Annotated in this window: 217 protein-coding genes and 7 tRNA genes (2 of these 224 only partly in view); 136 read left to right on the forward strand and 88 right to left on the reverse strand. The window is 55.8% G+C overall.

The features are described from left to right. On the reverse strand, window positions 1–1,057 hold the 5' portion of the coding sequence (bepA, locus tag C7387_RS00565; protein ID WP_120815835.1) for a beta-barrel assembly-enhancing protease. It extends 407 nt beyond the left edge of the window; 1,057 of the gene's 1,464 nt are visible here — the first part of the coding sequence; its start codon is at window positions 1,055–1,057; its stop codon lies beyond the left edge, outside the window. Window positions 1,058–1,280: 223 nt separating this feature from the next. Between bepA and C7387_RS00570 the strand changes: the two genes are divergently transcribed. The 4 genes from C7387_RS00570 (at window position 1,281) to C7387_RS00585 (ending at window position 6,027) form a co-directional block, all read left to right on the forward strand. After that, the gene (locus C7387_RS00570) at window positions 1,281–2,345 is read left to right on the forward strand and encodes an AI-2E family transporter (protein ID WP_006821132.1); all 1,065 of its coding nucleotides are present in this window, start codon (window positions 1,281–1,283) and stop codon (window positions 2,343–2,345) included. A gap of 17 nt (window positions 2,346–2,362) precedes the next feature. Beyond that, window positions 2,363–3,541 (forward strand): sugar diacid recognition domain-containing protein, encoded by a 1,179-nt coding sequence (locus C7387_RS00575; protein ID WP_120815836.1) that lies wholly within the window; start codon window positions 2,363–2,365, stop codon window positions 3,539–3,541. Window positions 3,542–3,607: 66 nt separating this feature from the next. Then, window positions 3,608–4,876: a GntP family permease gene (locus tag C7387_RS00580; protein ID WP_006821130.1), complete on the forward strand. Its 1,269-nt coding sequence runs from the start codon at window positions 3,608–3,610 to the stop codon at window positions 4,874–4,876. A 2-nt stretch (window positions 4,877–4,878) separates the two neighbouring features. Further along, window positions 4,879–6,027: a glycerate kinase gene (locus C7387_RS00585; RefSeq protein WP_120815837.1), complete on the forward strand. Its 1,149-nt coding sequence runs from the start codon at window positions 4,879–4,881 to the stop codon at window positions 6,025–6,027. 30 nt (window positions 6,028–6,057) lie between these two features. Here C7387_RS00585 and bcp read toward each other — a convergent pair whose 3' ends face one another. Together bcp and C7387_RS00595 are read right to left on the reverse strand one after the other, a co-directional pair. Continuing rightward, window positions 6,058–6,528, reverse strand: a complete 471-nt coding sequence (gene bcp / locus C7387_RS00590) for a thioredoxin-dependent thiol peroxidase (RefSeq protein WP_006821128.1) — start codon at window positions 6,526–6,528, stop codon at window positions 6,058–6,060. Continuing rightward, window positions 6,528–7,100 (reverse strand): glycine cleavage system transcriptional repressor, encoded by a 573-nt coding sequence (locus C7387_RS00595; RefSeq protein WP_038254924.1) that lies wholly within the window; start codon window positions 7,098–7,100, stop codon window positions 6,528–6,530. The genes bcp and C7387_RS00595 overlap by 1 nt, the downstream gene beginning before the upstream one ends. A 153-nt stretch (window positions 7,101–7,253) precedes the next feature. Here C7387_RS00595 and dapA point away from each other — a divergent pair, with 153 nt between their 5' ends. The 6 genes from dapA (at window position 7,254) to ypfH (ending at window position 13,807) form a co-directional block, all read left to right on the forward strand. Continuing rightward, window positions 7,254–8,132, forward strand: coding sequence for a 4-hydroxy-tetrahydrodipicolinate synthase (gene dapA / locus C7387_RS00600; protein WP_006821126.1), 879 nt, complete (start codon window positions 7,254–7,256; stop codon window positions 8,130–8,132). Between the two features lie 16 nt (window positions 8,133–8,148). Continuing rightward, window positions 8,149–9,183: an outer membrane protein assembly factor BamC gene (bamC, locus tag C7387_RS00605; protein ID WP_038254922.1), complete on the forward strand. Its 1,035-nt coding sequence runs from the start codon at window positions 8,149–8,151 to the stop codon at window positions 9,181–9,183. 110 nt (window positions 9,184–9,293) lie between these two features. Further along, on the forward strand, window positions 9,294–10,007 hold the full coding sequence (gene purC / locus C7387_RS00610) for a phosphoribosylaminoimidazolesuccinocarboxamide synthase (protein ID WP_006821124.1): 714 nt from the start codon (window positions 9,294–9,296) through the stop codon (window positions 10,005–10,007). Between the two features lie 136 nt (window positions 10,008–10,143). Further along, window positions 10,144–11,013 (forward strand): KPN_02809 family neutral zinc metallopeptidase, encoded by an 870-nt coding sequence (ypfJ, locus tag C7387_RS00615; RefSeq protein ID WP_120815838.1) that lies wholly within the window; start codon window positions 10,144–10,146, stop codon window positions 11,011–11,013. Between the two features lie 9 nt (window positions 11,014–11,022). Further along, the gene (locus C7387_RS00620) at window positions 11,023–13,032 is read left to right on the forward strand and encodes a tRNA(Met) cytidine acetyltransferase TmcA (RefSeq protein ID WP_120815839.1); all 2,010 of its coding nucleotides are present in this window, start codon (window positions 11,023–11,025) and stop codon (window positions 13,030–13,032) included. A 76-nt stretch (window positions 13,033–13,108) separates the two neighbouring features. After that, the gene (gene ypfH / locus C7387_RS00625; RefSeq protein ID WP_006821121.1) at window positions 13,109–13,807 is read left to right on the forward strand and encodes an esterase; all 699 of its coding nucleotides are present in this window, start codon (window positions 13,109–13,111) and stop codon (window positions 13,805–13,807) included. 36 nt (window positions 13,808–13,843) lie between these two features. On the opposite strand, the gene C7387_RS00630 is transcribed toward ypfH, so the two are convergent. Genes C7387_RS00630 through C7387_RS00640 form a run of 3 tightly spaced genes read right to left on the reverse strand, consistent with a single transcriptional unit; the run spans window position 13,844 to window position 15,557 of the window. Continuing rightward, entirely contained in the window at window positions 13,844–14,044 is a 201-nt protein-coding gene (locus C7387_RS00630) for a YpfN family protein (RefSeq protein WP_006821120.1), read from the reverse strand. Window positions 14,045–14,070: 26 nt separating this feature from the next. Beyond that, the gene (dapE, locus tag C7387_RS00635; RefSeq protein ID WP_006821119.1) at window positions 14,071–15,198 is read right to left on the reverse strand and encodes a succinyl-diaminopimelate desuccinylase; all 1,128 of its coding nucleotides are present in this window, start codon (window positions 15,196–15,198) and stop codon (window positions 14,071–14,073) included. Between the two features lie 2 nt (window positions 15,199–15,200). Continuing rightward, window positions 15,201–15,557: an ArsC family reductase gene (locus tag C7387_RS00640; RefSeq protein ID WP_040903812.1), complete on the reverse strand. Its 357-nt coding sequence runs from the start codon at window positions 15,555–15,557 to the stop codon at window positions 15,201–15,203. Window positions 15,558–15,908: 351 nt separating this feature from the next. On the opposite strand from C7387_RS00640, the gene ypfM reads away from it, so the two are divergent. Next, window positions 15,909–15,968 (forward strand): protein YpfM, encoded by a 60-nt coding sequence (ypfM, locus tag C7387_RS00645; protein WP_001386977.1) that lies wholly within the window; start codon window positions 15,909–15,911, stop codon window positions 15,966–15,968. 82 nt (window positions 15,969–16,050) lie between these two features. Here ypfM and acrD read toward each other — a convergent pair whose 3' ends face one another. Beyond that, on the reverse strand, window positions 16,051–19,164 hold the full coding sequence (acrD, locus tag C7387_RS00650; protein ID WP_006821116.1) for a multidrug efflux RND transporter permease AcrD: 3,114 nt from the start codon (window positions 19,162–19,164) through the stop codon (window positions 16,051–16,053). Window positions 19,165–19,395: 231 nt separating this feature from the next. On the opposite strand from acrD, the gene nudK reads away from it, so the two are divergent. After that, the gene (gene nudK, locus C7387_RS00655; RefSeq protein WP_006821115.1) at window positions 19,396–19,971 is read left to right on the forward strand and encodes a GDP-mannose pyrophosphatase NudK; all 576 of its coding nucleotides are present in this window, start codon (window positions 19,396–19,398) and stop codon (window positions 19,969–19,971) included. A gap of 128 nt (window positions 19,972–20,099) precedes the next feature. Continuing rightward, the gene (locus tag C7387_RS00660) at window positions 20,100–21,143 is read left to right on the forward strand and encodes a DUF1176 domain-containing protein (RefSeq protein ID WP_006821114.1); all 1,044 of its coding nucleotides are present in this window, start codon (window positions 20,100–20,102) and stop codon (window positions 21,141–21,143) included. Here C7387_RS00660 and tkt read toward each other — a convergent pair. After that, window positions 21,133–23,127, reverse strand: coding sequence for a transketolase (gene tkt, locus C7387_RS00665; RefSeq protein ID WP_120815840.1), 1,995 nt, complete (start codon window positions 23,125–23,127; stop codon window positions 21,133–21,135). The two genes, C7387_RS00660 and tkt, sit on opposite strands and share 11 nt — an antisense overlap. A 508-nt stretch (window positions 23,128–23,635) precedes the next feature. Between tkt and maeB the strand changes: the two genes are divergently transcribed. The 16 genes from maeB (at window position 23,636) to eutR (ending at window position 39,082) form a co-directional block, all read left to right on the forward strand. Further along, the gene (maeB, locus tag C7387_RS00670; protein WP_006821112.1) at window positions 23,636–25,915 is read left to right on the forward strand and encodes an NADP-dependent oxaloacetate-decarboxylating malate dehydrogenase; all 2,280 of its coding nucleotides are present in this window, start codon (window positions 23,636–23,638) and stop codon (window positions 25,913–25,915) included. A gap of 153 nt (window positions 25,916–26,068) precedes the next feature. Continuing rightward, entirely contained in the window at window positions 26,069–26,404 is a 336-nt protein-coding gene (gene eutS / locus C7387_RS00675) for an ethanolamine utilization microcompartment protein EutS (protein ID WP_006821111.1), read from the forward strand. 10 nt (window positions 26,405–26,414) lie between these two features. Next, window positions 26,415–26,888, forward strand: a complete 474-nt coding sequence (gene eutP / locus C7387_RS00680) for a EutP/PduV family microcompartment system protein (protein WP_120815841.1) — start codon at window positions 26,415–26,417, stop codon at window positions 26,886–26,888. Then, complete coding sequence (eutQ, locus tag C7387_RS00685; RefSeq protein WP_038254903.1) at window positions 26,863–27,540, forward strand: ethanolamine utilization acetate kinase EutQ; 678 nt, start codon at window positions 26,863–26,865, stop codon at window positions 27,538–27,540. Before eutP ends, eutQ begins: the two co-directional genes overlap by 26 nt. A 28-nt stretch (window positions 27,541–27,568) precedes the next feature. Next, entirely contained in the window at window positions 27,569–28,585 is a 1,017-nt protein-coding gene (locus tag C7387_RS00690; RefSeq protein ID WP_120815842.1) for a phosphate acetyltransferase, read from the forward strand. A gap of 37 nt (window positions 28,586–28,622) precedes the next feature. After that, complete coding sequence (gene eutM / locus C7387_RS00695) at window positions 28,623–28,913, forward strand: ethanolamine utilization microcompartment protein EutM (protein WP_006821107.1); 291 nt, start codon at window positions 28,623–28,625, stop codon at window positions 28,911–28,913. A gap of 52 nt (window positions 28,914–28,965) precedes the next feature. Continuing rightward, window positions 28,966–29,253: an ethanolamine utilization microcompartment protein EutN gene (gene eutN, locus C7387_RS00700; protein ID WP_038254899.1), complete on the forward strand. Its 288-nt coding sequence runs from the start codon at window positions 28,966–28,968 to the stop codon at window positions 29,251–29,253. Window positions 29,254–29,264: 11 nt separating this feature from the next. Next, window positions 29,265–30,656, forward strand: a complete 1,392-nt coding sequence (locus tag C7387_RS00705; protein ID WP_038254897.1) for an aldehyde dehydrogenase family protein — start codon at window positions 29,265–29,267, stop codon at window positions 30,654–30,656. A 24-nt stretch (window positions 30,657–30,680) separates the two neighbouring features. Then, window positions 30,681–31,868: an ethanolamine utilization ethanol dehydrogenase EutG gene (gene eutG / locus C7387_RS00710; protein WP_120815843.1), complete on the forward strand. Its 1,188-nt coding sequence runs from the start codon at window positions 30,681–30,683 to the stop codon at window positions 31,866–31,868. A gap of 32 nt (window positions 31,869–31,900) precedes the next feature. Next, complete coding sequence (gene eutH / locus C7387_RS00715; RefSeq protein WP_120815844.1) at window positions 31,901–33,127, forward strand: ethanolamine utilization protein EutH; 1,227 nt, start codon at window positions 31,901–31,903, stop codon at window positions 33,125–33,127. Beyond that, window positions 33,124–34,527 carry an ethanolamine ammonia-lyase reactivating factor EutA gene (eutA, locus tag C7387_RS00720; RefSeq protein WP_120815845.1) on the forward strand — a complete coding sequence of 468 codons (1,404 nt, stop codon included), beginning with the start codon at window positions 33,124–33,126 and terminating at the stop codon, window positions 34,525–34,527. Before eutH ends, eutA begins: the two co-directional genes overlap by 4 nt. 11 nt (window positions 34,528–34,538) lie before the next feature. Continuing rightward, complete coding sequence (gene eutB / locus C7387_RS00725) at window positions 34,539–35,900, forward strand: ethanolamine ammonia-lyase subunit alpha (RefSeq protein WP_006821101.1); 1,362 nt, start codon at window positions 34,539–34,541, stop codon at window positions 35,898–35,900. Between the two features lie 19 nt (window positions 35,901–35,919). Next, complete coding sequence (gene eutC, locus C7387_RS00730) at window positions 35,920–36,804, forward strand: ethanolamine ammonia-lyase subunit EutC (RefSeq protein WP_038254889.1); 885 nt, start codon at window positions 35,920–35,922, stop codon at window positions 36,802–36,804. An 11-nt stretch (window positions 36,805–36,815) separates the two neighbouring features. Next, window positions 36,816–37,475, forward strand: coding sequence for an ethanolamine utilization microcompartment protein EutL (eutL, locus tag C7387_RS00735; RefSeq protein WP_006821099.1), 660 nt, complete (start codon window positions 36,816–36,818; stop codon window positions 37,473–37,475). Window positions 37,476–37,487: 12 nt separating this feature from the next. Further along, window positions 37,488–37,994 (forward strand): ethanolamine utilization microcompartment protein EutK, encoded by a 507-nt coding sequence (gene eutK, locus C7387_RS00740; protein WP_120815846.1) that lies wholly within the window; start codon window positions 37,488–37,490, stop codon window positions 37,992–37,994. A 44-nt stretch (window positions 37,995–38,038) separates the two neighbouring features. After that, on the forward strand, window positions 38,039–39,082 hold the full coding sequence (eutR, locus tag C7387_RS00745; protein WP_120815847.1) for an HTH-type transcriptional regulator EutR: 1,044 nt from the start codon (window positions 38,039–38,041) through the stop codon (window positions 39,080–39,082). 37 nt (window positions 39,083–39,119) lie between these two features. Here the strand turns inward: eutR and C7387_RS00750 are convergent, their stop codons facing one another. The 18 genes from C7387_RS00750 to amiA form a co-directional block, all read right to left on the reverse strand. Continuing rightward, window positions 39,120–39,452 carry a DMT family transporter gene (locus tag C7387_RS00750; protein WP_006821095.1) on the reverse strand — a complete coding sequence of 111 codons (333 nt, stop codon included), beginning with the start codon at window positions 39,450–39,452 and terminating at the stop codon, window positions 39,120–39,122. Window positions 39,453–39,469: 17 nt separating this feature from the next. Further along, entirely contained in the window at window positions 39,470–39,880 is a 411-nt protein-coding gene (locus C7387_RS00755) for a DMT family transporter (protein WP_040903806.1), read from the reverse strand. A gap of 32 nt (window positions 39,881–39,912) precedes the next feature. Beyond that, the gene (locus C7387_RS00760; RefSeq protein WP_120815848.1) at window positions 39,913–40,560 is read right to left on the reverse strand and encodes a hypothetical protein; all 648 of its coding nucleotides are present in this window, start codon (window positions 40,558–40,560) and stop codon (window positions 39,913–39,915) included. A 12-nt stretch (window positions 40,561–40,572) separates the two neighbouring features. Next, window positions 40,573–41,190 carry a phosphate propanoyltransferase gene (locus tag C7387_RS00765; RefSeq protein ID WP_006821092.1) on the reverse strand — a complete coding sequence of 206 codons (618 nt, stop codon included), beginning with the start codon at window positions 41,188–41,190 and terminating at the stop codon, window positions 40,573–40,575. Continuing rightward, entirely contained in the window at window positions 41,187–41,594 is a 408-nt protein-coding gene (locus C7387_RS00770; protein ID WP_006821091.1) for a BMC domain-containing protein, read from the reverse strand. Before C7387_RS00770 ends, C7387_RS00765 begins: the two co-directional genes overlap by 4 nt. Window positions 41,595–41,606: 12 nt before the next feature. Continuing rightward, window positions 41,607–42,554 (reverse strand): choline TMA-lyase-activating enzyme, encoded by a 948-nt coding sequence (cutD, locus tag C7387_RS00775; RefSeq protein WP_120815849.1) that lies wholly within the window; start codon window positions 42,552–42,554, stop codon window positions 41,607–41,609. Window positions 42,555–42,609: 55 nt separating this feature from the next. After that, a complete protein-coding gene (gene cutC / locus C7387_RS00780; RefSeq protein ID WP_120815850.1) occupies window positions 42,610–45,999 on the reverse strand; it encodes a choline trimethylamine-lyase in 3,390 nt (1,129 codons plus the stop codon). Window positions 46,000–46,017: 18 nt separating this feature from the next. Continuing rightward, window positions 46,018–47,184, reverse strand: coding sequence for a 1-propanol dehydrogenase PduQ (locus C7387_RS00785; protein ID WP_120815851.1), 1,167 nt, complete (start codon window positions 47,182–47,184; stop codon window positions 46,018–46,020). Between the two features lie 15 nt (window positions 47,185–47,199). Continuing rightward, on the reverse strand, window positions 47,200–47,457 hold the full coding sequence (locus tag C7387_RS00790; RefSeq protein ID WP_006821087.1) for a EutN/CcmL family microcompartment protein: 258 nt from the start codon (window positions 47,455–47,457) through the stop codon (window positions 47,200–47,202). A gap of 24 nt (window positions 47,458–47,481) precedes the next feature. Continuing rightward, complete coding sequence (locus tag C7387_RS00795; RefSeq protein WP_120815852.1) at window positions 47,482–49,071, reverse strand: acetaldehyde dehydrogenase (acetylating); 1,590 nt, start codon at window positions 49,069–49,071, stop codon at window positions 47,482–47,484. Window positions 49,072–49,128: 57 nt separating this feature from the next. Further along, window positions 49,129–49,407, reverse strand: a complete 279-nt coding sequence (locus C7387_RS00800) for a BMC domain-containing protein (protein WP_006821085.1) — start codon at window positions 49,405–49,407, stop codon at window positions 49,129–49,131. A gap of 12 nt (window positions 49,408–49,419) precedes the next feature. Continuing rightward, window positions 49,420–49,704: a BMC domain-containing protein gene (locus tag C7387_RS00805; RefSeq protein ID WP_006821084.1), complete on the reverse strand. Its 285-nt coding sequence runs from the start codon at window positions 49,702–49,704 to the stop codon at window positions 49,420–49,422. A gap of 16 nt (window positions 49,705–49,720) precedes the next feature. Then, entirely contained in the window at window positions 49,721–49,999 is a 279-nt protein-coding gene (locus C7387_RS00810) for a BMC domain-containing protein (RefSeq protein ID WP_001540796.1), read from the reverse strand. Between the two features lie 404 nt (window positions 50,000–50,403). Then, the gene (locus C7387_RS00815) at window positions 50,404–50,922 is read right to left on the reverse strand and encodes a FidL-like protein (RefSeq protein WP_120815853.1); all 519 of its coding nucleotides are present in this window, start codon (window positions 50,920–50,922) and stop codon (window positions 50,404–50,406) included. Beyond that, entirely contained in the window at window positions 50,919–51,716 is a 798-nt protein-coding gene (locus C7387_RS00820; RefSeq protein ID WP_006821080.1) for a winged helix-turn-helix domain-containing protein, read from the reverse strand. Before C7387_RS00820 ends, C7387_RS00815 begins: the two co-directional genes overlap by 4 nt. A 33-nt stretch (window positions 51,717–51,749) precedes the next feature. Further along, complete coding sequence (locus C7387_RS00825; protein WP_006821079.1) at window positions 51,750–52,328, reverse strand: TetR/AcrR family transcriptional regulator; 579 nt, start codon at window positions 52,326–52,328, stop codon at window positions 51,750–51,752. Window positions 52,329–52,427: 99 nt separating this feature from the next. Then, complete coding sequence (gene hemF / locus C7387_RS00830; protein ID WP_120815854.1) at window positions 52,428–53,327, reverse strand: oxygen-dependent coproporphyrinogen oxidase; 900 nt, start codon at window positions 53,325–53,327, stop codon at window positions 52,428–52,430. Next, window positions 53,324–54,199 carry an N-acetylmuramoyl-L-alanine amidase AmiA gene (gene amiA / locus C7387_RS00835; protein ID WP_006821077.1) on the reverse strand — a complete coding sequence of 292 codons (876 nt, stop codon included), beginning with the start codon at window positions 54,197–54,199 and terminating at the stop codon, window positions 53,324–53,326. Before amiA ends, hemF begins: the two co-directional genes overlap by 4 nt. Window positions 54,200–54,411: 212 nt before the next feature. On the opposite strand from amiA, the gene C7387_RS00840 reads away from it, so the two are divergent. From C7387_RS00840 to C7387_RS00855, 4 genes are all read left to right on the forward strand, one after another. Beyond that, window positions 54,412–54,837 (forward strand): GNAT family acetyltransferase, encoded by a 426-nt coding sequence (locus tag C7387_RS00840; protein ID WP_038254853.1) that lies wholly within the window; start codon window positions 54,412–54,414, stop codon window positions 54,835–54,837. Beyond that, a complete protein-coding gene (locus C7387_RS00845; protein ID WP_006821074.1) occupies window positions 54,824–55,276 on the forward strand; it encodes a DUF2919 domain-containing protein in 453 nt (150 codons plus the stop codon). Before C7387_RS00840 ends, C7387_RS00845 begins: the two co-directional genes overlap by 14 nt. Window positions 55,277–55,325: 49 nt before the next feature. Beyond that, window positions 55,326–55,898: an RpoE-regulated lipoprotein gene (locus C7387_RS00850; RefSeq protein WP_038254851.1), complete on the forward strand. Its 573-nt coding sequence runs from the start codon at window positions 55,326–55,328 to the stop codon at window positions 55,896–55,898. A gap of 92 nt (window positions 55,899–55,990) precedes the next feature. Beyond that, window positions 55,991–56,890 (forward strand): Dyp-type peroxidase, encoded by a 900-nt coding sequence (locus C7387_RS00855; RefSeq protein WP_120815855.1) that lies wholly within the window; start codon window positions 55,991–55,993, stop codon window positions 56,888–56,890. A 48-nt stretch (window positions 56,891–56,938) separates the two neighbouring features. Here C7387_RS00855 and nudI read toward each other — a convergent pair whose 3' ends face one another. Continuing rightward, window positions 56,939–57,364 carry a nucleoside triphosphatase NudI gene (nudI, locus tag C7387_RS00860; RefSeq protein ID WP_040903801.1) on the reverse strand — a complete coding sequence of 142 codons (426 nt, stop codon included), beginning with the start codon at window positions 57,362–57,364 and terminating at the stop codon, window positions 56,939–56,941. A 56-nt stretch (window positions 57,365–57,420) separates the two neighbouring features. Here nudI and C7387_RS00865 point away from each other — a divergent pair, with 56 nt between their 5' ends. Next, entirely contained in the window at window positions 57,421–58,170 is a 750-nt protein-coding gene (locus tag C7387_RS00865) for an alpha/beta fold hydrolase (protein ID WP_040903798.1), read from the forward strand. A 9-nt stretch (window positions 58,171–58,179) separates the two neighbouring features. Here the strand turns inward: C7387_RS00865 and nadS are convergent, their stop codons facing one another. Together nadS and C7387_RS00875 are read right to left on the reverse strand one after the other, a co-directional pair. Beyond that, entirely contained in the window at window positions 58,180–58,476 is a 297-nt protein-coding gene (gene nadS, locus C7387_RS00870; protein WP_006821069.1) for a NadS family protein, read from the reverse strand. Window positions 58,477–58,514: 38 nt separating this feature from the next. Beyond that, entirely contained in the window at window positions 58,515–58,844 is a 330-nt protein-coding gene (locus C7387_RS00875) for a type II toxin-antitoxin system RelE/ParE family toxin (RefSeq protein ID WP_006821068.1), read from the reverse strand. A 290-nt stretch (window positions 58,845–59,134) separates the two neighbouring features. Between C7387_RS00875 and C7387_RS00885 the strand changes: the two genes are divergently transcribed. The 6 genes from C7387_RS00885 to pdxK all read left to right on the forward strand — a co-directional run bounded on the left by C7387_RS00885 (window position 59,135) and on the right by pdxK (window position 64,772). Continuing rightward, the gene (locus tag C7387_RS00885; RefSeq protein ID WP_120815856.1) at window positions 59,135–60,154 is read left to right on the forward strand and encodes a sulfate ABC transporter substrate-binding protein; all 1,020 of its coding nucleotides are present in this window, start codon (window positions 59,135–59,137) and stop codon (window positions 60,152–60,154) included. Next, window positions 60,154–60,987, forward strand: a complete 834-nt coding sequence (cysT, locus tag C7387_RS00890) for a sulfate/thiosulfate ABC transporter permease CysT (protein ID WP_006821065.1) — start codon at window positions 60,154–60,156, stop codon at window positions 60,985–60,987. The genes C7387_RS00885 and cysT overlap by 1 nt, the downstream gene beginning before the upstream one ends. Next, on the forward strand, window positions 60,987–61,862 hold the full coding sequence (gene cysW / locus C7387_RS00895) for a sulfate/thiosulfate ABC transporter permease CysW (RefSeq protein WP_006821064.1): 876 nt from the start codon (window positions 60,987–60,989) through the stop codon (window positions 61,860–61,862). Before cysT ends, cysW begins: the two co-directional genes overlap by 1 nt. Then, a complete protein-coding gene (cysA, locus tag C7387_RS00900) occupies window positions 61,852–62,946 on the forward strand; it encodes a sulfate/thiosulfate ABC transporter ATP-binding protein CysA (protein ID WP_120815857.1) in 1,095 nt (364 codons plus the stop codon). The genes cysW and cysA overlap by 11 nt, the downstream gene beginning before the upstream one ends. Window positions 62,947–63,015: 69 nt before the next feature. Further along, window positions 63,016–63,927, forward strand: coding sequence for a cysteine synthase CysM (gene cysM / locus C7387_RS00905; protein ID WP_120815858.1), 912 nt, complete (start codon window positions 63,016–63,018; stop codon window positions 63,925–63,927). 5 nt (window positions 63,928–63,932) lie between these two features. After that, window positions 63,933–64,772 carry a pyridoxine/pyridoxal/pyridoxamine kinase gene (gene pdxK / locus C7387_RS00910; protein ID WP_120815859.1) on the forward strand — a complete coding sequence of 280 codons (840 nt, stop codon included), beginning with the start codon at window positions 63,933–63,935 and terminating at the stop codon, window positions 64,770–64,772. Between the two features lie 53 nt (window positions 64,773–64,825). Here the strand turns inward: pdxK and crr are convergent, their stop codons facing one another. From crr to cysZ, 5 genes are all read right to left on the reverse strand, one after another. After that, a complete protein-coding gene (crr, locus tag C7387_RS00915) occupies window positions 64,826–65,335 on the reverse strand; it encodes a PTS glucose transporter subunit IIA (RefSeq protein ID WP_006821060.1) in 510 nt (169 codons plus the stop codon). Between the two features lie 41 nt (window positions 65,336–65,376). After that, a complete protein-coding gene (gene ptsI / locus C7387_RS00920; RefSeq protein WP_006821059.1) occupies window positions 65,377–67,104 on the reverse strand; it encodes a phosphoenolpyruvate-protein phosphotransferase PtsI in 1,728 nt (575 codons plus the stop codon). Between the two features lie 108 nt (window positions 67,105–67,212). Next, a complete protein-coding gene (gene ptsH, locus C7387_RS00925; RefSeq protein WP_000487600.1) occupies window positions 67,213–67,470 on the reverse strand; it encodes a phosphocarrier protein Hpr in 258 nt (85 codons plus the stop codon). A 377-nt stretch (window positions 67,471–67,847) separates the two neighbouring features. Continuing rightward, window positions 67,848–68,819 (reverse strand): cysteine synthase A, encoded by a 972-nt coding sequence (gene cysK / locus C7387_RS00930; RefSeq protein ID WP_120815860.1) that lies wholly within the window; start codon window positions 68,817–68,819, stop codon window positions 67,848–67,850. A 164-nt stretch (window positions 68,820–68,983) separates the two neighbouring features. Then, window positions 68,984–69,745 carry a sulfate transporter CysZ gene (gene cysZ, locus C7387_RS00935; protein WP_038254830.1) on the reverse strand — a complete coding sequence of 254 codons (762 nt, stop codon included), beginning with the start codon at window positions 69,743–69,745 and terminating at the stop codon, window positions 68,984–68,986. A gap of 230 nt (window positions 69,746–69,975) precedes the next feature. Here cysZ and zipA point away from each other — a divergent pair, with 230 nt between their 5' ends. The 3 genes from zipA to C7387_RS00950 all read left to right on the forward strand — a co-directional run bounded on the left by zipA (window position 69,976) and on the right by C7387_RS00950 (window position 73,290). Further along, a complete protein-coding gene (zipA, locus tag C7387_RS00940; protein ID WP_006821054.1) occupies window positions 69,976–70,983 on the forward strand; it encodes a cell division protein ZipA in 1,008 nt (335 codons plus the stop codon). Window positions 70,984–71,054: 71 nt separating this feature from the next. After that, window positions 71,055–73,070: an NAD-dependent DNA ligase LigA gene (gene ligA, locus C7387_RS00945; protein WP_006821053.1), complete on the forward strand. Its 2,016-nt coding sequence runs from the start codon at window positions 71,055–71,057 to the stop codon at window positions 73,068–73,070. Window position 73,071: 1 nt separating this feature from the next. Continuing rightward, window positions 73,072–73,290 (forward strand): DUF3820 family protein, encoded by a 219-nt coding sequence (locus C7387_RS00950; RefSeq protein WP_006821052.1) that lies wholly within the window; start codon window positions 73,072–73,074, stop codon window positions 73,288–73,290. Here the strand turns inward: C7387_RS00950 and C7387_RS00955 are convergent. Continuing rightward, complete coding sequence (locus tag C7387_RS00955; RefSeq protein WP_038254826.1) at window positions 73,287–74,276, reverse strand: bile acid:sodium symporter family protein; 990 nt, start codon at window positions 74,274–74,276, stop codon at window positions 73,287–73,289. The two genes, C7387_RS00950 and C7387_RS00955, sit on opposite strands and share 4 nt — an antisense overlap. An 89-nt stretch (window positions 74,277–74,365) precedes the next feature. Between C7387_RS00955 and C7387_RS00960 the strand changes: the two genes are divergently transcribed. Then, window positions 74,366–75,292 (forward strand): LysR family transcriptional regulator, encoded by a 927-nt coding sequence (locus C7387_RS00960; RefSeq protein WP_120815861.1) that lies wholly within the window; start codon window positions 74,366–74,368, stop codon window positions 75,290–75,292. Here C7387_RS00960 and C7387_RS00965 read toward each other — a convergent pair. The 5 genes from C7387_RS00965 to C7387_RS00985 form a co-directional block, all read right to left on the reverse strand. After that, window positions 75,283–75,618 carry a FlxA-like family protein gene (locus C7387_RS00965; RefSeq protein ID WP_038254823.1) on the reverse strand — a complete coding sequence of 112 codons (336 nt, stop codon included), beginning with the start codon at window positions 75,616–75,618 and terminating at the stop codon, window positions 75,283–75,285. The genes C7387_RS00960 and C7387_RS00965 overlap by 10 nt on opposite strands. 134 nt (window positions 75,619–75,752) lie before the next feature. Then, window positions 75,753–75,828 (reverse strand) — tRNA-Lys (locus tag C7387_RS00970). 4 nt (window positions 75,829–75,832) lie between these two features. Further along, window positions 75,833–75,908, reverse strand: a tRNA-Val gene (locus tag C7387_RS00975). Between the two features lie 48 nt (window positions 75,909–75,956). Further along, window positions 75,957–76,032: transfer RNA gene (locus tag C7387_RS00980), tRNA-Val, on the reverse strand. Window positions 76,033–76,078: 46 nt separating this feature from the next. Next, window positions 76,079–76,154, reverse strand: a tRNA-Val gene (locus tag C7387_RS00985). Between the two features lie 256 nt (window positions 76,155–76,410). Here C7387_RS00985 and gltX point away from each other — a divergent pair. After that, window positions 76,411–77,826 (forward strand): glutamate--tRNA ligase, encoded by a 1,416-nt coding sequence (gene gltX / locus C7387_RS00990; RefSeq protein ID WP_038256190.1) that lies wholly within the window; start codon window positions 76,411–76,413, stop codon window positions 77,824–77,826. 49 nt (window positions 77,827–77,875) lie between these two features. Here the strand turns inward: gltX and C7387_RS00995 are convergent, their stop codons facing one another. Continuing rightward, the gene (locus C7387_RS00995; RefSeq protein ID WP_006821047.1) at window positions 77,876–78,277 is read right to left on the reverse strand and encodes a YfeC-like transcriptional regulator; all 402 of its coding nucleotides are present in this window, start codon (window positions 78,275–78,277) and stop codon (window positions 77,876–77,878) included. 7 nt (window positions 78,278–78,284) lie between these two features. Next, a complete protein-coding gene (locus C7387_RS01000; RefSeq protein ID WP_006821046.1) occupies window positions 78,285–78,635 on the reverse strand; it encodes a YfeC-like transcriptional regulator in 351 nt (116 codons plus the stop codon). A 218-nt stretch (window positions 78,636–78,853) separates the two neighbouring features. Here C7387_RS01000 and C7387_RS01005 point away from each other — a divergent pair. The 3 genes from C7387_RS01005 (at window position 78,854) to C7387_RS01015 (ending at window position 81,428) form a co-directional block, all read left to right on the forward strand. Next, window positions 78,854–78,929 (forward strand) — tRNA-Ala (locus C7387_RS01005). Window positions 78,930–78,968: 39 nt separating this feature from the next. Continuing rightward, window positions 78,969–79,044: transfer RNA gene (locus tag C7387_RS01010), tRNA-Ala, on the forward strand. A gap of 203 nt (window positions 79,045–79,247) precedes the next feature. Next, window positions 79,248–81,428 carry an EAL domain-containing protein gene (locus tag C7387_RS01015; RefSeq protein ID WP_120815862.1) on the forward strand — a complete coding sequence of 727 codons (2,181 nt, stop codon included), beginning with the start codon at window positions 79,248–79,250 and terminating at the stop codon, window positions 81,426–81,428. 42 nt (window positions 81,429–81,470) lie between these two features. Here the strand turns inward: C7387_RS01015 and nupC are convergent, their stop codons facing one another. Then, on the reverse strand, window positions 81,471–82,673 hold the full coding sequence (gene nupC / locus C7387_RS01020) for a nucleoside permease NupC (RefSeq protein ID WP_006821044.1): 1,203 nt from the start codon (window positions 82,671–82,673) through the stop codon (window positions 81,471–81,473). Window positions 82,674–83,026: 353 nt separating this feature from the next. Between nupC and C7387_RS01025 the strand changes: the two genes are divergently transcribed. Together C7387_RS01025 and C7387_RS23290 are read left to right on the forward strand one after the other, a co-directional pair. Further along, the gene (locus C7387_RS01025) at window positions 83,027–84,265 is read left to right on the forward strand and encodes an Nramp family divalent metal transporter (RefSeq protein ID WP_038256193.1); all 1,239 of its coding nucleotides are present in this window, start codon (window positions 83,027–83,029) and stop codon (window positions 84,263–84,265) included. A 127-nt stretch (window positions 84,266–84,392) separates the two neighbouring features. Then, on the forward strand, window positions 84,393–84,947 hold the full coding sequence (locus C7387_RS23290) for a helix-turn-helix domain-containing protein (protein WP_158592511.1): 555 nt from the start codon (window positions 84,393–84,395) through the stop codon (window positions 84,945–84,947). A 53-nt stretch (window positions 84,948–85,000) separates the two neighbouring features. Here C7387_RS23290 and ypeC read toward each other — a convergent pair whose 3' ends face one another. Next, window positions 85,001–85,330, reverse strand: coding sequence for a DUF2502 domain-containing protein YpeC (gene ypeC / locus C7387_RS01035; protein ID WP_006821041.1), 330 nt, complete (start codon window positions 85,328–85,330; stop codon window positions 85,001–85,003). A gap of 260 nt (window positions 85,331–85,590) precedes the next feature. Here ypeC and C7387_RS01040 point away from each other — a divergent pair, with 260 nt between their 5' ends. Continuing rightward, on the forward strand, window positions 85,591–87,252 hold the full coding sequence (locus C7387_RS01040) for an alpha-keto acid decarboxylase family protein (RefSeq protein WP_120815864.1): 1,662 nt from the start codon (window positions 85,591–85,593) through the stop codon (window positions 87,250–87,252). Here the strand turns inward: C7387_RS01040 and C7387_RS01045 are convergent, their stop codons facing one another. Then, entirely contained in the window at window positions 87,253–88,485 is a 1,233-nt protein-coding gene (locus C7387_RS01045; RefSeq protein WP_006821037.1) for an ion channel protein, read from the reverse strand. It lies immediately after the preceding gene. 205 nt (window positions 88,486–88,690) lie between these two features. Here C7387_RS01045 and glk point away from each other — a divergent pair, with 205 nt between their 5' ends. Further along, complete coding sequence (gene glk, locus C7387_RS01050; protein WP_006821036.1) at window positions 88,691–89,656, forward strand: glucokinase; 966 nt, start codon at window positions 88,691–88,693, stop codon at window positions 89,654–89,656. 16 nt (window positions 89,657–89,672) lie between these two features. On the opposite strand, the gene C7387_RS01055 is transcribed toward glk, so the two are convergent. Beyond that, window positions 89,673–90,401, reverse strand: a complete 729-nt coding sequence (locus tag C7387_RS01055; RefSeq protein ID WP_038256199.1) for a LytR/AlgR family response regulator transcription factor — start codon at window positions 90,399–90,401, stop codon at window positions 89,673–89,675. A gap of 12 nt (window positions 90,402–90,413) precedes the next feature. Then, a complete protein-coding gene (locus tag C7387_RS01060) occupies window positions 90,414–92,111 on the reverse strand; it encodes a sensor histidine kinase (protein ID WP_120815865.1) in 1,698 nt (565 codons plus the stop codon). Between the two features lie 389 nt (window positions 92,112–92,500). Here C7387_RS01060 and alaC point away from each other — a divergent pair, with 389 nt between their 5' ends. Then, window positions 92,501–93,739 carry an alanine transaminase gene (gene alaC, locus C7387_RS01065; protein WP_120815866.1) on the forward strand — a complete coding sequence of 413 codons (1,239 nt, stop codon included), beginning with the start codon at window positions 92,501–92,503 and terminating at the stop codon, window positions 93,737–93,739. A 54-nt stretch (window positions 93,740–93,793) separates the two neighbouring features. Here the strand turns inward: alaC and ypdK are convergent, their stop codons facing one another. The 4 genes from ypdK to cynT form a co-directional block, all read right to left on the reverse strand. Further along, entirely contained in the window at window positions 93,794–93,865 is a 72-nt protein-coding gene (gene ypdK / locus C7387_RS01070; protein WP_010723117.1) for a membrane protein YpdK, read from the reverse strand. Window positions 93,866–94,195: 330 nt separating this feature from the next. Then, the gene (locus C7387_RS01075) at window positions 94,196–95,377 is read right to left on the reverse strand and encodes a cyanate transporter (RefSeq protein WP_120816707.1); all 1,182 of its coding nucleotides are present in this window, start codon (window positions 95,375–95,377) and stop codon (window positions 94,196–94,198) included. 5 nt (window positions 95,378–95,382) lie between these two features. Next, window positions 95,383–95,853 (reverse strand): cyanase, encoded by a 471-nt coding sequence (gene cynS, locus C7387_RS01080; RefSeq protein WP_006821031.1) that lies wholly within the window; start codon window positions 95,851–95,853, stop codon window positions 95,383–95,385. A gap of 31 nt (window positions 95,854–95,884) precedes the next feature. Continuing rightward, window positions 95,885–96,544 (reverse strand): carbonic anhydrase CynT, encoded by a 660-nt coding sequence (gene cynT, locus C7387_RS01085; RefSeq protein WP_120815867.1) that lies wholly within the window; start codon window positions 96,542–96,544, stop codon window positions 95,885–95,887. 110 nt (window positions 96,545–96,654) lie between these two features. Here cynT and cynR point away from each other — a divergent pair, with 110 nt between their 5' ends. Further along, entirely contained in the window at window positions 96,655–97,524 is an 870-nt protein-coding gene (gene cynR, locus C7387_RS01090) for a transcriptional regulator CynR (protein ID WP_120815868.1), read from the forward strand. A gap of 5 nt (window positions 97,525–97,529) precedes the next feature. Here the strand turns inward: cynR and C7387_RS01095 are convergent, their stop codons facing one another. Then, window positions 97,530–98,000 (reverse strand): WbuC family cupin fold metalloprotein, encoded by a 471-nt coding sequence (locus C7387_RS01095; protein ID WP_120815869.1) that lies wholly within the window; start codon window positions 97,998–98,000, stop codon window positions 97,530–97,532. Between the two features lie 241 nt (window positions 98,001–98,241). Here C7387_RS01095 and C7387_RS01100 point away from each other — a divergent pair, with 241 nt between their 5' ends. Beyond that, complete coding sequence (locus tag C7387_RS01100) at window positions 98,242–99,780, forward strand: sensor domain-containing diguanylate cyclase (RefSeq protein WP_120815870.1); 1,539 nt, start codon at window positions 98,242–98,244, stop codon at window positions 99,778–99,780. A gap of 25 nt (window positions 99,781–99,805) precedes the next feature. Here the strand turns inward: C7387_RS01100 and C7387_RS01105 are convergent, their stop codons facing one another. Continuing rightward, entirely contained in the window at window positions 99,806–100,345 is a 540-nt protein-coding gene (locus tag C7387_RS01105; RefSeq protein ID WP_006821025.1) for a DUF2058 domain-containing protein, read from the reverse strand. Window positions 100,346–100,435: 90 nt separating this feature from the next. After that, window positions 100,436–100,510, reverse strand: a tRNA-Arg gene (locus C7387_RS01110). Window positions 100,511–100,759: 249 nt separating this feature from the next. Here C7387_RS01110 and mlaA point away from each other — a divergent pair. Beyond that, the gene (gene mlaA, locus C7387_RS01115) at window positions 100,760–101,515 is read left to right on the forward strand and encodes a phospholipid-binding lipoprotein MlaA (RefSeq protein WP_006821024.1); all 756 of its coding nucleotides are present in this window, start codon (window positions 100,760–100,762) and stop codon (window positions 101,513–101,515) included. A gap of 68 nt (window positions 101,516–101,583) precedes the next feature. On the opposite strand, the gene fadL is transcribed toward mlaA, so the two are convergent. Then, the gene (fadL, locus tag C7387_RS01120; protein WP_038256209.1) at window positions 101,584–102,870 is read right to left on the reverse strand and encodes a long-chain fatty acid transporter FadL; all 1,287 of its coding nucleotides are present in this window, start codon (window positions 102,868–102,870) and stop codon (window positions 101,584–101,586) included. Window positions 102,871–103,241: 371 nt separating this feature from the next. Here fadL and C7387_RS01125 point away from each other — a divergent pair, with 371 nt between their 5' ends. The 4 genes from C7387_RS01125 (at window position 103,242) to sixA (ending at window position 107,842) form a co-directional block, all read left to right on the forward strand. After that, on the forward strand, window positions 103,242–103,526 hold the full coding sequence (locus C7387_RS01125) for a YfcZ/YiiS family protein (RefSeq protein ID WP_038256210.1): 285 nt from the start codon (window positions 103,242–103,244) through the stop codon (window positions 103,524–103,526). A 159-nt stretch (window positions 103,527–103,685) separates the two neighbouring features. Continuing rightward, window positions 103,686–104,996: an acetyl-CoA C-acyltransferase FadI gene (gene fadI / locus C7387_RS01130; protein ID WP_120815871.1), complete on the forward strand. Its 1,311-nt coding sequence runs from the start codon at window positions 103,686–103,688 to the stop codon at window positions 104,994–104,996. After that, window positions 104,996–107,146: a fatty acid oxidation complex subunit alpha FadJ gene (gene fadJ / locus C7387_RS01135; protein WP_120815872.1), complete on the forward strand. Its 2,151-nt coding sequence runs from the start codon at window positions 104,996–104,998 to the stop codon at window positions 107,144–107,146. Before fadI ends, fadJ begins: the two co-directional genes overlap by 1 nt. Window positions 107,147–107,356: 210 nt before the next feature. Further along, window positions 107,357–107,842, forward strand: coding sequence for a phosphohistidine phosphatase SixA (gene sixA, locus C7387_RS01140; RefSeq protein ID WP_006821017.1), 486 nt, complete (start codon window positions 107,357–107,359; stop codon window positions 107,840–107,842). 162 nt (window positions 107,843–108,004) lie between these two features. Here sixA and smrB read toward each other — a convergent pair whose 3' ends face one another. Next, window positions 108,005–108,556 (reverse strand): endonuclease SmrB, encoded by a 552-nt coding sequence (gene smrB / locus C7387_RS01145; RefSeq protein WP_006821016.1) that lies wholly within the window; start codon window positions 108,554–108,556, stop codon window positions 108,005–108,007. 166 nt (window positions 108,557–108,722) lie between these two features. Here smrB and prmB point away from each other — a divergent pair, with 166 nt between their 5' ends. Genes prmB through C7387_RS01175 form a run of 6 tightly spaced genes read left to right on the forward strand, consistent with a single transcriptional unit; the run spans window position 108,723 to window position 113,232 of the window. Then, window positions 108,723–109,655, forward strand: a complete 933-nt coding sequence (gene prmB / locus C7387_RS01150) for a 50S ribosomal protein L3 N(5)-glutamine methyltransferase (protein ID WP_038256385.1) — start codon at window positions 108,723–108,725, stop codon at window positions 109,653–109,655. Window positions 109,656–109,674: 19 nt separating this feature from the next. Further along, complete coding sequence (gene aroC / locus C7387_RS01155; RefSeq protein ID WP_006821014.1) at window positions 109,675–110,760, forward strand: chorismate synthase; 1,086 nt, start codon at window positions 109,675–109,677, stop codon at window positions 110,758–110,760. Between the two features lie 2 nt (window positions 110,761–110,762). Next, window positions 110,763–111,587: a penicillin-insensitive murein endopeptidase gene (gene mepA / locus C7387_RS01160; protein WP_120815873.1), complete on the forward strand. Its 825-nt coding sequence runs from the start codon at window positions 110,763–110,765 to the stop codon at window positions 111,585–111,587. Beyond that, a complete protein-coding gene (locus C7387_RS01165) occupies window positions 111,587–112,396 on the forward strand; it encodes a sulfite exporter TauE/SafE family protein (RefSeq protein WP_006821012.1) in 810 nt (269 codons plus the stop codon). The genes mepA and C7387_RS01165 overlap by 1 nt, the downstream gene beginning before the upstream one ends. Next, entirely contained in the window at window positions 112,396–112,944 is a 549-nt protein-coding gene (locus C7387_RS01170; protein ID WP_006821011.1) for an elongation factor P hydroxylase, read from the forward strand. Before C7387_RS01165 ends, C7387_RS01170 begins: the two co-directional genes overlap by 1 nt. Window positions 112,945–112,953: 9 nt before the next feature. After that, entirely contained in the window at window positions 112,954–113,232 is a 279-nt protein-coding gene (locus C7387_RS01175) for a YfcL family protein (protein WP_006821010.1), read from the forward strand. Window positions 113,233–113,244: 12 nt separating this feature from the next. Here C7387_RS01175 and C7387_RS01180 read toward each other — a convergent pair whose 3' ends face one another. The 4 genes from C7387_RS01180 to C7387_RS01195 are packed head-to-tail and all read right to left on the reverse strand — an operon-like array spanning window position 113,245 to window position 118,143. Then, a complete protein-coding gene (locus tag C7387_RS01180) occupies window positions 113,245–113,802 on the reverse strand; it encodes a DJ-1/PfpI family protein (protein ID WP_120815874.1) in 558 nt (185 codons plus the stop codon). A gap of 10 nt (window positions 113,803–113,812) precedes the next feature. Beyond that, window positions 113,813–115,003 (reverse strand): glycoside hydrolase family 88 protein, encoded by a 1,191-nt coding sequence (locus C7387_RS01185; RefSeq protein ID WP_120815875.1) that lies wholly within the window; start codon window positions 115,001–115,003, stop codon window positions 113,813–113,815. A gap of 13 nt (window positions 115,004–115,016) precedes the next feature. After that, a complete protein-coding gene (locus tag C7387_RS01190; RefSeq protein ID WP_120815876.1) occupies window positions 115,017–116,294 on the reverse strand; it encodes an oligosaccharide MFS transporter in 1,278 nt (425 codons plus the stop codon). Window positions 116,295–116,307: 13 nt separating this feature from the next. Further along, a complete protein-coding gene (locus tag C7387_RS01195; protein ID WP_120815877.1) occupies window positions 116,308–118,143 on the reverse strand; it encodes a DUF2264 domain-containing protein in 1,836 nt (611 codons plus the stop codon). 229 nt (window positions 118,144–118,372) lie between these two features. Between C7387_RS01195 and C7387_RS01200 the strand changes: the two genes are divergently transcribed. Then, window positions 118,373–119,221: an AraC family transcriptional regulator gene (locus C7387_RS01200; protein WP_006821005.1), complete on the forward strand. Its 849-nt coding sequence runs from the start codon at window positions 118,373–118,375 to the stop codon at window positions 119,219–119,221. 2 nt (window positions 119,222–119,223) lie between these two features. On the opposite strand, the gene mnmC is transcribed toward C7387_RS01200, so the two are convergent. After that, on the reverse strand, window positions 119,224–121,230 hold the full coding sequence (gene mnmC, locus C7387_RS01205; RefSeq protein ID WP_170155401.1) for a bifunctional tRNA (5-methylaminomethyl-2-thiouridine)(34)-methyltransferase MnmC2/FAD-dependent 5-carboxymethylaminomethyl-2-thiouridine(34) oxidoreductase MnmC1: 2,007 nt from the start codon (window positions 121,228–121,230) through the stop codon (window positions 119,224–119,226). 158 nt (window positions 121,231–121,388) lie between these two features. Here mnmC and fabB point away from each other — a divergent pair, with 158 nt between their 5' ends. Further along, a complete protein-coding gene (fabB, locus tag C7387_RS01210; RefSeq protein ID WP_006821002.1) occupies window positions 121,389–122,600 on the forward strand; it encodes a beta-ketoacyl-ACP synthase I in 1,212 nt (403 codons plus the stop codon). A gap of 70 nt (window positions 122,601–122,670) precedes the next feature. Further along, complete coding sequence (locus C7387_RS01215; RefSeq protein ID WP_038256387.1) at window positions 122,671–123,849, forward strand: MFS transporter; 1,179 nt, start codon at window positions 122,671–122,673, stop codon at window positions 123,847–123,849. Here C7387_RS01215 and flk read toward each other — a convergent pair. Continuing rightward, a complete protein-coding gene (gene flk / locus C7387_RS01220; RefSeq protein ID WP_120815879.1) occupies window positions 123,846–124,850 on the reverse strand; it encodes a flagella biosynthesis regulator Flk in 1,005 nt (334 codons plus the stop codon). The genes C7387_RS01215 and flk overlap by 4 nt on opposite strands. Before the next feature lie 108 nt (window positions 124,851–124,958). Between flk and pdxB the strand changes: the two genes are divergently transcribed. The 9 genes from pdxB to purF all read left to right on the forward strand — a co-directional run bounded on the left by pdxB (window position 124,959) and on the right by purF (window position 133,983). After that, entirely contained in the window at window positions 124,959–126,095 is a 1,137-nt protein-coding gene (pdxB, locus tag C7387_RS01225) for a 4-phosphoerythronate dehydrogenase PdxB (protein WP_006820999.1), read from the forward strand. Between the two features lie 67 nt (window positions 126,096–126,162). Then, the gene (locus C7387_RS01230; RefSeq protein ID WP_006820998.1) at window positions 126,163–127,176 is read left to right on the forward strand and encodes an aspartate-semialdehyde dehydrogenase; all 1,014 of its coding nucleotides are present in this window, start codon (window positions 126,163–126,165) and stop codon (window positions 127,174–127,176) included. Then, a complete protein-coding gene (gene truA, locus C7387_RS01235) occupies window positions 127,176–127,988 on the forward strand; it encodes a tRNA pseudouridine(38-40) synthase TruA (protein WP_006820997.1) in 813 nt (270 codons plus the stop codon). The genes C7387_RS01230 and truA overlap by 1 nt, the downstream gene beginning before the upstream one ends. 25 nt (window positions 127,989–128,013) lie before the next feature. Beyond that, window positions 128,014–128,682: a DedA family protein gene (locus tag C7387_RS01240; protein ID WP_006820996.1), complete on the forward strand. Its 669-nt coding sequence runs from the start codon at window positions 128,014–128,016 to the stop codon at window positions 128,680–128,682. A gap of 135 nt (window positions 128,683–128,817) precedes the next feature. Further along, window positions 128,818–129,732 (forward strand): acetyl-CoA carboxylase, carboxyltransferase subunit beta, encoded by a 915-nt coding sequence (gene accD, locus C7387_RS01245; RefSeq protein WP_006820995.1) that lies wholly within the window; start codon window positions 128,818–128,820, stop codon window positions 129,730–129,732. A gap of 84 nt (window positions 129,733–129,816) precedes the next feature. Then, window positions 129,817–131,085, forward strand: a complete 1,269-nt coding sequence (gene folC, locus C7387_RS01250; RefSeq protein ID WP_038256389.1) for a bifunctional tetrahydrofolate synthase/dihydrofolate synthase — start codon at window positions 129,817–129,819, stop codon at window positions 131,083–131,085. Beyond that, entirely contained in the window at window positions 131,075–131,785 is a 711-nt protein-coding gene (dedD, locus tag C7387_RS01255) for a cell division protein DedD (RefSeq protein ID WP_006820993.1), read from the forward strand. Before folC ends, dedD begins: the two co-directional genes overlap by 11 nt. Window positions 131,786–131,938: 153 nt before the next feature. Further along, complete coding sequence (cvpA, locus tag C7387_RS01260; protein ID WP_006820992.1) at window positions 131,939–132,427, forward strand: colicin V production protein; 489 nt, start codon at window positions 131,939–131,941, stop codon at window positions 132,425–132,427. 38 nt (window positions 132,428–132,465) lie between these two features. Beyond that, the gene (purF, locus tag C7387_RS01265; protein ID WP_006820991.1) at window positions 132,466–133,983 is read left to right on the forward strand and encodes an amidophosphoribosyltransferase; all 1,518 of its coding nucleotides are present in this window, start codon (window positions 132,466–132,468) and stop codon (window positions 133,981–133,983) included. Between the two features lie 41 nt (window positions 133,984–134,024). Here purF and C7387_RS01270 read toward each other — a convergent pair whose 3' ends face one another. Further along, window positions 134,025–135,446 (reverse strand): sigma-54 interaction domain-containing protein, encoded by a 1,422-nt coding sequence (locus C7387_RS01270; RefSeq protein ID WP_006820990.1) that lies wholly within the window; start codon window positions 135,444–135,446, stop codon window positions 134,025–134,027. A 210-nt stretch (window positions 135,447–135,656) separates the two neighbouring features. Here C7387_RS01270 and dokD point away from each other — a divergent pair, with 210 nt between their 5' ends. From dokD to hisP, 10 genes are all read left to right on the forward strand, one after another. Beyond that, the gene (dokD, locus tag C7387_RS01275) at window positions 135,657–137,051 is read left to right on the forward strand and encodes an ornithine/lysine decarboxylase DokD (protein WP_006820989.1); all 1,395 of its coding nucleotides are present in this window, start codon (window positions 135,657–135,659) and stop codon (window positions 137,049–137,051) included. Between the two features lie 48 nt (window positions 137,052–137,099). Then, the gene (locus tag C7387_RS01280) at window positions 137,100–138,521 is read left to right on the forward strand and encodes an APC family permease (protein ID WP_006820988.1); all 1,422 of its coding nucleotides are present in this window, start codon (window positions 137,100–137,102) and stop codon (window positions 138,519–138,521) included. Window positions 138,522–138,523: 2 nt separating this feature from the next. Beyond that, window positions 138,524–139,627, forward strand: coding sequence for an alanine/ornithine racemase family PLP-dependent enzyme (locus tag C7387_RS01285; RefSeq protein WP_006820987.1), 1,104 nt, complete (start codon window positions 138,524–138,526; stop codon window positions 139,625–139,627). A 60-nt stretch (window positions 139,628–139,687) separates the two neighbouring features. Next, on the forward strand, window positions 139,688–141,079 hold the full coding sequence (locus C7387_RS01290) for an amino acid permease (protein ID WP_120815880.1): 1,392 nt from the start codon (window positions 139,688–139,690) through the stop codon (window positions 141,077–141,079). A 61-nt stretch (window positions 141,080–141,140) separates the two neighbouring features. Continuing rightward, window positions 141,141–141,710, forward strand: coding sequence for a UbiX family flavin prenyltransferase (locus tag C7387_RS01295; protein WP_038256391.1), 570 nt, complete (start codon window positions 141,141–141,143; stop codon window positions 141,708–141,710). 283 nt (window positions 141,711–141,993) lie between these two features. Then, entirely contained in the window at window positions 141,994–142,776 is a 783-nt protein-coding gene (gene argT / locus C7387_RS01300) for a lysine/arginine/ornithine ABC transporter substrate-binding protein ArgT (RefSeq protein ID WP_006820984.1), read from the forward strand. Between the two features lie 239 nt (window positions 142,777–143,015). Beyond that, the gene (gene hisJ, locus C7387_RS01305; protein WP_006820982.1) at window positions 143,016–143,798 is read left to right on the forward strand and encodes a histidine ABC transporter substrate-binding protein HisJ; all 783 of its coding nucleotides are present in this window, start codon (window positions 143,016–143,018) and stop codon (window positions 143,796–143,798) included. A gap of 62 nt (window positions 143,799–143,860) precedes the next feature. Continuing rightward, a complete protein-coding gene (locus C7387_RS01310; RefSeq protein ID WP_006820981.1) occupies window positions 143,861–144,547 on the forward strand; it encodes a histidine ABC transporter permease HisQ in 687 nt (228 codons plus the stop codon). Further along, complete coding sequence (locus C7387_RS01315) at window positions 144,544–145,260, forward strand: ABC transporter permease (RefSeq protein ID WP_006820980.1); 717 nt, start codon at window positions 144,544–144,546, stop codon at window positions 145,258–145,260. The genes C7387_RS01310 and C7387_RS01315 overlap by 4 nt, the downstream gene beginning before the upstream one ends. A 7-nt stretch (window positions 145,261–145,267) precedes the next feature. Continuing rightward, window positions 145,268–146,041 carry a histidine ABC transporter ATP-binding protein HisP gene (gene hisP / locus C7387_RS01320; RefSeq protein ID WP_006820979.1) on the forward strand — a complete coding sequence of 258 codons (774 nt, stop codon included), beginning with the start codon at window positions 145,268–145,270 and terminating at the stop codon, window positions 146,039–146,041. Window positions 146,042–146,066: 25 nt separating this feature from the next. Here the strand turns inward: hisP and C7387_RS01325 are convergent, their stop codons facing one another. The 5 genes from C7387_RS01325 to yfcG all read right to left on the reverse strand — a co-directional run bounded on the left by C7387_RS01325 (window position 146,067) and on the right by yfcG (window position 149,630). Continuing rightward, entirely contained in the window at window positions 146,067–146,627 is a 561-nt protein-coding gene (locus tag C7387_RS01325) for a helix-turn-helix transcriptional regulator (RefSeq protein WP_038256244.1), read from the reverse strand. 474 nt (window positions 146,628–147,101) lie between these two features. Next, the gene (locus C7387_RS01335) at window positions 147,102–147,611 is read right to left on the reverse strand and encodes a GNAT family N-acetyltransferase (protein WP_120815882.1); all 510 of its coding nucleotides are present in this window, start codon (window positions 147,609–147,611) and stop codon (window positions 147,102–147,104) included. 58 nt (window positions 147,612–147,669) lie between these two features. After that, window positions 147,670–148,563 (reverse strand): TIGR01777 family oxidoreductase, encoded by an 894-nt coding sequence (locus C7387_RS01340; RefSeq protein WP_006820975.1) that lies wholly within the window; start codon window positions 148,561–148,563, stop codon window positions 147,670–147,672. 19 nt (window positions 148,564–148,582) lie between these two features. After that, the gene (folX, locus tag C7387_RS01345; protein ID WP_006820974.1) at window positions 148,583–148,945 is read right to left on the reverse strand and encodes a dihydroneopterin triphosphate 2'-epimerase; all 363 of its coding nucleotides are present in this window, start codon (window positions 148,943–148,945) and stop codon (window positions 148,583–148,585) included. Between the two features lie 55 nt (window positions 148,946–149,000). Next, window positions 149,001–149,630, reverse strand: coding sequence for a GSH-dependent disulfide bond oxidoreductase (gene yfcG, locus C7387_RS01350; protein ID WP_120815883.1), 630 nt, complete (start codon window positions 149,628–149,630; stop codon window positions 149,001–149,003). A gap of 137 nt (window positions 149,631–149,767) precedes the next feature. Between yfcG and yfcF the strand changes: the two genes are divergently transcribed. The 3 genes from yfcF to yfcD are packed head-to-tail and all read left to right on the forward strand — an operon-like array spanning window position 149,768 to window position 151,619. Further along, entirely contained in the window at window positions 149,768–150,412 is a 645-nt protein-coding gene (yfcF, locus tag C7387_RS01355) for a glutathione transferase (RefSeq protein WP_006820972.1), read from the forward strand. 50 nt (window positions 150,413–150,462) lie between these two features. Next, the gene (yfcE, locus tag C7387_RS01360; protein WP_120815884.1) at window positions 150,463–151,017 is read left to right on the forward strand and encodes a phosphodiesterase; all 555 of its coding nucleotides are present in this window, start codon (window positions 150,463–150,465) and stop codon (window positions 151,015–151,017) included. A gap of 59 nt (window positions 151,018–151,076) precedes the next feature. Beyond that, window positions 151,077–151,619: an NUDIX hydrolase YfcD gene (gene yfcD, locus C7387_RS01365; protein WP_038256395.1), complete on the forward strand. Its 543-nt coding sequence runs from the start codon at window positions 151,077–151,079 to the stop codon at window positions 151,617–151,619. 4 nt (window positions 151,620–151,623) lie between these two features. Here the strand turns inward: yfcD and C7387_RS01370 are convergent, their stop codons facing one another. Continuing rightward, the gene (locus C7387_RS01370) at window positions 151,624–152,640 is read right to left on the reverse strand and encodes a LacI family DNA-binding transcriptional regulator (protein ID WP_038256250.1); all 1,017 of its coding nucleotides are present in this window, start codon (window positions 152,638–152,640) and stop codon (window positions 151,624–151,626) included. 216 nt (window positions 152,641–152,856) lie between these two features. Between C7387_RS01370 and C7387_RS01375 the strand changes: the two genes are divergently transcribed. From C7387_RS01375 to C7387_RS01395, 5 genes are all read left to right on the forward strand, one after another. Beyond that, a complete protein-coding gene (locus C7387_RS01375) occupies window positions 152,857–153,300 on the forward strand; it encodes a PTS sugar transporter subunit IIA (RefSeq protein ID WP_006820968.1) in 444 nt (147 codons plus the stop codon). A gap of 81 nt (window positions 153,301–153,381) precedes the next feature. Next, window positions 153,382–153,654 carry a PTS sugar transporter subunit IIB gene (locus tag C7387_RS01380; RefSeq protein ID WP_006820967.1) on the forward strand — a complete coding sequence of 91 codons (273 nt, stop codon included), beginning with the start codon at window positions 153,382–153,384 and terminating at the stop codon, window positions 153,652–153,654. A gap of 21 nt (window positions 153,655–153,675) precedes the next feature. Continuing rightward, window positions 153,676–155,064, forward strand: coding sequence for a PTS ascorbate transporter subunit IIC (locus tag C7387_RS01385; RefSeq protein ID WP_120815885.1), 1,389 nt, complete (start codon window positions 153,676–153,678; stop codon window positions 155,062–155,064). Beyond that, window positions 155,061–155,891, forward strand: coding sequence for a transketolase (locus C7387_RS01390; RefSeq protein WP_120815886.1), 831 nt, complete (start codon window positions 155,061–155,063; stop codon window positions 155,889–155,891). Before C7387_RS01385 ends, C7387_RS01390 begins: the two co-directional genes overlap by 4 nt. Beyond that, window positions 155,884–156,837, forward strand: coding sequence for a transketolase family protein (locus tag C7387_RS01395; protein ID WP_120815887.1), 954 nt, complete (start codon window positions 155,884–155,886; stop codon window positions 156,835–156,837). The genes C7387_RS01390 and C7387_RS01395 overlap by 8 nt, the downstream gene beginning before the upstream one ends. A gap of 43 nt (window positions 156,838–156,880) precedes the next feature. Here C7387_RS01395 and C7387_RS01400 read toward each other — a convergent pair whose 3' ends face one another. From C7387_RS01400 to ackA, 3 genes are all read right to left on the reverse strand, one after another. Beyond that, entirely contained in the window at window positions 156,881–157,306 is a 426-nt protein-coding gene (locus C7387_RS01400; RefSeq protein ID WP_038256256.1) for a hypothetical protein, read from the reverse strand. A 180-nt stretch (window positions 157,307–157,486) separates the two neighbouring features. Further along, window positions 157,487–159,631, reverse strand: coding sequence for a phosphate acetyltransferase (gene pta / locus C7387_RS01405; RefSeq protein ID WP_038256258.1), 2,145 nt, complete (start codon window positions 159,629–159,631; stop codon window positions 157,487–157,489). A gap of 76 nt (window positions 159,632–159,707) precedes the next feature. Then, window positions 159,708–160,910, reverse strand: coding sequence for an acetate kinase (ackA, locus tag C7387_RS01410; RefSeq protein ID WP_006820962.1), 1,203 nt, complete (start codon window positions 160,908–160,910; stop codon window positions 159,708–159,710). A 339-nt stretch (window positions 160,911–161,249) separates the two neighbouring features. On the opposite strand from ackA, the gene yfbV reads away from it, so the two are divergent. From yfbV to C7387_RS01430, 4 genes are all read left to right on the forward strand, one after another. Next, window positions 161,250–161,705 carry a terminus macrodomain insulation protein YfbV gene (gene yfbV / locus C7387_RS01415; RefSeq protein WP_038256263.1) on the forward strand — a complete coding sequence of 152 codons (456 nt, stop codon included), beginning with the start codon at window positions 161,250–161,252 and terminating at the stop codon, window positions 161,703–161,705. Window positions 161,706–161,785: 80 nt separating this feature from the next. Next, on the forward strand, window positions 161,786–162,280 hold the full coding sequence (locus C7387_RS01420; RefSeq protein ID WP_038256265.1) for a YfbU family protein: 495 nt from the start codon (window positions 161,786–161,788) through the stop codon (window positions 162,278–162,280). 11 nt (window positions 162,281–162,291) lie between these two features. Continuing rightward, a complete protein-coding gene (locus tag C7387_RS01425) occupies window positions 162,292–162,951 on the forward strand; it encodes a sugar phosphatase (protein WP_120815888.1) in 660 nt (219 codons plus the stop codon). 76 nt (window positions 162,952–163,027) lie between these two features. Continuing rightward, a complete protein-coding gene (locus C7387_RS01430) occupies window positions 163,028–164,860 on the forward strand; it encodes an SLC13 family permease (RefSeq protein WP_006820957.1) in 1,833 nt (610 codons plus the stop codon). A 53-nt stretch (window positions 164,861–164,913) separates the two neighbouring features. Here the strand turns inward: C7387_RS01430 and yfbR are convergent, their stop codons facing one another. Beyond that, window positions 164,914–165,513: a 5'-deoxynucleotidase gene (gene yfbR / locus C7387_RS01435; protein ID WP_038256270.1), complete on the reverse strand. Its 600-nt coding sequence runs from the start codon at window positions 165,511–165,513 to the stop codon at window positions 164,914–164,916. An 81-nt stretch (window positions 165,514–165,594) separates the two neighbouring features. Further along, a complete protein-coding gene (alaA, locus tag C7387_RS01440; protein WP_006820954.1) occupies window positions 165,595–166,812 on the reverse strand; it encodes an alanine transaminase AlaA in 1,218 nt (405 codons plus the stop codon). Between the two features lie 915 nt (window positions 166,813–167,727). Between alaA and lrhA the strand changes: the two genes are divergently transcribed. The 14 genes from lrhA (at window position 167,728) to nuoN (ending at window position 184,235) form a co-directional block, all read left to right on the forward strand. Continuing rightward, a complete protein-coding gene (gene lrhA / locus C7387_RS01445; protein ID WP_038256272.1) occupies window positions 167,728–168,669 on the forward strand; it encodes a transcriptional regulator LrhA in 942 nt (313 codons plus the stop codon). Window positions 168,670–169,298: 629 nt separating this feature from the next. Then, entirely contained in the window at window positions 169,299–169,745 is a 447-nt protein-coding gene (nuoA, locus tag C7387_RS01455; protein ID WP_006820951.1) for an NADH-quinone oxidoreductase subunit NuoA, read from the forward strand. Between the two features lie 15 nt (window positions 169,746–169,760). Beyond that, window positions 169,761–170,423 carry an NADH-quinone oxidoreductase subunit NuoB gene (gene nuoB, locus C7387_RS01460; protein ID WP_000386729.1) on the forward strand — a complete coding sequence of 221 codons (663 nt, stop codon included), beginning with the start codon at window positions 169,761–169,763 and terminating at the stop codon, window positions 170,421–170,423. Window positions 170,424–170,508: 85 nt separating this feature from the next. After that, the gene (gene nuoC / locus C7387_RS01465) at window positions 170,509–172,314 is read left to right on the forward strand and encodes an NADH-quinone oxidoreductase subunit C/D (protein ID WP_006820950.1); all 1,806 of its coding nucleotides are present in this window, start codon (window positions 170,509–170,511) and stop codon (window positions 172,312–172,314) included. Between the two features lie 2 nt (window positions 172,315–172,316). Then, the gene (gene nuoE / locus C7387_RS01470; RefSeq protein ID WP_006820949.1) at window positions 172,317–172,817 is read left to right on the forward strand and encodes an NADH-quinone oxidoreductase subunit NuoE; all 501 of its coding nucleotides are present in this window, start codon (window positions 172,317–172,319) and stop codon (window positions 172,815–172,817) included. Further along, window positions 172,814–174,151 carry an NADH-quinone oxidoreductase subunit NuoF gene (nuoF, locus tag C7387_RS01475; RefSeq protein ID WP_006820948.1) on the forward strand — a complete coding sequence of 446 codons (1,338 nt, stop codon included), beginning with the start codon at window positions 172,814–172,816 and terminating at the stop codon, window positions 174,149–174,151. Before nuoE ends, nuoF begins: the two co-directional genes overlap by 4 nt. 30 nt (window positions 174,152–174,181) lie before the next feature. After that, window positions 174,182–176,908, forward strand: coding sequence for an NADH-quinone oxidoreductase subunit NuoG (nuoG, locus tag C7387_RS01480; RefSeq protein ID WP_006820947.1), 2,727 nt, complete (start codon window positions 174,182–174,184; stop codon window positions 176,906–176,908). Further along, window positions 176,905–177,882 carry an NADH-quinone oxidoreductase subunit NuoH gene (gene nuoH / locus C7387_RS01485; protein ID WP_006820946.1) on the forward strand — a complete coding sequence of 326 codons (978 nt, stop codon included), beginning with the start codon at window positions 176,905–176,907 and terminating at the stop codon, window positions 177,880–177,882. Before nuoG ends, nuoH begins: the two co-directional genes overlap by 4 nt. Window positions 177,883–177,893: 11 nt before the next feature. After that, window positions 177,894–178,436: an NADH-quinone oxidoreductase subunit NuoI gene (gene nuoI / locus C7387_RS01490; RefSeq protein ID WP_038256279.1), complete on the forward strand. Its 543-nt coding sequence runs from the start codon at window positions 177,894–177,896 to the stop codon at window positions 178,434–178,436. 11 nt (window positions 178,437–178,447) lie between these two features. Continuing rightward, window positions 178,448–179,002 carry an NADH-quinone oxidoreductase subunit J gene (gene nuoJ / locus C7387_RS01495; protein WP_006820944.1) on the forward strand — a complete coding sequence of 185 codons (555 nt, stop codon included), beginning with the start codon at window positions 178,448–178,450 and terminating at the stop codon, window positions 179,000–179,002. After that, window positions 178,999–179,301: an NADH-quinone oxidoreductase subunit NuoK gene (gene nuoK / locus C7387_RS01500; RefSeq protein WP_006820943.1), complete on the forward strand. Its 303-nt coding sequence runs from the start codon at window positions 178,999–179,001 to the stop codon at window positions 179,299–179,301. Before nuoJ ends, nuoK begins: the two co-directional genes overlap by 4 nt. Beyond that, window positions 179,298–181,139, forward strand: a complete 1,842-nt coding sequence (gene nuoL, locus C7387_RS01505; protein ID WP_038256280.1) for an NADH-quinone oxidoreductase subunit L — start codon at window positions 179,298–179,300, stop codon at window positions 181,137–181,139. The genes nuoK and nuoL overlap by 4 nt, the downstream gene beginning before the upstream one ends. Window positions 181,140–181,241: 102 nt before the next feature. Continuing rightward, entirely contained in the window at window positions 181,242–182,771 is a 1,530-nt protein-coding gene (gene nuoM, locus C7387_RS01510) for an NADH-quinone oxidoreductase subunit M (RefSeq protein WP_006820941.1), read from the forward strand. Between the two features lie 6 nt (window positions 182,772–182,777). Then, the gene (gene nuoN, locus C7387_RS01515) at window positions 182,778–184,235 is read left to right on the forward strand and encodes an NADH-quinone oxidoreductase subunit NuoN (RefSeq protein ID WP_006820940.1); all 1,458 of its coding nucleotides are present in this window, start codon (window positions 182,778–182,780) and stop codon (window positions 184,233–184,235) included. 58 nt (window positions 184,236–184,293) lie between these two features. Here nuoN and C7387_RS01520 read toward each other — a convergent pair whose 3' ends face one another. Both C7387_RS01520 and rnz read right to left on the reverse strand, forming a co-directional pair. After that, a complete protein-coding gene (locus C7387_RS01520; protein ID WP_038256281.1) occupies window positions 184,294–185,298 on the reverse strand; it encodes a chemotaxis protein in 1,005 nt (334 codons plus the stop codon). A gap of 78 nt (window positions 185,299–185,376) precedes the next feature. Beyond that, the gene (gene rnz / locus C7387_RS01525; RefSeq protein ID WP_120815889.1) at window positions 185,377–186,294 is read right to left on the reverse strand and encodes a ribonuclease Z; all 918 of its coding nucleotides are present in this window, start codon (window positions 186,292–186,294) and stop codon (window positions 185,377–185,379) included. 52 nt (window positions 186,295–186,346) lie between these two features. On the opposite strand from rnz, the gene C7387_RS01530 reads away from it, so the two are divergent. The 8 genes from C7387_RS01530 to menE all read left to right on the forward strand — a co-directional run bounded on the left by C7387_RS01530 (window position 186,347) and on the right by menE (window position 194,255). Further along, complete coding sequence (locus tag C7387_RS01530; protein ID WP_006820937.1) at window positions 186,347–186,805, forward strand: GNAT family N-acetyltransferase; 459 nt, start codon at window positions 186,347–186,349, stop codon at window positions 186,803–186,805. A 36-nt stretch (window positions 186,806–186,841) separates the two neighbouring features. Continuing rightward, entirely contained in the window at window positions 186,842–187,147 is a 306-nt protein-coding gene (gene elaB / locus C7387_RS01535; RefSeq protein WP_006820936.1) for a stress response protein ElaB, read from the forward strand. A 108-nt stretch (window positions 187,148–187,255) separates the two neighbouring features. Next, a complete protein-coding gene (gene menF / locus C7387_RS01540) occupies window positions 187,256–188,548 on the forward strand; it encodes an isochorismate synthase MenF (RefSeq protein WP_120816708.1) in 1,293 nt (430 codons plus the stop codon). 80 nt (window positions 188,549–188,628) lie between these two features. Further along, entirely contained in the window at window positions 188,629–190,299 is a 1,671-nt protein-coding gene (gene menD / locus C7387_RS01545) for a 2-succinyl-5-enolpyruvyl-6-hydroxy-3-cyclohexene-1-carboxylic-acid synthase (protein WP_006820934.1), read from the forward strand. Further along, window positions 190,296–191,057 carry a 2-succinyl-6-hydroxy-2,4-cyclohexadiene-1-carboxylate synthase gene (menH, locus tag C7387_RS01550; protein ID WP_120815890.1) on the forward strand — a complete coding sequence of 254 codons (762 nt, stop codon included), beginning with the start codon at window positions 190,296–190,298 and terminating at the stop codon, window positions 191,055–191,057. Before menD ends, menH begins: the two co-directional genes overlap by 4 nt. A gap of 14 nt (window positions 191,058–191,071) precedes the next feature. Then, on the forward strand, window positions 191,072–191,929 hold the full coding sequence (gene menB / locus C7387_RS01555; RefSeq protein ID WP_006820932.1) for a 1,4-dihydroxy-2-naphthoyl-CoA synthase: 858 nt from the start codon (window positions 191,072–191,074) through the stop codon (window positions 191,927–191,929). Next, on the forward strand, window positions 191,929–192,894 hold the full coding sequence (menC, locus tag C7387_RS01560; protein ID WP_120815891.1) for an o-succinylbenzoate synthase: 966 nt from the start codon (window positions 191,929–191,931) through the stop codon (window positions 192,892–192,894). Before menB ends, menC begins: the two co-directional genes overlap by 1 nt. Then, window positions 192,891–194,255, forward strand: coding sequence for an o-succinylbenzoate--CoA ligase (gene menE, locus C7387_RS01565; RefSeq protein WP_120815892.1), 1,365 nt, complete (start codon window positions 192,891–192,893; stop codon window positions 194,253–194,255). The genes menC and menE overlap by 4 nt, the downstream gene beginning before the upstream one ends. Here the strand turns inward: menE and C7387_RS01570 are convergent. From C7387_RS01570 to C7387_RS01580, 3 genes are read right to left on the reverse strand one after another with little or no spacing between them, the layout of a single operon-like run. After that, on the reverse strand, window positions 194,252–195,766 hold the full coding sequence (locus tag C7387_RS01570) for a tripartite tricarboxylate transporter permease (RefSeq protein WP_006820929.1): 1,515 nt from the start codon (window positions 195,764–195,766) through the stop codon (window positions 194,252–194,254). The two genes, menE and C7387_RS01570, sit on opposite strands and share 4 nt — an antisense overlap. A gap of 10 nt (window positions 195,767–195,776) precedes the next feature. Then, window positions 195,777–196,211, reverse strand: a complete 435-nt coding sequence (locus C7387_RS01575) for a tripartite tricarboxylate transporter TctB family protein (protein ID WP_112471367.1) — start codon at window positions 196,209–196,211, stop codon at window positions 195,777–195,779. Window positions 196,212–196,222: 11 nt separating this feature from the next. Beyond that, on the reverse strand, window positions 196,223–197,200 hold the full coding sequence (locus C7387_RS01580) for a Bug family tripartite tricarboxylate transporter substrate binding protein (protein WP_038256292.1): 978 nt from the start codon (window positions 197,198–197,200) through the stop codon (window positions 196,223–196,225). Between the two features lie 153 nt (window positions 197,201–197,353). Between C7387_RS01580 and tctD the strand changes: the two genes are divergently transcribed. The 4 genes from tctD (at window position 197,354) to C7387_RS01600 (ending at window position 201,404) form a co-directional block, all read left to right on the forward strand. After that, window positions 197,354–198,028 (forward strand): transcriptional regulator TctD, encoded by a 675-nt coding sequence (tctD, locus tag C7387_RS01585; RefSeq protein ID WP_120815893.1) that lies wholly within the window; start codon window positions 197,354–197,356, stop codon window positions 198,026–198,028. Then, a complete protein-coding gene (locus tag C7387_RS01590; protein WP_120815894.1) occupies window positions 198,015–199,436 on the forward strand; it encodes a sensor histidine kinase in 1,422 nt (473 codons plus the stop codon). The genes tctD and C7387_RS01590 overlap by 14 nt, the downstream gene beginning before the upstream one ends. Window positions 199,437–199,575: 139 nt before the next feature. After that, window positions 199,576–200,118: a YfaZ family outer membrane protein gene (locus tag C7387_RS01595; protein WP_038256296.1), complete on the forward strand. Its 543-nt coding sequence runs from the start codon at window positions 199,576–199,578 to the stop codon at window positions 200,116–200,118. A gap of 86 nt (window positions 200,119–200,204) precedes the next feature. Continuing rightward, window positions 200,205–201,404: a nicotinamide mononucleotide deamidase-related protein YfaY gene (locus C7387_RS01600; RefSeq protein WP_120815895.1), complete on the forward strand. Its 1,200-nt coding sequence runs from the start codon at window positions 200,205–200,207 to the stop codon at window positions 201,402–201,404. Here the strand turns inward: C7387_RS01600 and glpC are convergent. From glpC to glpA, 3 genes are read right to left on the reverse strand one after another with little or no spacing between them, the layout of a single operon-like run. Continuing rightward, the gene (gene glpC, locus C7387_RS01605; protein WP_038256300.1) at window positions 201,390–202,586 is read right to left on the reverse strand and encodes an anaerobic glycerol-3-phosphate dehydrogenase subunit GlpC; all 1,197 of its coding nucleotides are present in this window, start codon (window positions 202,584–202,586) and stop codon (window positions 201,390–201,392) included. The two genes, C7387_RS01600 and glpC, sit on opposite strands and share 15 nt — an antisense overlap. After that, the gene (gene glpB, locus C7387_RS01610; RefSeq protein WP_120815896.1) at window positions 202,583–203,842 is read right to left on the reverse strand and encodes a glycerol-3-phosphate dehydrogenase subunit GlpB; all 1,260 of its coding nucleotides are present in this window, start codon (window positions 203,840–203,842) and stop codon (window positions 202,583–202,585) included. The genes glpC and glpB overlap by 4 nt, the downstream gene beginning before the upstream one ends. Beyond that, window positions 203,832–205,454 (reverse strand): anaerobic glycerol-3-phosphate dehydrogenase subunit A, encoded by a 1,623-nt coding sequence (gene glpA / locus C7387_RS01615; RefSeq protein ID WP_120816709.1) that lies wholly within the window; start codon window positions 205,452–205,454, stop codon window positions 203,832–203,834. The genes glpB and glpA overlap by 11 nt, the downstream gene beginning before the upstream one ends. Window positions 205,455–205,730: 276 nt before the next feature. On the opposite strand from glpA, the gene glpT reads away from it, so the two are divergent. After that, a complete protein-coding gene (gene glpT / locus C7387_RS01620; protein WP_038256305.1) occupies window positions 205,731–207,083 on the forward strand; it encodes a glycerol-3-phosphate transporter in 1,353 nt (450 codons plus the stop codon). 12 nt (window positions 207,084–207,095) lie between these two features. Further along, window positions 207,096–208,169 (forward strand): glycerophosphodiester phosphodiesterase, encoded by a 1,074-nt coding sequence (glpQ, locus tag C7387_RS01625; protein WP_120815897.1) that lies wholly within the window; start codon window positions 207,096–207,098, stop codon window positions 208,167–208,169. A 28-nt stretch (window positions 208,170–208,197) separates the two neighbouring features. On the opposite strand, the gene yfaE is transcribed toward glpQ, so the two are convergent. The 4 genes from yfaE to ubiG form a co-directional block, all read right to left on the reverse strand. Next, entirely contained in the window at window positions 208,198–208,452 is a 255-nt protein-coding gene (yfaE, locus tag C7387_RS01630) for a class I ribonucleotide reductase maintenance protein YfaE (protein WP_038256309.1), read from the reverse strand. Beyond that, window positions 208,452–209,582: a class Ia ribonucleoside-diphosphate reductase subunit beta gene (gene nrdB / locus C7387_RS01635; protein ID WP_006820915.1), complete on the reverse strand. Its 1,131-nt coding sequence runs from the start codon at window positions 209,580–209,582 to the stop codon at window positions 208,452–208,454. Before nrdB ends, yfaE begins: the two co-directional genes overlap by 1 nt. A gap of 120 nt (window positions 209,583–209,702) precedes the next feature. Beyond that, the gene (gene nrdA / locus C7387_RS01640; RefSeq protein ID WP_006820914.1) at window positions 209,703–211,988 is read right to left on the reverse strand and encodes a class 1a ribonucleoside-diphosphate reductase subunit alpha; all 2,286 of its coding nucleotides are present in this window, start codon (window positions 211,986–211,988) and stop codon (window positions 209,703–209,705) included. Between the two features lie 347 nt (window positions 211,989–212,335). Beyond that, on the reverse strand, window positions 212,336–213,064 hold the full coding sequence (gene ubiG, locus C7387_RS01650; protein WP_038256312.1) for a bifunctional 2-polyprenyl-6-hydroxyphenol methylase/3-demethylubiquinol 3-O-methyltransferase UbiG: 729 nt from the start codon (window positions 213,062–213,064) through the stop codon (window positions 212,336–212,338). A 147-nt stretch (window positions 213,065–213,211) separates the two neighbouring features. Between ubiG and gyrA the strand changes: the two genes are divergently transcribed. From gyrA to rcsC, 6 genes are all read left to right on the forward strand, one after another. Further along, the gene (gyrA, locus tag C7387_RS01655) at window positions 213,212–215,851 is read left to right on the forward strand and encodes a DNA topoisomerase (ATP-hydrolyzing) subunit A (RefSeq protein ID WP_006820912.1); all 2,640 of its coding nucleotides are present in this window, start codon (window positions 213,212–213,214) and stop codon (window positions 215,849–215,851) included. A 262-nt stretch (window positions 215,852–216,113) separates the two neighbouring features. Continuing rightward, window positions 216,114–216,833, forward strand: coding sequence for a fimbria/pilus periplasmic chaperone (locus C7387_RS01660; RefSeq protein WP_120815898.1), 720 nt, complete (start codon window positions 216,114–216,116; stop codon window positions 216,831–216,833). Between the two features lie 115 nt (window positions 216,834–216,948). After that, the gene (locus C7387_RS01665; RefSeq protein ID WP_120815899.1) at window positions 216,949–217,467 is read left to right on the forward strand and encodes a CS1 type fimbrial major subunit; all 519 of its coding nucleotides are present in this window, start codon (window positions 216,949–216,951) and stop codon (window positions 217,465–217,467) included. Between the two features lie 71 nt (window positions 217,468–217,538). Beyond that, window positions 217,539–220,214 carry a TcfC E-set like domain-containing protein gene (locus C7387_RS01670; protein ID WP_120815900.1) on the forward strand — a complete coding sequence of 892 codons (2,676 nt, stop codon included), beginning with the start codon at window positions 217,539–217,541 and terminating at the stop codon, window positions 220,212–220,214. After that, the gene (locus C7387_RS01675) at window positions 220,214–221,338 is read left to right on the forward strand and encodes a CfaE/CblD family pilus tip adhesin (protein WP_120815901.1); all 1,125 of its coding nucleotides are present in this window, start codon (window positions 220,214–220,216) and stop codon (window positions 221,336–221,338) included. Before C7387_RS01670 ends, C7387_RS01675 begins: the two co-directional genes overlap by 1 nt. Before the next feature lie 89 nt (window positions 221,339–221,427). Beyond that, window positions 221,428–224,277 (forward strand): two-component system sensor histidine kinase RcsC, encoded by a 2,850-nt coding sequence (rcsC, locus tag C7387_RS01680; protein WP_120816710.1) that lies wholly within the window; start codon window positions 221,428–221,430, stop codon window positions 224,275–224,277. Window positions 224,278–224,309: 32 nt separating this feature from the next. Here rcsC and rcsB read toward each other — a convergent pair whose 3' ends face one another. After that, complete coding sequence (rcsB, locus tag C7387_RS01685; RefSeq protein ID WP_006820905.1) at window positions 224,310–224,960, reverse strand: response regulator transcription factor RcsB; 651 nt, start codon at window positions 224,958–224,960, stop codon at window positions 224,310–224,312. A 16-nt stretch (window positions 224,961–224,976) separates the two neighbouring features. Then, window positions 224,977–227,649 carry a phosphotransferase RcsD gene (gene rcsD / locus C7387_RS01690; protein ID WP_120815902.1) on the reverse strand — a complete coding sequence of 891 codons (2,673 nt, stop codon included), beginning with the start codon at window positions 227,647–227,649 and terminating at the stop codon, window positions 224,977–224,979. A gap of 742 nt (window positions 227,650–228,391) precedes the next feature. On the opposite strand from rcsD, the gene ompC reads away from it, so the two are divergent. Together ompC and apbE are read left to right on the forward strand one after the other, a co-directional pair. Then, the gene (ompC, locus tag C7387_RS01700; protein ID WP_120815903.1) at window positions 228,392–229,534 is read left to right on the forward strand and encodes a porin OmpC; all 1,143 of its coding nucleotides are present in this window, start codon (window positions 228,392–228,394) and stop codon (window positions 229,532–229,534) included. A gap of 104 nt (window positions 229,535–229,638) precedes the next feature. Beyond that, a protein-coding gene (gene apbE / locus C7387_RS01705) for an FAD:protein FMN transferase ApbE (protein ID WP_038256322.1) crosses the window boundary here: on the forward strand, window positions 229,639–230,686 show its 5' portion. The gene runs 8 nt beyond the window's last position; 1,048 of the gene's 1,056 nt are visible here — the first part of the coding sequence; the start codon lies at window positions 229,639–229,641; its stop codon lies off the right edge, out of view.

A 230,686-nucleotide genomic window follows, 5' to 3' on the forward strand; every position in this document is an offset into this window, starting at 1 on the left:
CGATATCGGTCGCCATGTCGAGGAACCACGGGTTCTGGCTGTCGGCGCTTAACAGTGGCTGCAGCAGTTTGCTTGCCTGGGCGTAGTTTTCAGCGCCCATGGCCTGTAGCGCACGGCCATAGGTTGCAGCACGCTGTTCGCGAACGTTGCCTTTCGCCCAGCTGTCGAGTAAATCGCTGGTGAGCTGATTTTGTCCGGAATTGTACATGCCGAGGGTACGCGCCTTCGCCATGTAATAATCCTCAGAAGACTGCACCACCACCGGACGCATCTGGTTGGCACGGTTACGTGCATCGGCAAGACGGCTTTCCGGCAATGGGTGAGTCAGCAGCATTTCTGGTGGTCGGGAGGAGTAGCGTGACTGATCCAGCAGCTTCTCCATGAAAGAAGGCATCGCCTGCGGGTCGAAGCCCGAGCGCTGCAGCACCTGAATACCGATGCGGTCAGCTTCTTCTTCGTTCTGACGGGTGAAGCTAATCATCCCCTGTTGGGTACCCGCAAGCGTACCGGTCAACGCGGCCATCCCCGCCTGCGGGCTCGCCATCGCTAACAGAATAGAGCCCAGTGCACCGACCCAGGTCAGCGGCGCATTGCGCTTCTGATCTTCCATCGCCCGCGCCAGGTGGCGCTGGGTAACGTGAGAGATTTCGTGCGCCATCACCGAGGCCAGTTCGCTTTCCGTCGAAGTGTAGCGGAAGAGGGCGGAATGCAGCACCACGTTACCGCCGAAGAAGGCGAAGGCGTTCAGTTCGTCGTTATTAATCAGAAAAAAATGAAACGGCGTACGTACAGAATTGGCGTGGGAGACCAGGCGCATCCCGAGGGTGTTGATGTACTGCGTCAGCAACGGGTCATTAATCAACGGCGCACTGCCGCGTAGCTGACGTACGTAATAATCTCCCATCTGCATCTCCTGACCAATGGAGAGCGTGCTTCCTGCGGAGGTACCCATATCTGGCAATGTGTCAGCGTTATCCGCAAAGGCGGGCAGACACGAGCCGAGCGTAAGGGAGGCAACAACGGTCGCAACCAGCGTTTTTCTTAACTGCCTGAACATAACCTCAGTCCTGTCATGTGGGATGTGCCATTTTGACCAGCGCCGGGGGTGATGGTTCCTGCGCTGTTGTTGTATGAGTGTAGCGGTGGTCAGGGCGGTTGAAAATCCTCTTTTGATTCACTTTTGATGTTTGCTGCGGGGGCGACAAAAAGCGGAGTCTTTTATGTGACATTTCGATACACTCCGGGTAGAAAGATCCTGACATTCACAGGAAAGAGGTTTTATGCTCAAGTTGTTAATGCAGTGGTATCGTCGGCGCTTTAGCGACCCGGAAGCGATAGCACTGCTGGTCATTTTGCTCGCCGGATTTGGCATTCTGTTTTTCTTCAGCGGCCTGCTGGCGCCGCTGCTGGTGGCAATAGTGCTCGCCTATCTACTGGAGTGGCCGACGGTTCGGCTGGAGCGCGTGGGCTGCTCGCGAACCTGGGCGACCAGCATCGTGCTGGTGCTGTTCGTCGGGATCCTGCTGCTGATGGCGTTTGTGGTGATACCGGTGGCGTGGCAGCAGGGGATCTACCTCATTCGCGATATGCCGGGCATGCTGGGCAAATTTTCTGATTTTGCTGCCAACGTGCCGCGCCGCTACCCGGCACTGATGGATGCCGGGATCATCGATGCCATGGCGGAAAACATGCGTAGCCGCTTCCTGACCCTTGGCGACTCGGTGGTGAAATACTCGCTTGCCTCGCTGGTAGGGCTGCTGACGCTTGCGGTATACCTCGTGCTGGTACCTCTGATGGTGTTCTTCCTGCTGAAAGATAAAGTGCAAATGCAGAACGCCGTGCGCCGCGTGCTGCCGCGAAATCGCGGCCTGGCCGGACAGGTCTGGAAAGAAATGAACCAGCAGATAACCAACTACATTCGCGGCAAAGTGCTGGAGATGATCGTGGTTGGGGTGGCTACCTGGATAGGCTTTATCATGTTTGGTCTCAACTACTCGCTGCTGCTGGCGGTGCTGGTGGGACTCTCGGTGCTGATCCCCTATATCGGCGCTTTCGTGGTGACCATTCCTGTGGTGGGCGTGGCGCTGTTCCAGTTTGGCCTTGGCACCGAGTTCTGGAGCCTGTTTACCGTGTACCTGGTGATTCAGGGCCTGGATAGCAACCTGCTGGTGCCGGTGCTGTTCTCGGAAGCGGTCAACCTGCATCCGCTGGTCATCATCCTCTCGGTGGTGATTTTTGGCGGCCTGTGGGGCTTCTGGGGCGTCTTTTTCGCCATCCCACTGGCAACCCTTATCAAAGCCGTGGTACATGCCTGGCCGGACGGACCGGTAGTCGATAACCCCTGAATCAGACGAGAAAAGGAATGAAGAAGCGATATTTAAAGGACTACACCGCACGGCAGATTGTTGAGCGGGCAATGCGCATCATTCCTTACTCGGTCAACGTCATGGATGAGCATGGCATCATTATCGCCTCGGGGGAGCCATCGCGCCTGCATCAGCGCCATGAAGGGGCCATTCTGGCGCTCAAAGACAACCGGGTGGTGGAGATAGACACCGCCACCGCGGCCCAGCTCAAGGGCGTTCGCCCGGGCATTAACCTGCCGGTCTCTTTTCACGGCCAAATGATTGGCGTGGTCGGAATTACCGGCGAGCCGGGTGAAGTGCGCGCCTACGCCGAACTGGTGAAGATGGCCTCTGAGCTGGTTATTGAACACATGGTGCTGATTGAGCAGAAAGAGTGGGATAAGCGCTATCGGGAAGAGCTGATCAATCAGCTCATCATGCGCGAACCGCCGCCGGAGTCGTTACACTCGATGGTCTCTTATCTGGGGATCGACCTGCGCCAGCCGCGGGTGGTAGCGATAATTGAGCTGCGTCAGCCCGATCGTGAGGCGCTGCGCAACCTGATGGAGTACTTCGAAAACCGCGCCCGCGATCACCTCGTGACCTTCACTGATTTCAACGAACTGATCATTATCAAACCTATTAGCCGCAAAGACGGTAACTGGGATCTGGTGCAGGAGATGAAAGATCTCCAGTGCTTCAAATCCTGGGCCAGCAGTTCGGGTTTTAGCCGCATTGTGGTTGGCGGCTACTTTTCCGGTGACAATGGGCTACACCGCTCGTGGCAAACCGCCCGGGCCACCCAGGCGATGGTGAAACGGCAGAAGGTAAAAAACCAGTACGTGTTCTATCACGACTATGCCTTACCGGCGCTGTTAAGCGACGTCTCGGAGAGCTGGCAGGTGCAGGAGCTTTCAAGGCTCTGGCAACATCTGGTTGAACACGATGCCAAAGGAGTGCTGCAACAAACCCTGCGCGAATGGTTTGCGCATAACTGTGACCTCTCTCAAACGGCGAAAGCCCTGCATATTCATGTCAATACGCTTCGCTATCGTTTGCAGCGCTGCGAAGAGATTACCGGTATAAAAATCAATAACCTGAAAAGTATTCTTTGGTTATTTATTGGCATGGAGCTGCAGTGTCAGGCTGTAGAATCCCACAACTTAGCCCCCCGGACACCGGCAAAAGTTCGTTAAAACCTCCAGTTTCGTTATGCGGCTGATTTCCCATACTGCGCGGGTCAATTAACGGAGGCGCATCACATGACGTCGATTTCCACTCTCGGAGCTATCGCCGCGCTGGCGGTAGCAATCATCCTCATATTACGTAAAGTTTCGCCCGCCTACGGCATGATGGCCGGGGCGCTGATCGGTGGTCTTATTGGCGGTGCATCCCTCGTCGAGACCGTTACCCTGATGGTGACGGGCGCGCAGGGGATCACTAACGCGGTACTGCGCATTCTTGCCGCGGGCGTACTGGCCGGGGTGCTGATTGAGTCCGGCGCGGCAAATACCATTGCTGAAACGGTAGTCAGAAAAGTCGGTGAAACCCGGGCGCTGCTGGCGCTGGCGATTGCCACCCTGTGCCTGACGGCGGTTGGCGTGTTTATCGATGTAGCGGTCATCACCGTGGCACCGATTGCCCTCTCTATTGCTCATCGCGCCGGATTGTCAAAAGCCGCCATCCTGCTGGCGATGATCGGGGGCGGGAAAGCCGGGAACGTGATGTCGCCCAACCCGAACACGATTGCGGCGGCGGATGCTTTCCACGTGCCGCTAACCTCGGTGATGATGGCTGGCATCATTCCGGGTCTCTTCGGTCTGGCTATGGCATATTTCCTCGCGAAACGTCTCACCCGTAAGGGCAGCCCGGTTACCGCAGAAGAGGTGATTACCAACGCCAGCACCCACGGTCAGCCGGGGTTCCTGGTTTCTATCAGCGCGCCGCTGGTAGCGATTGTGCTGCTGTCGCTGCGTCCTGTTGCCGGGATTGCGATTGATCCGCTGATTGCGCTGCCGGTCGGCGGCCTGATTGGCGCCGTGCTGATGGGGCGTGGTCGTCAGGCAAATCACTTTATGGTGTCCGGGCTGAGCCGTATGGCGCCGGTGGCCATTATGCTGCTGGGTACCGGGACGCTCGCGGGTATTATTGCGAACTCAGAATTAAAAGATGTGCTGGTTAACGGGCTCACGGCCTCCGGGCTTCCGTCATACCTGCTGGCGCCCATTTCCGGTGCCATTATGTCGATGGCGACGGCGTCTACCACAGCGGGTACCGCGGTGGCTTCCAGCGTGTTTGCGCCTACACTGCTTGAACTGGGCGTCTCTGCGCTGGCGGGTGCTGCGATGATCCACGCCGGTGCTACGGTGCTGGATCACCTGCCGCACGGCAGCTTCTTCCACGCCACTGGCGGTAGCGTCAACATGGCAATTCATGAGCGTCTGAAACTGATGCCTTATGAAACGCTGGTGGGCTTAACCATCGCGTTTATCTCGACTCTGATGTTTGGTGTATTTGGACTGGCAGGATAACTATGAAAATTGTAATTGCCCCCGATTCATTCAAAGAGAGCCTGTCCGCACTGGAAGTGGCGCAGGCGATTGAAGCCGGTTGCCGTGAAATCTGGCCGGATGCGGAATACGTCAATGTGCCGATGGCCGACGGCGGCGAAGGTACGGTGGAGTCGATGGTGGCGGCAAGCCAGGGTCATTTTCGCCACACGCCGGTAACCGGGCCACTCGGTGAAACGGTATCTGCGCGCTGGGGCATGATGGGGGATGGCAAAACCGCGGTTATTGAAATGGCGGCAGCTTCTGGCCTGCATTATGTTGCCCCTGAGCTGCGCAATCCGATGAAAACCACCAGCTTTGGCACCGGGGAGTTGATTCGCGCAGCCCTCGACGAAGGGGTAGAGCACATTATTCTCGGCATCGGCGGCAGCGCCACCAACGACGGAGGCGCCGGGATGATGCAGGCGCTTGGCGCACGCTTGCTGAGCGCCGGGGGCAGTGAAATTGCGCATCGTGGTGAAGCGCTGGAAGCGCTGGTCGCGATTGATTTATCCGCCTGTCATCCGCGTTTGCAGCACGTCACACTGACGGTGGCGTGCGATGTAAACAATCCGCTTTGTGGTCCGCAGGGCGCCTCGGCGGTGTTTGGCCCGCAGAAGGGAGCCACCACCGAGATGGTGGCAAGGCTCGATATCGCGCTGGCGAACTGGGGAACTATTATTCACCGTACCACCGGGCGGACCGTGCTGAACGCACCGGGAGCGGGCGCCGCTGGCGGAATGGGTGCTGCACTAATGGGGCTTCTCAACGCCACGCTGTGCGCTGGTGTTGAGATTGTTATCGACCGTCTGGGGCTGGAAGCCCAGGTGAAGGACGCGGACCTGGTGATCACCGGCGAAGGACGGCTCGATAGTCAGAGCATTTGCGGTAAAACACCGATTGGCGTCGCCCGGGTGGCGAAGCGCTACCACAAACCGGTTATTGCCCTGGCCGGTGGGTTACGTGAGGACCACGGCGTGGTGCACCAGCACGGCATCGACGCGGCGTTCTCGATACTCACTCAGGTTGTCACGCTCCCGGAGGCGCTGGCAGAGGCCAGAACCAATCTGCAGGTCACAGCCCGCAACGTGGCTGCAGTCTGGGAGATGGGACGGCAGTCGGTCGTGCGTTAAAAAAACCGCCCTTCGGGGCGGTTTTTTGTATCAGGCGCTTTCTTTCAGCCAGTTCAGCACCACGTCGTGGTGATTGCTGGTTTTGAAGTCATCAAACACGTGTTCGATTTTGCCGTCGGCATCAACCAGGAAGCTGATGCGGTGAATTCCATCGTAGGTTTTGCCCATAAAGGACTTCTCGCCCCAGATACCAAACTGTTCGCAAACCTGATGGTCTTCATCAGACAGCAGCGTAAAGTTCAGCAGCTCTTTTTCGGCGAAACGTGACAGTTTTTCTGGTTTATCGGTGCTGATACCCAGCACTTCGACCCCGGCTTTTTTCAGCTCATCCATATTGTCACGCAGACCGCATGCCTGGACGGTACAGCCGGGGGTCATAGCTTTCGGGTAAAAATAGACCAGAACACGCTGTCCCTGGAAGTCGGTCAAATTTACTTGCTCGCCGTCTTGATCGGGCAGGCTAAATTTCGGTGCGATGTCACCGGCTTTCAGTGGGTTCATTACACAACTCCATCTTGTTCATCATGCTGTGAATAATTGACGATGTTTATACTGCCTTGTGCGTGCAGTTCTGTACATAGGGCTTTGAACGCTTGCTCGATATTTGACGCATCCTGTGACGCCGGGCTATGGGCGGTTATCTGGATAAACAGTTGTGCGGCAACGTCATTTTCGCCCGATTGGGTACGAGACACCAGCTCGGCAATATTGGTGTCATGGGCGTCAAATAGCGCAGTGAAGCGCTCAATAATGTGAGGTGAGTCCGGTACCTCGACCTGAACCCATACCGTTGACGGCATGGCCGGGCGCGGACGAGCGGTAGTGCGCTTCATCACGATCAACAGATCCAGCTCGGCCCCTTTCAACGGCAAGGTAGATTCAATCAGCGTAATCGCATTCCAGCTACCGGAGAGCAGCATGATGAAGGTGAACTCATCGCCAAGCATCGCCAGACGGCTGTCTTCAATGTTACAGCCGCAGCTGCTGACGTGGCGGGTGATCGTATTGACGATGCCAGGTCGGTCGGCGCCCAATGCGGTGATAACCAGATAGTGTTGTGAGGAGGCTGTCAAACCTGTTCTTCCTGTCAAAGGTGAGGTAATCATTAGGAAAGCATAAAAAAAACCGGCATACAACATCCACAACGGCTCTGGTCTCTTGCTTTTATTACAAGACCAAACGTACCATTGAGACTCTTATCTGCACGTCTGCTCAGAGGATGGCCCATGTTCACGGGAAGTATTGTAGCGCTTGTCACGCCGATGGATGAAAAAGGTAATGTCGACCGGTCAAGCCTGAAGAAACTGATTGATTACCATGTCGCCAACGGAACCACGGCGATTGTTTCGGTAGGGACTACCGGTGAATCTGCCACGCTGAGCCACGAAGAGCACGGCGATGTAGTACTGATGACGCTGGAACTGGCGGATGGACGCATTCCGGTGATTGCCGGTACTGGTGCAAATGCTACCGCCGAGGCGATCAGCCTGACCCAGCGCTTCAATGACAGCGGCATTGTCGGCTGCCTGACGGTTACGCCGTATTACAATCGCCCAACGCAGGAGGGGCTGTTCCAGCACTTCAAAGCGATTGCTGAACATACTGACCTGCCGCAAATTCTGTATAATGTGCCATCACGTACCGGCTGTGACATGCTACCGGAGACCGTGGGTCGCCTGGCAGAAGTAAAAAATATTATCGGTATTAAGGAAGCTACAGGGAACTTAAGCCGCGTTCACCAGATCAAAGAGCTGGTTTCAGACGACTTTATCCTGCTGAGTGGCGATGATGCTACCGCGCTGGACTTCATGCAGCTCGGCGGTCATGGCGTGATTTCGGTCACCTCAAACATTGCCGCGCGCGACATGGCGGAAATGTGTAAACTGGCGGCTGCCGGTAAGTTTGCCGAGGCGCGCGTGATTAACCAGCGTCTGATGCCGTTACACAATAAATTATTTGTCGAACCCAATCCGATCCCGGTGAAATGGGCCTGTAAGGAATTGGGACTTGTGGCAACCGATACGCTGCGCCTGCCGATGACGCCGATTACCGACCACGGTCGCGATGTCGTCACCGAAGCGCTTAAGCATGCCGGTTTGCTGTAAAGTTTAGGGAGATTTGATGGCTTACTCAGTACAGAAGTCGCGCCTGGCGAAGGTTGCGGGTGTTTCGCTTGTTCTGCTCCTCGCGGCCTGCAGTTCCGATTCGCGCTACAAGCGCCAGGTGAGCGGTGATGAGTCCTATCTGGATGCAGCACCGCTTGCTGAACTGCACTCGCCAGCTGGGATGATCCTGCCGATTCAGAACGGCGATTATAATATTCCTGTTGCTAACGGTAGCGGCGTGGTCGGTAAAGGGCTGGATATTCGCCCACCAGCACAGCCGCTGGCGCTGGTAAATGGCGCGCGCACCCAGTATGTCGGCGATACCGCTACGCTGCTGGTGGAAAGTGGCCGTAGTGGTTCACTGTGGCCGCAGGTGGTAAGCGTGCTTCAGGCGAAGAACTACACCATCACTAAGCGCGATGACTCGGCACAAACGCTGACCACCGACTGGGTTGACTGGAACCGCCTGGATGAAGATCAGCAGTACCGTGGTCGCTATCAAATCTCGGTGAAACCGCAGGGCTACCAGCAAGCGGTGAGCGTGAAGCTGATTAACCTTGAGCAGGGCGGCAAGCCGGCCGCTGACGCCGCATCCATGCAGCGTTACAGCACCGAAATGCTGAACGTTATCTCCGCAGGCCTCGATCAGCGTGCAACGAATGCGCAGAATGCGGCGCAGAGCCGTGCTGGTGCTACCTTCGACGTGCAGAGCGCGGCGGATGATACCGGTCTGCCGATGCTGGTGGTACGCGCACCGTTCAACCAGGTCTGGCAGCGCCTCCCGGCAACGCTTGAGAAAGTGGGCATGAAAGTGACCGACAGCACCCGTTCGCAGGGCAGCATGGCGATTACCTATAAGCCTATCTCAGACAGCAGCTGGCAGGAACTGGGCGCCCGTGACCCGGATCTCGCTTCCGGCGACTATAAACTTCAGGTTGGCGACCTCGATAACCGCAGCAGTCTGCAGTTCATCGACCCGAAAGGCCACACCCTGACGCAGTCGCAAAACGATGCCCTGGTAGCCGTATTCCAGGCCGCGTTTAACAAGTAATTTTGCAGGGCTGGAGCAATCCAGCCCTTTTTTCTGTATAGTGACGCAAACGTGTGCGTCGGCAGAAAAACGCCAATTTAATAGCTTTAATCTCACTGGAGTGAAAAAAGATGCAAAAGCAAGCTGAGTTGTATCGCGGTAAAGCGAAAACCGTTTACAGCACGGAAAATCCGGACCTGTTGGTGCTCGAATTCCGTAACGATACGTCAGCAGGAGACGGTGCGCGCATTGAGCAGTTCGATCGTAAAGGGATGGTGAACAACAAGTTCAACCATTTCATCATGAGCAAACTGGAAGCCGCGGGTATCCCGACCCAAATGGAAGCGCTGTTGTCTGATACCGAAAGCCTGGTGAAAAAACTGGAGATGGTGCCGGTAGAGTGTGTGGTGCGTAACCGTGCTGCTGGTTCCCTGGTAAAACGCTTGGGGATTGAAGAAGGTATCGAGCTGAACCCGCCGCTGTTCGACATGTTCCTGAAGAACGATGAAATGCACGACCCGATGATCAACGAATCCTACTGCGAGACCTTCGGCTGGGTGAGCCAGGCACACCTTGCGCGTATGAAAGAGCTGACGTACAAAGCCAACGACGTGCTGAGCAAACTTTTCGATGACGCGGGCCTCATCCTGGTCGATTTCAAACTGGAGTTCGGCCTGTACAAAGGTGAAGTTGTGCTGGGCGACGAATTCTCTCCGGACGGTAGCCGTCTGTGGGATAAAGAGACGCTGGATAAAATGGACAAAGACCGTTTCCGTCAGAGCCTCGGTGGCCTGATTGAAGCCTATGAAGCGGTTGCGCATCGTCTGGGCGTTAAACTCGACTGATTCTGCTCCCCGCCAGCACTCAGGGGATGACGTATCTTCTGAGTGCTTCTGCTACCTTTCATACTGTTTTCTGTGGTAATCCTGCCGCTAACCGCCTACGATCTTATCTATTATTCATAGAACGTTTGAGGTAGTTATGCGTTGGCAAGGGCGTCGCGAAAGCGACAATGTAGAAGACAGAAGGAATGACGCAGGGCCTCCGATGATGGGAGGGCGCGGATTCCGCCTGTCGAGCGGCAAGGGCGGAATAATCCTGCTGGTGGTGGTGCTGGTCGCTGGCTATTACGGCGTTGACCTGACCGGCCTGCTGACCGGGGAGCCAATGTCTCCGCAGTCTTCCTCGCAGCAGCGCTCCATCAGCCCTAATGACGATGAAGCGGCAAAATTCACCTCCGTTATCCTCGCTACTACGGAAGATACCTGGGGACAAATCTTCGAGAAGATGGGCAAACACTATCAGCAGCCGCATCTGGTCATGTACCGCGGTGCAACCCGCACCGGCTGCGGTACCGGTCAGTCGGTGATGGGGCCGTTCTACTGCCCGGCTGACAGCACGGTGTACATCGATCTCTCTTTCTATGACGACATGAAGCGCAAACTCGGTGCTGATGGTGATTTCGCCCAGGGCTACGTGATTGCTCATGAAGTGGGCCACCACGTACAGAAGCTGCTGGGTATTGAGCCTAAGGTGCGCCAGATGCAGCAAAATGCCTCGCAGGCGGAAGTGAATCGTCTTTCTGTACGCATGGAGCTGCAGGCTGACTGCTTTGCGGGGGTCTGGGGCCACAGCATGCAGAAGCAGGGTGTGCTGGAAACCGGGGATCTGGAAGAAGCGTTGAACGCCGCTCAGGCGATTGGCGATGACCGTCTGCAGCAGCAGAGCCAGGGACGTGTGGTCCCGGATAGTTTTACCCACGGGACGTCTCAGCAACGTTATACCTGGTTCAAGCGCGGTTACGACAGCGGTGATCCGAGCCAGTGCAACACCTTTGCCGCACAGAACTGAGGGTAGTCGATGTCCTTCAGGGGATCTCTCGCCGCACTCACGGCGAGTATGCAACGGGAAGGCATTCGTCGCCTGCTGGTATTGAGCGGCGACGCACCGTGGAGTCAGCAGCAAGCGCTCGCGTTGCGCGATGCGCTTCCTGGCGACTGGCTGTGGGTGGGCCCAGAGCCTATTTCTGAACCTTCGTGCCAGCCCTCTGCGCTGGTCACGCTGCTCGGGCGCGAGTTTCGGCATGCGGTATTTGACGCCCGCCGTGGTTTTGATGCCGCGGCCTTTGCCGCCCTCGCCGGGACTTTGCAGGCGGGGAGCTGGCTGGTCCTGCTGGTACCACCGTTTACAGAGTGGCCAAATACCCCAGATAACGACTCACTGCGCTGGAGTGAGACGGCGCAGGCGATTGCGACCCCCCATTTTGTTGCCCATTTCTGCCGCGTGATCTTACAGGACTCGCAAACGCTGGTCTGGCGTCAGGAGTCTCCCTTCACGCTGCCTGAATTCCCTCCGCGCCCTACCTGGACATCTGCAAACGGTGAGCCCGACAGCGAGCAGCAGGAAATCTTACAGACATTGGCGGATTGCTCCCCCGGAGTAATGGTGGTGACGGCAGAACGTGGACGCGGTAAGTCAGCGCTGGCGGGAATGCATATCCGCAGCCTTGCAGGTAGTGCGATGGTGACCGCTCCGGCGCGGGCCGCCACCGACGTGATGGCCCGCTTCGCCGGAGACGCTTTTCAGTTTATGGCACCGGACGCGCTGCTGGCGTCAGAAGTGAAGGCCGACTGGCTTATCGTCGACGAAGCGGCGGCGATCCCGGCCCCGCTGTTGCAGGCGCTGGTTGCCCGATTTCCTCGTACGTTACTCACAACCACCGTTCAGGGCTACGAGGGAACCGGGCGCGGCTTCCTGCTGAAGTTCTGCGCAGGCTTCCCGAAGCTGCGTTATCTGACGCTCAGCGAGCCGGTGCGTTGGGCATCCGGGTGCCCGCTGGAGGCGGTGGTGAGCCAGGCGCTGCTCTTTGATGACGAGAGCTTTAGCGAAACCCTTCGCGGGCCGCTTAAGTTCTGTGCCGTTGAACCGGAAGCCTGGTTCAGCGCACCCGAGCTGCCGCAGGCGATGTATCAGCTGCTCTCCGGGGCGCATTACCGCACGTCGCCTCTCGATTTACGCCGAATGATGGATGCTCCGGGCCAGCACTTTATGGCGGCGCAGTGCGACACTGGCCTCGCCGGGGCGCTATGGCTGGTGGATGAGGGGAACCTCAGCGAAGCGCTCAGCCGGGCTGTATGGGCTGGATTTCGTCGCCCACGCGGCAATCTGGTGGCGCAGTCGCTGGCAGCGCACGGGGGGAGTCCGCTGGCGGCAACCCTCAGCGCCCGGCGCGTTACCCGGATCGCGGTTCACCCTTCGCGTCAGCGTGAGGGAACAGGGCAGGCGCTGATAGCACAAGCGCTGGTCGCGCATCAGGATGTGGATTATCTCTCCGTGAGTTTTGGCTACACGCCGGCGCTGTGGCGCTTCTGGCAGCGCTGTGGTTTTACCCTCGCGCGTATCGGCACTCATCGGGAGGCCAGTAGCGGTTGCTATACCGCGATGGCGCTGCTGCCGCTAAGCACTGCCGGGAAAGCGCTGGCGCGGCATGAACATCAACGTCTGCGTCGCGACGCTTTGTGGCTCGCCCCCTGGCTTGATGAAAAGCTGCCGCTGGAGGCTTCTGACGACGCTATGCTTAATGATGACGACTGGCAGGAGCTGGCAAGCTTTGCGTTCGCCCACCGTCCGCTGATGACGGCAATTGGATGCCTTAACCGGCTTCTACTGGCGGTGGACTTAGCGTTACCTGCGCTGCGTGGACGGCTGCAGCAGCGTAGCGAAACGGCGCTGTGTGCGGAGCTGGGCCTGCACGGGCGTAAAGCGCTGCTGGTGCGTCTGCGCGAAGAGGCCCGGCAGGCACTCATGGCGCTCGATGCCGCCCGAACCGACTCATGGCGCCATCAGATAAACCAGCTGCAATTTTTTTAACGAACTCATTCAGTTAAATGGCATGGTCATTATTCGCATGGGGCGTACACTGCCTGCATAGTCTAAGGAGACACCCATGAAACATGAACACTTTGTCGTCCAGAGCCCTGCCACACCTGCCCAACAGCTGTTGCTGCTGTTTCATGGCGTTGGTGATAACCCGGTCGCGATGGGCGAAATTGGCAGCTGGTTTGCGCCTTTGTTCCCGGACGCGCTCATTGTCAGCATCGGCGGCGCCGAGCCGTGTGGGCCAGGGCCGGGTCGTCAGTGGTTTTCGGTGCAGGGCGTAACGGAAGAGAATCGTCAGGCGCGGATAGATGCCATTATGCCAACGTTTGTTGACGTGATTCGTTACTGGCAAAAAGAGAGCGGCGTCGGCCCGCTTGCCACCGCACTGATTGGCTTCTCTCAGGGGGCTATCATGGCGCTGGAGGGGGTGAAGGCCCATGGAGATTTGGCCTCACGAGTCATCGCCTTCAATGGCCGCTACGCAACGCTTCCCCAGACGGCGAATACCGCAACGACCGTGCATTTGATTCACGGTGGCGAAGACCGGGTCATTGAGCTTAAGCACGCGGTTGCGGCAGAGGATGCGCTACAGAATGCCGGTGGCGATGTGACGCTGGATATCGTAGATGAGCTGGGTCATGCCATTGATGACCGCAGTATGCAGTTTGCGCTCGACCATCTGCGTTACACGGTGCCGAAGCATTACTTTGATGAAGCGTTGAGCGGCGGAACGCCGAAAGACGACGATATTATTGAAATGTTGTAAGCGATCCCCTCTCCCAAAGGAGAGGGGACAACACGGTTACTTCTTCGGCTGGTCTTTGTTCGGCCAGTCGTCGTCATCATCCCACTTATCGTTAAAATCACGATGCGGCGGGAGATCTGGCTTGTTTGCCAGGAATTTTTTGTGATCGACGCGTTTTAGATCTTTGATCACGTTCAGGATCACCCCTACCAGAAACACCAGCACCAGTATCCACCAGTATTTAGCCAGCCATTCCATGTGCGTTACCTCTCAGGTTATTGCTGTTAAGCGACGAGCTGTTCCATGATCCGCTGATACATGCGGGCAAGCAGTTGCAGGTCGGCCGCGTTGACGCATTCATTAATTTTATGAATGGTGGCGTTCACCGGACCCAGTTCAACAACCTGCGCGCCCATGCGGGCGATGAAGCGTCCATCAGACGTACCGCCGGTGGTTAACAGCTGTGGTTTTATTTCATTATAGTGTTCAATGGCGTTCACCACCGCTTCGACCAGCTTCCCGCTTTCGGTCAGGAACGGCTGACCAGAGAGCCACCAGTCAACACTGTAGCGTAGCTGATGCTTATCAAGCAGCGCCAGGACCTGAGTTTTGATCATCTCATCGGTCAGTTCGGTGCTGAAACGGAAGTTGAACTGCACAAACAAATCGCCCGGGATAACGTTGTTGCTACCGGTTCCGGCCTGGATGTTTGCCACCTGCATGCTGGTCGGCGGGAAGAACTCGTTGCCCTGATCCCACTCAATGGCTACCAGCTCGTTGAGCCACGGCGCTGCACGATGAACCGGGTTATCGGCCAGGTGCGGATAGGCTACGTGCCCCTGCACACCATGGATAGTCAGGTTGCAGGTGAGCGAGCCGCGACGGCCATTTTTCACCACGTCGCCAACCACGGCGGTACTGGAGGGTTCGCCCACCAGGCAGTAGTCCAGGCGTTCACGGCGCGCCATCAGCGTCTCGACCACTTTGACCGTCCCATTGGTTGCGCTGGCCTCTTCATCAGAAGTGATGAGAAATGCCAGGCGACCGCGATGATGAGGATGCTGGGCAACAAAACGCTCGGCGGCAACCACCATCGCGGCTAAAGAGCCTTTCATATCGGCGGCGCCGCGACCAAACAGCATACCGTCACGAATGGTTGGTTCAAACGGCGGGTTGATCCAGCGATCGGCATCACCGGCGGGTACCACATCGGTGTGACCGGCGAACGCCAGGGTCTCACCTTTACCGCGCCAGGCCCAGAAATTCTGGGTATCGCCAAAGTCGAGTGCTTCGACGGTAAAGCCAATCTGGCGCAGACGTTCAATCATCAGCGCCTGACAGCCCGCATCGTCGGGGCTGAGAGAAGGGCGGCGAATAAGCTGCTGTGCCAGCTCAATGACCGGGCAAGACATAACTACACCTCACTAGCGAACTGCTGGTAACTGGAATCACTGAAACCCAGCAGCATAGGCTTACCGGGCGCGCAGAGCAATGGGCGTTTGATGATAGCTGGCATTTCCAGCATCAGCGCGGCGGCGGCATCGGCGTTGTTGATACCCGCGCGTACTGATTCATCGAGCTTGCGCCAGGTAGTACCGCGCGTGTTAAGCAGCGCTTCCCAGCCTAGTTCAGCGATAAATGTGCGTAATAATTCATCATCGAGACCATCCACGCGATAGTCGTGGAAGCGGTACTCTACCTGGTGTTCTTCCAGCCAGCGGCGGGCTTTCTTTATGGTGTCGCAGTTTTTAATCCCGTACATCGTTGTCATGTTAAATTCCTTGTGGGGAAACAGGTAAATTATCCAGGTTTTTAGAATGAGATAATGGCGAAGAATAATACTCGAAATCGCCCGCCAGGTATAATTCTCCGGCCTTAAATGCCTGGTCATGCAGTTTAAAATAAAATAGCATTTTCTGTCGTCGGAACAGATAGTTCCGATAAATTTCGACTATTTCAAAATATTGCCATAAGTCACAGTAAATTTACGGGTTCATGGCCATATTGATGGCATGCCAGCAGGCATCAGGCACAGGGAGCCGCTATCACAGTCATTGATTAAATGTTCTTCACATCTGTCTTACCGTTACGTAAAATGCGCATAATAATAAGAGAGGCTTTTATGATCGAACGTGAACTGGGGAACTGGAAAGATTTTATCGAAGTGATGCTTCGTAAATAATTTCGGGAAGAATAGCGAATGCGCTACCTCTAAAAATGAACCTGTAAAAAGGGCGGCTTTGAAGCCGCCCTTTTTATACCTGTTATTTAGGCCGTTCCTGCAGCGGGAAGCGTCGGCGTACCAGTACAAAGAACAGCGGTACGAAGAAGATGGCAAGGACGGTTGCGGAGATCATCCCGCCCATCACGCCGGTACCGACCGCGTGCTGGCTGGCAGAGCCTGCACCTGAGCTTGTCGCCATCGGTAATACCCCAAAAATAAAGGCGAGCGACGTCATCAGAATCGGACGCAGACGCTGGCGGCAGGCGTCAAGCGTTGCGGTGAGCAAATCTTCCCCTTTCTGATTGAGCTCGTTGGCAAATTCCACAATCAGAATGGCGTTCTTCGCCGATAGCCCAATGACCGTCAACAGGCCCACCTGGAAGTAAACGTCGTTTTCCAGCCCACGCATCCAGGTGGCAAGCAACGCGCCGATAACCCCCAGAGGCACCACCAGCATCACCGAGAACGGTACCGACCAGCTTTCATACAGCGCGGCCAGGCAGAGGAACACGACCAGCAACGAGATGGCATACAGCGCCGGAGCCTGCGCCCCGGAGAGACGCTCCTGGTAGGACATCGCGGTCCATTCCAGACCAAAACCAACCGGCAGCTCTTTCACCAGGTTTTGCATGATGTCCATTGCGGTGCCGGTACTGACTCCAGGTGCCGCTTCCCCGATGATCTCTACCGCTGAATAGCCATTGTAGCGTTCCAGACGCGGTGAGCCGCTGTCCCAGTGCGAGGAGGCGAAGGAGGAGAAGGGCACCATGGTGCCGCTGTTGTTCCGCACGTACCACTGATAGATATCATCCGGCAGCATGCGATATTTGGCTGCCGACTGAACGTATACCTTCTTCACGCGGCCACGATCCATAAAGTCGTTAACGTAGCTCGACCCCCAGGCGGTTTGCAGCGTGTCGTTGATGTCGTCGATAGATACGCCAAGCGCCTGTGCCTTGCGCTGATCGATATCCACCTGCAGCTGCGGGCTGTCGTCGAGGCCGTTGTGGCGCACACGGGTCAGGCGCGGATCCTTCTCGGCAAGGTTCAGCAACCGATCGCGGGCAGCCATTAGTGCATCATGCCCGGCGCCGGCGTGGTCCTGCAGCTCCATATCAAAACCGGCAGAACTCCCGAGTCCGCTGATGGCGGGCGGGTTGTTGGCAAAGACTCGCGCCTCTTTAATCTGGTCGAAGGCTTTGGTCGCTCGTTCGATGATGGCGAACGAAGAACCGGTTTTCGGATCGCGTTCTTTCCAGTCTTTCAGACGGATAAACATACGGGCAACGTTCTGCCCGTTCCCGCCCGGGCCGGAGCCGACGGTGGCGAAAATTGAGCTGACCGTGTCTTTTTCATGGGTGAAGAAGTAATCCTCAACTTTCTTCATGACCTTCATCGTTTGCTGCTGGGTAGAGCCGCTCGGCAGCTGAATGGAGGTGAGGAACATACCGCGGTCTTCCTGCGGCAAGAACGAGGTTGGCAGGCGCAGGAACAGGAACACCATGCCGCCCAGCAGCAGGACGTAGAGAAGGAGTCCGCGCAGACTGCGGTGGAGAATTTTGCCCACGAAGGTTTCATAGCGTGATGCGCTGGCGTTAAAGACGCGGTTAAACCAGCCGAAGAAGCCGCGCTGGCCGTGATGCTCACCTTTATTGAGCGGCTTCAGAAGCGTGGCGCAGAGCGCCGGAGTGAGGATCAGCGCCACCAGTACCGACAGCACCATTGCCGAAACAATAGTCACCGAGAACTGGCGATAAATCGCCCCCGTGGTACCGCCGAAGAAGGCCATCGGGATGAAGACGGCGGAGAGCACCATGGCAATCCCCACCAGCGCGCCCTGGATTTGCCCCATCGATTTTCGCGTCGCTTCCCGGGGCGAGAGTCCCTCTTCGCTCATGATACGTTCAACGTTTTCCACCACCACGATGGCGTCATCCACCAGCAGACCGATGGCGAGCACCACCGCGAACATGGTTAGCGTGTTGATACTGTAGCCGAGCGCATAGAGGATTGAGAACGTCCCCATCAGTACCACCGGTACGGCGATGGTCGGAATCAGCGTCGCGCGGAAATTCTGCAGGAACAGATACATCACCAGGAACACCAGCAGAATGGCTTCCAGAAGGGTTTTTACCACATCGGTAATCGAGGCTTTGACAAACGAAGTGGTCTCGTAGGCCACCTTGTACTCAAGGCCATGCGGGAAGTACGGCTTGAGTTCATCAAGGCGTTTAATCACCTCTTCTGAGGTGGCCATTTCGTTTGCGCCAGAGGCCAGCTGAACCCCAAGCCCGGAGGCGGGTTTCCCGTTGAAAAGACTGAGATAGTCGTAGCTCTCCGCGCCCATTTCGACGGTCGCGACCTGGCCTAACGTGACCAGCGAGCCGTCCGGATTTACGCGCAGCGTAATATCGCGGAATTGTTCTGGCGTTTGCAGCAGTGACTGAGAGTTAATGGTGGCGTTCAGCGCCTGCTTATCGATGGAGGGCGTTCCACCCAGCTGTCCGACCGCGATTTGCGCGTTTTGTGAGGAGATAGCGTTGGTAACGTCTTTTGCCGTCAACTGGAAGCTATTGAGCTTGGCCGGATCGAGCCAGATGCGCATCGCATACTGCGAGCCATAGGGGTTAATACTCCCGACGCCGTTGACGCGGCTCAGTGGATCCTGAATGTTACTCGCCACATAGTCAGCGATATCCTGCTTATCCATGCTGCCGTCGGTCGAGACGAAGGCGATGGTGAGAATGTTGGTATCACCGGTTTTTCTGACCGTTACCCCCTGATTCTGCACCGCCTGAGGCAGCTTACTCAGCGCCGACTGCAGCTGGTTTTGCACCTGCTGCATGGCCTCGTTTGGATCGGTACCAGCGGTGAAAGTCAGGGTGACGGAGGCCTGACCGGAGGAGCTGCTCTGTGATGACATATACATCAGGTTGTCGAGCCCGGTCATATTCTGCTCGATAACCTGTGTAACCGTGTTCTCCAGCGTTTGTGCAGAAGCGCCAGGATAGTTGGCGGTAATTCGCACGTTCGGCGGTGTCAGACTGGGATACTGTTCAACAGGTAATGACACAATGGCCAGTGTACCGGTTAAACACAGCAAGATGGCCAATACCCAGGCAAAAATGGGGCGATCGATAAAGAAATTCGCCATTGTAATCAGGACCTCATTTTACTTGTTTTTTTGTTATCGCAACGCTTCGAACACTGTAGCCGCAAGGGCTGAAGTAATCGTGGAGAAAAAAAGGAGTTAATGTAAATAATCATACGTCTTTACCGCGTAGATATACAAAACTCTGAATTTTTTCTGTCCTCGATGACAATGTTGACGGCGAAGGGGGTCTGAGGCGTACACTGGAGAACCGCTTAACGCTGTGGAGCTTCCATGTCGCTCAATATCCATGTTATCAAAGATAAAATCCTCTCCGAAAATTACTTTGTTTTACGTAACATCACCTACGAGCTGAGTTTGTCCGGCGGAGAACCGCTGCGTCATAAGCGCGAGGTGTACGATCGCGGCAACGGAGCCACCATTCTGCTTTATAACCGTGATAAGAAAACGGTGGTGCTGGTGCGTCAGTTCCGTATTGCGACCTGGGTTAATGGTAACGATGATGGCATGCTGATTGAAACCTGCGCCGGACTGCTCGACGACGATGAACCAGAAGCCTGTATCCGCAAAGAGGCGGTAGAAGAGACCGGCTTTGAGGTGGGCGACGTGCAGAAGGTGTTTGAGCTGTACATGTCTCCGGGCGGCGTCACCGAGCTTATCCACTTCTTCATTGCTGAATATCAGGAGAGCCAGCGCGCCAGCGCCGGTGGTGGCGTGGAAGATGAGGCCATTGAAGTGCTGGAGCTGGCGTTCGAACAGGCGCTTCAGATGGTGCGCGAAGGGAAAATTCTCGACGGTAAGGCGGTGATCTTACTGCAATATTTAAAAATGTCGGGTTTAATGGATTGATTTTGTTAAGAAAAATAGCACCTGATTTACATCACGCTATCCGACAAATCTGATTGAGCGTTGCCGCTTCGCCAGTGAAGATACAGACTTGTAAGTTGGTGTTTTTTTCTTCTGGGGCTGTGCCATTCATGCTTTATCGCGTCGCGCTGTTTTTATTATTCGGTTGGTTACCGGTGGCATCCGTATGGGCAGCCCCGGCGCAGCAGGTGTTTTCTGACTGGCTGGTCACCTGTAATAACCAGAATTTCTGCGTGGCGCGTAACATCGGTTTGCATCACGGACTGGTGATGACGCTGAGCCGTAGCGCGGGTGCGCACACCGATGCCAGCCTGCGCATAGAGCTTGGCGGCATCGCCAGCCCGACAGCAAAAACCCCACCAATCGCTAATCGCCTGCTGCTCGACGGCACGCCGTTAACGCTGGCCGGCGAGCGCTGGCAGGTTGCGCCATGGTTGCTCACGACCAGCGATACCGCCACCATCAATGCATTTTTGCAGCACGTTCAGGAAGGGCAAGCCATCACGCTTGATAAAGACCAGCAGGCTATTTCTCTGCTGGGGCTTAAAGCGGCGCTGCTGTTCATTGACGGGCAGCAAAAGCGCGTCGGCAGCGAGACGGCCTGGATCCGCAAAGGTGACGATCCACCGCTGAGTGTGCCGCCAGCGCCAGCGCTGAAAAGCGTAGCAAAAATCAACCCGACGCCTGCGCCTTTGAGCCGTGAAGAGAGCAATAATCTGATGGATTACGGCAACTGGCGAATGAACAACAGCCAGTGCTCACTAGACCCGATGCGGCAGGAAGTATGGGTGACGGCGCTAACCGATGACAAAGCGCTGATGATGATGAGCTGTGAATCCGGCGCTTATAACACCATTTACCGGGCGTGGGTGGTCACCCGCCAGAAGCCATTCTCCTCAACGCCGGTGCATCTGCGCCTGCCGTTCCAGTCCTCAAGCGACGAGCGCGAAATCGAGATGGTCAACGCCACCTTTGATATCAAAACTCGTGAACTGGTGACCCTGGATAAAGGGCGGGGGCTCAGCGATTGCGGCGTGACCACGCGCTGGCGTTACGATGGTCAACGCTTCCGGCTGGTGCGTTATGCCGAACAGCCGGAATGCGATGAGTGGCAGGGGCCAGACGCCTGGCCCACGCTTTGGATCACCCGTTAAGCACCGCTTTTGCTTTCGCAACCACGTTTTCGACCGTAAAGCCGAAGAAGGGGAAGAGCTTATCGGCCGGGGCGGATTCGCCGTAGCTGCGCATCCCGACTATTGCTCCCTTCAGACCCACATACTTGTACCAGTAATCGGCAATACCCGCTTCTACTGCCACTCTGGCAGCAACGCTTGCTGGCAGTACTGATTCGCGATACGCCGGGTCCTGGGCGTCGAAGACGTCGGTGGAAGGCAGTGATACCACCCGCACATTCACACCTTCTGCACGCAGTTTCTCGGCCGCCAGCACGGTAATCTCCACTTCGGAACCGGTGGCAATCAGGATGAGATCCGGCTTGCCTCCCGCTTCTTTCAGCACATAACCGCCACGGGCGATATCCTGCACCTGCTCCGGCGTCCGCTCCATCTGGGCGAGGTTCTGGCGTGAGAGGATCAGCGCCGTTGGACCGTCGTTCTTTTCAATCGCCGCTTTCCAGGCAACGGCGGTCTCTACCTGATCGCAGGGGCGCCAGGTGCTGAAGTTTGGCGTCAGGCGCAGGCTGGCGAGCTGCTCTACGGCCTGGTGCGTTGGGCCATCTTCGCCAAGGCCGATGGAATCATGGGTATAGACCATTATCTGGTGGGCCTTCATCAGCGCCGCCATGCGCGCCGCGTTGCGGGCGTACTCCACGAACATCAGGAAGGTGGCGGTGTAGGGGATAAAGCCCCCGTGGTGAGCGATGCCGTTGGCGATGGCGGTCATCCCGAACTCTCGTACGCCGTAGTGAAGGTAGTTCCCACCCGGATCTTCTTTCAGCGACACCGAATCTTTCCAGATGGTCAGGTTGCTGGGAGCCAGATCCGCAGATCCCCCGAGCAGCTCATGCAGTGCCGGGCCATACGCGTTAAGCGTGTTCTGTGAGGCTTTACGGCTGGCGATTTTTGCTGGCTCTGACTGCAGCGTTTCAATATACGTTTTGGTTAGCGTCTGCCAGTGCTTTGGTAACTCGCCGTTTTTGCGGCGATTAAATTCGGCGGCAAGTCGCGGATGCGCGGCCTCATAGGCGGCAAGTTTAGCGTTCCAGGCATGTTGAGCTTTTTCTCCTTTTGCACGCGCATCCCAGGCCTGGTAGATGGTTTTGGGGATCTCAAACGGTGGATACTTCCAGCCAAGCTGCTGGCGCGCCAGCGCCACTTCCGCTTCACCGAGCGCTGAACCGTGCGACTCTTCCTTCCCGGCCTTGTTCGGCGAACCAAAGCCGATGATGGTGCGGCAGATAATCAGGGAGGGTTTATCCTTCACGCTTTGTGCTTCAAGAATGGCCTGCTTGATGGCCTGCGGATCGTGGCCGTCGACGTCGTGCACCACGTGCCAGTGATAGGCCTCGAAGCGTTTAGCCGTGTCGTCGGTAAACCAGCCGCGGGTTTCGCCGTCTATGGAAATGCCGTTGCTGTCGTAGAAACCAATCAGTTTCCCGAGCCCCAGGGTCCCCGCCAGCGAACTGGCTTCATGGGAGATCCCCTCCATCAGACAGCCATCTCCCATAAACACGTAGGTGTAGTGGTCGACGATATCGTGACCCGGACGGTTGAACTGAGCGGCGAGGGTGCGCTCCGCAATCGCCATCCCGACGGCGTTAGCCAGCCCCTGGCCAAGCGGCCCGGTGGTGGTTTCCACACCCGGGGTATAGCCAATTTCCGGATGCCCCGGCGTTTTAGAATGCAGCTGGCGGAAGTTCTTGAGTTCCTCCATCGGCAAGTCGTAGCCGCTCAGATGCAGCAGGCTATAAAGCAGCATGGAGGCATGACCGTTCGACAGCACAAAGCGGTCGCGATCGTACCAGTGCGGATCATAAGGATTGTGCTTCAGGAAATCGTTCCACAGAACTTCGGCGATATCCGCCATTCCCATCGGTGCGCCCGGATGGCCGGAATTGGCCTTCTGGACAGCATCCATACTCAGGGCGCGAATCGCATTGGCGAGCTCTCTTCTGGACATGGTTCACTCCATTTTTACCCGTGGTATAGCCGTAAATCAGATAAAAAGCATAGCAGACGGGGATGGCATTGTTTCGCGCTGCGATTAACATTGGTGTAAAGGCTGTGTCCCGCCATTGTGCGCGAGTGGCGCTGATGGCTATTTTTACACAGGGCAAGGCGCGAACGGCGTCATTTGGGGACCCAAATGAGCCGTGAGCAACACAGCCATGCGTAAAAATAGCCTCAGCCCTTCGGGACGCGTGTAAAAAGCGCATTCTCTGCGTTGTCGGATTTGGACATAGGCCCGCTATGCCCTTCATCCTTCGCCTTGATAATGCGCTTTTTACCCAGCGTCGCCATCGTGACCAATGGCGGGACACAGCCTCGTAATTGATAACAAGCGTTTGTTTCTTTGCTCAGAGTTTGGCGGCCTTCAAAGTTTAGAAAGTTGTCACGGGTAATACTGCGCAGTCAGGGAACGCTAACCTTAAATTCCAACCAAGAACGATATGTAAAAGGAACATTAGATGGATGATCAGTTGAAACAAAGTGCCCTTGATTTCCACGAATTCCCGGTTCCGGGGAAGATTCAGGTTTCCCCGACTAAACCCCTGGCCACCCAGCGTGACCTGGCGCTGGCCTATTCGCCGGGCGTTGCCGCACCTTGCCTTGAAATCGAAAAAGACCCGCTGGCGGCCTACAAATATACCGCGCGTGGCAACCTGGTTGCGGTGGTCTCTAACGGTACCGCCGTGCTCGGGCTTGGCAACATTGGTGCGCTGGCCGGCAAGCCGGTGATGGAAGGCAAAGGCGTTTTGTTTAAGAAATTTGCAGGCATTGACGTCTTCGATATTGAGGTCGATGAGCTGGACCCCGACAAATTTATCGATGTGGTGGCCGCGCTTGAGCCCACCTTCGGCGGCATCAACCTCGAAGACATCAAAGCTCCGGAGTGTTTCTACATTGAGCAGAAGCTGCGCGAGCGCATGAATATCCCGGTATTCCATGATGACCAGCACGGCACGGCGATTATCAGTACTGCGGCCATCCTCAACGGTCTGCGAGTGGTTGAGAAAAACCTCTCTGATGTGCGCATGGTGGTGTCCGGCGCCGGTGCGGCAGCCATTGCCTGTATGAACCTGCTGGTGGCGCTCGGTATGCAGAAGCGCAACATCGTGGTGTGTGATTCGAAAGGTGTTATCTATAAAGACCGCGAGCCGAACATGGCGGAAACCAAAGCGGCCTATGCGGTTGACGACGACGGCAAACGTACGCTGGACGACGTGATGGACGGCGCGGATATCTTCCTCGGCTGTTCTGGCCCGAAAGTGCTGACCCAGCCGATGGTGAAGAAAATGGCGCGCGCGCCGCTGATCCTCGCCCTCGCTAACCCAGAACCAGAAATTCTGCCGCACCTGGCAAAAGAAGTTCGTCCGGATGCCATCATCTGCACCGGCCGCTCTGACTATCCAAACCAGGTGAACAACGTCCTGTGCTTCCCGTTCATTTTCCGCGGTGCGCTGGATGTCGGGGCTACGGCAATTAACGAAGAGATGAAGCTTGCGGCGGTACATGCGATTGCCGAGCTGGCGCACGCCGAGCAGAGCGAAGTGGTGGCCTCTGCGTATGCTGACCAGGATCTGAGCTTCGGTGCGGATTACCTGATCCCGAAACCGTTCGACCCGCGTCTTATCGTCAAGATTGCCCCGGCGGTCGCGAAAGCGGCGATGGATTCCGGTGTGGCGAAACGCCCGATTGCTGATTTCGATGCCTACATCGATAAGCTCAGCGAGTTCGTCTACAAAACCAACCTGTTTATGAAACCGATCTTCTCGCTGGCGCGTAAAGATCCGAAGCGCGTCGTGCTGGCCGAAGGCGAAGACAACCGCGTGCTGCATGCGACCCAGGAGCTTATCACTCTCGGCCTTGCGAAGCCGATTCTGATTGGTCGCCCGAGCGTGATTGAGATGCGTATTCAGAAGCTGGGCCTGCAGATCAAAGCGGGCGTCGATTTTGAAATCGTCAACAATGAATCCGATCCGCGCTTCAAAGAGTACTGGAGCGAATACTACGACCTGATGAAGCGTCGCGGCGTTTCTCAGGAACAGGCGCAGCGGGCGGTTATCAGCAACACGACGGTGATTGGCGCCATTATGGTGCAGCGCGGCGAAGCCGATGCGCTTATCTGCGGTACTATCGGTGACTACCATGAGCACTTCAGCGTTATCCAGCAGCTGTTTGGGTATCGTGATGGCGTGCATACTGCCGGTGCGATGAACGCATTGCTGCTGCCGAGCGGTAACACCTTTATCGCCGATACCTACGTCAACGACGACCCAACGTCAGAACAGCTGGCGGAGATTGCGCTGATGGCGGCAGAAACCGTCCAGCGTTTTGGTATTGAACCGCGCGTGGCGCTGCTGTCGCATTCCAACTTTGGCACCTCGAACTGCCCGGCGGCGCTGAAAATGCGCAAAGCGCTGGAGCTGGTTCGCGAACGCGCGCCGGAGCTGATGATTGACGGTGAAATGCACGGCGATGCCGCGCTGGTGGAAAGCATCCGTAATGAGCGGATGCCGGACAGCCCGCTCAGAGGCTCTGCCAACATCCTGGTGATGCCAAACATGGAAGCGGCACGTATCAGCTACAACCTGCTGCGTGTTTCCAGCTCTGAAGGAGTTACCGTGGGCCCGGTACTGATGGGGGTTGCAAAACCTGTACACGTACTGACGCCAATCGCATCTGTTCGCCGTATTGTGAACATGGTGGCGCTGGCGGTGGTTGAAGCGCAGACTCAGCCGCTGTAATTTCTTTCGTTAATAAAAAAGCGCGAGGCTAACCCCTCGCGCTTTTTTTATTTCTTAGTGATCCACTTCACCTTTCCTCATCCTTTGCCGATTTTTGTTATTCGCTCTGCGGATAACTTGCCACTATGGCGTTTATTACAGGTGGAGGGGGCGATGGAAACAGAACGTATTATTCAGGAGTTTGTTCCCGGGAAACAGGTAACACTGGCGCATCTTATTGCTCACCCCGGAGATGAGCTGGCCAAGAAAATAGGCGTCCCCGGTGCGGAAGCGATTGGCATCATGACCCTCACGCCGGGAGAAACCGCGATGATTGCCGGAGATTTCGCCACTAAAGCGGCTGACGTCCATATCGGTTTCCTCGACCGTTTCAGCGGCGCACTGGTTATCTATGGCTCAGTGGGTGCCGTGGAAGAGTCTTTAAATCAGACGGTTACCGCGCTTGGTCGCACCCTGAACTACACCCTGTGCACCTTGACGAAAAGCTAAAGGCCACCTGATGAGACGGATAGCTTTTGTGGGTATGGTTGGCGCCGGAAAAACCACGCTATTTAATGCATTGCAGGGGAATTATTCCACGGCAATAAAAACGCAGGCGGTTGAATTTAATGATGCCGGTGATATTGATACACCGGGTGAGTATTTCAGTCATCCGCGTTGGTTTCAGGCATTAATAACCAGTCTGCAGGATGTCGATCTCATTATATATATTCACGCTGCTAATGAAAAAGAGAATCGACTCCCCAGTGGGCTGCTTAATATTGGCGGCAATAAACGCCACATTGCCGTAATAAGTAAAATCGATGCGCCCGACACCAATGTTGATGAGACCCGCGAATTGCTGCTGAGTATTGGCTTTCAGGAACCCATTTTTGCGCTGAATTGTCGCTCACGAGAGAGCATCCAGCCATTAATGGATTATCTGGCAACGGAACAGGAGGATGCAGATGAAAACGTTAGTCACCGCGAATGATGTTCGCGATAGCCACGTCCGGGGAGAAACCCGACTTGTTGCCCCCCGGAGCCGCAGCATTATAACCCCGGAGGCGCGGGAAGTGGCCGAAACTCTGGGTTTGGTGCTGGTGGAAGATGACACTGTTTCAGCGCCTGCGGGGGATGAAAAAACTGAGCGCCAGCGCATTCGTGAGGCCATTATCGCAGAGCTTCCGGAAGGGCAGTTTACCGAGAGCCTGGTGGCACAGCTTCTCGAAAAAGTGATGAAAGAGCGTGAAGCCGTTGGAGGGGAGGTGACACCCGCATTTACGTCGGTCACCGGCAAGGGGGGTATCAAGGTGGTGACTGGCAGCAGCGTCTCCTTTGGTCGGTTTGCGGGGGCCGAGCCGCACAGCGTTGGGTTAACCGATCTCATTACAGCGGAAGACGGCAGCAGCATGGCTGCCGGATTCATGCAGTGGGAGAACGCCTTCTTCCCATGGACGCTGAACTACGACGAGATAGACATGGTGCTGGAAGGTGAACTGCACGTACGCCATGAGGGAGAAACCATGGTCGCAAAAGCCGGGGACGTGATGTTTATCCCTAAAGGATCGGCGATTGAGTTTGGTACCCCGTCTTCGGTGCGCTTCCTGTACGTGGCGTGGCCAGCGAACTGGCAGGCCTGCTGAGAAACCATCGGATATCGGGGAGGGGATGATGATCGTTGAGCGTTGTCGTGCGAAAGCGGCGCAGTCGCTAGGACGGGTCGTCTTTGCGGATGCCCTGGATAGCCGGGTACTGAAGGCTGCCAGAACCCTGTTCAGGCAAGGGCTGGCGCAACCGCTGCTGATTGCCAATCCCTTCGCCTTGCGCCAGTTTGCGTTGAGTCAGGGTATTGCGCTGGACGGAATGCTGATTATCGATCCGAAGAGCAGTCTGGCGCTGCGCGAAGATTTTGCCGCCCGTTGGCAGCAGCGTGCCGGTGAGAAAACACCCCCGGACGCGCTGGATAAACTTTGCGATCCCCTGCTGTTTGCCACCAGTCTTGTCAGTAGCGGCCAGGCGGAGGTGTGTATTGCCGGCAATTTGTCATCAACCGCCCGCGTGCTTCGCGCAGGGCTGCAGATTGCGGGGCTGGCGCCAGGCTACAACACCTTATCGTCGCTGTTTTTAATGCTGCCCCAGTACGCCGGTCAGCCGCTCGGTTTCGCCGACTGTAGCGTGGTCCCCCAACCCACGGCGGCACAGCTTGCGGATATCGCCCTCGCCAGTGCCCAGACCTGGCAGGCCATTACCGGCGAACCCCCACGGGTGGCCATGCTCTCGTTTTCCAGCAACGGCAGCGCGCGCCATCCCTGCGTTGCCACTGTCCAGCAGGCGACCGAACTCGTCCGCCAGCGTGCACCCACGCTGCTTGTTGATGGCGAACTGCAGTTTGACGCAGCCTTCGTACCCGACGTTGCTCAGCAAAAGGCACCGGACAGCCCCCTCAAGGGGCGAGCGAATATCTTTATCTTCCCGTCTCTGGAAGCCGGAAACATTGGCTACAAAATTGCCCAGCGTCTGGGGGGGTATCGGGCCGTCGGGCCACTGATTCAGGGACTGGCGGCTCCGCTGCACGACTTATCGCGCGGCTGTAGCGAGCAGGAGATTGTCGAGCTGGCGCTGGTGGCGCTGGCTCAATCGAAAACCCCGGCGGGTCAACGAATCAGCCCGCCAGAACGTGTTACTTAACCGGTCCCGTCAGGACCCTGTCTGAGAGGAAAACACAATGGAAGCATTAGGAATGATCGAAACCCGGGGCCTGGTCGCACTGATTGAGGCTTCAGATGCAATGGTAAAAGCGGCACGCGTGAAGCTGGTTGGCGTGAAGCAAATCGGCGGTGGTCTGGTGACGGCCATGGTGCGTGGCGATGTGGCGGCATGTAAAGCGGCGACCGATGCAGGTGCTGCTGCAGCGCAGCGGATCGGCGAACTGGTATCGGTCCACGTTATCCCTCGTCCGCACGGCGATCTGGAAGAGGTGTTCCCTATCAGCTTTAAGTCTGAAAGCACGCTTTAACTCCTGATGACGCCAGCAATGGCGTCATCCCCAGATTCGCCCGGAGGCGACGATGAAACTGGCTGTAGTAACGGGACAAATTGTTTGTACCGTGCGCCACGAGGGGCTGGCGCAGGACAAGCTGCTGATGGTGGAGTTTCTCAATGCCCGAGGGGAGCCGGACGGTCAGTGCGCGGTCGCTACCGACAACATCGGTGCCGGTGCCGGTGAGTGGGTGTTGCTGGTTAGCGGAAGCTCTGCACGTCAGGCCAGGCATAACGAAGGCTCACCGGTCGATTTGTGTGTCATCGGTATCGTCGATGAAGCGGTATCGGGCGGCAAAGTGATTTTCCATAAATAGGGCGCAATGTCATGAATCAACAGGATATCGAGCAGGTGGTCAGGACGGTAATACAGCAAATGCGCGCTGTCTCTCCCGCACAGACCGCTGGCGTATTTGAAGCGCTTGATGATGCCGTTGCGGCAGCCAAAGCCGCACAGCCCGCGCTGAAACGTGTTGCGATGCGCCAGCTTGTTATTCAGGCCATTCGTGACGCTGGTGAAAAACATGCCAGGGAATTAGCGGAGCTTGCCGTCTCCGAGACGGGCATGGGACGGGTGGAGGATAAGTTTGCCAAAAACGTCGCACAAGCCCGGAGCACGCCAGGCGTGGAATGCCTGTCAGCACAGGTGCTGACCGGGGATAACGGCCTGACGCTTATCGAAAACGCGCCGTGGGGCGTGGTGGCTTCGGTTACGCCATCGACCAACCCGGCCGCAACGGTCATTAATAACGCGATAAGCCTGATTGCGGCAGGGAACAGCGTGGTGTTTGCCCCGCATCCGGCAGCAAAAGGAGTTTCGCAACGCACAATTACGTTACTTAATCAGGCGATTGTTGCCGCAGGTGGCCCGGAAAACCTGCTGGTTACCGTGGCAAATCCGGATATCGACACCGCCCAGCGTCTTTTCAAATACCCGGGCATTGGGCTACTGGTGGTGACCGGCGGTGAGGCGGTGGTTGAAGCGGCCCGTAAACACACCAACAAACGGCTGATTGCTGCGGGAGCCGGTAACCCGCCGGTGGTGGTTGATGAAACGGCGGATCTGGCGCGTGCAGCGCAGGCGATAGTCAAAGGCGCTTCCTTCGATAACAACATTATCTGCGCGGATGAAAAGGTGCTGATTGTTGTTGATGCCGTCGCTGACGAGTTGATGCGTCTGATGGCGGGGCAGCAGGCGGTAAATCTGACCGCCTCCCAGGCAGAGCAGCTGCTGCCTGTACTGTTGAACAATGTGGATGAGCGCGGAAAAGGGACCGTCAGTCGCGACTGGGTAGGGCGTGATGCAGCGAAGATCGCGGCAGCCATTGGCCTGCAGGTGCCGGAACAAACTCGTCTGCTTTTCGTAGAAACCCCGGCTAACCATCCGTTTGCCGTGACCGAACTCATGATGCCGGTACTGCCCGTGGTGCGGGTCGCAAACGTAGAAGAGGCCATCGCGCTTGCCGTTAAGCTTGAGGGAGGCTGTCACCATACGGCAGCCATGCACTCACGCAACATCGACAACATGAACCAGATGGCAAATGCCATTGATACCAGCATTTTTGTCAAAAACGGTCCCTGCATTGCCGGTCTGGGGCTGGGCGGCGAGGGCTGGACCACCATGACTATCACCACGCCAACCGGAGAAGGGGTGACCAGCGCGCGCACTTTTGTTCGTCTGCGCCGCTGCGTACTGGTTGACGCATTCCGTATTGTTTAATGCCAGCAGGCGCGGAGGGAAGCAATGCAAACTGAATTGCAAACGGCGCTCTTTCAGGCTTTCGATGCCCTGAATCAGCAGCGAGTGAAAACGTTCAGTGTACCCCCGGTGACGATTTACGGTTCTGGTTCACTCAGCGTCTGCGGGCAGCAGGCGCATTCGCGCGGGCTGCGTCATCTGTTTGTGATGGTCGACAGCTTTTTGCTGCAGGCGGGAATGACCGCCGGGCTTGAACGCAGCCTGACGATGAAAGGCCTGGCGATAACCCTCTGGCCGTGCCCCGTAGGCGAACCTGGTATCACTGACGTCAGGGCCGCCGTGGTGCAACTGCAGGGATCACAGTGCGATGGCGTGGTGGCTTTTGGCGGCGGATCGGTACTGGATGCGGCGAAAGCGGTCGCGCTACTTGCCACTAATCCGGGCCAGACGCTGACAGAGATAACGGAACAGAGCGTACTGCACCCGCGACTGCCGCTTATGGCGATACCGACGACGGCAGGGACAGGTTCAGAGGCGACCAACGTCACGGTGATTATCGATGCGCAAAGCGGGCGTAAACAGGTGCTCGCGCATGCATCACTGATGCCGGATGTGGCGATTCTGGATGCGGCGCTCACCGAGGGGGTTCCCGCTCATATTACGGCGATAACCGGGGTTGATGCTATAACCCACGCCATTGAAGCCTACAGCGCCCTGAATGCCACACCATTAACCGATTCCCTGGCAACGGGTGCAATCACGCTGATGAGCAAATCGCTGCCTAAAGCGGTGGGGTACGGCTCCGATCTGGCCGCGCGGGAGAGCATGTTGCTTGCCTCCTGTATGGCGGGGATGGCGTTTTCCAGCGCCGGTCTCGGGCTGTGCCACGCCATGGCGCATCAGCCTGGTGCCACGCTGCATATTCCTCATGGTCAGGCAAACGCCATGCTGCTGCCAACGGTGATGGAGTTTAACCGGCTGGTGTGCGGCGAACGGTTCAGTCACATCGGCAGGCTACTCACCGGCAGGAAATCTGACTGCCGGGACGCTATCGCGGCGGTAAGTGAATGCATCGCGGCGGTAGGACTGACAAAACGGCTGAGCGATTTCGGCGCGACTCCTGCGCACTACCACGCCTGGGCGCAAGCCGCGCTGGTGGATACCTGTATAAGAAGCAACCCACGAACCGCCACGCAGGAGCAGATTGTCGAGCTGTATGCGGCGGCACAATAACGTTGTCATTCCGGTGAAAGGGAGGGAAGGCTATGGGGATTAATGAAATCATCATGTACATCATGATGTTCTTTATGCTGATTGCCGCCATCGACAGGATCCTGTCGCAGTTTGGTGGCTCAGCACGCTTCCTCGGTAAGTTTGGTAAGAGTATTGAAGGGTCTGGCGGGCAGTTTGAAGAGGGGTTTATGGCGATGGGCGCGCTGGGGCTGGCGATGGTCGGGATGACCGCGTTGGCACCGGTATTAGCCATGCTGCTCGGGCCGGTGATTATTCCGCTGTATGAAATGCTGGGGGCCAACCCATCGATGTTTGCCGGTACGCTGCTGGCGTGTGATATGGGCGGCTTCTTCCTCGCGAAAGAGCTGGCCGGTGGTGATGTCGCGGCGTGGCTGTACTCCGGACTGATTCTGGGCGCGATGATGGGACCGACCATCGTATTTTCTATCCCGGTGGCGCTTGGCATTATCGAACCCTCGGACCGCCGCTATCTGGCACTTGGCGTGCTGGCCGGTATTGTCACTATTCCCGTCGGCTGTATCGCCGGGGGCCTGGTGGCAATGTACTCCGGCGTTGAGATCAACGGTCAGCCGGTAGAATTTACCTTCTCCTTGATCCTGATGAACATGATCCCGGTAATTATCGTTGCCGTGCTGGTGGCGCTGGGTCTCAAGTTTATCCCTGAGAAGATGATCAACGGCTTCCAGATCTTCGCCAAATTCCTCGTGGCGTTAATCACCATTGGCCTCGCCGCAGCGGTTATCAAATTTCTGCTGGGGTGGGATCTTATCCCTGGCCTTGACCCTATCTTTATGGCACCCGGCGACAAGCCCGGCGAAGTCATGCGCGCCATCGAAGTCATTGGCTCTATCTCCTGCGTACTGCTGGGCGCGTATCCGATGGTGTTGCTGCTGACCCGCTGGTTTGAAAAACCGCTGATGCGGGTTGGTGGTGTTCTGAAAATCAACAACATGGCGGCGGGCGGCATGGTGGCGACGCTGGCTAACAACATTCCGATGTTCGGTATGATGAAGCAGATGGATACCCGGGGCAAAGTGATCAACTGCGCCTTCGCCGTGTCTGCCGCTTTTGCGCTTGGCGATCACTTAGGTTTCGCGGCGGCCAACATGAACGCGATGATCTTTCCGATGATTGTCGGCAAGCTGATTGGCGGAGTGACGGCGATTGGCGTGGCGATGCTGCTGGTGCCAAAGGAAGAGGATCTTCCGGCGGAAACGGAAGTGGAGGCCCAATCGTGAACACGCGCCAGCTGCTCAGCGTGGGTATCGATATCGGCACCACCACCACGCAGGTTATCTTCTCGCGCCTTGAGTTAGTTAACCGTGCGGCGGTGTCCCAGGTGCCGCGCTACGAATTCATAAAACGCGAAATTAGCTGGCAAAGCCCGGTCTTCTTCACGCCCGTTGATAAAGAGGGTGGGTTGAAGGAAGCCGAACTTAAAAGCCTGATCCTGGCTCAGTATCAGGCCGCGGGTATCGCACCCGAATCAGTAGACTCCGGCGCCATTATCATTACCGGCGAGAGCGCGAAAACCCGCAACGCTCGTCCGGCGGTGATGGCGCTCTCGCAGTCGCTGGGCGACTTTGTCGTCGCCAGCGCCGGGCCACATCTGGAGTCGGTGATTGCTGGCCACGGCTCCGGGGCGCAAAGCCTGTCGGAAAAGCAAATGTGCCGGGTGCTGAATATTGATATTGGCGGCGGCACCTCAAACTACGCGCTGTTCGAAGCTGGCAAGGTCATTGGCACCGCCTGTCTCAACGTAGGAGGCCGCCTGCTGGAGACCGACGAGCAGGGGCGCGTCGTTTATGCCCATCGTCCGGGGCAGACGATCGTCGATGAAGTCTTTGGTGCGGGCGTTGACGTCCGAACCTTGAACGCTGCACAGCGGGGACAGGTTGCACAGCGGATGGCGAATCTGATTGTTGAGGTGATTGAGGGCACGCTATCCGGGCTTGCGCAGCAGTTAATGCAAACCGGGTTGCTTCCTGCGCAGGTTAAGCCAGAGGTGATTACTCTCTCCGGTGGCGTGGGTGAATGTTATCGCCATCCGCCTGCCTCTCCATTCTGTTATTGCGATATGGGGCCTCTGCTGGCGGCAGCGCTGCGTGAGCATCCACGCCTGCGCGAAATGAACGTGCAGCTCCCGGCGCAAACCGTGCGGGCGACGGTAATCGGTGCCGGGGCGCATACGCTGTCGCTGTCGGGCAGCACCATCTCCCTTTCCAGGGTTACGTTGCCGCTTCGCAACCTGCCGGTGGCCATTCCACACGATGAAATAAATCTAGCGGAGCGCTGGGAACAGGCGCTGGTGCAGCTGGATCTGGATCCGCTCATTGATGCTTACGTGCTGGCCCTTCCCAGGCAGCTCCCGGTCCGCTATGCGACCTTACTGATGGTCATTGACGCGCTTCTCGCGTTCGTCGCGCGTTTCCCGAATCCCCATCCGCTGCTGGTGGTGGCCGAGCAGGATTTTGGTAAGGCCCTGGGCATGCTACTGCGCCCACAGCTACAGCAACGCCCACTGGCGGTCATCGATGAGGTTTCCGTCCGGGCTGGAGACTATATCGACATTGGTGCACCTCTTTTTGGTGACTCGGTTGTGCCGGTGACGGTGAAATCACTCGCATTTCCTTCCTGAGGGAACGACTTATGAAGCTTAAGACCACATTGTTCGGCAATGTTTATCAGTTTAAGGATGTAAAAGAGGTGCTGGCGAAAGCCAACGAACTGCGTTCGGGAGACGTACTGGCCGGGGTTGCCGCGCTCAGCTCACAGGAGCGGGTGGCGGCAAAGCAGGTTTTGTCGGAAATGACGGTAGGTGAAATTCGTAACAGTCCGGTTATCCCCTATGAAGAGGACTGCGTGACACGGCTGATTCAGGATGATGTTAACGAAACCGCCTATCAGCGCATCAAAAACTGGAGTATCAGCGAGCTGCGTGAGTACGTGCTGAGTGACGAAACCTCGGTTGACGATATTGCCTTCACGCGCAAGGGATTAACCTCAGAGGTGGTGGCGGCGGTGGCGAAAATTTGTTCTAACGCCGACCTTATCTACGGCGGGAAGAAAATGCCGGTTATCAAAAAGGCCAATACCACTATCGGTCTTCCGGGCACTTTCAGCTGTCGCCTGCAGCCAAACGACACCCGTGATGATGTACAGAGTATCGTTGCTCAAATCTATGAGGGCCTCTCCTTCGGGGCGGGTGATGCGGTGATAGGCGTTAACCCGGTGACGGACGATGTCGACAACTTAAGCCGTGTTCTGGATACCGTGTACGGCGTTATCGACAAATTTAATATTCCGACGCAGGGCTGCGTACTGGCTCATGTCACGACCCAGATTGAAGCGATTCGCCGTGGGGCCCCCGGTGGGCTTATCTTTCAGAGCATCTGCGGTAGCGAGAAGGGGCTAAAAGAATTTGGTGTTGAGCTGGCGATGCTCGATGAAGCCCGCGCCGTGGGCGCAGAGTTTAACCGTATTGCCGGGGATAACTGCTTATATTTCGAAACCGGCCAGGGTTCTGCGCTGTCGGCGGGAGCCAACTTCGGTGCCGACCAGGTGACGATGGAGGCGCGGAACTATGGCCTCGCGCGGCATTACGACCCGTTCCTGGTGAACACCGTTGTGGGGTTCATCGGGCCGGAATACCTCTATAACGACCGCCAGATTATTCGCGCCGGTCTGGAAGACCACTTTATGGGCAAGCTGAGCGGCATCTCGATGGGCTGCGATTGCTGCTACACCAACCACGCGGATGCCGACCAGAACCTCAATGAAAACCTGATGATTTTACTCGCCACCGCGGGCTGTAACTACATCATGGGGATGCCGCTTGGCGATGACATTATGCTCAATTACCAGACTACCGCCTTCCACGATACCGCCACCGTGCGTCAGTTGCTGAACCTGCGTCCGTCGCCGGAGTTTGAGCGCTGGCTGGAGTCAATGGGCTTGATGGCAAACGGTCGTCTGACCTCACGGGCGGGCGATCCGTCACTGTTCTTCTGAGAAAGCGGGGGAGAGAAAAATGGATCAAAAACAAATTGAAGCACTGGTGCGCAGCGTGATCGCGACCATGGGCACATCACCGGCAGCCGCCGTACCGACGCCTGTGACCCAGCCGGTGAGTGACGTCTGCGTGGGTGAGGGCTGCTCGTTAGATCTCGGCTCGCCGGAGGCGAAAGCCTGGATTGGTGTCGAACATCCGCATCGTGCGGAAGTGCTGACGGAGCTGCGCCGTAGTACCGCCGCCCGCGTTTGCAGCGGCCGTGCAGGACCCCGGCCACGCACTCAGGCGCTGCTGCGCTTTCTGGCTGACCACTCGCGTGCGAAAGACACGGTGCTGAAAGAGGTTCCGGAGGCATGGGTCGCGGCGCAGGGGCTGCTGGAGGTGCGCTCAGAAATCAATGACAAAAATCTCTACCTGACGCGACCGGATATGGGACGCCGTCTGAGCCAGGATGCGGTGGCAACGCTGAAAGCACAATGTGCCATGAACCCGGATGTCCAGGTGGTGATTTCTGATGGCCTGTCGACGGATGCGATTACCGCTAACTATGAAGAGATCCTGCCGCCGTTGCTTTCCGGTCTGAAGCAGGCCGGGCTGAACGTAGGTACACCGTTCTTTGTGCGCTATGGACGGGTGAAAATTGAAGATCAGATTGGTGAATTGCTGGGCGCTAAGGTCGTCATTCTGCTGGTGGGTGAACGACCCGGGCTTGGGCAGTCGGAGAGCCTGTCGTGCTATGCGGTGTACTCGCCGCGAGTGGCAACCACCGTGGAGGCCGACCGGACCTGTATTTCCAATATTCATCAGGGAGGGACACCGCCAGTAGAAGCCGCGGCGGTGATTGTTGATCTCGCCAAACGGATGCTGGAGCAGAAGGCTTCAGGTATCCAACTTAACCGCTAAGGAGGCGCCACATGCCTGCACTGGATTTTATCAGACCGTCGGTCACCGCCATGCGCGTCATTGCCTCGGTGAGTGAAGATTTTGCCCGTGAGTTGAAGCTGCCTGCGCACATTCGCAGTCTGGGACTCATATCTGCGGACTCCGACGACGTGACCTACATCGCCGCCGATGAAGCGACGAAACAAGCGATGGTCGAGGTGGTTTACGGTCGTTCGCTGTATGCGGGAGCGGCAAACGGTCCTTCACCGACGGCAGGGGAAGTGCTGATTATGCTCGGTGGGCCTAACCCGGCGGAGGTGCGCGCCGGGCTGGATGCCATGGTGGCCGGAATTGAACAAGGCGCGGCGTTTCAGTGGGCCAATGATGCAGAAAATACGGCGTTTCTGGCACACGTAGTGTCGCGCACCGGCACGTATCTGTCGGGGATCGCCGGGTGTCAGGTAGGGGATCCGCTGGCCTATCTGGTGGCGCCGCCGCTGGAGGCTACCTTCGGCATTGATGCGGCGTTGAAGGCCGCGGACGTACAACTTGTTACCTATGTTCCACCGCCGTCGGAAACCAACTATTCCGCCGCGTTTCTGACAGGCAGCCAGGCCGCCTGTAAAGCAGCCTGCGATGCGTTTGCTGAGGCGGTACTGGATGTTTCCCGCAACCCGTTGCAGCGGGCGTAAGGGAGAGTGCCGATGATCAATGCGCTTGGGCTTCTGGAAGTAGAAGGGACGGTTGCGGCGCTGGCGGCGACGGATGCAATGCTGAAGTCAGCCAATGTCCGGGTACTGAATCACGAAGTGCTCGATCCGGGAAAGGTGACGCTGGTTATAGAAGGCGATCTGGCAGCCTGTCGCGCGGCGCTGGACGCTGGCTGCGTGGCGGCAACGCGCGCCGGACGGGTTATTAGCCTGAAAGCTATCGGCCGTCCGGAGCCGGATACGGAGTGGATGATCGACGCGTTTCGCGGTCTCAGCCGGAGTACACCTGCCAAAAGCAAAGAGAGCGAGGTGAGTGACGAAAGCGGTGAAACGCAGGCGCTGTTGTCGCTTCTCGAAAGCTTCCCGCAGGGCATGACCGCCGGGGAAGTCGCCGCCCAGTTTAACTGGTCGCTGGAGGTGGCGCGCGAGCGCCTGGATAAATTGTATTTTGCGGGGACGCTGCGTAAGCGAAGCAGCCGTTATCGGATGAGGAAACACTAACGTGGAGGCGCCAGCGGGAGGGAGTTAATCCCGGCGGAGGGGAAATGAGAAAGAGCGTTAAGACGGATCTCCATCATCTCTGTCATGACGCGCTGCCTGTCGAGGTTAACGCGGCGCCCGTGCCAGAACTGAGCGGCATACATCATCGAACGACGGAAGATGTCTATGAGCACGCCTGTACGATCACCGCCTGGCAGCAGCTCTACGATCAGCTACACCCCGGTAAGTTTCACGGCGAGCTGACCGAAATTCTGCTCGATGATATGCAAATCTTTCGCGAACATACCAGCCTCGCGCTGCGCCAGTCGTGTATGGTATGGCCAAATGCCTTCTGGTTTGGCATTCCGGCCCCGCAGGGTGAAAGCGGATTCATCGGCTCCCAGTCCATTGGAGGAACGGAGATAGCGACCCGGCCAGGCGGTCAGGAGTTTGAACTGAATACCCCGGATGACTACACCATTCTGGGGGTGGTGCTTTCTGCCTCTATGCTCACCCGCCACGCGGCAATGTTTCATCATCCGGAACATCTGCTGGAGCTGTTACAGCATCGTTCAACCCTCGACGTTCGCCAGCAGCATAAGCAGGCGCTGTGGCAATACATACAGCAGGCGTTGCAGCGTCTGCACCAGACTCCGGATATGCTCCACCAACCCGGCGTATTAAAGGTGCTGGGCGATAATCTGCTGGTGGCGATGGCAACCATGCTGGAAGAGGCACAGCCAATGCCCGTCATTGAAAGCCACAGCCACCAGTCGTACCGCCGGTTACTTGCCCGGGCGCGTGAAACGGTGCTGGAAAATATGGCCGAACCGGTCACCGTACTTACGCTTTGTAATCAGATGCATGTCAGCCGTCGTACCCTGCAAAACGCCTTTCATACCATTCTGGGTATCGGGCCGAACGCCTGGCTGAAACGCATTCGGCTCAATGCGGTGCGTCGGGAGCTCGTCAGCCCCTGGTCAGAACATTGCACCGTCAAAGCGGCCGCAATGCAGTGGGGATTCTGGCATCTGGGGCAGTTTGCCACCGACTATCAGCACCTGTTTGCCGAGAAACCCTCTGCTACCCTGCACAGCCGGATACGATGATCCTTTGTAGCGCGAGGTGAACCCTCGCGCTTTTGTATCAGGCCATAGTCGAGAACACGTTCATCACGATCCCGCCGGAGATAATCAGCACCATCGCAAAAATGGCCGGAAAATCGGGTTTCTGCTTGTACAGCAGCATAGAGCAAATCGTCACCCCAACGATACCAAAGCCGCACCATAGCGAGTAGGCGACACCCACCGGAATGGTGCTCATGGCGCGGGTCAGGGCGAAATAGCAAAGACCATAGGCGCAGATGACCAGCACGGACGGTCCGGGCTTACTAAAACCGTTGGTTTTTTTGATCATCGACGTACCGGTGATCTCCGAGCCGATAGACAGCGCCAGCCATAAAAATCCGAGATTAAACATGAGGTATTCCTTCCTGGTTAGTTGGCGACGTGACGGTCGGCGGTGGCGGTTTCAACAGGCGGCGTGGCGTCGTGCGCTTCGCTGCCCATTTTGGAAAACAGGTTCATGATGATGATGCCGCTGGCGATAATCGCCATCCCGATAATGGCGGCGAGATCCGGGTGCTGACCGTAGAACACCATCCCGAGGGTGGAAACGACCAGGATCCCGGTACCGGACCAGGTGGCGTATGCCAGACCGACCGGAATATCCTTCACTGCCCTCGAGAGCGAGTAGTAGCACACGCAGTAGAGCACCACGAGCAGCGCCAGCAGCAGGGTTTTGGTTAACCCCTCGCTGCCATCAAACATTTTCAGCGTTGAAGTGGCCGAGGTTTCAGAGACGATAACCAGCAGCATCCATAGCCAACACTTTGCTTTTGAAGACATAATTCACTCCTGATAAGGGCATAAAAGTAAGATTACGATTTATTGTTTTTTAAAAATTCACGCGCGGCATCGGTCAGCTTCGCTCCCGCCGCTGCGGCGAGCGTCGGGTTTGCCGTCACGTCGCCGAGCGTCAGATAGCGGGGCAACGCGTCGGGCACCGCAGGCGTCGTGCCGCAGAGTTTTTCCGCCAGCTCATTGAAGGTGCACAGCGATACGCCGCAGGCCGTCAAGGTATCCAGCGTGGCCTGAATATGCTGACAGTAGGCCGCATTGCGCTGCAGACCGCGCAGCTGATTTAGCTCACTGTCCGGGCAGCACTCGTAGCGCAGCGCCAGGACGGGCAAACCAGTCAACAGGGCTTCATGGAGCCTCTGGGCGATGGTGTCGGCCACGTTGCCATTCACGATGTTTGCCGCCAGCGGGTAATCGAGAAACGGTACAATGACCGTCCGAAAGGCCGGTAGCGCACTGTCGGCAGGGAGATTTTCACCGAGGGAATGCCACGGCAGCCCATCCGCCACATCTTTGGCCACCAGAACACAGAACCGCTCGCCGCACTGCTGCAGACGGTTGAACACCTCCTGACGGTAACCATCAGACGCGGTCACCAGCAGCAATGAAGGCGACTGAAGGCGTTGCAAAATCTGCCTTATCAACTGTTCAATCTGGGGTTCAGTCATCTTTTGCTCCTGTTAGCGCTGCAACGCTACCAGCGTGCCGTTTTTTAACCCGGCGGCGTTGGCTTCTTCGGTATCAATGTGAAACTCCAGCGCAAAGTCGTCGCGTATGCGGACAATCACTTCATCGAAAATCACCCGCCGCAGCCCCTCGCCGCTGACCTTCACCTTTTGACCGTTGCTGACGGCGTAGCGTCGGGCATCCTGCGGGGACATATGAATATGTCGCCAGGCGCAGATCACCTGCGACTGCAGCTCAACGTGCCCTGCAGGCCCCATCAGCAGGGCGCTACCGGCGTTCTCCAGCGCTCCGGATTCCCGCACCGGGGCCTGAACGCCGAGGGTGAAACAGTCGGCACGCGAAATTTCCAGCTGCGTCACCGGGCGGGTAGGGCCAAGTACGCGAACCTGAGTCAGGGAACCTTTCGGGCCCACCACCGTCACGCACTCCTGGGCGGCAAACTGGCCTGGCTGGCGCAGCGGCTTGAACGGCGTCAGGCTGTAACCTGCGCCAAACAACGCTTCAACGTCGGCCTGCGACAAATGCACGTGACGGTTCGATACGCCAACCGGAATATCGGCCACTGACTGCAGGCGTGCGGCGATTTTTTCGCGGATAACCGTATCCATCATGCTTTCTTCCCTTTCTTCGCATTGGCTTTATCGGGTTCACCGGGGGCTATAACCGCGGGCTCCGGCGGCAGCGCTACCTGCGGCGCTAGCTCAGGAACGTTGGCGGAGGAAGCTTCCGCCGGGCGCGCATCGCGCCCCTTCAGCGTACGCAGGGCTTCTATCGCGCTCGGCTCCGGACGGGCAATCACCAGCGAGCTGATTGAGGCGCTGTTGCCAACTACCGCCACCCCGCGCTCAACGGCGGTTTTAACGGCGCTGATTTCGCCTTCAAAACAGACGCTGACGCGTCCGGCACCGACTTTGCGATAACCAAAGCAGGTGACTTCTGCCGCCTTGCAGGCTGCATCGACCGCCTGTACGGCAGCGACCAGGCCTACGGTTTCAATGACGCCTAAACTTTTCATGGTGCTCTCCTGTTAGTGGCGCACTAAGCGGATATCAAAATCGAACCGGGCGAAGAACGCCTCCAGCTGCGTCAACTCTTCCGGGCTGTAGGAAGGGTCGGTCGTCAGCGGATACGGCATGTCGAGTTTCTGATATTTGTTTTTCCCTAACTGGTGGTACGGCAGAATATCGATACGCGCGATATTCCCGCGTTTCGCCAGCTTCTGAACATATTCAATCGCCCCGGTGATGGCGTCCCACGAGTCGTTGAAGCCGCGAATGAGCGGCATCCGGATAATGACTTTTGCGCCAAAATCCACCAGCCATTCGAGGTTACGGCGGATCCCTTCGTTGCTAATGCCCAGCATCGCCTGATGGCGTGCGCTGTCGATTTGCTTAATGTCGAACAGGAAGGTATCCGTCACCGGCGCCAGCTTCTGGTAATTGGCAAGCGAGGTGGTTCCCTGGGTTTCCACGGCGGTGTTGATCATCATTTTTTTGCACTCGCTGAACAGTGCGACGGCAAAATCGGTCTGCAGGCTCATCTCACCGCCGCCGATGGTGACGCCACCGCCGGAGGAGAGGTAAAAATCGTAATCCTGCATGACAATGTCCATCAGCTCGCTGATGGTAACCTCTTTGCCGACGATATCCAGCGCGCTGCGGGTGCAGATTTGCTCGCATTTGCGACAACCGATGCACGTTTTTTCCCGGTCGACGACGTGCTTCAGCTCACCGTTTACCTCCCGGCGCTGATGAACCCCCGCCGGACACACGCTGACGCAATCGCCGCAGTCGATGCATTTATCGCGCGAGAACATCACCTGGTACTGACTCTCCAGACCTTCCGGGTTGGCGCACCACGGACAGCGGATATTGCAGCCTTTAAAGAAGATCAGCGTGCGAATACCGTCGCCGTCATAAATTGAATATTTCTGGATATTGAATATTCGTCCTGTTAATTCCTGCGTCGCGCTCACGCTCGCCTCCTGAATGACAATGAACGTCCCTGTTCCTGGTCTTCCCTGAAAAACATCAGAACTTCTCGATAATCGTGCGGCTGATAATCTCGTCCTGAACCTCTTTGCACAGCTCGACGAAGTAGGCGCTGTAGCCCGCCACGCGAACGATCAGATCACGATACTTTTCTGGCTCAAGCTGGGCTTTTTTCAGCACTTCGTTATCGACGTAGCTGAACTGCATCTGGCCGTTGCCGAGAATAGAGGCCGCGCGCAGCAGGGTGATTAAGCCCTGACGGCCTTCCGGGGTATCAAGCAGACCTTTGAGGAATTTGAAGTTGTGCACCATGCCGATATTCATGGTTTCGACGTTCATCTTGCTGACGGATTTGATGATTGCCGTCGGTCCCTGCTTATCGGCGCCCTGGGTCGGGCTGATACCGTCAGAGAGCGGCATCCACGCCAGACGTCCGTTCGGTGTCGCGTTGGTCAGTTCGCCAATCGGCGTGTTGTTGGAAATTGACAGCGTACCGTGGCTCAGGGTGGAGTAGAGCATTTTGTACTGGCGGCACTCGCGCTCCGTCCATTCTGTAATATCCAGCGCGTACTGGTCGACGTAGTTATCGTCGTTGCCGTATTTCGGTGCGTTCAGGCAATCGCGGCGCAGCGGCTCAAAGCCTTCAAAGTTCGCCAGCAGCGCATCGCGGAACTGCTCGAGGGTATATTTATGCTCCTCGAACACCAGCTTGCGAATGGCGGCGATGGAGTCGACGTAGGTGGCGAGGCCGGAGAAAATCAGTCCCGGGCCATGGTTGACCATGGCACCGCCGGCCGCCACGTCTTTGCCGCTCTCCATGCAGCCTTCTACCAGCAGAGACATCAGCGGCTTCGGCGCTACGTCGCGATGTACGCGCTGGCTGATAACCGTCCCGATAGCCGACAGCCGCACGATGTGGGCAATCTGCTTTTTCACCGCCGCATCAAAGTCTTCGAAGGTGCGTAGTTCAGAGAGCGGGCCGGTATCCAGCCCCTGGTGGCTGTCGAACAGCACCATCCGGCCTCGGTTGAGCACAAACTCAATGGCAATGGGCCACTGGGTGTAACCGGTGGAGGTCCACTGGTAAATGCGCCCGGATTTCTGTGGCTCCACGCAGCCCATCAGGCAGTAGTCGCGCGCATCTTCAAAATCAAAGCCCTTGCGCAGCATCATCTTGATGTGGGAGTCGTCAAAGTGGCAGGCCGGGAAGCCCATACCAGCTTTCACCACGTCGACGATTTTTTCCATGTACTTCTGTGGTGACTGGTTGTGAATACGGCAGGCCAGCGATGGCTGGTACACCTTCACAAAGCGCACGGCGTCCATGATGAGATAGGTCAGGTCGTTACAGGCATCGCCGCCGGTGCGTTTCTGCCCGCCGACGGTCAGGTTGATGAACGGCTGGTAACCGGCAAAATATTTCGCCCCCGCCGCGCTCGACATCCACATCAGCTCGGCGCATTTGATGATGAACGCCTGCATCAGCTCCAGCGCATCGTCGTGGGTCAAACGTCCTTCACGGATGTCGGCTTCGAACATCGGGTAGCAGTACTGGTCGAGACGGCCTAACGACAGCCCGGTCTGGTTCTCTTCGACTTCGAACAGCGACTCCACGGTCCACACGCTCTGCAGCGCTTCCTGCAGCGTTTTCGGTGGGTTAGCCGGAACGTTCTGGTTCACTTCGGCGATGGTCAGAAGCTCGGTGCGGCGAACCGGGTTAGTTTCCAGCGCGGCCAGTTCACGAGCGCGAGCGGCGATGCGGTGGGCGTAGCTGACCACGCCTTCGCAGGTTTCGATAGCGGCTTTATAGAAGTAGATCCGGTCGATGTCGTCCGGGTTTTCCATGCTCAGTGTGTCGAGGTGCGCCTGGGCATCGGCTTTGATGCCGTTCATCCCTTTGGTGAACAGCAGCACGTCGTAGCCTGGGCAGGTATCGCCGCCGCCGTTGATCTGGTGGTAGGAGAGGTCGCTGACAAACGTTTCGCCGCTGAATGACCAGACGCCCGCTTCGCGGTACTGCGCTTCGCAGATCTCATCCAGTGAGCGACCTTCCCAGAACGGAACAATCTCTTCGCGGATAGTTTTTTTATCGGCCTCGCTGATGACGAACGGATCCTGCGGGCGGGTGCTCATGGTATCAAGTTCATCACGCACCCAGCGCCAGGCGATGTCCGGCGAGAAGGCGCCCGCGCGCGGCTGACCGCACGGATGCCCAACAATAAGCTCATCGTCCTGAATCAGGATCGGCGCCGTTTCACAGGCGCGGCGGAACGCTTTGGCACGCAGCAAAATGGTCGGCATACCGGGGTTGTTTTTCACGACTTCGGTGAACGCCAGCGCACGATAAATCGACACGCTCGGTCGGGCTTCCAGATAGTGTGCGCGCAGGCGCTGCATACGCGGGGTCAGGCCTTCAGCCTGCGTAGCGCCGTCGGTGACCGGTGCGACATTCATCGTCGGTTGCGCGCTTTGATACAGGCTTACTGTGAGCTGACGGGCGCTGAGATTGCGCTGGGCGTTGAGGAACAGGCCGGAGAGCGGGTTGATCTCAAGGTTTGCGTCGTTGAGGCCGGTACCGTGCAGCAGGGCATCGAACATCGGATAACCGTTCAGCGGACGCGGGGCGCGAACTTCGCTCAGCGTGGCCAGTTTAAACCACAGGCACTCGACGATGTCGTAGGCCTGCTCCATCGTCAGCTCTCCGTTTTCCAGATCGCGCTGATACCACGGCAGCAGGGCTTTGTCGGCACCGCACGGGTTAACCGCGTAGTCGCCGTTGTCCATTTGCAGCGCCAGCTGGAACAGATAGAACGCCTGGCAGGCTTCTTTAAACGTGCGCGCGGGATGCGCCGGAACGTGGTGCAGAATGGCAATGCTGTCGCGCAGCTCACGCTGACGATACGGATTGCTTTCGGCGGCAGCCAGAATTTCCAGGCTATCCGCCATCTTCTGGGCCAACAGCAGCAGGGCGTCGCAGGCGTAAATGGCGGCGCGGCAGGCGTTCACCTCATCCATGCCGCTGCGGCTGACGGCGCTGCCGAGCGAGCGGGTTTTCTCTTCTAACTGATGTTTAATAGCCAGCACCCCTTTATCGAGCACCAGCAGATAGTCCGGAGAGGCGACTTCACTATTGAGATTCAGGAACTGGAATGCCGAAGGACGTTGTGCCTGGCGCTCATCGTGAAAAATGACGCCGTGCGGCAGGCTGGTCTGGTTGCCGACGATAAGCTCATCGGCCGAGACGCTGACCGGCAGCTGGCGGATAAGCTCGTAATAACGGCGGGCGGGTTTGACCGCGGCCGGAACGCCGGCGATATCACCGTCGAGCGAGCTCCAGGCGCTGGCATGTGCGGTACACAGGGTACTTTTTTGTGACTGTAATCGGTCTGCCAGCACGTTGACGCGCGGCGTTAAGCTGTAGTGTGCCATGAGGTTCTCCTGATGTTCTTATTTATGACCCTGCGTTGTGTCATCGTGATGACCAGCCCAGGCCTGACGGTATAAACCGGCGAGCGCGCTGGCATCGGGTTGTCGTGGGTTGGTTGGCGTGCAGGCGTCGCGGAGTGCCTGATTGACCATTTCATCCAGCCGGACGTTGAAATCGGTGGCGGCTATCCCGCACTCGCTAATACCGCGCGGCATCGCCATTTCCGCTTTTAACGTCTGGATGGCGACCAGCAGGCTTGTCACCCCTTCGCGCGGTGTGGCGGCGGGCAGACCCAGCAGCTGCGCCAGATGCGCGTACTTTTCTGCAGCCTGAGTGGAGCAACTGCCGTTGAGGTCGGCGTTCCACGCCACCACGTCGGCCATTAACAGGGCGTTGGCACGGCCATGGGGAACGTGGAATACGCCGCCGAGGGCGTGCGCCAGGCTGTGGGTTATCCCGAGTGAGGCGTTGGTAAAAGCCATGCCTGCAATGCAGGAGGCGTTATGCATTTTCTCGCGTGCCTGCAGGTTGCTGCCCTGGCGCCAGCAGGTCGGGAGCCAGCTGAACACCAGTTGCACGACTTTCTCCGCCAGCGCGTCGGTAAAATCGCTCGCCTGTCGGGATACGTAGGCCTCCAGCGCGTGGCACAGCACGTCCATCCCGGTGTCGGCGGTGATGCTCTGCGGAACTGAAGCCACCAGCGACGGATCCAGAATGGCGATGTCCGGCAGCATGAAGGCATCGACCAGCACCAGTTTTTCTTCGTGAGCTTTCACCACCGAAAACGCCGTGACTTCCGAGCCGGTGCCGCTGGTGGTGGGGATCGCCACAAAGTGAGGGCGCGCGGCATGTGGCTGCGGCCGGGTTTGTGCAAGGCTGTAGATAACCGCTTTGGCGGCATCGATAACCGAACCGCCGCCGAGGGCGACCACCAGATCCGGCTGCTGCGCATCCATCACCTTCATTCCGCGAACCACGGTGGCGATATCCGGATCGGCAACCACGTCATCCCAGACGCTAAAGGTGACGCCGCGCTGCTGCCAGGGCCCGGTAATACGCTCGGCAAGACCAAATTTGACCATCGCTTTATCGGTCACCAGTAGCGCATTGCGCGATGGCAGGTTATGCAGTTCTGCCAGCGCCTGCGGACCAAAAACTATCCGGGGTTGTAGCTGAAAATCACTCATTGCGTTATCGACTCCTTAAGCGTCCCGAAACACGTTCTCGACAATGGCCACGACCGACATGGCCTTGTAGCGATCTTTGTTGAGCGCAAACCAGGACTCCGCCAGTACGATGTCGTGCAGTCCGGCGCCGACGCTGTCGACCGCCACCCAGGTTTTATTGCGGATGGGCTGCTGTTCATCGTCCAGCGCGGTAATGAGCAACAGGTTGCTGCCGCGCAGCTCATCGCATTTTTGCGTCGCCACAACATGTCCGACTACTTTTGCGAGAATCATGTTTTATCGCCTTTTTTCAGTGCGTTACTTGCCCAGACGTTCCAGTACCGAGCGGATCACGCGTTCTACGTTTTGTTCGTTGATGTCGCTATTGGCAGAGGCTGCTGGAGCCGGTGCAAAGCGGTCATCCGTGCCCGTTGCAACCTTGGTGCCCCCGGTGAAACGCACGTCGTCGAGAATGCTCACCTGCGCGGCGGCGGCTGTCGCAACGACCTGCGGCTGCGGTTCAACTGGCGTACCCGGTGCGCGCAGCTCTTCAATGCTGCGAACGCCGTAGCCGACTTTACGAATGTTGAGCAGGTTCATCGGCCCCACGTTGTCGGAGCTGGAGCCGCCGCCGACGGCACCGCAGCCCAGCGTCAGGGCAGGGGAGATGTTGGTGGTAGCGCCAATCCCGCCGAGGGCTGCCGGGGTGTTGATAAGAATGCGGTTAACCGGTTTTTCGAGGCAGAACTGGCGGATCACGTCCTGGTTCCGGGTATGGATAACCAGCGTGTGGCCAAGACCTTCATTGGTGAGCAGTTCCACCACGCGGTGACAGGCGGCTTTCCAGTCCTCTTCCACGTAAAGCCCCAGTACCGGGCACAACTTTTCACGCGAGTAGGGGTTTTTATGCGAGACGGTGGTCTGCTCGGCAATCAGCACGCGGGTGCTTGCCGGAACGCAGAAGCCTGCCAGCTGGCTTAAGTACAGCGCGGTTTTACCCACGACTTTCGGGTTGATAGTGCCGTTAGGACGTAGCAGCAGCGCGGCCATTTTGGTGGCTTCGCTCTCGTTCATGAAGTACGCACCCTGGGCAATCAGCTCGCGGTGAACGTCATCGTAGATGCAGCGTTCAACGATGATGGACTGCTCGGAGGCGCAGATAACGCCGTTGTCGAAGGTTTTGCTGGTGATGATGTCTTTCACCGCGTGGTGAATATCAGCGCTACGCTCAATAAACGCCGGGCCGTTACCCGGACCGCCGCTGATGGTTGGCGTACCGGAGGCGTAGGCCGCACGCACCATGCCTTCGCCGCCGGTGGCGAGAATGAGCGATACGTCGTCGCTATGCATCAGCTCAGAGGTGGCCTCCAGCGTCAGTTGCGTAATACCGCTCACCACGCCCGCTGGGGCACCCGCTGCTTCGGCGGCGCGTTTAACGATTTCAATCGCCTGCCAGCTGCATTTTTTTGCCCCCGGATGCGGTGAGAAGACGATGGCGTTACCTGCCTTCAGCGCAATCAGCGACTTATAGAAAATGGTGGAAGTCGGGTTAGTGGAGGGCACCAGGGCGCAAATCACACCCAGCGGCACGCCCACATCCATCACTTTTTTGACCGGATCGTCATGAATGATGCCGACGGTTTTCATCTCTTTAATCGCGTCGTAAACGCGCAGCGAAGCAAAACGGTTCTTCAGAACCTTGTCCTGCCAGTTGCCAAAACCGGTCTCTTCACTGGCCATTTTGGCCAGCGACTCGGCGTGGTGAGCTGCTTCCTGGGCCACGTTTTTGACAATGGCGTCGATTTGCTGCTGCGAAAAGGTCGCCAGAATGGACTGCGCCTTTTTGGCCTGGCGCACCAGATCCCGGGCACATTGCCGGGATTGCAAATCGTTATCCAGTTCAATCATGAATCTATCCTTCATCAGACTAAAAGAGTGGAGACGGGGCGTGCTCTGTCACGTCAGTCAGGCTTTGTGCTGCGCCGCAATTTTTTCGATATCGTTGTGCGGGCGGGCAATGACGCGAGAGGTGATCACTTCCCCGACGCGTTTTGCCGCTTCCACTCCGGAATCGACGGCGGCATTCACCGCGCCAACGTCGCCTTTCACCATGGCGGTTACAAGACCGGAACCGACGTTTTCATAGCCGATAAGCTCGACGTTGGCGGCTTTACACATGGCGTCTGCGGCTTCAATGCAGGCGACAAGCCCTTTGGTTTCAATCAGGCCTAATGCTTCTTTCATCTCGCTCTCCTGTTATTCGGCAATCTTGTAGTGCGCGACAATCTTGTTGATGTCGTTGTGCGGGCGGGCGATGACCAGTGAAGTCACCACTTCACCGATGCGCTGCGCCGACTCAACGCCGGAATCTACCGCCGCTTTCACCGCACCTACGTCGCCTTTCACCATCGCGGTAACAAGGCCGGAACCGACGTTTTCATAGCCAATCAGTTCGACGTTGGCGGCTTTACACATGGCGTCAGCGGCTTCAATGCAGGCCACCAGCCCTTTGGTTTCAATCAGACCTAATGCGTCACCCATTTGCGTTCCTCCGGCGTTATGCCTTGTGTTTAATCACGATTTTGTTGATGTCGTTATGCGGACGGGCGATCACCAGCGAAGTCACCACTTCACCAATGCGCTGCGCCGACTCCACGCCTGAATCTACGGCGGCTTTCACCGCACCAACGTCGCCCTTCACCATGGCGGTCACCAGGCCAGAGCCGACGTTTTCATAACCGATCAGTTCGACGTTTGCGGCTTTACACATCGCATCCGCCGCCTCAATGCAGGCCACCAGACCTTTGGTTTCAATCAGACCTAATGCATCACCCATTGTGCTTTCTCCATAAAAGGGTCCTGGGAATGTGAAAACCGTCTGCGCGTCGGCCTGGCCGGGCGGCATCGGTGTTCACGGCCACTATAGGTCTTTCAAACTGAAATGAAATTTAAATCCAATAAGTGAGTGTCCTTGGTTTTTTATTCTGATATTTAGGCTTTTTTAACCCTGTTTTTATGTGTATGTGCTGTTTGGTGGCGGTGTTTTTGACGGCCAATAAGGTGGTGAAAAAGGGGGATGGAGGCGGGTTTAACTTTGTTAGCGGATTGCTAACAGGATGGAAGCGCAAGGTAGTTAAGCCACATGATAAGTGTGGTTTATGGCAAGATTCTGGCGGCGTAAAGGGCGAGGAAATGCAAAGCTAAATGAGGTGAAAAAGATGAAAATGGCGAACTGTGAAGTCAGTCAAACTTGCTGCCGGACTTCAGGGTGCAGATGAACAGTGGGGAGTTGATAGAACTGAGTAAGAGCGCTTTATCATTGAGCCGCTGGGCGTTCAGAAAGAGTCCGTCGTGGCTGTCAGACATCTCGCGCATGAAGTAATCGAAGATGACATCCGGCGACTGATCGATAGACGAGGCGCTGGACTCCCACTTGCTGACGCGATACTGGCGTTCAGTGGGCGAGATGCGTTTGCTGGTGTAGTTGAACTTGACGTAACGCTGGAGGTACAGCCACCCGGCGTCGGAATCGGTGTAGCCTTCCACCACGATTGATCCTTTGCCACCGGCGGCAAAGTTGAAGTGAATATTGCCGTTGACGTTCTCTTTCTCCATATTTTCAAAGCGCATGATGCCTTTCGTTGAACAGGCCATGATGCCGGGGGTCTCCCCGGGAATGAGCTGCCATCCGCAGTATCCCACTACGGCGGTAAACACGGCGGCAGAGAGCAGAAAAGTCGTGCGCGGGGAGAGCGTCATTGCGGTTTCCACGAGTAGTAAAAATAGTTGTCGCAGTAGCTAAAGGCGTTGTCTTCATGAACGGCGCAGTGCGCGAGGAAGACGCGGCCCAGCCCATTAGTTTGCAGCTTATCGCCGTAGAAAAAGACGAAGCGCTCACCTGGCTTACAGTTCAGACTGAGGCGCTGGCGCACGGCATCGAAATTGCTACCGTAGGTGCTGGCGGCCACCGAGCTCAGCATGTCTTCACTGGCCAGTAGTTCGCACTGGCTGTGGGTCATCGGGGTCAGGCTTAGCGGGCGTAAAGGTTTTTTACCCGCGAGGGTGAAACTCAAAAGCAGAGCGGCAATGCCAAGCAGCGCGGCGCTGGCAAGATACCAGCAGCGGCCACGATGCCGCATTGCAGGGCGGGGTGGTGCCGCGGGCTCGATGCGCTCGGTGTCGATATCGGTTTTCGGTGCCTCGCTGGTCCCGGTAAAAGGCTCGTCGAGTGTTTCAATCTGCAGCTGCGGATTAAGCTGCAGGTTGCCACGCGAAATAGTGATGATGATGTTCTCAATGTCATACTGACGGAAGGTCTTGCGCAGCATGCTGAGATACTGGTTGAGATTGGCGTTGGAGGAGGTTAGCCCGTTATCGTCCCAGACTTTTTTCAGCACCTCTTCGCGGCTAACGACATCATGATGCTGCAGAAAAAACTGCAGCAGCGCGTTGGCCGTGACCGAGAGTTGGGTTTCCGCTTCGTGCCCGCCGGGCAGGCTTAGCGAACCATTGCTGGCATCGTAAATCAGGCTGGCATTGATGATGTAACGCATCGGTGGTTCCCCGGTCTTGCGCCGGACGTGAATTTACGCCGGTAGTGTCATTTTGCTCAGACTGCTGACCAGCGACCGCCGATGTTCGGCATCCATTGTCCGTCCTTCCGTTAGCTCTGATAACCAGATACCGTCTGCGGCGTAACGCACCAGCGTCCCCGTTGGGCCATTATCCAGTTCATCCCCCTGCGCCAGATGTTCCAGCATCCAGTCGCGCCAGCATTTTCGCAGCACCGGCTCATCCGGCATGGCGAGTGACAGCACCATCAACTGACGGCTCTCATGGGTATCCGTCAGGTCAGACAGATAGTTCAGGTAGGCACGGGTGAAACGTCCGTAGGCGACCCGATCGTTTTGCATCAATCCTGAAATTGCCTCTTCCATAATGGCCAGCAGGCGCGCAAACAGGGCAAAGATCAGCGCCTGCTTGTTGGGGAAATGATGCAGCAACCCTCCTTTACTGACACCGGCCTCCCGCGCGACCGCATTAAGCGAGAGGGCGGCAATGCCATCGCGACCGGCAATCATGGCCGCAGATTCAAGTAACTGTGCCTGAAGGCGTGCAGGATCTTTTTTTCGATGAAGGGTTTCTGTACTCATGCGGCGAATCATACCGACCAGACGGTATGATTCATTTTGATCGCGATCAACGGGGGAGGGCTGGTTTCGGGGATTGTCGTAAGACTGTGTCTTGATTCACATTATGGTGAATCAAACCCACTCTTTTATCTGGATAAATTCGCTCAGGGCAGCCTCCGGACTGTTCGCTTCCGGTTGCCAGTTGTACTCCCAGCGCACCAGCGGCGGCATCGACATCAGAATCGACTCGGTGCGTCCGCCGGTTTGCAGGCCGAACAACGTGCCGCGATCCCAGACCAGGTTGAACTCAACGTAACGACCCCGGCGATAGAGCTGGAAGTCGCGTTCACGCTCGCCCCATGGCGTTGCCTGGCGGCGCTCGACAATGGGCAGATAAGCATCGCTGAAGCCTTCACCCACCGCCTGCATAAAGGCGAAGCACTGGTCGAAATCGGGAGTGTTGAGATCGTCAAAGAACAGTCCACCAATGCCGCGCTGCTCGTCGCGATGTTTGATATAGAAGTAGTCGTCACACCATTTTTTATAGCGCGGGTAAACCTCTTCACCAAACGGCAGACACAGATCGCGGGCGACCGTATGCCAGTGCACGGCGTCTTCAGCGAAGCCGTAGTACGGCGTCAGATCGAAGCCGCCGCCGAACCACCATACTGGATCTGCGCCGGGTTTTTCGGCAATAAAGAAGCGGACGTTGGCGTGGCTTGTCGGGACATAGGGGTTGCGCGGATGCACCACCAGCGATACACCCATTGCCTCGAAGCTGCGTCCGGCAAGCTCCGGGCGGTGTGCAGTGGCGGACGCGGGCATCGCGTCGCCATGAACATGGGAGAAATTAACGCCGGCCTGTTCAAAGACGTTACCGTCGCGCAGCACGCGGCTGCGACCACCGCCACCGCCCTCTCGCTGCCACATATCTTCGATAAACGGGCTGCCATCAAGGGTGGAAAGTTGCTGGCAAATACGGTCCTGCAACGACAGTAAAAAGGCTTTCACCTGCCGGACATCTGGTTTCATTTTCTTTTCTTCACGTGCGCTTTCTGGTTATCAAACCAGTGGAAATAGTTGATGACGCCCGTCGCGATTGCATTCGCAATTTTCTGCCGAAACGCCGTAGTGCCCAGCAGCTTCTCTTCGTTCGGGTTGGTGATGAACGACGTTTCTACCAGTACCGATGGGATAGACGGTGACTTCAGTACCACAAACGCCGCCTGTTCGGTGTTGCGGCTGTGCAATTTATGCACCGGCTTAATGGTTTTCAGAATATGCGAACCCAGCGTCAGGCTGTTCTTGATGGTATCGGTTTGTACCAAATCAAACAGCACTTGCTGCAACAGGTGATCCTTATCGCGCGCTTTTTTCCCCGCCAGCTCATCGGCGGCGTTTTCACGATCGGAAAGGTACTTCGCCATGGCGCTACTGGCGCCACGGTTGGAAAGCGCAAACACCGAAGCCCCCGCCGCGCTCGGATTGGTGAAGCCGTCGGCGTGGATCGACATAAACAGATCTGCTCCATGTTTATGGGCAATCTCTACGCGATCGTAAAGCGGAATAAAGGTATCACCGGTGCGGGTCAGACGGGCATCAATGCCGTTGCTGCGCAGGATAGCGCGCACGTTCTGGGCAATCGCCAGCACCACGTGTTTCTCTTTTGAGCCGTTGTGGCCAATCGCGCCGGTATCGATACCGCCGTGGCCCGGATCCAGCATCACAATGCGTTTGGCTCCGGGTTTTTTCGCGGCAGGTTTGCTGTGACCATTGCTGGTTTTAAGCGTCTCTTCTTTTGCGGCGATGGCTTTGGACATCCCTGATAACGTCAGAGCGGCAAGTCCTGCTTTCAGCACCTGGCGGCGTGAAGCGAGTGTTTTTAAAGGTTTAAAAGTGCTCATGCGGCCTGAGTTGTATAAGTCTGGTTCCAGATGTTATAGCGTATCGTGTTTGCCTTGACGACTCTTCTCAATGAGAATTGTTTTACTTTTCATTTCAATACATGACAAACAGCCTATTATGCCATTTTTTTCGTCATGAATCGCTGGATGTTGGATAATTGGGCTGTTCACGCCATAATCACTGTTTTCAGGCCAGAAAAATGGGGAATACCATGGAGATACGCGTTTTCCGCCAGCAAGACTTCGAAGAGGTTATCACCTTGTGGGAGCGTTGCGACCTGTTGCGCCCATGGAACGATCCGGAAATGGACATTGAGCGCAAAGTGAATCATGACGTCAGCCTGTTTCTGGTAGCCGAAGTCAACGGTGAGGTGGTGGGCACGATTATGGGAGGCTATGACGGCCACCGGGGATCGGCGTACTATCTTGGCGTTCACCCGGAGTACCGTGGACGCGGTATCGCCAATGCGCTGCTGAATCGACTTGAGAAAAAGCTCATTGCGCGCGGCTGCCCGAAAATTCAGATCATGGTACGTGATGATAACGATGTGGTTATTGGCATGTATGAACGTCTTGGCTATGAACACGGCGACGTGGAGATTCTGGGCAAACGCCTGATAGAAGATGAAGAGTATTGATTTTTTACCCTCGGATTATGATCCGCAGGGACGGCTGCGCCTGCCGCTGCTTTTCTGGTGCATTTTACTGCTTCAGGCACGTACCTGGGTGCTGTTCGTGATGGCCGGTGCCTCGCGCCAGCAGGGTGACACCCTGCTTAACCTGTTCTATCCCGATCACGATAACTTCTGGTTAGGGCTACTACCCGGCGTCCCGGCGGTAGCCGCATTTTTATTGAGCGGCCGTCGTCATCTCTATCCGCGGGTATGGCGCGCCATTCGCTGGCTGCTGATAGCGGCTCAACTGGTACTGCTGCTCTGGCAGCCGCTGCTGTGGTGGCGAGGCGAGGCGGTCTCTGGCATTGGGCTGACGCTTGTGATCCTCGATGGCTTCGCGCTGTGGTGGTTACTTTCCAGTCGTCGTTTACACGCCTGTTTTACCTCAGGCGGCACTTTTTAGGATTTTCGCACTCCAACTGCCGTTGAATAAAAAGAGAAAGGATGAGTCGATGAAATCGTTGCGTTTATTACTTTGCGCGCTTCCCCTGACGTTGACCGGCTGTTCGACGCTGGGCTCGGTTAACTGGTCTGCCGCCTATCCGTGGAACTGGTTTGGTTCTTCTACTGAGGTGACAGAGCAGGGCGTTGGCAAGCTCAGTGGCAGCACGCCGCTGAACGAATCTGCTATCAGTGACGCGCTGAGCGGAGACTACCGCCTGCGTAGCGGGATGAAAGGTGAAAACGGCAATATCGTTCGCTACTTTGAAGCGCTGAAGGGCGACAAGCTGGCGATGGTGATTAACGGTGAGTCCGGGACCGTAAGCCGTATTGATGTGCTGGACCCGAACATTGCCAGCGGTAGCGTAAACGTGGGTGCGCCGTTCAGCAGCATCTATGACAAAGCTTATGGTAACTGCCAGAAAGCCAGTGGCGAAGACAGCCAGAGCGTGGTGTGTAAAGCGAAAAACAGTCAGCACATCAGCTACCTGTTCAGCGGCAACTGGAACGGCCCGGAAGGTCTGATGCCCTCTGACGATACGCTGAAAAACTGGAAGGTCAGCAGGATTATCTGGCAGCGTTAAATTGATCTGAGTGGTCCGCACTTTCTGCAAAAGCGGGTACAATAAGCGCCAACATGCCACGATGACGTGGCATCTTTATTTCAGGAGGAGCGATGTCTCAGGTTCAGAGCGGTATTTTGCCAGAACATTGTCGTGCGGCAGTCTGGATTGAAGCCAATGTCAAAGGGGACGTGAACGCCCTGCGCGAAAGCAGCAAACAGTTCGCCGATAAGCTTGCGACGTTCCAGGCGAAGTTCCCGGACGCGCATCTCGGCGCAGTGGTGGCCTTTGGTCACGATACCTGGCGCCAGCTTAGCGGTGGTGAAGGAGCCGAAGAGCTGAAAGATTTCATCCCTTACGGTAAAGGTCTCGCGCCGGCAACCCAGTTCGACGTGCTTATTCATATTCTTTCCCTGCGCCATGACGTTAACTTTTCTGTGGCTCAGGCGGCTATCGCCGCTTTCGGTGATGCTATTGACGTGCAGGAAGAAGTGCACGGTTTCCGTTGGGTTGAAGAGCGCGATCTCAGCGGCTTTGTTGATGGTACGGAAAACCCGGCGGGTGAAGAAACTCGCCGAGAAGTCGCGGTTATTAAAGACGGCATTGATGCGGGCGGCAGCTATGTGTTTGTTCAGCGCTGGGAGCACAACCTCAACCAGCTGAACCGCATGAGTATTCACGACCAGGAGATGATGATCGGTCGTACGAAAGAAGCCAACGAAGAGATCGATGGCGACGACCGCCCGGTGACGTCTCACCTGAGCCGTGTGGATCTGAAAGAAGATGGCAAAGGGCTGAAAATTGTTCGCCAGAGCCTGCCATATGGTACCGCCAGTGGTACACATGGTCTTTACTTCTGCGCCTATTGTGCTCGCCTGCATAACATCGAACAGCAGCTGCTGAGCATGTTCGGCGATACGGACGGCAAACGTGATGCCATGCTGCGTTTCACCAAACCGGTCACCGGTGGCTACTACTTCGCCCCGTCGTTAGACCGTTTGATGGCGCTGTAAGCTGCCAGTATGCCCGGTGCATTGCGCTTGCCGGGCATACAACACAACCTAGAGTAATCCTTTGTCTTTAAAGGTCTGCCGGGTTGCGACGTTGAGATCGTATTTCCCCAAATCCTCCGGTTTTACCCACGCAATAGCCTGAAACTCTTCGTTGAAGGTCACCTCGCGGTTGCGGCTTTCGCAGTCAAACATCAGATACACCATGTAGATTTCTTCCTGGCTGCCGTCGGCATAGGTTTTTACCCGGGTATCGTCGCGAAAGGTCCACGGCTTAACGCTGGTGATTTCCAGCGCTTCGCCGAGCTCTTCGCGGATTTCGCGCAGTAACGCTGCTTCAATCGTTTCTCCAGGCTCAGTACCGCCGCCGGACAGCGCCCACTGGCCGGGAAATACACCGCGATCTGCCGCCATCTGGCACAGCAGATATTCGCCGTTGTTTTTGATAATCGGACAAACAATAATTCGTTGGCGCATACCATCTCCGTATGTCATTTTTGTTCTCCCTTTATACCACTGTGGGACAGTAAATTTTGGACTCTTTCTTTTCAGACACGGCAAACTGCCGAGTACGTTGGATGGATTTGCCGGGGCATGGCACTCCACTGGTGTTTGTCCATGGGCTAGGTTGCGCTTCTTCATACGAGTATCCGTGTGTGGTGACGAACCCCGCATTCGGTGATCGGCGTGCCATTCTTCTTGATTTACCCGGCTGTGGTTATAGCGAAAAGCCGCAGCAATATAGCTACACCATTACAGAGCAGGCACGAGTTGTGGTGGAGCTGATCATTCATTTGCAATTACCGCAATACTTTTTGTACGGTCACAGCATGGGTGGAAGCATTAGCATTGAAGCTGCCGAATTGCTTGGTAATGGCCTGAAAGGATTGATTGTCTCAGAGCCTAATTTTCATCCTGGTGGAGGATTTTTCAGTAGTGAGATTTTCCGCCACGATGAAGCAACCTTCGTAACTGACATATGGCGAGATATGATTACTCAGGAGAACAGCCCTTGGGCGGGCAGTCTTGCCGCTGATGCTCCCTGGGCTATCTGGCGTGGGGCGGCCAGCCTGGTGGCTGGTAATAATTGGCTGGATAAATTTTTTGCACTGGAGGTGGCTAAACACGTTGTGTTCGCAGAGCGCTCTTTGCCCGATAAAGATTTTTCTTTCATACAAGAACAGGGCGTTCCCACACATGTGTTGCCGAATTGTGGGCACTCTATGTCATGGGAAAATCCAGGTGCTCTCGCGCAAGCACTAGCGGATTGTTGTCAGGATTAACGAGGGTCGCTAAACCGCTTTCAGTACTTCGATAAAACGCGGCTCTTTTTCGAGTACGTTTAGTACCTTCAATGCTATCCCGGTGGGGATCCTACGATGAAGCTCCCAGGACTGAACCAGGCCGACACTCGCGCCGACGGCCTTTGCGAATTCAGCTTGCTTCATTCCCATACTGGTACGCAGTTTTTTGACATCCGGAATAGCATGATGATGTATCTGCTCTGCCGCAGGCTGAACGTCGCCTTTTTCGATTGCAGCCATCTGATTTACGCTGGTTAACAGGTCGTCAAAGAATGAATCTTGCATAAATCTATCCTCATTGCATCAAGTCAATGGCTGGTGGCTTATCTCAGAGTGTGAATGACCTTCGCGATAGCCTGTTTCTCTTTCTCTGTTAAGTCGTCTTTTACATTTTTTGGATAGACCATTAACAGATAAATCTTTTCACTGCAGAGTCTTACGTAGTAAATAACCCTAATTCCGCCCCGCTTACCTACTACGTTTCTACGGCTCCAACGAATTTTTTGGCAACCGCCGGTGCCCGCAATAACGTAACCATGTTCATGATGTTCAAGCAGGTAAGATTGCAGCTCCTGAAATTCATCTTCTTCCATAACAGAGTGGCGATCACGAGAGAAGAGTGGAGTTTCAATAAATGAAAGGTATTTCATCATGTACGTCTGTCTCCATGACATTATGATAGTAATGCGTACGAGGTACGTATTCAATCGTTTTTGGATCCGTCAGATGCGTTTATACCAGGTCGTATGTGGAGAAAAAATCGAAAATAGCGTGGCGGGAATGTTATTTTTGCAGATTGCGAGCGGCTTTCCAGATGCTGGCCGGTTTTCTTATTCTCTTTTCAACTTCCAAATCACCAAACGGTATATAAAACCGTTACAGCTTTAACCCTGGTTATAAATATGATGAACATCGAATCATCATATTGATATAAGGGTGCGCAATGGCCGGGGTAAAAACACTGAAAAAAGGATATCTGGCGCTGGGTGCGCTGGTGCTGCTGACAGCCCAGGCGCAGGCGACGGAGTTACTCAATAGCTCTTACGACGTGTCCCGTGAGCTGTTTGCCGCCCTGAATCCGCCGTTTGAGCAGCAGTGGGCGCAGGAAAACGGCGGTGACAAGCTCGCTATCAAACAGTCTCATGCGGGCTCCTCGAAGCAGGCGCTGGCGATTCTGCAGGGCCTGAAAGCTGACGTGGTGACCTATAACCAGGTGACCGACGTACAAATTCTGCACGATAAAGGTAAGCTCATTCCGGCCGACTGGCAGAGCCGTCTGCCGAACAACAGCTCGCCGTTCTATTCGACCATGGCGTTCCTGGTGCGTAAGGGCAACCCGAAGAATATCCACGACTGGAATGATCTGGTACGTCCGGACGTGAAGCTGATTTTCCCGAATCCGAAAACCTCCGGTAACGCACGCTATACCTATCTGGCGGCATGGGGCGCGGCAGATAAAGCCGACGGCGGCGACAAAGCCAAAACCGAACAGTTCATGACCCAGTTCCTGAAAAACGTCGAAGTGTTTGATACCGGCGGACGCGGGGCGACGACGACCTTCGTTGAACGCGGGCTGGGCGATGTGCTCATCACCTTCGAATCGGAAGTGAACAACATTCGTAAGCAGTATGAAGACCTGGGCTTTGAAGTGGTGGTACCGAAGGTCAATATTCTCGCCGAGTTCCCGGTGGCGTGGGTGGATAAAAACGTGAAGGCCAACGGCACAGAAAAAGCGGCGAAGGCATATCTGAACTATCTCTACAGTCCGCAGGCGCAGACCATCATCACCGATTATTACTATCGCGTGAATAACCCGCAGGTGATGGACAAGCTGAAAGACAAGTTCCCGCAGACCGAACTGTTCCGCGTGGAAGATAAATTCGGCGCATGGCCGGAAGTGATGAAAACTCACTTTGTCAGCGGCGGCGAGCTGGACAAACTGTTGGCGGCGGGGCGTAAGTAATGTTTGCTGTCTCATCCCGGCGCGTGCTGCCGGGCTTCACCCTGAGCCTCGGCACCAGCCTGCTGTTTGTCTGTCTGATCCTGCTGCTACCGCTCAGCGCACTGGTTATGCAGCTCTCTCAGATGACCTGGGCGCAGTACTGGGACGTAATTGCCAACCCGCAGGTGGTGGCGGCTTATAAGGTGACGTTGCTCTCGGCGTTTGTGGCATCCATTTTCAACGGTGTGTTTGGCCTGCTGATGGCGTGGATCTTAACCCGCTATCGTTTTCCGGGGCGTACCCTGCTGGATGCACTGATGGATCTGCCGTTCGCCCTGCCAACGGCGGTGGCGGGCCTGACGCTGGCGTCGCTGTTCTCAGTGAACGGTTTTTACGGCGAGTGGCTGGCGAAGTTTGATATCAAGGTCACCTACACCTGGCTTGGGATCGCGGTAGCGATGGCTTTTACCAGCATCCCGTTCGTGGTGCGTACCGTGCAGCCGGTGCTGGAAGAGTTAGGCCCGGAATATGAAGAAGCGGCGGAAACCCTTGGGGCGACCCGTCTGCAAAGTTTCCGCAAGGTGGTGCTGCCGGAGCTCTCTCCGGCGCTGCTGGCGGGCATTGCGCTGTCGTTCACCCGCAGCCTTGGGGAGTTTGGCGCGGTGATTTTCATCGCCGGCAACATCGCCTGGAAAACGGAAGTGACTTCTTTGATGATTTTTGTACGTCTGCAGGAGTTTGACTATCCGGCGGCGAGCGCGATTGCGTCGGTTATTCTCGGTGCGTCGTTGCTGCTGTTGTTCTCGATTAACACCCTGCAAAGTCGCTTTGGTCGACGCGTGGTAGGTCACTGATGGCAGAAGTTACGCAATTGAAGCGCTATGACGCCCCCCGCATCAACTGGGGAAAATGGTTTCTGATAGGCACCGGGATGCTGGTTTCGGCGTTTATCCTGCTGGTGCCGATGATCTACATCTTCGTTCAGGCCTTCAGCAAAGGGCTGATGCCGGTGCTGCACAATCTGGCGGATTCGGACATGCTCCACGCTATCTGGCTGACGCTGATGATTGCGCTGATTACGGTGCCGGTTAACCTGGTGTTCGGCACGCTGCTGGCGTGGCTGGTGACCCGCTTCAACTTCCCCGGGCGCCAGCTGCTGCTGACCCTGCTCGATATTCCGTTTGCCGTCTCGCCGGTGGTGGCGGGGCTGGTATATCTGCTGTTTTATGGCTCTAACGGTCCGCTCGGCGGCTGGCTGGATGAGCACAACCTGCAGATTATGTTTGCCTGGCCGGGCATGGTGCTGGCGACTATCTTCGTCACCTGTCCGTTTGTGGTGCGCGAGCTGGTGCCGGTGATGCTGAGCCAGGGTAGCAACGAAGACGAAGCCGCGGTGCTGCTCGGTGCCTCCGGCTGGCAGATGTTCCGCCGGGTGACGCTGCCGAACATTCGCTGGGCGCTGCTGTACGGTGTCGTGCTGACCAACGCCCGCGCAATTGGCGAGTTTGGTGCCGTCTCGGTGGTATCCGGTTCGATTCGCGGTGAAACGCTGTCGTTGCCGCTGCAGATTGAGTTACTCGAGCAGGACTACAACACCGTTGGCGCTTTCACCGCCGCGGCCCTGCTGACGTTAATGGCTATAGTGACCCTGTTTTTAAAGAGTATGTTGCAGTGGCGCCTGGAGAATCAGGAAAAGCGCGCGCAACAGGAGAAACATCATGAGCATTGAGATTGCCAGTATTAAAAAATCTTTTGGTCGCACCCAGGTGCTGAATGATATCTCCCTCGATATTCCATCGGGTCAGATGGTGGCGCTGCTGGGGCCGTCAGGTTCCGGTAAAACCACGCTGCTGCGTATTATCGCCGGGCTGGAACATCAGACCAGCGGGCAAATTCGTTTTCACGGCACCGACGTCAGCCGTCTGCACGCGCGCGATCGCAAAGTCGGCTTCGTGTTCCAGCATTATGCGCTGTTCCGCCATATGACGGTCTTCGACAACATCGCCTTTGGCCTGACCGTGCTCCCACGTCGTGAACGTCCGTCGAGCGCTGAAATCAAAGCGAAGGTGACAAAGCTACTGGAGATGGTGCAATTAGCGCATCTTGCCGATCGTTTTCCGGCACAGCTCTCAGGGGGGCAGAAGCAGCGCGTGGCACTGGCTCGCGCGCTGGCGGTAGAGCCGCAAATTTTACTGCTGGATGAGCCTTTCGGCGCGCTTGATGCTCAGGTGCGTAAAGAGCTGCGCCGCTGGCTGCGTCAGCTGCATGAAGAGCTGAAATTCACCAGCGTGTTTGTGACCCACGACCAGGAAGAAGCGCTGGAGGTGGCCAACCGCGTGGTGGTGATGAGCCAGGGGAGTATTGAGCAGGCCGATGAGCCTGAGCAGGTCTGGCGCGAACCGGCCACCCGCTTCGTGCTGGAGTTCATGGGCGAGGTCAACCGCCTGAAGGGCGTGGTTCGCGGTGGTCAATTCCACGTAGGCGCGCACCGTTGGCCGCTGGGCTATACCCCGGTACATCAGGGGCCGGTCGATCTGTTTCTACGCCCGTGGGAGGTCGACGTCAGCCGTCGCACCAGCCTGGATTCACCGCTGCCGGTACAGGTTATTGAAGCCAGTCCGAAAGGGCACTATACCCAGCTGGTGGTGCAGCCGCTGGGCTGGTATGACGATCCGCTGACCGTGGTGATGCGCGGTGATGATGCGCCTAAGCGTGGCGAGCGTCTGTTCGTCGGGTTACAAAACGCGCGTCTTTATGATGGCAACGATCGGATCGAAACGCAGGTGAATCTTGCTCTGGCGGAATCTGCCTGATAGGTTATTAAGTATGTTTATTGGCCGGGATCGCTGCGCGCTACCCGGCTTTTTTATTGAGTAAAAATCGTGAACACATTAGAACAAACCATCGGTAATACTCCTCTGGTCAGGCTCCAGCGCATGGGGCCCGATAACGGCAGCGAAATTTGGCTCAAACTGGAAGGCAATAATCCGGCAGGATCGGTAAAAGACAGGGCGGCGCTCTCCATGATCGTTGAAGCCGAGAAGCGCGGCGAGATAACCCCCGGCGATGTATTAATTGAAGCGACCAGCGGCAACACCGGGATCGCGCTCGCCATGATTGCTGCCCTCAAAGGTTATCGTATGAAGCTCCTGATGCCGGACAACATGAGTCAGGAGCGCCGGGCTGCGATGCGTGCCTACGGTGCCGAGTTGATTCTGGTGACCAAAGAACAGGGGATGGAAGGGGCGCGTGACCTCGCGCTGGCGATGGCACAGCGCGGTGAAGGCAAACTGCTCGATCAGTTTAATAATTCAGACAACCCTTATGCCCATTACACCACCACTGGCCCGGAAATCTGGCGCCAGACCGAAGGGCGTATCAGCCATTTTGTCTCCAGCATGGGGACTACCGGCACGATTACCGGCGTGGCGCGCTTTATGCGTGAGCAGGTAAAGCCAGTGACCATTGTGGGTCTGCAGCCGGAAGAGGGGAGCAGTATTCCGGGCATTCGCCGCTGGCCGCAGGCCTATATGCCTGGCATCTTCAATGCCGCACTTGTGGACCAGGTACTGGATATTCATCAGCGAGAAGCGGAAAATACCATGCGTGAGCTGGCGGTACGCGAAGGGATCTTCTGCGGCGTGAGTTCAGGCGGCGCAGTCGCCGGAGCGCTGAGAGTAGCCGCAGCGCACCCCGGCGCGGTTGTGGTAGCGATTATCTGTGACAGGGGCGATCGTTATCTGTCGACCGGCGTGTTTGGTGAAGAGAGTTACAGCCAGGGGGCAGGTATTTAACTATCATGGAAATGATCTTATTTCGCGACAAAACTCGCGCGCAGCAGGCGGACATCGTCGCCGTGCAGTCGCAGGTTGTATATGGCAGCGTAGGGAATAGCGTAGCGGTGCCGAACATCCGTCAGCATCATCTCAACGTGCTGGCGGTACCCACGGTGCTGTTCAGCAATACACCGCATTACGACACCTTCTACGGTGGGGTTATCCCGGACGAGTGGTTTAGCGGCTATCTGAAGGCGCTGGACGATCGTGACGCACTGCGTGAGCTGAAGGCCGTCACTACCGGTTATATGGGCACGGCGAGCCAGATTAAGATCCTGGCGCAGTGGCTGACAGAGCAGCGCGAGAAGCACCCGCAGCTGTGGATTATGGTTGACCCGGTGATTGGCGACACCGACAGCGGCATCTACGTAAAACCAGAATTACCTGATGCTTACCGCGAGCTGCTGTTGCCGCAGGCGCAGGGGATCACTCCAAACGTATTCGAGCTTGAAGTCCTGAGCGGTAAATCCTGTCGTGATGTGGATTCTGCCGTTGCGGCAGCGAAGAGCCTGCTTTCTGACACCCTGAAGTGGGTCGCTATCACCAGCGCGCCGGTTGATGATGGCACCCGCGATATTCACGTTGTGCTGGTTACTGCAGAAAGCGTTGATATCAGCAGCTATCCGCGCGTTGAGGCTGAGCTTAAGGGGACGGGCGATCTGTTCTGCTCTGAGCTGGTGAGCGGCATTGTGCAGGGGAAAACGCTGCCGGAGGCCGTGCAGGCGGCGGGTGACCGCGTTGTTACGGTGATGCGCTATACCCTTGAAAAAGGTTATGACGAGCTGATATTGCCGGCTCTGTGAAACGAAAATGGCGCCCGCAGGCGCCATTTTTATTGCTGTGAAGCAAAAAGAATTTACTTCTTAATACGGATAACCGGGGTTTCACCCACGGTAACGCTGCCGGACAGTTTGATGAGCTCTTTGATCTCATCCATGTTGGAGATAACCACCGGAGTCAGGGTAGACTTGGCTTTCTCTTCCAGCAGTGGCAGGTCGAATTCGATAACCGTGTCACCGACTTTCACACGCTGACCTTCTTCAGCGATACGCTTGAAGCCTTCGCCTTTCAGTTCAACGGTATCAATACCGAAGTGGACAAACAGCTCAATGCCGCTGTCAGACTCGATAGAGAACGCATGGTTGGTTTCAAAAATTTTGCCGATGGTGCCTTCAACCGGAGCAACCATTTTGTTGCCGGTTGGTTTGATAGCAATACCGTCACCAACGATTTTTTCAGCAAACACAACATCCGGCACGTCTTCGATATTGACGATTTCACCAGAAAGCGGTGCAACAATCTCAATGGTTCCTGTGTCTTTCTTGTCATCAGAAACCAGAGATTTCAGTTTATCGAACAAACCCATGATCTTCTCCTAAGCAGTAAAATTGGGTCACATCTCGTGGATTAGCAGATTGTTTTTTCTTCAATGAACTTGTTAACCAGCGTCATTAACTCGTCCGTTGTCGGTTGAGCAAGAGCCTGCTCTGCTAACACCTTCGCATCTTCGAAGTTCGTGTTACGGATAATCTTCTTAATGCGTGGAATGGAAATGGCGCTCATAGAGAATTCGTCCAGACCCATACCCAGCAACAGAAGTGTAGCACGTTCGTCACCTGCAAGCTCACCACACATACCGGTCCACTTGCCTTCAGCGTGAGAAGCATCAATAACTTGCTTAATCAGCGTGAGGACAGAAGGTGACATCGGCTGGTAGAGATGTGAGATCATATCATTACCACGGTCAACTGCCAGAGTGTACTGCGTTAAATCATTGGTTCCGATACTAAAGAAGTCAACTTCTTTGGCTAAATGACGAGCGATGGTTGCCGCAGCCGGTGTTTCCACCATCACGCCAATCTCGATAGTCTCGTCAAAAGCTTTACCTTCGTCGCGCAGTTCTTGCTTGTAACCTTCGATCTCTTTACGCAGTGCGCGTACTTCTTCAACAGAGATGATCATCGGGAACATGATGCGCAGTTTACCGAAAGCAGAGGCACGCAGGATAGCGCGAACCTGATCGCGGAGGATCTCTTTACGATCCATGGCGATACGAATCGCACGCCAGCCGAGGAACGGGTTCTCTTCTTTCGGGAAGTTCATGTACGGCAGCTCTTTGTCGCCGCCGATGTCCATGGTACGGACGATGACCGCCTGAGAGCCGCAGGCTTCAGCAACGGCTTTGTACGCAGCAAACTGCTCTTCTTCAGTTGGCAGCGCGTCACGGTCCATGAACAGGAATTCGGTACGGTACAGGCCGACACCTTCGGCGCCATTGCGCTCTGCACCTTCAACATCGCGAACGGTACCGATGTTGGCGCAGACTTCAACCTGATGACCATCGAGAGTGATAGCCGGCAGATCTTTCAGCTTCGCCAGTTCGGCTTTCTCTGTCGCAACCTGCTCCTGAACGGCACGCAGTTTGTCGATTTCTTCGTTAGTTGGGTTGACGTAAACCACGTTGTTTACGGCATCCAGAATCAGATAGTCGTCGTTTTTCACCTGAGAGGTGACGCTACCGGTACCCACAATCGCTGGCAGCTCAAGGGAGCGCGCCATGATGGAGGTGTGGGAAGTACGGCCACCCGCGTCGGTGATGAAACCCAGCACCTTTTTCAGGTTCAGCTGTGCGGTTTCAGACGGGGTCAGATCGGCGGCAACCAGTATAACTTCGCTCTGAATTGCGCTCAGATCGATGATAGCCAGACCGAGGATGTTACGCAGCAGACGTTTACCGATGTCACGTACGTCAGCCGCACGCTCTTTCAGGTATTCATCGTCCAGCTCTTCCAGGGCTGTGGCCTGACCTTCGATAATCTCATGCGCTGCTGCATCAGCAGTCATGTTCTTATCTTTAATCAGGGCTATGATTTCCTGCTCCAGCTCCTCATCTTCCAGCAGCATGATATGCCCTTCGAAGATGGCTTCTTTTTCTTCGCCGAAAGTTTCACCAGCTTTAGTTTTGATCGCTTCCAGTTGCGCAGATGCCTTAGCACGGCCACTCAGAAAACGTTCAACTTCCTGATCAACCTTGTCGGCAGAAATTTTTTTCCGGTCAATGACGATTTCGTCTTCTTTCAGCAGCAGTGCCTTGCCGAAAGCGATACCCGGGGATGCTAAAATGCCTGAAATCATAACCCTACCTTACTTGTGACTGATATTGAAAATACCCGTCATACTTCAAGCTGCATGCGCTTTGGCCTTCCTGCAGCTTGAATTACTTAGGGTAAAGAACTCTTGAGCTTACTCGAGTTCAGCCATCAGTTTGACCAGATGCTCAACTGCTTTCTGCTCGTCTTCGCCTTCAGCAGAAATGGTAACCACGGTGCCCTGAGTCAGACCCAGAGTCTGCAGTTTGAACAGGCTTTTAGCGCTGGCGCTTTTACCGTTGGAGGTGACAGTGATCTCAGAAGTGAAGCCTTTCGCTTCTTTAACAAACTGAGCAGCAGGGCGGGTGTGCAGACCGTTCGGTGCAGTAATGGTAACTTCTTGCTGGAACATTATATTTCCCCAACTTATAGGTTTAGTGTTGTGGAACTAAAGTCTAGCCTGGCGGTTTGACTTTAGCCTGTATAGTTAGCGCCGGCGTTTACGATCGCGACAAAAACGTCTTATGCAATCCTGGCAGGCACTTCTGGCCAGTGACGTTGCGTTCGTCATTAAACATTATGCCGTGAAAGCAAGACTTGAACCAAATCATAAAATCGATTCAGCTAGCGTAAATCGTGCAATGAATAATTTCGCGCTTCAAAATAAATGTGTTGGTTAAATACCAGACCCACGCAGGGGAAGCAATGGCAGGGGGGGTAAAAGTTTGAAGTGCACCACAAAAAAGCACCCGTTTGGGTGCTTTTTTACGCATTCTTGACACTCTGGCACTACTGTTGCAATTCCTTCTCGGTGAAGAGATCGGCAAACAGTGCAGTGCTCAAATAGCGCTCACCCGAAGACGGTAGGATAACCACAATATTCTTATTGGTAAAGGCCTCATCTTCCTGCAGCTTCAGCGCGGCCGCAACGGCAGCGCCGGAGGAGATCCCCGCCAGAATACCTTCCTCTTCCATCAGGCGACGAGCGGTAGAGATAGCTTCATCGTTGGTGATGGCGACGACTTTGTCGACCAGCTTCAGATCAAGGTTGCCTGGGATAAAGCCCGCGCCAATACCCTGGATTTTATGCGGACCGGGTTTCAGTTCAACACCTGCCAGTGCCTGGGCGATAACCGGAGAATCGGTAGGTTCAACCGCAACGGTAATCAGGTCTTTTTTACCTTTTGTGCCTTTTATATAGCGAGAGACGCCGGTCAGGGTACCGCCGGTGCCGACACCCGAGATAAAGACATCAACCTGGCCGTCGGTATCTTCCCAGATTTCCGGGCCGGTGGTTTTCTCGTGGATCTCAGGGTTCGCCGGGTTGCTGAACTGTTGCAGCAGCAGGTATTTTTCCGGATTGCTGGCGACAATTTCTTCCGCTTTCTGGATGGCACCCTTCATCCCTTTTGCGCCTTCAGTCAGCACCAGGTTCGCACCCAGCGCTTTTAACAGCTTACGGCGCTCGATGCTCATGGTTTCTGGCATGGTCAGCGTCAGCTTATAGCCGCGTGCGGCAGCGACGTACGCCAGAGCGATACCGGTGTTACCGCTGGTGGGCTCAACCAGCTCAACGCCCGGTTTCAGCACGCCACGTTTTTCGGCATCCCAAATCATATTGGCACCGATACGGCATTTGACGCTGAAGCTCGGGTTGCGGGATTCCACCTTTGCCAGAATGCGTCCATTACCGATTCGGTTCAGTCGAACCAGCGGCGTATGACCGATTGTTAGCGAGTTGTCTTCATAAATCTTACTCATAGCCCGTCCTTAACTGTATGAAATTTGGGAACCACATCAGCATACCTGCTCAGGGAATATGCGGAAGTAAGGTTTTCGCATATCTATATGCTGTTGTGAAATAATGGTTATCAGTATGGAATAAGGGGAGGCGATAGCCACCCCTTATTTACCCACTTTTACGCTTATTTCCACGTCGCGTGTTTATCGCGGTAACAATCTACCCACATGGCGGTTGCGCCACAGACTGACACCGGCAGGATCACCAGATTCACGAAGGGGATCATGGTGATAAGGTTAGTCAGTGCGCCAAACTGCAGGCTGGTGACTTTGCGGGTGCGCAGCGCTTCACGCATGGTTTTGAACGGCACCTTATGGTTATCAAAAGGTAAATCACAATACTGAATGGTCATCATCCAGGCGCTGAACAGGAACCACACCACCGGAGCGACGGTCTGGCCAATACCAGGGATGAAGTAGAGCAGCAGCAGGACTATCGCTCGCGGCAGATACCACGCCAGTTTCTGGCATTCGCGCAGCATAATGCGCGGCACGTCTTTCATTAATCCAAACACGCCCACATCCGGCGGAGTGGCACCGGTGAGGCGGGCTTCAAGCTGTTCTGCCAGCAGGCCGCTGAACGGGGCCGCAATAATGTTCGCAATGGTGGAAAAGAAATAGCCAAACACCAGCAAAACGGAAATGACGGCAACCGGCCATAGCAGATAGCTGAGCCATTGCAGCCAGTCCGGGACATGCCCCATCATAGCGGGGATCCAGCTACCAAGCTGGCTGAAGAGCCACCAGAAGGCGCCGCCCATCAGCAGAATATTGACCAGCAGTGGCATAACCACATACCGACGAAGACCCGGCAGGCGGATCAGTTTCCAGCCCTGAGAAAAATAATACACACCGCTACGCGGGGCAGTTGTGGAAGTTGAAACCATGGTCGGGTGATGCTCCTTTTAACAAAGCCCGGGGAAATGCTTGTCTATCTTATCCGGTTGTCCGGGAATGACCAGTTCGGAAATGTTCGAAAAAGCAGCAAAAAGCACGATTTAGCTCATCTTTATGCGGTGAAATCCACCCGCGCACTTGCACTTGAGGTAAACGGCAAATACTCTTAGTGAGTAAATGTTTGCCGTGGTGGCAAGGTGTTAGAACAACAGAGAATATAATGATGCAGGATTTGCGTCTGATATTAATCGTAGTTGGCGCGATCGCCATAATCGCACTGTTGGTTCATGGTTTCTGGACCAGCCGTAAAGAACGTTCTTCTATGTTCCGCGATCGCCCGCTAAAACGCATGAAGTCACAGCGTGACGACGATGAGTCTGATGCTGAAGGCTTTGATGACGAAGCTGAAGGCGTAGGTGAAGTTCGCGTTCACCGGGTTAATCACGCCCAGGGATCCGCTCACGGGGAGCATGAAGCCCCTCGCCAGGCTCCTCAACACCAGTATCAGCCACCTTATGAGCGTCAGGTGCAACAGCCTGTGCGTCATGAGGAACCGCCGCGTCAGCCACCTCAGCCGCAGACGCCGCCGGTACGCCAGCAGCCTGTGCAATCACAGCCGCCGGTCCAGCCGCAGCCTGCGGTAGAACCTGCGCCGGTTCATGAGCCTGTTGTGCACCAGCAGCCTCAGCAACCCGCCGCCGCGCAGCCCGTTACTGAGCAGCCGGTCTTCCAGCCAGCAGAGCCTGCGGTGGAGCCTAAGCCGGTGGCAGAAGAGCCAGCTCCGGTTGTCGAAGAGAAAAAAGTGCGCAAAGAGACGGTCATTGTGATGAACGTTGCTGCGCATCAGGGTTCTCAGATCAACGGCGAACTGCTGCTCAATAGTATTCAGCAGGCCGGGTTCAAGTTTGGCGATATGAACATTTTCCATCGTCATCTCAGCCCGGACGGCAGCGGCCCGGCTCTGTTTAGCCTGGCCAACATGGTGAAACCAGGAACGTTTGATCCGGAAAACATGCCGGATATGGCAACGCCTGGCATCACCATCTTTATGCAGGTGCCGTCCTATGGCGACGAGCTGCAAAACTTTAAGCTGATGCTGCAGTCGGCCCAGTATATTGCCGATGAAGTGGGTGGTGTGGTGCTTGACGACCAGCGCCGGATGATGACCCCGCAGAAGCTGCGCGAATATCAGGATCGCATTCGCGAAGTCAAAGACGCCAACGCCTGACAGCAAATGGCTGTTTCTAATTATTCCTGAACCCCCGCCTGTCGGGGGTTTTTTATCATTGATGGTGGGATATGCACTCTATCGAACAACAACTGACTGAACTGCGAACCACGCTTCGCCATCATGAACACCTTTACCACGTGATGGACGCCCCGGAGATCCCGGATGCGGAGTACGATCGTCTGATGCGTGAACTGCGTGAGCTGGAAGCACAGCATCCTGAACTTATCACCCGTGATTCGCCTACCCAACGCGTTGGCGCTGAGCCACTGGCGGCGTTCAGCCAGGTGCGCCACGAAGTGCCGATGCTGTCGCTCGACAACGTGTTTGATGAAGAGAGCTTTCTGGCTTTTAACAAACGCGTTCAGGACCGACTCAAAAACAGCGACAAGCTGACCTGGTGCTGCGAGCTGAAGCTCGATGGTCTGGCGGTGAGCATTCTTTACGAGAACGGCGAACTGGTACAGGCCGCTACCCGTGGCGACGGCACAACGGGGGAAGACATCACCAGCAACGTGCGGACCATTCGCGCTATCCCGTTGAAGCTGCGCGGAGCTAATATCCCGGCCCGTCTTGAGGTGCGCGGCGAAGTGTTCCTGCCACAGGCCGGTTTCGAAAAAATTAACGACGATGCGCGACGCACCGGTGGCAAGGTCTTTGCTAACCCGCGTAACGCGGCGGCCGGTTCGCTGCGCCAGCTCGACCCGCGCATTACCGCGAAACGTCCGCTGACCTTCTTCTGCTACGGCGTCGGGGTGCTTGAAGGTGGTGAACTGCCGGACACGCATCTTGGCCGCCTGCTGCAGTTTAAAGAGTGGGGGCTGCCGGTCAGCGACCGGGTCACGCTGTGTGAATCACCAGAAGAAGTGCTGGCGTTTTATCACAAGGTTGAAGAGGACCGTCCGCATCTCGGCTTCGACATCGATGGCGTAGTGATTAAAGTCAACTCGCTGGCGCTGCAGGAACAGCTGGGCTTTGTCGCTCGGGCACCGCGTTGGGCGGTGGCGTTTAAGTTCCCGGCGCAGGAGCAGATGACCTTCGTGCGCGACGTCGAGTTCCAGGTCGGTCGTACCGGCGCGATTACCCCGGTGGCCCGTCTTGAGCCGGTTCAGGTGGCGGGTGTACTGGTCAGTAACGCCACGCTGCATAACGCCGATGAGATTGAGCGTCTTGGCCTGCGTATTGGCGATAAGGTGGTGATCCGCCGCGCCGGGGACGTTATCCCGCAGGTGGTCAACGTGGTGCTCTCCGAGCGCCCGGAAGAGACCCAGGAAATCGTGTTTCCCACGCACTGTCCGGTATGTCACTCAGACGTCGAACGCGTAGAAGGCGAGGCGGTAACCCGCTGCACCGGTGGGCTTATCTGCGGTGCACAGCGTAAAGAGGCGCTCAAGCATTTCGTTTCCCGCCGCGCGATGGACGTTGACGGTATGGGTGACAAGATTATCGACCAGCTGGTGGAAAAAGAGTACGTCCATACCCCGGCCGATCTCTTTACCCTGACGGCCGGTAAGCTGACGGGCCTTGATCGGATGGGGCCGAAGTCGGCGCAGAACGTGGTCAATGCGCTGGAAAAAGCCAAACAAACGACGTTTGCCCGTTTCCTCTACGGCCTGGGTATCCGTGAAGTCGGAGAGGCTACCGCCGCTGGCCTGGCGGGTTATTTTGGCTCACTGGAGGCGCTGGAAGCGGCGTCCATTGAAGAACTGCAGAAGGTACCGGACGTCGGCATCGTCGTTGCGACTCACGTTTTTAACTTCTTCGCTGAAGCGAGTAACCGTGAGGTTATCCAGCAACTGCTGAAAGAGGGCGTTAGCTGGCCTGCCCCCGTGGTGGTTAACGCCGAAGAGATAGATAGCCCGTTTGCCGGGAAAACGGTAGTTCTGACCGGCAGCCTGAGCCTGATGTCACGTGACGATGCCAAAGCGCGGTTGGTGGCGCTGGGAGCAAAAGTCGCCGGTAGCGTGTCGAAAAAAACCGACCTGGTGATCGCCGGTGAAGCGGCGGGCTCTAAGCTTGCGAAAGCACAGGAGCTGGGCATTGCGGTGATTGATGAAGCCGAAATGATCCGCCTGCTGGGAGAGTAATGTGGACAAAGAGCAGCTGATTGAAATTGCCAACACCGAAATGCCGTTTGGTAAGTACAAGGGGCGCTGTCTGATTGATGTGCCTGAAGAGTATCTGCTGTGGTTTGCCCGTAAGGATGAATTTCCTGCCGGGCGTCTCGGTGAGCTAATGGCAATTACGCTGCTGATTAAAACCGAGGGGCTGACGCATCTGGTTCAGCCCCTGAAGCGCTCGCGTTAAGCGCGGGCCTGCTCCTGCGCATGGAGTTTGTCAGTCTGGCGTTTATAGCGACGCGCCAGCACCGCGCAGACCATCAGCTGGATCTGATGGAAAATCATCAACGGCAGCACCATCATGCCAATCATTGATGTCGGGAAGAGAATATTCGCCATGGGTACGCCGTTGGCGAGGCTCTTTTTCGAACCGCAGAAGACGATAGTGATCTCATCGGCTTTACTGAACCCGCATTTGCGCGCCACGATAACATTCACCACGATAACAATAGCCAGCAGAACAAGGCTGACCACCACGATAAACAGCAGCGATCCGATACCCACTTTGTGCCAGATCCCGTTCACCACCGCTTCGCTGAAGGCCGAGTAAACGACCAGCAGAATCGAGCTCTGATCCGTTTTGCCAATTAACTTCTTATGACGACTGACCCAGTCACCGATCCACGGTCGCGATAAATGCCCAAGCACGAACGGCAGCAGCAGTTGCAGCATAATTTTGCCCACCTGCTCAAGGCTGCCCTCCGCACCGTGGATATTCATCACCAGCCCTACCAGCAGCGGGGAAAGGAAGATCCCAAGCAGGCTTGAAGCCGAGGCCGAGCAGACCGCTGCCGCAACGTTACCCCCGGCAAGGGAGGTGAAAGCGATGGCAGACTGCACGGTAGCAGGCAAAATACACAGGTATAAAAAGCCCGTGTACAGCGCCGGGTCGACGTTAACGGGTGCCCACCAGGCGAATAACACGCCGAGCACAGGAAAGAGAACAAAGGTACTGCACATCACCCACAGATGCAGTCGCCAGTGGCTGCCCCCGGCAATGATAGCCGCGCGGGACAGCTTTGCGCCGTGCATGAAAAACAGCAGGGCAATAGCGGCGGTGGTCAGTCCTTCAAAAAACGGAACAAAACCGCCGCGGGCCGGGAAGAAAGAGGCCAGTAAAACGGTGCAGACAAGCGTTAGGGTAAAGGGATCGAGGATTCGAAACAGTTTCATAGATACTCCTGAAATTCGATGCTGCTATTTTGCGTTTTCTGTTTTGAGAAATAAAATTGATTTATTGAATCCATTCATGAATTGAAACGATGAATTACTCGCTGCGTCAGTTAAAAGTTTTCATTACCGTCGCTCAGGCAAAAAGCTTCAGCCGGGCAGGGGAGATTATCGGCCTTAGCCAGTCGGCCGTGAGCCATAGCGTGAAGGAGCTGGAGCTGCAGACCGGTGTACGCCTTCTGGACCGCACTACCCGTGAGGTGGTGTTAACCGAAGCGGGGCAGCAGCTGGCTTCTCGTCTTGAGCGTTTGCTTGATGAATTGCACAGTACGCTGCGTGAAGCCGGGCGGGTGGGTACGCAGCTGAGTGGTCTGGTAAGAGTCGCGGCGAGCCAGACGATTTCCGCGCACCTCATTCCGCAGTGTATCGCCAGCAGCAACCAGCGCTACCCGCATATCGATTTTGTGCTGCACGACAGGCCGCAGCAGTGGGTGCTGGAAAGTATTCGTCAGGGAGAAGTGGATTTCGGTATTGTCATCGATCCCGGGGTGGTTGGTGATTTGCAGTGTGAATCGGTGTTGTCTGAACCCTTTCTTTTGCTCTGTGGGATGAACCACCCTTTAAGCCAGTTGCCGCATGTGCCGTGGCAGGCATTACAGGGAGAAAGGCTGGTGCTACAGGATTATGCCTCTGGCAGTCGTCCACTTATCGATACCGCCCTGTTGCGACACGGGATAGAGGCAAAGATAGTGCAGGAGATAGGTCATCCGGCAACGCTCTTTCCGATGGTTGAAGCCGGGATCGGTATCAGCGTGCTGCCCGCGCTGGCGCTGCCGTTGCCGCAGGGCAACCAGCTGTGCGTAAAACGTTTGACTCCGGTGGTTGAACGTCAGCTGATGCTGGTGCGCAGGAAAAATCGCTCATTGTCTGCTGCGGCGCAGGCGCTGTGGGAAGTGGTACGCGAGCAGGCGCAGGTGTTGACCGCTGCTCGCGTGGATGACCCGCTCTATCAGATATAAACGTCAATCTGGTTTTTGCCGACCGGGACAATCGCGCCAGCGTCTTTCGCGGCTTTTTGATCCTGCTTCTGCTGAGCCTCTTCCGCCTGCTTACGCATCAGCTGCGCCAGCTGCGCCTGCAGTACCTTGATTTGCATTTGCAGCAGTTCCTGCTGCTTTTTCTTCTCTTCGACGCTGGCGTTGGAGCCAGGAATATCCTTTAGCTTCTGAATAAGCTCGGAAATCTTCTTGGTGATGCGCGCGATTTGCGCCGCGGTATCATCACCCTGCGGACCGTCAGTTTTGCCGCCCTGGAGTAGTGGTGTTGATGTCAGAATGGTGGTCATCACGAATTCCTTCTTGCCGTAAAATAGCAATATCGGCACTGCGGCGGGATTCTTGATACGAATACTGGTAGGTGGCGGAGATGCCAGATGAATTGCAGATAGCAAAAAGGCGCCTTTAGGGCGCCTTCTTACATTGGTGGGTCGTGCAGGATTCGAACCTGCGACCAATTGATTAAAAGTCAACTGCTCTACCAACTGAGCTAACGACCCGAAGTGGTGGGTGATGACGGGATCGAACCGCCGACCCCCTCCTTGTAAGGGAGGTGCTCTCCCAGCTGAGCTAATCACCCACTTCGGTACTTCACATACTACAACAAGAAATCCAGCTGGCGAGAAAGTGGTGGGTGATGACGGGATCGAACCGCCGACCCCCTCCTTGTAAGGGAGGTGCTCTCCCAGCTGAGCTAATCACCCACTTCTCAATTTCTTGCTTTACACGGCGGAGACTACATAAAGTAGTTGGTGGGTGATGACGGGTTCGAACCGCCGACCCCCTCCTTGTAAGGGAGGTGCTCTCCCAGCTGAGCTAATCACCCCCGCTGTGTGGAGTCGCATTATAGGGAGAGTTGAAAATGAGTCAACGCATTTTCTAAAGAAATTGTTCGTTCGTCGTAATTTTAGGCAAAACGATCGCAAAACCACCCATGCGGTCTGATTTATAAACAAAAATGGCATTCCATCGCGTTTGCAGGGGAACAACGTTGAGGAATCAAGCCACAGTGATAGAATATCCGCCGTCTCCTTTTTCGGATGTGCCGGTTGTCGGCATCTATACCAACGTAAGGCCTTTTCATGAAAATCAAAACTCGCTTCGCGCCAAGCCCGACCGGCTACCTGCACGTCGGCGGTGCACGAACTGCTCTCTATTCCTGGCTTTTTGCTCGCAACCACGACGGTGAGTTTGTGCTGCGTATTGAAGATACCGATCTCGAACGCTCCACCCCGGAAGCTATCGAAGCCATTATGGATGGAATGAACTGGCTGAACCTGGAGTGGGACGAAGGCCCGTACTTCCAGACCAAACGTTTTGATCGCTACAACGCCGTCATTGATGAAATGCTGGTCGCTGGCACTGCCTATAAGTGCTATTGCTCTAAAGAGCGTCTGGAAGCCCTGCGCGAAGAGCAGATGGCGAACGGTGAAAAGCCGCGTTATGACGGCCGCTGCCGCCACGGTCATGAGCATCATGCTGCCGATGAGCCTTGCGTTGTGCGTTTTGCCAACCCGCAGGATGGCTCCGTAATTTTCGATGACCAGATCCGTGGCCCTATCGAGTTCAGCAACCAGGAACTCGACGATCTGATTATCCGCCGCACCGACGGCTCCCCGACCTACAACTTCTGCGTGGTGGTCGATGACTGGGATATGGAAATCACTCACGTTATCCGTGGTGAAGACCATATCAACAATACCCCGCGCCAGATCAACATCCTGAAAGCGCTGAACGCGCCGGTACCGGTGTACGCGCACGTTTCCATGATCAACGGCGACGACGGTAAAAAGCTTTCCAAACGTCACGGCGCGGTGAGTGTGATGCAGTATCGCGACGACGGCTATCTGCCGGAAGCGCTGCTCAACTATCTGGTGCGTCTGGGCTGGTCCAGCGGTGACCAGGAGATCTTCACCCGCGAAGAGATGATCAAGCTGTTCTCTCTGGGAGCGGTCAGCAAATCTGCAAGTGCGTTCAACACGGATAAACTCCTGTGGCTGAACCACCACTACATTAATACGCTGGCACCGGAATACGTGGCGACTCACCTGCAGTGGCATATCGAGCAGGAAAACATCGACACCCGTACCGGCCCGCAGCTCTCTGAGCTGGTAAAACTGCTGGGCGAACGCTGCAAAACGCTGAAAGAAATGGCCCAGAGCTGCCGTTATTTCTACGAAGATTTTGCTGAGTTTGACGCAGATGCGGCGAAAAAACACCTGCGTCCGGTTGCGCGTCAGCCGCTGGAAGTGGTGCGTGATAAGCTTGCAGCCATCACGGAATGGACGGCAGAAAACGTTCATCACGCGATTCAGGCAACCGCCGATGAGCTGGAAGTGGGTATGGGTAAAGTCGGCATGCCGCTGCGCGTTGCCGTCACCGGTGCTGGCCAGTCTCCGGCACTCGATGTTACCGTTCATGCTATCGGTAAATCCCGCAGCATTGAACGCATCAATAAAGCGCTGGGCTACATTGCAGAGCGCGAAGCGCAGCAATAAGCGGCCTCAAATGAAAAACGGCAGGATGACCCTGCCGTTTTTTTTTGTCTTAATTGACCAGAGCCGCGTCGGCAATGCCTAAACGCGAAAGAAAACCGCTGATCCCTTCTCGCGCCAGCAGTACCGCCAGCCGCTGCTTCTCAGCGTCAGTCATCATATGTAGCGTATCGGAGATTTGCCGCAGAGCGGGAGAGTCTTCCCGGGCGGCGTAGCTTTGCACCGGTTCAGCCAGCTGGTACTGCGTAGACCAGTGGCGAAGGGCTGGCGTATTGGCGAGGTATTCGCGCACGCGATTATCGATATGGATCAACCGTGCCCGACCGCCTTTCACGCCCGGGATTACTTCGGTTTGCCATTCTTGTTCGCGGATCCACCGATTTACAGTTTGTTTCGCCATGCCGAGGCATTGGGCCAGTTCTTCGGTAGTCATTTTGCTGTGCAGTATTTTCATGTCGTAATCAGTTTCGAATGCCCAGACGCTGCAACAACCCGGTGATCCCTTCGCGTATTAACAGGGTAGTGAGTTGCTCGCGTTCAGCGTTGGTCATTTCCTTGGCAAGAGTAAGAAGAAGAGAGTCAAAACGAGGGTTGCCGGTATTAACGGCTCCTGCATCGCTGGCGGCACGCTGTGCGCTGCGAATAAATTCCCTGACGCGTTCGTTTACATGAACAAGGCGGGCCTTGCCACCCTGAACGCCGGGGCGAGGGGAGGTCTCCCAACCTTCTTTACGCACCCATTTGTTGATGGTTTGTCGGCTGTAGCCGGTAAGGTGGGCAATTTCCTCCGGTGTCATTCGTTCCTTGAGCATAGTATTTCCTGACGGGAAGTGTGGGAATTAGTGCTTCATGTTATAGCATCCTTTTAAATGAAAACGTGACGGCTTTAACTACTGCTTGCGAGCAAGCTCGCAATGTCTTTCATTTGCTTGCTTTTTCAGCGGTTGATTAGAGAGTGAAGATTTTGCCGTTGACACCTGGCAATGGAATTCATATTATGCCGCCCGTCAACACGACAGCTTTACATGATGGGGCTATAGCTCAGCTGGGAGAGCGCTTGCATGGCATGCAAGAGGTCAGCGGTTCGATCCCGCTTAGCTCCACCAAATCCTGCACCCAGCGGATTTGGAATGTAAAGACACTGTGGGGCTATAGCTCAGCTGGGAGAGCGCTTGCATGGCATGCAAGAGGTCAGCGGTTCGATCCCGCTTAGCTCCACCAAAATTCGAAACCCTCGCCCCGGCGGGGGTTTTTTGCTTTGTAAATCAGGATTTATTTTCTTAGTCTCCCACCGCTAATCCACTGATATCTCTACCCTTAAGAAAACTAAGATTTTTTCACCTTAGGTAAACTTGATTTGCAGTGCGAATCACCTGACTATTTGTGCCGTTAATAAATGAGCTCAGGAAAGCAACCAGACGATAATGCGTTTTATACTCAATGCTCCAATGAAAAAAGGTCTGCTTGCGCTTGCCCTGTGTCTGATTTTTATTCCCTTCTCGCGCTTCATTTCGCCGAAAGCGGTTATCGACGGTAACGATATTTATCTTGCCTGGTTACCGCTCAGTGTGACCCTGGCTGTGCTGATGCTGTTTGGCCGCCACGCGGTGCTGCCGTTAATTATCACCTTTGGCTTAAACAACGACTGGCGGCTGGATCTGCCGCAGCCACAGTCTTCTATTTTACTGTTTTGCCAGCTGTTCGGTGTTTTCGTCAGCGCCATCGTGGTGCGTGGGCTACTGGGCCGACGCTGGCGCGTTGGCTTTGCGAAAGGCAGCATGGGAGTCCGTATTTTTTGGTTCTGCTTTGTGACGCCCGCGATATTCAAGGGCTCGATGTATTTGGCCGGCGAGTGTTTTTCATTTCCGGTCGAAATTTCGAGCTTTTTTGGATCGTCATCGGTTATCTACATGATTGTTGACGTGCAGGGACTGATTAGCGCCTCGCTGGTCTTTATGCTGCTGTTCTATTACCCGATGCGCATGCTGTTGAATCCACGCTACGCCCGTACCTTCTGGCGACGCAATGTGCAGCCGAGCTATTGCCGTCAGCGACGCTATTTCACGCTGTACTGGTTTGCGACGCTCACCGCGATTCTGCTGCTGCTCTGCGCGCCTTTTAAATCGGATTACATTGCCGGTTATCTGGTACCGCTCATCTTTATCCTCTTTTTCCTCGGGGTGGGGAAGCTGACCTGGACGCTGATGAGTCTCGCCTGGGCGCTGTCGGCTTATCTGCTGGTGTGGAACAACGGTAATTTCCTGCAGGGGGTGCAAACCGAATACTCTCTGGCGTTTATCATGTCAGCGCTCATTTCATTCACGATATGCATGCTCTATATGGCTCAGACCTGGGCGCGTAGCGACCTGCTCAAGCGGAAGTGGCAGAACCAGGCGATGCAGGATCCGCTCACCGGGCTTCCTAACCTGCGGGCGCTGGAGTACGCGCTCTCTACGCGAAAACAGGTAAGCCTCTGCTGCCTGCGTATTGATAACCTTGAGTTTCTGAGCCGTCATTACGGCATGATGATGCGGGTACACTGCAAGCGAACCATCGCCCGCGAACTGCAACCACTGCTGGGTGCGAAAGAGAGCTGGTTTCAGCTTCCAGGCAGCGAGCTGCTGCTGGTGCTGAACGGCAGCGAGGTGGCGGAGCGGCTGACCCATATTGTTGATGTGCTTAATCATCGCAATATCGTCTGGAATAACACGGTACTGCCGCTGCAGTTTGGCGCATCCTGGAGCGTGGTGGACGCACAGGATGAGGATTTGCACCATACGCTTGGCCAACTGAGCTGGCTGTCGGAGCGGGCCTGCGCGTCACGCCGGGTGCTGGCGCTGAACAGCCGGAAAGCGGCGGTATCTGGCAACACTACCGAGCGCGTGCTGCTGCTCAATCAGATAAAGCAGGCGCTGGAAAACGACGATTTACGGCTCTTCGCGCAGCCGATTGTTAATGGTGAAGGTGAGGGGTATTACGAAATCCTGTCGCGCTTACGCAGCGAAGACGGCGTCATGACGCCTGATAAATTCATCCCGATAATTACCCAATTTAACCTGAGTAAGCGTTTTGATATGCAGGTGCTGGAGACGCTGTTCAGAGCGCTCAGCAACCATCCTGGGCAGCGGTTTTCGGTGAACCTGATGCCCTCTACGCTCATGCAAAAAGAGAGCGCCAGCGAGATTATTGCCCTCTTTGAACGCTATCAGGTGGCTCCCGGCACGGTCGTCATCGAAATCACTGAAGAACAAGCATTCTCGAACTCGGAAACCAGCGTCAACAACATTCAGCAACTGCGCGAATACGGCTGCCAGATTGCTATCGACGACTTTGGTACCGGTTATGCCAACTTTGAGCGCCTGAAGCGCGTCGAGGCCGATATCGTTAAGATTGATGGCTGCTTCGTGCGGGACATCATGACAGAGTCAATGGATGCAATGATTGTGAAATCGATTTGCTCGCTGGCGAAAGTAAAGCATCTGACGGTGGTTGCCGAATATGTTGAGACTGAAGAGCAAAGAGCGCTGCTGTTGCAACTGGGCGTGGATTATCTGCAGGGCTATTTGCTTGGCAAACCACGGCCACTCGAGGAATTACAGGCATAAAAAAACCGGGACGCAAGGTCCCGGTTTTTCGTTAAAGCAGTCTTACAGTACCAGTGCTGCGATAGATGCAGACAGGACGCTCACTAGGGTTGAACCGTAAACCAGTTTCAGACCGAAGCGGGATACCACGTTACCTTGCTCTTCATTCAGGCCTTTGATCGCACCAGCGATGATACCGATAGAAGAGAAGTTAGCGAAGGATACCAGGAAGACGGACAGAATACCTACCGCACGCGGGGAGAGTTCAGCGGCAACTTTCTGCAGATCCATCATCGCAACGAATTCGTTAGAAACCAGTTTGGTCGCCATGATGCTGCCCACGCGCAGCGCTTCGCCAGACGGCACGCCCATTACCCATGCAACCGGATAGAAGATGTAGCCCAGAATCCCCTGGAAGGAGATGCTGTAGCCGAACCAGCCGGTTACGGTCGCGAACAGGGCGTTCAGCGCAGCGATAAGCGCGATGAAACCAATCAGCATTGCGGCAACGATAATCGCCACTTTGAAGCCTGCCAGAATGTACTCACCCAGCATTTCGAAGAAGCTCTGGCCTTCGTGCAGGTTAGACATCTGAATGTTCTCTTCGCTGGCTTCAACGCGGTACGGGTTGATAAGCGACAGAACGATAAAGGTGCTGAACATGTTCAGGACCAGCGCGGCGACCACATACTTCGGTTCCAGCATGGTCATGTAGGCGCCAACGATAGACATGGACACGGTAGACATCGCGGTAGCCGCCATGGTGTACATGCGGTTACGGGACATCTTGCCGAGGATATCTTTATAGGCGATGAAGTTTTCAGACTGACCCAGGATCAGGGAGCTGACGGCGTTGAAAGATTCCAGTTTACCCATGCCGTTGACTTTCGACAGCACGGTACCAATCGCACGAATAATGATAGGCAGAATGCGGATGTGCTGCAGGATACCGATCAGTGCAGAGATAAAGACGATAGGGCACAGCACTTTCAGGAAGAAGAACGCCAGACCTTTGTCATTCATATTGCCGAAGACGAAGTTGGTGCCATCATTCGCAAAGCCGAGAAGTTTTTCGAACATCTCGGAGAAGCCTTTCACAAATCCCAGGCCAACATCTGAGTTAAGGAAGAACCAGGCGAGTAAAACTTCAATCACAAGTAATTGAATAACATAACGAATGCGAATTTGCTTGCGATTGCTGCTTACCAGCAAAGCCAGGATCGCCACGACGACAAGCGCCAGGACAAAGTGAAGGACGCGGTCCATATTTGCTCCAAATATGATGCAGGTTAAATTTCAGTGCACATTCTATGCAACAAGCTAAAAGAAAACGAGATCTGACGCGCACTATAGTTACAAGCTGTGAGCAAACTCAAAAATAGTGACAGACCATACATTTTTGTTATGTTGAGTAAATGTGTTAAAAGTTGTGTTGTTGTACTAACCTTGATGACAAGGTAGCACGTGTTGCACATGTTTGCCTGTCACCTCCACCGACCCCAGCAACGCTATCGTTCATATCTATCAGAGCAATCATTATCACCTTTCTAAATGAACTTGATAATCATTCGCACTTTAGTAATATGAAACATAGCAAAGGCTATATTTAGAGGCAGATGATGGATAACAGTCGCGTTGAGAGTAGCAGCGGTCGGGCGACGCGCAAGATGAGGTTCGCGTTAATGGGACCGGCGTTCATTGCTGCCATCGGTTATATTGATCCAGGTAACTTTGCGACCAACATCCAGGCCGGGGCCAGCTTCGGCTATCAACTGCTGTGGGTAGTGGTATGGGCCAACCTGATGGCGATGCTGATTCAGGTCCTCTCCGCCAAGCTTGGCATTGCCACCGGCAAAAACCTCGCCGAACAAATCCGCGATCACTATCCGCGTCCGCTGGTCTGGTTCTACTGGGTGCAGGCGGAAATCATCGCCATGGCAACCGACCTGGCGGAGTTTATCGGTGCCGCAATTGGCTTCAAGCTGATTTTCGGCGTATCGCTGTTGCAGGGCGCGGTGCTGACCGGTATCGCCACCTTCCTTATATTAATGCTGCAACGCCGCGGGCAGAAACCGCTGGAGAAAGTGATAGGCGGTCTGCTGCTGTTCGTCGCTGCGGCCTATATCGTTGAGCTGGTATTCTCGCAGCCAAAGCTCGCCGCGCTGGCAAAAGGTATGGTCCTGCCGTCGCTACCGACCAGCGAAGCGGTGTTCCTCGCCGCCGGGGTGCTCGGCGCCACGATCATGCCACACGTGATTTATCTCCACTCTTCCTTAACGCAGCACCTGCACGGCGGTACCCGCCAGGAACGCTATAACGCGACCCGCTGGGACGTGGGTATCGCAATGACGATCGCCGGTTTTGTGAATCTGGCGATGATGGCGACTGCCGCCGCCGCTTTCCACTTCAACGGTCACACCGGGATCGCGGATCTCGATCAGGCTTATCTGACGCTTGAGCCGTTGCTTAGCCACGCGGCGGCGACCATCTTTGGGTTGAGTCTGATTGCAGCGGGCCTGTCGTCTACCGTGGTGGGAACCCTGGCAGGGCAGGTGGTGATGCAGGGCTTTATCCGATTCCACATTCCGCTGTGGTTCCGCCGTACTGTCACCATGCTGCCATCGTTTATTGTGATCCTGCTCGGGCTTGAGCCGACCCGTATTCTGGTGATGAGCCAGGTGCTGTTGAGCTTCGGGATTGCGCTGGCGCTGGTGCCGCTACTGGTGTTCACCAGTGATAAAAAACTGATGGGCGATCTGGTTAATACCACGCTTATCCGCCGGACTGGCTGGATCATTGTGGTACTGGTTGTTGCGCTCAACGGCTGGCTGCTGATTGGAACCGCGTTCGGGCTGTAACAGCTTGATTAAAACCTCATTATTGATTTCTTATATTCTTAGATAAGGCTAAATCACTGCGGCGAAGGGGCGCGGTGATGGCATGCTGCAGCTGAACCGATTTCAGATTTGCAGGCCGTTTTGCCGTATGAAAAGCACATTTATCATTAGTGATGATATTTACTTGCGCGCCGGTGTTTCTGCTCTGGTGCAGGACGCCGGTTTTACCGCTCAGTATGTTTCAGTCGATACGCCGGGATTTATGGACGCCGTCAGTGAAGATGATGTTGTCATCTTTTATCTCAATCACACCACCGCCGCCTGTTTTGAGGCTGCTGCTGCGTTACATAAACGCTGCCGTTTAATGCTTCTCCTCGACACGCTTAAACTTAAATACCTGTGCGAAGCCAGCCTGCTGGTGAGTGCCAGAGCGCCGTACCCGGAAATGCTTAGCGCTCTCATGCGCTTAACCTCTCGCCAGCCGATAAAACACCCGCAGCGCATAGCATTGTCGGCGAAAGAGACGTTTATTCTGCGTGAAACGATGAATGGCAGGAAGGTGAATGCGATCGCCAGTGCACTGAACCTGTCGCCGAAGACCGTCTATACGCACCGGGCCAATCTGTTCAATAAGCTGGGAGGGAGTTCAGTCAACGCACTCTTTTCGCTGAAGAATATGATCCCGCAGGAAGCGTTAATCTGAAGTATCAGGAAATTTCAGAGCCCTTATCAGAAAAGGGCTCTGACGCTAACCGGTTAGTGGCGATGTCCGTGTCCACGACCGCCCCACCCACGGTGATCGTCGCGGTCGCCCCAGCCTTCACGGTAGCCGCGCTCATAGGCTTTACGGTTGTCCCAGCCGCGATGACGGCCATTATCATGGCGCCACCAGCGCTTATCGCGCCATTCATAATTTCGATGCCAGTAATCGCGATCGCGCCAGCCACCGCCATCCCAGTAATTTCCGTAATTATCGCGATCGCCAATTTGTAATTTGATGGATGGCAGCAGGGTGACCTCGCCAGCATTGGCAATCATTGGCGCTGATGCCAGCAAAATTGCTGCAATAATCAGTGACCTGAACATACTATTCTCCTCGACGAACGGAGCCGTAAGCGGCTTGTTAGCGCAATATTACGTGGAGGTAAACCCCCGAATCATCGGCAACACTCTGAAACATGTTCTGGCAGCACTTTTTGCTAAAACAGTTCTTTTTTTGTTCACGTGAAGTTACACCCGGCCATTCTGTACAATTTGCTTTCCACTGCCATTTTACGGCGCGTTCTGGAAAGTCATCAGCCTTCTTCAATACTCACAATTAACTGTACAGGGGAAGGAACAAGGCCATGCAACAGACATACACCATCGGTGATTACCTGCTGGACCGCCTCGCTTCTCTCGGCATCGAGAGTCTCTTTGGCGTTCCTGGTGATTACAACCTGCAGTTTCTCGATCATGTTATCGCCCACGATTCAGTCCGCTGGGTTGGCTGTGCCAATGAACTGAACGCCGCCTATGCGGCAGATGGTTATGGACGCGTGAAAGGGGCAGGAGCCTTGTTAACCACTTACGGCGTAGGAGAACTCAGCGCGATTAACGGAACGGCGGGCAGCTTTGCGGAATACGTCCCGGTGTTACATATCGTCGGTGCGCCGCGCACCAGCGCACAGCAGCGCGGTGAACTGCTGCACCACACCTTAGGCGACGGCAATTTTAACCACTTCTATCTGATGAGCGAACAGGTCACCTGCGCCCAGGCGCACCTGACGGTGGGTAACGCCTGTCATGAGATCGACCGCGTGCTGTCCGAGATGATGGCGCACCGGCGCCCGGCGTACCTGATGCTGCCGGCCGATGTGGCAAAAGCACCAGCGACGCCGCCGTCAGAAAAGCTGGTGGCGGATGCCGCAACGGTGGATGAAAATGCGCTAGCGGCGTTTCGTGAACAGGCAGCGTTGATGCTGCGCAACAGCCATCATGTGGCACTACTGGCGGACTTTCTCGCCCATCGCTATGGGCTACAACAGATGCTGCGTGAGTGGGTAGAAACCCAGCCGCTGGCACATGCTTCGATGCTGATGGGCAAAGGGTTGTTCAATGAGCAGCACCCGGGGTTTGTGGGCACCTACAGCGGCATCGCCAGCGACGAACATACCCGAGAGGCGATTGAAGGCGCTGATACTACTATCTGCGTGGGTACCCGTTTCACCGATACCATTACCGCCGGGTTTACCCAGCATCTTGAAATTGAAAAAACCATCGAGCTACAGCCGTTTGCCGCCCGCGTAGGGAAGGTCTGGTTTAGCCGGATCCCGATTCGTCATGCACTAATGACGCTGATTGAGGTCGCAACACCGCTTGCACCGGAGTGGTCGCCGCCCCGCTCGTGTTGTTGTCCGGTTCACGATGAAGATCTGGGCGCGCTCACGCAAAGTAATTTCTGGAGCACGCTACAGGACAGCCTGCGGCCGGGGGATATCGTGCTGGCGGATCAGGGAACGGCGGCCTTTGGCGTTGCGGCGGTCAAATTCCCGGCGGACGTCATGCTGATTGCGCAACCGCTGTGGGGCTCGATTGGTTTCACCCTTCCGGCGGCGTTTGGTGCACAAACTGCCGCACCCGACAGACGGGTAGTGCTGATTGTCGGTGACGGCGCGGCGCAGCTCACCATTCAGGAGATGAGCTCCATGCTGCGTGATAATCAGCGCCCGCTAATTTTGCTGCTCAATAACGAGGGCTACACGGTGGAACGTGCGATCCACGGCCCGGAAGAGCGCTACAACGATATCGCACTGTGGGACTGGACGATGCTGCCGCAGGTATTCCGCCCGGACAGCAAGGCGCAGTGCTGGCGGGTAACGCAGGCAGCACAGCTGAAGGAGGTGCTTAACCGCTGCACCGAAAGCGACAGCCTGACGCTGGTGGAAGTGGTGCTTCCGCGTCAGGACATCCCACACTTTTTACGGGTGGTCACCCAATCGCTCGAGGCTCGTAACAGCAACGGGTGATTAATCGCGGTGCCGCGCCATCATCATCGGTTTGCCTGCCAGCAGCAGCCAGGCTGGCAGCATCACGATGCACAGGAGCGGCACCAGCGTGCTGTCAGGTACCACGACGGCCGCCATAAACAGGCTCAGCCAGCCGTCGCGAGTGACGACCAGCACCAGCCCGAGAATGGCACAGGAAACGGTAATGGCTGCCGGAACGGCCTCCACGTGGGCATGCAGCATCAGCCCCAGCGCGACGGCGACGAACACCGCCGGAAAAATACGCCCACCCCGAAAACCACTGGCGGAAGCAATCACCAACGCCGCCAGTTTCACCAGCGCAATCAGCATAAAGTCCCCGGCACCCAGCGTCTGGCTGGTGGCCAGTTGCTGCATCTCATCAAGGCCTTTAAACAGCGAAATATGCCCGCCCGTCACCCCAAGTAGCCCAAGCAGGAAACCGCCCGCTGCGAGAGTGAGTACCGGGCTTTTCAGTCGGTGCAGCAGGGCATGCAGGCGCGGCAGACACCAGACGCCAACCATCCCGACGGCAATCGCAATCGCCGCAACGACGGCGCCGCTAAAGATATCCGTCAGCCGCATCTCGCCATAATGGGCAATCGGCAGCGAAAAGTGCGGGTGAAAGAACAGGCTGGTGGTGAGCGCCCCAGCGGCAGCGGCCAGCAGGGGGGCAAACAGACGATCCCAGAGCGGCACATCGCTACTGCTGCTGAGGGTCTGGGAGAAAATCAGCGCGGCGGCGACAGGGGTGCCGAACAGCGCGCCGATAGTGCCCGCGGCGGCGAGAATGGTCCAGTCGAGGGAGCCGACCCGGGGGAACAGGCGCGCCCCGAGTGCGACCGCAAGCGCGATATTCACCGCCATGATCGGGTGCTCCGGGCCAAGGCTAACGCCGCCGGCAAGGCCCAGAATCAGTGCGATAATTAGCCCCGGTAAGGCGCTGGTGGCGACCGGGGCACCAATTAACGGCTCGGTGGCCGGATCGGGGCCAGCATGGCCAGGACTGAAGCGGATAACGAGCCCCACCGCGACGCCGGTCAGGGTCAGTATCAGCATGACCCACGCGTTAGAGCCCAGGCTAACGCCGAGACTCGCCGGAAGCGTACTCCAGAGCAGATTTTGCAGAACAGCAGCTATCTTCATCACCGCCACCAGAATCAGGCTGGAGGCGATGCCAATAATCAGGGCTGGCACAGAGAGAAGCAACATCGCGCGGGCTCGCGGGTGCAGCATGGTGATTTCCTTGTATCAACGGGCGCACGCTACTTTGCACTTCTTCATTTTGCTCGTCAGTGCAAATGGTGCTGAAACGATAAACTTAATCTGTGACGCAGATCGATAATCCTGGGCCATCAGCGCCACGGGCGTTGTTGTTACCGCCTCATGAATTTACAGTGTGCCAAATAAGTAATTCTGACTTTAGCGGAGCCGTAACAGAATGACAAAGTTTGCGTTAGTAGGGGACGTCGGCGGTACCAACGCACGACTGGCGCTGTGTAATCTTGCCAGTGGCGAAATCTCACAGGAGAAAACCTGGTCCGGGCTGGACTACCCGAGCCTTGAGGCGGTGGTTCAGGTTTACCTGAAAGAGGTTGGGGTTGCGGTTGATGCCGGGTGTATCGCCATTGCATGCCCAATTACCGGTGACTGGGTGGCAATGACCAACCATACCTGGGCCTTCTCCATTGCGGAAATGAAGCAAAACCTCGGCTTTACGCATCTCGAAATCATCAATGATTTCACTGCGGTTTCCATGGCTATCCCGATGCTGAAAAAAGAGCATTTGATCCAGTTCGGCGGCGCTGAGCCGGTTGAGGGTAAACCGGTGGCGGTCTACGGCGCCGGAACCGGTCTTGGCGTGGCGCATCTGGTGCATGTTGATAAACGTTGGGTGAGCCTGCCGGGTGAGGGCGGCCACGTCGACTTCGCGCCGAACAGCGAAGAAGAGGCGATTATTCTCGACGCGCTACGCAGCGAGCTGGGTCACGTCTCTGCCGAGCGTGTTCTTTCGGGTCCGGGCCTGATTAACCTGTACCGTGCGGTGGTGAAATCTGACGGGCGTTTGCCGGAAAACCTGCAGCCTAAAGACATTACCGAACGCGCGCTGGCTGATACCTGCATTGACTGTCGCCGTGCGCTGTCGCTGTTTTGCGTCATCATGGGCCGCTTTGGCGGTAACCTGGCGCTGACGCTGGGGACTTTCGGCGGTGTATATATCGCCGGTGGTATCGTGCCGCGCTTCCTTGAGTTCTTTAAAGCTTCAGGATTCCGCGGCGGCTTTGAAGACAAAGGGCGCTTCAAAGCCTATGTGCAGGATATTCCGGTGTATCTCATCGTTCATGACAACCCAGGACTGCTGGGCTCCGGTGCGCATCTGCGTCAGACGCTGGGGCAGATCCTTTAATCTTTCGGCTGCGCGCCTACAGGTGCATTAGCTGGCGGAACTCTTTCACCTTACTGCGGCTGACCGGTACCTGAAAATCCAGATCGCGCAGCCGCAGAATATAGGTGTTGTTGAACCAGGGTTCTATTTCGCGGATCTTATTCAGATTCACGCAGTATGAGCGATGGCAGCGGAAGAAGTGTGAGGGCGGCAGGCGGCTGCAAAACTCGGTGATGTTCATCGACATCACGTAGGATTCGCGCCGGGTGTAGACGAAGGTCATCTTCTCATGCGCTTCCGCATAATAGATATCGTTGATGCTGGTGACGATAATCCGCTCATCTTTGACCAGGTTAATGGTGTCATTCTCACGCGTTACGCTACCGCCGCTGGCACCCGCTTGCTGCTGCCAGGCGCTCTCCAGCTTTTGCAGCATGGTAATGATGCGCGATTCCTGGTATGGCTTGAGAATATAGTCAAACGCCTCCAGCTCGAACGCTTCTACCGCATGCTCTTTCCATGCGGTAATAAACACAATGAACGGCTTATGGGCAAACTGGCTGATGTTCTGCGCCAGCAATACGCCATCCAGCGACGGGATATTGATGTCGAGAAAAATAGCGTCGACTTTGTTGTGCTGCAGGAACTTCAGCACGTCGAGGCCATCGTCAAAAGTACCGACAATGTCCATCTGACTGTGCGCTTTAATAAGCCAGGTCAGCTCCTGCTGGGCCAGGAATTCATCTTCAACAATAATAACTTTCATCTGAACTCCAGATCAGGGTAACAGCGATGCCGGTGCGGTAACCGGGGTACGCTGGTCAGGCACATAAAAGGCGATTTCGGTGCCGGGCTCAAGGCGGCGGAGGTGCAGCCCTTCTCCATACAGCAGTTTCACCCGGTGGTGAACGTTGAGCAGGCCAATTTTGTTACCGGGCATTTCATTAGCGTTTACCCGCTCAATCACTTTCGGGTCAATGCCATGACCGGTGTCGCGCACGCTGATGCGCACCCGATGACCACACTCCGCGACGCTTATCGTCACGACCCCTTTGCCCTTGCACGGCTGTATGCCGTGTACGATGGCGTTTTCTACCAGCGGCTGGATGAGCAGGCTTGGGATCACGCAGCTTATCTCATCATCAATGTCGTAAATTACCGTCAGTTTATCGCCAAATCGCGCCTGTTCGATGGCGATATAATCCTTAATCTGGTACAGCTCTTTCTTGATATCAATCTGCTCATCGTCATTAAGCTCGATGTTATAGCGCAGATAGCGCGACAGATTGAAAATCAGCTGCCGGGCGGTGTCCGGATTCAGGCGAATCGAAGAAGAGATAGCGTTCAGGGCGTTAAACAGGAAATGAGGATTTATCTTGCTCTGTAGTGCGCGAAGCTCTGCCTTATTTGCCATTTCACGCAGCTGCTCGGCGCGGGATACTTCAAGCTGGGTAGAGATAATTTGCGACAGCCCGACCGCCATCTCCTGCAGGGAGGAGGTTATCTGATGGGCGTGGCAGTAGTAGATTTTAAGCGTCCCGGTCACGACGCCTTTCTCCCACAGTGGGATCACCAGCATCGAGTGGATCTCCGGCGTGCGGTGGGCTTCATCATTGTTTTTAATGATGATTTTTCCGTAGTTGATCGACTGTCGGGTGGTCGGGCTGACAAAGTCGTCGCGGTTACGGTAGTTGTCTTCCCCGACGCCTACGTAGGCCAGTACGTGTTCGGTATTGGTGATGGCGACGGCGTCGGCGTGTATATCCCGGCGGATAATATCGCAAACCTTGCGCAGTGATTCGCTGTCGACATGGCGAAACAGCGGCAGGGTTTTGTTAGCAATATCCAGCGCCAGCTTGGCCTGACGGGCAGCACTCGCTTCTTTCTCGCCCTCGACGCTTCGCACCAGAAGCACGATAAAACCGATACAGACGCTGCCGAAGATCATCGGAATACCGATTTTAGAGACAATATCGAGGCCCAGCGCATAGGTGGGCGCCCAGAGCACCACCAGAATCATGGTCAGCGTTTCGCACAACATCCCGGCGAGAATGCCTACCCGCCAGTGCTGCGCTTTCGGAATGCGAAGATGGATCCAGCCGGAAAGAATACCGGCGATAATGCTGGTGATAAGACAGGGCACGGCGGTTACGCCACCGATATCTATCAGATAGCGGTGCACCCCGGCAATCAGGCCGGTAATTATCCCCACCCACGGGCCGAAGAGGATCCCACCTGACATGACGGCAATCACGCGCACGTTGACCAGCGAGCCTTCTACCGGCACGCCGGACCAGGTGCTGAACAGCGCGAACATGGAGAAAATGGCGGTCACCGCCAGCAGCTCTTTGGGGGTGTGCGCCGATTTGTGCAGCAGTTCGCGGAACAGGCGGATGCGGATCAGGAAAAACAGACAGATAAGCATCAGTGCCGCACGATCGAAAACCGCCAGCAGCATGGTAAAAATTTCGTGCATGAGAAAGCCGTAGAAGTCGTATGAAAGTATTATGATAAGGAACCCGCCGCCGGATGACCAGCAATCACCTCTTTGGTATAAACCGGAAAAACCACGTTTTTAAAAGGGGATTATGCAAAGCCTTACTGTTATAACGCCAATCACATCTCTCAGATGAATCCTGCTGGTAATGCAATTGATGCTTATGTGTTAAAGAGAGTTTTTAATTAGGGTAATACGGGGAATCGTTTTTCCGCATTCACTTCCTGCTGTTCCTCTTTTCATGTCGTATAACTTTTTTTTGTTTTCCCTCTCGACAGCGTGAGGTTTTTGCGCTAATTCTGGAGTATGCCGCATGCGCGGCAGCGTCGCTCGGACGGTCCGGGCGCTAACGTTACTCCGAGGAATCTATGGCTGACTTCAGTCCTGAACGCCGTTTTACGCGTATCGATCGTCTTCCCCCTTATGTTTTCAATATTACGGCTGAGCTGAAAATGGCTGCGCGTCGGCGCGGCGAAGATATTATCGATTTCAGCATGGGCAACCCGGACGGCGCCACGCCGCCGCACATCGTGGAGAAGCTCTGCACTGTCGCCCAGCGCCCGGATACTCACGGCTATTCCACCTCACGCGGTATTCCGCGTCTGCGTCGGGCAATTTCGCGCTGGTATCAGGATCGCTATGACGTCGAGATAGATCCGGAGACGGAAGCTATCGTCACCATCGGTTCGAAAGAGGGGCTGGCGCACTTAATGCTCGCGACCCTCGATCACGGTGATACGGTGCTGGTGCCAAACCCGAGTTATCCGATCCACATCTACGGTGCGGTGATAGCCGGGGCGCAGGTGCGCTCGGTGCCGCTGGTGGAGGGCGTCGATTTCTTTAATGAACTGGAACGCGCCATTCGCGAGAGCTACCCGAAGCCAAAAATGATGATCCTCGGCTTCCCGTCAAATCCGACGGCGCAGTGCGTCGAGCTCGAATTCTTCGAAAAAGTGGTCGCGCTGGCGAAACGCTACGACGTGCTGGTGGTGCATGACCTGGCGTATGCCGATATCGTCTACGACGGCTGGAAAGCCCCTTCCATTATGCAGGTGCCCGGCGCCCGTGACGTTGCGGTCGAATTCTTTACCCTGTCTAAAAGCTACAACATGGCCGGCTGGCGCATCGGCTTTATGGTGGGTAACCCGGTGCTGGTTAACGCCCTGGCGCGTATTAAAAGCTACCACGACTACGGCACGTTCACGCCACTGCAGGTGGCGGCTATTGCCGCACTGGAAGGTGACCAGCAGTGCGTTCGCGATATTGCCGAGCAGTATAAACGGCGCCGCGACGTGCTGGTAAAAGGGCTGCATGAAGCCGGATGGATGGTAGAAATGCCGAAAGCGTCGATGTACGTGTGGGCAAAAATTCCGGAGCCATACGCGGCAATGGGGTCGCTTGAGTTTGCGAAAAAGCTGCTGCAGGATGCCAAAGTCTGCGTTTCACCGGGGATTGGTTTCGGTGATTATGGCGACACCCATGTGCGTTTTGCGCTAATTGAGAACCGCGATCGTATTCGACAGGCCGTCAGGGGGATTAAAGCAATGTTCCGTGCCGATGGACTGCTACCCGCCCCGGCGAAAACGTCAGCCGAAAGCGGTGAGTAAAAACACAAACAGGAGCCAAATGGCTCCTGTTTTTTTTCTGGCTTGTTACCCGGTCTAGATCATCAGGGCAAAAGTACCGGCCCACACGATGACCATAAAAGAGATGCCCATAAAGAAGTATTTCACGACTCATCACTCCGCGTAGGGATGGCTACGCCTAAGGTACTGATTGTAGAGAGCTGACCCCCGCCTGAAACCGAATAAAAAATCAGCCGGATTTCGCGTTGGCATCACCTCAGAATTCTGTGCGTTATCGCTCCAGACGGGCGTAATGTACGCCTAAAAATGGGGGGCTGCAAGCGGGATTTTCTTATTTACTTTTAGTAACTTACGAGTGTCGGGATTAGGCGACAGTTTAATTTCATCTGGTAATATATTTCAATCGAGCGACGTTTCGCGGCGCGAAAAAACCGGGCCTTTACCTTATTGATTTTGTGGGTAATTCAGAGGCCTGAATCAGGCCTCTTCTGTCCATTGCTTCGGAAAACGTGCGGGTGCAAAACGCAGGGTTAATAGCATCAGTCCGATGACGCATAACGCGTGAAACGTCCAGTCCACAACATAGTTTCCGCTGACGCCGCGCAAAACACCGGAGAGCCAGGGTGAGAGCCCGGCGAGAATAAAACCTATCCCCTGCATAAACGCGACCAGCCTGCCAGCAATAGCGGGTTGTGGAGAGTGGTCGAGCGCCAGCACCAGACACAGCGGAAAAGCGCCGCCCAGGCCAAATCCACACACCATTGCCCACAGCACCGGAGCCTGTAACGGGAGCCAGATAAAACCGCAAAAACCTGCCAGCTGTAATGCCAGCGCCAGCATCAGTAGTTTGCGTCTGTCCTGATGGCGGGCCATGGCCGGCATCAGCAAGGCACCGGCGGTTTGTCCAAGCGTCATCAGGGCGAGCAGAGAACCGCTGTACTGCGCGCTGGATCCGCTCTCCATATAGTAGGCGGGCAGCCAGGCAATGAGGCTGGCGTATCCGCCGTTAATCAGGCCGAAGTAAAGGCCAAGCGTCCAGGCGCGGGGGGTCAGTGGGATACGAAGCGAGGTGGTGGCGGTGTTGTGTCCCGAGGGGGGCAGACGGCGGCTCTGTAACCACCAGCCGAAGAGGGCGATAATCGCAGGCAGTGCCCACCAGGCAAGTGAACGGTGCCAGACCTCGCTGTGCCGGGCAAGCCAGGGCGTCAATGCGGCACCGAGGCCGCCGCCGCCCATCAGCGCTGCCGACCACAGCCCCATCACCACCGGTGTACGGTGGTGAAACAGCCGCTTAATGACCGAAGGCATGACGGCCTGAATAATGCCGATCCCGATCCCACCGAGCAGTGCGCTGCCAAGCAGCAGCGCACTTTGGGGGAAGAGCTCACGCATCAATGCACCAGCGGCAATCAGCAACAGGCTAAAGGCCACGCTGCGCCGCTCGCTGACGTGCCGATGGATCCAGCTTCCGGCGAGCGCCAGCCCGCCCATGGCGACCACCGGCAGGGCGGTCAGCAGGGCAGCCACGGTAAAGCTCATCCCACTCGCCTGACGCAGCTGCGGTAGCAGGGGCCCGACGGAGGTCAGCAGCGGTCGCATGTTGAGGCCAATCAGCACCAGGACCAGCAGCATCAGGCCCGTTTTTTGACGGTAGCTCATCGCCATCAGAACGGTTTAGTTGGCAGGTATTTGCCGTCGAGAGTGATGACTGCACGCTCGCCACCCTCCGGATCGGCGACTTTCTTCACATCGAGCTTGAAGTTGATGGCGCTGATGATGCCGTCGCCGAACTTCTCATGAACCAGCGCTTTCAGAGTCGTGCCATACACCTGCAGCATTTCGTAGAAACGGTACATCGTTGGGTCCGTCGGGACACGGTCTTCAATGCAGCCACGCAGTGGAATGCTCTGCAGCAGCAGAATGGCCTCTTCATCGAGATCCAGCTTCGCGCCAACCAGGCGGGCGGCTTCAGCAGGCAGCGCCTGCTGGCCAAGCAGGGCAGCGGTAACGAAGGCTTCTGCAAGGCCGGTGCCGTCGGCAATCTGGGCAAATGAGAGATCTTTTTTCGCTTTGCTGAGCAGAATGGCATCGGCAAGGTTCAGACGAATATTGCGGTTAATTTGGGACTGAATCATGGTGAATCTCCTGATGGATGAAAATGTAAGGTTAAGCCGCGGTTTGCTGGCGCAGGGGCACCGCACACACGCCGGGATGGGAAGCAAGCGGCACAAACTGACGTGTCGCGCCGTCAAAGGCAGCAATGCTGCCGCTTTCTATGTCGTAAACCCAGCCGTGCAGCGCGATACGTCCTTCTTCCAGCGCCAGCCGCACCGACGGATGAGTTTGCAGATTGGCCAGCTGGGCAATCACGTTTTCGCGCACCATTGCTGCGGCTTTGGAAGGTAAATCGGTATGTGGACGCGCCTCATTCACTACGCGGGCGGAATCAGCATAGCGTAGCCAGTGGGAAACGGCGGGCATATGGTCCAGGCACTGGCAGCTGGCAATCGCGGTCATTGCACCACAGTTAGAATGACCACATATCACAATGTCTGACACACGAAGCGCTGCGACGGCGTATTCCACTGAGGCAGAAACCCCGCCGGGCTCTGGCCCATAAGAGGGGACGATGTTACCGGCGTTGCGGATCACAAACAGATCTCCGGGTTCGCGCTGCGTGACCAGCTCTGGCACCAGCCGGCTGTCGGAGCAGGAGATAAACAGGGTGCGCGGGCTCTGCTGCGTCGCCAGCTGTTTAAACAACGCTTCGCGCTCAGGAAATGCTTCGCGCTGGAATTTAAGGAAACCGTCAATAATCTCTTTCACCGCTAATCCTCTGGTTGGCTTTGCAATGAGGAGCAGACTACTCGTCCGTTGCTATAAGGTAAAAGACTCATTTATGATGAGTTCTATTGCATTTACTTATAGGTTCGCCAATGCTGTTTCGACATATCAACTACTTTCTTGCCGTGGCAGAACATGGCAGCTTTACGCGTGCGGCGAGCGCACTACACGTCTCCCAACCCGCGCTTTCGCAGCAGATCCGCCAGCTGGAGGAGAGCCTGGGGGTACCGCTGTTTGACCGCAGTGGAAGGACAATTCACCTGACGGATGCCGGTGAAGTCTGGCGTCAGTACGCTACACGGGCGTTGCAGGAGCTGGGAGCCGGGAAACGCGCTATTCACGATGTTGCCGATCTGACGCGCGGCTCGCTGCGTGTCGCAGTAACGCCAACCTTTACCAGCTACTTTATCGGACCATTAATGGCAGACTTTTATGCGTCTTATCCCGGTATTACGCTTCAGCTGCAGGAGATGTCGCAGGAGAGAATGGAGGAGCTGCTTTGCCGTGATGAGCTGGACGTGGGCATTGCCTTTGAGAGCCAGCATGCGCCAGAGCTGGAAGCCATTCCGTTGCTAACGGAAAGCCTGGCGCTGGTGGTCGCACAGCATCATCCGCTGGCCGGCCAGGAACAGGTGGAGCGGAGTCGGCTGAATGAAGAAAAACTGGTTCTCCTCAGCGCCGAATTTGCGACCAGGGAACAGATTGATCACTATTGCGAGCAGGCCGGGCTGCATCCTCAGGTGGTAATGGAGGCAAACTCTATCAGCGCTGTGCTGGAGCTGATTCGGCGTACATCACTTTCCACGCTGCTGCCTGCCGCGATTGCCACACAACAATGCGAGCTCAGCGCCATTCGCCTCTCTCCGCCGCTGCTGGAGAGAACGGCCGTATTGTTGCGTCGCAAGAATAGCTGGCAGACCTCGGCCGGGAAAGAATTTGTCAGGATGGCTTTGGGAGGCTGACAGAATCAGGACCAGCGGTCGCCAGGCTGCGCGTCTTTATACCATGCCATCAGCTCATGGGTGCCCGCCTGACCTTCGGCCGGTGCCCACGGGGCGGAGTCCTGCTCCGGCACCGGCTGATACCCGCCGTGCTTCACTTCAAAAATTACCCCGCCGTTATCCAGCGACAGCACCGCGTGCCAGGTGCCCGCGTCCATCTCCAGCGCCGCGGAGTCTTCACCTAACACGGTACGCTGCGTGACGACGCCTTGCTCATCGAAGTTCAGCACCACAAAGCGGCCGCTCAACGGCAGCAGCAGCTCGAAGGTGTGCGGATGACGATGTGGGCGAATATAGGTGCCGGGCTCCATGGCAATTGCCAGACGCTGCACCGGGTCGCTCAGCTCCGGGTGAAGGTTACGATGGGCGCGCAGGCGCGGGGCGTTCGCCGCCGCTTCGCTCTGCTGTTTGAGGTCACTGAATGTGATTTGTTTCATAGGGGTTAACCGCCTGACGTTAAGTTCGGGACGCATTTTTATCCGCACATCATGAAGGAATCTTTACCGGAGTGAAACTGAAAATCGCGTTTTATGTGTCTGGCATGTCACCCGGTTGAGGTTTTGTTTGTTTATTAAAAAACTGTATTAATTATCAATTGGTTGCTTGTTTGACAATATTGTTGACAGCAGTGACTATTCGCAGCCGTGATAATGAGTATTTAAGGTGTGCAGGGTGTGGATGATACGTGGGGAGGGGAGCGGCACTGAGCGTCAACCTTTTAGTCTGACAGCAAAGCGAAGGTTACTGCTACTGTTTATTCTTCTACAAACCGGCTTGCTGGCGACCCACCTTCTGTATCAGCGTAATTATATCCTGGATAACACCGCCAGGATCCTGCGCAATACCACGTTGCTTGAAAAGCGGCTATTTGAAACCAGCCTTGATGCCATGCGCTACCAGATGCGCGTCGTTGGCAATGCCGTGCTGCTTAACCATACCGCTACTATTGATAACGTAGGAGCGTTTCTGCGCCAGGAGTTAAGACGGGAGTGGCTCGATGCGGTGGTGGTGTTTGACCCGCAGGGTGACTTTGTCGCAAGCCGGGCGCTTTTCCCACTGTCCCAGGCCTTAAGTCAGGTGACGTTCTCGCAGGCAAGTTTTCGCCAAAGCCCGTTGTTCAGGGAGCTTCGCCGCGACGAAGTGAACGAACGGCTGATGTACTGGCAGAGTCATGGCGCGGATCCGAAACGTGTCGGCTTTGTCATGTATCGCGCAGTACGCAACGCTCAGGGAGAGTACCTGGGCGGGGCTGTCGGCTACTTTGATGTTAACTCTCTGACGACGAATTTCCTCAAAATGCAGCGTGAGGGGTTTGATCTCGGGCCCGGTGGTGCGATGGCGGTACTCGATCGCGGTACCGATGCACAGCTGGCGCGCCTGGGTTCAGGCAGCGCCGTTGAGTTTAAACGTGGTGATTCAGGCTTAGCGAAGCTACTGGTCTATGCCAGTGATTCTGCGGAGGTTCATCATTATGTCTCACCCATCGACGGAGTTTCGCGGATGGGGACATTCCTCAATCTGAACCAGGGCAGATGGGTGCTGGGCGTGGGGATTGCTAAACGCGATATTCTGTATGGCTGGTATTTTCAGCTACTGGGAGCCACGCTCGGGATGTTGGTTATCGGCGTAACGCAATGGCTGCTGCTGCACTATATCCATGCGAATGCTTTGCAGCGCGCGCGGTTAATCAATGAATCGCGACAGGATCCGCTCACCGGGCTCGCCAACCGACGTCGGCTGGATGAGTGGGCGCTAAGCGTTTGTAGTCTGGCACTGCGTTCCCGACAGCCGCTTTGTGTCGTCATGCTTGACCTCGATCATTTCAAAACGATCAACGATACCTTCGGTCATCACGGTGGTGATGCTGTACTCAGGCAGGCGGCCCGGGTGATGCAGTCGCAGGTCCGTGCCAGTGATATTGTGGTTCGGACTGGTGGAGAAGAGTTTATTATCGCCATGCCGCATACCGCACTGGATGGTGCCTTTGAGATGGCAGAGCGCCTTCGTGCCAGCTTCTCGGCGCAGAAAGTGGACTCCCAGGGCGAACTCATCACATTTACCGCCAGTTTTGGCGTTGCCCGTATGACGAACAAAGAGCTGGAGACGCCAAAAGGAATACATCTGGCGCTCGGTCGCGCCGACAGAGCGCTATACCGGGCAAAAGAGGGGGGAAGAAATCGGGTGTGTATTGCGACTGGCTTGAAACAGCTAAGTTAACCTCGCCAGCCGCAGAAGCGGCGTATTACCACATCAAATCATCTGGCACTACGAAATCGGCATACGGATCGTCTTCATCCGGAGTGTCTTTGTCTGGCTCATTGCCAAAGACGATGTAGCTAGCATCGCGCTGGGCAATCTTACTGGCCACGACCGCCGGGATGATGGCGTATTCACTCTCCGCACCGCTTGTGGTCGACAGGCGCGCAATCGCGAGGCGGCCTTTGGTGAGCTGCGTTTGTGTGGTTTTGTCGACGTACAGCTTTTTGATGACGCTACCATCGGTAAAATTGAAACCGATGTCAGGTTTGGTAAGAGTAATGCGGTTCATCTCAATCAGCTGCTTAATCTGCGCCTGATACTCTTTCGACAACGTAGCCTGCTTTTGCTGCTCGCTGAGCTGTTTATCACGTTCAAGCTGCGCTTTTTTGTTGGCTTCTACGGCCTCTCTCGCCTCACGGGCCATCACTCGTGATTTTTTCGACGAACGTTGCACTTTGTCCAGCTTCTTACTGCTGACCAGGCCCGCTTTAAGCATTTGCTCTTGGAGTGTGAGTTTTGTCATTTTCGTTTCAAACGCCTGTTAAATCGTATACGAGATTATACCGCAATTAGTGCTGAGAGGGGCTTTACCGAAGGCTGGCACGGGTGCCAATGGTGTCCCCTGCAGGAATCGAACCTGCAACTAGCCCTTAGGAGGGGCTCGTTATATCCATTTAACTAAGGGGACGAAGCCGAAAGATTATAACGTTTTTAAGGACTCAGGTTAAGTCAGAAGCGGTTGAGTGCTCAAAGTCTGGTCAGTTAGCACATTTTTTGCACCTGAAGCCAAAATCTTAATTTGCCGTGATGGCAAGAATAGCCATACGAATATGTCAAAATATGTATAGAATCATTGAAGAAACTATGATGACAGTGACAGATTAGCGTTCCGTCAGGGACGGCATTTGCACTAATCTGTCGAATCAGGGAGACCGTTATGAATTTTCGCCTGTCGGCGCTTGCGCTGAGTGCGGCTTTACTGGTGGGTTGCGCCAGTTCGGGAGATCAACAGCAGGGGCGTTCAGACCCGCTTGAGGGTTTTAACCGCACCATGTACAACTTCAACTTTAACGTTGTGGATCCGTATGTTCTGCGTCCCGTCGCGGTTGTGTGGCGTGATTATATGCCGCAGCCAGCGCGTAATGGCCTGAGCAACTTCACCAGTAACCTGGAAGAGCCTGCCATCATGGTCAACATGTTCCTGCAGGGGGATCCGTATCAGGGGATGGTGCACTTTACCCGTTTCTTCCTGAACACCATTCTCGGGATGGGTGGTTTGATTGATGTTGCTGGCATGTCTAACCAGAAACTGCAGCGCGTTGAACCGCACCGCTTCGGTAGTACGTTAGGGCATTATGGCGTAGGTTATGGCCCGTACGTGCAGTTGCCGTTCTACGGTAGCTTCACGCTGCGTGATGAAGGCGGTGACTTTGTCGATGACCTCTACCCGGCGCTGTCGTGGTTGACCTGGCCTATGTCTATCGGTAAATGGGCGATTGAAGGGATTGAAACCCGTGCTCAGTTGCTCGATTCCGACGGTCTGCTGCGCCAGTCTTCCGATCCGTACATCATGGTGCGTGAAGCCTACTTCCAGCGTCACGACTTTATCGCCAGCGGCGGTAAGCTGAAACCGGCGGAAAACCCGAACGCGCAGGCGATTCAGGATGAACTGAAAGACATCGATTCGCAGTAAAACGGTGTAGAAAGCAGAAAAGAAAAAGGTGAGCGCGAAGCTCACCTTTTTTTATACCGATCTTCTGATTAGAAGCGGTAGTTGAAGTTGGTACCGAACAGCCAGGCTTTACCTTCAGAACGGAAGGTGTACGGGCCTTCGTTAATGGTCACGTTCTGGCCGTGCATGTAGGAAGCACCAACGTCAACAGAAGCATCTTTGTTGAACGCGTAGGTTGCGCCTGCGCTCAGCCAGAAACGGTCCTGATCCGGAATGGAGATGGAACGGTTTTCAGCCGGAACCGGGCTGTCATCGAACGCGATACCGGTACGGAAGGTCCAGGTATCATCGTAGTAGTAGGTGGTCCCCAGCGCGATACGGTAGGAATCTCTGAAGCCTTCATCTTTATAGAACAGCGTCTGACCGTTAGAGCCAGTGGCTTTCAGCTCCTGGAACTGGCTCCAGCTGGTGTATGCGATGCTGTAGTGAACCGCCCACTGCGGTGCTACACGGTTATAACCAGACACTTCCCACATTTCCGGCAGATTCAGGGTCAGAGAACCTGGGATGGTGGAGCCAGAGGTTCCCCATGGGAACGCAGTGCCCGCACCCGGTGCGCGGTTGAAGGCGCTGTTGATGTTGCTCTTATAATCGCCGTCGAAGTCGATTTTAACTTCTGAACGATAGGTCAACGCGTAGCGGTTGTTCTTATCCAGTTCATACAGGATACCGGCGTTCCAGCCGTAACCCCATTCGTCGCCTTTAAGCTTAGCAATCTGGGTGCCTGGTGCAGCCAGGTGTGCACCTGCAGTTTGCTCACCGGCATAACGTTCGATCTTCGCGTCGGCATACACGGCGTTGAAGCCCAGACCGAAGCTCCAGTTCTCGTTCAGACGGTACGCACCGCTCAGGTTGAGGTTAACGGTTTGCAGGTCGGTTTTACCGCCGTACTCACCAGCAATGTAGTTATTGCTGAACTCGGTCGCCAGACCGTAGTTAGAGGTGACGGAAGCACCAATACCGAACTGTTCGTTAATCGGCATGACGAAGTGAACGTTAGGAACCCATGCCGTCGGCGCAATGTTGTCTGCGTCGGTGCTACGGCCGGTGTAAGGAGATTTACCGGAGATGTTAACGTCCGGGTCGATGTATACCGCACCTGCCGAGAAGGTAGGGCGATCGTACATCATGATAAGCGCCGGGTTGCGGCTGGCGTTACCTGCATCATCTGCGATAGCGCCTTCACCTGAATAGGCACGGCCGAGACCAGATGTTGAGAACTCGTTTAGCTGGAAACCTGCAGACCAGGCTTGTGTTGAGACAAGTGCCACTGCGACTGCGAGTGCAGATTGGGTAAACCGGGTTTTCTGGCTCATGACCATAACCTCATTGAGTTATTTTTATACAAAATTTGTTACATGCCGTAACAGAAGCGCGAAGTGTAGGGTCTGTATCACTTCAGAGAAATCAGACCAGTGCGCTGAGTATAGGTCTGACCAGCTGAAATGTTGCAAGTATGTTTATAGATTTTTTCAAATGTGATCTCAGAAACGCGATCTGGTTGGCAAAAATGGGACCAGGTCGACTCACAAGAAAGGGTGATTTTTGTTTTAGATCATTTTTAATTGTGATTTCTGTCACTTGAGGCTTTTCGCAACATTAACTGCTGGAGAGCACCAAATCTGGGGGGTAAAATAAGTACATTGTTTATCTGGCACCCCTGGTGCAATCACAGAGGAAATCTACGATGAGTAAATGCAGTGCTGATGAGACTCCTGTTTGCTGCTGTATGGATGTTGGTACCATTATGGACAACACCGATTGCACCGCGTCTTACAGCCGTGTCTTCGCGAACCGTGCAGAAGCAGAAGAAACGCTGGCCCAACTGACCGCAAATGCGCGCGGCGTTGAGTCTGAGCCGTGTGTTATCACCCCAACTTTCACCGAAGTTGACGGTGGCGTTAAGCTGGATATCGACTTTGTGTTCAGCTGCGAAGCCGAAACCTTAATCTTCCAGCTCGGTCTGCGTTAATATCCCCAAAACGCCCCTTTCAAAGGGGCGTTTTCTTTTTCTCTTCAATGTGTTTTAGCTCCCACTTTTCTTGCTCCCTGATTGGCTAAATGTAAAAAATTAGTTAAGACTGTTGTCAGGTCAGACCACTTGCTGGTTTTCGGTTAACAGGGGAGTTTTATGAGTCAGGCATTACCACTTCTAACCCGTCAGGGCGATCGCATTGCCATCGTCAGCGGATTACGTACGCCGTTTGCCCGTCAGGCGACGGTATTCCACGGTGTTCCGGCGGTGGATCTCGGCAAAATGGTGGTGGGTGAAATGATGGCTCGCAGCGAGATCCCCCCGGAGGTGATTGAACAACTGGTCTTCGGCCAGGTGGTTCAGATGCCGGAAGCCCCCAACATCGCCCGCGAAATTGTACTGGGTACCGGAATGAATGTGCATACCGATGCCTACAGCGTCAGCCGCGCCTGCGCCACCAGTTTCCAGGCGGTGGCGAACGTCGCCGAAAGCCTGATGGCCGGCACTATCCGCGCCGGAATCGCCGGTGGGGCAGACTCCTCATCGGTGCTACCGATTGGCGTGAGTAAAAAGCTGGCGCGCACGCTGGTTGATGCCAACAAAGCCCGTACCCTCGGGCAGAAGCTGAAACTTTTCTCGCGCCTTCGTCCGCGCGATCTGCTGCCGGTTCCGCCCGCGGTTGCGGAGTACTCCACCGGACTGCGTATGGGTGACACCGCAGAGCAGATGGCGAAAACCTACGGCATAACCCGTGAACAACAGGATGTGCTGGCGCATCGCTCACATCATCTGGCGGCACAGGCCTGGGATGAGGGTAAACTGGCGGATGAAGTGATGACCGCCTACGCGCCGCCGTTCCGGGAACCGGTCGTTAAAGACAACAACATTCGCGGCGCCTCCACGCTTGCCGATTACGCGAAATTGCGCCCGGCGTTTGACCGTAAACACGGTACCGTCACCGCCGCTAACAGCACCCCATTAACCGACGGTGCGGCAGCGGTTATCCTGATGACGGAGTCGAGGGCAAAAGAGCTGGGCCTGAAGCCGCTCGGCTATCTGCGCAGCTATGCGTTTACCGCCATCGATGTCTGGCAGGATATGCTGCTGGGTCCCGCGTGGTCGACGCCGCTGGCGCTGGATCGCGCCGGGCTCACCCTTAACGATCTGACCCTTATCGATATGCATGAGGCTTTCGCCGCCCAGACGCTGGCAAACGTGCAGCTGATTGGTAGCGAACGCTTTGCCCGTGAAGTGCTGGGGCGTTCGCACGCGACCGGCGAGATCGACGACAGCAAATTTAACGTCCTCGGTGGCTCGATTGCCTACGGGCACCCGTTTGCCGCCACCGGCGCGCGAATGATTACCCAGACGCTGCACGAGCTGCGTCGACGCGGCGGAGGGTTTGGCCTGGTAACGGCATGCGCAGCCGGCGGGCTGGGCGCGGCAATGGTTCTGGAGGCTGAATAATGGAAACGATGTCTGCATTCTCTTTGAACGTCCGTCCGGACAACGTCGCTGTCATCACCCTCGATGTACCCGGCGAGAAAATGAATACCCTGAAAGCAGAGTTCGGTACCGAGGTGCGCGCGCTGCTGCGTCAGATCCGCGAGAACCATGATATTCGTGGGGTCGTGCTTATCTCGGCAAAAGAAGACAACTTCGTTGCCGGTGCAGATATCAACATGATTGGCCGTTGCAAAACGGCGCTGGAGGCCGAAGCGCTGGCGAAGCAGGGCCAGCAGGTGATGGCGGAAATCCATGCGATGCCGGTTCCGGTGGTGGCGGCAATTCATGGCGCCTGTCTGGGCGGTGGTCTGGAGCTGGCGCTGGCCTGTCACGCCCGCCTCTGCACCGATGACGCAAAAACCGTACTTGGTTTGCCGGAAGTGCAGCTGGGTTTGCTGCCGGGCTCAGGCGGCACTCAGCGTTTGCCACGGTTGATTGGCGTCAGCACTGCGCTTGAGATGATCCTGACCGGTAAACAGCTTCGGGCGCGTCAGGCGCTGAAAGTAGGGCTGGTGGATGAGGTGGTTCCGGCTTCTATTCTGCTGGAAGCGGCGGTTGAACGGGTTAAAAACGGTGTACCGGAGCATCGCCGCCTGCCGGTGCGTGAACGGGTACTGGCCGGTCCGCTCGGTCGCACCGTGCTGTTTAATCTGGTTGGCAAGAAAACCGAACAGAAAACGCTGGGTAACTACCCGGCGACCACGCGGATTTTGCAGGTGATTGAAACCGGGCTCGCGCACGGTATCAGCAGCGGCTATGAGGCGGAAGCCCGGGCGTTTGGTGAACTTGCCATGACGCCACAATCGCAGTCGTTGCGCCACATCTTCTTTGCCAGCACTGACCTGAAAAAAGATCCGGGTGCCAGCGCAGAGTCCGGGCCGCTGCGTGCCGTAGGTATACTGGGCGGTGGTTTGATGGGCGGCGGCATTGCTTTCGTCACCGCCTGTAAAGGAAAATTGCCTGTTCGCATTAAGGATATTAATGCTAATGGAATCAACCACGCGCTGAAGTACAGCTGGGATCTGCTTGATAAGAAGGTGCGTCGCCGCCATATCAGAGCCAGTGAGCGTGACAGTCAGCTGGCGCTGATTTCCGGAACGACCGACTACAGCGGCTTTTCGCATCGTGATGTCGTTATCGAAGCGGTGTTTGAAGATCTGGCACTCAAGCAAAAAATGGTAACAGAAGTTGAGCAGCACTGTGCACCCCATACGGTGTTTGCCTCGAACACATCTTCACTGCCTATTGGCGATATCGCGGCCCTTGCCGCGCGGCCAGAGCAGGTTATCGGCCTGCACTTTTTCAGCCCGGTTGAGAAAATGCCGCTGGTGGAGGTGATCCCTCATGCGGGAACGTCTGAACGCACTATCGCCACGACGGTTAAGCTTGCGAAAAAGCAGGGCAAGACGCCCATCGTGGTCGCCGACAAAGCCGGCTTTTACGTTAACCGAATTCTGGCACCCTATATCAACGAGGCAATCCGACTGCTGACGGAAGGCCAACGAATTGAAAATATTGATAAAGCGCTGGTGAAGTTTGGTTTCCCGGTCGGGCCAATCCAACTTTTGGATGAGGTCGGAATCGATACAGGCACTAAAATTATCCCTGTGCTTGAGGAGGCTTACGGAGAGCGTTTTCGCCCGCCTGCAAATGTCATTGACGCAATTCTGAATGACGATCGCAAAGGCAGAAAAAATAATCGTGGTTTCTATCTTTACGGTGAAAAAGGGCGTAAAAGCAAAAAACAGCCCGATCCTGCTATCTATGCTTTAGTGGGTTCGACAGGCCAGAAAAATGAGTTCAACGAACAGCTTATGGCAGAACGCTGCGTGATGTTGATGCTCAATGAAGCGGCCCGTTGCTATGACGAGCAGGTGGTACGCAGCGCGCGTGATGGAGACATCGGTGCGGTGTTTGGCATTGGTTTTCCGCCGTTCCTCGGGGGGCCGTTCCATTACATGGATACCCTCGGCGCACGGGAAGTGGTCGCCATTCTGCAGCGTCTTGCGGTGCAGCATGGCCCACGGTTTACACCCTGTGAGAGTTTATTACAGCGTGCAGAACAGGGGCTGAGCTTTTGGCCAGCAAAGGAAACTGATGCGATAAGTTAGGGTCTAAAAAGAAGTCATCTGCCGAGAGTGATTCAGGTGGTCGGTTAAATTGTAAACAGAGATTGACTATACTTACGCCATTGATGTAAAACACAGCGTTTCATTCGATGGATGGATAAGGCACAATGCCCGGCCACCGGGTAACTGGCGCACTAGTTTGATCGCGCCAGGTTTAACGTCGGTGCTTCTGGTTAACAAAAGCGGTGCAATATGCAAGTTTTCATTATGCGTCACGGCGACGCTGCCCTCGAAGCAGCCAGTGACTCGGTTCGTCCCCTGACCGTCTGCGGATGCGATGAGTCCCGTCAGATGGCCACCTGGCTACAAGGCCAAAAAGTGGACATTGAGCGTGTTCTGGTAAGCCCGTTCCTGCGAGCTGAACAGACCCTGGACGTGGTGGGAGAGTGCATGAATCTCCCGAAAGAGGTAGATGTTTTGCCTGAATTGACGCCTTGCGGCGACGTGGGCCTGGTCAGTGCCTATCTGCAGGCGCTGGCAAACGAAGGTGTGGCAACCGCGCTGGTGATCTCTCACCTGCCGCTGGTGGGCTATCTGGTGTCTGAACTGTGTCCGGGCGAAACGCCGCCAATGTTCACGACCTCTGCCATCGCCAATGTCACGCTTGAGAGCGACGGGCGTGGCGTATTTAACTGGCAGATGAGCCCTTGTAATCTGAGAATGGCGAAAGCCATCTGAATACCCGTCATACTTCAAGTTGCATGTGCGTTGGCTTTCCTCGCTCACCCCGGTCACTTACTACTGTAAGCTCCCGGGGATTCACTGCGTTGCCGCCTTCCTGCAACTCGAATTATTTAGGTTATTAAAGCGGCCAGGCAGCAATGCCAGCCGCTTTTTCGTTTATGGCAACTCTGGCGGCTGCCACTCTTCGACTTCAATCAGCACCAGCAATGCGGCGTCGCCGCCGTACTCTTTCGGGGCCTGGTGAAATGCCATCACGTGTGGATGCTGCGCCAGCCACAGCGGAGTTTGCTGTTTAAGGATGTGTTTACCGTGGCCGTGCATCACGCAGGCGCAAAATACGTGCTCGCGTCGGCAGGCGGCGATAAGCGCGCCCAGCTCCTGCTTGGCCTGCATCTGGGTTAAACCGTGCAGATCGAGAAACAGCTCCGGGGAGTAATCACCACGGCGCAGTTTTTTAAGCTCAAAATGGCTGACGTCGGCGCGGACATATTTCATCGCGCCTTCGCTGTTTAGCAGCGGCTGAAACTCATCGGAAAAGTAGTGACTGGCATCGGCCTGCTCCTGGATAAGACGTTTCACCGGGACTTCGCTGATTTTCTTGCGCTGCGGGCGATGCACAATCGTATCTTGCTTAATCTGGCGAGTGCCGGTCATCAACTGCCGGAACAGCGTCTGGTCCTCTTCGCTTAGCGATGCTTTCTTTTTCATTACGGGTTCTCGTATTTTATTTCCGACAGTTTACCCGACTCATTCGGGTTGCGGGCAGGGAAAACGCATTTTTCCCCCCTTTACGACGGTAAGAATGCTGATTTATCGCCGCCTTCATGGCACACTAGCCGCCGAATTTACCGCTAAGCGTGCCCTGGGGGAAAGCGTGGATAAAATATTTGTTGATGAGGCAGTCAATGAGCTGCAAACCATTCAGGACATGCTGCGCTGGTCGGTCAGCCGCTTCAGTGCTGCGAATATCTGGTACGGTCACGGAACGGACAACCCGTGGGATGAGGCGGTTCAACTGGTGTTGCCGTCTCTCTATCTGCCGCTGGATATTCCGGAGGACATGCACACCGCACGTCTGACTTCGAGCGAAAAGCACCGTATCGTAGAGCGCGTTATCCGTCGTATTAACGACCGTATTCCGGTGGCTTACCTGACCAACAAAGCCTGGTTCTGCGGGCATGAGTTTTATGTCGATGAGCGCGTGCTGGTGCCACGCTCACCGATTGGCGAGCTGATTAACAACCACTTCAGCGGGCTGATTAACGGCCAGCCGCAGCATATTCTCGACATGTGTACCGGCAGCGGCTGTATCGCTATTGCCTGTGCCTACGCCTTCCCGGAGGCGGAAGTCGATGCCGTGGATATTTCCACCGACGCGCTGACCGTCGCCGAGCACAACATCGAAGAGCACGGCATGATCCATAACGTTACGCCGATCCGCTCCGATCTGTTCCGCGAGCTGCCGAAAACGCAGTACGATCTGATCGTCACCAATCCGCCCTACGTGGATGAAGAGGATATGTCCGATCTGCCGAGTGAGTATCGCCACGAACCGGAACTGGGTCTGGCCTCTGGTACTGACGGCCTGAAGCTGACTCGCCGCATTCTGAGCAACGCCCCGGATTACCTCACAGACGACGGAATTCTCATTTGTGAAGTCGGGAACAGCATGGTACATCTGATAGAGCAGTACCCGGACGTCCCGTTCACCTGGCTTGAGTTCGATAACGGCGGTGACGGCGTCTTCATGCTGACCAAGGCTCAGCTGGTGGCTGCGCGCGAACACTTCAGTATCTATAAAGACTAATAAAAATAGCGGAGCCGTAATGGCAGGAAACACAATTGGACAACTCTTCCGCGTCACGACCTTTGGCGAATCGCACGGTCTGGCGTTGGGCTGTATCGTTGATGGCGTGCCTCCGGGCATTCCGTTAACCGAAGCTGACCTGCAACACGATCTTGACCGTCGCCGTCCGGGAACCTCCCGGTATACCACGCAGCGCCGCGAGCCGGATCAGGTGAAAATCCTCTCCGGCGTCTTTGAAGGCGTGACAACTGGCACCAGTATCGGCCTGCTGATTGAAAATACCGACCAGCGCTCCCAGGACTATGGTGCCATTAAAGACGTGTTCCGTCCGGGACACGCGGATTACACCTACGAGCAAAAATTTGGCCTGCGCGACTATCGCGGCGGCGGGCGCTCTTCTGCCCGTGAAACCGCCATGCGCGTGGCGGCCGGTGCCATTGCCAAGAAATTCCTTGCCGAGAAATTTGGCATTGTCATTCGTGGCTGCCTGACGCAAATGGGCGACATTCCGCTGGAAATTAAAGACTGGAGCCAGGTTGAGCAGAACCCGTTCTTCTGCCCGGATCCGGATAAAATTGACGCCCTCGACGAGCTGATGCGTGGCCTGAAAAAAGAGGGTGACTCCATTGGCGCGAAGGTCACGGTGGTTGCCGACGGCGTACCGCCGGGTCTTGGCGAGCCGGTGTTCGACCGTCTTGATGCCGATATTGCCCATGCGCTGATGAGTATCAACGCGGTGAAAGGCGTTGAGATTGGCGACGGCTTCGGCGTGGTGAACCTGCGCGGTAGCGAAAACCGCGACGAAATCACCAAAGCGGGTTTCCAGAGCAACCACGCGGGTGGCGTGCTGGGTGGGATCAGCAGCGGGCAGCAGATTATTGCCCATATGGCACTGAAGCCGACCTCCAGCATTACCGTACCGGGCCGTACCATTAACCGGGCGGGTGAAGAAGTCGAGATGATAACCAAAGGACGTCACGATCCGTGCGTGGGGATCCGCGCGGTGCCGATCGCGGAAGCGATGCTGGCGATCGTATTAATGGATCACTTTATGCGCCAGCGTGCGCAGAATGCGGATGTGACGACCACAATTCCTCGCTGGTAACCATGAAAAAAACCGTTGTAGCGCTGCTGGCGCTGATGGCAAGCAGCTCCGTCCTGGCGGCAACGCCGTGGCAGACTATCACCAGGCCTATTGCCGGGAGCGCCCAGTCGATTGGCGCTTTCGCCAATGGCTGTATTGTTGGGGCTGAGGCATTGCCGTTACAGTCTGACGATTATCAGGTGATGCGTACCGATCAGCTGCGCTACTTCGGACATCCCGATCTGGTGAAATTCATTCAGCGGCTCAGTACCCAGGTGCACAATCGGGGAATGGGGACGCTGCTGATTGGCGATATGGGGATGCCAGCAGGAGGCCGCTTTAACAGCGGTCACGCCAGCCACCAATCCGGGCTGGATGTCGATATTTTCCTGCAGTTGCCAAAAGCGCGCTGGACGTCAGCGCAGCTGATGCGCCCGCAGGCGCTGGATCTGGTGGCCGCCGATGGCAAACGTGTTGTGCCATCGCTGTGGAGCCCGGACGTCAGCAACCTCATCAAGCTCGCGGCGAAAGACAACGACGTGACGCGAATTTTTGTGAACCCGGCCATCAAGCAGCAGCTTTGCCTGGACGCCGGTACCGATCGCGACTGGCTGCATAAGGTACGCCCGTGGTTCCAGCATCGTGCACATATGCACGTGCGGCTGCGCTGCCCGGCAAACAGCCTCGAGTGTGAAGAACAGGCTCCGCCACCGCCTGGAGATGGCTGTGGTGCGGAACTGCAAAGCTGGTTTGAACCACCAAAACCGGGAACTATAAAGCCTGCGAAGAAGACGCCACCGCCGTTGCCGCCTTCCTGTCAGGCGCTACTGGATGAGCATGCACTCTAATGGAAAATTTCGTCGATATCTTTATGGTGTCACCATTAATGCTGGTGTCGCTTTTTTTTATCGCCGTGCTGGCGGGTTTCATTGACTCGCTGGCCGGAGGCGGGGGACTTCTGACCGTTCCGGCGCTGATGGCTGCGGGCATGTCCCCGGCTCAGGCGTTGGCCACTAACAAACTACAGGCCTGTGGCGGCTCGTTGTCAGCTTCTCTCTACTTTATTCGCCGCAAGGTGGTGAACCTCGCCGATCAGAAGCTCAATATTCTGATGACCTTTATTGGTTCCACCGCCGGGGCGCTGTTAGTTCAGCACGTACAGTCAGAGATCCTGCGCCAGATCCTGCCGATTCTGATTATTGGTATTGGCCTCTATTTTCTGCTGATGCCAAAGCTTGGTGAGAACGACCGCCAGCGCCGTTTGCACGGTCTGCCGTTTGCCCTGATTGCCGGCGGCTGCGTGGGTTTCTACGACGGCTTCTTTGGCCCAGGCGCAGGGTCGTTTTATGCGCTGGCGTTTGTCACGCTCGCCGGGTTTAACCTTGCCAAATCAACCGCTCACGCAAAAGTGCTTAACGCCACTTCGAACGTTGGCGGCCTGCTGCTGTTTATTATCGGCGGCAAAGTGCTGTGGGCGACCGGCTTCGTGATGATGGCCGGGCAGTTTATCGGGGCACGAATGGGGTCCCGACTGGTGCTGAGTAAGGGCCAGTCGCTGATCCGTCCGATGATCGTTATTGTTTCTGCGGTGATGAGCGCCAAACTTTTATATGACAGCCATGGAGCAGAGATCCTCCAGTGGCTGGGGATCCATTAATGCAACAGCAACACCATTTTCAGCAGCTGATCGACATCTTTGACGGCTGTTTTGCCGATGATTTTAATACCCGTCTGATTAAAGGCGACGACGAACCGATTTATCTTCCTGCTGATGACGATGCGCCGTACCACCGTATCGTTTTCGCGCATGGCTTTTACGCCAGCGCGCTGCATGAGATTTCGCACTGGTGTATTGCCGGAGAGGCCAGACGTAAACTGGTGGACTTTGGCTACTGGTACTGCCCGGACGGTCGCGATGCTGCCACCCAGGGGCAGTTTGAAGACGTCGAGGTCAAACCGCAGTCGTTTGACTGGCTGTTCTGCGTTGCCGCAGGCTTTCCGTTTAACGTCAGCTGTGACAACCTGGAAGGGGATAGCGAGCCAGATCGTATTGCTTTCCAGCGGCGGGTCCATGCACAGGTGATGACGTACCTGAAAGAGGGGATCCCGGCGCGTCCGGCGCGTTTCATCAGGGCATTACAGAATTATTATCAAACGCCGGAAATCACGGCGGAACACTTCCCGTGGCCGGAAGATTTAAATTGAGGAAAGAAGATGATCGCAGAATTTGAAAACCGCATCCTGGCGCTGATTGATGACATGGTTGATCACGCGAGCGATGACGAACTGTTCGCCAGTGGCTATCTGCGTGGCCACCTGACGCTGGCGGTGGCAGAGCTTGAAGCGGGTGACGACCATTCACCGGAAGCGGTGTACGCCCAGGTCACCCATAGCCTGACTAAAGCGATTGATGCCGGTGAGCTTTCTCCGCGCGATCAGGCGCTGGTCACCGGCATGTGGGATACGTTATATCAGAAGGCGAAAGCTCACTAACCCTCGCGCGACCTACCACACGTAATCAATATGCCCGGCGTGTTTGCGCGCGGGCATTTCATCTCCCGCAAGCCTTGCCGCCAGCGTCAGGGCAAAATCAAAGACTTTACCTAACCCTCTGCCGCTGAGCAGATTGCCATCTTCCACTACGTCGGCATCAACGTACACGCCGTCCGTCACCTGCTGCCATAAATCACCGGAGCAAACGTAACGACGTCCTTTCAGAAGCTGATTGGCCGCCAGCACGCGGGCGGCGGCAGAGCAGATGGGGCAGATCCATTTCCCGGCATCGTCGTGACGACGAACGAAAGCCACTACGTTGTCGCTGCTGCCTAAAAACAGGCTACCCTGCGGGCCGCCAGGCAGCACAACCGCGTCGTAGGTGGTGTCAAAGCGGGTCTGCAACGTATTGTCAGTTTTCACGGGAATGTTGTGATAGCTAACAACTTCAGGGCTTTCGGTACATGAGAGCGTTTCGACCACGATATTCAGACGACGCAGAATGTCGATGGTGACAATCGCTTCACCCTCTTCAAAACCCGGAGCCAACAGGATGGCGACCTTTTTCATTTTTTACTCCTTACCAGTACAAATTCCACACCTGACGCAGACGCACCAGTGCTTCAAGATAGAAATAATCGCCCCAGCTACAGCACTGGTCGACGCCTTTACCGCTCGCCATGTGATAGACCGAGTGTTTAAGCAGGCCTTCGTCCGGCTCGTCGTCGCGGGTCAGGTAGTTGTCGGTGAGGGAGGCGATAATGCGCAGCGCCATCTCTTCATAGTGCGCGCGGTGTTTATCCAGCACCGGCAGCGCTTTCACCAGCTCGAGCAGGCCGCAGGCGGCGATGGCGGCGGCGGAGCTGTCGCGCACGGCGTCAGTGCCGAGTAACGCCAGATCCCAGTGGCAGACGTCATCTTCCGGCAGGCGGTTGATGAAGTAGTGGGCGAGGCTGCGCGAGAGTTCCACCATCTGCTTATCGCCAGTGTGCAGGAAGCTCAGCAGGAAGCCGTAAATGCCCCAGGCTTGACCGCGTGACCAGCAGGAGGTATCGCTGTAGCCCTGATGGGTATTGCCGAAGCGGGGTTCGCCGCTAACCACATCCATATAGTAAGTGTGCCAGGTTGAAGCATCCGGGCGCACGATGTACTTCGCCGCCTGATTGACGTGGGCGGTGGCAGCCCTGGCGTAGCGTGGATCGCCGGTTTGCTCGCTGGCCCAGTACAGCAGCGGCAGGTTCATATTGCAGTCGATGATCATGCGGCCCTGCTGCTCAGGGTCATTGAGATCGCCCCAGGCCTGGATAATGTTCGCTACCGGGTTAAAACGCTCCATCAGCGCATCGGCGGCCTGCAGCGCCGAGCGTCGTGCGGCCTCGTTACCGGTCAGACGCCAGGCGTTCACACAGGAGAGGGAATAGAGAAAGCCGAGATCGTGAGTGGCGGTATCAATGCGCTTCTCGATGCGTTCTGCAAACGACGGCAGATAGCGCTCGGCGGCTTCGCGATACTTTTCCTCGCCGGTCATCTCCCAGGCGAGCCACAGCTGCCCGGTCCAGAAGCTGGTGGTCCATTCGACGTTCTCCGTGCGCGGCCAGACGCCGTTTTCACAGGCTTCTCCCGGGAATTTTGCGCCAAATGCCGCGATGTTTTTATCCAGCTGGCGCGTCACGCGGCTCAGGGCCGTATCCAGCCGCTGCTTCAGGGCGTGGCGATCAACGCTGTGCAGCTCAATGGGGCGCAGCGGTTCGGTGGTAACAGAACGGGTCATAACATCTCCTCGATTAATGTTTACCTGGTTCTGCTGGCATCGCGTCCAGCCCAGGGGAAAAGTCTTCTGCGTCAGCGCGTGCCGAGCGGCAGCGTGACAAAGTGAATGCGGAGATAAGCGTGAACAGCAGGGCGCAACTGCCCATCAGCAAATAAGTATGTTCAAACCCAATCCGGTCATACAGATAGCCCGCCGGCGGAGCGACGACGATAGAGCCGACGTAGATCATGGCCTGATAGCCAAGCAGATACATCGTGGCGTTTACCTTCTTCGGGAAATGCTCGGCGATGTATTTAAAGACGGAGATAAGCAGCAGGGCTATCTCCACGCCGTATAGCGGTTTGATGATGGAGATAATCACCGGATCGGTGGTCAGCCCTGACGCAATAAGACGTGCGCCCACCACCATGCCGCAGAACAGCAGGCCCTTTTTGGCGCCATAGTGATTCACCAGCAATGGGATAAACATCATCATGATGAACTCGGTGCCCGACTGCACGGTGCTGAGATAGCCGTACCAGGCGTTTCCCTGTTCGGTGGTGCTGAAAAACGAGACAAAATAGCGTGGGAACTGCTGCTCGGCGATGAACATCATCCACGCCACGCCTGCCACATAAAGACTGAACATCCAGAATTTGCGGTTCTTCAGCAGCATAATGACGTCGCTGAAGACAATCTTGTTTTCAGAGATAACGTCGTTATCTTTCAGCTGTTCAGCGCCAATTTTCAGGCTCACCAGCATCAACAGCATGATGATGGAGGTGGTGCTGCTGAGCAGGAAGTTGGCTACCGGCGTGAAGTTAAATAAAATCCCGGACACCGATGCCGCCACGGCCCAGCCCAGCGACCCCCACATGCGGATCTGACCAAATTCCAGGTGATACAACCGGCTGAACCGGTCGGCGTAAGACTCTGAGGCCGCTACCCCGGCGTACCAGCCCAGGCTCAGGTACAGTGCGCCGATCACAATCCCCATCATGGTATGGCTCAGCAGTAACGGCTGATACACGAAGACGAAGAACGGTGCCATCAGGGCGGAAATCGCGCAGACTAAATAGAGCAGCCATTTGCTCATTCCAATTTTGTCCATGATGTAGCCGTACACCGGTTTCAGGATCACCGCGAAGACGCCATTGATGGCGAATACGCTGCCGATGGTGATGCTGTCGAGCCCCACCTTCTGGCTGAGCCATAGCGCGTAAAGCCCAAAGCTTGAGGACCAGGTGAAAAAGTAGAGAAAAATGAAACTGCTCATTCTGATTTGCGCACTGCGCGTGGTCTGGTTTTTCATGGTTCTCTCCTGGTTAGCGCGGCAGCGGGGCGAGCTGAATGCACGCGTCGTGGTGGGCGGTGACAATACGAATTTGCGTTTCGTCACGGCTCACCTGCGGCAGGGTGCTTGCGTCAAAACTGACGGTGTCTCCCGCCCAGACGGCGCTGATCAGCAGATGTTCTCCGACCGGAAGCGCGCGACGCAGCAGCGGCACGGCGGCAGGTACGGCGAACAGCAGATTGCTGTTCGGTGGCGTGAATACCACCTCGCCGCTGCGCGGCTGCGGGCTCAGGCAGTAAATCGTTGATAGCTCACCGTTGTTGCTGAGCTGGCTTTCTCTGACGTCGCAGTGCTGCTCCGGTAGCGGACGGCCCGGCAGGCTGAAACCGCTTTCGACGCTCTCCAGTTCACGCGCCGTTTGCAGGCGATGTACACGGATTTGCCAGTCGCCGACGGCCAGTAACCAGCTGTCGACGGTGACGTCCTGCCAGGGATCCCAGCGGCTGTAGATTTGGTTTTCACCGACCACCACCTGCTGGCATTCGCGGCGGCCGCGCCAGTAGTTGTCGTGTTCGCAGAGCAGCAGCATGGAGTCCGGTGAGGCATGCGGCAGGCCGTAGCGCCCACGCTCAACGGTAAAACCAAAGCGCGTGGAATAGGCAAATTTGCAGTATTTCGCCTCAGTATTGACGAAGTTATTCCGCTCAAGCTGTCCGGAAGTCAGCATCCACAGATGATTGCGCTGATGCACCAGGACCTGTGCGGCGTGGGGAATAGTATGTGGTGTATTCTGCGCCGGCAGAGGCAGTTCTTCCGCCTGCCAGAAGGCATCGTCTTCGCCAAGGGCCAGCACCAGCGCCGTTTTTAGGCCCCAGTAGGGAGAACCAGGCGCGTTGTAGTCTTCCGCCATCACTAAATTCGGGTAGCTGTAACCAACGCTCAGCACGCCATCGCGGTCGAATGGCTGCTGGCGCATCCACCAGCGCAGGTGGCGCAGCACAATACCTTTCACCACGCCCGGAGAAAAGACCTCCAGCCCGGCCCAGGCTGCGGCGCTCCAGAACGCGGCCTGAGCGAAACGATAGGTGAGGCTGCGGCCAAACGGGATAGCGGCACCGTCGTCGGCAAAGAAGTGGATAAAGTCAGCGGCAAATACGGTAGCCCGCTGGCGCAGAGTTGCACAACGCACCGGGTCCGTTTTCGCCATCAGCCTGGTGTAGATCAGGCCGTAGAAATGGAAGCCCATCGAAATGTAGTAGTCGCGCGGTCGGTCGGGGCCATCGCTGTACCAGCCGTCACCCAGCCAGTAGCGCTCCATGGCGGCAAAGTGCTGTTCAATGGCGTCATGGTTCACCGGCATTCCACACTGCTGGAAACCCACCTGAACCAGAATGGGGAAGAAGTGCCAGTTGTTATCCGGGATAGCGGCGGTCTCGCTTTGCTTTAACCACTGCCAGAGCTGTGCTTTCTCCTGCTCGTTGAAGTGAGGCAGCAGGCTATCGTGAGCCAGCGCCAGCAGTAACCCGTAGACCGCCATCTCCACGACCCGCTGATCGCTGTTGCCAATTTCGCCCCAGTAATCGGCGTGCTCCGGGTTAACCCCGTTTTTAATCGCCTGAACATAAAACGCAAACTGCGCGGGTTTCTCACCGCCAGCCAGCAGCGGCGTGACGCCCCACAGCAGGCGCGAAAACGCCTCCATGCTGGCAATTCGCGGACCGTAGTGGGTGGTAAAATTCCCCAGGTCGACGCGGCTGGTGTCATTTTTAAAGAATGGCGTTACGGCATTCAGTATTTCATTCACCCACTCCGCGACATCGCTGCGCTGTTGCAGAGGGTTTGTAAAATCAATGTTTTCAGGTTGCACGAGGGTTCTCCCGTCAGACACGAGATCGGATTAAGGTATTGTTATTCAATATTTATTCTCACCCTGTGTGGGTGGCGTGACACAGCGTAGCCGCTTTTGTCATCAACGCTGAGTGAGCCTGTTCACAAAAATGAACCGTTATTTCATTTCGACTGGATTTTTTGTTCGTGCAGAGGGATAAATTACAAACCGTAGGCTAAAAGTTTAATTCTGTTGTCATGGTGAAACGATGGTAGAAGCGCAACAGCTGGAGAGGATCACTCTTGAACGTCAGACGATGTCTTTCAATCGCCTGCAGGGCTCCAGCGCCCGCTATTATCACTGGCATCAGTGTGTAGAGTTTCTTTATATCTCAACGGGATACGGTATTGTGGTGGTGGATAATCAGCACTACACCGCGCGCCCGGGAAGGCTGTTCATCTTCCCGCCGTTTCGTCTGCACAAGGTGCACGTCGATAACAGCGAGCATAACTACTACTGCCGCACCACGATGCATATTGAACAATCGGTGGTGGAAAGTACGCTGCAACACTTTCCCCGTTTTCAGACGCAGTTTTCACATCTGGCGGCGAGTCAGGCTCCCGCCCAGGCTTTTGATCTCAGCGAGCATGCGGCGTTTATGGAGACGGTGCTGGCGCGCTTTAATGCGCTCGACACCACGCGGCAATATCCGGCGGAAGAGGTGGCGTTTTTGATGATGCAGATGATGGCGCTGCTTCCGGCTCAGCCCGTGATGATGAAACCCCAGCAGCAGAGCGCTTCGGCGCGCATTATGCAGTGGGTGGAGAATCATTATGCGCAGAAATTTACGCTTGAGGAGCTGGCTCACGATGTGGGTTTTTCGCGTAGCTATACGTCGCGGATTTTTCGCCAGCAGACCGGCGGCAGTATTCATGAATATCTGCTCACCCGTCGGGTTAAGCGCAGCTGTGACCTGCTGCGCTCGACCTGCCTCAGCGTGGAGGAAATTGCCGAACAGGTCGGTTTTAGTGAAGTGACCTACTTCATTACCTGTTTCAGACGCCTGATGCAGCAAACCCCGCTGCAGTACCGAAAACGTTCGGCTGCAGCGCCTTAATTTCAGCCCGCTTTTACCGCTTTCCCTTTCAGTAGTTTTCGTACCCACAGACGATTTGGGTTGAGTGCCGCCAGCGTTTCGCCGTCGAGTGGGATCGGCTCGTCGCTCATCTGTGCCGCCAGAATCTCTGCCGTTAGCGGTGCTGAGCACAGGCCACGCGAGCCAAGTCCGCCAAGGATGAACAAATGGGCATAAACCGGCGCAAGCGGGGCATTGGCCTGGTCGTCACGCAAACTGGCATATTCAGCCAGGGTGGCATCGTAATCCGCGACGTTACCGACCAACGGCAGATGATCTCGGGTCGCGCAACGCACGCCGCAGCGGGCTTCGTTTGCGCTGACGTCCACTTCCAGAGGCCAGCTTTCATCCGGGAAGCAGTCGATGAGCCGCTGGCGGTTATTGCGCTGATCTTCCGCGCTAAAACGCATTGCCGTATTGCCACGGTGATAGCTCGCCCCGATGCAGTGCTGTTGGTTATCTGGATTTTGTGGTGTCAGGTAGCCGTCGTAGCACAGGACCTGGCGCAGTTTTGCGAGCGCTGGCGTCGTGGGAATATGGCTTACCTGTCCGCCAACGGCGGAAACTGGCAGCATACTGGTCTGGCTGAACTGATTGATTCGGTAGCCGTTCGCCAGCACCACGGCGGCGTGAGGGCGGTTGGTGCCGTCGCGCATTGTCAGCTGCCAGCCGTCCTGCTGCTGAACCAGGGCATCAACCTTGGCATTCCACACCGTTTTCAGACCCAGCGTTTCGCCATGGGCAATGACGTTGCGGGTGAGCTGCGCCGGGCACAGCCAGCCGCCAAGCGGATACTGAATGCCGCCGCAGTGGCTGGTGACGCCCGTGGCTGTCTGAACGTGCTCCTGAGGTAGCGCCTGCGCTATCTCCGGCGGTAGCCCCAGAGCCAGCATCTGGTCGATTTTGTGCTGGCTTTTTTCATCCCAGCCAAGCTGCGTGACCCCGCACCAGTCGTGCTCAAAGGTGACCGGCAACGTGTCGTACAGGCGGCGCGCAAAGGTGAATGCCAGCGGGAAGAAGCGGGTCAGCGCCGGATCGTGAGCGTTTAGCAGCGGGTAAAGCGCACCCTGGCGATTGCCGGAAGCCCCTTCAGCCGGTTTGTCGTCGGCACAGTACAGGGTGACCTGCCAGCCCCGGCGCAGCAGTGAGAGCGAGAGCAGGGCGCTCGCGATCCCGCCGCCGACGAGAGCCACTTCACGTTTGTCTGAACCCAGACGGGCAAACCACGGCGTACGCGGTGGGTAGCTCAGCGTTTGTGCCATCTCGCCGGTCAGCATTTCGCGCTTGCGGCCAAAACCTTTGCACTTTTGCATAGTGAACCCGGCTTCCTGCAGGCCACGGCGGACAAAGCCGGCGGAGGTAAAGGTGGCAAGCGTTCCCCCGGGTCTTGCCAGGCGCGCCATGGCAGCAAACAGATTCGGCGTCCACATATCCGGGTTTTTTGCCGGTGCAAAACCATCGAGGAACCACGCATCCACGCTCTGGTTGAGTGAATCGTCGAGGGTATCCGTCAGTTCATTGATATCACCGAACCATAAATCCAGCGTGACCCGTCCTTCATCGAGCAGCAGGCGGTGACAGCCCGCCACCGGCAGTGGCCACTGGGTTTGCAACTCAGCCGCCATTTCTGCAAGTTCCGGCCAGTGCTGATGCGCGAGGCGCAAATCCTCTGCCCTGAGCGGGAATTTCTCAAAACTGATGAAATGTAATCTTTGTAGCGTAGCCTGAGGATGCGTCGCGCGGAATGCCGTAAACGCCTGCCATAACGTCAGGAAATTCAACCCAGTACCAAAACCACTTTCTGCAACCACAAACAGGCTGCGGGGATGCTCGGGAAAGCGTTCAGCAATTTTATTACCACCGAGGAAAACATAGCGCGTCTCTTCAAGTCCGTTATCATTAGAGAAGTAGACGTCATCAAAATCTCGGGAAACAGGTGTACCCTCAGTGTTGAACTCGAGGTTGGCAGGTTGTATGGCGTTATGTTTCACGTAAGTTACTCGTATGACGGGGAGTATGACGATCTTAACGATATGGGCGAGCCGGAGCAAATTTCGACAGAAAATGGCTGATCGGACTTGTTCGGCGTACAACTGTACGCTATCTTGCGACTCGAAACTTAAAATAGTGCGACTTACAGAGGTATTGAATGAAACGTGCAGTGATTACTGGCCTGGGCATTGTTTCCAGCATCGGTAATAACCAGCAGGAAGTCCTGGCATCTCTGCGTGAAGGACGCTCCGGGATCACTTTCTCTGAAGAGTTCAAAGATTCAGGTATGCGTAGCCACGTATGGGGTAACGTCAAACTGGACACCACCGGTCTCATCGACCGCAAAGTGGTCCGTTTCATGAACGATGCCTCTATCTATGCGTATCTCTCCATGCAGCAGGCGGTTGAAGACGCTGGCCTGAAAGCAGAAGATTATCAGAACAACCCGCGCGTAGGCCTGATTGCTGGCTCCGGTGGTTCTTCTAAAGCTCAGGTATTCGGTGCTGACGCTATGCGCAGTCCGCGTGGCCTGAAAGCGGTGGGTCCTTACGTTGTGACCAAGGCGATGGGTTCTGCGGTTTCCGCGTGCCTCGCCACTCCGTTCAAAATCCACGGCGTAAACTACTCCATCAGTTCTGCCTGTGCCACTTCCGCGCACTGTATCGGTAACGCGGTAGAGCAGATTCAGCTGGGCAAACAGGACATCGTGTTTGCTGGTGGCGGTGAAGAGCTGGGCTGGGAAATGGCCTGTGAGTTCGACGCGATGGGCGCGCTCTCTACCAAATACAACGAGACTCCGTCTCAGGCTTCCCGTACCTATGATGCGCACCGCGACGGTTTCGTTATCGCTGGCGGCGGCGGTATGGTCGTAGTTGAAGAGCTGGAGCATGCGCTGGCACGTGGTGCGCACATCTACGCTGAAATCGTGGGCTACGGTGCCACTTCCGACGGTGCTGACATGGTCGCTCCGTCAGGTGAAGGCGCAGTGCGCTGCATGCGAATGGCGATGCACGGCGTTGACACCCCGATCGACTACCTGAACTCCCACGGTACTTCTACTCCGGTAGGCGACGTGAAAGAGCTGGGTGCTATCTGTGAAGTATTCGGTGACAACAGCCCGGCAATTTCCGCGACCAAAGCGATGACCGGTCACTCTCTGGGTGCCGCAGGCGTTCAGGAAGCTATCTACTCTCTGCTGATGCTGGAGCACGGCTTTATTGCGCCGAGCATCAACATCGAAGAGATGGACGAGCAGGCTGCGGGTCTGAACATCGTGACCAAACCGACCGAACAAACGCTGAAGACCGTTATGTCGAACAGCTTTGGCTTTGGCGGCACCAACGCCACGCTGGTGATGCGTAAGCTTTAAGCCTAAGATAACAGATAGTCCAGGGAGCCGAATGGCTCCCTTTTTTTGCTTCTGGTTATATTTTTCTCCTATGAATCAAGACGCTACAACGGTTTCACGTACTCGCTCTAATGCTGATTTGTTCCGCATCGCGTTCGCGGTATTTCTGACCTACATGACGGTCGGTTTACCCTTGCCGGTTATTCCATTGTTTGTGCACCAGGAGCTGGGCTACGGCAACACCATGGTTGGTATCGCCGTGGGCGTACAGTTTCTGGCGACCGTGTTAACTCGTGGCTACGCCGGGCGGCTCGCCGACCAGTTTGGTGCTAAACGCTCGGCGCTGCAGGGCATGCTGGCCTGCGGGCTGGCGGGAGCGGCATGGCTGCTGGCTGCGGTGCTTCCTGTCTCGCCGATGGCGAAGTTCGCGCTGCTGATTGTGGGCCGTTTAATCCTCGGCTTTGGCGAAAGTCAGCTGCTTACCGGAACGCTCACCTGGGGGATGGGGCTGGTTGGCCCTGCGCGTTCCGGCAAGGTGATGTCGTGGAATGGGATGGCTATCTACGGCGCGCTGGCGGTGGGCGCACCGCTGGGTCTGCTGATTAACAGCCATTTCGGTTTTGCCGCACTGGCGATAACCAGCATGGCGCTGCCGCTGCTTGCCTGGGCGTTCAACGGTACGGTACGTAAGGTCCCGGCGCATGCCGGTGAGCGCCCGTCGCTGTGGAGCGTGGTGGGGCTTATCTGGAAACCGGGAATTGGGCTTGCGCTGCAGGGCGTTGGCTTTGCGGTGATCGGCACCTTTGTTTCCCTTTACTTCGCCAGCAACGGCTGGGCAATGGCGGGCTTTACCCTCAGCGCGTTCGGTGGAGCCTTTGTGCTGATGCGCATTCTGTTTGGCTGGATGCCGGACCGCTTCGGCGGTGTGAAGGTAGCGACGGTCTCGCTGCTGGTGGAAACTGCCGGTCTGCTGCTGCTGTGGCAGGCGCCGACCGCCTGGGTAGCGCTCGCCGGTGCGGCGTTGACCGGGGCCGGATGTTCACTGATTTTCCCGGCGCTCGGCGTTGAGGTGGTGAAGCGGGTGCCGCCGCAGGTACGTGGCACGGCGCTCGGGGGATACGCGGCGTTTCAGGATATCTCATACGGTGTGACGGGGCCGCTTGCCGGGCTGCTCGCGACCTCGTTTGGTTATCCGTCGGTATTCCTCGCAGGGGCTGTCTCGGCGCTGTTTGGTATCGTCGTGACGTTACTGGCGCTGCGCCGCGCTTAAAGCACAATCCACAATAGCGCCATGACTACGATAATGGCGATAAGCATCAGTCCCGGGCGCGCTGACAGTGATTTAATGGTCTCGACCACGGGCGCGAACGGGCTAAAGATCGGCTGGATATTGCGGATCTCCAGCGTCTCCTGAGAACGCTCAACGCGTTTAAGGAAGATCTGGTTAAGCAGATCCTGCACCTGAGCGACGGATAACGTCATTTGCGGCGTAACGTTCCAGTTTTGCTGGGCGTAATCCTGAACCGCGTGCCACTCCTTCGGCTCCAGAGGCTGTTTTAAGGCAGCCTGCAGGGTATGCAGCGTGGGGGCCGGCTGCGTGGTTAAGGTCTGGCGTGCCTGAAGCCAGGTCACCAGATGCGAGAAATGCTTCGCCGGGATCAGTTCACCGGTCTTCACCCCTGACAGTTCCAGCATCGATTGCCAGATACTTTTGCTGGTTTCGCCAGTCGCGGCGGCGAGCTTTGTTACCAACTGATTCAGGGTATTGTGCTCGGCGGGCAGCAGCGGGCGGTCGGTGGCCGGGCGCTGTTGGGGTTGCGGAATAGAGAGTTCGCCGCGTTGTAACAGCTGCAGCACGCTTTTAAGCTGCTCGGGCGAAAGCTGGCTCAGGGCTGTCTGTCCAAACTGATGACGAATATAGTCGCTGACCGCCTGGCGGTTGTTGCCCAGGTTTAAGAGCGATGTCAGTTGCAGCATCGTTTGTCGGTTGCTGTGGTTCTGTTCGGCCGTACTCAGACGCTGGTTCAGATTCTGCTCGGCGGCGGGAAAATGCCGCGACAGCAGCGGCGTATCGCGCGCCAGACCCAGATCATGCTTCATCCCCGCCCAGACTTCCGCGTTCTGCTGCGAGGTCAGCGCTATCAGGCGAGTAATAATTCGCTCAAGCACCGTACGTTGCTGCGTGGAAAGGGGTTGTTCTCCAGCCGTTGTGGAAGTTGAAAGACCTTCCCCCGGAGGACGAGCGGACATACCTGAAATAGGTTGCGTCATGATAAATCCTTAACATCAGTACGGTGACCACCAGCTGCGTGTATGCCTGGCGGCGAGATTATGGCACACTTCCGGGGTTAACTCTCGTTCTCAGACAGGTACTGTACGGTGAAAATCCTTGTTGATGAAAATATGCCTTATGCCCGCGAACTTTTCAGTCGCCTGGGTGAGGTAAAGGCCGTAGCGGGTCGTCCGCTGCCGATGGAAGCGCTGGATGATGCAGACGCGCTGATGGTGCGTTCGGTCACGAAGGTCAATGCCTCACTGCTCGAAGGCAAAGGCGTGAAGTTTGTCGGCACCGCAACGGCGGGCACGGACCACGTGGATGAAGCCTGGCTGCAGCAGGCCGGAATTGGCTTCTCTGCAGCACCTGGCTGCAATGCTATCGCCGTGGTGGAATATGTTTTCTCTTCGCTGCTGATGCTGGCAGAGCGCGATGGCTTTGCCCTTGCGGATCGCACCGTGGGTATCGTTGGCGTGGGCAACGTGGGCGGGCGTTTACAAAAACGTCTGGAAGCGCTGGGTATTAAAACCCTGCTCTGCGATCCACCTCGTGCCGATAACGGGGAGGAGGGGAATTTTCTGCCGCTCGACACGCTGGTTGAACAGGCTGATATTCTGACTTTCCATACCCCGCTGTTTAAAGATGGCCCGTACAAAACCCTGCATCTGGCAGATGATGCACTGCTTCGTCGCCTGAAGCCTGGCACTATTCTGATTAATGCCTGCCGTGGCCCGGTAGTGGATAACGCCGCGCTGCTGGCGCGTCTGCAGGCTGGACAGGCGCTGAGCGTGGTGCTTGATGTCTGGGAGCCGGAACCGAACCTCAGCGTCGAGCTGCTGGCTCGCGTGGATATTGGTACTTCCCACATTGCCGGGTATACGCTCGAAGGGAAAGCGCGCGGCACCACTCAGGTGTTTGAAGCCTATAGTGAATTTATTGGCAACCCACAGCAGGTTGCCCTCGATTCGCTGCTGCCGGCGGCGGAGTTTGGCAAGATTACGCTGCATGGTCCCCTCTGTCAGGCAACGCTAAAAAGACTCATTCATTTGGTGTATGATGTGCGCCGCGACGACGCGCCGCTGCGAAAAGTCGCGGGGATCCCGGGAGAATTCGACAAACTGCGCAAAAACTACCAGGAACGTCGTGAATGGTCGTCGTTAAACGTCGTCTGTGACGATAAAGCAGCAGCGGAGCTGTTGCTGAAACTGGGGTTTAACGCCGTACATCAACCCGCCCGTTAATGTCTTCTTAATACTGTCCCGTCAATATTCTGGCGGGGCGGTCAGTTAATTTCTGGAGTAAACCACCATGTCTGAAGGCTGGAATATTGCCATTTTGGGTGCCACTGGCGCCGTCGGTGAAGCCCTGCTTGAAACTCTTGCTGAGCGTCAGTTCCCGGTGGGTGAGATCTTTGCCCTTGCGCGCGCAGAAAGCGCCGGAGAGCACCTGCGCTTTGCGGGTAAATCGGTGAGAGTGCAGGATGCCGCCGAGTTTGACTGGACGCAGGCCCAGATGGCGTTCTTCGTGGCTGGCGCTCAGGCGAGCGCCGATTATGTTGAAGAAGCCACCAACTCAGGCTGCCTGGTGATTGACACCAGCGGGCTGTTTGCGCTTGAACCGGATGTACCTCTGGTTGTTCCGGAAGTGAATCCCTTCGTGCTGGCGGACTACCGCAACCGCAATCTGATTGCCGTACCGGACAGCCTCACCAGCCAGCTGCTTACCGCGCTGAAGCCGCTGATTGATGACGGTGGTCTGTCACGCATTGCGGTCACCAGCCTGCTGTCGGCTTCTGCGCACGGTAAGAAAGCGGTTGATGCCCTGGCAGGGCAGAGTGCCAAACTGCTGAACGGTATCCCGATTGATGAAGACGATTTCTTCGGCCGCCAACTGGCGTTCAATATGCTACCGCTTCTGCCTGATGCCGAAGGCAACGTGCGTGAAGAGCGTCGTATCGTCGATCAGGTACGCAAGATTCTCCAGGACGATGGCCTGATGATCTCCGCCAACTGTGTGCAGTCTCCAGTATTCTACGGCCACGCGCAGATGGTCAGTTTTGAAGCCATGCGTCCGCTGGCGGCAGAAGAAGCGCGTGATGCGTTTGCTCGCGGTGAAGACATTGCCCTCAGTGAAGCCAGTGACTTCCCGACCCAGGTTGGCGACGCGTCCGGTACTGCGCAGCTCTCTATCGGCTGTGTGCGTAACGATTACGGCATGCCGGAACAGATTCAGTTCTGGTCAGTTGCCGATAACGTACGCTTTGGCGGTGCGCTGATGGCGGTCAAAATCGCCGAGAAGCTGGTTCAGGAGTATATGTACTGATGTTGGAAGTGGCAGAGCAACCGACGTATCGCATTGCCCTTGGCATTGAATACGACGGCAGCAAATACTACGGCTGGCAGCGACAGAACGAAGTCCGCAGCGTGCAGGAAAAGCTCGAGAAAGCGCTGTCTCAGGTAGCGAATGAGCCTGTCACGGTGTTTTGCGCGGGGCGGACTGATTCCGGTGTGCACGGCACTGGTCAGGTGGTGCATTTCGATACCCATGCCTTACGTAAAGACGCGGCCTGGACGCTTGGGGTGAATGCGAATTTGCCCGGCGATATTGCTGTCCGTTGGGTTAAAACGGTGGGCGAAGATTTTCACGCTCGTTTTAGCGCTACGGCTCGCCGTTATCGCTATGTCATCTACAATCATCGTCTGCGCCCGGCAGTATTAAGCCAGGGCGTTACGCATTACCACCAGCCGCTGGATGCGGGACGTATGCAACGTGCCGCCCAGTGTCTGATTGGCGAGAACGATTTTACCTCGTTTCGTGCGGTCCAGTGCCAGTCGCGCACTCCGTGGCGCAACGTGATGCACATTAACGTCGAACGTTTCGGTGCATATGTGGTGGTGGATATCAAAGCCAACGCTTTTGTTCATCATATGGTCAGGAATATCGTAGGCAGCCTGATGGAAGTGGGCGCCGGAAACCAGCCAGAGAGCTGGATTGCAGAGCTGTTAGCAGCGAAGGACAGAACGCTTGCAGCAGCAACGGCAAAAGCGGAAGGGCTGTATCTGGTCGCGGTGGATTACCCCGATCGTTTCGACCTGCCGAAGACGCCGATGGGCCCGCTATTCCTGGCGGACTAATCGAGGATAAAAAGGCTAAGCAACTATGGATCTGATTCGCTTTCTGATTGATTTTATTCTGCATATTGACGTACATCTGGCTGAACTGGTCGCGGACTATGGCGTATGGGTTTATGCCATCCTGTTCTTGATCCTGTTCTGTGAAACAGGCCTGGTGGTAACGCCATTCCTGCCAGGCGATTCACTGCTGTTTGTCGCCGGTGCGCTGTCGGCGTTACCGACTAACGATCTGAATGTTCATCTGATGGTGGTGCTGATGATCATCGCCGCGATTGTCGGAGATGCGGTGAACTACACCATTGGTCGCGTGTTCGGGGAACGGTTATTCAGTAACCCGGATTCCAAAATTTTCCGTCGCAGCTATCTGGATAAAACGCACGCCTTCTACGAAAGACATGGTGGTAAAACCATCATTCTGGCGCGTTTTGTGCCGATCGTCAGAACCTTTGCGCCGTTTGTGGCAGGGATGGGGCACATGTCCTATCGTCATTTTGCTGCCTACAACGTGATCGGCGCGCTGCTGTGGGTGCTGCTCTTTACCTACGCGGGCTACCTGTTCGGCGATCTGCCGATCGTGCAGGAAAACCTGAAGCTGCTCATCGTGGCAATCATCGTGCTTTCCGTCCTGCCGGGGGTAGTAGAAATCATCCGCCATAAACGTGCAGCGGCAAAGCTTGGAAAAAAGGTGGAATGACCACTTTTTTATCCCATGTCGGTTGCTGTTATGATTTAATGTGCAACATTTCATGGTCTGTAAGGGGCAAAACTGGCATTATTCGCCCCTTACGGCAAAACTGGCATCGACCAGGTTCAGGCAGAAAGGTTATCAATGAGCTGGATTGAACGAATTAAAAGCAACATAACCCCGACCCGCAAGGCGAGCATTCCTGAAGGGGTATGGACCAAGTGTGACAGCTGCGGTCAGGTACTGTATCGCGCCGAACTGGAGCGTAACCTCGAGGTTTGCCCGAAGTGCGATCACCACATGCGAATGACAGCGCGTAATCGCCTGCATAGCCTGCTGGATGAAGGTTCCCTGGTGGAATTAGGCAGCGAGCTTGAGCCAAAAGATCTGCTGAAGTTTCGTGATTCCAAGAAATATAAGGACCGCCTTGCTTCCGCGCAGAAAGAAACCGGTGAGAAAGACGCACTGGTGGTAATGAAAGGGACTCTGCACGGTATGCCGGTTGTTGGCGCGGCGTTTGAGTTTTCCTTTATGGGCGGTTCTATGGGCTCTGTGGTCGGTGCGCGTTTTGTCCGTGCCGTTGAGCAGGCGCTGGAAGATAACTGCCCGCTGATCTGCTTCTCCGCCTCTGGCGGTGCGCGTATGCAGGAAGCGTTAATGTCACTGATGCAGATGGCGAAAACCTCTGCTGCGCTGGCAAAAATGCAGGAACGCGGTCTGCCGTACATCTCCGTACTGACTGACCCGACCATGGGCGGTGTTTCAGCAAGCTTCGCTATGCTTGGCGATCTGAACATCGCTGAACCGAAAGCGCTGATCGGCTTTGCTGGCCCACGCGTAATCGAACAGACGGTTCGCGAAAAACTGCCGCCGGGCTTCCAGCGCAGTGAGTTCCTGATCGAAAAAGGGGCTATCGATATGATCGTCCGTCGCCCGGAGATGCGCCTGAAGCTTGCAAGCATCCTGGCGAAGATGATGAATCTCCCGTCTCCGAGTCCGGATGCACCGCGCGAAGGCGAGGTGGTTCCGCCGGAACCGGATCAGGAACCTGGGGCCTGATAATGCAAAGGGCAGGGCCAGACGGCGCTGCCCTTTTTGCTTTTGTACGCCTTTGCGTATTCACCGTTAACTATCGCGGGCATCATGGAAAAACAATCTATTCCTCAGGCCACGTCGCCGCTGGCCACGTGGCTTTCTTATCTGGAAAATCTGCACAGTAAAACCATCGATCTCGGGCTCGAGCGCGTTAGCGAAGTCGGCGCGCGTCTGGATGTGCTGAAGCCAGCGCCGTTCGTCTTCACCGTGGCGGGGACCAACGGAAAAGGGACGACTTGCCGGACGCTGGAGTCGGTGCTGATGGCGGCAGGCTATAAAGTGGGTGTCTATAGCTCACCGCACCTGGTGCGCTACACCGAACGTGTACGCGTGCAAAACCAGGAGCTGGCGGAGTCTGCCCATACGGCTTCTTTTGCCGAGATTGAAGCGGCGCGCGGTGATATTTCGCTCTCCTATTTTGAGTTTGGCACGCTGTCGGCGCTGTGGCTGTTTAAACAAGCTCAGCTCGATGTGGTTATCCTTGAAGTGGGTCTGGGTGGTCGTCTTGATGCCACCAATATGGTCGACGCGGACGTCGCGGTAGTAACCAGCATTGCGCTTGACCACACCGACTGGCTGGGGCCGGATCGCGAAAGCATTGGCCGTGAGAAAGCCGGCGTTTTTCGTGGCGGCAAACCGGCGGTGGTTGGCGAGCCAGAGATGCCCGTATCCATTGCGGCCGTGGCAAAAGAGAAGGGCGCGAAGCTGCTGCAGCGCGATGTGGACTGGCGCTATCGCGTCGGGGAGCAGAGCTGGAGCTTCACCGATGCAGACGGCGAATTGCTGGATTTGCCATTGCCGCAGGTACCGCAGCCGAACGCCGCGACGGCACTGGCCGCACTGCGCGCCAGTGGTCTTGCCGTGAGCGAGCAGGCGATTCGTGAGGGTATCGCCGGAGCTATCCTTCCCGGTCGTTTTCAGATTGTCAGCGAATCGCCGCGTCTTATCCTCGACGTGGCGCATAACCCGCATGCGGCGGCTTATCTCGCCGGGCGTTTGAATTTGTTACCAAAAACCGGGCGCGTACTGGCGGTCATTGGTATGCTTCATGATAAAGATATTGCCGGTACGTTAGCGCACCTGACGCCGGTGGTAGATAGCTGGTACTGTGCACCGCTGGAAGGGCCACGCGGGGCGACAGCGGAACAACTACTGGAACATTTGCCTCAGGGCGCAGTCTATGCCAGTGTGGCGATGGCCTGGCGTGCAGCAATGGCTGACGCCAGACCGGAAGATACGGTGCTGGTGTGTGGCTCATTCCACACGGTAGCGCATGTAATGGAAGAGATGGACGTGGGGAGATCCGGTGGCGAGTAAGTTTCAGAACCGTCTGGTGGGGACAATTGTGCTGGTTGCGCTCGGGGTTATCGTGCTGCCAGGGCTGTTGGACGGCCAGAAAAAACACTATCAGGATGAGTTTGCGGCGATCCCGCTGGTACCGAAACCTGGCGATCGCGATGAACCGGATATGCTGCCTGCAACGCAGGCTTTGCCCGCACAGCCGCCAGAAGGGGCTGCGGAAGAAGTGAGAGCGGGCGATGCCGCGGCACCGTCGCTCGATCCCGGCCGTCTGGCGACGAACGGCAATAGCGATATCGATGAAATACCGGAGCCGGTAGCACCACCGAAGGCAAAACCTGTCGATAAGCCGGTCGAAAAACCGCAGCCGAAACCGCAGCGTGACAAAGTCAGCGAACAGCTGGCGGCCGCAACGGAAACCGCACCGCCGGTGGCTCCAGTGAAGCCGACGGTCGAAGACAAGTCTGCACCAACGGGCAAAGCCTATGTGGTGCAGTTAGGCGCACTGAAAAATGCCGATAAGGTCAATGAGATAGTGGGCAAACTTCGTGGTGCGGGCTTTAAGGCATACACGTCGCCTTCGACGCCGGTTCAGGGTAAAATTACCCGAATTCTGGTCGGGCCGGATGCCTCGAAAGATAAGCTGAAAGGGTCGCTTGGCGAGCTGAAACAGCTGTCGGGGCTGAGCGGAGTGGTGATGGGATATACGCCAAATTAACCCTCCGTAACGGTGACGAACTGAATGGCGTTGAACATTTTTTCAGCGCCATTTTTATTTGAGCGCGGGAAGGAAATCCCTACGCAAACGTTTTCTTTTTCTGTTATTATGCGCCCCGAACTGGATGACAGGGCGTAAAATCGTGGGACACATATGGTCTGGATTGATTACGCCATCATCGCGGTAATTGGTTTTTCCTGTCTGGTAAGCCTTATCCGCGGCTTTGTACGTGAAGCGTTATCGCTGGTAACATGGGGATGTGCTTTCTTTGTTGCCAGTCATTACTACACTTACCTGTCTGTCTGGTTTACGGGCTTTGAAGACGAACTGGTACGAAACGGGATTGCTATCGCGGTGCTGTTCATCGCGACGCTCATCGTTGGCGCTATCGTGAATTTCGTGATAGGTCAGCTGGTGGAGAAAACGGGACTGTCGGGGACCGACAGGGTGCTGGGAGTCTGTTTTGGTGCGCTGCGTGGGGTTTTGATTGTCGCCGCCATACTGTTCTTCCTGGATACTTTTACCGGGTTCTCAAAAAGCGATGACTGGCAGAAGTCACAGCTCATCCCGCAGTTCAGCGTCGTTATCAGAATGTTTTTTGACTATCTGCAAAGCTCGTCAAGTTTCTTGCCCAGAACGTAACGACGTTCTGAGATGTGGCTTAACGAGGAAAATGACGTATGTGCGGTATTGTCGGTATCGCCGGTGTTATGCCGGTCAACCAGTCGATTTATGACGCGTTAACGGTGCTTCAGCATCGTGGTCAGGATGCCGCAGGCATCATTACTATCGACGCAAACAACTGCTTCCGTTTGCGTAAAGCCAATGGTCTGGTGAGCGATGTTTTTGAGGCTCGCCACATGCAGCGCCTGCAGGGCAACATGGGGATCGGTCACGTTCGCTACCCTACTGCAGGCAGCTCCAGCGCTTCGGAAGCTCAGCCCTTCTACGTCAACTCGCCTTTTGGCATCACCCTTGCTCATAACGGCAACCTGACCAACGCGCACGAACTGCGTCAAAAGCTGTTCGAAGAAAAGCGCCGCCACATCAATACGACTTCTGATTCTGAAATCCTGCTCAATATCTTCGCCAGCGAGCTGGATAACTTCCGCCATTATCCGCTGGAAGCAGACAACATTTTTGCCGCTATTGCCGCCACCAACCGCCAGATCCGCGGGGCATACGCCTGCGTCGCGATGATTATCGGCCACGGTATGGTCGCCTTCCGCGATCCGAACGGCATTCGTCCGCTGGTGCTCGGTAAGCGTGACATTGGCGATGGCCGTACCGAATACATGGTGGCCTCCGAAAGCGTGGCGCTGGATACGCTGGGATTTGAGTTTCTGCGTGATGTGGCACCGGGTGAGGCGATTTACATTACCGAGAAAGGCCAGCTGTTTACCCGCCAGTGTGCGGAAAACCCGGTCAGCAACCCGTGCCTGTTTGAGTATGTTTATTTCTCACGTCCAGACTCTTTTATCGATAAAATCTCGGTGTACAGCGCTCGCGTGAATATGGGCACTAAGCTCGGTGAAAAAATTGCCCGCGAATGGGAAGATCTGGATATCGACGTGGTGATCCCGATCCCGGAAACGTCCTGCGATATTGCGCTGGAGATTGCCCGTATTCTCGATAAACCGTACCGCCAGGGTTTCGTGAAAAACCGCTACGTTGGCCGTACCTTCATCATGCCGGGACAGCAGCTGCGCCGTAAGTCAGTGCGCCGTAAGCTGAACGCCAATCGCGCAGAGTTCCGCGATAAAAACGTCCTGCTGGTGGATGATTCCATCGTGCGCGGCACCACCTCTGAGCAAATCATCGAGATGGCTCGCGAAGCCGGGGCGAAGAAGGTTTACCTGGCGTCGGCAGCGCCGGAGATTCGCTTCCCTAACGTCTACGGTATCGATATGCCGACCGCCACTGAGCTTATCGCGCATGGTCGTGAAGTGGATGAGATTCGCCAGATAATCGGTGCTGATGGCCTGATTTTCCAGGATCTTAACGATCTTATCGACGCGGTACGCGCTGAGAACCCGGACATTCAGCAGTTTGAGTGCTCGGTGTTTAACGGTATCTACGTCACCAAAGACGTCGATCAGCAATACCTCGACTATCTCGATTCTCTGCGCAATGACGATGCGAAAGCGATGCTGCTGCAGAACGAAGTCGAAAGCCTGGAAATGCACAACGAAGGGTAATTCTTGCGAAGCCCGCCTCTCCGGCGGGCTTAATCTTTCACTTAGTCTTTCACTACCCCAAAACGAATCGCGTATTTCTGCACTTTGTACTGCAAGGTGGTGCGTGAGATATTCAGACTTCTGGCCGCTGCCGCAATATTCCCCTGAAAACTATCCAGCGCGGACTCTATCAGCCCTTTTTCAAACTGCGCGACCCGTTGCTCAAGCGAACCATGAAACGCTTCGGTGGAGGCGGCAGAGGGGAGCGGTGCCGGGGAAGCGTGGCTTTGCAGGTCGAGGCCTTCCTCCTCAAAAATGATTTTCGCCAGCATACCGTCCTGCTCCTGCATGATCATGCTGCGCACGATAGCATTTTCCAGCATTCGGACGTTGCCAGGCCAGTCGTGGGACATCAGCGTTAACCGGGCACTTTCGCTCAGGCCAAAGATATCCTGAGCCACGTCATTGCGGTATTTATCGATGAAGTAGTTGGCCAGCAGGGGAATATCTTCCGGGCGCTTGCTCAAGGGCGGCAGGGTCAGCATCCCGACGCTCAGGCGATAGAACAGGTCTGCGCGCATTTTCCCCTGATTAATCAGCTCCACCGGAGCTTCGTTTAGCGCGGCGATAATCCGCACATCGGAGCGCTGCTGCTGTTGCCCGCCGAGCTTCCAGAACGTTTTATCCTGCAGGAAGCGCAGCAGCTTGCTTTGCATCTCAAGCGGCATGGCGTTCAGTTCGTCGAGGAACAAGGTGCCACCGTGGGCAAGCTCCAGATACCCCTGGCTGTTTTCCGCACCGGTATAGGCGCCGCGCACGGTACCAAAAAGGGTGCTTTCGATGAGCGTTGGCGGCAGTGCGCCGCAGTTCAGCGCGATGAAAGGTTTATCCGCGCGGGTGCTGTACTGGTGGATAAGCCGTGAAAAGAGCTCTTTGCCGGTGCCGGTTTCACCGACAATCATCACCGGGATCTGGCTCGTTGCCAGTCGTTTTCCCTTCTCGATACACTCCAGCATGAGCGGGCTTTCAGTGATAATCGCGGGGTGTTTATCACGATCGGTGGCATAAAGCAGGCGATTAAGTTCGACCACCTGCTCCTGCAGGCGCCTGACGCCGGACATATCGCGGCCAATTTCGATAACGCCAAGCATGTCGCCGCTACTCGAGTAGAGCGGTGCGGTGGTGTGCTGGTAGTCCACCGCCTGGCCTTTGGCGTTGTGGTAGATCTGGTAGTGGCCGATGTACTCCACGCCGCTTTTGAGCGATGAGAGCATGGTGCTTTGTGTCTCTTTCATTGCCGGGTAAACGTCCAGCATGTGTTTACCCAGCGCCTGTTCAATGCTGTACCCGTCGAGCTCCGCACTTTCCTGGTTGTAGTAAATATATTCCCCACGCGAGTTGATTACCGCCAGCGGCTGGTGAATCAAATCAAAAAAACGCGAAAACATCCGCAGCGCGTTATGCAGTTCGCTTTCCCTGGTCATACCGAATGCCTTTTTCTAATATCGATAACTTGATTTTATGGTGACGAAATTTCGTCACTGTGATGAAAATCTCACTTATCGACGAAAAAATAAAAAATATATTTTTGTTATGTTTTTGAATTAATTGCTTTTTATATCTGGCATGCGGCTTGCAAAACCATTTGCAGAGAAAGGTTACTCCATCCTGTAAACCATTAAGCAGAGGGATTTATGTCAGATACCATAACCACAAACTATAACCAACTGCGCCAGCAGCTTGCCGATGATCGCCGTTTTCAGTTCCGCGATGAACATTTATGCTTTGAAGGCGTGGACCTGGACGCGCTGGCGCGCAAATATCCCACCCCGTTCTTTGTTTTTTCCGAACCAGAAATCGTACGTAACATCCGCGAAATTGAGCAGGCATTCGCCGCTCATGCCAATACTAAAACGTTTTTCGCCTCGAAAACCTGTTCCGTGATGGGGGTGCTGGCCGCCATTCGCGATGCCGGGATCTGCGCTGAAGCTAACTCACAGTTCGAAGTTCGCAAGTGTCTTGAGATTGGGTTTAGCGGTGACCAGATAGTATTTAACGGTGTAGTGAAGAAACCCGCTGACCTTGAGTACGCCATTGATAACGAGCTGTACCTCATCAACGTCGATAGCCTGTACGAGCTTGACCACATCGACCGAATTTCCCGCAAACTCAAAAAAGTCGCCAACGTCTGCGTTCGCGTAGAGCCAAATGTGCCATCTGCCACCCACGCCGAGCTGGTGACAGCGTTCCATGCGAAATCAGGGCTTGATCTTGAGCAGGCGGAAGAGACCTGCCGGCGGATCCTCGAGATGCCGTATGTGCATCTTCGTGGTTTACATATGCACGTGGGCGATCAGGTGCCTGAAGCAGAGCCGTTTGCCAAAGCGACTAAAGTGCTGGTTGATGAATCCCGCCGCCTGGAAGAGGTGCTGGGGATCAAGTTTGATCTGATCAACGTCGGCGGCGGTATTCCGGTGCCGTACAAATATGATGAGAAAAATGGCGACCCGCTGAAAGACAACATGTACGCCGGGATCACCGCGCAGGACTTTGCCGATGCGGTGATCGGTGAAGTGCACAAATGGCGCACCGACGTGCAGATCTGCATTGAACCGGGGCGCAAAGTCACCGGGTCTGCGGCGGTACTGCTGACCGAAGTGGCCTGCGAAAAACGCAAAACCAATTACGACGTCAACGGTAATGTTGAATGCCACGTGGAGTGGAAGTTTGTCGACGCGGGCTACAGCGTGCTGTCGGATAGCCAGCACTTCGACTGGTTCTTCTACGTTTATAACGCCTCACGTATCAGCGCTGCCCACGACGAGTACATCAAGCTTGCCGGTCCTCTGTGTGACGGCGGTGACTACTTCCATATGGGGGTGAAGGGCGAAGAGTTTTTACTGCCGCAGAGCACCGCACCTGGCGATATCGTCGCGTTTCTCGATGCCGGGGCTTACTCCATTGAAAGCCAGACCGTCTACAACAACCGCCCGCGTACGGCGGTGGTGATGATTGATAACGCGGGCAACGATCGTCTGATCCGCCGTGAAGATACTTATCAGGACATGGTCGGTTACGACATCTACTAATAAAAAACGGGGGCAGTGATGCCCCCAATATGAAAACAGGAGAGAGCCATGAGCAATAATCAATCTGGCTTGCTTGGCATTAAAGACATCGTCTTTATGAATGTCATTGCGATTCTGAGTTTGCGGCAAATCCCCAACGTGGCGCCTTATGGTGCATCTGCCATGTTGCTGTGGGTTATTGCCGCGTTTTGTCTGTTTTTCCCTCTCGCGATGGTGTGTGGCGAGTTATCAACGGGATGGCCGAAGGACGGTGGTATTTTTGTCTGGATCAAAGAGGCGTTTGGTAAACGTATTGCCTGGATAGTGGTGGTCTGTTTTCTTTTTTCCTGCGTACTGTTTTTCCCTTTGATGCTGCAATTCGGCTTTACCGCGCTGGGCTATATGATTGGCGGCGGTCTTGCGGAGAATAAAGCCTTTATCGGCATTGGGTCTGCCGCGATATTCTGGCTACTGACGCTGATGAACATTCGTGGTCTGGAGTGGACCAAAATTATTAACGGCGTCAGCGCCTGGTGCGGCGTCTTTATCCCTTCTGCCATTCTTATTCTGCTGGCCATTGTCTGGCTGTTGACCGGGCATAAAATGCAAACCGACTACACGACCGCCAGCAACTGGGTACCCGATCTCAGCCACTGGGACACGGTGGTGTTCCTCTCCAGTATGATGTTTGCCTTCGCCGGCCTTGAAGTGGCGCCGATGATTGCCGGTCGTACCCGTAACCCGCAGCGCGACTTTCCGCGGGCGATGGCGGTGTCGGCGGCGGTGATCGTTGGTATCTACATGGTTGGCACCTGGGCTCTGAACACGTTGCTGCCTGCCGGACAGACCGACATCGTGGCCGGGGTTATGCAGGCCATGCACGCCGCAGCGGATACTCTGCACATGCCGTGGCTTATTCCGGTAATGGCAATTTGCATGTTCTTTGGCGCGCTGGGGCAAATTAACTCCTGGCTGGTTGGCCCGATCTACATGCTGCAGGAGGCCTCAAGAGAAGATAATTTGCTGGGCGACCGTATTGCCCGCCTGCATCCGGTCTATAAAACGCCGGTGTTTGCGCTGGTAGTACAGGCGATTATCGTGACCATACTGTGCTTCTCCACCTTTATCTCGCCAAGCGTAGCTGCCGCCTACTGGATGCTGACTGCGCTCACCACAATTACCTATTTTATTCCTTATCTGGTGATGTTCCCGGCCTTCTGGCGACTGCGTGTTATCCAACCTGATACGCCAAGAAGTTTTAAAATTCCGGGTAAAGTACTGCCAGCGATATTGCCTGCGCTGGGCTTCCTCTCTATCGCGTTCGCCGTATTCCTGCTGTTCATTCCACCTTCACAAATTGATATGGGCGGATATTTCCAGTACGCCGGGAAAATCATCGGCGGGGCGCTGCTGGCGGTCATTCTGGCCGAATGGATTTTTCACCGTGCGCAAAAACGTAATGCGCGCCTCGGCATGGCTGGAGGTAAATAACCATGTATATGCCCGTTCTGGAAATTAACCTACGCAAGTTGCAGGACAACGCGCGTATTGAAAAAGCGCTGCTGGAGAACAGCGGCATTGAAGTGATGGCGGTTAACAAAGTCTTCGATGGCTGCGTGGAAACCGCGCAGGCGGTATTCGACGGAGGCATTGAGGTCATTGCGGAATCCCGTACCTATAACCTGAAAAAGATAAAAGCGATTGGCTGTACCACCTGCTTACTGCGAAGCCCCTGCCTGAGCGAGATTGAAGAGGTGGTGCGCTATGCCGACATCAGCCTCAACAGTGAGCCCGCCGTGCTGCGCGCGCTATCGACGGAAGCACAACGGCAGGGAAAAACGCATCAGGTGTTACTGATGGTTGATATGGGCGATTTGCGTGAGGGTATCTGGTACAGCGAGTATGACCGTCTGCTGTCGGTGGTGAAGCTGATTGATGAGCTGCCCGGGCTTGCGCTGTACGGTCTTGGCACCAACTTCAACTGCTACGGTACGGTGCTGCCGACGGTGAAAAATGGTGATGATTTCCGCGATATTGCGCGCCGCATCGAGCAGGAGAGCGGGGTGCGTATTCCTCGCCTGTCGGCCGGTAACTGCACCAGCTACCATCTGCTGGATAAAGGTATCTGGCCGCAGGGGCTGAATCATCTGCGGATCGGCGGCTTGCACGAATTTGGCATCGAATACGTGGAGATGAAGTACCTCGATGAATTCCATCACTCGCAAAAGCCTGTGGAAAAAGCCTGTTCAGATATGTACGTGCTGGAGGCGGAAATCATCGAACTCAACAGTAAGCCAACGGTGCCGGTAGGGGAGCTTGGGGTCGATGCCTTCCTGCAGAGCAAAACGTTCACCGACAACGGCGTTCGCCGCCGGGCGCTGTTGGCCTTTGGCCGCCAGGATGTGCCGGCGGAAAACTGCGTTCCTTGTGACGACAGCATCAGCGTGCTCGGACAAACCAGCGATCACACGCTGGTGGATATTGAAGACTGCCAGCAGTTGCTGAAACCGGGCGACGTTGTGCGCTTTGAGCTGGACTATACCGGGCTGCTGATGGCCTGTCAGACCAAAGGCGTGGCGATGCGCTTTATTCGTTAACACAGCACCCGCCTTCACGGGCGGGTATTTACTGAGTTGAATATAAGACAGGGAGTAACGATGAGCACCCTGCAGGAGATTTCCCCCGTGGAACACGGGACCGGACTACAACGCAATCTTAAAAAACGCCATCTGCTGATGATGTCGCTCGGTGGCACTATCGGCACGGGATTATTCATCGGTATTGCTGAACCCCTTTATTCCGTAGGGCCACTCGGAACGCTGCTGGCCTATCTGTTCGCCGGGGGCATTATGCTTGCCACCATGATGTGTCTGGGGGAGCTGTCCTGCGCGTTTCCACATTCCGGCTCTTTCCAGCATTACGCGCTGCTGTTTTTACCGCATCCGTTGTGGAGTTATACCATCGGCTGGCTTTACTGGCTGAGCTGGGTATTCTCGCTCGCCGCCGACCTTACCGCCGCCGGATTCATTGCCCACCACTTTTTCCCTGACGTGCCTGTTTATCTTTTCTGTCTGTTGATACTGCTGGCGCTAACCGCCGTTAATCTGTGCTCGGCGAGAAGTTTTGGCGAGTGCGAGTACTGGCTCTCGGCGATTAAAGTCTTTGCTATCGTGCTGTTTATCGCCGTTGGCGGGGTGATGATTTTCACGCTGATGGGCAAGACTGGCTGGCAGCCAACGCTTAAAACTGAAACCGGGTGGTTCCCGCACGGCGGCTGGCAGATCCTGGTTTGTATGACCATCGTGATTTACTCGTTCCAGGGGGCTGAACTGGTGGGTAACGCGGCGGGAGAAACCGAGGCACCACACAAAGTCCTGCCAAAGGTGATTAAGGGCATCGGCGTGCGGATAATTCTTTTCTACGGGCTGGCGGTGGGCGTGCTGGCACTGGTCTACCCCTGGCAAATACGGCCTGACGGCAGCAGCCCGTTTGTCTGGGTGCTGAAGAACGCCGGAATACCTGGCGCGCAGCTTCTTATGACGCTGGTGATTTTTTCTGCTGCCATTTCGGCGGCCAACTCCGCAATCTATGCCAGCTCGCGCATGCTGTGGTCGATGGCAGGAGACGGTTTTGCCCCGAAGCGTTTCGGAAATGTGAATCAGAACGGTGTGCCGGTCGCCGCGATCCTCGCCACCGGGCTGCTGGCGCTGGTGTCGTTGCTTACTCGCTACATCCCTGCTCAGCAGTTTTATCTTTATCTGATTGCCAGTACCGGGCAGGTGGGTTGTCTCGCGTGGATAACCATCGGCTGGTGTCAGTATCGTTTTCGCCGTGCCGTGGCGCGGGGAGACTATTCAGCATCGCTTATCCGCTATCGTTCACCGTTGTTTCCGTGGCTGGCATGGCTGGTGATTGTCAGCAATATCGCTATTATCTTTGGTACCTGGTTTAGTGAACAGGGGGTCATCATCATGCTGGTGGAACTGCTGCTAATGCTGATAGTGGTTGCCTCCTGGTTTTTCTGCCATCCGGCGAAAGGTGAGGGCTGAAGGTTGCAACTCGGGCGCGGTTCCGGCAGAGTTTGCGCAATGATTTTTGATGGACAACGGTATGAAACGACTCATTGTAGGCATCTCAGGCGCCAGCGGCGCGATTTACGGCGTGCGCCTTTTGCAGGTGCTGCGTGACGTTGCCGGGGTGGAAAGCCATTTAATCATGAGTCAGGCCGCCCGCCAGACCTTATCGCTTGAGACGGATTTCTCTCTGCGTGAAGTGCAGGCGCTGGCCGATGTGGTACATGATGCCCGCGATATCGCCGCCTGCGTCTCTTCCGGGTCATTCAAAACGGCGGGGATGGCGATCCTGCCGTGCTCGGTCAAAACGCTTTCCGGGATTGTCCACAGCTACACCGACGGCCTGCTAACCCGCGCGGCGGACGTGGTGCTGAAGGAGCGTCGTCCGCTGGTGCTCTGCGTGCGGGAAACGCCGCTGCACCTTGGACACCTGCGCCTGATGACCCAGGCGGCGGAAATCGGTGCCATTATCATGCCGCCCGTTCCGGCGTTTTATCATCGCCCGCAGTCGCTGGACGATGTGATTAACCAGACGGTCAACCGCGTGCTTGACCAGTTCGATATCGAATTACCCGCCGATCTTTTTACCCGCTGGCAGGGTGCCTGATAGCGCACTAAAGTAGTGCAATCTTTTTTGCTTCGCCCCGCCCTGGGGCGATTTTGCAACCCCGATCAAATCCTCGACATTTAATTTGTTTTTTTGCGGTTTGTCGCTGCGGTTTATCTGCCAATGCTGTTATCTTTCCTTTTAGAGACAATGTAGCAACTTTTTATTAACATATTTAACGTCGAACCTGCGCCTCCGCGTGAATATGGCATAAAACCTGCAAAGAATTGTCCGCAACACACAACAAGACATCTACTACATCACGACATCCTAAGGGTAATGTATGAAGAAGACGGTTCTGGCTCTCTCTTTGTTGGTTGGACTCAGCAGCGCTTCCAGCGTATTCGCCGCACTGCCGCAGACGGTTCGTATTGGTACTGACGCCACCTACGCACCATTCTCTTCTAAAGACGCGAAAGGGGATTTCGTCGGCTTTGATATCGATTTGGGCAACGAGATGTGCAAACGCATGCAGGTGAAATGTACCTGGGTGGGCAGCGATTTCGACTCCCTGATCCCATCGCTTAAGGCGAAGAAAATCGATGCCATCATCTCTTCGCTCTCCATTACCGAAAAGCGTCAGCAGGAGATCGCGTTCTCTGACAAGCTGTACGCAGCAGACTCCCGACTGATTGCAGCCAAAGGTTCGCCGATTAAGCCGACTCTTGATTCGCTGAAAGGCAAGCACGTGGGTGTGCTGCAGGGCTCTACCCAGGAAGCTTATGCCAATGAAAACTGGCGTACTAAAGGCATCGACGTGGTGGCCTACCAGAACCAGGATCTGATCTACTCCGATCTGGCTGCCGGTCGTCTGGATGCGGCATTCCAGGACGAAGTGGCCGCAAGCGAAGGGTTCCTCAAGCAGCCTGCCGGGAAAGATTTCGCTTTTGCCGGTCCTTCCGTTAAAGATAAAAAATACTTTGGTGATGGCACCGGTGTTGGCCTGCGTAAGAGCGATACCGAGCTGAAAGCCGCCTTCGACAAAGCGCTGGGTGAACTGCGTAAAGACGGCACCTATGACAAGATGGCGAAGAAGTATTTCGACTTTAACGTTTACGGCGAATAAGTCACACACAGACTAAGGTTATTAATGGGATGTCATGCACCAGAATGAGGCTCTGTTTTGGTGCATGACTGCCGTGATTGCATTATTCCGGTGCAGGCCATGATTTTTTTGTCTTGAAGTGAATAGTTAAGCATTTCTGATGCAAAAAAATATGTCCGCAAGGGCAGAAAAATGGCACGATATCCGGCTGTGCATTTGCTGACTTCCCCCGTTAGTACGACCGTCTGTTGAGGATAGATATGAAAAAACTGGCGTTTTCTCTTTCTTTGATGCTGGCACTTTCCAGTGTCTCTACCGTTTTCGCAGCAATCCCGCAAAAAATTCGTATTGGTACCGATCCGACTTATGCACCCTTCGAATCGAAGAATGCGCAGGGTCAGCTGGTGGGTTTTGATATCGATCTGGCGAAAGAGCTGTGCAAACGCATTAACACCCAGTGCACCTTTGTGGAAAACCCGCTTGATGCGCTGATCCCATCCCTTAAGGCACGCAAGATTGACGCGATTATGTCGTCGCTGTCGATTACCGAGAAGCGCCAGCAGGAAATTGCCTTTACCGACAAACTGTATGCCGCGGACTCCCGTCTGGTGGTGAAGAAGGGCAGTCCGGTGACGCCTGACCTCGCTACGCTTAAGGGTAAACGTGTTGGTGTGCTTCAGGGGACCACGCAGGAAACCTACGGCAATGAACACTGGGCGGCTCAGGGCGTCGAGATCGTCTCTTATCAGGGGCAGGATAATATCTATTCCGACCTGACTGCCGGGCGTATCGATGCGGCGTTCCAGGACGAAGTAGCGGCGAGTGAAGGCTTCCTCAAACAACCTATCGGGAAAGACTACGCCTTTGGCGGCCCGTCGATTAAAGACGTGAAGCTGTTTGGTGTGGGTACCGGTATGGGTCTGCGTAAAGAAGACAACGAGCTGCGCGAGGCGCTGAACAAAGCCTTTGCCTCGATGCGCGCTGACGGCACCTACGACAAGCTCGCGAAAAAATACTTCGATTTTAATGTGTACGGCGACTAATCATCGCGCGTGAACCTTCGCGCCGCAGGGCGCGGAGGTGGAATTGAGATGGGGCAGACTGAATGCTGTACGGGTTCTCACAAGTCATTTTTCAGGGCGCCATCGTCACGCTGGAACTGGCAATCAGTTCTGTGCTGCTGGCTGTCATTATTGGTCTGGCAGGGGCCGGAGCGAAGCTCTCAAGCAATCGCCCGCTGGCGCTGCTGTTCGAAGCTTATACCACTCTGATTCGCGGTGTTCCGGATCTGGTGCTGATGCTGCTCATTTTCTACGGCTTACAGATTGCGCTAAACAGCGTGACGGATGCCTTAGGAATGGCGCAGTTCGACATCGACCCGATGATCGCCGGTATCATCACCCTCGGCTTTATCTACGGTGCTTATTTTACCGAAACCTTCCGCGGGGCATTCCTGGCGGTTCCGCACGGCCATATCGAGGCGGCAACGGCGTTCGGCTTCAACCATCGGCAGACCTTCCGCCGCATTATGTTCCCGGCGATGATGCGCTATGCGTTACCGGGGATTGGCAACAACTGGCAGGTTATTCTCAAAGCAACGGCGCTGGTGTCGCTGCTCGGGCTGGAAGATGTGGTGAAAGCCACGCAGCTCGCCGGCAAAAGCACGTGGGAGCCGTTCTACTTCGCGGTGGTTTGCGGGGTTATCTACCTGATATTTACGACGGTCTCTAACGGCGTGCTGCTGCTGCTCGAACGTCGCTATTCCGTAGGCGTGAAGAGGGCTGACCTGTGATAGAGATCATTCAGGAGTACTGGAAATCCCTGCTGTGGACCGACGGTTACCGTTTTACCGGCGTGGCGATCACCCTGTGGCTGCTTATCTCCTCGGTGGTGATGGGGGGCATTCTGGCCGTGTTTCTCGCCATTGCTCGAGTTTCCAGCAATAAGTTTATCAGCGGGCCGGTGTGGTTCTTTACCTACGTGTTTCGCGGTACGCCGCTTTACGTTCAGCTGCTGGTGTTTTATTCCGGTATGTACACCCTCGAAGTGGTGAAAGGCAATGAGCTGCTGAACGCCTTTTTCCGCAGCGGGCTGAACTGTACCGTGCTGGCGTTAACGCTGAACACCTGTGCTTATACCACTGAGATTTTCGCCGGGGCGATCCGCTCTGTACCGCATGGCGAAATTGAAGCGGGGCGGGCCTACGGTTTCTCAAGCTTTAAAATGTATCGCTGCATCATTCTGCCTTCCGCGCTGCGTATTGCGCTCCCTGCTTACAGCAACGAAGTTATTCTGATGCTGCACTCCACGGCGCTGGCTTTTACCGCCACGGTGCCGGATCTGCTGAAGATTGCGCGCGACATTAACTCGGCAACCTATCAGCCCTTTACCGCCTTTGGTATTGCGGCGGTGCTGTACCTGATTATTTCGTACCTGCTGATAAGTTTGTTCCGTAAAGCGGAAAGACGCTGGATGCAGCATGTCAAACCTTCTTCGACGCACTGAGAACACCATGTCTGAGAATAAATTAAACGTCATCGATCTGCACAAACGCTACGGCGAGCATGAGGTGTTGAAAGGGGTGACCCTGAAGGCCAGCGCCGGGGACGTTATTTCCATCATCGGCTCTTCCGGCTCGGGGAAAAGTACCTTCCTGCGCTGCATTAACTTCCTCGAAAAACCGAGCGCGGGCACCATCATGGTGAACGGCGAAAACATCGGCCTGGTGCGTGATAAAGACGGGCAGCTGAAGGTGGCGGATAAAAACCAGCTGCGGCTGCTGCGCACGCGACTGACGATGGTGTTCCAGCATTTCAACCTGTGGAGCCACATGACGGTGCTGGAAAACGTGATGGAAGCACCGATTCAGGTGCTGGGGCTTAGCAAGCAGGACGCGCGGGACAGGGCAGTCAAATACCTGGCGAAGGTCGGTATTGATGAGCGTCAGCAGAACAAATACCCGGTTCATCTCTCCGGCGGCCAGCAGCAGCGTGTCTCTATTGCTCGCGCATTAGCGATGGAGCCGGAAGTGCTGCTGTTTGATGAGCCAACCTCAGCGCTTGACCCGGAGCTGGTCGGGGAAGTTCTGCGTATCATGCAGAAACTCGCCGAAGAGGGTAAAACCATGGTGGTGGTCACCCACGAAATGGGCTTCGCCCGCCATGTTTCATCCCACGTTATTTTCCTCCATCAGGGGAAAATTGAGGAAGAAGGCCACCCGGATCAGCTGTTTGGCAACCCGCAAAGCCCGCGTCTACAGCAATTCCTTAAAGGGTCGCTGAAGTAATCCCCTCGTAGCCCGGCTTGCCGGGCTACGCTGTTTTACCGCGAGAAGCACGATTTTCAATTTGCTCTACGTAGTGCAGGATGGTTTTTACCTCCATCGAGGTGCGTAGCTGCAGCGCCAGATTCAGGCTATCAAGGGTTTCGGCGCTTGCGACCAGCGGTGAATCCACAGGTAGCCGCTTTTCACTCACCAGCCACTCGACAATTTTTCGCCAGCTCCAGAGCGGAGAGTTACCTTTCACCCGCTGCACCGGACCTGGGAAGTTGCCGCTGCCACGAGCCCCATCCTTCAGTAATGCAACCGCCTGGCGGGAAAGACCGGTCAGTTCTGCAATATCGCTCAGCCCCACCAGGGTTGAATCAACTGACTCTACCCGAATCTGAAGCCCCGAGGATTCCACGTCATGGATTGCTGAGAGCACCGCATGCTGCAGCGAGTCGCTTTCCCGGTCAAATTCCAGATACACCGACGTACCGTAGAAATGCACCAGCGCATCGTCGCAGTGGTTGGCAAACAGTGCATCTTCAAGCCCTGGTGTGGTGGCGGTTACCCCAGAGAGCGTCAGAGTAAAATGATACAGTGGCATTCTTGTGCCTCCTTCAAGTGAGATACTTAAGCTCAGGGTCGCGTCAGGGCCTGCAGCGATCGACCAGCCTGGTGATTTGCCTGGCATGGTTCTGCGTGTTACCCGGCGTTGACCAGACGCTCATCATGTGTTCTTGATGCCCGGAAATACCGCATCGCAGACGGCCAAAACAATGAGCGCTTCTCCCAGCAGGGATAAACACCCAGCCATGAAACACGGCGTAGCGGATAGCTTCTCGTATATGTTTATCTGGATGTTCCTTCATCAATCTTTTTCTCGCTCAGTGTGAATAGTGTGTTGACGAATGTCAACGGGGTTCGATGTGTTTAGTTCGCGAAAGACATTTATCGCTAAACATTTTTATCGTTCCGGAAACAGCTTCACAATTCGCGCAGGCGAGCGGGACAAAGGTTTGGGGTTTGCGAGCGTTATTCCACCGCATGGGGGCGGAATAAGCCCGAAGAGAGGTAAAACTTAAAAAGCGTCAGCTTCCAGCCGGTAGACCCAGTCGTCGTAGCAAACTCCGTTGATTTCGTAGGCTTGCTCAAGCATCTGGGTTCGTACAAATCCCAGCTTTTCCAGCACACGTACTGAACCGACGTTATCGGCCAGAACCCACGCATTCAGCGCTTTCACACCCGCCTGTGTGAAAGCATATTCGCATAAAGCACGTATCGCTTCGGTGGCTATCCCCTTTCCCTGCGCTTCTGGCATAAACATGTACCCGACGTCTGCCTCTTCGCGGTTATGGGGGCTTATTTTCAGGCCGATATCGCCAAGCGGGGTGGGAGAGTTGTGCAGACGAACCACAAAGGTATGCGGTGCCGTCAGACGGGTTGCGAACAGCAGGCGGTTATCTTTTTCAGAGGCCACGGCCGCAATGTAGCGCATGACCCTGGTATCTTCGCGCAGCAGACGGAAGAAATTCCAGTCCGAAGGCTGGAAGGGAGAGAGGTGGAGCCTTGGGGTAGTCACTGTCGCCATCGGTTCGCCATTCTTGTGAGCCTGGCGTTTCACTCTACCACGAGACGACAGTATTTAATCAACTGACTACGTTCTCCAGGGCTTCATCGAGGGAGTACCAACGGAACACAAAGCCAGCCTCTTCAAGACGCTTGGGTAAAGCACGTTGGCCACCCAGCACCAGCACTGAAGATTCTCCCATCATCAGGCGTATGGCCGCCGCAGGGGCGCGGAGCACCGCCGGACGGTTTAACGCATGGCCCAGGGTATGGGCGAACTGTTCGTTGCGGACCGGATAAGGAGAGACCATGTTAAATGGTCCACGGAGATCGTTATCAAGCAGCCACAGGATGCCATTGACCATATCGTCGATATGGATCCATGCCAGGTACTGCCTGCCATTGCCCATTGGACCGCCAAGGCCCAGTTTAAAAATGGGCAGCATTTTCGCCAGAATGCCACCTTCCGGTGCCAGCACCACGCCGGTACGCAGCAGGCAAACGCGGGTTTTATCGCTTTGGGCCGTACAGGCGATTTGCTCCCAGCGGGCGCAAAGTTTGTGGGTGAATTCGTTATGCGGCGGTTCTTCTTCGGTCACGACGACCTCACCTAAGTCGCCGTAGTAACCCGCGGCGGAACCACTGATGAGAATCGCTGGTGGGGATTCGCTGGCATTAATGAGATCGGCGATTTTTTGCGTGATGTTCCAGCGGCTATTGCACAGCCGCTGTTTTTGCTGTTCCGTCCAGCGTTTATCGGCGATGGGCTCGCCCGCGAGGTTGATGACCGCATCAAAGCCGTCTAACGACGTTTTATCGTTCAGGCTCTTGCAGAGGGTGACGCGGCTATCCAGTAGCTGGCGGGCTTTATCCGGATGGCGTGTGACCACGGTAACCTCATGGCCCAGCGTAAACAGGCGAGGGATCAGGTGACGACCAATCAGACCAGTACCGCCGGTTATCAGAATATTCATGCAACCTCCTGGGCTGCGCTTATCGTCGCCAGCTCATCGTCATCGACACCGAGTCGGCATAACGTAGCGCGTGAAGTTTATCGATCTCTACTTCAGCATAAGTGACCCAGTGATGTTCGCGTGCGATATCGAGCACATCCTGAGTTAATTTTTCTAATAACGAGAACCGGTTATCCTCGATATGGCGAATGATGCTCTTGGTGATAGTGCGATAGTTCAGGGCATCGTTGATATCTTCACTACCGCGGGCTTTGTCTGCCGGGTAGTGGATGACGACGTTAATGACCACGTCCTGACGGTTGGCTCGTTCTTCCTCATTGATTCCGATAAAAGTACGCAGGCGCAGATTTTTAATGCGAATAATGGCGTCTGGCTGAGACATTGCAGGCTTCCTCCGTTTATTGTCTCAGCCATCATACATGAAAGTGTGCAGCACCTTAATTTGCTTGCGCCTTCTGCATCGCCAGGATGGTCGCAGGGCGGTTTTTGATACGTTCGTACCAGTTGTTGACCGCCGGGAAGTTGTTCAGATCGATGCGCTGACGCTGGTGGGCGTTTATCCACGGCCAGCAGGCGATATCCGCAATGCTGTAATGATCGCCGCCGAGCCAGGGCGTCGCCTCCAGACGCTTATTCATCACGTTATACAAGCGCAACGTCTCCACCTGAAAACGCTCTATGGCGTACGGCACCGGTTGCGGTGCGAAGTGATTGAAATGGTGATTTTGCCCCAGCATCGGCCCAAGCCCTCCCACCTGCCAGAACAGCCATTGCAGCGTGGCGTGTCGTTCACGCAGTTCACCGTTCAGCAGTGCCCCTGTTTTCTCGGCCAGATAGAGCAGGATCTCACCGGACTCAAACAGGCTCAGCGGCGCACCCCCGTCGGCTGGCAGATGATCGACGATCGCCGGGATCTTATTATTGGGCGATATCGACAGATAATCGGGGCGAAATTGTTCGCCTTTACTGATATCTACGCGGATCAGTCGATAGTCCAGCCGGGCTTCTTCGAGAAACAGCGTTATCTTGTGTCCATTGGGTGTTGGAGCGTAATACAGATCGATCATGATGGCTTCCTTCATGGCGACTGAGGGCTTTCACATGGAGTATAGAAGCAGATCTGAAGGAGTGAATTTTGATCAGGTGACAGCTTTCACAAGAGAAGATATGGTGAGGGAATTGCCCGTCAATCGCTGAGGAAATCATGAGTAAGCCTGTTATTACGCTGTGGTCTGATGCCAATTTCTTTTCGCCTTATGTGATGTCTGTGTATGTAGCCCTGCAGGAAAAAGGCTTGCCTTTCAGCCTGAAAACGGTGGATCTCAATCGGGGAGACCACCTGAAGACTGACTGGAAAGGGTTTTCCGTGACACGGCGGGTACCGCTGCTGGAAGTCGACGCCTTCGAACTTGGCGAATCCTCCGCTATTACCGAATACCTTGATGAGCGATTTGCACCGCCGCAGTGGGAGCGACTGTACCCGCACTCGCTGGAGAATCGCGCGCTGGCGCGACAGATTCAGGCGTGGCTACGTAGCGATTTAATGCCCATTCGCGAAGAGCGTTCAACCGACGTTATTTTTGGTGGCGCTAAAAAGCCTGCGCTGAGCGAAGCCGGGCGGCAAAGTGCAGAAAAATTGTTCAGCACCGCAGAAAAATTGCTGGCCCACGGCAAACCGAATTTGTTTGGAGAGTGGTGCATTGCTGATGCCGATCTGGCGCTGATGCTTAATCGCCTGGTCATTCACGGCGACGAGGTGCCAGAGCGTCTTGCCGATTACGCCGGGTTCCAGTGGCAACGAGCCTCTGTCCAGCGCTACGTGGCGCTTTCCGCTAAACGTGCAGGCTGAATCACCTTCTGAAATCCGTTAAAATGGGGGCAGTTACTCAGGAGGATGAAATGATGAAACTGATGTTTGCATCGGATATTCATGGGTCGCTGCCCGCAGCGGAACGCGTTCTGGACATTTTTGCCCAAAGCGACGCGCAATGGCTGGTGTTGCTGGGCGACCTGCTTTATCACGGCCCGCGCAACGCGCTGCCAGAGGGGTATAACCCCGCCGGCGTCGCGGAAGTACTCAATCGTGAGGCTGCGCGAGTCATTGCTGTGCGTGGCAACTGCGACAGCGAAGTCGACCAGATGCTGCTCCACTTTCCCATTACGGCACCATGGCAGCAGATACTGACCGAACGGCAGCGCCTTTTTCTGACCCACGGCCATCTGTTTGGACCAGATAATCTTCCCGCGCTCGCCGCTGGCGATGTGCTGGTTTATGGTCATACTCATATTCCGGTTGCCGAAAAACGCGGTGAGATTTTTCATTTCAATCCAGGCTCCGTCAGCATCCCCAAAGGTGGCTTTGCCGCCAGCTACGGCGTGCTTGAGGGTGATTATTTGCAGGTTTTAGCACTCAATGATCAACAGGTTATTGCGCAGGTTGCGATTAACCCGTAATTTACCCGTCAATCTTAAGACGCGCCGCAAGAGCGCTTTTAACAGAAGGTTTCCCGATGGTGGAGCAGAGTCCTTTGGCAAGCACAGAATGGGTGGATATCGTCAGTGAAGATAACGAGGTGATCGCGCAAGCGAGCCGCGAACAGATGCGTCAGCAATGCCTGCGTCATCGCGCCACCTACATTGTTGTTCACGACGGGATGGGCAAAATCCTGGTGCAGCGCCGCACCGAGACGAAAGATTTCATGCCCGGTATGCTGGATGCCACCGCAGGCGGTGTCGTTCAGGCAGATGAGCAACTGCTGGATTCTGCACGCCGCGAAGCGGAAGAGGAGCTCGGCATTGCCGGAGTACCTTTTGCCGACCACGGTCAGTTTTACTTCGAAGATAAAAACTGCCGCGTCTGGGGAAGCCTGTTCAGCTGCGTTTCTCACGGTCCGTTTGCGCTGCAGGAAGAAGAGGTCAGCGAAGTGTGCTGGCTGACGCCGGAAGAGATAACCGCGCGTTGCGACGAGTTCACGCCAGATTCACTTAAGGCGCTGGCGCTGTGGATGAGCCGCAACGCCAGCAATGAGTCTCAGGTTGTGGAAGACGACGAGTAAGTCGTTAGCAGCTATCGCGCAGACACAGCGTTGACGCGATAGCTGAACTTTCCCGTTGTTCTTCATTCAGGCGAGCCAGCAGCGCCTTACCCGCTTCAATACCTATCTTTCTGTGTGGTACCGCCATCGTGGTCAGGGGCGGCTGACACACCCGGCTGACATCGCTGTCACCAAATCCCACAATCGCCAGATCGTCCGGCACTTTAATGCGGCGGCGCTGGCATTCATACAACGCACCGCACGCCAGTTCATCAGACACGCACACCAGGGCATCCAGTTCCGGCCACGCGAGCAGAAACTCAGGCAACTGCGCGGCTCCGGTCGAAAAGGTAGGCGGCATCGCGGCGTTAATCACCCGATTCGGCGACATATGATGACGCAGCATGGCTTTATACCAGCCCTGCAGATGCTGCTGAAAAATCCACTGCTCCTGATTGGCGCACAGCAGGCCGATATTCTGGTAGCCGCGCTGAATGAGCATCTGGGTTAGTTCGAACATCGCTGCTACGTTGTCGATGCCAATATTCATATCGATGGGATCGATACGCGTCGCACCGATCTCGATGACCGGGATCGAGGCGTTTTTGAGCCACTGGCGCACGGTATCGCTGTGCTCAACGCTCAGCAATACGGCAGCCGCAATGTTTGAGGCCAGCAGCGTTTCCAGCAGCTTCTCTTCCTGCTCAAGCCGATGGCGCGACTCCGCCAGCATAATCTGATAACCCGCAGGCTGCAGCACCTCCTGCAGGCCGGCAAACATCTCCGCGCAGCCGGATTCTCCCAGATTAGGTACCACCATGGCGATGGTCCACGACGAGGCCGAGGCGAGGGCGCTGGCGGCAAGATTTGGCATATAACCGAGCGTTTCTACCGCGGCTTCAATTTTCTCGCGTAGCTTGTCGGAAACCTGTTCAGGTGTGCGCAGCGCTCGGGAAACCGTCATCGTTCCTACACCGGCCAGCTGCGCGACATCCGCGAGGGTGACTTTGCCGGTACTGCGACGTTTTCGGGTAAGTGACATGCTTCTTCCTGAGTGAAATCACAACATTAAGTGCATGCAGTATACGCCGGAAATCCCTCTTTTTGCTGAGTAATTGCACGATGATTACGTTTTGATAGCGCTATCACAATTCTGTGATACGGATTTTTGGTAGCGCTATCTTTGTGACTATCATCACAGTTAGTCGCCGCGCCCTTGCATAAAGTTTGTTCACCTTGTTACGGGAAGGAGAACAGAATGCTAAGTCAGTGGATCCATGACGGGACGATCATGCTGGAAGAGACGGTCTCTGACTGGAGACAGGCGCTGGAACGCTGCGCGCAGCCGTTGCTGAATGCGGGGGTGATTACACCGGACTATATTACCACCATCGTTGCCCAGCAGCAGAAACTCGGCCCCTGGTATGTGCTGGCTCCCGGCCTCGCCATGCCGCATGCACGTCCGGAAGAAGGGGCAACGGGAATGGGACTTTCACTGCTGAAACTGCGTAAAGGAGTAGCCTTTGGGGCCGGGGAGTTTGACCCGGTTGACGTTATCGTGATGCTGGCCGCCCCCGACAATCACAGCCATATTGAAATGATTTCTGCGCTGGCAGAGCTATTTTCCAGCGAGGACGATTTGCAGCAACTACATCAGGCACACACCGTGGAGGAAATTAAAAACATTATTAGCCGCTTCTGATTTTTAAAATTACATCCTGACTTCTGGCATTTTACCTGCGGGTAAGATGCGGGCGACTCTACGTTAAATTAGGTGACAATAATGAAAATAATGGCGATTTGCGGATCCGGGCTCGGCAGCAGTTTTATGGTCGAGATGAATATTAAAAAAATTCTTAAAAAACTGAATATCGATGCTGATGTAGAGCACTCTGACTTATCTTCAGCGACACCAGGGGCAGCAGACCTGTTTGTAATGGCCAAAGATATTGCTGAAAGCGCCAGCGTGCCGGCACATCAACTGGTGGTCATCAGCAATATTATCGATATCAACGAGCTCGAAGAAAAATTGAGCGCCTGGTTTAGTCAACAATAACCCTGATTGCGCGAGGTGGATATGTTTATCCTTGAAACGCTAAATTTCGTTGTTGATATATTAAAAGTTCCTTCCGTGCTGGTTGGTCTTATTGCATTAATAGGCCTGGTCGCGCAGAAAAAATCATTCTCTGATGTTGTCAAAGGCACAATTAAAACCATTCTTGGTTTTATTGTTCTTGGCGGTGGCGCCACCGTACTGGTGGGTTCGTTAAATCCACTCGGCGGTATGTTTGAACATGCTTTCAGTATTCAGGGAATTATCCCGAATAATGAGGCGATAGTCTCCATTGCCCTCGAAAAATACGGTGCCTCTACGGCACTTATCATGGCATTCGGGATGGTGGCGAACATCATCGTGGCTCGCTTTACACGCCTGAAATACATCTTCCTCACCGGGCATCACACGTTCTACATGGCCTGTATGATTGGCGTGATCCTGACGGTTGCGGGGTTCGAGGGGGTAGGCCTGGTCTTTACCGGTTCGCTTATCCTGGGTCTGGTAATGGCATTTTTCCCGGCGCTGGCGCAGCGCTACATGAAGCGTATTACGGGGACCGATGATATCGCTTTCGGGCACTTTGGCACTCTGGGTTATGTACTTTCTGGCTGGATTGGCAGCGTGTGTGGCAAAGGGTCGCGTTCGACAGAAGAGATGAATCTGCCGAAGAACCTGAGCTTCCTGCGCGACAGCTCCATTTCTATTTCACTGACCATGATGGTGATTTACCTGATTATGGCGGTGAGCGCCGGTCGCGAATACGTTGAGAGCCAGTTCAGCGGCGGCCAGAACTACCTCGTATACGCCATCATTATGGCTATTACCTTCGCTGCCGGCGTGTTCATCATCCTGCAGGGCGTGCGGTTGATCCTTGCGGAAATCGTACCGGCATTTACCGGCTTTTCTGAAAAACTGGTACCCAACGCTCGTCCGGCGCTGGATTGCCCGGTGGTTTATCCCTATGCACCAAACGCCGTGCTGATTGGCTTTCTGTTCAGCTTCCTCGGTGGGCTGGTGGGGCTGTTCCTGCTCGGGCAGATGAAGCTGGTACTGATCCTGCCGGGCGTTGTCCCACACTTCTTTACCGGCGCGACTGCCGGGGTATTTGGCAACGCCACCGGCGGCCGTCGTGGCGCAATGCTTGGCGCGTTTGCCAATGGTTTGCTCATTACCTTCCTGCCTGTGCTGCTGCTGCCGGTTCTCGGGGCCATTGGCTTTGCTAACACGACGTTCTCTGACGCCGATTTCGGTGCGGTGGGCATCGTGCTTGGGAATCTGGCGCGCTATCTCTCACCGCTGGCAATTAGCGGGCTGGTGGTGGCGCTGTTCATTATCCTCGTGGCGCACAACGTCGTGAAAGGTAAATCTGCCGGCAACGGCGCACAGCAAAAAACGGGGGCGAAATCATAATGTCTACTGAAATTACTCAACTGGCGCGCGATATCCGCGTGGCTACCCTGAAGTCGCTGACCCAGCTTGGCTTTGGTCACTACGGCGGCTGTATGTCGGTGGTGGAAACGCTGGCGGTGCTTTACGGCGACGTGATGCGTATTGACCCGGCCGACCCGGACTGGCCCGAGCGCGACTACTTTGTGCTGTCGAAGGGGCATGCTGGTCCGGCGCTGTACAGTACGCTTGCGATTAAGGGCTACTTTCCTGTTGCAGAGTTGAGCACGCTTAACCAGAACGGTACCCGGCTGCCGAGCCATCCGGACCGGTTGAAAACCCGCGGCGTGGATGCGACCACCGGTTCACTGGGGCAGGGGATTTCGATTGCCGCCGGGATGGCGCTTTCCCATAAGCTTGCCGGACGTCGCAATCGCGTGTTCTGTATCGTCGGCGACGGTGAGCTTAACGAAGGGCAGTGCTGGGAGGCGTTCCAGTTTATCGCCCACCATCAGCTCAACAACCTGCTGGTATTCGTGGACTGGAACAAACAGCAGCTCGACGGCGAGCTCGACGACATCATCCGTCCGTTCGATCTCGAGGGTAAATTCCACGCCTTTGGTTTTGACGTCCACACCGTAAAGGGCGATGACATCCCCGCGCTGCAGGCGATTGCCAGACCGGTGCTGGAGCCAGGTGCGCGACCACGGCTGGTCATTCTCGACAGTATTAAAGGCCAGGGCGTGCCGTATCTTGAGCAGCTCAGCAATTCTCACCATCTGCGCCTGACGGAAGCAACGAAGCAGATACTCAACGAGACTATTCAACAACTGGAGGCCACACATGATTAAGGTTGCCCCGGGCGGGGAAAAAGACGCCATCGAAATGCGCAAAGTGTACGCCGGGTTTGTTGCCGGGCAGATAGCGGCGAACAGCGGCATTATTGCGCTTGAGGCGGATCTGATGAGCTCAATGGCGATGGATGGCGTGCAGCGTGAGCATCCGCAGCATGTAATTAACTGTGGGATCATGGAAGCGAACGTGATTGGAACGGCGGCAGGGCTTTCGCTCACCGGGCGTAAACCTTTCGTGCATACCTTTACCGCTTTCGCCAGCCGCCGCTGTTTTGACCAGTTATTCATGTCGCTCGACTATCAGCGCAACAACGTGAAAGTGATTGCCTCGGACGCCGGGGTTACAGCCTGCCATAACGGCGGTACCCATATGTCGTTTGAAGATATGGGGATTGTTCGCGGGCTGGCGCATTCAGTGGTCCTCGAAGTTACCGACGCGGTGATGTTTAAGGACATCCTTAATCAGCTTATCGATCTTGAAGGATTCTACTGGGTGCGCACCATCCGCAAGCAGGCCCCGACGGTCTATCAGGAAGGTTCACACTTCACGATTGGCAAGGGTAATGTACTGCGCGAGGGGGAAGATATCACGCTCATCGCCAACGGCATCATGGTGGCAGAAGCGCTTGAAGCGGCACGACGGCTGGAGCGAGACGGTATCAGCGCCGCGGTTATCGACATGTTTACGCTGAAACCTATCGATCGCATGCTGGTAAAAAACTATGCCGAGAAAACCGGGCGTATCGTCACCTGTGAAAACCACAGTATTCACAACGGGCTTGGGTCGGCGGTGGCTGAAGTGCTGGTGGAAACCTGCCCGGTGCCGATGCGTCGTGTGGGGGTGAAAGAGCGCTATGGCCAGGTGGGAACGCAGGATTTCCTGCAACAGGAGTATGGCCTGACGGCGGATGACATCGTGAAGGTGGCGAGAGAGCTGCTGTAGTAAATAAACCCGCCTCTGAGGTTTCAGAGGCGGGTGTTTATTATTATTGTTTCGTTACGCTAACATTGGTGAACATAAAGGTCGTTTGGTACGAGGCATAAAACTCAACTTTAAATTCAGTATATTTTTCAGCTACGTTAAAATTAAAAGTGTTGGTATTCCAGATGTTTTGATTATAATTCACAGGCATATTCGGAAAAATAATAAATTCCCAACCACCGCTTTGATTTTGTCCCCAGACTCGAACGGAACAATTCGGGCCTACGTAGCAACTACGGAACGTCAGCGTGTAGTCACCTGCTGCACGGGGCACGACTTGGGTTAATCCTGTTGCATTACCAACGGCGATTTTTGCATAGTTATCCCCTGGAGGATTATGCACAATAGTCACGTATTCTGGTGAACTGGTACGCCAGTGGACCAGTTCTTCTGCAAAGCTGCCGTCAATAATTAAATTCTCAGTACTCATTTTTCTACTCCAGTCAGGGATAATTTAGAACCATACATTCGAGAATGGTAATTTACTGGAGCTCGAGATCGGAGGTTGACTAGCGGAGAGGCAGTGTTGCCTTATTTTTGGACATTTCAGTTTGAACGCAAATAAAAAGGCCGGTCATTGCTGACCGGCCTTTTTGATTAAAAAGAAAAATTACTTCTCTTGCTGTGAAGACTGGATCGCGGTCAGTGCGATGGTGTAGACAATATCGTCTACCAGCGCGCCACGAGACAGGTCGTTCACCGGCTTGCGCATACCCTGCAGCATCGGCCCGATGGAGATCAGGTCGGCAGAGCGCTGTACCGCTTTGTAGGTGGTGTTACCGGTGTTCAGATCCGGGAAGATGAACACGGTAGCGCGACCAGCAACCGGCGAGTTCGGCGCTTTGGATTTCGCAACGTCAGCCATCACGGCGGCATCGTACTGCAGCGGGCCGTCGATCATCAGGTCAGGACGTTTTTCCTGAGCGATACGAGTTGCTTCACGAACTTTCTCTACGTCGCTACCTGCACCAGAGGTGCCGGTGGAGTAGGAGAGCATCGCTACGCGCGGTTCGATACCGAAGGCGATCGCGGAGTCAGCAGACTGGATGGCGATTTCAGCCAGCTGTTCTGCGGTTGGATCCGGGTTGATCGCACAGTCACCGTAAACGTAAACCTGTTCCGGCAGCAGCATGAAGAACACGGAAGAAACCAGCGAGCTGCCTGGCGCAGTTTTGATAAGCTGCAGCGGCGGACGGATGGTGTTTGCGGTGGTGTGAACAGCACCGGAAACCAGACCGTCAACTTCATCCTGCTCCAGCATCAGGGTGCCCAGCACCACGTTGTCTTCCAGCTGTTCGCGGGCAACGGCTTCAGTCATGCCTTTGCTCTTACGCAGCTCAACCAGACGACCCACATAGCTCTCGCGAACTACTTCTGGATCGACGATTTCGATGCCAGCGCCCAGCTCAACGCCCTGGTCAGCCGCAACGCGGTTGATAGCGTCCGGGTTGCCCAGCAGTACGCAGGTCGCGATACCACGTTCAGCACAGATGGCTGCTGCTTTCACGGTACGCGGCTCGTCGCCTTCTGGCAGAACAACACGTTTGCCGGCTTTACGCGCCAGCTCGGTCAGCTGGTAGCGGAAGGCTGGCGGAGACAGACGACGGCTGCGCTCGGAGGTAGCGGTCAGAGACTCAACCCAATCGGCGTTAACGTAGTTAGCGACGTACTCCTGAACTTTCTCGATGCGTGCGAGGTCATCAACCGGAACTTCCAGGTTGAAGCTCTGCAGGCTCAGAGAGGTCTGCCAGGTGTTGGTGTTCACCATGAATACCGGCAGGCCAGTCGCGAATGCACGCTCGCACAGCTTGGAGATGCGCGCGTCCATGTCGTAACCACCGGTCAGCAGGATGGCACCGATCTCAACGCCGTTCATCGCTGCCAGGCAGGCTGCAACCAGCACGTCCGGACGGTCAGCGGAGGTCACCAGCAGGGAGCCCGGGCGGAAGTGTTCCAGCATGTGCGGGATGCTGCGCGCGCAGAAGGTCACGGATTTCACGCGGCGGGTTTTGATATCGCCTTCGTTAACCACGGTCGCATTCAGATGACGCGCCATATCGATAGCACGGGTAGCGATCAGATCGAAGCTCCACGGCACCGCGCCCAGAATTGGCAGCGGGCTGGAAGCCTGCAGCGCAGCCGGGTCAATCTTCACGACTTTCGCTTTGGAAGAATCGTCAAAGATTTCGGACAGGTCAGGACGAGTACGGCCCTGCTCATCAACCGGAGCGTTCAGCTTGTTGATGATAACACCGGTGATGCTGGTGTTTTTCGCGCCGCCGAAGCTGCTGCGAGTCAGTTCGATACGCTCGTTCAGCTGTTCCTGGGTATCAGTACCCTGGGACATCACGAACACGATTTCCGCGTTCAGCGTTTTGGCGATTTCGTAGTTCAGAGACTGCGCGAACTGATGTTTGCGAGTCGGCACCAGGCCTTCAACCAGCACCACTTCAGCATCCTGAGTGTTGGCGTGGTAGTTGGCGATGATCTCTTCCATCAGCACGTCTTTCTGGTTGCTGGAGAGCAGAGATTCAACGTGGTTCATGTTCATCGGCTCTGCGGCCGGAACTGAAGAGTTGGCGCGAACGATAGCGGTGGTCTGGTCTGGCGCATCGCCACCAGCACGCGGCTGGGCGATAGGTTTGAATACGCTCAGACGAACGCCTTTACGTTCCATCGCGCGGATAACACCGAGGCTGACGCTGGTCAGGCCTACGCTGGTACCTGTCGGGATCAGCATAATAGTACGGGACACGATTTATCCTCTTTCGTAACCGCCAGGACGGCGGGTGACAAAAACAGCACCGCCAGCGTAGGCTGGCGGTGTGGAATCAGGCGGTCAGACGGCTGGCGTCTTGCGCGATAACCAGTTCTTCGTTGGTCGGGATGACCACGGCAGGACGGGTACCTTCTTTGTTGATGAAGCCAGACTTGCCGAAACGGGCAGCCAGGTTACGCTCGTGATCAACTTCGAAGCCCAGTACGCCCAGTTTGCCCAGGGACAGCTCGCGTACCATTGCAGCGTTTTCACCGATACCACCGGTGAAGACAACGGCGTCCAGGCGACCGTCCATCAGTGCACTGTAGGAACCGATGTACTTCGCCAGACGGTGGCAGTAAACGTCCATTGCACGTTTAGCGTCTTCTTTCGTCGCGTAGTTGTCTTCAACGTAGCGGCAATCGCTGGTGACTTCGGTCAGACCCAGCAGACCAGATTCTTTGGTCAGCATTTTGTTGATCTGATCGATGCTCAGCCCTAAGTTGTCGTGCAGGAAGAAAATGATTGCCGGGTCGATGTCACCGGTACGGGTGCCCATCACCAGGCCTTCCAGCGGGGTCAGACCCATAGAGGTGTCGACACACTGGCCGTTACGGATAGCGGAAACGGAACCACCGTTGCCCAGGTGGCAGGTGATGATGTTCAGTTCTTCAACCGGCTTGTTCAGCATTTTCGCGGCTTCTTGAGTCACGAAGTAGTGGCTGGTGCCGTGGAAACCGTAACGACGAACGCCGTGCTCTCTGTACAGGTTGTACGGCAGGGCGTACAGGTAAGATTCTTCCGGCATGGTCTGGTGGAACGCGGTGTCGAACACGGCAACGTTCTTATCTTTCAGACCCGGGAAGGATTTCAGCGCTTCGGTGATACCGATCAGGTGAGCCGGGTTGTGCAGCGGTGCAAACGGCGCCGCGTCTTTGATACCCTGGATGACGGTTTCGTCGATAACCACGGAGCTGGTGTATTTTTCGCCGCCGTGAACAATACGGTGACCAATTGCGGTCAGCTGGGCGGACAGTTCTGGTTTTTGTGCCAGAATAGTGTTAACGATAAAGTTCAGCGCTTCGCTGTGAGCTGCTCCTGCACCGAGGGCTGCTTCTTGCTTGCTACCGTCTAATTTCCATTTGATGCGTGCTTCAGGCAGATGGAAACATTCGGCCAAACCAGAGAGATACTCTTCACCGTTGGTCGCATCGATGATGGCGAATTTCAGAGAGGAGCTACCGCAGTTCAGAACCAGTACTAACTTACTCGACATGGAAGTACCTATTAGTGATACGTGGCTAAAAAAACGTCAGTGAGTCATAAAGCGTAGCGCAGGATGAGGCTGACATTTATGATTAACATCATGCCTTGTTCTTGTTTTGGGCACGATGAAGGAAATACCTGTTGATTCTATGTCATTTTGCACAATTTTCAGCCAGTGGCATAATATGCAATAATTTGACAAGCCAGGAGAACGGGTCTATGCCCATCTCAGGCTGGCACAGGATACCCGATCGTAGGGGGCAATGACAAAATCTTTTGAACGTTGTCAAACCCAGTTGTGGTTTTGTAAGTTTTTTTTAATTTTTGCATGTGAAGTTGAGGTAACGCCATGTCGACATCCGAAAATCGCCCGGTTAGTTTTTTTAGCTTGTTCCGCCGGGGACAGCACTATTCAAAGACGTGGCCAATGGATAAACGCCTGGCGCCGGTGTTTGTTGAGAACCGCGCCATTCGTATGACGAAATATGCCATTCGCCTGATGCCGCCGATTGCGGTCTTCACCCTCTGCTGGCAAATTGCGCTGGGGGGACAACTCGGCCCGGCGGTTGCTACGGCGCTGTTTGCCCTGAGCCTGCCAATGCAGGGACTCTGGTGGTTGGGTAAGCGTTCGGTTACGCCGTTACCACCGACCATTCTCAACTGGTTCTACGAAGTTCGCGGGAAATTACAGGAAGCGGGGCAGGCGCTGGCGCCGGTCGAAGGCAAGCCAGATTACCAGGCTTTAGCTGACACGCTTAAGCGCGCCTTCAAACAACTGGATAAAACTTTCCTTGATGATTTGTAATTGACGCGCAAAAACGCATATAAAAGAAGACACACAATGTGTGTCTTTTTTTTTGCTGCGAAAAGCAACAGGAGTCAAAAATGGAAATGACTAACGCTCAACGCCTCATTTTGTCGAACCAGTACAAAATGATGACCATGCTCGATCCCGACAACGCCGAGCGTTACCGCCGTCTGCAAACGATCATTGAGCGCGGCTATGGGCTACAGATGCGCGAACTGGATCGTGAGTTCGGCCAACTGACGGAAGAGACCTGCCGCACGATCATCGACATCATGGAGATGTATCACGCGCTGCACGTTTCGTGGACTAACCTGAAAGATGCCAGCACCATTGATGAGCGTCGCGTGACGTTCCTGGGCTTCGACGCCGCCACAGAAGCCCGCTACCTTGGTTATGTACGCTTTATGGTCAACGTGGAAGGACGCTATGCGCACTTCGACGCCGGGACCCACGGCTTCAACGCCCAGACCCCGATGTGGGAAAAATACCAGCGCATGCTGAGCGCCTGGCACGCCTGCCCACGTCAGTATCACCTGAGCAGCAACGAGATTAACCAGATTATTAATGCCTGACGGAGGCGCTTGTGCAGTGTAAAGGTTTCCTGTTTGATTTGGATGGCACGCTGGTGGATTCCCTGCCGGTAGTCGAACGTTCATGGTGCCATTGGGCGGACAGGCACGGCCTGAGCCATGAAGAAGTACTTGATTTTATTCATGGTAAACAAGCGATTACCTCTTTGCGCCACTTCCTGCCGGGAAAAAACGAGGCGGAAATCAAAGCCGAGTTCGCTTTCCTCGAGCAAATGGAAGCCGCTGATACGGATGGGATTACTGCGCTGCCTGGGGCACTGGCGCTACTGACCCACCTTAACGACAAGGGCATTCCGTGGGCCATTGTGACGTCCGGGACGGTACCGGTCGCCCATGCGCGTCACAGGGCCGCAGGTTTGCCGAAGCCGGAAGTGTTTGTCACCGCTGAACGCGTGGCGCGCGGTAAGCCGGAGCCGGACGCTTACCTGCTGGGGGCTGAACTGCTCGGCCTGACACCCGCGGAGTGTGTGGTGGTGGAAGATGCCGAGGCGGGCGTTATCTCAGGGCTGGCGGCAGGATGTCATGTTATTGCCGTCAATGTCCCTGCCGGGTCGCCCTGCCTTGCGCAGGTGGACCTGGTGCTGACGTCACTCACTGCGCTTGAGGTCGTCAAACAGGCCGACGGCACGGCGAGCGTGGCGCTGAAAGCGTAAAGCTATGATTTAGCCCCGGTTCACCGGGGCTTTTTTATGGCACTATTTCTTTCCCCTCATCTGACAAGGACATGTTGTGAATGGTGAACTGATTTGGGTGCTGTGTTTGCTGGCGGTTGCCGTCGTGCTTTTTGCCACTGGCAAAGTCCGCATGGATGCGGTGGCGCTGCTGGTTATCGTCGCATTTGTTTTAAGCGACACCCTCACGCTTAGCGAAGCCTTCTCTGGCTTCAGCGATCCCAACGTTATTCTTATCGCCGCGCTGTTTATTATCGGCGACGGACTGGTGCGCACCGGTGTGGCTACCAAAATGGGTGCCTGGCTGGTGAAGATTGCCGGTAGCAGCGAAACCAAAATGTTGATTTACCTGATGCTGACCGTGGCCGGGCTCGGGGCGTTTATGAGCTCTACCGGGGTGGTGGCGATTTTTATTCCGGTGGTGCTGAGTGTCTCCATGAAGATGCAGACATCGCCGTCCCGGTTGATGATGCCGCTCAGCTTCGCCGGGCTTATCAGTGGCATGATGACGCTTGTCGCGACGCCGCCAAACCTGGTGGTAAACAGTGAGCTTGTCCGCGAAGGGCTGCACGGTTTTAGCTTCTTTAGCGTCACCCCGATCGGGCTGATAGTGCTGGTACTGGGCATCATCTATATGCTGCTGATGCGCTTTATGCTCAAAGGAGAGGATCCACAGGCGCAACGAGATGGCTGGCGTCGGCGCACCTTCCGCGATCTGATTCGTGACTACGGGCTCACCGGCCGTGCGCGTCGCCTTGCGATCCGCCCCGGTTCGCCGATGATTGGCCAGCGGCTCGACGATCTTCGCCTGCGTGAACGTTACGGTGCGAACGTTATCGGGGTAGAGCGCTGGCGGCGTTTTCGCCGGGTTATCGTCAACGTGAACGGTGTCTCTGAGTTCCGTGCTCGCGACGTACTGCTGATTGATATGTCGGCGGCGGAGGTCGATCTGCGCCAGTTCTGTAGCGAACAGATGCTCGAGCCTATGGTGCTGCGCGGAGAGTATTTCTCCGATCAGGCGCTGGACGTCGGCATGGCGGAAGTGTCGCTGATACCGGATTCTGAATTATTAGGGAAAACGGTGCGTGAAATTGGTTTTCGTACCCGCTACGGTCTTAATATCGTTGGCCTAAAGCGCGGCGGTGAAGCGCTGGAGGGCACGGTGGTGGATGAACCCATCGAGCTGGGTGACATTCTGCTGGTGGTGGGTAACTGGAAGCTCATTACTCAGCTGGCGCAAAAAGGACGCGATTTTGTGGTGCTTAATCTCCCGGTTGAAGAGAGCGAGGCATCGCCTGCCCACAGCCAGGCACCGCACGCTATTTTCTGCCTGGTACTGATGGTGGCGCTGATGCTGACGGATGAAATCCCGAACCCGGTGGCCGCGATTATAGCCTGTCTGCTGATGGCGAAGTTTCGTTGCGTTGATGCCGAGAGCGCTTACAAGGCGATCCACTGGCCGAGCATTATTCTGATTGTCGGGATGATGCCTTTTGCCCTTGCGTTACAGAAAACCGGTGGGGTTGATCTTATTGTTCACGGATTGATGAGCGTGGGGGGTGACCAGGGGCCGTACCTGATGCTCGGCTGCCTGTTCGTGATGTGTGCCGCGATTGGCCTCTTTATTTCGAACACCGCGACAGCGGTGCTAATGGCACCGATTGCCCTGGCGGCGGCAAAATCGATGGGGGTATCGCCGTATCCGTTTGCAATGGTGGTGGCCATGGCGGCTTCGGCGGCCTTTATGACTCCGGTATCGTCGCCGGTGAATACGCTGGTGCTGGGGCCTGGTAACTACACCTTTAGTGATTTCGTAAAAATTGGCGTACCGTTCACCCTGCTGGTGATGGTGGTGTCGGTGCTGTTCATCCCGGTGTTATTCCCGTTCTGAGTGTCACTCTGAAATCCCCTCTCCTGCGGGAGAGGGGGTCAGGCAACTTAGTCCTACAGCGGTGAATCCTGGCTGATTTCATCCAGTGACAGATGGAAGCTTGGAACGAACACCTGTACAAAATAGTCCATCTCATCGCTTCGGCGCTCTTCCAGCGTTTTCTCCAGCCGGGATTTCGCCAGCAGGAACTCGTTATTACCGGCAGAGAGTTCCTCCAGACATTTCAGGTAGGCGCACAGGGCATCGGCCTGTTTGACTATCGACTTTTCCTCGGCGCTGTACTGGCTTTCGTCGATCAGCGGCTCGAAGATATCCCGCAGCTCATCGGGCACCATATCAACCAGCTTCTGCTGGGCAATCTTTTCGATGGCTTTATATTCCTGGGCGATCTGCGAATTAAAATACTTCACCGGGGTTGGGAGATCGCCGGTCAGCACCTCTGAGGCGTCGTGATACATCGCCAGCAGAGCAATACGCTCGGCGTTGACGTGGCCATTAAATTTACGGTTCTTAATTGCTGCCAGCGCGTGGGCCACCATGGCGACCTGTAGACTATGTTCAGAGACGTTTTCAGTCCGCACATTGCGCATTAGCGGCCAGCGGTTGATTAACTTCAGACGGGAGAGATGGGCAAAGAAATGGCTCTGGCTCATAGTTTTCCTGATATCCGTTACAACATCAGAACCATTGTGCGCAGAGTTGACCGCCGGATGCAAATCCGACGGCCAAGAGGATTATCGCTGATGATATCCGGAAAGGAAGCGACCGAAGCGGGAGATGGACATCTCCAGATCGTCGATGCGCGGCAGGGTCACGATACGCACGTGATCCGGCCACGGCCAGTTAAAGGCCGTTCCCTGAACCAGCAGCACTTTTTCCTGCAGCAGGAAGTCGAGCACCATTTTCTGGTCATCGTGGATGTTAAAGCGTTTGGCATCAATTTTCGGGAACATGTACAGCGCGCCTTTCGGCTTCACGCAGGAGACGCCGGGGATCTCGTTGATAAGCTCCCACGCGCGGTTGCGCTGCTCGTACAGACGGCCGCCGGGCACGATGAATTCGCTGATGCTCTGATAGCCACCGAGCGCGGTCTGAATCGCGTGCTGGGCAGGGACGTTGGCGCAAAGGCGCATAGAGGCGAGCATCTCCAGCCCCTCAATGTAGCCTTTGGCGTGTTTTTTCGGGCCGTTCAGTACCATCCACCCCTGACGGAATCCCGCCACACGGTAGGTTTTCGACAGGCCGTTAAACGTGATGGTCAGCAGGTCCGGCGCCAGGGCAGCGATGGAGTGGTGCTGCGCTTCATCGTAAAGAATTTTGTCGTAGATTTCGTCGGCGAAAATAATCAGGTTGTGCTCGCGGGCGATCTCGACAATCTCCAGCAGCAGTTCTTTGGAGTACACCGCACCGGTTGGGTTGTTCGGGTTAATGATCACGATACCGCGGGTACGCGGAGTGATTTTAGCGCGAATATCATCGAGGTCCGGGAACCAGTCTGACTCTTCGTCGCACAGGTAATGCACCGCTTTGCCGCTTGAGAGCGATACCGCTGCGGTCCACAGCGGATAATCCGGGGCTGGGACCAGCATTTCATCACCGCTGTTCAGCAGTGCCTGCATCGCCTGCACGATAAGCTCGGAAACGCCGTTACCGATGTAGATATCTTCAACGGTCACATCACGCATACCACGCGCCTGATAATGCTGCATGATAGCTTTACGGGCGGAGTAAAGACCTTTTGAGTCGCAGTAGCCCTGCGCGGTTGGCAGGTTACGAATCACGTCAACCAGGATTTCGTCCGGGGCGTCAAAGCCGAAGGGCGCGGGGTTGCCGATGTTCAGTTTAAGAACTTTGTTGCCTTCTTCTTCAAGACGTTTGGCTTCTTTAAGAACCGGGCCGCGGATGTCGTAACAGACATTATCAAGTTTGCTGGATTTTTCGATGGGTGACATGAATCGTTGACCTTTTAGCTATTGTCGTGACTCCCTGCCGTGGAAGTCAGCACGGAATAATGTACTCCCCATAGGGGGGATTTTGAAGGGTCAACAGAAGAAGATTTTGTGTTGTTAGAATATTCCACCTAATCTCTTTCGCTGCAATGCTCTGTTACTGTGGCGTTATCTTGCAGGTAATTGCGTTTTGTCTGGTGATATCTGCGGCTTTATGCCGGTTGCGTTGAATTTTATGCTGATTAAAAAATGTTGTTTCTCACCGACTGGGTAAAGCAGGAGGAGGGATATGGGAGGTTTTTGCGTAGTCAGCGATTCGGTTTAATACTGATAACTGTGAAGGCATTGTTAAGTAATGTTAATGAAAGAATATTTAAACAATTAATAAATTTTATTATTTGCAAAGATATTTGTCTCTTTTGTTATTTAGATTAAAGAGCTTTGATTCTTAACAGAAATTTTGTGTAAGATTATACCCAATAACACTTATAAATATAATGGTTTTGGGTTAGGATACAGAGGTTAATTACTATAAAGGCGTGTTTAAACAGCCTATAAACAGTGAATTAACTATATAACTATTTGTTATTGTTAGTATTTTTGTTTTTTCTTGTTCTGGATAGAATTATCCTGGCTGCGCCAGGCCTGTAAAGAAAGTATGCCGTGCCTGCAAATTTCTTGCATGACTTCACATTAATTTGAAGACTTCGATTATTTCAGAAAAGCAAGAATAAACAAAAATATAGCTAGGGGTCTGCCCGTGCGCGGCAGACAGGCAAATTGCGTGCAATAACGCTTCATTCAGGTGTTCTTCTGGCATCACGTGTCTGAAAGAATCGATTCAAACGGTAATGCCTGAAGTTTTGAGCACAGCATTAACCAGGCAGGTAAGCACCAGCAACCTGTAAGTGAATAAATATGATAACTGCAAATCGTCCGATACTGAATCTCGACCTCGATCTGCTAAGAACTTTCGTTGCGGTCGCTGATCTGAATACTTTCGCTGCTGCAGCCTCTGCAGTAGGTCGTACCCAGTCCGCCGTTAGTCAGCAGATGCAGAGACTGGAACAACTCGTAGGTAAAGAGTTATTTGCCCGTCACGGGCGGAACAAATTGTTGACGGAGCATGGGATCCAGCTGTTGGGATACGCCAGAAAGATTCTCCGTTTTAATGATGAAGCATGCACATCGCTAATGTTTAGCAACCTGCAGGGCACGCTGACGATAGGTGCTTCTGATGAATCTGCAGATACTATCCTGCCGTTTCTCCTTAATCGGATAAGTTCGGTTTACCCTAAGCTAGCGCTGGATGTTCGCGTGAAACGTCATGCTGAAATGGCGGATATGCTGCACAGTAACGAAGTGGATCTGGTGCTGACCTCTCATCGTCTGGCGTCGTTTGACAGCCACACGCTGAGAACATCGCCAACGCTCTGGTACTGTGCCGCAGAATATGTGATGCAACCGGGCGAAGCCGTACCGCTGGTGCTGCTGGATGACCCCAGCCCGTTTCGCGACATCATTCTTGAATCGCTTGATGCGGCGCGTATTCCGTGGCGCCTGGCGTATGTCGCCTCAACGCTTGCTGCCGTTCGTGCTGCCGTTAAGGCCGGGTTAGGCGTAACTGCGCGTCCGGTTGAGATGATGAGCCCGGATCTGCGGGTACTGGGAAAATCTGACGGGCTTCCCGTGTTACCCGATACCGAGTATCTGTTGAGCCGCAACGGTCAGAGCCAGAACGAACTGGTTGATGTGATTTTTCAGGCGATTGAAGAGCAGCATAACCCGTGGTCGCAGTTCCGCCATTATACCCCGGAAGGGGGAGGGGATACCCGTACGGTTGAAGAGGATTTTGGGTAACAAACTCGCCGAAATCTGGTAACAAAATGTAAGTTTAAAAAATAGCCGTCGTCGCTGGTTTTCTGCACGATGGCTTTTTTTTTGCATGTTTAACCAGCAACTGTTGGAATCTTCGCCGCTTTGTTGCTGATTTTCATTCACTTAGTGAACACTTTCGCGACGTGATGTTTATTTTCTCTCCCTGCTCAGAACGGGCTGCTAATGTTAAAAAAACGGCTTTTTTGTTGCTGTTTTCTTGGGGCAATTAACAGAAGCGTGTCTCAGATCAAGAAAATACTCCTCAATAGGGGGAGGAATCGCGGTCAAATCCTGTCAAAATAGAAGGGCAAATCTCGTTTACGCCTGGCACGGACACGATTCAACAGCGTTAAATCCTGACGGTGATTTCGAAAAAATCGCGCTAAAGGGCATTTAATGTTAATGAAATGCATCCGGTGTAAACTAATGTGAGGAAACTTTTGTTAAAGTTGACAAAAGGTTATAGAAAGGAGTAAAAAGCCACAGCGTTTTGCTGTCTAAGTCACTTTTTCAGACAGTCTTTGTAAGGCTTTTTTATTCCTCCCCATGAATCTGTGGCGTTCATCTGCCAGCAAGAGCAGAGATTTTGGCGCTACCTATTTGGTTAAGCAATGCGTATGTCAACATCCACTGAAGTCATCGCTCATCACTGGGCTTTCGCTATATTTCTCATCATCGCCATCGGCTTGTGCTGTTTCATGTTGATTGGTGGTTGGTTCCTTGGCGGTCGCGCCCGCGCGCGTAGTAAAAACACCCCATTTGAATCGGGCATCGACTCCGTTGGCTCTGCCCGCTTACGCCTTTCTGCGAAGTTCTATCTGGTCGCCATGTTCTTCGTCATCTTCGACGTGGAAGCGCTCTATCTGTACGCATGGTCAACCTCCATCCGTGAAAGCGGCTGGGTAGGATTTGTAGAAGCAGCTATTTTCATTTTAGTGCTGCTGGCTGGTCTGGTTTACCTCGTTCGTATTGGCGCGCTGGACTGGACGCCTGCACGTTCACGCCGCACGCTGGTAAATCAGGAAACCGACAGCGCCACTAACCGTCATATGCAGTAAAAGCGAGGCAATAAGATGGATTATACGCTCACCCGCATAGATCCTAACGGTGAGAACGACCGTTACCCCCTGCAAAAACAGGAGATCGTAACCGACCCCCTGGAGCAAGAAGTTAATAAAAATGTGTTCATGGGTAAGCTCCATGACATGGTGAACTGGGGCCGTAAGAACTCAATCTGGCCGTATAACTTCGGCCTTTCTTGCTGCTACGTGGAAATGGTGACGTCATTCACTGCGGTGCATGACGTTGCGCGTTTTGGTGCCGAGGTACTTCGTGCTTCCCCGCGTCAGGCTGACCTGATGGTGGTTGCGGGTACTTGCTTCACCAAAATGGCGCCGGTTATTCAGCGTCTGTATGACCAGATGCTGGAGCCTAAGTGGGTCATTTCCATGGGGGCCTGTGCGAACTCCGGCGGCATGTACGACATTTATTCTGTTGTACAGGGCGTGGATAAGTTTATTCCAGTGGATGTTTACATCCCTGGCTGCCCGCCGCGTCCGGAAGCCTACATGCAAGCGCTGATGCTGCTGCAGGAGTCCATCGGTAAAGAGCGCCGTCCGCTGTCGTGGGTGGTTGGCGATCAGGGTGTGTACCGCGCCAATATGCAGTCCGAACGCGAGCGTAAGCGCGGCGAACGTATTGCAGTAACGAATCTGCGTACACCAGACGAGATTTAATTTGCGCCTGTGGGCCGTGGAATCACTCTTCGCAGACGACAATAAATAGCGCGAAGCCACGCCCAACCACCACAGACCTTTTGCAATGGTGAACAATATGACCGATTTAACCGCGCACGACGCACCAGCATGGAGCACCCGGGACCACCTGGATGATCCAGTGATTGGCGAACTGCGCAACCGTTTTGGGCCGGATGCCTTTACTGTTCAGCCTACCCGCACCGGGGTACCCGTTGTTTGGGTTAAACGCGAACAGCTGCTCGAAGTGGTCGATTTCCTGAAGAAGTTGCCAAAGCCTTATGTGATGCTGTTTGACTTACACGGCATGGACGAGCGCCTGCGCACCCACCGCGACGGTTTACCGGCCGCGGATTTTTCCGTTTTCTACCATCTGATTTCAGTAGACCGCAACCGCGACATCATGCTCAAGGTGGCGTTGTCTGAAAACGATCTGCACGTCCAGACCCTCACCAAACTGTTCCCGAACGCCAACTGGTATGAGCGTGAAACCTGGGAAATGTTCGGTATTACCTTCGATGGCCACCCGCACCTGACGCGTCTGCTGATGCCGCCGACCTGGGAAGGCCACCCGCTGCGTAAAGACTACCCGGCGCGCGCCACCGAATTCGATCCGTTTGAGCTGACTAAAGCAAAACAAGATCTGGAGATGGAAGCGCTGACCTTCAAGCCGGAAGACTGGGGCATGAAGCGCAGCACCGAGAACGAGGACTTCATGTTCCTTAACCTCGGCCCGAACCACCCGTCCTCGCACGGTGCGTTCCGTATCGTTCTTCAGCTCGACGGTGAAGAGATAGTCGACTGCGTTCCTGACATCGGCTACCACCACCGTGGCGCTGAGAAGATGGGCGAGCGTCAGTCCTGGCACAGCTACATTCCGTATACCGACCGTATCGAATACCTCGGCGGCTGCGTGAACGAAATGCCATACGTGCTGGCCGTTGAAAAACTGGCAGGTATTACTACCCCGGATCGCGTTAACGTGATTCGCGTGATGCTCTCCGAACTGTTTCGCATCAACAGCCACCTGCTGTATATCTCCACGTTCATTCAGGACGTCGGCGCGATGACCCCCGTGTTCTTCGCCTTTACCGACCGTCAGAAGATTTATGATGTGGTGGAAGCGATCACCGGTTTCCGTATGCACCCGGCCTGGTTCCGTATCGGCGGCGTCGCGCACGACCTGCCGCGCGGCTGGGACAAGCTGCTGCGTGATTTCCTCGACTGGATGCCGAAGCGTCTGGACTCTTACGAGAAAGCCGCGCTGCGTAACACCATTCTCAAAGGTCGTTCCCAGGGCGTTGCCGCTTACGGCAAGAAAGAGGCGCTGGACTGGGGTTGTACCGGCGCTGCGCTGCGCGCCACCGGTATCGACTTCGACGTGCGTAAAGCGCGTCCATACTCTGGCTACGAAAACTTCGACTTTGAAGTCCCGGTTGGCGGCGGCGTGTCCGACTGCTATACCCGCGTGATGCTGAAAGTGGAAGAGCTGCGTCAGAGCCTGCGCATTCTTGAGCAGTGCCTCAAGAACATGCCGGAAGGGCCGTTCAAAGCGGATCACCCGCTGACGACTCCGCCGCCGAAAGAGCGCACGCTGCAGCATATCGAAACCCTGATTACTCACTTCCTGCAGGTTTCCTGGGGCCCGGTAATGCCGGCGCAGGAGTCCTTCCAGATGGTGGAAGCAACCAAGGGTATTAACAGCTACTACCTGACAAGCGACGGCAGCACCATGAGCTACCGTACCCGTATCCGTACTCCGAGCTACGCGCACCTGCAGCAGATCCCGGTAGCGGTACGCGGCAGCCTGGTGTCCGACCTGATTGTCCATCTGGGTAGTATCGATTTTGTTATGTCAGACGTGGACCGCTAATTATGCACGAGAATCAACAACCACAAACCGAGGCTTTTGAGCTGAGTGCGGCAGAGCGTGATGCCATTGAGCACGAGAAGCACCACTACGAAGACCCGCGTGCGGCGTCCATTGAAGCGCTGAAAATCGTTCAGAAGCAGCGCGGATGGGTACCGGACGGCGCGATTTACGCGATTGCTGATGTTCTGGGGATCCCGGCGAGCGACGTAGAAGGTGTGGCAACGTTCTACAGCCAGATCTTCCGCCAGCCGGTAGGTCGTCACGTGATTCGCTACTGCGACAGCGTGGTGTGCCACATCACGGGTTATCAGGGCATTCAGGCTGCGATTGAGAAGAAACTCAATATCAAGCCGGGCCAGACCACCTTTGATGGCCGCTTTACCCTGCTGCCAACCTGCTGCCTGGGTAACTGCGACAAAGGGCCAACCATGATGATTGATGAGGATACTCACAGCCATCTGACGCCTGATGCCATCCCGGACCTGCTGGAGCAGTACAAATGAAGAACATCATTCTGACTCCTGAGAACCATCCGCTGACGTGGCGCTTGCGTGAAGACAAGCAGCCGGTCTGGCTGGATGAGTACCAAAGTAAAAACGGCTATGCCGGTGCGCGTAAAGCGCTGACCGGCATGGCGCCGGATGAAATCGTCAACGTCGTGAAAGACGCCGGCCTGAAAGGGCGTGGCGGTGCGGGCTTTTCCACGGGTCTTAAGTGGAGCCTGATGCCGAAAGACGAATCCATGAACATCCGTTACCTGCTGTGTAACGCCGATGAAATGGAGCCGGGCACCTACAAAGACCGCCTGTTGATGGAACAGCTGCCACACCTGCTGGTGGAAGGCATGCTGATTTCTGCATTTGCGCTGAAGGCCTACCGTGGCTACATCTTCCTGCGCGGTGAATACATCGAAGCCGCTCAGCATCTGCGTCGTGCGATTGCCGAAGCCACCGAAGCGGGCCTGCTTGGGAAAAACATTCTCGGCACCGGTTTTGATTTCGAGCTGTTCGTGCACACCGGGGCCGGGCGTTATATCTGCGGTGAAGAAACCGCGCTGATTAACTCCCTCGAAGGTCGTCGTGCTAACCCGCGTTCCAAGCCGCCGTTCCCGGCAAGCTCTGGTGTATGGGGTAAGCCGACCTGCGTGAACAACGTAGAAACCCTGTGTAACGTACCCGCTATCCTTGAGCATGGTGTGGAATGGTATCAGGGCATCTCTAAGAGCAAAGATGCCGGTACCAAGCTGATGGGCTTCTCCGGGCGCGTGAAGAATCCGGGCCTGTGGGAACTGCCGTTTGGTACCACCGCGCGTGAAATCCTTGAAGATTATGCCGGCGGTATGCGTGACGGCCTGAAGTTCAAAGCCTGGCAGCCTGGCGGCGCGGGTACTGACTTCCTCACCGAGGCGCATCTCGACCTGCCGATGGAATTTGAAAGCATCGGTAAAGCGGGCAGCCGTCTGGGTACTGCGCTGGCGATGGCCGTCGACCACGAGATCAACATGGTATCGCTGGTACGTAACCTGGAAGAGTTCTTTGCTCGTGAGTCCTGTGGCTGGTGTACGCCGTGCCGTGATGGTCTGCCGTGGAGCGTCAAGATCCTGCGCGCTATCGAACGTGGCGAAGGCCAGCCGGGTGATATCGAAACGCTGGAGCAGCTGTGCCGCTTCTTAGGCCCAGGCAAAACCTTCTGTGCGCATGCGCCAGGTGCGGTTGAGCCGCTGCAGAGCGCGATTAAATATTTCCGTGACGAGTTCGAAGCAGGTATCAAGCAACAGTTCAGCAATACCCATCTGATTAATGGGATTCAGCCGAACCTGCTCAAGACGCGCTGGTGAGTTAACGATTTTAATTTTGGAAGCACGCTAATGGCTACGATTCATGTAGACGGCAAAGAATACGAGGTTAACGGAGCGGACAACCTGTTACAGGCTTGCCTCTCTCTTGGTCTTGATATTCCTTATTTTTGCTGGCATCCGGCGCTGGGAAGCGTTGGGGCTTGCCGCCAGTGTGCGGTGAAGCAATATCAGAACGCGGAAGACACGCGTGGCCGCCTGGTGATGTCCTGTATGACACCGGCAACCGAAGGCACCTTTATTTCTATTGATGACGAAGAAGCGAAGCAGTTCCGCGAAAGCGTTGTCGAGTGGTTGATGACCAACCACCCGCACGACTGCCCGGTCTGCGAAGAGGGCGGTAACTGCCACCTTCAGGATATGACCGTGATGACCGGTCACAGCTTCCGTCGCTACCGTTTCACCAAACGTACCCACCGCAATCAGGATCTGGGGCCGTTCATCTCTCACGAGATGAACCGCTGCATCGCCTGCTACCGCTGTGTGCGTTATTACAAAGATTATGCGGACGGCACCGATCTGGGCGTATATGGCGCTCACGACAACGTCTACTTTGGTCGCCCGGAAGACGGTACGCTGGAAAGCGAATTCTCCGGTAACCTGGTAGAGATTTGCCCGACCGGCGTATTCACCGACAAAACCCACTCTGAGCGTTACAACCGTAAATGGGACATGCAGTTTGCACCAAGCATCTGCCAGCAGTGTTCCATTGGCTGTAACACCAGCCCGGGCGAACGTTACGGCGAGCTGCGTCGTATCGAAAACCGTTACAACGGTACCGTAAACCACTACTTCCTCTGCGACCGTGGTCGTTTCGGCTATGGCTATGTGAACCTGAAAGACCGTCCGCGTCAGCCGGTTCAGCGCCGCGGCGACGACCTGATCTCCCTCAACGCCGAGCAGGCGATGCAGGGTGCAGCAGATATTCTGCGTCAGTCGAAGAAGGTGATTGGTATCGGCTCCCCGCGCGCCAGCATCGAGAGCAACTTTGCGCTGCGTGAACTGGTGGGTGCAGAGAACTTCTACACCGGTATCGCCAAAGGCGAGCAGGCACGTTTGCAGCTGATGCTGAAAGTGCTGCGTGAAGGCGGGGTACACACTCCGGCGCTGCGTGACATCGAATCTTACGATGCGGTGCTGGTGCTGGGTGAAGACATTACCCAGACCGGTGCTCGTGTGGCGCTGGCAGTGCGTCAGGCGGTGAAAGGCAAAGCGCGCGAAATGGCAGCAGCACAGAAAGTGGCTGACTGGCAGATTGCGGCAATCCTTAACATCGGCCAGCGTGCCAAACATCCGCTGTTTGTTACCAACATTGATGATACTCGTCTGGACGACATCGCGGCGTGGACCTACCGCGCACCGGTTGAAGATCAGGCGCGCTTAGGTTTCGCGATTGCCCATGCGCTGGACAACACCGCTCCGGCAGTTGAAGGTCTCAGCAATGACCTGAAAGGCAAAGTGGACGTTATCGTGCAGGCGCTATCCGGCGCGAAGAAACCGCTGATTATCTCTGGTACTAACGCCGGTAGCGAAGCGATGCTTCAGGCTGCTGCAAACGTGGCGACAGCGTTGAAAAAACGCGGTGCCGACGTTGGCGTGACCATGATTGCCCGTGCGGTCAACAGCGTTGGCCTCGGCATGATGGGCGGTGGCTCTCTTGAAGAGGCGCTGAGCGAACTGGAAAGCGGTGCTGCCGATGCGGTTGTAGTGCTGGAAAACGACCTGCATCGTCATGCTTCTGCAGCGCGCGTTGACGCCGCGCTGGCGAAAGCGCCGTTGGTAATGGTTATCGACCACCAGCGCACGGCCATTATGGACAAAGCGCACCTGGTGCTGTCGGCAGCAAGCTTTGCCGAAAGCGACGGTACGGTCATCAACAACGAAGGTCGCGCCCAGCGCTTCTTCCAGGTTTACGACCCGTCTTACTACGATTCCAACACCGTGATGCTCGAAAGCTGGCGCTGGCTGCACTCGCTGTACAGCACCGTCCAGAGCCGCGAAGTGGACTGGACTCAGCTCGATCACGTTATCGACGCCGTCATCGAAAAACTGCCGCAGCTGGCAGGTATTAAAGATGCCGCGCCGGAAGCCTCTTTCCGCATTCGTGGTCAGAAGCTGGCCCGTGAACCGCATCGTTACAGCGGCCGCACGGCAATGCGCGCGAACATCAGCGTGCACGAGCCGCGTCAGCCGCAGGATAAAGACACCATGTTTGCCTTCTCTATGGAAGGGAACAACCAGCCAAACGCACCGCGTTCGCAAATTCCGTTCGCATGGGCACCGGGCTGGAACTCCCCGCAGGCGTGGAACAAGTTCCAGGCGGAAGTGGGTGGCAAACTGCGTCATGGCGATCCGGGCGTGCGTCTGATTGAAGCCTCTGAGGCTGGTCTCGACTACTTCACCACCGTTCCGGCGGGCTTTGAAGCGGAGAAAGGTCAGTGGCGTATCGCGCCGTACTATCACCTGTTTGGTAGTGATGAACTGTCCCAACGTGCTCCGGTCTTCCAGACCCGCATGCCGCAGCCGTACATCAAACTCAACCCGGCAGATGCCGCCGCGCTTGGCGTTAACGCCGGTGCGCATGTGTCATTCAGCTATGAAGGTCAGACCCTGAGTTTACCGCTGCTGCTTTCAGAAGGCCTGGCGGCAGGGCAGGTGGGCTTACCGATGGGCTTGCCGGGTATTGCACCGGTACTGACCGGCGCGCGTATTGATAATCTGCAGGAGGCGAAAGCATGAGTTGGTTAACACCGGATGTTATCGACATTCTGTTAAGCATCCTGAAAGCGGTTGTCATTTTGCTGGTGGTAGTCACCTGCGGCGCGTTCATGAGCTTCGGCGAACGTCGTCTGCTGGGTCTGTTCCAGAACCGTTATGGACCGAACCGTGTGGGCTGGGGTGGTTCACTCCAGCTGGTTGCGGACATGATCAAAATGTTCTTCAAAGAGGACTGGATCCCGAAATTCTCCGACCGCGTGATCTTCACGCTGGCGCCGATGATCGCGTTCACCTCTTTGCTGCTGGCATTTGCTATCGTTCCGGTCAGTCCGAGCTGGGTGGTTGCCGACCTTAATATCGGGATCCTGTTCTTCCTGATGATGGCGGGTCTCGCGGTGTACGCGGTGCTGTTCGCTGGCTGGTCAAGCAACAACAAATACTCGCTGCTGGGGGCGATGCGTGCTTCTGCGCAAACCCTGAGCTACGAAGTATTCCTTGGTCTCTCCCTGATGGGCGTGGTGGCGCAGGCCGGTTCATTCAACATGACCGACATCGTCAACAACCAGGCGCATCTGTGGAACGTCATTCCGCAGTTCTTTGGCTTCGTCACTTTCGCTATCGCGGGCGTTGCGGTGTGTCACCGTCACCCGTTTGACCAGCCGGAAGCGGAGCAGGAACTGGCCGATGGTTACCACATCGAATATTCCGGCATGAAGTTCGGTCTGTTCTTCGTGGGTGAGTACATCGGTATTGTTACCGTATCGGCGCTGATCGTCACGCTGTTCTTCGGTGGCTGGAATGGTCCGCTCTTACCTCCGTTCATCTGGTTTGCGCTGAAAACCGCATTCTTCATGATGATGTTCATTTTGATTCGCGCCTCATTGCCTCGTCCGCGTTATGACCAGGTGATGTCCTTCGGCTGGAAAATTTGCCTGCCGCTGACGCTTATCAACTTGTTGGGTACGGCGGCTGTCATTCTGTGGCAGGCGCAATAAGGGAAAAGACCATGACCTTAAAAGAATTATTGGTAGGTTTCGGCACCCAGGTACGCAGTATCTGGATGATCGGCCTGCACGCGTTCGCAAAACGCGAAACCCAGATGTACCCGGAAGAACCGGTATATCTGCCGCCGCGCTACCGTGGCCGTATCGTGCTGACGCGCGATCCGGACGGTTCCGAGCGCTGCGTTGCCTGTAACCTGTGTGCGGTAGCCTGCCCGGTTGGCTGTATCTCTCTGCAGAAAGCAGAGACCAAAGACGGCCGCTGGTACCCGGAGTTCTTCCGCATCAACTTCTCACGCTGCATTTTCTGTGGTCTGTGTGAAGAAGCGTGCCCAACCACGGCGATTCAGTTGACCCCGGACTTCGAGCTGGGCGAATACAAGCGTCAGGATCTGGTGTACGAAAAAGAGGATCTGCTGATTTCCGGTCCGGGCAAATACCCGGAATATAACTTCTACCGGATGGCGGGTATGGCAATCGACGGCAAAGATAAGGGCGAGGCGGAAAACGAAGCCAAACCTATCGACGTCAAGAGCCTGTTACCGTAAGGAGAGGGGCAATGGAATTCGCTTTTTATATCTGTGGCCTGATCGCCATCCTGGCCACCCTACGGGTTATCACCCACACCAATCCGGTGCACGCATTGCTGTACCTGATTATTTCGCTGCTGGCGATCTCCGGGGTGTTCTTCTCGCTTGGCGCCTACTTCGCGGGTGCGCTTGAAATCATCGTGTACGCCGGTGCCATCATGGTGCTGTTCGTCTTCGTGGTGATGATGCTGAACCTTGGCGGTGCCGAGATCCAGCAGGAGCGCCAGTGGCTGAAACCGCAAATCTGGATTGGTCCGGCCATCCTCTCTGCGGTACTGCTGGTGGTTATCGTCTACGCTATCGTCGGCCTGAACGATCAGGGCATCGACGGTGCGGCAATTAGCGCGAAAGCAGTGGGTATCACGCTGTTTGGACCTTATGTCCTGGCCGTCGAGCTGGCATCTATGCTGCTGCTGGCGGGTCTGGTGGTTGCCTTCCATATCGGTCGTGAAGACCGCATGGGTGAAGTGCTGAGCAACCGCACCGAGGACCGTGAGAAAAGAAAAACGGAGGAACACGCATGATCCCCTTAACACATGGACTGATCCTCGCCGCTGTCCTGTTTGTTCTTGGTCTGACCGGTCTGGTTATCCGCCGCAATCTGCTGTTTATGCTGATTAGCCTGGAAATCATGATCAACGCCGCGGCGCTGGCTTTTGTGGTTGCCGGCAGCTACTGGGGCCAGACTGACGGCCAGGTGATGTATATCCTCGCGATTAGCCTTGCGGCTGCGGAAGCGAGTATTGGTCTGGCGCTGCTGCTGCAGCTCCATCGTCGCCGCCAGAATCTGAACATCGATTCAGTAAGTGAGTTGCGTGGATGAACATGCTTGCCTTAACCATTATTTTGCCATTGATTGGCTTTATCCTGCTGGCTTTCTCCCGCGGCCGCTGGTCGGAGAACCTCTCCGCCACGGTGGGTGTCGGTTCGATTGGTCTTGCTGCACTGGTGACCGCTTACGTTGGCGTTGATTTCTTCGCTAACGGCAAACAGGCGTTCAGCGTTCCGCTGTGGACCTGGATGTCAGTGGGTGACTTCAACATCGGTTTCAACCTCGTGCTGGACGGCCTGTCGCTGACCATGCTCTCCGTGGTGACCGGCGTTGGCTTCCTGATCCACATGTTTGCCTCCTGGTACATGCGTGGGGAAGAGGGCTACTCCCGCTTCTTCGCCTACACCAACCTGTTCATCGCGAGCATGGTGGTGCTGGTACTGGCGGACAACCTGCTGCTGATGTACCTCGGCTGGGAAGGCGTGGGCCTGTGCTCTTATCTGCTGATCGGTTTCTACTACACCGATCCGAAGAACGGTGCTGCAGCAATGAAAGCGTTTGTCGTGACCCGTGTGGGTGACGTGTTCCTCGCTTTCGCGCTGTTCATCCTCTACAACGAGCTGGGTACGCTGAACTTCCGTGAAATGGTCGAGCTGGCTCCGGCGCACTTTGCCGCTGGCAACAACATGCTGATGTGGGCAACCCTGATGCTGCTGGGCGGCGCGGTCGGTAAATCGGCTCAGCTGCCGTTGCAGACCTGGCTTGCGGATGCAATGGCGGGCCCGACTCCGGTTTCTGCACTGATCCACGCGGCAACCATGGTAACCGCCGGTGTGTACCTGATTGCCCGTACGCACGGCCTGTTCCTGATGACCCCGGAGATCCTGCATCTGGTCGGTATCGTTGGTGCGGTAACGCTGGTGCTGGCAGGCTTTGCGGCGCTGGTACAGACCGACATCAAACGTGTTCTCGCTTACTCCACCATGAGCCAGATTGGCTACATGTTCCTGGCGCTCGGCGTTCAGGCGTGGGATGCGGCGATTTTCCACCTGATGACCCATGCGTTCTTCAAAGCGCTGCTGTTCCTGGCGTCCGGCTCGGTGATCCTCGCCTGCCACCACGAACAGAACATCTTCAAAATGGGTGGCCTGCGTAAATCAATTCCGCTGGTGTATGTCTGCTTCCTGGTGGGGGGCGCGGCGCTTTCCGCACTGCCGCTTATCACCGCAGGCTTCTTCAGTAAGGACGAAATCCTTGCCGGTGCGATGGCGAATGGTCATATGAACCTGATGGTTGCGGGTCTGGTCGGGGCGTTCATGACCTCACTGTATACCTTCCGTATGATCTTCATCGTCTTCCACGGTAAAGAGCAGATCCACGCTCACGCAGGAAAGGGGATTACCCATCACCTGCCGCTGATTGTGCTGCTGATTCTGTCTACCTTTGTGGGCGCAATGATCGTTCCGCCGCTGGCTGGCGTACTGCCGGCTACGACCGAAATGGACCATGGTCAGGTGATGACGCTGGAAATCACCTCCGGTGTGATTGCTATCGCGGGCATTCTGATTGCGGCCTGGCTGTGGCTTGGGAAACGTACTCTGGTTACCGCGATTGCCAACAGCGCGCCGGGCCGTCTGCTGGGTACCTGGTGGTACAACGCATGGGGCTTCGACTGGTTGTATGACAAAGTCTTCGTGAAGCCGTTCCTCGGCATTGCCTGGCTGCTCAAGCGCGACCCGCTGAACTCGATGATGAACACCCCGGCGATTCTGTCCCGCTTTGCAGGCAAAGGTCTGCTGCTGAGCGAGAACGGTTACCTGCGTTGGTATGTGGCGTCCATGAGCATCGGTGCCGTCGTAGTTCTGGCGCTGTTGATGGTATTGCGTTGATTTTATAACCTAAAATGCTTCAGGTTGCACAAAGCAACTCGGATGTAACCTGAAGTATGACGGGTAAGTACAGAATTTAGAAAATAAGGGACATACGCAGCTATGTTATTACCTTGGTTAATTTTAATCCCGTTCATCGGCGGCTTCCTGTGCTGGCAGACCGAACGCTTCGGCGTGAAGATGCCGCGCTGGATCGCGCTGATTACAATGGGACTGACGCTCGCGCTCGGTCTGCAACTGTGGTTGCAGGGCGGTTACTCTCTGACGCAATCTGCGGGTATTCCGCAATGGCAGTCAGAGTTCATTCTGCCGTGGATCCCACGCTTTGGTATCTCTATCCATCTGGCTATCGACGGTCTGTCGCTGCTGATGGTGGTGCTGACCGGCCTGCTGGGTGTGCTGGCGGTGCTCTGTTCCTGGCGTGAAATTGAAAAGTACCAGGGCTTCTTCCACCTCAACCTGATGTGGATCCTGGGCGGCGTTATCGGCGTGTTCCTTGCCATCGACATGTTCCTGTTCTTCTTCTTCTGGGAAATGATGCTGGTGCCGATGTACTTCCTGATTGCGCTGTGGGGACACAAAGCGTCTGACGGTAAAACGCGTATCACCGCGGCCACCAAGTTCTTCATCTATACCCAGGCAAGTGGTCTGGTGATGTTGATTGCCATCCTTGGACTGGTGTTCGTGCACTACAATGCCACCGGCGTCTGGACCTTCAACTACGAACAGCTGCTGAAAACCCCGATGTCGCACGGCGTTGAATACCTGCTGATGCTGGGCTTCTTCATCGCCTTCGCGGTGAAAATGCCGGTGGTTCCGCTGCACGGCTGGCTGCCGGATGCCCACTCTCAGGCACCGACCGCAGGTTCCGTTGACCTCGCGGGGATCTTGCTGAAAACCGCAGCCTACGGTCTGCTGCGTTTCGCGCTGCCGCTGTTCCCGAACGCCTCTGCTGAATTCGCCCCGATTGCCATGTGGCTCGGTGTGATTGGTATTTTCTACGGCGCGTGGATGGCCTTCGCTCAGTACGATATCAAACGTCTGATTGCTTACACCTCCGTGTCCCACATGGGCTTCGTACTGATTGCTATCTACACCGGCAGCCAGCTCGCCTACCAGGGTGCGGTGATTCAGATGATCGCGCACGGTCTGTCCGCGGCGGGTCTGTTCATTCTCTGTGGTCAGCTGTACGAGCGCCTGCACACCCGTGACATGCGTATGATGGGCGGCCTGTGGGGCAAAATGAAATGGCTGCCAGCGATGTCGATGTTCTTCGCTGTTGCCACGCTGGGTATGCCGGGTACCGGTAACTTCGTGGGTGAATTCATGATCCTGTTCGGCAGCTTCAAGGTTGTGCCGGTCATTACCGTGATTTCCACCTTCGGCCTGGTGTTCGCTTCCGTGTACTCGCTGTCGATGCTGCACCGCGCGTACTTCGGTAAAGCGAAGAGCGAAATCGCAGCCAAAGAGCTGCCAGGGATGTCGCTGCGTGAGCTGTTCATCATCCTGCTGCTGGTCGTACTGCTGGTGCTGTTGGGCTTCTGGCCACAGCCGATTCTGGATACGTCGCATTCTGCGATGAGCAATATTCAGCAGTGGTTTGTTAATTCTGTTTCTACTACAAGGCCGTAAATCGCCATGACAATAACTCCACAACAACTGATTGCGCTGCTACCGCTGCTGATCGTCGGCTTGACGGTGGTGGTTGTGATGCTGTCCATTGCGTGGCGACGCAACCATTTTCTGAATGCCACGCTGTCCGTCATCGGTCTTAACGCCGCGCTGGTCTCCCTCTGGTTTGTTGGGCAGGCAGGTAGCATGGACGTCACCCCGCTGATGCGGGTTGACGGTTACGCCATGCTCTACACCGGGCTGGTACTGTTGGCGAGCCTCGCCACCTGTACCTTTGCCTACCCATGGCTTGAAGGCTATACCGACAACAAAGAAGAGTTCTACCTGCTGGTGCTGATTGCCGCGCTAGGTGGGATCCTGCTGGCAAATGCCAACCATCTGGCTGCGCTGTTCCTCGGTATCGAGCTTATCTCGCTGCCGCTGTTCGGCCTGATTGGTTACGCCTTCCGTCAGAAGCGCTCACTCGAAGCGAGCATCAAATACACCATTCTGTCTGCCGCAGCATCTTCATTCCTGCTGTTCGGTATGGCGCTGGTGTACGCGAACTCTGGCAACCTGTCGTTCGTTGCGCTGGGCAAGGCGCTGGCAGACAACATGCTGCACGAGCCGTTGCTGCTGGCGGGTCTTGGCATGATGATCGTTGGCCTTGGCTTTAAACTTTCGCTGGTGCCGTTCCATCTGTGGACGCCAGACGTGTATCAGGGTGCGCCTGCGCCGGTCTCCACCTTCCTGGCGACCGCCAGCAAAATCGCCATCTTTGGCGTGGTGATGCGTCTGTTCCTGTACATGCCGGTGGGTAACAGCGAAGCAGTACGCATCGTGCTGGGCCTGATTGCTTTCGCCTCCATCATCTTCGGTAACCTGATGGCGCTGAGCCAGACCAACATCAAGCGTCTGCTCGGCTACTCTTCTATCTCTCACCTCGGCTACCTGCTGGTGGCGCTGATTGCGCTGCACAGCGGCGAAATGTCGATGGAAGCGGTAGGCGTGTATCTGGCCGGTTATCTGTTCAGCAGCCTCGGCGCCTTCGGCGTGGTGAGCCTGATGTCCAGCCCGTACCGTGGCCCGGATGCAGACTCACTGTTCTCCTACCGTGGTCTGTTCTGGCATCGTCCGATCCTGTCGGCGGTGATGACGGTGATGATGCTGTCGCTGGCGGGTATCCCGATGACGCTCGGCTTTATTGGTAAGTTCTACGTGCTGGCAGTGGGTGTGAAAGCGCACCTGTGGTGGCTGGTTGCGGCGGTGGTTATCGGCTCCGCGATTGGTCTCTACTACTACCTGCGCGTAGCGGTGAGCCTGTACCTGAGCGCGCCGCAGCAGCTGAACCGTGATGCCCCGAGCAACTGGCAGTACAGCGCCGGTGGTATCGTGGTACTGATCTCGGCACTGCTGGTGCTGATCCTCGGTATCTGGCCACAGCCGCTTATCAGCATCGTGCAGCATGCGCTGCCGATGATGTAAGGGCTAACGCCGAAATAAAAAAACCGCCGAAAGGCGGTTTTTTTATGGGAGTAACAATTTAAGCGCGCTGCTGGCGGCTGATGAGAGGGCCACCGACCTTCTTGTCTGCGCGCTCCAGCACTTCCTGAATCACCGACGACAGCTCGTTGATTTCAAACTTGGCGACGTAACCATCGGCGCGGACTTTGCGGATATGGTCTTCGTTAGCATTGCCGGAAAGCGAGGAGTGGATAACAACCGGGATGTTTTTGAAGCGCTCATCAGTTTTGATTTTACGGGTCAGGGTAAAACCATCCATCTCCGGCATCTCAAGGTCGGTCAACACCAGCGCGATTTTGTCGCTAATAGGTACGCCCTGCGCCTGCGCTTCTTCCGCCAGCTTCTCGATTTTCTCCCAGGCTTCTTTGCCGGTCACGTGCATCTGCGCCGGGATTTCCATCGCTTTCAGGCCTTTCTCCAGCAGCGCACGCGCGACTTTGGAGTCTTCTGCCACGATAGCTGTAGCACCTGGCTTAATCTTCATCTTCGGCGCTTCAACGTGGGTGGCGTGCAGATCGTGGTCGGCTGGAACAATATCGTAAAGGATTTGCTCAACGTCGATAACCATCGCCAGGTTATTGCTGTCTTTATCGTCATCAAGGCACGCAATACTGGTGATGTACTGACCATTAATCGCTTTCTCGGCGGTATGAATTTGCGTCCAGTCGAGACGAATAATGTTTTCGACCGACTCCACCGCAAAGGCCTGCACGCTGCGGGCATACTCGGTGATGAGCAGAATATTCAGCCCGTTAGTCGGTTTGCAGCCTGCGACAGAAGGCAGGTCAATCACCGGGATGATTTGATCGCGGATGTTCACCATGCCCAGCACCGGATGCTTAATGCCCGCCGGTTTGGTAAAGGCAGGCATTGGCACGATTTCACGCAGTTTGAAGACGTTGATGCCAAACAGCTCTGATTTTTCCCCTTGCATGGATTCGCCAAGGCGGAACAGCAGCAGTTCAAAACGGTTGGACAGGGTCAGATTCGCCCTGTCATCGATATCTTTCTGGAAATTATCCATCGTGCCCTCAGAAGAAAGAAGAAGATCTATTTTCTGGTTATCGGCAGTGACGGGCAAAAGTGCAGCAGATCTTAGTGATTAAAGTGAAATGACCTTGAAATCCTCGGCGAGTTCGCAGTTCGCAAAGCAGGAACGTGATTCTTCCAGCAGGCGTCTGCATCCTTCTGCGTCGTAGCGTGAGCTGACGTGAGTGATGACGAGTTTTGTCGCTCCCGCTTCTTTGGCGAGTGCCGCCGCCTGCAACGCGGTGGAGTGTCCGCGGCTGTTGGCTTTTTCCGCCATGGCATCTTCAAGCGTGGCTTCGTGTACCATCAGGTCAACGTCTCGGGCAAGCGCAAGGGCACCTTCACAGGGGGCGGTGTCGCCAAAAATCGCAAGCGTCTTACCAGGCGTTGCCGGGCCGAGATAGTGGCTGCCGTCAATCATCCGACCATCTTCCAGCGTGACGGTTAAACCCTGTTTAAGCTGCTGGAACAGCGGGCCAGGAGAGATACCATCCGCCTTCAGCGCTGCGGCGTTCAGCGTGCCCGGTTTGTCATGCTCTTCAATGCGATAGCCATAGCACTCAACCGGATGATTCAGCGGATATGCCGTTACGCGGAAATGCCCGTCATCGAACAGCTCACCAGGACCAATCTCCTCAATGGTCAGCGGATAATCGGTCCATGAACCGCTCAGCTGTAAGGCGGTTTCCACAAACGTTTTCAGCCCTTTTGGCCCATAAATCGTGAGCGGCAGGGTATTGCCCTGCATGGAGCGACTGCACAGCAGACCAGGCAGGCCAAACAGATGATCACCATGCAGATGAGTAATGAATATCTTATTGAGCTTGCCTGGATGAAATTCGGTGCGTAAAAACTGGTGCTGCGTGCCTTCTCCGCAGTCAAAAAGCCACATCTGTGACACGGTTGGTTGTTGCAAATTCAGCAGTATCGACGTCATATTACGGGTACGGGTCGGTACGCCGGCGGATGTCCCCAAAAAAATCAATTCCAAAACCTGGTCCCCTTACCGCGCTTTCGAAAGTGACAGTATAACGGAGCTCAATATGATTCAGTGGCAGGATCTTCATCATTCACAACTTTCTGTTCCTCAACTCTATGCACTACTGCAATTGCGCTGCGCTGTTTTTGTCGTGGAGCAAACGTGCCCGTATCAGGATGTCGATGGCGACGACCTGATCGGAGAGAACCGCCATATTCTCGGCTGGCGCGGCGACGAGCTGGTGGCGTATGCGAGGATTCTGAAAAGCGCCGACGAACTGGATCCGGTAGTCATTGGCCGCGTCATCATAAGCCCGGCTGCCCGCGGGGAAAAACTCGGCTACCAGTTGATGGAGCAAACGCTCGCAAGCTGCGTCAAACACTGGCCGCAGAAGGCCCTATACCTTGGCGCCCAGGCGCACCTGCAGGCGTTTTATCAGCACTTTGGTTTTGCTACCGTAACGGATGTCTATGATGAAGATGGTATTCCGCACATCGGCATGGCACGCGAGGTTGAACTATAGTTAGCGCACGGGTTTAAAAAACATGGAGATAACGTAATGTCTTATCATGCTTACGATTCACGTATCGATGACGATTTGGCTCTGCTGAGCGACACGCTGGAAGAGGTGCTACGCTCCTCTGGCGATCCCGCAGACCAGAAATACATTGAGCTCAAAGAGCGCGCTGAGCAGGCGCTGGAAGAGGTGAAAAATCGCGTCAGCCAGGCTTCGGATAGCTATTACTACCGTGCCAAACAGGCAATCTATCGCACCGATGATTACGTTCGCGAAAGGCCATGGCAGGGGATCGGCGTGGGTGCCGCCGTTGGCCTGGTCATGGGGCTGTTACTGGCGCGTCGCTGAGACGATGTTCCTCCCTAAACGGAGGTACTGCTTTTTTACGGTAGTACCCTGTATAATATGTGGTTTTTGAACCTGCCTCAGGCAGGTTCTTCGTTCAGGGAGGTTGGTGTGCAATCCATTACCGCTGCGCTGGAAAGCCTGCAGAATGCATTAACTGCTGAGTTTCCAGACACTTCTGGCGTGCGTGCCATTGATGTAGCCTTCCCCCTGAAAGATGCATTCGACTCGCTCCCCTGGCTTTGCAGTCAGCCGGTCTGGCCGCAGTTTTACTGGCAGCAGCGCAATGGCGATGAAGAGATTGCCGCGCTTGGGGCGGTTAAACCATTCCGTTCTCTTGAAGACGCCAACGCATTTTTGCAGATGTCGGCCATTCCGGAAGATCTGCGTATTTGCGGGCTGAACGCCTTTAACCCGCAGCAGGGGGCTTTGTTCCTGCCGCGCCTGGAGTGGCGGCGTAGCGGCGGACAGGCGGTACTGCGTCTGGTGCTGCAAAGCGACCATTCACTGCGGGAAGATGCCGGGCTTGCCCGCGCGTTTATCGATGCACTACAGCCTGTAAAGCCGCTCCCGGCGCTGCATGTTGTGCTGCGTGAAGAGCAGCATTATCCCGATAAAGCGGGCTGGATGTCGCTTATCTCCCGGGCAACGGAGACCATTGCCCGCAGCGAACTTGAGAAAGTGGTCCTCGCGCGTGCTACCGACCTGCGTTTTGCAACCGCGCTCAACGCCGGGGCGATGATGGCCGCCAGTCGGCGTATGAATCATCACTGCTATCATTTTTATCAGGCCTTTGATGCCAGTACGGCGTTTCTTGGTTCCTCCCCGGAACGGTTGTGGCGTCGACGCGGGTATCATCTGCGCACCGAAGCGCTGGCCGGGACGGTTGCCAGCCATCCTGACGGCGAGCAAAACAGACAGCTCGCCGACTGGCTGATGAAAGACGACAAAAATCAGCGTGAAAACATGCTGGTGGTGGAGGATATCTGCCAGCGTCTGCAGGATGCAGTACAAACGCTTGAAGTGCTGCCGCCGCAGGTGGTGGCGCTGCGTAAAGTTCAGCATCTGCGCCGCTGTATCTGGACGGAGCTTAGCGTGGCAGACGACGCACAGTGTCTGCATCTTCTGCAGCCTACGGCGGCGGTAGCCGGTTTGCCGCGGGCAATGGCGCGGGAATGGATTGAACGTCATGAGCCCTTTACCCGTGAATGGTACGCCGGGTCGGCGGGCTATCTTTCGCGTCAGCAGAGTGAGTTCTGCGTGGCGCTGCGTTCGGCGATGGTCAGCGGTGAAACGCTGCGCCTGTATGCCGGAGCCGGTATTGTCCGGGGTTCAGACCCGGAGCTTGAATGGCAGGAAATTGAAAATAAAGCGGCAGGTCTTAAGACGCTGCTCATCGAATAATTATTATTGACGACTCATATCAATAACCCAGCTTTCTGTATTAACTATACTGAGTCGCACTATTGATACCGGACAATTACATGTCAGTAAGCGCATTTAACCGACGCTGGGCGGCGGTCATTCTGGAAGCACTCACGCGTCATGGTGTACAGCACATTTGCATAGCACCCGGCTCGCGCTCAACGCCACTGACGCTCGCGGCAGCGGAAAACCGAACCTTTATTCATCACACCCATTTTGACGAGCGTGGCCTTGGCCATCTGGCGCTGGGGCTGGCAAAAGTGAGCCAACGGCCCGTTGCGGTGATCGTCACCTCCGGCACGGCGGTGGCTAACCTGTATCCGGCACTGATTGAAGCCGGGCTGACCGGCGAAAAACTTATCCTGCTGACGGCGGATCGTCCGCCGGAGCTGATTGACTGCGGGGCAAACCAGGCTATCCGTCAGGCCGGTATGTTTGCCTCACACCCGTCGCAGACCCTTTCCTTACCGCGCCCGAGTCAGGATATTCCTGCGCGCTGGCTGGTTTCCTCCATCGATAATGCCCTTGGGCAGCTGCACGCCGGTGGGGTACACATTAACTGTCCGTTTGCCGAACCGCTGTATGGCGAAATGGACGACACCGGGCTTGAGTGGCAGCAGCAGCTGGGCGACTGGTGGCAAAGCGATAAACCCTGGCTGCGTGAAAGCCTGCAGCTCGCAAGCGATAAGCAGCGTGACTGGTTCTTCTGGCGGCAGAAGCGCGGCGTAGTGGTTGCCGGGCGAATGAGCGCGGAAGAGGGGCGGCTGGTGGCTGACTGGGCGCGAACCCTCGGCTGGCCGCTGATTAGCGATGTGCTGTCGCAAACCGGGCAACCGTTGCCGTGTGCTGACCTCTGGCTTGGGAATGCTGAAGCGGTGAGTGAGCTCGCGCAGGCGCAAATTGTGGTGCAGTTCGGCAGCAGCCTGACCGGCAAACGCCTGCTGCAGTGGCAGGCAAGCTGCGAGCCAGACGAATACTGGCTGGTAGATAATCTGACCGGACGCCTCGATCCGGCGCATCATCGTGGTCGCCGTCTGGTCAGCACCGTTGCGCACTGGCTTGAACAGCACCCGGCGGAAAAACGCCAGCCGTGGTGTCACGAAGTCCCGCGCCTTTCCGCGCTTGCCTGGGAAGCGGTTAATGCTAAACGCGAGCCCTTCGGTGAAGCACAGCTGGCGCACCGCATCAGCGACTACCTGCCCGAACAGGGACAGCTTTTTGTTGGTAACAGCCTGGTGGTGCGTCTGATTGACGCCCTCGGGCAGTTGCCTGCGGGCTACCCGGTTTACAGTAACCGCGGTGCCAGCGGCATCGACGGGCTGGTTTCCACCGCCGCAGGGGTTCAGCGCGCCAGCGCACGGCCAACCCTCGCGGTGATTGGCGATCTTTCCGCACTGTACGACATGAACGCACTGGCGCTGCTGCGCCAGGTGTCTGCACCGCTGGTGCTGATTATCGTCAACAACAACGGCGGGCAGATCTTCTCGCTGCTGCCAACCCCGGTTGAAGAGCGTGAGCGCTTCTACTGCATGCCGCAGAACGTGCACTTTGATCACGCGGCGGCCATGTTTGGCCTGCGCTACCAGCGCCCGCAAAGCTGGGACGAGCTGGATGAGGTCATGAACAGCGCCTGGCACGCGCCGGTGTCGACCATTGTTGAACTGGTGGTGAACGATACCGACGGGGCGAATACCCTGCAGCAGTTACTGGCGCAGGTCAGTCAGCTATGACGCTGCATGCGGTGGTGGCCGAGGGCGAAGTCTCTCGCCCGTGGCTGGTGTTTCTCCACGGCTTCTCCGGCGACTGCCGTGAGTGGCAGCCCGTGGGTGAAGGGCTGGCAGACTATCCGCGACTGTACGTCGACCTTCCCGGACACGGTGGTTCGGGTGATATTCGGGTCAGCAACTTTGCGCAGGTTTCTGCGCTGCTGCACGATACGTTACTTAGTTACAACATACTAAACTACTGGCTGGTGGGATACTCCCTCGGCGGCCGGGTGGCGATGAATTTCGCCGGTAAGCACCGCCACCCCGGTCTTCAGGGGCTGGTAGTGGAAGGCGGTCATCCGGGACTGCTGCATGATGAAGCGCGTGCGGCCCGGCAAAAAAATGACGAGACCTGGGCCATGCGCTTTCGCCATGAGCCTCTTGAACAGGTCTTTGCCGACTGGTATCAGCAGCCGGTTTTCGCCTCGTTAACCGCGCCGCAGCGCGCCGCGTTGGTGGCGCTTCGTGCGCAAAATAACGGTGAAGCGCTTGCGGGTATGCTGCTGGCGACCTCGCTTGCGGTGCAGGATGACCTGCGCCCGATGCTGGCAAAGCGTCATTACCCGTTCTGGTATTTATGCGGTGAGCGTGACGGTAAGTTCCGCGCGATAGCGGAAGAACTGACCGTACCTTGCCAGATTATTCACAACGCCGGACACAACGCCCATCGGGAAAACCCGCAGGGCGTCACTGATTGTCTGGCGCAGATACTGCGTCTCTGACTAAAGGACTCACCATGATCTACCCTGATGAAACCATGCTTTACGCGCCGGTTGAATGGCAAGACTGCTCTGAAGGCTTCACCGACATTCGTTATCAGAAGTCGGCAGACGGCATCGCTAAAATCACCATCAACCGTCCGCAGGTGCGCAACGCCTTTCGTCCACTGACGGTTAAAGAGATGATTCAGGCGCTGGCAGACGCGCGCTACGACGATAACATCGGCGTTATCGTACTGACCGGGGAAGGCGATAAAGCATTCTGCGCCGGCGGCGATCAGAAAGTGCGCGGCGACTACGGCGGCTACCAGGACGACTCCGGCGTTCACCACCTCAACGTGCTGGACTTCCAGCGCCAGATCCGCACCTGCCCGAAACCGGTTGTGGCGATGGTGGCGGGTTACTCCATCGGCGGCGGCCACGTGCTGCACATGATGTGTGACCTGACCATTGCGGCAGAAAACGCCATCTTCGGCCAGACCGGCCCGAAAGTGGGCTCCTTCGACGGCGGCTGGGGAGCTTCTTACATGGCGCGCATCGTCGGGCAGAAGAAAGCGCGTGAAATCTGGTTCCTGTGCCGTCAGTACGATGCGAAACAGGCGCTGGATATGGGCCTCGTTAACACCGTGGTTCCGCTGGCCTCTCTGGAAAAAGAAACCATCCGCTGGTGTCGCGAAATGCTGCAAAACAGCCCGATGGCGCTGCGTTGCCTGAAAGCTGCGCTGAACGCCGACTGCGACGGTCAGGCGGGTCTGCAGGAGCTTGCCGGTAACGCCACCATGCTGTTCTACATGACCGAAGAAGGCCAGGAAGGGCGCAACGCGTTTAACGAAAAACGCCAGCCTGACTTCAGCAAATACAAACGGAATCCGTAATGCGTAGCGCACAGGTTTATCGCTGGCAGATCCCGATGGATGCGGGCGTGGTGCTGCGCGAGCGGCGCCTCAAAACCCGCGACGGGCTGTTTGTGCGCTTAACGGATGCCGGGCGCGAAGGCTGGGGGGAGATCTCCCCCTTGCCGGGCTTCAGTCTCGAGTCGCTGGACGAGGCGCAGGCTGAAACCCTTGCCTGGGTGAACGCCTGGCGCGATGGCGCGGATTTACCGCTTCCGGAAATTCCATCAGTGGCGTTTGGCCTGAGCTGTGCGCTGGCGGAACTTTCCGGTGAATTGCCGGAGGCGGCGGACTACCGTGCGGCTCCGCTGTGTACCGGCGATCCGGACGATCTGGTGCTGAAGCTGGCTGACATGCCTGGCGAGAAAGTAGCGAAGGTGAAGGTTGGGCTATATGAAGCGGTTCGCGACGGAATGGTGGTGAACCTGCTGCTGGAGGCTATCCCGGAGCTTAAGCTGCGTCTTGACGCTAACCGCGCCTGGACGCCGCTTAAGGCGCAGCAGTTCGCGAAGTACGTTAACCCGGACTACCGCTCGCGTATTGCCTTCCTCGAAGAGCCCTGTAAAACCCGCGACGACTCACGTGCGTTCGCTCTTGAGACCGGCATTGCCATCGCCTGGGACGAAAGCCTGCGCGAAGCCGATTTCGCCTTTGTGGCGGAAGAAGGCGTTACGGCGGTGGTTATCAAGCCGACGCTCACCGGCAGTCTTGCTAAGGTGAAAGCGCAGGTCGTTGCCGCGCAGCAGCTGGGGCTCACCGTGGTTATCAGCTCGTCAATCGAATCCAGTCTGGGGTTGACCCAGCTGGCGCGGATTGCCGCGTGGCTGACACCCGAGACCATCCCGGGCCTCGACACGCTGAGCCTGATGCAGACCCAGCTGCTTCGCTGCTGGCCGGGCAGTGAACTACCGTGCCTTGATAACAGCATGCTCGAGCCGCTGCTGTGAGGTTCACCCAGTGGCCGTGGCAGCACTGGCGTGATGTTCGGGGCGATGCCCCGGCATTGCGTCTGGATGACGCGACGTTGAGCTGGAGCGGGCTGTGCCAGCGGGTTGAACGTCTGGCCTGCGGATTTGCCGCTCAGGGTGTCAATGCGGGTGATGGTGTGATGCTGCGTGGTCGTAACAGCGGTTCGCTGCTGCTGGCCTGGCTTGCGCTACTGCAGTGCGGTGCCCGGGTGCTGCCGGTAAACCCGAAGCTGCCGCAGGCGCTGCTGGCCCAGCTTATCCCGGGCCTGACCCTGCGTTTTCAACTGGATTTGCAGGGCGATGGCGCGGCGTTCTCGCTGATCCCGCTCGAACTGAGTGAAGCCGACGGGCAACCGACGCTTGCCTGGGATCCCGCCCGGCTGGCGTCGATGACGCTCACCTCCGGATCTACCGGCCTGCCGAAAGCGGCGGTGCATACCTGTGCCGCCCATCTGGCCAGCGCCGAAGGCGTACTGGCGCTGATGCCTTTCCATTCTACTGACAGTTGGCTGCTGTCGCTGCCGCTGTTTCATGTTTCCGGCCAGGGGATCCTCTGGCGCTGGCTGTTAGCCGGAGCGCGGCTAGCGGTAAGCGATCGTCCCCTGGCGGATGCTCTGCAGGGGTGTACCCACGCCTCGCTGGTGCCTACCCAACTGTGGCGGTTGTTGAACGAGGATATTCCGTTGACGCTGAGCGCGGTGCTGCTTGGCGGCGCGGCGATCCCGGTTGAACTCACCCGGCAGGCGCAGACGAAAGGTATTCGTACCTTTTGCGGCTACGGGCTCACCGAATTTGCCTCCACGGTATGCGCCAAAGCCGCCGATGGGGCGGCAGACGTTGGAGTTCCACTACCCGGGCGCGAAGTGCGCATCGTTGATGGCGAAGTGTGGCTGCGGGCAGAAAGCATGGCCGCAGGCTACTGGCGCGACGGCAAACTGCTGCCGCTGGTAAACGACGAGGGCTGGTTTGCCACCCGCGATCGCGGCGAATGGCACGGCGGCAGGCTGACCATCGTTGGTCGTCTGGATAACCTCTTTTTCAGCGGTGGGGAAGGGATCCAGCCTGAAGACGTCGAGCGGGTTATCGCCGCCCATCCGCAGGTTCACCAGGTATTTGTGGTCCCGCTGAAAGACGCCGAGTTTGGTCATCGTCCGGTGGCGGTCGTGGACTGCGAAAATGGCACCGCATTAACGCAATTAGCGGAATGGGTGAAGGAGCGACTGGCCGGTTTTCAGCAACCAAAACACTGGCTGGCGCTGCCGGAAGAAGTGAAAAACGGCGGGATAAAAATCTCCCGCCGTGCGTTACAGACCTGGGTTAACCAACAGCTGAACCCTTAACCGACATCCACCTGCGGTTTGCTGCTGCGTTTACGGATGATGCGCAGCAGCGGTGGGATGATAATCACCGCCGCAGCCATCACCAGCAATCCTTTGGCGACCCCGCTTTCCCACAGAATCGACATGCTGCCGTTACTGATAGAGAGCGCGCGGCGCAGGTTTTGCTCCAGCATTTCACCGAGGACAAAACCGAGGATCAGCGGCGACATCGGGAAGTGCATTTTGCGCAGGATATAGCCCAGCACCCCAAGCCCCACCATCAGCACCAGGTCAAAGGTGGTGCTGTGCACCGCGTAGACGCCTACCGCCGACACTGCCGCAATCGCCGGGACAAGGAACCACAGGGGAATGGTCAGCATACGGGTGAACAGACCAATCAGCGGAATGTTCATCACCAGCAGCATGACGTTGGCGATGAGCAAAGCGGCAATCAGTCCCCAGACGATGTCCGGCTGCTCGGTGAACATCGTCGGGCCTGGGGTAATGTTATAGAGCGTCAGCGCGCCCATCATCACCGCGGTGGTGCCAGAGCCTGGTACGCCAAGTGTCAGCATCGGGATGAACGAGCCGCACGCCGAGGCGTTGTTTGCCGCCTCCGGTGCCGCGACGCCGCGAATATCCCCTTTACCAAAGCTGTCGCTGTTGCCGCTGATTTTCTTCTCGGTCATGTAGGTGATCGCGCTGGCAATGGTTGCCCCCGCCCCCGGTAACACGCCGACAAAAAAGCCGATAACCGACGAGCGCAGCGTCGCGCCGATGCACTGGACCCCCTCTTTAGCGTTAAACATCATTCGCCCGGTTTTGCGCACCAGAACCTGACCGCTGCTGGTATGTTCCAGCATTAACAGGATCTCTGAGACAGAAAACAGGCCGATCACCACGACGATAAACTGCACGCCGTCGGAGAGATGTACGCTGTCGAAGGTAAAACGGTAAACCCCGGTGTTGGCATCAACGCCGACGGTCGCAAGGCCAAGACCGATCAGCGCTGCCAGAAACGATTTCAGCGGATTCTGCGCCATCATGCTGCCCAGACAGGCGATGGCAAATACCATTAATGCGAAGTACTCTGCCGGACCAAACGCCAGCGACCACTGCGCCAGCGCCGGAGCAAACAAAATGACCCCGCCGAGGGCGATGAGCGAGCCGAAGAAGGAGCTGACGGCAGAAATAGACAGCGCCACGCCGCCGCGTCCTTGCTGGGCCATCGGATAGCCGTCGAGGGCGGTCATGATAGCCGCCGCGTCGCCCGGTACGTTCAGCAGAATCGACGAGATCCTGCCGCCGTACTCACAGCCGATGTAGACCGTAGCCAGCAGGATCAGCGCCGACTCTGCCGGCAGGTGCAGGGCAAACGCCAGCGGCAGCAGAATAGCCACGCCGTTGATCGGCCCAAGCCCCGGCAGCAGGCCAACAATGGTGCCGACGAAGCAACCAATCAGGGCGATAACCAGGTTTTCCGGCGTCATCGCCACCGCAAAACCCTGAGAGAGATAAATCCAGGTATCCATCGTAGCTCCGTTAACCCAGCCAGGTGCCGAGCGGTAAGGTGACATCCAGCAGGCGGTCGAAGGCGTACCACAGCAAAATACCGAGTACGGCGCCGGAGATGCCCGCAGCCGGAATCGTGGCGCCAAACAACATGCCAATCACCAGAGTGAGAATGGCGGTGGCGATGGGGAAGCCCAGCCATTCAAAGCCCCAGGCGTACATCAGTAGCACAATCACCATCGTTAACAGCTTTTGCAGCACCCGGCGATGCGGCCACTCGACAACGTCCGGGCGGCGCAGCAGCAGGGCCACGGCGCACAGCAGCATCAGGCCAATAATTCCCAGTGGGAAGGGACGTGGGCCAACCGGTTCATAGCTGTATTCGCTGTGCAACTGCCAGGCGACGAATAGTCCCCCGATGCACAACAGCAGCCAGATCCCGGCAAAAATACGATCGCTCATCATCGCCTCCGCGCTTACTTCGCCAGACCGAAGGATTTCGCCTGTTCGCGATAGTCGGTGACCTGTTTCTTGACGTACTCGTCGAGCTGCTTGCCGGTCATGTTGAACTCAAACAGACCGCGCAACTCGCGCTGCTTTTTGAAGGCGTCGGTTTGCTGAAGCTTATTGAAGGTTTCAACCCACCACTGATAGTCGGCGTCGCTGACTTTTGGTCCGACGTAGAAGCCGCGAATGATCGGCCACACCAGGTCATAACCCTGTTCTTTGGCGGTGGGGACATTGGCGAGCTGGCCCGGCAGTCGCTCACCCGAGAAGACCGCCAGCACGCGGATTTTATCGCCGGTGAGGTAGGGCACCATCTCGCTGAGATCGCCCGACACGGCCTGTACGTGATTCCCTAAGAGCGCGGTAACTGGCTCACCGCCGCCCTCGAACGCCACGTAGCGCATCTTGTGCGGGTCGACTTTCGCTTGCTGAGCCAGCAGCGCCGCTTTCATCCAGTCCTGACTACCGATGGAGGCTCCCGCGCCAATCACCACGCTGTTAGGATCTTTCTCCATCGCCGTCAGCAGATCTTTGAGCGATTTCCACGGGGAGTCGGCGCGCACCGCAATCATGCCGTAATCGGTGCCGACGCTGGCGAGCCAGCGCACGTCGTCCACTCCGTAGCGGCCAAACTTGCCCTGCGACAGGTTCAGCAGCGAGCCGCCGGAGAAGGCCACCACGGTGCCGGGTTCTCCCGGGCGCTGGGCGACAATGGCGTTATAGGCCACCGCGCCGACGCCGCCGGGCATATAGGTGACGCGCATCGGTTTTTCGATAGCGCCGGTTTCCATCATGCTCACCTGAATCAGCTTACAGGTGAGGTCGAAGCCGCCGCCGGGTTTGGCGGGGGCAATACATTCGGTACGCGATGGGGCCTGCTCAGCCAGTACAGAGGTATTCATCAGTAAGATGCTTGCAGCAAGGGTACAAAGTAATTGTTTTTTCATTGTTTATCCTCACGCCGGATAACCGGTATTTCAGGTTCGGAACAACTTTTTTGTGATTATGTGAACCACCTTGTAGCAGTTCAGTTGCGTGATTGTTAAAACGTTAACCTTTCATTTCCCTTTCAACACCGCAGAAACTTTACAGGATGTGATATGCGTCTCTTATTAGCGGAAGATAACCGTGAGCTGGCTCACTGGCTGGAAAAAGCGCTGGTGCAAAACGGTTTTGCGGTGGATTGCGTCTCCGACGGGCTGGCGGCCGATCACCTGCTGCACAGCGAAAACTACGCGCTGGCGGTGCTTGATATCAGCATGCCGGGGCTGGATGGGCTCGACGTCGTCCAGCGGCTGCGTAAGCGCGGACAAACGCTACCGGTACTGCTGCTGACGGCGCGTAGCGCGGTGGCAGATCGGGTGAAAGGGCTGAACGCCGGGGCAGACGACTATCTACCAAAGCCCTTTGAGCTTGAAGAACTGGACGCCAGGCTGCGGGCGCTGCTGCGGCGTAGCGCAGGCCAGGTGCATGAGCTACAGCAGCTTGGGGCACTGACGTTCCACGACGAAGGCTACTTTCTACTGCACGGGCAGCCGCTGGCGTTAACCCCGCGTGAACAGGCGCTGCTGACGGTGCTGATGTACCGCCGTTCGCGCCCGGTACCGCGCCAGCAGCTGTTCGAACAGGTTTTTAGCCTCAGCGATGAGGTCAGCCCGGAGAGTATTGAGCTCTATATTCACCGGCTACGAAAAAAATTGCAGGGAAGCGATGTGCGGATCACCACGCTGCGCGGGCTCGGCTACGTGCTGGAGTACTGCGATGAAGGGACTTAAACCGCAGTCGTTATACTTTCAACTGCTGTTGTTTCTCGGCCTGCCGCTACTCCTGCTGTGGGGGCTTTCGGCATTCAATAGCTACGTCAGCGCGCTCCAGGCGGCAACCCAGGCTTACGATCGCACGCTGCTTTCGTCGGCAAGAACGGTGTCGGAGCGGCTGGAAGTCCGCAAAGGCAAACTCGAGGTTAACGTCCCCTGGGTGGTGCTCGACAGCTTCGAGCTCAACATGAACGATCGCCTGTACTACAAGGTGGTCGACCCGGCGGGGAGGATTATCTCAGGCTACGACGACCTGCCGGCGATGCCACCTTCCACTTCCCGCACCACGCTCTATCCGGCGCTGGCGTGGTTTTACCACACGCAATATCGCGGTGAAGCTATTCGCGTAGCAAGGCTCCTGCAGCCGGTGAATGAAGGCGGGATTGTCGGCATGGCGGAGATCTACGTCGCCGAAACCCTGCAGTCGCGGCGCTATCTTGCCGGTCAGTTGTTGTTCTCGTCGTGGGTTTCTCAAGGGCTGCTGGTGCTGCTGACGCTTATCCTTACCGGATGGCTGCTGCGCCGGGTGCTGACCCCGATGCGCCAGCTCTCAACGCTGATGGTTCGTCGCGAACCGGGTCTGCTGACGCCGTTGCCGGAGCTGCTGCCGTGGTCGGAAACCCGGCTGCTTATCGTGGCTTTCAACCGTTATCTTGACCGCCTGCGTGGGCTGATTGCCCGCCAGGAGCGCTTTAGTGCCGACGCTTCACATCAGTTGAAAACCCCGCTGGCGGTGCTGAAGACGCAGGCCTCGGTGGCGCTGGCGAGCGACTCTCCTGCGCAGTGGCATGAAAGCCTGCGGGCGATGAGCACGACGATTGATAACACGATTCTGCTCACCGAGCGGCTGTTGCAGCTCTCTGCGGTGAAGCGCCGGGAGCAGAACGAAAGACAGTTTGTGCCAGTAAACCTTTTCGACGTCGTGCAGCAGAGCTGTTTCACCCGGCTTGCCGAAGCGCGCAGCAAAGCTATCGATCTCGGCTATGAAGGCGAACAGCAGGTGCTGTGGGTGGAGGGCGATGCGCTACTGCTCGGCGAACTGTGTGGCAATCTGCTGGATAATGCGCTGAAGTACACCCCCACGGGCGGCATGGTGACGGCAAGTCTGGTTCGCGACGGTGAGGCCGTGGTGCTGACGGTAGAAGACAGCGGGCCGGGAATCGAAAGCGAACAAGTTCACCAGGCGCTACAGCCTTTTCATCGTCTCGATAACGTCGGTAACGTTGCCGGAGCAGGCATTGGTCTTGCGCTGGTGAATGACATTGCCCGCCTGCACCGCTCAATGCCCCAGCTCGCCCGCAGCGACACGCTGGGTGGGTTACGGGTACAGCTACGATTGTTGCTAACGCTGCCGCCGCAATCATGATAAGTGATATGATTTTGTAGCATTAAGTAACAACTGCGCTATTTTTCGCTTTTTTAGTGCCTTGATTCTTCGTGCTCTGGCGGTACAATCCTGCCGTTAACGGGACGTTTACTTTTAAATTTTGCTGGAATTGTCAAAAATGAATAAAAGCGCTTTAGTTGGGCTTGCGGGATTAATGCTGGTTTCTGCATCAGCAAATGCTATCAGCATCAGTGGTCAGGCGGGTAAAGATTACACCAACGTGGGAGTCGGCTTCGGGACAGAAAGCACCGGGCTTGCGTTAACCGGTAACTGGGCTCATAACGATGACGACGGCGACGTCGCAGGTCTCGGCCTCGGTCTGAACGTGCCGCTGGGCCCGTTCCTCGCCACCGTTGGCGGTAAAGGTATCTACACCAACCCGAAATCCGGCAGCGAAGGTTATGCTGCGGCCGTGGGCGGCGGGCTGCAGTGGAAAATTACCGACAGCATTGGTCTCTTTGGTGAGTACTACTACTCTCCGGATTCGCTCTCCAGCGGTATCGACAGCTATCAGGAAGCGAACGCCGGTGCGCGCTGGACCATTATGCGTCCGATCACCATCGAGGCGGGCTACCGCTATCTGAACCTGGCAGGCAAAGACGGCCACCGCGATAACACCATCGCCGATGGTCCGTACGTGGGTGCCAGCGTCGGTTTCTAATCCTCGCGGCGCAGCTTTCCGCTGCGCCCGTTCTTCAGTCAGCCGTCTGCGCTATAGTTAATCGTCCTCTTGTTGTGGAGATAATAATGATCAACGTGGAGATGCTGTCCACCGGCGATGAAGTTCTGCACGGGCAAATTGTTGATACCAACGCCGCCTGGCTTGCCGATTTCTTTTTTGAACAAGGATTACCGCTGTCGCGCCGCAATACCGTGGGCGACAATCTTGATGCGCTGGTCGCCATTCTGCGCGAGCGTAGTGAATATGCCGATGTGCTTATCGTCAACGGTGGCCTGGGGCCAACCAGCGACGATCTCAGTGCGCTGGCCGCCGCCACCGCCAAAGGGGAAGGGCTGGTGCTGCACGAAGCGTGGCTAGTGCAGATGGAAAAATTCTTTAGCGACCGCGGGCGGATAATGGCGCCGAGCAACCGCAAGCAGGCAGAGATCCCGGCAAGCGCTGAGCTGGTTGATAACCCGGTTGGCACCGCCTGTGGTTTTGCTTTAACGCTCAATCGCTGCCTGATGTTCTTTACCCCTGGCGTTCCCTCTGAATTTAAGGTGATGGTCGAGCAGCAAATTCTGCCGCGCATCCGCCAGCGATTCACGCTGCCGGAGCCGCCGCTGTGCCTGCGTTTAACCACCTTTGGCCGTTCCGAAAGCGACCTGGCTCAGGCTCTGGATCCGCTGGTGCTGCCGGAAGGTGTGACGATGGGCTATCGCTCCTCGATGCCGATTATTGAACTCAAGCTGACCGGGCCTGCCAGCGCGCAGGATGCGATGCGGGCGCTGTGGCCGCAGGTGCGGAGTGTCGCCGGTGAGAGCCTGATTTTCGAAGGTACCGAAGGGTTGCCCGCGCAGCTGGTACGCAAGCTCCAGGAGAGGCAGCTTAGCTTAACGCTGAGCGAGCAGTTTACCGGTGGTCTTATCGCGCTACAGCTCTCAAGGGCTGATGCGCCGCTGCTGGCAAGTGAAGTGGTACCGCCTCAGCAGGAAACGCTCGCGCAAACCGCCCACTGGATAGCAGAGCGTCGGGTGAAGCACTTTGCCGGTCTTGCGCTCGCGGTAGGGGGGCTTGAGGAGAGCCATCTCAACGTTGCGCTGGCAACCCCGGATGGCACTCACGCGCTGCGGGTGAAGTTCAGCACCTCTCGCCACGGCCTGCAGACTCGCCAGGAAGTGTGCGCAATGATGGCGCTGAACATGCTGCGTCGCTGGCTGGACGGTAAAGACGTTGCCAGCGAGCACGGTTGGATCCACGTGACCGAGTCGTTATACCTCGCCTAATGCTTTTGCCAGCAGCGAAATCGGGTGTTCACAGCGCTTGCTCGTGGACATCTCGATTTGCCATTTGCAGGTTTCGCAGTCGGTGATAACCAGGGAGGCTCCGCTCTCCTCAATCTGGCGGAACAGCGGGGCGCCAATGGCCTGTGAGGTTGGGTAGTTTTCCGATTTAAAGCCGTAGGTACCCGCAATCCCGCAGCACTGCGAATCCAGCACTATTAGCTCCAGTCCCGGGATCATCCGCAGCAGTTCCAGCGTGTACAGCGACCAGCCCATTTTCTCCATATGACACGGCGTGTGATAAACCACTTTCAGCGGCAGTGGCTTCAGCGGCAACGTCTGACCGGCATCGAGCTTGCGCCAGATCCAGCGGGTGGCAAGCTCGATGTGTTCCCGAAGCCCGGTATTGTCTACGTCCAGCACGTGCGGGTACTCATCGCGCAGCGTGAAGGTACAGGTGGAAGAAGTGGCAATCACCGGCAGATGCTTATCGACAATCGCCTCTTTCAGCGAGTTGACGTTGCTGACCGCCTGTTTGCGCGCTTTATCGGTAAAGCCGTTGGCAATCAGCGGAACGCCGCAGCACTTCTCTTTACTCAGCAACTGCACCCCGGTGCCCATGGCGTTGAGTACGCGGATCATGTCTTTGCCAAGCTGCGGATGGTTGTAGTTCACGTAGCAGCCATGGAAAAAGGCCACCTGATCGGCAAAGCGTTTTTGTTCAGCCGCGACGCTGCGATACCAACGGCGGAAGGTGCCGAAGCTGTATTTCGGCAACTGTCGGCGATGATCGATTTTTAAGGCGGTGTCCAGCAGCTGGCGCACCGGTTTCATCCCGGTGGTGGCGTTAATGATCGGGGCAAATGGCGTAGAAAGCGAGCCCATGAGATCGGTATAGCTCAGAATAGCATCGCGCAGTTTGGGCTTTTGCTGGCTGTACTGGGCGCGGGCGCGCTGAATGATGTCACCAATTTTGACATCCGACGGACAGGCCACCTCGCAACGTTTACAGTTGATGCAATATTTCAGCGCATCGTCGTACAGCGCGCCGTCTTTCAGGCGTAAACGCTCGCCGTCCGGCCCGGCCTGTTTTGGCCCCGGGTAGCGCGGATTCACCCGGCTAACCGGGCAGGCGGTGGTGCAGACGGTGCATTTAATGCAGCTTTCGAATCCGGTATCGTTCATGACTGGCCTCCTGCCAGAGCAAGGATCTGTCGGGCGACATGCTGGGCGGTGATGGCGCATACGCCACCGCCGCAGCCGAGTTGAATGGCGTCAAAACCACCAATCAGTGAGCCAATAGCGAAGAGATTGTTGAACGGAATCTGCTGGTGCGATGGGCGAAGCTGGTTGTCGGTCACCAGGCCAAAGCGCTGCCAGGGCTGGGAGGCGAAGAAATCCTGCTGATACCAGTCACGACGGGACGCCAGCTGCGCCACGTCCAGCCCCATAATCGGTTCACGCACGCCGGTGCGCTCGGCGACCAGCCCGTTGCTGAAGAAGCTGCCGCTAGCCAGCACGGCAAAGCGCGGGCGCAGTGGAATATCACCATGATTGCGGGTCCAGATAGCGCTGATATTCCCCTCTTCATGACTGACGCGAACCACCTCATCCCCGGCAAGCCAGGTGCCGCCGCTGCGGATAAACTGACGCTGCATAGCCGCGTGCAGACGCATGCCCGGCACCGATGGTGGCAGGGTTGGCAGCAAACACACCGGGCAGGGGAGCTGCGCGTTCAGCCACTGCCACAAGCCTGCGTTTTGTAAACCGAAGCAGGCGGGCATCAGCAGCAGATCGTGGTTTTCCGCCAGCGGTTGCAGAGCCGCCAGCAGTTTCGGCCACTGGGCTTCGTCGTCCAGCACCCGGGCGATGTTCGCGGCACGGAATTCGGTCGGGTTTTCCCGCAGAACGTCGAGCTCCGGCAGATCGATTTCCAGCGTTTGCGTGTGCATGCCGTGGCGGCTTAGCGAGGCGGCGGCAAGATGCGGCTGGAAGTCGAGAAAACCGCTAATACCAATCACGCCGATACGCTTGCCAGGCAGCGGCATCACCGGCACCTCCGCCGGGCTTAGCCAGGCGCTGCGGGTGGTACCAAGCGGTGTGATGCGTTGATGGGCGCGCGTCGCGCTGCCGTGCATCTCGATACCGCATTCGGCGAGAAGCTGTTCAGTGGCATGGGCGTACTGCATCACCGCTTCAGCGCCGAGGCGGGTGTAAGGGTGGTCCGGCATCTGAATGGCGAGCTCAGCAAGCCCGGCGGCAGTATCGGTGACCGTTTCGCCATCCGGCAATGCGGTCAGTAAATCGAGCGAGCCAGAAGAGAAGTGCAGCGCGCTCTGCCCACGGCTGACGATAGCGGTGCGCAGGCCTTGCTGGTTAAGGGTTAGCCCGCAGAGCAACCCGGCGAGGCCGCCGCCGATAATGACCGTGTCAAATTTCATCCTGATGTTCCTTCTGCAGGCCGCATAAACCGAGATATACCCAGCGAGTAAATTCGCTTTCGCGCAGCGCATCGCCCCAGGCGACCGGCTGCACACCTTTCCAGCGTTCGTTGAGGAATTGCGAAAGCTGCGTCAGCGACTGTGCGGGCGTGGTGACGTTAAAACGCTGAAGCAGCCCCGCCGCGCGGCAGGCGCAGAGCTCACCCTGGCAGGTGCCCATCCCCACGCGGGTGCGGCGACGCAGGTCGATAAGGTTATTCACCGCCAGATTTTCCACCGCGTACTGCACTTCACCGGCGGTCACCGCTTCGCACTCGCAGACAACGCTGCGGGTCTGGCGGGTATCCCCCAGCCATGCCGGGGTACGATCGCCATGGCGGTATACCGCCGATCCGCGAAGTGGCGTAGGCAGTGAGATAATTTTCTTCAGCGTGGCTTCCGCCGGCTCCTGGGAGCCGGGCAGCGGACGCTCGGCGGTGGTGCAGGCGGCGGTATTACCCAGCTTGCGGCTGATGGCGTCCGTGGCCCACTCGGCCATCAGACGATAGGTCATCAGTTTGCCGCCGGTGATGGTGATGAAACCCTCCATGCCGTCACGTTTTGCGTGATCGAGCAGGACAATGCCACGGCTGACGTTACGACCGCTTGGGTCGTCATCGCTTGCCACCAGCGGACGCACGCCGGAATAGGCGCGCAGTACGCGGGTTTGCCCCATCACAGGTGCCAGCTTCTCGCCTTCGCGCAGCAGAATATCAACCTCTTCCGGTGATACCCGGTTATCGTCGATATCTTTGTAATCAATGTGCAGTGAGGTGGTGCCGATGAGCGAGATGGTATCGCCGGGCACCAGAATATCGGCGTCGGCGGGCTTACGGCAGCGGTTGATGACGTGCTGATTAATACGATGGTCAAGGATCAGCAGCGAGCCTTTCGCCGGGAACATGCGGATGCTGAGGTCGGCATATTCGGCGATGCGCTGTCCCCAGATCCCGGCGGCGTTAACCACCACCGCCGCGCGCAGGGTGAGCTTCTCTCCGGAGTGGTGGTTCCACAGGTGCACGCCGCACACGCGGTCGCCTTCGCGTATCAGGCCGGTCACTTCGCAGCCGGTGAGGATGGTGGCGCCGTGCTCGCGGGCATCCAGCATGTTGGCGGCGGTGAGGCGGAAAGGATCGACGGTGCCATCAGGCACTTTCACCGCGCCGATGAGCGCCGGGTTCACCGCCGGTTCAATGCGGCGGGCTTCGGCCGGGGACAGCGCCTGGGCATCGATCCCAGCTTCCCGGCAGGCGTTGATGAAGGTGCTTTGAAAGGCGAGGTCATCTTCCGGCAGGGTGATAAACAGACCGTTGGTCGGCTCAACGCAGTGGCGGGCGATGCGTTTGAGGATCTGGTTTTCGGCAATACATTCGCGGGCAGATTCGTTATCGGTCACCGCGTAACGGGCACCGCTGTGCAGCAGGCCGTGGTTACGTCCGGTCGCCCCCGTGGCGATATCGAAACGCTCTACCAGCACGGCACGTAAGCCGCGCAGCGCGCAGTCGCGAGCAATCCCCGCCCCGGTGGCTCCCCCGCCAATAATAATGACATCGTTTTCACACGTCATGGGCATCATCATCGTCCTTCACCATTTTCGTTTTAGCCATTTAGCCACATAAAAAATATGGATTGTTTGATTTCGAGCATATTCGAGCAAAAAACGAAAACGGAACGTGATTTCATGCGCATTTAGGAACTTATTGTCATAATTCTGTAACAATATGTGCGATGTTTCACAGTAACGACATCGTATTTCTCATACCATCGCCGCCACAAAATAAGCCCTCTTAAATTTCCTTTTCTATTAGAGGGTTATCACGTCAGACAAAGTATGGCCACGGAGGCTAGTATGTTGAGCATTTTTAAACCCGCACCGCATAAAGCGCGAGTACCGGATGCACAGGTCGACCCGCTTTATCGCCGCATGCGTTGGCAAATTTTCCTGGGAATATTTTTTGGTTATGCCGCGTACTATCTGGTGCGTAAGAACTTTGCCCTTGCTATGCCGTACCTGGTCGAGCAAGGATTTTCTCGTGGCGATCTCGGTTTTGCACTCTCCGGTATCTCCATTGCTTACGGATTTTCGAAATTCATCATGGGGTCGGTCTCTGACCGCTCGAATCCGCGCATTTTCCTGCCAGCGGGTCTGATTCTGGCCGCGCTGGTGATGCTGGTGATGGGCTTTGTGCCCTGGGCTACTTCCAGCATCATGATTATGTTTGCTTTACTGTTCCTTTGTGGTTGGTTCCAGGGAATGGGGTGGCCGCCGTGCGGACGTACCATGGTTCACTGGTGGTCGCAGAAAGAGCGTGGTGGGATTGTTTCGGTCTGGAACTGCGCGCACAACGTCGGTGGTGGTATTCCGCCGCTGCTGTTCCTGCTCGGTATGGCGTGGTTTAACGACTGGAAAGCGGCGCTGTACATGCCGGCCTTCGGTGCCATTCTGGTGGCGATTATTGCCTTTGCGCTGATGCGTGATACCCCGCAGTCCTGCGGTCTGCCGCCAATCGAAGAGTACAAAAACGACTACCCGGATGACTACAGCGACAAAAATGAAGAAGAACTGACCGCAAAACAGATCTTCATGCAGTACATCCTGCCGAACAAACTGCTGTGGTACATCGCGGTGGCGAACGTGTTCGTTTATCTGCTGCGTTACGGCATCCTCGACTGGTCACCGACCTACCTGAAAGAAGTGAAGCACTTCGCGCTGGATAAATCCTCCTGGGCCTATTTCCTGTATGAATATGCCGGGATCCCGGGGACGCTGCTCTGTGGCTGGATGTCGGACAAAGTGTTTAAAGGTAACCGTGGTGCCACCGGTGTGTTCTTCATGACCCTGGTGACGATTGCTACCGTGGTGTACTGGCTGAACCCGCCGGGTAATCCGAACGTCGACATGATTTGTATGATTGTGATTGGCTTCCTGATTTATGGCCCGGTCATGCTTATCGGTCTGCATGCGCTTGAACTGGCACCGAAGAAAGCGGCGGGGACAGCGGCGGGCTTCACCGGTCTGTTTGGTTATCTCGGTGGCTCGGTCGCGGCCAGCGCCATTGTGGGTTACACCGTTGACTTCTTCGGCTGGGACGGCGGTTTCATGGTGATGATTGGTGGTAGCGTACTGGCTGTTCTGCTGCTGATTGTGGTCATGCTGGGTGAAAAACGTCATCACGCTGAAATGCAGGCTAAACGCGCATAACAAGGAAAATAAATGAAAACAACGATTAGCGTATTAACCGCCAGCCTGTTGCTGGCGGGGGCTGCCGCGAGTTTCAACGCGGTAGCCGCGGAAAAAATTGTCATTGCCCACCGTGGCGCCAGCGGCTACCTGCCGGAGCATACGCTCCCGGCGAAAGCGATGGCCTACGCGCAGGGTGCTGACTACCTTGAGCAGGATCTGGTCATGACCAAGGATGACCATCTGGTGGTGCTGCATGACCACTACCTGGATCGCGTGACCGATGTTGCTGAACGTTTTCCGAATCGCGCCCGTAAGGACGGGCGTTACTACGCTATCGACTTCACGCTTGCGGAAATCAAATCGCTGAAGTTCACCGAAGGTTTCGATATCGTTGATGGTAAAAAAGTGCAGACCTATCCGGGACGTTTCCCGATGGGGAAATCTGACTTCCGCGTGCACACCTTCGAAGAAGAGATCGAATTTGTGCAGGGGCTGAACCACTCTACCGGCAAAAATATTGGTATCTACCCGGAAATTAAAGCACCGTGGTTCCACCACCAGGAAGGCAAAGACATCGCTACTAAAACCCTGGAAGTGCTGAAGAAATACGGTTACACCAGCAAGCAGGATAAAGTATATCTGCAGTGTTTTGATGCCGACGAACTCAAACGCATCAAGAACGAGCTGGAGCCGAAGATGGGCATGAACCTGAATCTGGTTCAGCTGATTGCCTATACCGACTGGAAAGAGACGCAGCAAAAACAGCCGGACGGTAAGTGGGTGAACTACGATTACGACTGGATGTTCAAGCCTGGCGCAATGCAGAAAATTGCGGCTTACGCTGACGGGATTGGTCCTGACTACCACATGCTGGTGGCGGAAGGTTCTAAAACCGGGAACATCAAGCTGACCGCGATGGTGAAGGACGCACACGCCAGCCATATGCAGGTGCATCCGTATACCGTACGTGCAGACCAGTTGCCGGAGTACGCCACCAACGTTAACCAGCTGTACGACATTCTGTACAACAAGGCGGGCGTTGACGGGCTGTTCACCGACTTCCCGGACAAAGCCGTACAGTTTTTAAGTAAAGAACCGAAGTAAAACAAAAGGGCCGTAAGGCCCTTTTTTGTTACATCTCTATCTCGATATCTCCCTGCGCTTTACAGCAACAGGGTAGGATCTCACCGTCCTGAATAAACGCCAGCGGCTGTGTAACCCAGGTGACATCACCGGATAGCAAACGGCAGCGGCAGGAGCCGCAGTAACCTTCACGACACTGATACTCAACTTCCACCCGATGCGACTCGAGGGTAACCAGCAGAGTAGGGTGCTCTTCCTGACACACCAGCTGCGTGCCAGAACGGCTCAGGGTAATACGGCTCATCAGAGCTGGAAGCTGCTCAGATCGTCAGTGTCCACTTCAGAGTCAATCTGACCCACCAGATACGAACTCACTTCCACTTCCTGCGGTGCCACCTGAACGTTGTCGGAAACCAGCCAGGTGTTGATCCACGGGATCGGGTTGGAGCGGGTCTGGAATGGCAGAGAGAGACCGACCGCCTGCATACGGATGTTGGTAATGTACTCAACATACTGGCAGAGGATATCTTTGTTGAGGCCAATCATCGAGCCGTCGCGGAACAGGTAGTCTGCCCACTCTTTCTCCTGCTGGGCCGCTTCAACAAACAGGTCGTAGCACTGCTGTTTGCACTCTTCGGCAATTTCGGCCATCTCCGGATCGTCAACGCCTGAACGCAGCAGGTTCAGCATGTGCTGGGTGCCGGTCAGGTGCAGCGCTTCGTCACGGGCGATAAGGCGGATAATTTTGGCATTACCTTCCATCAGCTCGCGCTCAGCAAAGGCGAACGAGCAGGCGAAGCTGACGTAGAAACGGATGGCTTCCAGCGCGTTAACGCTCATCAGGCACAGGTACAGCTGCTTTTTCAGCGCGCGCAGGCTAACGGTCACGGTTTTACCGTTGATGGTATGCGTGCCTTCACCCAGCAGATGCCAGTAGTTGGTCATCTCGATCAGGTCGTCGTAGTAGCAGGAGATGCCCTCGGCGCGCTTTTTGATCTGCTCGTTAGTCACGATATCGTCAAACACAATCGCCGGATCGTTGACGATGTTGCGGATGATATGGGTGTAGGAGCGCGAGTGAATGGTCTCGGAAAACGCCCAGGTTTCGACCCAGGTTTCCAGCTCAGGAATCGAGATGAGCGGCAGCAGCGCCACGTTCGGGCTACGGCCCTGGATGGAGTCCAGCAGCGTCTGATACTTCAGGTTGCTGATGAAGATATGTTTTTCGTGCTCCGGCAGCGCCTGATAATCGATGCGATCGCGGGAGACGTCAACCTCTTCCGGGCGCCAGAAGAAGGACAGCTGCTTTTCGATGAGCTTTTCGAAAATGTCGTATTTTTGCTGATCGTAGCGGGCCACGTTAACCGGCTGACCAAAGAACATCGGTTCCAGAAGCTGGTCATTTTTCGTCTGTGAAAAAGTGGTGTATGCCATGAATATCTATCCTGTCAGGGGTGTAATGCCGGATGCGCTTCGCTTATCCGGCCTACAATATCGTCTCGAATGGAGCCGTAGGCCGGATAAGGCGTTTTACGCCGCATCCGGCATCATTCATCAAATCTTACATGCGCCGCTTTCGCAGCCATCATCCTGAATCGATGGCGCCAGATCGTCCTGCGCATCTTCCGCACCGTCGCGGGTGTTCTGATAGTACAGCGTTTTCACGCCAAATTTATAGGCGGTGAGCAGGTCTTTCAGCAACTGCTGCATCGGCACTTTACCTGACGGGAAGCGCGTCGGGTCGTAGTTGGTGTTGGCAGAAATAGACTGATCGATGAACTTCTGCATGATACCGACGAGCTGCAGATAGCCATCGTTGTTCGGCATTTCCCACAGCAGTTCGTAGTTGTTTTTCAGATGCTCATAGTCCGGCACGACCTGACGCAGAATGCCGTCTTTAGACGCTTTGATGCTGACGTGACCGCGCGGTGGCTCGATACCGTTGGTGGCGTTCGAGATCTGCGAAGAGGTCTCAGACGGCATCAGGGCAGAGAGCGTGGAGTTACGCAGACCGTGAGTCTTAATAGACTCGCGAAGCGCTTCCCAGTCAAAGTGCAGCGGCTCGCTGGTGATAGCATCCAGGTCTTTCTTATAAGTGTCGATCGGCAGAATGCCCTGCGAATAGGTGGTTTCGTTGAACCACGGGCAGGCACCTTGCTCAATCGCCAGCTCGTTAGACGCTTTCAGCAGGTAGTACTGAATCGCTTCGAAAGTTTTGTGCGTCAGGTTGTTGGCGCTGCCGTCGGAGTAGCGCTTACCGTTTTTCGCGAGCCAGTAGGCGAAGTTAATCACGCCGATGCCGAGGGTACGACGACCCATTGCGCCACGATGCGCGGCCTTAATCGGGTAATCCTGGTAGTCGAGCAGGGCGTCGAGCGCACGCACCGCCAGTACGGCCAGCTCTTCCAGTTCGCTCAGGTTCTCGATCGCACCGAGGTTGAACGCCGACAGCGTACACAGAGCGATTTCACCGTTTTCATCGTTAACGTCGTCCAGCGGTTTGGTCGGCAGGGCGATTTCCAGGCACAGGTTAGACTGGCGCACCGGGGCAACCACCGGGTCAAACGGGCTGTGGGTGTTGCAGTGGTCAACGTTCTGGATGTAAATACGGCCGGTAGAGGCACGTTCCTGCATCATCAGGGAGAACAGTTCAACCGCTTTCACGCGCTGTTTGCGGATGCTGTCGTCTTTCTCATATTTGGTGTACAGACGCTCAAACTCGTCCTGATCGGCGAAGAAGGCGTCGTACAGGCCCGGGACGTCGGACGGGCTGAACAGGGTGATGTCTTCACCTTTCAGCAGGCGGGTGTACATCAGTTTGTTGATCTGTACGCCGTAGTCCATGTGACGTACGCGGTTGCCTTCCACGCCACGGTTGTTTTTCAGCACCAGCAGGCTTTCAACTTCCAGATGCCACATCGGGTAGAACAGCGTCGCTGCACCACCGCGAACGCCACCCTGGGAGCAGGATTTTACCGCAGTCTGGAAGTGCTTATAGAACGGGATACAGCCGGTGTGGAATGCTTCGCCACCGCGGATCGGGCTACCCAGCGCACGGATGCGACCGGCGTTAATACCGATACCGGCGCGCTGGGAAACGTATTTCACAATTGCGCTGGAGGTGGCGTTGATGGAGTCCAGGCTGTCGCCACACTCAATCAGTACGCAGGAGCTGAACTGACGGGTAGGGGTACGCACGCCGGACATAATCGGTGTTGGCAGAGAAATTTTAAAGGTAGAGACCGCGTCGTAGAAGCGCTTCACGTAGCTGAGACGTGTGTCACGCGGGTAGTTTGAGAACAGGCACGCCGCGACCAGAATGTACAGGAACTGGGCGCTCTCGTAGATTTCACCGGTAACGCGGTTCTGAACCAGGTATTTACCTTCCAGCTGCTTCACGGCAGCGTAGGAGAAATTCATGTCACGCCAGTGGTCGATAAAACCGTCCATCTGCTTGAACTCTTCTTCCGTGTAGTCTTCCAGCAGATGAGTGTCGTATTTGCCAAGCTCAACCATCTTCACCACGTGGTCGTACAGCGCCGGCGGCTCAAACTGGCCATAGGCTTTCTTACGCAGGTGGAAAATGGCCAGGCGTGCGGCCAGGTACTGGTAATCCGGTGCTTCGCGGGAGATCAGGTCCGCTGCCGCTTTGATGATGGTCTCATGGATGTCGGCGGTTTTGATCCCGTCGTAAAACTGGATATGAGAGCGCAGTTCCACCTGAGAAATAGAGACGTTATTCAGCCCTTCTGCCGCCCAATCCAGCACTCGATGCAGTTTGTCGAGGTCGATGCGCTCAGTACGGCCATCACGCTTTGTCACCAGCAGACTCTGATTCATGTGGTTTTTACCTGTCCGTGAAATGAAAAATATCCCCCGTTTATCCACAGAACTCCGTTGTGACTAACTCTGTGGATAAATACAAGATATAGGGGTTGTTCGATAAGATTAACGCTATATGGTGAGTATTCTAGTAAGGATTCTTTTGAGTACAAGGGTTGATTTTGACGTTAAATTGAGGTTGCGAAAGGGTAATAAACGCTAAGTCCTCGTACTGTAAGGCCTGGCGGTCATGTCAATATTTCGCAAAAAAAAATGAAAATTTGATCGAGTGCTGATTTCTTCAACGAGAAGGAAAAATTGCGCAAACCAGGCTTGCGCAATTTTAAGAAGATTATCTTATGACGTTAGTCATTTTTGGCCGTTGTGTGCAACATATAGTTAACATCGACGCCGGGGGCCAGCTTGAAGGAGTTCAGCAGCGGATTGTAGTGCAGACCGGTCATGTGCTTCTCCTGCAGGCAGGTGTTATCCACCCAGCTTAACAGCTCCGCAGGCTTAATGAATTTTTTCACGTCGTGCGTCCCCTTCGGTACCATGCGCATCACGTACTCCGCGCCGACCACCGCCATCAGCCAGGCTTTACCGTTACGGTTGATGGTTGAGAAGAAAACGTGCCCGCCCGGTTTCACCAGCTGTGCACAAGCACGAACCACCGACTGCGGGTCCGGAACATGCTCGAGCATTTCCATGCAGGTCACCACGTCGTACTGCTGCGGGTTCTGTGCCGCGTGCTCTTCGACGGTTTTCTGGATGTACTCGACTTCAATACCGCTTTCCAGGGCATGCAGACGTGCCACCTGCAGCGGCTCAAATCCCATATCCAGCCCGGTTACCGTTGCGCCTTCCCGCGCCATGCTTTCCGCCAGAATGCCACCGCCGCAGCCGACGTCGAGCACCTTCTTGCCGAACAGACCACCGGCACGCTCGGCGATATAGCCCAGACGCAGCGGATTGATGCGGTGCAGGGGTTTAAACTCACCCTCAAGATCCCACCAGCGGGATGCCACGGCTTCAAACTTGGCGATCTCTTCATGGTCAACGTTGTGTATCACCGACGATTTTTCGGCATTCATGGGTGCATTTACTCCTTTTTTATCCATGCCCGCGAGTATATCAGGTGGTGAGCGTGAATAAAGCGTATAGGTTTACCTGTCTTTACGTGGTTGTGTTATAATTTGCGACCTTTGAACCCGGGACACAAGTAGAGGGAAAGCGGTTAGATGAGCGACCTTGCGAGAGAAATTACACCGGTTAACATCGAGGAAGAGTTAAAGAACTCTTATCTGGATTATGCGATGTCGGTGATTGTTGGCCGTGCGCTGCCGGATGTCCGCGATGGCCTTAAGCCGGTACACCGTCGCGTGCTTTACGCCATGAACGTATTGGGCAATGACTGGAACAAAGCCTATAAAAAATCTGCCCGTGTCGTTGGGGACGTTATCGGTAAATACCACCCCCACGGCGACTCTGCGGTATACGACACCATCGTGCGTATGGCCCAGCCGTTCTCACTACGCTACATGTTGGTAGATGGCCAGGGTAACTTCGGTTCTGTTGATGGCGACTCCGCGGCGGCGATGCGTTATACGGAAATCCGTATGTCGAAAATCGCGCATGAGCTGATGGCCGACCTTGAAAAAGAGACGGTAGATTTCGTAGACAACTATGACGGCACGGAAAAAATTCCGGACGTCATGCCAACCAAAATTCCTAACCTGCTGGTGAACGGTTCGTCCGGTATCGCCGTAGGTATGGCGACCAACATTCCGCCGCATAACCTGACGGAAGTGATCAACGGCTGCCTGGCGTACATTGACGATGAAAACATCACCGTCGAAGGGTTGATGGAACACATCCCGGGGCCGGACTTCCCGACTGCGGCGATCATCAACGGTCGTCGTGGCATTGAAGAGGCCTATCGCACCGGTCGCGGTAAAATCTACATCCGCGCCCGCGCTGAAGTAGAAGCCGATGCGAAAACCGGTCGCGAAACCATCATCGTGCATGAAATTCCGTATCAGGTGAACAAAGCTCGCCTGATCGAGAAAATCGCCGAGCTGGTAAAAGACAAACGCGTGGAAGGTATCAGCGCGCTGCGTGATGAATCCGATAAAGACGGTATGCGTATCGTCATCGAGATCAAACGTGACGCGGTGGGCGAGGTTGTACTGAACAATCTGTACTCCCAGACCCAGCTGCAGGTCTCCTTCGGTATCAACATGGTGGCACTGCATCACGGCCAGCCGAAGATCCTGAACCTGAAAGAGATCCTGGAAGCCTTCGTTCGCCATCGCCGTGAAGTGGTGACTCGTCGTACCATCTTCGAACTGCGTAAAGCGCGCGATCGTGCCCATATCCTCGAAGCGCTGGCGGTTGCGCTGGCTAACATCGACCCGATCATCGAGCTTATTCGCCGTGCGCCGACGCCGGCTGAAGCGAAAGCAGGCCTGATTGCCCGTTCATGGGAGCTCGGTAACGTCGCTGCCATGCTGGAGCGCGCCGGTGATGATGCCGCGCGTCCGGAGTGGCTGGAGCCAGAGTTTGGCGTGCGCGACGGTCAGTACTACCTGACCGAGCAGCAGGCCCAGGCGATTCTGGATCTGCGTCTGCAGAAACTGACCGGCCTTGAGCACGAAAAACTGCTCGACGAGTACAAAGAGCTGCTGGAGCAGATTGCTGAGCTGCTGCACATCCTCGGCAGCGCCGAGCGTCTGATGGAAGTGATCCGTGAAGAGCTGGAGCTGGTCCGCGATCAGTTTGGCGATGAGCGCCGCACTGAAATCACCGCTAACAGCTCTGATATCAACATCGAAGATCTGATCAACCGCGAAGATGTGGTGGTTACCCTGTCTCACCAGGGCTATGTGAAGTATCAGCCGCTGACCGACTACGAAGCACAACGTCGTGGTGGTAAAGGCAAATCTGCAGCACGTATTAAAGAAGAAGACTTTATTGACCGCCTGCTGGTGGCCAACACCCACGATACGATCCTCTGCTTCTCCAGCCGTGGTCGTCTGTACTGGATGAAGGTTTATCAGCTGCCGGAAGCGAGCCGTGGTGCACGTGGACGTCCAATTGTCAACCTGCTGCCGCTGGAAGCGAACGAACGTATTACCGCGATCCTGCCGGTTCGTGAGTACGAAGAGGGCGTAAACGTCTTCATGGCGACCGCCAGCGGTACCGTGAAGAAAACCGCGCTGACCGAGTTCAGCCGTCCGCGCTCTGCGGGCATCATCGCCGTTAACCTCAACGAGGGTGACGAGCTGATTGGTGTGGATCTGACCTCTGGTAACGACGAAGTCATGCTGTTCTCTGCGGCCGGTAAAGTGGTGCGCTTTAAAGAGAATGCCGTCCGTGCGATGGGCCGTACCGCCACTGGCGTGCGCGGGATCAAGCTTGCGGGCGAAGACAGCGTGGTGTCGCTTATCGTTCCACGCGGTGAAGGGGCAATCCTGACCGTGACCCAGAACGGCTACGGCAAACGTACCGCCGAAACTGAGTACCCGACCAAATCCCGTGGCACCCAGGGCGTTATCTCCATCAAGGTGACCGAACGTAACGGTTCCGTGGTGGGCGCGGTGCAGGTAGACGACTGCGATCAGATTATGATGATCACCGATGCCGGTACGCTGGTGCGTACTCGCGTGTCTGAGATTAGCGTTGTCGGTCGTAATACCCAGGGCGTGATCCTCATTCGTACCGCGGAAGATGAGAACGTAGTGGGCCTGCAGCGTGTGGCTGAGCCGGTAGACGACGAAGAGCTCGACTCTATCGACGGCAGCGCCGCAGAAGGCGACGACGACATCGCGCCGGAAACGGAAGCCGATGACGACGCTTCTGAAGACGAAGCCGACGAATAATTAACGCGATACGTTAGTAAAAAGGGGATACCGCAAGGTGTCCCCTTTTTTATTTGTTTTGTGAATCTAAATTTATTCTGAAATATGAGCGAGCTTATTGGCAGGCCTGGTTGTTATCGCTAACCTCACGCAAAATAAGAAAAGTCATTGAGATTTATTATGCTGAGACAAACTTAATTCTTGTTTTAGATAATCTAATTTTATCCCACCCCTCGCTGTATGTATTATTTGCTACATAAACATTACATTGAATAACATTATTATGAAAACACTTATTAAGAAGGTACTGCCGGTAAGCCTGGCATGTTTCTTTATCCCGGCTGCATTTGCCAATATGACCGTCTACCCGATGGCGGTCAGTATGGGCGCCAACGGTGAAGGGAGTGTCCGTGTTATTTCAAAAAGTAATGACGTGCAGTACGTCAGAACGAAAGTATTTAAAATCACGAACCCGGCAACGCCTGAAGAAAAAGAGGTTGAGGTTAGCGGGAACGATGGTACCGGCCTGGTCGTGATGCCACCATTGTTTGCCCTTCCGGGTGGCGCCAGCAAATTAGTGCGTATGGAAGCGATGGACCCGGATCAGAAAGAGGCTATCTATCGGGTGATGTTCCAGAGCGTGCCGTCTCTTGATGACGCCAGCACGGCGAACACCAGCGCGATTTCGTCAAAGCTCTCGGTTAACCTGGTCTGGGGGGTTCTGGTTTCCGTCCCACCGCAGCAGCCGGTGATTAAACTGACGCTGTCCGGCGATAAGCACCAGCTGCTTAATCAGGGAACCCAGCGCGTCAAAATTACGGATGTTGCACTTTGTCGCGCGGGCCAGTCGGGAAAAACCTGTCAGCATAAAACGGATAACCGGAATATTTTCCCCGATGGTCAGTATCAGCTGCCTTCGCTTTCCGGTATTCAGCATATTGAAATTACTTACAAGGACTGGATTGCTAAAAAAAATGGAAGCCAGTCGTTTGTCGTCAATTAATCAACATGATTCTGTTTTTAGTTTTCTGCCTATAAGAATTTTACTTCCGTAATGGAAACCTCACTCATGCTCTCATAGTGAAAGCTGAGCATGCTATTAAATTAAGGAAAGACGTATGAAATTCATTATTAAACCCCTCGTGGCATTATGTTTAGTGGCCGCTGCCGGTTCCTCTTTTGCTGTACAGAAAGATATTACGGTAACCGCCAACGTCGATGCTTCCCTCGACATGACCCAGGCTGACGGTAGCGCCTTACCGAAAGCGGTTGAAATGCAGTATATCCCGGGAAGCGGCCTCAGCCCGTACAGCGTCCAGAGTAAAATCTGGTCTAACGACGTTTCCTCAACCTCCGGTGACATCCACATGAAGCTGGTCTCAACGGCGCAGCTGGTCAACACCACCGGCGCTCAGGGTACCGCCGTTCCACTGACGGTTTCCTGGGGTGATGATGCGCTGGCGACAGATAAGGATGTGGATCTCGCCGTGTCTGACATTTTCCCGAGCGGTGACAGCACTACCGGCTCCGTGGCGCGCGCGCTGACTATCGCTCAGACCACCAAGGGTGCGCTGGACAGCGGTAACTACCAGGGGGTGGTGAGCATCTATCTGTATCAGGACGCGGCTACCCAGTAAGTCATTTCCTCCCTTGTATTCACCCGCATCGTCTGATGCGGGTTTCTATCCGCCTGCAGCGATAAATAATCATGAAAAAAAGTCTGCTTTGTTTATTGATCCTGACGTCTTTTGCGTCGTATTGCGCGCCGACGGTGCCCAAAGGTTTTGAGATCCTTGCGGAAGGCGTTGAAGAGCGGGTGGACGTGGTGCTTGCCGGAAAACATGTGGGTCTGTTCGATGCGACCGTCAGCCTGGAAAGCGTCCGGTTTGATAATCCTGAAAACGTGCTGGCGGCGCTGGAGCTTCCGGTGAAGCCAGACAGCGCAGATTATCAGTCCATTCTCCAGGCGCTTTCCAAACCGCTGGCGCGCAACGGCGCGCTGGCCTGTGGTTCGAATGGCGCTCAGTCCGGATGCGGATACCTGAAAACGGACGGCGTGGCAGGGATTTATGACGACAGCGACTCGAGCATGACGCTTTTTTTCCGCGACGGCTGGATGCCGGTAGATAACCAGCAGTCGATGTACCGGGCGGCGGATACCAACAGCGTTGAAAATGCGCTGGTTCATCAGCAGGATCTCAACGTTCTGAAACAGGATGATTACAGCAGCCTGTTTTTGCAGGGAGCGGACGCGCTGGGCATCAGCGATAACAGCTACATTGGCAGCAACTGGTCGCTCACCGCCTCGAAAAACGACGATGACAGCGATAACAACGTTGACGTCAGCAACCTGTATTACCGTTACGACATCGCCCGTCGCTACTATTTTCAGGCCGGAAGGATGGATAACCGCACCCTGTTCAATACGCAGGGTGGTAACTTCAGCTTTAGCTTCCTGCCGCTGGGTGCCATTGATGGCGCGCGTATGGGGAGCACCATGAGCTACCTCAACCCCGAACGTGCAAGCCAGGGCACCCCGGTGATGGTGCTGCTGACCCGCAGCTCGCGTATTGACGCCTACCGGGGCAACCAGCTCCTCGGCTCTTTCTATCTGCCTGCGGGCAACCAATCTCTTGATACCTCTCAGTTTCCCGACGGCAGCTATACCGTGACCCTGCGTGTCTATGAAAGCAATCAGCTGGCGCGCACCGAAAGCACCTCATTTACCAAAAACGGTGGCATGAGCGATGGGCGTATTCACTGGTTTGTGCAGGGCGGGCAGATAAGCGGTGAGGATAGCGAAGCCTACCAGGCCGGTATTCGGCTTCCGCTGTTGACTATGCTTTCGCTCACCGGCGGGGCCGCCATAGCCGACGGCATTCGCTCAGTGGAAGGCGGCATCGATTTCTCGCCGGATTTTGGCGCCGCCGGGCGACCGACCCTTTCCGCTAACCTTTACCACGATGATGCCGGTGGCCGGGGTGACAGCGAGCAGCTGAGCTGGTCAGTACCCGATTTGCCGTCATTGAGCCTCTACCGCTCTTCTTCGCGCGGGCAGGAGTGTAATGACGACGACGATGATGACGACCTCAGCTACAACCAGATTGGCTGTTATGAAAATATGAACGCCTCGCTGACCGCCAGCTTCTGGGGCTGGAACAACGTGCTGAGCTTCATTCGTACTGAGAATCATGATGACCACAGCACCTGGGACGATGAGCGATCGTTTAGCGATAACCTTGGTAGCCAGACCACCGCCAACGCGGTTTCCCGCACGCTGCAGCTCAGCAGCTCACGCGCCTGGAGCATCGGCAACTGGATGCTCAGCAGCACCCTGGGGGCGTTTACCCGCAACGACCAGGGCTATGACGACCGCGACAACGGTATCTATCTCTCGCTCTCGCTGTATGAAACGCCGAAGCCGGATGAGCATTTCCGCAGTCAGTCCACACGGCTTAGTGCCGATTACCGCGACAGCAAGCATGGCGATTCGCAGACCTCCTACCAGGTAGAGCACGACTGGTACTGGGACGACAGCGCCCATAAAGAGCTGACGGTGCAGGCGGGCGGGATCAATACCGACACGCTGGATACCTCAGTGACCGGGCGCTACGACGGCCGCTACGGGGACATGAGTGCAACGCTCTCCGACAGCTACGACAACCAGAGTAATGAGCACACCACCGCGGCGACCGGCTCGTGGAGCACCTCGTTTGCGCTTTCCCGCCAGGGGCTGGACTGGGGCGGGGCAGGGACCAGCGATCCGGCGGCGGCGTTGCTGGTGAAGGTTGACGACGTTGACGGTTTTGAGGGCGACAGCGCGGCGCTGGTGGATGCCAGGGTCAGCGGCAACCGCCCGGTGGCGTTAAAAACCGGCAGCAAAGCGCTGTTCCCGCTGTCGCCGTATGCATCTTCGCATGTTGAAATCGCCGACAGCCGGATGGCGAGCGAAGGCGCGACCACGGCGATAGTCAACGGTGCGGGCAGCAGCGACGTGATGCTGCTGCCGGGTAAAGTGCGGATGAAAACCATCACCGCCGAGCAGCGTTTTGGCTACGTCGGTACCCTCGAACTGCCCGCCGGAGCGCGCAGCAACCCGGTTATTGGCCTCAATACCCGTATGCTGCTGCTGGCGGAAGACGGCGGTTTTACCGCCCAGCTGCCGGGCAAAGCGAAGATGCTTTACCTGACCTCGGGCACGCACTACTACCAGTGTCCATTGACTGTGCAAAAACAGCGTGGCGTGGTGCGTTACGTAGGTAAGACGCTGTGCCAGAGCATTACCCCGGAGGCGCTGCCGGACAGCGTCAATAAAGATCTGCTGGCAAAACGCCGCCGCGAGCAGCAGAACCTGCAAACCTCCCAGAACCGGAACGACGAATAATGAAAATGCTATCTGCACTGTTACTCCTGCTGGCGACCGGCAGTGCCCTGGCGGGGGACGACCTGACGTTAACCCGCACCTTCGATCGTATGTCGCCGCCGGGGGCGGATATCTGGCTGTGGAATGGCGTTAGTGAGGGATATTCGTTGCAGAGTAACGCCTATGGCAATAATACGGTATCCTGCGCGAGCAGTTCCGACCCCGCGACAGGAGCCTGCCCCACCGGTCGGAGGAAGGTCAATTCCAGCAGTAACACGCCGATAACCCTCCTGTTCACCGAGAAGCGCTCGGCGATGACGGCTAAGCTGACGCTACAGGGTTACAGGTATGCCTATGTCGAGGAGGGAAGTGAGTGCGGGCAAATGCGGTACAAGTTTTCACTCGATGCCTTTGCGAATGTTGGGTGTAGCGGTGATGGTAAGCCGAGAGATGCTTCTGAATTGTATGTCTATATTCCAGCGAGTGAGCTGGCAAAGTTACCTGTTGGCGGTGTATGGACCGCGAAGTTAAAGCTCACTTCATATTATGCAGGAACCAGCACTTCACCCAACACATCGAAAATCTTCAATGCCGACATCACCCTCAAGGTGACCGACCCGTCGCACGTTGATATCTACTTCCCGGAGTTCGGTACCGCCAGTCCGCGTGTCGATCTTGACCTGCATCCGCACGGTTCGCCGAATGAGAACCCGTGGGCGGCAGATACGGTTTCGCTCGATATGTGTCTGTATGACGGCTACAACGCCAACAGCACTCAGTACGACGTCCTGCTACATGATGAGCAAAAAGCGCACGACGGCAGAAGCGACGGCGATTTCTCCATCTACCGGGTCGGCGGCGACGCCAGCCAGACTCGCGATCGGGTGGATTATCACGTTCGTATGTACAACCCGGAAAACGACAGCATGCTGGACGTGGTCAACAATCAACAGCTCACCTGGACCCAGGTAAACCAGGGCAGAGTCCGCCCGGTCAGATTACCGGCTATCCCAACGCCGGTACTGTGTTCACCCACGCCGTTAAAGCTAAGCGTGGCAAAATTCAGCATTGCCGATAAAAACGCGGGTTACTACCAGGGGACGCTCACCGTCGTCTTTACCCCAACTACGCCGACCGTCGATTAGCGCGGGCGCTTTTCAGCCTTGTGTACATTGCGGCAAACGTCGTTTGCCGCTACCTTAAGCACATCTTTCTGTACGCACACGGCCAAACGTTGAAATACCTTGTCTCTTTCCGCACCACTCTGAAAGTCTCCCGTTACCTGTTTCGGGCGCTGGCGCTGTTAATCTGGCTGCTGATTGCCTTCTCGTCGGTGTTCTACATCGTGAACGCCCTGCACACAAAAGAGTCAGAGATCCGCCAGGAATTTAACCTGAGCTCCGATCAGGCGCAGCGCTATATTCAGCGCACATCAGACGTGATGAAAGAGCTGAAGTACATTGCGGAAAACCGACTCACCGCCACTAACGGCGTGCTCGCATCGCGGGGAAGCAGCCAGGACACCGACGTACCGGAGTTTGTCCCGCTGTTTGACGACTCAGACTGCACCGCAACCGGCAGCAGCTGGCGCGGTTCGCTCGAGTCACTGGCGTGGTTTCTGCGCTACTGGCGCGATAATTTCTCCGCAGCCTACGATCTCAACCGTATCTTCCTGATCAGCAGCGATAATCTGTGCATGGCTAATTTCGGCCTGCGTGATATTCCCGTCGAGCGCGATCAGGCCCTGAAACTGCTGCATGAACGCATTATGAAATACCGCGATGCTCCGCAGGATGAGCGCGGTAACAACCTGTACTGGATTAGCCAGGGGCCACGCCCGGGCGTAGGGAATTTCTATGCTCTAACCCCGGTATATCTGGCTAATCGTCTGCAGGGACTGCTTGGCGTCGAGCAGACGGTACGGATGGAAAACTTTTTCACCCCGGGCAATTTACCGATGGGGGTGACGATTCTCGACGAAAACGGCCAGTCGCTGATTTCGCTCGCCGGGCCGGAGAGCAAAATTAAGGTTGAACCACACTGGATGCAGGAACGCTCGTGGTTTGGTTACACCTCAGGCTTCCGCGAGCTGGTGCTGAAAAAAAACCTGCCGCCGTCGTCGCTCAGCGTGGTCTATTCTGTGCCGGTCGATCTGGTGCTGGAACGTATTCGCATGCTGATCCTCAATGCCATTCTGCTGAACGTGCTGGTGGGCGCGGCGCTGTTTATGCTCGCGCGGATGTACGAGCGGCGGATCTTTATTCCGGCGGAAAGCGATGCCCAGCGGCTGGAAGAGCATGAGCAGTTCAACCGCAAAATTGTTGCCTCGGCGCCGGTTGGGATCTGTATTTTGCGTACTCAGGATGGCACTAACATTCTGAGCAACGAGCTGGCACACAACTACCTCAACATGCTGACCCATGAAGACCGTCAGCGGTTGACGCAAATTATCTGCGGGCAGCAGGTTAACTTTGTTGACGTACTGACCAGTAACAACACGAACTTGCAGATAAGTTTTGTGCACTCTCGCTACCGCAACGAGAACGTGGCTATCTGCGTGCTGGTTGACGTCAGCTCGCGTGTCAAAATGGAAGAGTCATTGCAGGAGATGGCGCAGGCGGCCGAGCAGGCGAGCCAGTCGAAATCGATGTTCCTCGCCACCGTCAGCCATGAGCTGCGCACGCCGCTCTACGGTATCATCGGTAACCTTGACTTGCTGCAAACCAAAGAGCTGCCGAAAGGGGTGGATCGTCTGGTGACGGCGATGAACAACTCCTCCAGCCTGCTTTTAAAAATCATCAGCGACATCCTCGATTTCTCGAAAATTGAGTCTGAGCAGTTGAAGATAGAACCGCGCGAGTTCTCTCCACGTGAGGTGATGAACCATATCACGGCAAACTATCTGCCGCTGGTCGTTCGCAAACAGCTGGGGCTGTACTGCTTTATCGAGCCAGACGTGCCGCAGCAGATGATGGGTGACCCGATGCGTCTGCAGCAGGTTATTTCGAACCTGCTGAGCAACGCGATTAAATTTACCGATATCGGCTGTATCGTGCTGCACGTGCGCGCCGTCGGGGATTATCTCAGCATCAGCGTGCGCGATACCGGCGTCGGTATTCCGGCGAAAGAAGTGGTGCGTCTGTTTGACCCATTCTTCCAGGTTGGCACCGGCGTACAGCGCAACTTCCAGGGGACCGGCCTTGGGCTTGCTATCTGCGAAAAGCTTATCAGCATGATGGATGGTGATATCTCCGTAGACACCGAGCCGGGCATGGGCAGCCAGTTTACTATCCGTATTCCGCTGTATGGCGCGCAGAATCTGCTGGCGCTTTCAAGCGATGGGCTGATGCACAAACGCTGCTGGCTGGCGGTGAATAATGATTTCCTCTGCCAGTATCTTGAATCGTTGCTCGCCCTGCGGGGGATTGAGGTCCGACGCTATGAAGGGCAGCAGCCCGGAGCCGACGATACGCTGATCACCGATGGCGAGCTAACGACACCATGGGCAGGACGGGCGGCGGTGGTCTTCTGTCGTCGCCATATCGGGATCCCGGTTGAACGCTCGCCCGGCGTCTGGCTGCAAAGCGTGGCAACGCCTCATGAGCTGGTGGCGCTGCTTGGTCGTATCTACATGCTTGAATCGGAAAATGCCGATGCGCCTGACACCGCGGCCTCAGCGGATTCGGCCACGATGAACGACGACATGATGATCCTGGTTGTGGACGATCACCCGATAAACCGCCGGTTGCTAGCCGATCAGCTCGGATCGCTTGGTTATCAGTGTAAAACGGCCAACGACGGCGTTGATGCGCTGAGCGTGCTCAGTAAGAATCACATTGATATCGTGCTGAGCGATGTGAACATGCCTAACATGGATGGTTATCGCCTGACGCAGCGGATCCGCCAGCTGGGGCTGACGCTCCCGGTAGTAGGGGTGACCGCGAACGCGCTGGCGGAAGAGAAGCAGCGCTGCCTTGAATCCGGCATGGACAGTTGTCTGTCGAAACCCGTGGTGCTGGACGTGTTGAAACAGACGCTGGCGTTCTATGTCGCGCAAGTCAGAAAGGCAAGGGATACAGCCTGATTTCCCCCCGGGGCTACCGGGGGAAGCGGGGATTAATCTTTGTCGGCGGAGCTCAGGGTGACCGAGGAGAGGTAGTTCAGCAGGGCGATGTCGTTTTCGACACCCAGCTTCATCATTGCCGATTTCTTCTGGCTGCTGATGGTCTTAATGCTGCGGTTGAGTTTCTTGGCAATCTCGGTAACCAGGAAACCTTCGGCAAACAGACGCAGCACTTCGCTCTCTTTCGGTGACAGGCGTTTGTCGCCATAACCACCTGCGCTGATTTTTTCCAGCAGACGAGACACGCTTTCTGGCGTGAATTTTTTGCCTTTCTGCAGGGCGGCCAGCGCTTTTGGCAGGTCAGTAGGTGCGCCTTGCTTCAGGACAATCCCTTCGATATCAAGATCCAGCACCGCGCTCAGGATCGCCGGGTTATTGTTCATGGTCAGAACGATGATCGACAGCGTCGGGAAGTGACGCTTGATGTATTTAATCAGCGTAATGCCGTCACCGTATTTGTCTCCCGGCATGGAGAGATCGGTGATGAGGACGTGGGCATCCAGTTTCGGCAGATTGTTAATCAGTGCGGTGGAGTCTTCAAATTCGCCAACAACATTCACCCACTCGATTTGCTCAAGTGATTTGCGAATACCGAACAGTACAATCGGATGGTCATCGGCAATAATTACGTTCATATTGTTCATGTATAAGGCTACCTTGCTACAGCAAGCTCTTGACGTAAGCGTCAATGTCGCTGATATATTTTTCTATTCCTGGAGCATCTTTCTCACGGATCAGATGTTCCAGCGTTTCACATAACTGCTTGCCGGGTACCAGATTTAGCATGGCAAACACCCCTTTAAGTCGGTGTGCTGTCTGCGCCAGCGCGGCAAAATCATGCGCTGATGATTCAGTATACAACCTCTTAACATCGTCGGGTACCGTATCGACAAACAGCGCGTAATAGCCGCTGGCGTGGAGCTCGGCGTTTTCATTCACGCCTGTAGACGGCGCTTCCACGATCTCGTCCTGAGCCAGTTGCTCTTCGATCAGCTGCAGTACAGCTTCCTGCATTGCGTTGCTGATATTAAAGTTGACGCGCAGTTGGCCTGGGCCAATTTTGCGGATACCAGACTCATCATCGCTTAAAAGCAAGCCCGAGGCAGTAAGATTAGACGGATTATCCGTTAAAAAGAGATCATATTCTTGACTTGTTAGCCTTTCGTCCGGGGAAATGCAGGTCGCCCCCCAGTTTTCAAGCAGCCGTACCACGATAGTGCGGATTTCGTTTGACGTCACATCAATCATTGCCACCACGTCATCCAGCAGACGCTCTTCGGCCTCGCTATCCTGAGCGCGGGCGGCCATTTTCACGTGCAGCGAGTAGCGGGTGCCAAGGGTATCTCGTGCTTTGATGTTGAGATGTCCACCGAGTTTGCGCGCCAGCTGATCGCACAGCCAGAAGGTCAGGGCGTTAGCTTTACCGTAGCGGTCGCCCTGAGTGTCGTTCAGGAACGGGAAATGCAGATTGTCGATTTCGCTGTTGCTGACGCCATTACCCGTATCCAGGATGCGCAACGTCAGGCGGTCGTCGGCCGACTCATCGGTATTCACCTCAAGGGTGATTTTGCCAATTTGCGTGGTGGTGACGGCGTACTGAATCAGCAGCAGCAGAACCCGACGCAGCGCATCGCGGTCGCCGTGACGTTCATCACCCGCCGGTAGACGGTTGTTAATCAGCAGCTGCAGCCCCTTACGTTTGATAACGGGCAGAACCTCCGGCACTACCTCATCGATCAGATCCTGAATCGAGAACAGGGTAGAGGAGCCTTTCCAGCTGTCATTTTCCAGCATGTTGGCCAGTTGGATTTCATCGATCAGGCGTACCAGTACGTCGGCATTGGCGGCGAGTTTTTTCGCCTCATCACCGCCGACATGAGCGGCTTCTTCGGCCAGCATGCGAACCGGCTGCTTCAGTGCTTCACCGATATTCTGCATAAAGGCGGCGCGACCCTGCTGGTTTTTCTCATACAGCCGCTGGGCCTGCTTGAGCTTTTTATTCACCAGCACTTCCCGGTCCTGATCGCGAATGATGAAGATTTGAGTCCGCGGTGCCGCCTGGCTACGGAACTGGCGAATTTCATACAGCTCATTGTTAATGGTGGCCTGAATAACGCCCTGATGCTGGTCGGCCATGCTGGTGATGTTCTGCAGATTCAGATGCGGCAACAGATGGTCGGCAATTTTATTGCTGAGTATCGTGCGGTTAGATTCCTGATCGTGAACCAGCAGGCCCAGCGGCAACACCGAGACGATTTCTTCATTGATGGCCCGCAGTGCACGAATTTCATTGCTCACCGCTGTTGGTGAAACCGAATCGCTCTGGTTACGGCCTGGTTGATGGCGGAAGGTGGTGTAGCCAAACAGCGCCAGCGCCAGTAAGCCAATGTTTAACAGCAACGGCAGCAGGATGTTTTGCAGCGTATCGAGCAGCAGGGTGCCAAACGGGACCTGCCACACCAGACGCATGCCGGTGCTGTTAATAGAAGAAGAGATTTCGATGCGCGAGCTGTTGAAGTTGATGCTGACGCTGTCCGCCACCTCTTTCTCGGATGGACGCACGGCGTTTGGCGATGTGTCCTGTTCCAGACGGAAGCTATCAAGCGACATGCCCGGTGGAATAAGGTCGTTAATCGGTAAATCGAAAGCCACAACCGTCGCCAGATGGCCCGGCTGGTTGAAGGTGGTGCGCAGCGTAAAGTAGTGACCATTTTGCCAGGCAAGCTTACGCAGCGACGAGAAGGTTTCACGCTCATCCAGCGTGTTGGCCTGCTGGAGCATCTCTGCACGGCGCGAATCAACGATAGAGCCGATAGTCGATTCTTTAAAGCCGGAAGAGAGGTCCTTCAACGGCAGCGTGGAGATCAAAATCAGGCTGTTATCCTGGCCGTTCAGATAATACATCGACCACGGCACGGTTTCCGCGCCCCACAGCGTGTCGAGGTAGGTCGACATCTTCTGGGTCATGTCCAGCGTCGCACTGTCGTGAGAACCGAAAATCAGCGCTTCCGTTTTGCGTCTTGGTTTTTCCAGATAGTAGACATCTTGCTTGACTCGCGTTTCCTGCAGTCCTTCGCCGCTGGTACCCGCAGAAGCCGCAATATTGTCGTAAATCTGCCAGGTCGCGTAGCGCCAGGTATCAATACGCTTATGCAGGGCATGCGTCACATCCACTATCTGATAGCTACGATCTTTCAGCCACGCGTTGACCGCGCTTTGTACCAGAACACCCAGGGTTACCAGCAGCACCACGATCATCAGCAGGAAGAAGCGTGTGATGTTGCCTGGTATTAAGGAGAATTTGTTTGGGATCATCGTGGCAGAATGACTCATTGTCGTATCAAACAGGTAATGGCGAAGGCGCCGTATGCTGCTGGCAGTATAAAGGCTGACGCGGCAAATTCCAGACTCGAACGACGATTCCCGCCGATTTTCCTCCTTATTCCTGGTGCACAGTCTCATTTGGCTAAAAGTGTACAGTTCCTGAACGGTTGTACAAATATCTGTGTCCTGGGGCAAAGGAATAGCACAAAATATCAAGAGAATATTTTCTGTATGTCTCTAAGAAAACACTGATAGTTACGGGTTGATTAGTTAATAATCGTTATCATTTCCCGCTGGTAGCACAAGAAAATTCAGCTTGCGTAAAGAAAGGTAAAAAAAAACCGAATGCAGGGCATCCGGTTGAAATAGGGGTAAACAGACATTCAGAACTGAATGACGGTAATAAATAAAGTTAATGATGATAGCGTCGAGTATTTTAGTTGCGGGTGAAGGTTTTGTTTTGTCATTCAGTGCTATCACTTGTTTTGCGGTTAACCTGTTGTTTATTAATGTAGAAAATGGTTTTTTTGATTATTTGTGCTTTATTTGTTAGCTAATCGTGGCGAAAAAAAGTTCCCTGAAATTTACAAAATGAAACATCTTGTGGGCAATTTGAAACACCTTAAAAGTTTTAGTATCATATTCTTGTTGGATTATTCTGCATTTTGCAGCAAAATGAACTAGCCGACTGATTAGAACGTTAATCAGTAAGCAGTGGCATAAAAAAGGCATATAACAGAGGGTTAATAACATGAAAGTTAAAGCACTGTCCCTCCTGGTACCAGCACTGCTGGTAGCGGGCGCAGCGAATGCGGCTGAAATTTATAACAAAGACGGCAACAAATTAGATCTGTACGGTAAAGTTGATGGCCTGCACTATTTCTCTAGTGATGACAGCGCCAACGGTGACCAGTCCTACGTTCGTTTCGGCTTCAAAGGCGAAACTCAGATCAACGACCAGCTGACCGGTTACGGCCAGTGGGAATACAACGTTCAAGCGAACAACACCGAAAACTCCAGCGGCAACGCATGGACTCGTCTGGCATTCGCTGGTGTTAAATTCGGCGACTACGGCTCATTCGACTACGGTCGTAACTACGGCGTTCTGTACGACGTAGAAGGCTGGACCGATATGCTGCCAGAGTTCGGTGGCGACTCCTACACCAAGTCTGACAACTTCATGACTGGTCGTACTAACGGTGTTGCAACTTACCGTAACAACGACTTCTTCGGTCTGGTTGACGGCCTGAAGTTCGCTCTGCAGTATCAGGGTAAAAACGAGAACCCAGGTTCTGGCGAAGGTACCAACAACGGTAACCGTAGCTTCCGTAACGCTAACGGCGACGGCTTCGGTGTTTCTTCTACCTATGACATCGGCGAAGGCTTCAGCGTAGGTGCGGGTTACACCACTTCTAACCGTACCAACGATCAGAAAAACGCTAACCTGGGTAACCAGCAGTACACTGGTGGTAACAAAGCTGAAGCGTGGACTGCTGGTGCTAAGTACGACGCGAACAACGTCTACATTGCTACCATGTATGCTGAAACCCGTAACATGACTCCGTACGGCAGCACTGACAGCGCCAACCAGGGCGGTATCGCTGACAAAACTCAGAACTTCGAAATCACTGCTCAGTACCAGTTCGATTTCGGTCTGCGTCCGGCGATCTCTTATCTGCAGTCTAAAGGTAAAGGCCTGAACACCTTCGGCGGCGACTCCGACAAAGATCTGGTTAAATACGTAGATCTGGGTGCGACCTACTACTTCAACAAGAACATGTCCACCTACGTTGATTACAAAATCAACCTGCTGGACGGTAACGACGACTTCTACAAAAACAATGGTATCGGTACCGACAACATTGTTGCACTGGGTCTGGTTTACCAGTTCTAATCTCACTGCATAGTGATACAAAGGGGCCTCTGGCCCCTTTTTTAATGTCTTAACTTGCTGAAACTGGTGTACCCTTGCGCCTTCAGCAAGAGGATAACAACGACATGGACATGACTTTTTTACGCACAGCTTTCCTGACAACCTGTGTGCTCCTGTCTGGCTGCGATTCAGCCAGCAAAACCCCGGAAGTGACAAAACCTGCCGCCACGGTGCTGGAAGGCAAAACCATGGGGACCTACTGGCGTGTCAGCGCCATCGATTTGAATGCCGCTCAGCAAAAATCTTTACGTGAAAGGGTACAGGCGCAGCTCGACGCAGACGATCAGCTGCTGACGACCTGGAAAAGTGACTCCGCGCTGATGCGTTTCAATCATTCTCAGAGCACGACACTCTGGCCAGTGACGGAAGCGATGGCCGATATCGTTACCGAGTCGCTGCGGATTGGCGCAAAAACCTACGGGGCGATGGATATTACCGTCGGGCCGTTAGTCAATCTTTGGGGTTTTGGTCCGGACAAACAACCGGTGAAAACGCCAACCCAGGCGCAGATTGACGCCGCGAAGGCGCGCACCGGTCTGCAGCATCTGACGGTGGTAAACCAGTCGGGCAAGCAATTCTTGCAGAAAGACATTCCGGATCTTTATGTCGATCTTTCGACGGTAGGTGAAGGCTATGCCGCGGATCATCTGGCACGACTGATGGAGCAGGAAGGGATCTCCCGTTACCTGGTCTCCGTGGGCGGCGCGCTGGTCAGCCGCGGGATGAACGCCGAGGGTAAACCCTGGCGCGTGGCTATCCAGAAACCGACCGATCGTGAAAACGCGGTGCAGGCTATCGTTGATATTAACGGCCACGGGATCAGTACCTCGGGTAGCTACCGCAACTACTACGAGCTGGATGGAAAACGCATCTCTCACGTTATCGATCCGCAGAGCGGGCAGCCGATTCAGCACAATCTGGTGTCGGTGACGGTGATTGCGCCGACCGCGCTGGAAGCCGACGGTTGGGACACCGGGCTGATGGTGCTGGGGCCGGAGAAAGCCAAAGAAGTGGTGCGGGAACAGGGGCTGGCGGTTTACATGATCACCAAAGAAGGTGAAAACTTTAAGACCTGGATGTCGCCGCAGTTCGCCGGATTCCTCGTCAGCGGCA

This window comes from Yokenella regensburgei (genome assembly GCF_003634235.1).
Lineage (GTDB): Bacteria > Pseudomonadota > Gammaproteobacteria > Enterobacterales > Enterobacteriaceae > Yokenella > Yokenella regensburgei.

Coding starts and splice junctions, on each gene's coding strand:
- C7387_RS00855 (WP_120815855.1), top strand. CDS start 55,991: ATGTCTCAGGTTCAGAGCGGTATTTTGCCAGAACATTGTCGTGCGGCA.
- C7387_RS01105 (WP_006821025.1), bottom strand. CDS start 100,345: ATGACAAAACTCACACTCCAAGAGCAAATGCTTAAAGCGGGCCTGGTC.
- C7387_RS00885 (WP_120815856.1), top strand. CDS start 59,135: ATGGCCGGGGTAAAAACACTGAAAAAAGGATATCTGGCGCTGGGTGCG.
- eutK (WP_120815846.1), top strand. CDS start 37,488: ATGATCAATGCGCTTGGGCTTCTGGAAGTAGAAGGGACGGTTGCGGCG.
- C7387_RS01590 (WP_120815894.1), top strand. CDS start 198,015: ATGAAGGGACTTAAACCGCAGTCGTTATACTTTCAACTGCTGTTGTTT.
- C7387_RS01215 (WP_038256387.1), top strand. CDS start 122,671: ATGAATCAAGACGCTACAACGGTTTCACGTACTCGCTCTAATGCTGAT.
- aroC (WP_006821014.1), top strand. CDS start 109,675: ATGGCAGGAAACACAATTGGACAACTCTTCCGCGTCACGACCTTTGGC.
- C7387_RS01290 (WP_120815880.1), top strand. CDS start 139,688: ATGAGCACCCTGCAGGAGATTTCCCCCGTGGAACACGGGACCGGACTA.
- sixA (WP_006821017.1), top strand. CDS start 107,357: ATGCAAGTTTTCATTATGCGTCACGGCGACGCTGCCCTCGAAGCAGCC.
- nrdB (WP_006820915.1), bottom strand. CDS start 209,582: ATGGCATACACCACTTTTTCACAGACGAAAAATGACCAGCTTCTGGAA.
- C7387_RS00580 (WP_006821130.1), top strand. CDS start 3,608: ATGACGTCGATTTCCACTCTCGGAGCTATCGCCGCGCTGGCGGTAGCA.
- smrB (WP_006821016.1), bottom strand. CDS start 108,556: ATGAAAAAGAAAGCATCGCTAAGCGAAGAGGACCAGACGCTGTTCCGG.
- C7387_RS00630 (WP_006821120.1), bottom strand. CDS start 14,044: ATGGAATGGCTGGCTAAATACTGGTGGATACTGGTGCTGGTGTTTCTG.
- nuoJ (WP_006820944.1), top strand. CDS start 178,448: ATGGAATTCGCTTTTTATATCTGTGGCCTGATCGCCATCCTGGCCACC.
- gyrA (WP_006820912.1), top strand. CDS start 213,212: ATGAGCGACCTTGCGAGAGAAATTACACCGGTTAACATCGAGGAAGAG.
- C7387_RS00785 (WP_120815851.1), bottom strand. CDS start 47,184: ATGAGTGATTTTCAGCTACAACCCCGGATAGTTTTTGGTCCGCAGGCG.
- eutR (WP_120815847.1), top strand. CDS start 38,039: ATGAGAAAGAGCGTTAAGACGGATCTCCATCATCTCTGTCATGACGCG.
- C7387_RS00825 (WP_006821079.1), bottom strand. CDS start 52,328: ATGATTCGCCGCATGAGTACAGAAACCCTTCATCGAAAAAAAGATCCT.
- eutG (WP_120815843.1), top strand. CDS start 30,681: ATGCAAACTGAATTGCAAACGGCGCTCTTTCAGGCTTTCGATGCCCTG.
- maeB (WP_006821112.1), top strand. CDS start 23,636: ATGGATGATCAGTTGAAACAAAGTGCCCTTGATTTCCACGAATTCCCG.
- C7387_RS01165 (WP_006821012.1), top strand. CDS start 111,587: ATGGAAAATTTCGTCGATATCTTTATGGTGTCACCATTAATGCTGGTG.
- menD (WP_006820934.1), top strand. CDS start 188,629: ATGTCAGTAAGCGCATTTAACCGACGCTGGGCGGCGGTCATTCTGGAA.
- eutP (WP_120815841.1), top strand. CDS start 26,415: ATGAGACGGATAGCTTTTGTGGGTATGGTTGGCGCCGGAAAAACCACG.
- C7387_RS00585 (WP_120815837.1), top strand. CDS start 4,879: ATGAAAATTGTAATTGCCCCCGATTCATTCAAAGAGAGCCTGTCCGCA.
- yfcG (WP_120815883.1), bottom strand. CDS start 149,630: ATGATCGATCTGTATTACGCTCCAACACCCAATGGACACAAGATAACG.
- fabB (WP_006821002.1), top strand. CDS start 121,389: ATGAAACGTGCAGTGATTACTGGCCTGGGCATTGTTTCCAGCATCGGT.
- mlaA (WP_006821024.1), top strand. CDS start 100,760: ATGAATTTTCGCCTGTCGGCGCTTGCGCTGAGTGCGGCTTTACTGGTG.
- C7387_RS00575 (WP_120815836.1), top strand. CDS start 2,363: ATGAAGAAGCGATATTTAAAGGACTACACCGCACGGCAGATTGTTGAG.
- rcsB (WP_006820905.1), bottom strand. CDS start 224,960: ATGAACAATATGAACGTAATTATTGCCGATGACCATCCGATTGTACTG.
- C7387_RS23290 (WP_158592511.1), top strand. CDS start 84,393: ATGAAAAGCACATTTATCATTAGTGATGATATTTACTTGCGCGCCGGT.
- cynR (WP_120815868.1), top strand. CDS start 96,655: ATGCTGTTTCGACATATCAACTACTTTCTTGCCGTGGCAGAACATGGC.
- C7387_RS01670 (WP_120815900.1), top strand. CDS start 217,539: ATGAAAAAAAGTCTGCTTTGTTTATTGATCCTGACGTCTTTTGCGTCG.
- glk (WP_006821036.1), top strand. CDS start 88,691: ATGACAAAGTTTGCGTTAGTAGGGGACGTCGGCGGTACCAACGCACGA.
- C7387_RS01055 (WP_038256199.1), bottom strand. CDS start 90,401: ATGAAAGTTATTATTGTTGAAGATGAATTCCTGGCCCAGCAGGAGCTG.
- C7387_RS01015 (WP_120815862.1), top strand. CDS start 79,248: ATGCGTTTTATACTCAATGCTCCAATGAAAAAAGGTCTGCTTGCGCTT.
- C7387_RS01040 (WP_120815864.1), top strand. CDS start 85,591: ATGCAACAGACATACACCATCGGTGATTACCTGCTGGACCGCCTCGCT.
- menH (WP_120815890.1), top strand. CDS start 190,296: ATGACGCTGCATGCGGTGGTGGCCGAGGGCGAAGTCTCTCGCCCGTGG.
- nadS (WP_006821069.1), bottom strand. CDS start 58,476: ATGCAAGATTCATTCTTTGACGACCTGTTAACCAGCGTAAATCAGATG.
- C7387_RS01200 (WP_006821005.1), top strand. CDS start 118,373: ATGGTAGAAGCGCAACAGCTGGAGAGGATCACTCTTGAACGTCAGACG.
- C7387_RS01060 (WP_120815865.1), bottom strand. CDS start 92,111: ATGCACGAAATTTTTACCATGCTGCTGGCGGTTTTCGATCGTGCGGCA.
- nupC (WP_006821044.1), bottom strand. CDS start 82,673: ATGGACCGCGTCCTTCACTTTGTCCTGGCGCTTGTCGTCGTGGCGATC.
- zipA (WP_006821054.1), top strand. CDS start 69,976: ATGATGCAGGATTTGCGTCTGATATTAATCGTAGTTGGCGCGATCGCC.
- yfbR (WP_038256270.1), bottom strand. CDS start 165,513: ATGAGCCAGAGCCATTTCTTTGCCCATCTCTCCCGTCTGAAGTTAATC.
- nuoN (WP_006820940.1), top strand. CDS start 182,778: ATGACAATAACTCCACAACAACTGATTGCGCTGCTACCGCTGCTGATC.
- C7387_RS00755 (WP_040903806.1), bottom strand. CDS start 39,880: ATGTCTTCAAAAGCAAAGTGTTGGCTATGGATGCTGCTGGTTATCGTC.
- eutN (WP_038254899.1), top strand. CDS start 28,966: ATGAAACTGGCTGTAGTAACGGGACAAATTGTTTGTACCGTGCGCCAC.
- cvpA (WP_006820992.1), top strand. CDS start 131,939: ATGGTCTGGATTGATTACGCCATCATCGCGGTAATTGGTTTTTCCTGT.
- rcsD (WP_120815902.1), bottom strand. CDS start 227,649: ATGAGTCATTCTGCCACGATGATCCCAAACAAATTCTCCTTAATACCA.
- C7387_RS00955 (WP_038254826.1), bottom strand. CDS start 74,276: ATGAAACTGTTTCGAATCCTCGATCCCTTTACCCTAACGCTTGTCTGC.
- eutM (WP_006821107.1), top strand. CDS start 28,623: ATGGAAGCATTAGGAATGATCGAAACCCGGGGCCTGGTCGCACTGATT.
- ptsH (WP_000487600.1), bottom strand. CDS start 67,470: ATGTTCCAGCAAGAAGTTACCATTACTGCACCGAACGGTCTGCACACC.
- cysW (WP_006821064.1), top strand. CDS start 60,987: ATGGCAGAAGTTACGCAATTGAAGCGCTATGACGCCCCCCGCATCAAC.
- yfcF (WP_006820972.1), top strand. CDS start 149,768: ATGAGTAAGCCTGTTATTACGCTGTGGTCTGATGCCAATTTCTTTTCG.
- cysZ (WP_038254830.1), bottom strand. CDS start 69,745: ATGGTTTCAACTTCCACAACTGCCCCGCGTAGCGGTGTGTATTATTTT.
- gltX (WP_038256190.1), top strand. CDS start 76,411: ATGAAAATCAAAACTCGCTTCGCGCCAAGCCCGACCGGCTACCTGCAC.
- C7387_RS00795 (WP_120815852.1), bottom strand. CDS start 49,071: ATGATTGAACTGGATAACGATTTGCAATCCCGGCAATGTGCCCGGGAT.
- bamC (WP_038254922.1), top strand. CDS start 8,149: ATGGCTTACTCAGTACAGAAGTCGCGCCTGGCGAAGGTTGCGGGTGTT.
- C7387_RS01665 (WP_120815899.1), top strand. CDS start 216,949: ATGAAATTCATTATTAAACCCCTCGTGGCATTATGTTTAGTGGCCGCT.
- C7387_RS01375 (WP_006820968.1), top strand. CDS start 152,857: ATGCTAAGTCAGTGGATCCATGACGGGACGATCATGCTGGAAGAGACG.
- C7387_RS00995 (WP_006821047.1), bottom strand. CDS start 78,277: ATGAAAATACTGCACAGCAAAATGACTACCGAAGAACTGGCCCAATGC.
- C7387_RS00570 (WP_006821132.1), top strand. CDS start 1,281: ATGCTCAAGTTGTTAATGCAGTGGTATCGTCGGCGCTTTAGCGACCCG.
- C7387_RS01600 (WP_120815895.1), top strand. CDS start 200,205: ATGATCAACGTGGAGATGCTGTCCACCGGCGATGAAGTTCTGCACGGG.
- C7387_RS01575 (WP_112471367.1), bottom strand. CDS start 196,211: ATGATGAGCGATCGTATTTTTGCCGGGATCTGGCTGCTGTTGTGCATC.
- C7387_RS00960 (WP_120815861.1), top strand. CDS start 74,366: ATGAATTACTCGCTGCGTCAGTTAAAAGTTTTCATTACCGTCGCTCAG.
- ypeC (WP_006821041.1), bottom strand. CDS start 85,330: ATGTTCAGGTCACTGATTATTGCAGCAATTTTGCTGGCATCAGCGCCA.
- C7387_RS01520 (WP_038256281.1), bottom strand. CDS start 185,298: ATGGATAATTTCCAGAAAGATATCGATGACAGGGCGAATCTGACCCTG.
- C7387_RS01240 (WP_006820996.1), top strand. CDS start 128,014: ATGGATCTGATTCGCTTTCTGATTGATTTTATTCTGCATATTGACGTA.
- C7387_RS00620 (WP_120815839.1), top strand. CDS start 11,023: ATGTCCTTCAGGGGATCTCTCGCCGCACTCACGGCGAGTATGCAACGG.
- pdxK (WP_120815859.1), top strand. CDS start 63,933: ATGGAAATGATCTTATTTCGCGACAAAACTCGCGCGCAGCAGGCGGAC.
- yfbV (WP_038256263.1), top strand. CDS start 161,250: ATGTCGACATCCGAAAATCGCCCGGTTAGTTTTTTTAGCTTGTTCCGC.
- cysA (WP_120815857.1), top strand. CDS start 61,852: ATGAGCATTGAGATTGCCAGTATTAAAAAATCTTTTGGTCGCACCCAG.
- nuoK (WP_006820943.1), top strand. CDS start 178,999: ATGATCCCCTTAACACATGGACTGATCCTCGCCGCTGTCCTGTTTGTT.
- C7387_RS01000 (WP_006821046.1), bottom strand. CDS start 78,635: ATGCTCAAGGAACGAATGACACCGGAGGAAATTGCCCACCTTACCGGC.
- C7387_RS01400 (WP_038256256.1), bottom strand. CDS start 157,306: ATGAGTACTGAGAATTTAATTATTGACGGCAGCTTTGCAGAAGAACTG.
- C7387_RS00690 (WP_120815842.1), top strand. CDS start 27,569: ATGATCGTTGAGCGTTGTCGTGCGAAAGCGGCGCAGTCGCTAGGACGG.
- C7387_RS00660 (WP_006821114.1), top strand. CDS start 20,100: ATGCTTTATCGCGTCGCGCTGTTTTTATTATTCGGTTGGTTACCGGTG.
- fadL (WP_038256209.1), bottom strand. CDS start 102,870: ATGAGCCAGAAAACCCGGTTTACCCAATCTGCACTCGCAGTCGCAGTG.
- eutH (WP_120815844.1), top strand. CDS start 31,901: ATGGGGATTAATGAAATCATCATGTACATCATGATGTTCTTTATGCTG.
- C7387_RS01230 (WP_006820998.1), top strand. CDS start 126,163: ATGTCTGAAGGCTGGAATATTGCCATTTTGGGTGCCACTGGCGCCGTC.
- C7387_RS00640 (WP_040903812.1), bottom strand. CDS start 15,557: ATGACAACGATGTACGGGATTAAAAACTGCGACACCATAAAGAAAGCC.
- purF (WP_006820991.1), top strand. CDS start 132,466: ATGTGCGGTATTGTCGGTATCGCCGGTGTTATGCCGGTCAACCAGTCG.
- tctD (WP_120815893.1), top strand. CDS start 197,354: ATGCGTCTCTTATTAGCGGAAGATAACCGTGAGCTGGCTCACTGGCTG.
- C7387_RS01185 (WP_120815875.1), bottom strand. CDS start 115,003: ATGACCCGTTCTGTTACCACCGAACCGCTGCGCCCCATTGAGCTGCAC.
- flk (WP_120815879.1), bottom strand. CDS start 124,850: ATGACGCAACCTATTTCAGGTATGTCCGCTCGTCCTCCGGGGGAAGGT.
- nuoL (WP_038256280.1), top strand. CDS start 179,298: ATGAACATGCTTGCCTTAACCATTATTTTGCCATTGATTGGCTTTATC.
- C7387_RS01175 (WP_006821010.1), top strand. CDS start 112,954: ATGATCGCAGAATTTGAAAACCGCATCCTGGCGCTGATTGATGACATG.
- C7387_RS01125 (WP_038256210.1), top strand. CDS start 103,242: ATGAGTAAATGCAGTGCTGATGAGACTCCTGTTTGCTGCTGTATGGAT.
- nuoF (WP_006820948.1), top strand. CDS start 172,814: ATGAAGAACATCATTCTGACTCCTGAGAACCATCCGCTGACGTGGCGC.
- C7387_RS01170 (WP_006821011.1), top strand. CDS start 112,396: ATGCAACAGCAACACCATTTTCAGCAGCTGATCGACATCTTTGACGGC.
- elaB (WP_006820936.1), top strand. CDS start 186,842: ATGTCTTATCATGCTTACGATTCACGTATCGATGACGATTTGGCTCTG.
- alaA (WP_006820954.1), bottom strand. CDS start 166,812: ATGTCACCCATCGAAAAATCCAGCAAACTTGATAATGTCTGTTACGAC.
- C7387_RS01340 (WP_006820975.1), bottom strand. CDS start 148,563: ATGAATATTCTGATAACCGGCGGTACTGGTCTGATTGGTCGTCACCTG.
- glpQ (WP_120815897.1), top strand. CDS start 207,096: ATGAAAACAACGATTAGCGTATTAACCGCCAGCCTGTTGCTGGCGGGG.
- fadI (WP_120815871.1), top strand. CDS start 103,686: ATGAGTCAGGCATTACCACTTCTAACCCGTCAGGGCGATCGCATTGCC.
- eutC (WP_038254889.1), top strand. CDS start 35,920: ATGGATCAAAAACAAATTGAAGCACTGGTGCGCAGCGTGATCGCGACC.
- C7387_RS01280 (WP_006820988.1), top strand. CDS start 137,100: ATGAGCAATAATCAATCTGGCTTGCTTGGCATTAAAGACATCGTCTTT.
- cynS (WP_006821031.1), bottom strand. CDS start 95,853: ATGATTCAGTCCCAAATTAACCGCAATATTCGTCTGAACCTTGCCGAT.
- hisP (WP_006820979.1), top strand. CDS start 145,268: ATGTCTGAGAATAAATTAAACGTCATCGATCTGCACAAACGCTACGGC.
- nuoH (WP_006820946.1), top strand. CDS start 176,905: ATGAGTTGGTTAACACCGGATGTTATCGACATTCTGTTAAGCATCCTG.
- C7387_RS00815 (WP_120815853.1), bottom strand. CDS start 50,922: ATGACGCTCTCCCCGCGCACGACTTTTCTGCTCTCTGCCGCCGTGTTT.
- nuoB (WP_000386729.1), top strand. CDS start 169,761: ATGGATTATACGCTCACCCGCATAGATCCTAACGGTGAGAACGACCGT.
- argT (WP_006820984.1), top strand. CDS start 141,994: ATGAAGAAGACGGTTCTGGCTCTCTCTTTGTTGGTTGGACTCAGCAGC.
- C7387_RS00820 (WP_006821080.1), bottom strand. CDS start 51,716: ATGCGTTACATCATCAATGCCAGCCTGATTTACGATGCCAGCAATGGT.
- nuoM (WP_006820941.1), top strand. CDS start 181,242: ATGTTATTACCTTGGTTAATTTTAATCCCGTTCATCGGCGGCTTCCTG.
- alaC (WP_120815866.1), top strand. CDS start 92,501: ATGGCTGACTTCAGTCCTGAACGCCGTTTTACGCGTATCGATCGTCTT.
- ligA (WP_006821053.1), top strand. CDS start 71,055: ATGCACTCTATCGAACAACAACTGACTGAACTGCGAACCACGCTTCGC.
- C7387_RS00840 (WP_038254853.1), top strand. CDS start 54,412: ATGGAGATACGCGTTTTCCGCCAGCAAGACTTCGAAGAGGTTATCACC.
- C7387_RS00760 (WP_120815848.1), bottom strand. CDS start 40,560: ATGACTGAACCCCAGATTGAACAGTTGATAAGGCAGATTTTGCAACGC.
- mepA (WP_120815873.1), top strand. CDS start 110,763: ATGAAAAAAACCGTTGTAGCGCTGCTGGCGCTGATGGCAAGCAGCTCC.
- C7387_RS01335 (WP_120815882.1), bottom strand. CDS start 147,611: ATGGCGACAGTGACTACCCCAAGGCTCCACCTCTCTCCCTTCCAGCCT.
- nuoG (WP_006820947.1), top strand. CDS start 174,182: ATGGCTACGATTCATGTAGACGGCAAAGAATACGAGGTTAACGGAGCG.
- tkt (WP_120815840.1), bottom strand. CDS start 23,127: ATGTCCAGAAGAGAGCTCGCCAATGCGATTCGCGCCCTGAGTATGGAT.
- nuoC (WP_006820950.1), top strand. CDS start 170,509: ATGGTGAACAATATGACCGATTTAACCGCGCACGACGCACCAGCATGG.
- C7387_RS01660 (WP_120815898.1), top strand. CDS start 216,114: ATGAAAACACTTATTAAGAAGGTACTGCCGGTAAGCCTGGCATGTTTC.
- hemF (WP_120815854.1), bottom strand. CDS start 53,327: ATGAAACCAGATGTCCGGCAGGTGAAAGCCTTTTTACTGTCGTTGCAG.
- nudK (WP_006821115.1), top strand. CDS start 19,396: ATGTCGCTCAATATCCATGTTATCAAAGATAAAATCCTCTCCGAAAAT.
- ptsI (WP_006821059.1), bottom strand. CDS start 67,104: ATGATTTCAGGCATTTTAGCATCCCCGGGTATCGCTTTCGGCAAGGCA.
- C7387_RS01385 (WP_120815885.1), top strand. CDS start 153,676: ATGTTTATCCTTGAAACGCTAAATTTCGTTGTTGATATATTAAAAGTT.
- C7387_RS00765 (WP_006821092.1), bottom strand. CDS start 41,190: ATGATGGATACGGTTATCCGCGAAAAAATCGCCGCACGCCTGCAGTCA.
- C7387_RS01420 (WP_038256265.1), top strand. CDS start 161,786: ATGGAAATGACTAACGCTCAACGCCTCATTTTGTCGAACCAGTACAAA.
- yfcE (WP_120815884.1), top strand. CDS start 150,463: ATGATGAAACTGATGTTTGCATCGGATATTCATGGGTCGCTGCCCGCA.
- dapA (WP_006821126.1), top strand. CDS start 7,254: ATGTTCACGGGAAGTATTGTAGCGCTTGTCACGCCGATGGATGAAAAA.
- menB (WP_006820932.1), top strand. CDS start 191,072: ATGATCTACCCTGATGAAACCATGCTTTACGCGCCGGTTGAATGGCAA.
- menC (WP_120815891.1), top strand. CDS start 191,929: ATGCGTAGCGCACAGGTTTATCGCTGGCAGATCCCGATGGATGCGGGC.
- cutC (WP_120815850.1), bottom strand. CDS start 45,999: ATGGCACACTACAGCTTAACGCCGCGCGTCAACGTGCTGGCAGACCGA.
- C7387_RS01180 (WP_120815874.1), bottom strand. CDS start 113,802: ATGAAAAAGGTCGCCATCCTGTTGGCTCCGGGTTTTGAAGAGGGTGAA.
- C7387_RS01595 (WP_038256296.1), top strand. CDS start 199,576: ATGAATAAAAGCGCTTTAGTTGGGCTTGCGGGATTAATGCTGGTTTCT.
- hisJ (WP_006820982.1), top strand. CDS start 143,016: ATGAAAAAACTGGCGTTTTCTCTTTCTTTGATGCTGGCACTTTCCAGT.
- C7387_RS01270 (WP_006820990.1), bottom strand. CDS start 135,446: ATGACCAGGGAAAGCGAACTGCATAACGCGCTGCGGATGTTTTCGCGT.
- acrD (WP_006821116.1), bottom strand. CDS start 19,164: ATGGCGAATTTCTTTATCGATCGCCCCATTTTTGCCTGGGTATTGGCC.
- ubiG (WP_038256312.1), bottom strand. CDS start 213,064: ATGAATGCCGAAAAATCGTCGGTGATACACAACGTTGACCATGAAGAG.
- lrhA (WP_038256272.1), top strand. CDS start 167,728: ATGATAACTGCAAATCGTCCGATACTGAATCTCGACCTCGATCTGCTA.
- C7387_RS01075 (WP_120816707.1), bottom strand. CDS start 95,377: ATGAGCTACCGTCAAAAAACGGGCCTGATGCTGCTGGTCCTGGTGCTG.
- C7387_RS01530 (WP_006820937.1), top strand. CDS start 186,347: ATGATTCAGTGGCAGGATCTTCATCATTCACAACTTTCTGTTCCTCAA.
- nrdA (WP_006820914.1), bottom strand. CDS start 211,988: ATGAATCAGAGTCTGCTGGTGACAAAGCGTGATGGCCGTACTGAGCGC.
- accD (WP_006820995.1), top strand. CDS start 128,818: ATGAGCTGGATTGAACGAATTAAAAGCAACATAACCCCGACCCGCAAG.
- C7387_RS00875 (WP_006821068.1), bottom strand. CDS start 58,844: ATGATGAAATACCTTTCATTTATTGAAACTCCACTCTTCTCTCGTGAT.
- ypfH (WP_006821121.1), top strand. CDS start 13,109: ATGAAACATGAACACTTTGTCGTCCAGAGCCCTGCCACACCTGCCCAA.
- eutB (WP_006821101.1), top strand. CDS start 34,539: ATGAAGCTTAAGACCACATTGTTCGGCAATGTTTATCAGTTTAAGGAT.
- nuoA (WP_006820951.1), top strand. CDS start 169,299: ATGCGTATGTCAACATCCACTGAAGTCATCGCTCATCACTGGGCTTTC.
- C7387_RS00705 (WP_038254897.1), top strand. CDS start 29,265: ATGAATCAACAGGATATCGAGCAGGTGGTCAGGACGGTAATACAGCAA.
- glpT (WP_038256305.1), top strand. CDS start 205,731: ATGTTGAGCATTTTTAAACCCGCACCGCATAAAGCGCGAGTACCGGAT.
- eutS (WP_006821111.1), top strand. CDS start 26,069: ATGGAAACAGAACGTATTATTCAGGAGTTTGTTCCCGGGAAACAGGTA.
- C7387_RS01100 (WP_120815870.1), top strand. CDS start 98,242: ATGATACGTGGGGAGGGGAGCGGCACTGAGCGTCAACCTTTTAGTCTG.
- C7387_RS00850 (WP_038254851.1), top strand. CDS start 55,326: ATGAAATCGTTGCGTTTATTACTTTGCGCGCTTCCCCTGACGTTGACC.
- C7387_RS01325 (WP_038256244.1), bottom strand. CDS start 146,627: ATGCCACTGTATCATTTTACTCTGACGCTCTCTGGGGTAACCGCCACC.
- purC (WP_006821124.1), top strand. CDS start 9,294: ATGCAAAAGCAAGCTGAGTTGTATCGCGGTAAAGCGAAAACCGTTTAC.
- C7387_RS00790 (WP_006821087.1), bottom strand. CDS start 47,457: ATGATTCTCGCAAAAGTAGTCGGACATGTTGTGGCGACGCAAAAATGC.
- fadJ (WP_120815872.1), top strand. CDS start 104,996: ATGGAAACGATGTCTGCATTCTCTTTGAACGTCCGTCCGGACAACGTC.
- nuoI (WP_038256279.1), top strand. CDS start 177,894: ATGACCTTAAAAGAATTATTGGTAGGTTTCGGCACCCAGGTACGCAGT.
- C7387_RS01570 (WP_006820929.1), bottom strand. CDS start 195,766: ATGGATACCTGGATTTATCTCTCTCAGGGTTTTGCGGTGGCGATGACG.
- folX (WP_006820974.1), bottom strand. CDS start 148,945: ATGTCTCAGCCAGACGCCATTATTCGCATTAAAAATCTGCGCCTGCGT.
- C7387_RS00810 (WP_001540796.1), bottom strand. CDS start 49,999: ATGGGTGATGCATTAGGTCTGATTGAAACCAAAGGTCTGGTGGCCTGC.
- ompC (WP_120815903.1), top strand. CDS start 228,392: ATGAAAGTTAAAGCACTGTCCCTCCTGGTACCAGCACTGCTGGTAGCG.
- dapE (WP_006821119.1), bottom strand. CDS start 15,198: ATGTCTTGCCCGGTCATTGAGCTGGCACAGCAGCTTATTCGCCGCCCT.
- eutQ (WP_038254903.1), top strand. CDS start 26,863: ATGAAAACGTTAGTCACCGCGAATGATGTTCGCGATAGCCACGTCCGG.
- C7387_RS01310 (WP_006820981.1), top strand. CDS start 143,861: ATGCTGTACGGGTTCTCACAAGTCATTTTTCAGGGCGCCATCGTCACG.
- glpA (WP_120816709.1), bottom strand. CDS start 205,454: ATGCCCATGACGTGTGAAAACGATGTCATTATTATTGGCGGGGGAGCC.
- dokD (WP_006820989.1), top strand. CDS start 135,657: ATGTCAGATACCATAACCACAAACTATAACCAACTGCGCCAGCAGCTT.
- folC (WP_038256389.1), top strand. CDS start 129,817: ATGGAAAAACAATCTATTCCTCAGGCCACGTCGCCGCTGGCCACGTGG.
- truA (WP_006820997.1), top strand. CDS start 127,176: ATGTTGGAAGTGGCAGAGCAACCGACGTATCGCATTGCCCTTGGCATT.
- C7387_RS01045 (WP_006821037.1), bottom strand. CDS start 88,485: ATGCTGCACCCGCGAGCCCGCGCGATGTTGCTTCTCTCTGTGCCAGCC.
- bcp (WP_006821128.1), bottom strand. CDS start 6,528: ATGAACCCACTGAAAGCCGGTGACATCGCACCGAAATTTAGCCTGCCC.
- C7387_RS01675 (WP_120815901.1), top strand. CDS start 220,214: ATGAAAATGCTATCTGCACTGTTACTCCTGCTGGCGACCGGCAGTGCC.
- ackA (WP_006820962.1), bottom strand. CDS start 160,910: ATGTCGAGTAAGTTAGTACTGGTTCTGAACTGCGGTAGCTCCTCTCTG.
- C7387_RS01380 (WP_006820967.1), top strand. CDS start 153,382: ATGAAAATAATGGCGATTTGCGGATCCGGGCTCGGCAGCAGTTTTATG.
- C7387_RS00845 (WP_006821074.1), top strand. CDS start 54,824: ATGAAGAGTATTGATTTTTTACCCTCGGATTATGATCCGCAGGGACGG.
- nudI (WP_040903801.1), bottom strand. CDS start 57,364: ATGCGCCAACGAATTATTGTTTGTCCGATTATCAAAAACAACGGCGAA.
- ypfJ (WP_120815838.1), top strand. CDS start 10,144: ATGCGTTGGCAAGGGCGTCGCGAAAGCGACAATGTAGAAGACAGAAGG.
- C7387_RS00770 (WP_006821091.1), bottom strand. CDS start 41,594: ATGAAAAGTTTAGGCGTCATTGAAACCGTAGGCCTGGTCGCTGCCGTA.
- C7387_RS01190 (WP_120815876.1), bottom strand. CDS start 116,294: ATGAAAAACCAGACCACGCGCAGTGCGCAAATCAGAATGAGCAGTTTC.
- glpB (WP_120815896.1), bottom strand. CDS start 203,842: ATGAAATTTGACACGGTCATTATCGGCGGCGGCCTCGCCGGGTTGCTC.
- eutL (WP_006821099.1), top strand. CDS start 36,816: ATGCCTGCACTGGATTTTATCAGACCGTCGGTCACCGCCATGCGCGTC.
- nuoE (WP_006820949.1), top strand. CDS start 172,317: ATGCACGAGAATCAACAACCACAAACCGAGGCTTTTGAGCTGAGTGCG.
- C7387_RS01285 (WP_006820987.1), top strand. CDS start 138,524: ATGTATATGCCCGTTCTGGAAATTAACCTACGCAAGTTGCAGGACAAC.
- C7387_RS01025 (WP_038256193.1), top strand. CDS start 83,027: ATGGATAACAGTCGCGTTGAGAGTAGCAGCGGTCGGGCGACGCGCAAG.
- C7387_RS00800 (WP_006821085.1), bottom strand. CDS start 49,407: ATGAAAGAAGCATTAGGCCTGATTGAAACCAAAGGGCTTGTCGCCTGC.
- amiA (WP_006821077.1), bottom strand. CDS start 54,199: ATGAGCACTTTTAAACCTTTAAAAACACTCGCTTCACGCCGCCAGGTG.
- C7387_RS00750 (WP_006821095.1), bottom strand. CDS start 39,452: ATGTTTAATCTCGGATTTTTATGGCTGGCGCTGTCTATCGGCTCGGAG.
- C7387_RS00965 (WP_038254823.1), bottom strand. CDS start 75,618: ATGACCACCATTCTGACATCAACACCACTACTCCAGGGCGGCAAAACT.
- cysT (WP_006821065.1), top strand. CDS start 60,154: ATGTTTGCTGTCTCATCCCGGCGCGTGCTGCCGGGCTTCACCCTGAGC.
- cysK (WP_120815860.1), bottom strand. CDS start 68,819: ATGAGTAAGATTTATGAAGACAACTCGCTAACAATCGGTCATACGCCG.
- C7387_RS00805 (WP_006821084.1), bottom strand. CDS start 49,704: ATGGGTGACGCATTAGGTCTGATTGAAACCAAAGGGCTGGTGGCCTGC.
- glpC (WP_038256300.1), bottom strand. CDS start 202,586: ATGAACGATACCGGATTCGAAAGCTGCATTAAATGCACCGTCTGCACC.
- yfaE (WP_038256309.1), bottom strand. CDS start 208,452: ATGAGCCGTATTACCCTGAGCCGTTCTGGCACGCAGCTGGTGTGTCAG.
- C7387_RS01370 (WP_038256250.1), bottom strand. CDS start 152,640: ATGTCACTTACCCGAAAACGTCGCAGTACCGGCAAAGTCACCCTCGCG.
- crr (WP_006821060.1), bottom strand. CDS start 65,335: ATGGGTTTGTTCGATAAACTGAAATCTCTGGTTTCTGATGACAAGAAA.
- C7387_RS01580 (WP_038256292.1), bottom strand. CDS start 197,200: ATGAAAAAACAATTACTTTGTACCCTTGCTGCAAGCATCTTACTGATG.
- C7387_RS01295 (WP_038256391.1), top strand. CDS start 141,141: ATGAAACGACTCATTGTAGGCATCTCAGGCGCCAGCGGCGCGATTTAC.
- C7387_RS01395 (WP_120815887.1), top strand. CDS start 155,884: ATGATTAAGGTTGCCCCGGGCGGGGAAAAAGACGCCATCGAAATGCGC.
- C7387_RS01095 (WP_120815869.1), bottom strand. CDS start 98,000: ATGAAACAAATCACATTCAGTGACCTCAAACAGCAGAGCGAAGCGGCG.